This window comes from Fuerstiella sp. (assembly GCA_022447225.1).
Lineage (GTDB): Bacteria > Planctomycetota > Planctomycetia > Planctomycetales > Planctomycetaceae > S139-18.
Genome location: JAKVAZ010000006.1, coordinates 115,343 through 346,028, shown reverse-complemented (window position 1 = coordinate 346,028; position 230,686 = coordinate 115,343). Strand labels below are relative to the sequence as shown.

At 53.2% G+C, this 230,686-nt stretch carries 157 protein-coding genes and 1 tRNA gene (2 of these 158 cut by a window edge); 85 read left to right on the top strand and 73 right to left on the bottom strand.

The features are described 5' to 3' along the window. A protein-coding gene (locus MK110_05900; GenBank protein MCH2210814.1) for a hypothetical protein crosses the window boundary here: on the bottom strand, positions 1 to 882 show its beginning. 1,128 nt of this gene lie to the left of the window's left edge; the window shows 882 of its 2,010 coding nt (coding positions 1-882); it begins with the start codon at positions 880 to 882; its stop codon lies off the left edge, out of view. A 383-nt stretch (positions 883 to 1,265) separates the two neighbouring features. Between MK110_05900 and MK110_05895 the strand changes: the two genes are divergently transcribed. Continuing rightward, positions 1,266 to 1,841, top strand: a complete 576-nt coding sequence (locus MK110_05895; protein ID MCH2210813.1) for a peptidyl-prolyl cis-trans isomerase — start codon at positions 1,266 to 1,268, stop codon at positions 1,839 to 1,841. Between the two features lie 1,043 nt (positions 1,842 to 2,884). Here the strand turns inward: MK110_05895 and MK110_05890 are convergent. After that, positions 2,885 to 4,063: a 3-dehydroquinate synthase gene (locus MK110_05890; protein ID MCH2210812.1), complete on the bottom strand. Its 1,179-nt coding sequence runs from the start codon at positions 4,061 to 4,063 to the stop codon at positions 2,885 to 2,887. Positions 4,064 to 5,610: 1,547 nt separating this feature from the next. Between MK110_05890 and MK110_05885 the strand changes: the two genes are divergently transcribed. Beyond that, on the top strand, positions 5,611 to 6,651 hold the full coding sequence (locus MK110_05885; protein ID MCH2210811.1) for a PIN/TRAM domain-containing protein: 1,041 nt from the start codon (positions 5,611 to 5,613) through the stop codon (positions 6,649 to 6,651). 163 nt (positions 6,652 to 6,814) lie between these two features. Here MK110_05885 and MK110_05880 read toward each other — a convergent pair whose 3' ends face one another. Further along, positions 6,815 to 8,104, bottom strand: coding sequence for a PQQ-like beta-propeller repeat protein (locus tag MK110_05880; protein ID MCH2210810.1), 1,290 nt, complete (start codon positions 8,102 to 8,104; stop codon positions 6,815 to 6,817). Positions 8,105 to 8,513: 409 nt separating this feature from the next. Here MK110_05880 and MK110_05875 point away from each other — a divergent pair, with 409 nt between their 5' ends. The 8 genes from MK110_05875 (at position 8,514) to MK110_05840 (ending at position 20,033) form a co-directional block, all read left to right on the top strand. Then, positions 8,514 to 10,901: a hypothetical protein gene (locus MK110_05875; GenBank protein ID MCH2210809.1), complete on the top strand. Its 2,388-nt coding sequence runs from the start codon at positions 8,514 to 8,516 to the stop codon at positions 10,899 to 10,901. 27 nt (positions 10,902 to 10,928) lie between these two features. After that, positions 10,929 to 11,348, top strand: a complete 420-nt coding sequence (locus MK110_05870; GenBank protein MCH2210808.1) for a hypothetical protein — start codon at positions 10,929 to 10,931, stop codon at positions 11,346 to 11,348. Positions 11,349 to 11,705: 357 nt separating this feature from the next. Continuing rightward, positions 11,706 to 12,146 carry a hypothetical protein gene (locus tag MK110_05865; GenBank protein MCH2210807.1) on the top strand — a complete coding sequence of 147 codons (441 nt, stop codon included), beginning with the start codon at positions 11,706 to 11,708 and terminating at the stop codon, positions 12,144 to 12,146. A gap of 181 nt (positions 12,147 to 12,327) precedes the next feature. Continuing rightward, entirely contained in the window at positions 12,328 to 13,071 is a 744-nt protein-coding gene (locus MK110_05860; protein ID MCH2210806.1) for a (5-formylfuran-3-yl)methyl phosphate synthase, read from the top strand. 116 nt (positions 13,072 to 13,187) lie between these two features. Next, positions 13,188 to 14,111, top strand: a complete 924-nt coding sequence (locus tag MK110_05855) for a sugar phosphate isomerase/epimerase (protein MCH2210805.1) — start codon at positions 13,188 to 13,190, stop codon at positions 14,109 to 14,111. Then, entirely contained in the window at positions 14,108 to 14,746 is a 639-nt protein-coding gene (gene rsmG / locus MK110_05850) for a 16S rRNA (guanine(527)-N(7))-methyltransferase RsmG (protein MCH2210804.1), read from the top strand. The genes MK110_05855 and rsmG overlap by 4 nt, the downstream gene beginning before the upstream one ends. Positions 14,747 to 15,035: 289 nt before the next feature. Next, positions 15,036 to 16,634, top strand: coding sequence for a hypothetical protein (locus MK110_05845; protein MCH2210803.1), 1,599 nt, complete (start codon positions 15,036 to 15,038; stop codon positions 16,632 to 16,634). 384 nt (positions 16,635 to 17,018) lie between these two features. Beyond that, a complete protein-coding gene (locus MK110_05840; GenBank protein MCH2210802.1) occupies positions 17,019 to 20,033 on the top strand; it encodes a hypothetical protein in 3,015 nt (1,004 codons plus the stop codon). 396 nt (positions 20,034 to 20,429) lie between these two features. On the opposite strand, the gene purD is transcribed toward MK110_05840, so the two are convergent. Both purD and MK110_05830 read right to left on the bottom strand, forming a co-directional pair. After that, positions 20,430 to 21,707: a phosphoribosylamine--glycine ligase gene (purD, locus tag MK110_05835; protein MCH2210801.1), complete on the bottom strand. Its 1,278-nt coding sequence runs from the start codon at positions 21,705 to 21,707 to the stop codon at positions 20,430 to 20,432. A gap of 189 nt (positions 21,708 to 21,896) precedes the next feature. Further along, positions 21,897 to 22,499 carry a DUF309 domain-containing protein gene (locus MK110_05830; GenBank protein MCH2210800.1) on the bottom strand — a complete coding sequence of 201 codons (603 nt, stop codon included), beginning with the start codon at positions 22,497 to 22,499 and terminating at the stop codon, positions 21,897 to 21,899. 604 nt (positions 22,500 to 23,103) lie between these two features. On the opposite strand from MK110_05830, the gene MK110_05825 reads away from it, so the two are divergent. From MK110_05825 to MK110_05795, 7 genes are all read left to right on the top strand, one after another. Beyond that, on the top strand, positions 23,104 to 24,312 hold the full coding sequence (locus MK110_05825) for a 2,3-bisphosphoglycerate-independent phosphoglycerate mutase (GenBank protein ID MCH2210799.1): 1,209 nt from the start codon (positions 23,104 to 23,106) through the stop codon (positions 24,310 to 24,312). A gap of 245 nt (positions 24,313 to 24,557) precedes the next feature. Next, positions 24,558 to 24,932: a holo-ACP synthase gene (gene acpS, locus MK110_05820; GenBank protein MCH2210798.1), complete on the top strand. Its 375-nt coding sequence runs from the start codon at positions 24,558 to 24,560 to the stop codon at positions 24,930 to 24,932. Positions 24,933 to 25,623: 691 nt separating this feature from the next. Then, positions 25,624 to 27,441 carry a tetratricopeptide repeat protein gene (locus MK110_05815; protein ID MCH2210797.1) on the top strand — a complete coding sequence of 606 codons (1,818 nt, stop codon included), beginning with the start codon at positions 25,624 to 25,626 and terminating at the stop codon, positions 27,439 to 27,441. Positions 27,442 to 27,775: 334 nt separating this feature from the next. After that, positions 27,776 to 27,864, top strand: a tRNA-Ser gene (locus MK110_05810). Positions 27,865 to 28,345: 481 nt separating this feature from the next. After that, a complete protein-coding gene (locus MK110_05805) occupies positions 28,346 to 30,895 on the top strand; it encodes a PSD1 and planctomycete cytochrome C domain-containing protein (GenBank protein MCH2210796.1) in 2,550 nt (849 codons plus the stop codon). 200 nt (positions 30,896 to 31,095) lie between these two features. Further along, positions 31,096 to 32,598, top strand: coding sequence for a DUF1501 domain-containing protein (locus tag MK110_05800; protein MCH2210795.1), 1,503 nt, complete (start codon positions 31,096 to 31,098; stop codon positions 32,596 to 32,598). A 579-nt stretch (positions 32,599 to 33,177) separates the two neighbouring features. Then, entirely contained in the window at positions 33,178 to 33,540 is a 363-nt protein-coding gene (locus tag MK110_05795; GenBank protein ID MCH2210794.1) for a hypothetical protein, read from the top strand. A 211-nt stretch (positions 33,541 to 33,751) separates the two neighbouring features. Here the strand turns inward: MK110_05795 and MK110_05790 are convergent, their stop codons facing one another. Beyond that, positions 33,752 to 34,852 carry a Gfo/Idh/MocA family oxidoreductase gene (locus tag MK110_05790; protein ID MCH2210793.1) on the bottom strand — a complete coding sequence of 367 codons (1,101 nt, stop codon included), beginning with the start codon at positions 34,850 to 34,852 and terminating at the stop codon, positions 33,752 to 33,754. Beyond that, on the bottom strand, positions 34,845 to 35,657 hold the full coding sequence (locus tag MK110_05785; GenBank protein MCH2210792.1) for a hypothetical protein: 813 nt from the start codon (positions 35,655 to 35,657) through the stop codon (positions 34,845 to 34,847). Before MK110_05785 ends, MK110_05790 begins: the two co-directional genes overlap by 8 nt. Before the next feature lie 312 nt (positions 35,658 to 35,969). Here MK110_05785 and MK110_05780 point away from each other — a divergent pair, with 312 nt between their 5' ends. Beyond that, positions 35,970 to 37,082 carry a Gfo/Idh/MocA family oxidoreductase gene (locus tag MK110_05780; protein ID MCH2210791.1) on the top strand — a complete coding sequence of 371 codons (1,113 nt, stop codon included), beginning with the start codon at positions 35,970 to 35,972 and terminating at the stop codon, positions 37,080 to 37,082. 315 nt (positions 37,083 to 37,397) lie between these two features. On the opposite strand, the gene MK110_05775 is transcribed toward MK110_05780, so the two are convergent. Next, positions 37,398 to 38,945, bottom strand: coding sequence for a hypothetical protein (locus tag MK110_05775; GenBank protein ID MCH2210790.1), 1,548 nt, complete (start codon positions 38,943 to 38,945; stop codon positions 37,398 to 37,400). Positions 38,946 to 39,686: 741 nt separating this feature from the next. Here MK110_05775 and MK110_05770 point away from each other — a divergent pair. From MK110_05770 to MK110_05760, 3 genes are all read left to right on the top strand, one after another. After that, the gene (locus MK110_05770; protein ID MCH2210789.1) at positions 39,687 to 40,277 is read left to right on the top strand and encodes a thioredoxin family protein; all 591 of its coding nucleotides are present in this window, start codon (positions 39,687 to 39,689) and stop codon (positions 40,275 to 40,277) included. Between the two features lie 117 nt (positions 40,278 to 40,394). Continuing rightward, complete coding sequence (locus MK110_05765) at positions 40,395 to 41,555, top strand: DUF2798 domain-containing protein (protein MCH2210788.1); 1,161 nt, start codon at positions 40,395 to 40,397, stop codon at positions 41,553 to 41,555. Next, positions 41,524 to 41,835, top strand: a complete 312-nt coding sequence (locus MK110_05760) for a Rieske 2Fe-2S domain-containing protein (protein ID MCH2210787.1) — start codon at positions 41,524 to 41,526, stop codon at positions 41,833 to 41,835. Before MK110_05765 ends, MK110_05760 begins: the two co-directional genes overlap by 32 nt. Here MK110_05760 and MK110_05755 read toward each other — a convergent pair whose 3' ends face one another. The 3 genes from MK110_05755 to MK110_05745 form a co-directional block, all read right to left on the bottom strand. Further along, the gene (locus MK110_05755; GenBank protein MCH2210786.1) at positions 41,836 to 43,071 is read right to left on the bottom strand and encodes a molybdopterin-dependent oxidoreductase; all 1,236 of its coding nucleotides are present in this window, start codon (positions 43,069 to 43,071) and stop codon (positions 41,836 to 41,838) included. Positions 43,072 to 43,405: 334 nt separating this feature from the next. Further along, positions 43,406 to 45,682 carry a primosomal protein N' gene (priA, locus tag MK110_05750; protein ID MCH2210785.1) on the bottom strand — a complete coding sequence of 759 codons (2,277 nt, stop codon included), beginning with the start codon at positions 45,680 to 45,682 and terminating at the stop codon, positions 43,406 to 43,408. A gap of 152 nt (positions 45,683 to 45,834) precedes the next feature. Beyond that, positions 45,835 to 46,167 (bottom strand): iron-sulfur cluster assembly accessory protein, encoded by a 333-nt coding sequence (locus MK110_05745; protein MCH2210784.1) that lies wholly within the window; start codon positions 46,165 to 46,167, stop codon positions 45,835 to 45,837. 322 nt (positions 46,168 to 46,489) lie between these two features. On the opposite strand from MK110_05745, the gene MK110_05740 reads away from it, so the two are divergent. After that, entirely contained in the window at positions 46,490 to 46,990 is a 501-nt protein-coding gene (locus tag MK110_05740; GenBank protein MCH2210783.1) for a thioredoxin domain-containing protein, read from the top strand. A 65-nt stretch (positions 46,991 to 47,055) separates the two neighbouring features. Continuing rightward, the gene (locus MK110_05735) at positions 47,056 to 48,603 is read left to right on the top strand and encodes an arylsulfatase (protein ID MCH2210782.1); all 1,548 of its coding nucleotides are present in this window, start codon (positions 47,056 to 47,058) and stop codon (positions 48,601 to 48,603) included. 175 nt (positions 48,604 to 48,778) lie between these two features. On the opposite strand, the gene MK110_05730 is transcribed toward MK110_05735, so the two are convergent. Next, the gene (locus MK110_05730; GenBank protein MCH2210781.1) at positions 48,779 to 49,528 is read right to left on the bottom strand and encodes a Bax inhibitor-1/YccA family protein; all 750 of its coding nucleotides are present in this window, start codon (positions 49,526 to 49,528) and stop codon (positions 48,779 to 48,781) included. Between the two features lie 344 nt (positions 49,529 to 49,872). Between MK110_05730 and MK110_05725 the strand changes: the two genes are divergently transcribed. Beyond that, the gene (locus MK110_05725; protein MCH2210780.1) at positions 49,873 to 50,421 is read left to right on the top strand and encodes a hypothetical protein; all 549 of its coding nucleotides are present in this window, start codon (positions 49,873 to 49,875) and stop codon (positions 50,419 to 50,421) included. Between the two features lie 414 nt (positions 50,422 to 50,835). On the opposite strand, the gene MK110_05720 is transcribed toward MK110_05725, so the two are convergent. The 6 genes from MK110_05720 to MK110_05695 all read right to left on the bottom strand — a co-directional run bounded on the left by MK110_05720 (position 50,836) and on the right by MK110_05695 (position 56,421). Next, on the bottom strand, positions 50,836 to 51,804 hold the full coding sequence (locus tag MK110_05720; protein MCH2210779.1) for a metallophosphoesterase: 969 nt from the start codon (positions 51,802 to 51,804) through the stop codon (positions 50,836 to 50,838). A 152-nt stretch (positions 51,805 to 51,956) separates the two neighbouring features. Beyond that, positions 51,957 to 52,190 carry a hypothetical protein gene (locus tag MK110_05715; protein MCH2210778.1) on the bottom strand — a complete coding sequence of 78 codons (234 nt, stop codon included), beginning with the start codon at positions 52,188 to 52,190 and terminating at the stop codon, positions 51,957 to 51,959. 168 nt (positions 52,191 to 52,358) lie between these two features. Then, positions 52,359 to 52,874, bottom strand: a complete 516-nt coding sequence (locus MK110_05710; GenBank protein ID MCH2210777.1) for an NUDIX hydrolase — start codon at positions 52,872 to 52,874, stop codon at positions 52,359 to 52,361. Between the two features lie 12 nt (positions 52,875 to 52,886). Then, positions 52,887 to 53,507, bottom strand: coding sequence for a bifunctional nicotinamidase/pyrazinamidase (gene pncA, locus MK110_05705; protein ID MCH2210776.1), 621 nt, complete (start codon positions 53,505 to 53,507; stop codon positions 52,887 to 52,889). 48 nt (positions 53,508 to 53,555) lie between these two features. Beyond that, entirely contained in the window at positions 53,556 to 55,019 is a 1,464-nt protein-coding gene (locus tag MK110_05700) for a nicotinate phosphoribosyltransferase (GenBank protein ID MCH2210775.1), read from the bottom strand. A gap of 121 nt (positions 55,020 to 55,140) precedes the next feature. Further along, positions 55,141 to 56,421 carry an exo-alpha-sialidase gene (locus MK110_05695; protein MCH2210774.1) on the bottom strand — a complete coding sequence of 427 codons (1,281 nt, stop codon included), beginning with the start codon at positions 56,419 to 56,421 and terminating at the stop codon, positions 55,141 to 55,143. A gap of 692 nt (positions 56,422 to 57,113) precedes the next feature. Here MK110_05695 and MK110_05690 point away from each other — a divergent pair. After that, positions 57,114 to 57,833: a hypothetical protein gene (locus tag MK110_05690; protein MCH2210773.1), complete on the top strand. Its 720-nt coding sequence runs from the start codon at positions 57,114 to 57,116 to the stop codon at positions 57,831 to 57,833. Positions 57,834 to 58,099: 266 nt separating this feature from the next. On the opposite strand, the gene MK110_05685 is transcribed toward MK110_05690, so the two are convergent. Next, the gene (locus tag MK110_05685) at positions 58,100 to 59,341 is read right to left on the bottom strand and encodes a PQQ-like beta-propeller repeat protein (protein MCH2210772.1); all 1,242 of its coding nucleotides are present in this window, start codon (positions 59,339 to 59,341) and stop codon (positions 58,100 to 58,102) included. A 323-nt stretch (positions 59,342 to 59,664) separates the two neighbouring features. Between MK110_05685 and MK110_05680 the strand changes: the two genes are divergently transcribed. The 7 genes from MK110_05680 to MK110_05650 all read left to right on the top strand — a co-directional run bounded on the left by MK110_05680 (position 59,665) and on the right by MK110_05650 (position 73,471). Continuing rightward, positions 59,665 to 60,141, top strand: a complete 477-nt coding sequence (locus tag MK110_05680) for a peroxiredoxin (protein MCH2210771.1) — start codon at positions 59,665 to 59,667, stop codon at positions 60,139 to 60,141. A 642-nt stretch (positions 60,142 to 60,783) separates the two neighbouring features. Further along, positions 60,784 to 64,314: a preprotein translocase subunit SecA gene (secA, locus tag MK110_05675; GenBank protein ID MCH2210770.1), complete on the top strand. Its 3,531-nt coding sequence runs from the start codon at positions 60,784 to 60,786 to the stop codon at positions 64,312 to 64,314. A gap of 63 nt (positions 64,315 to 64,377) precedes the next feature. Then, positions 64,378 to 65,721, top strand: coding sequence for a 3-deoxy-D-manno-octulosonic acid transferase (locus MK110_05670; GenBank protein MCH2210769.1), 1,344 nt, complete (start codon positions 64,378 to 64,380; stop codon positions 65,719 to 65,721). A gap of 795 nt (positions 65,722 to 66,516) precedes the next feature. After that, positions 66,517 to 68,181, top strand: a complete 1,665-nt coding sequence (locus MK110_05665) for an MBL fold metallo-hydrolase (protein MCH2210768.1) — start codon at positions 66,517 to 66,519, stop codon at positions 68,179 to 68,181. 551 nt (positions 68,182 to 68,732) lie between these two features. Next, positions 68,733 to 69,776 carry a DUF1559 domain-containing protein gene (locus MK110_05660; protein MCH2210767.1) on the top strand — a complete coding sequence of 348 codons (1,044 nt, stop codon included), beginning with the start codon at positions 68,733 to 68,735 and terminating at the stop codon, positions 69,774 to 69,776. A 123-nt stretch (positions 69,777 to 69,899) separates the two neighbouring features. Further along, complete coding sequence (locus MK110_05655) at positions 69,900 to 70,313, top strand: hypothetical protein (protein MCH2210766.1); 414 nt, start codon at positions 69,900 to 69,902, stop codon at positions 70,311 to 70,313. A gap of 203 nt (positions 70,314 to 70,516) precedes the next feature. Further along, positions 70,517 to 73,471, top strand: a complete 2,955-nt coding sequence (locus MK110_05650) for a PQQ-dependent sugar dehydrogenase (GenBank protein MCH2210765.1) — start codon at positions 70,517 to 70,519, stop codon at positions 73,469 to 73,471. A gap of 387 nt (positions 73,472 to 73,858) precedes the next feature. Here MK110_05650 and MK110_05645 read toward each other — a convergent pair whose 3' ends face one another. Both MK110_05645 and epmB read right to left on the bottom strand, forming a co-directional pair. Further along, positions 73,859 to 75,637, bottom strand: coding sequence for a hypothetical protein (locus MK110_05645; protein ID MCH2210764.1), 1,779 nt, complete (start codon positions 75,635 to 75,637; stop codon positions 73,859 to 73,861). 148 nt (positions 75,638 to 75,785) lie between these two features. After that, positions 75,786 to 76,868, bottom strand: a complete 1,083-nt coding sequence (gene epmB, locus MK110_05640; protein MCH2210763.1) for an EF-P beta-lysylation protein EpmB — start codon at positions 76,866 to 76,868, stop codon at positions 75,786 to 75,788. A gap of 148 nt (positions 76,869 to 77,016) precedes the next feature. Here epmB and efp point away from each other — a divergent pair, with 148 nt between their 5' ends. The 4 genes from efp to MK110_05620 all read left to right on the top strand — a co-directional run bounded on the left by efp (position 77,017) and on the right by MK110_05620 (position 81,174). Beyond that, the gene (gene efp, locus MK110_05635; protein ID MCH2210762.1) at positions 77,017 to 77,586 is read left to right on the top strand and encodes an elongation factor P; all 570 of its coding nucleotides are present in this window, start codon (positions 77,017 to 77,019) and stop codon (positions 77,584 to 77,586) included. Positions 77,587 to 77,748: 162 nt separating this feature from the next. Beyond that, on the top strand, positions 77,749 to 79,224 hold the full coding sequence (gene miaB, locus MK110_05630; protein MCH2210761.1) for a tRNA (N6-isopentenyl adenosine(37)-C2)-methylthiotransferase MiaB: 1,476 nt from the start codon (positions 77,749 to 77,751) through the stop codon (positions 79,222 to 79,224). Positions 79,225 to 79,362: 138 nt separating this feature from the next. Continuing rightward, complete coding sequence (gene surE / locus MK110_05625) at positions 79,363 to 80,127, top strand: 5'/3'-nucleotidase SurE (protein ID MCH2210760.1); 765 nt, start codon at positions 79,363 to 79,365, stop codon at positions 80,125 to 80,127. A 57-nt stretch (positions 80,128 to 80,184) separates the two neighbouring features. Then, complete coding sequence (locus tag MK110_05620) at positions 80,185 to 81,174, top strand: ribose-phosphate pyrophosphokinase (protein MCH2210759.1); 990 nt, start codon at positions 80,185 to 80,187, stop codon at positions 81,172 to 81,174. Between the two features lie 16 nt (positions 81,175 to 81,190). Here the strand turns inward: MK110_05620 and fusA are convergent, their stop codons facing one another. The 4 genes from fusA to MK110_05600 all read right to left on the bottom strand — a co-directional run bounded on the left by fusA (position 81,191) and on the right by MK110_05600 (position 87,602). Then, complete coding sequence (gene fusA / locus MK110_05615; GenBank protein ID MCH2210758.1) at positions 81,191 to 83,332, bottom strand: elongation factor G; 2,142 nt, start codon at positions 83,330 to 83,332, stop codon at positions 81,191 to 81,193. A gap of 510 nt (positions 83,333 to 83,842) precedes the next feature. Beyond that, positions 83,843 to 84,076: a hypothetical protein gene (locus MK110_05610; protein ID MCH2210757.1), complete on the bottom strand. Its 234-nt coding sequence runs from the start codon at positions 84,074 to 84,076 to the stop codon at positions 83,843 to 83,845. Positions 84,077 to 84,515: 439 nt separating this feature from the next. Further along, positions 84,516 to 86,324 (bottom strand): hypothetical protein, encoded by a 1,809-nt coding sequence (locus MK110_05605; GenBank protein ID MCH2210756.1) that lies wholly within the window; start codon positions 86,322 to 86,324, stop codon positions 84,516 to 84,518. 573 nt (positions 86,325 to 86,897) lie between these two features. Next, a complete protein-coding gene (locus MK110_05600; protein ID MCH2210755.1) occupies positions 86,898 to 87,602 on the bottom strand; it encodes a YceH family protein in 705 nt (234 codons plus the stop codon). A gap of 494 nt (positions 87,603 to 88,096) precedes the next feature. On the opposite strand from MK110_05600, the gene MK110_05595 reads away from it, so the two are divergent. The 5 genes from MK110_05595 to MK110_05575 all read left to right on the top strand — a co-directional run bounded on the left by MK110_05595 (position 88,097) and on the right by MK110_05575 (position 92,894). Next, entirely contained in the window at positions 88,097 to 88,888 is a 792-nt protein-coding gene (locus MK110_05595; GenBank protein MCH2210754.1) for a hypothetical protein, read from the top strand. A gap of 188 nt (positions 88,889 to 89,076) precedes the next feature. After that, positions 89,077 to 89,994: a dihydrodipicolinate synthase family protein gene (locus MK110_05590; GenBank protein MCH2210753.1), complete on the top strand. Its 918-nt coding sequence runs from the start codon at positions 89,077 to 89,079 to the stop codon at positions 89,992 to 89,994. Positions 89,995 to 90,213: 219 nt separating this feature from the next. After that, positions 90,214 to 91,053: a heme-dependent peroxidase gene (locus MK110_05585; protein MCH2210752.1), complete on the top strand. Its 840-nt coding sequence runs from the start codon at positions 90,214 to 90,216 to the stop codon at positions 91,051 to 91,053. 29 nt (positions 91,054 to 91,082) lie between these two features. Next, positions 91,083 to 92,273: an L-2-hydroxyglutarate oxidase gene (gene lhgO, locus MK110_05580; protein ID MCH2210751.1), complete on the top strand. Its 1,191-nt coding sequence runs from the start codon at positions 91,083 to 91,085 to the stop codon at positions 92,271 to 92,273. A 330-nt stretch (positions 92,274 to 92,603) separates the two neighbouring features. After that, positions 92,604 to 92,894 (top strand): hypothetical protein, encoded by a 291-nt coding sequence (locus MK110_05575; GenBank protein MCH2210750.1) that lies wholly within the window; start codon positions 92,604 to 92,606, stop codon positions 92,892 to 92,894. 87 nt (positions 92,895 to 92,981) lie between these two features. Here the strand turns inward: MK110_05575 and MK110_05570 are convergent, their stop codons facing one another. Continuing rightward, positions 92,982 to 95,363: a DUF4159 domain-containing protein gene (locus tag MK110_05570; GenBank protein ID MCH2210749.1), complete on the bottom strand. Its 2,382-nt coding sequence runs from the start codon at positions 95,361 to 95,363 to the stop codon at positions 92,982 to 92,984. 170 nt (positions 95,364 to 95,533) lie between these two features. Continuing rightward, entirely contained in the window at positions 95,534 to 96,493 is a 960-nt protein-coding gene (locus tag MK110_05565) for an alcohol dehydrogenase catalytic domain-containing protein (GenBank protein ID MCH2210748.1), read from the bottom strand. Between the two features lie 709 nt (positions 96,494 to 97,202). On the opposite strand from MK110_05565, the gene MK110_05560 reads away from it, so the two are divergent. Further along, a complete protein-coding gene (locus tag MK110_05560) occupies positions 97,203 to 98,549 on the top strand; it encodes a hypothetical protein (protein MCH2210747.1) in 1,347 nt (448 codons plus the stop codon). Here the strand turns inward: MK110_05560 and MK110_05555 are convergent. Further along, positions 98,546 to 100,579 (bottom strand): trypsin-like peptidase domain-containing protein, encoded by a 2,034-nt coding sequence (locus MK110_05555; GenBank protein ID MCH2210746.1) that lies wholly within the window; start codon positions 100,577 to 100,579, stop codon positions 98,546 to 98,548. The two genes, MK110_05560 and MK110_05555, sit on opposite strands and share 4 nt — an antisense overlap. Before the next feature lie 974 nt (positions 100,580 to 101,553). Between MK110_05555 and MK110_05550 the strand changes: the two genes are divergently transcribed. Together MK110_05550 and MK110_05545 are read left to right on the top strand one after the other, a co-directional pair. Then, entirely contained in the window at positions 101,554 to 103,230 is a 1,677-nt protein-coding gene (locus MK110_05550; protein ID MCH2210745.1) for a S41 family peptidase, read from the top strand. Between the two features lie 349 nt (positions 103,231 to 103,579). Beyond that, a complete protein-coding gene (locus tag MK110_05545) occupies positions 103,580 to 105,082 on the top strand; it encodes an aminotransferase class III-fold pyridoxal phosphate-dependent enzyme (protein MCH2210744.1) in 1,503 nt (500 codons plus the stop codon). Between the two features lie 206 nt (positions 105,083 to 105,288). Here the strand turns inward: MK110_05545 and MK110_05540 are convergent, their stop codons facing one another. The 14 genes from MK110_05540 to MK110_05475 all read right to left on the bottom strand — a co-directional run bounded on the left by MK110_05540 (position 105,289) and on the right by MK110_05475 (position 125,662). Then, positions 105,289 to 106,407, bottom strand: a complete 1,119-nt coding sequence (locus tag MK110_05540) for a lactonase family protein (GenBank protein MCH2210743.1) — start codon at positions 106,405 to 106,407, stop codon at positions 105,289 to 105,291. Between the two features lie 148 nt (positions 106,408 to 106,555). Continuing rightward, complete coding sequence (locus MK110_05535; protein ID MCH2210742.1) at positions 106,556 to 107,032, bottom strand: hypothetical protein; 477 nt, start codon at positions 107,030 to 107,032, stop codon at positions 106,556 to 106,558. Positions 107,033 to 107,162: 130 nt separating this feature from the next. Then, positions 107,163 to 108,071 (bottom strand): dihydrodipicolinate synthase family protein, encoded by a 909-nt coding sequence (locus tag MK110_05530; GenBank protein ID MCH2210741.1) that lies wholly within the window; start codon positions 108,069 to 108,071, stop codon positions 107,163 to 107,165. A gap of 453 nt (positions 108,072 to 108,524) precedes the next feature. Continuing rightward, positions 108,525 to 109,307, bottom strand: coding sequence for an SDR family oxidoreductase (locus tag MK110_05525; GenBank protein MCH2210740.1), 783 nt, complete (start codon positions 109,305 to 109,307; stop codon positions 108,525 to 108,527). A 446-nt stretch (positions 109,308 to 109,753) separates the two neighbouring features. Then, positions 109,754 to 110,722, bottom strand: a complete 969-nt coding sequence (locus tag MK110_05520; protein ID MCH2210739.1) for a D-2-hydroxyacid dehydrogenase — start codon at positions 110,720 to 110,722, stop codon at positions 109,754 to 109,756. 103 nt (positions 110,723 to 110,825) lie between these two features. Further along, a complete protein-coding gene (locus MK110_05515) occupies positions 110,826 to 112,493 on the bottom strand; it encodes an ATP-binding protein (GenBank protein ID MCH2210738.1) in 1,668 nt (555 codons plus the stop codon). Positions 112,494 to 112,640: 147 nt separating this feature from the next. Continuing rightward, a complete protein-coding gene (ligA, locus tag MK110_05510; GenBank protein ID MCH2210737.1) occupies positions 112,641 to 114,665 on the bottom strand; it encodes an NAD-dependent DNA ligase LigA in 2,025 nt (674 codons plus the stop codon). Between the two features lie 409 nt (positions 114,666 to 115,074). Further along, positions 115,075 to 117,306, bottom strand: coding sequence for a DUF1926 domain-containing protein (locus tag MK110_05505; GenBank protein MCH2210736.1), 2,232 nt, complete (start codon positions 117,304 to 117,306; stop codon positions 115,075 to 115,077). Between the two features lie 437 nt (positions 117,307 to 117,743). Next, positions 117,744 to 121,136 (bottom strand): mechanosensitive ion channel, encoded by a 3,393-nt coding sequence (locus tag MK110_05500; protein ID MCH2210735.1) that lies wholly within the window; start codon positions 121,134 to 121,136, stop codon positions 117,744 to 117,746. Between the two features lie 344 nt (positions 121,137 to 121,480). Next, positions 121,481 to 121,858, bottom strand: coding sequence for an amidohydrolase (locus MK110_05495; GenBank protein MCH2210734.1), 378 nt, complete (start codon positions 121,856 to 121,858; stop codon positions 121,481 to 121,483). 15 nt (positions 121,859 to 121,873) lie between these two features. Further along, positions 121,874 to 122,461 (bottom strand): cob(I)yrinic acid a,c-diamide adenosyltransferase, encoded by a 588-nt coding sequence (locus MK110_05490; GenBank protein MCH2210733.1) that lies wholly within the window; start codon positions 122,459 to 122,461, stop codon positions 121,874 to 121,876. An 8-nt stretch (positions 122,462 to 122,469) separates the two neighbouring features. Continuing rightward, positions 122,470 to 123,192, bottom strand: a complete 723-nt coding sequence (locus MK110_05485; GenBank protein ID MCH2210732.1) for an RraA family protein — start codon at positions 123,190 to 123,192, stop codon at positions 122,470 to 122,472. 163 nt (positions 123,193 to 123,355) lie between these two features. Continuing rightward, positions 123,356 to 124,669: a DUF1080 domain-containing protein gene (locus MK110_05480; protein MCH2210731.1), complete on the bottom strand. Its 1,314-nt coding sequence runs from the start codon at positions 124,667 to 124,669 to the stop codon at positions 123,356 to 123,358. 231 nt (positions 124,670 to 124,900) lie between these two features. Beyond that, positions 124,901 to 125,662 (bottom strand): SDR family oxidoreductase, encoded by a 762-nt coding sequence (locus MK110_05475; GenBank protein MCH2210730.1) that lies wholly within the window; start codon positions 125,660 to 125,662, stop codon positions 124,901 to 124,903. Between the two features lie 209 nt (positions 125,663 to 125,871). Here MK110_05475 and MK110_05470 point away from each other — a divergent pair, with 209 nt between their 5' ends. The 10 genes from MK110_05470 (at position 125,872) to glgB (ending at position 142,632) form a co-directional block, all read left to right on the top strand. Then, positions 125,872 to 127,986 (top strand): 3-hydroxyacyl-CoA dehydrogenase NAD-binding domain-containing protein, encoded by a 2,115-nt coding sequence (locus MK110_05470; GenBank protein ID MCH2210729.1) that lies wholly within the window; start codon positions 125,872 to 125,874, stop codon positions 127,984 to 127,986. A gap of 540 nt (positions 127,987 to 128,526) precedes the next feature. Further along, positions 128,527 to 131,700 carry a hypothetical protein gene (locus MK110_05465; GenBank protein MCH2210728.1) on the top strand — a complete coding sequence of 1,058 codons (3,174 nt, stop codon included), beginning with the start codon at positions 128,527 to 128,529 and terminating at the stop codon, positions 131,698 to 131,700. 248 nt (positions 131,701 to 131,948) lie between these two features. After that, positions 131,949 to 132,269 (top strand): hypothetical protein, encoded by a 321-nt coding sequence (locus tag MK110_05460; GenBank protein MCH2210727.1) that lies wholly within the window; start codon positions 131,949 to 131,951, stop codon positions 132,267 to 132,269. Between the two features lie 539 nt (positions 132,270 to 132,808). After that, the gene (locus MK110_05455; GenBank protein MCH2210726.1) at positions 132,809 to 133,825 is read left to right on the top strand and encodes a MoxR family ATPase; all 1,017 of its coding nucleotides are present in this window, start codon (positions 132,809 to 132,811) and stop codon (positions 133,823 to 133,825) included. A gap of 155 nt (positions 133,826 to 133,980) precedes the next feature. Further along, positions 133,981 to 135,111: a hypothetical protein gene (locus tag MK110_05450; protein ID MCH2210725.1), complete on the top strand. Its 1,131-nt coding sequence runs from the start codon at positions 133,981 to 133,983 to the stop codon at positions 135,109 to 135,111. 40 nt (positions 135,112 to 135,151) lie between these two features. Continuing rightward, on the top strand, positions 135,152 to 136,531 hold the full coding sequence (locus MK110_05445; protein MCH2210724.1) for a hypothetical protein: 1,380 nt from the start codon (positions 135,152 to 135,154) through the stop codon (positions 136,529 to 136,531). A gap of 756 nt (positions 136,532 to 137,287) precedes the next feature. After that, entirely contained in the window at positions 137,288 to 138,100 is an 813-nt protein-coding gene (locus tag MK110_05440) for an HAD-IIA family hydrolase (protein MCH2210723.1), read from the top strand. A gap of 692 nt (positions 138,101 to 138,792) precedes the next feature. Further along, positions 138,793 to 139,809 carry a DUF1559 domain-containing protein gene (locus MK110_05435; GenBank protein ID MCH2210722.1) on the top strand — a complete coding sequence of 339 codons (1,017 nt, stop codon included), beginning with the start codon at positions 138,793 to 138,795 and terminating at the stop codon, positions 139,807 to 139,809. 3 nt (positions 139,810 to 139,812) lie between these two features. Beyond that, complete coding sequence (locus tag MK110_05430) at positions 139,813 to 140,220, top strand: carboxypeptidase regulatory-like domain-containing protein (GenBank protein ID MCH2210721.1); 408 nt, start codon at positions 139,813 to 139,815, stop codon at positions 140,218 to 140,220. A gap of 501 nt (positions 140,221 to 140,721) precedes the next feature. Next, positions 140,722 to 142,632, top strand: a complete 1,911-nt coding sequence (glgB, locus tag MK110_05425; GenBank protein ID MCH2210720.1) for a 1,4-alpha-glucan branching protein GlgB — start codon at positions 140,722 to 140,724, stop codon at positions 142,630 to 142,632. Positions 142,633 to 142,650: 18 nt separating this feature from the next. Here the strand turns inward: glgB and MK110_05420 are convergent, their stop codons facing one another. After that, positions 142,651 to 144,342: a glycine--tRNA ligase gene (locus tag MK110_05420; protein MCH2210719.1), complete on the bottom strand. Its 1,692-nt coding sequence runs from the start codon at positions 144,340 to 144,342 to the stop codon at positions 142,651 to 142,653. 90 nt (positions 144,343 to 144,432) lie between these two features. Between MK110_05420 and solA the strand changes: the two genes are divergently transcribed. Next, on the top strand, positions 144,433 to 145,680 hold the full coding sequence (gene solA, locus MK110_05415) for an N-methyl-L-tryptophan oxidase (GenBank protein ID MCH2210718.1): 1,248 nt from the start codon (positions 144,433 to 144,435) through the stop codon (positions 145,678 to 145,680). A gap of 123 nt (positions 145,681 to 145,803) precedes the next feature. Continuing rightward, complete coding sequence (gene dcd / locus MK110_05410; protein MCH2210717.1) at positions 145,804 to 146,391, top strand: dCTP deaminase; 588 nt, start codon at positions 145,804 to 145,806, stop codon at positions 146,389 to 146,391. A 165-nt stretch (positions 146,392 to 146,556) separates the two neighbouring features. On the opposite strand, the gene MK110_05405 is transcribed toward dcd, so the two are convergent. Next, the gene (locus MK110_05405) at positions 146,557 to 146,958 is read right to left on the bottom strand and encodes a hypothetical protein (GenBank protein ID MCH2210716.1); all 402 of its coding nucleotides are present in this window, start codon (positions 146,956 to 146,958) and stop codon (positions 146,557 to 146,559) included. Between the two features lie 427 nt (positions 146,959 to 147,385). Between MK110_05405 and MK110_05400 the strand changes: the two genes are divergently transcribed. Then, positions 147,386 to 149,332: a 30S ribosomal protein S1 gene (locus MK110_05400; protein ID MCH2210715.1), complete on the top strand. Its 1,947-nt coding sequence runs from the start codon at positions 147,386 to 147,388 to the stop codon at positions 149,330 to 149,332. Positions 149,333 to 150,517: 1,185 nt separating this feature from the next. On the opposite strand, the gene MK110_05395 is transcribed toward MK110_05400, so the two are convergent. Next, positions 150,518 to 151,711, bottom strand: a complete 1,194-nt coding sequence (locus MK110_05395) for a hypothetical protein (protein MCH2210714.1) — start codon at positions 151,709 to 151,711, stop codon at positions 150,518 to 150,520. 289 nt (positions 151,712 to 152,000) lie between these two features. On the opposite strand from MK110_05395, the gene MK110_05390 reads away from it, so the two are divergent. Further along, a complete protein-coding gene (locus MK110_05390) occupies positions 152,001 to 152,441 on the top strand; it encodes a hypothetical protein (GenBank protein MCH2210713.1) in 441 nt (146 codons plus the stop codon). 105 nt (positions 152,442 to 152,546) lie between these two features. Here MK110_05390 and MK110_05385 read toward each other — a convergent pair whose 3' ends face one another. After that, positions 152,547 to 153,230, bottom strand: coding sequence for a response regulator transcription factor (locus tag MK110_05385; protein ID MCH2210712.1), 684 nt, complete (start codon positions 153,228 to 153,230; stop codon positions 152,547 to 152,549). A 541-nt stretch (positions 153,231 to 153,771) separates the two neighbouring features. Between MK110_05385 and MK110_05380 the strand changes: the two genes are divergently transcribed. Next, positions 153,772 to 155,400, top strand: a complete 1,629-nt coding sequence (locus MK110_05380) for a hypothetical protein (protein ID MCH2210711.1) — start codon at positions 153,772 to 153,774, stop codon at positions 155,398 to 155,400. Between the two features lie 239 nt (positions 155,401 to 155,639). Further along, positions 155,640 to 155,957: a hypothetical protein gene (locus tag MK110_05375; protein ID MCH2210710.1), complete on the top strand. Its 318-nt coding sequence runs from the start codon at positions 155,640 to 155,642 to the stop codon at positions 155,955 to 155,957. Between the two features lie 284 nt (positions 155,958 to 156,241). Here MK110_05375 and MK110_05370 read toward each other — a convergent pair whose 3' ends face one another. Beyond that, positions 156,242 to 156,862 (bottom strand): sigma-70 family RNA polymerase sigma factor, encoded by a 621-nt coding sequence (locus tag MK110_05370; protein ID MCH2210709.1) that lies wholly within the window; start codon positions 156,860 to 156,862, stop codon positions 156,242 to 156,244. Positions 156,863 to 157,113: 251 nt separating this feature from the next. On the opposite strand from MK110_05370, the gene MK110_05365 reads away from it, so the two are divergent. The 7 genes from MK110_05365 to MK110_05335 all read left to right on the top strand — a co-directional run bounded on the left by MK110_05365 (position 157,114) and on the right by MK110_05335 (position 168,179). Beyond that, complete coding sequence (locus tag MK110_05365) at positions 157,114 to 157,776, top strand: sigma-70 family RNA polymerase sigma factor (protein ID MCH2210708.1); 663 nt, start codon at positions 157,114 to 157,116, stop codon at positions 157,774 to 157,776. Positions 157,777 to 157,939: 163 nt separating this feature from the next. Next, a complete protein-coding gene (locus MK110_05360; GenBank protein ID MCH2210707.1) occupies positions 157,940 to 159,247 on the top strand; it encodes a serine/threonine protein kinase in 1,308 nt (435 codons plus the stop codon). A 212-nt stretch (positions 159,248 to 159,459) separates the two neighbouring features. Beyond that, a complete protein-coding gene (locus tag MK110_05355) occupies positions 159,460 to 161,199 on the top strand; it encodes a protein kinase (protein MCH2210706.1) in 1,740 nt (579 codons plus the stop codon). A 468-nt stretch (positions 161,200 to 161,667) separates the two neighbouring features. Continuing rightward, positions 161,668 to 162,267: a hypothetical protein gene (locus MK110_05350; GenBank protein ID MCH2210705.1), complete on the top strand. Its 600-nt coding sequence runs from the start codon at positions 161,668 to 161,670 to the stop codon at positions 162,265 to 162,267. A 140-nt stretch (positions 162,268 to 162,407) separates the two neighbouring features. Further along, on the top strand, positions 162,408 to 163,115 hold the full coding sequence (gene plsY, locus MK110_05345) for a glycerol-3-phosphate 1-O-acyltransferase PlsY (GenBank protein MCH2210704.1): 708 nt from the start codon (positions 162,408 to 162,410) through the stop codon (positions 163,113 to 163,115). 901 nt (positions 163,116 to 164,016) lie between these two features. Then, positions 164,017 to 165,102, top strand: coding sequence for a KpsF/GutQ family sugar-phosphate isomerase (locus MK110_05340; GenBank protein MCH2210703.1), 1,086 nt, complete (start codon positions 164,017 to 164,019; stop codon positions 165,100 to 165,102). Between the two features lie 20 nt (positions 165,103 to 165,122). Next, positions 165,123 to 168,179 carry a hypothetical protein gene (locus MK110_05335; GenBank protein ID MCH2210702.1) on the top strand — a complete coding sequence of 1,019 codons (3,057 nt, stop codon included), beginning with the start codon at positions 165,123 to 165,125 and terminating at the stop codon, positions 168,177 to 168,179. A gap of 412 nt (positions 168,180 to 168,591) precedes the next feature. Here the strand turns inward: MK110_05335 and MK110_05330 are convergent, their stop codons facing one another. The 3 genes from MK110_05330 to MK110_05320 form a co-directional block, all read right to left on the bottom strand. Beyond that, a complete protein-coding gene (locus MK110_05330) occupies positions 168,592 to 170,241 on the bottom strand; it encodes an ABC transporter permease (GenBank protein MCH2210701.1) in 1,650 nt (549 codons plus the stop codon). Positions 170,242 to 170,363: 122 nt separating this feature from the next. Continuing rightward, positions 170,364 to 171,737, bottom strand: coding sequence for a hypothetical protein (locus tag MK110_05325; protein ID MCH2210700.1), 1,374 nt, complete (start codon positions 171,735 to 171,737; stop codon positions 170,364 to 170,366). Positions 171,738 to 171,975: 238 nt separating this feature from the next. Continuing rightward, positions 171,976 to 174,540 carry an ATP-dependent Clp protease ATP-binding subunit gene (locus tag MK110_05320; protein MCH2210699.1) on the bottom strand — a complete coding sequence of 855 codons (2,565 nt, stop codon included), beginning with the start codon at positions 174,538 to 174,540 and terminating at the stop codon, positions 171,976 to 171,978. Positions 174,541 to 175,080: 540 nt separating this feature from the next. On the opposite strand from MK110_05320, the gene MK110_05315 reads away from it, so the two are divergent. Both MK110_05315 and MK110_05310 read left to right on the top strand, forming a co-directional pair. Beyond that, positions 175,081 to 176,739 carry a thiamine phosphate synthase gene (locus tag MK110_05315; protein MCH2210698.1) on the top strand — a complete coding sequence of 553 codons (1,659 nt, stop codon included), beginning with the start codon at positions 175,081 to 175,083 and terminating at the stop codon, positions 176,737 to 176,739. Positions 176,740 to 176,754: 15 nt separating this feature from the next. Then, positions 176,755 to 177,510, top strand: a complete 756-nt coding sequence (locus MK110_05310) for a hypothetical protein (GenBank protein MCH2210697.1) — start codon at positions 176,755 to 176,757, stop codon at positions 177,508 to 177,510. Positions 177,511 to 177,614: 104 nt separating this feature from the next. Here MK110_05310 and MK110_05305 read toward each other — a convergent pair whose 3' ends face one another. Beyond that, positions 177,615 to 178,763: a hypothetical protein gene (locus MK110_05305; protein MCH2210696.1), complete on the bottom strand. Its 1,149-nt coding sequence runs from the start codon at positions 178,761 to 178,763 to the stop codon at positions 177,615 to 177,617. Between the two features lie 953 nt (positions 178,764 to 179,716). Between MK110_05305 and MK110_05300 the strand changes: the two genes are divergently transcribed. Then, on the top strand, positions 179,717 to 180,496 hold the full coding sequence (locus tag MK110_05300; protein MCH2210695.1) for a FliA/WhiG family RNA polymerase sigma factor: 780 nt from the start codon (positions 179,717 to 179,719) through the stop codon (positions 180,494 to 180,496). An 87-nt stretch (positions 180,497 to 180,583) separates the two neighbouring features. Here MK110_05300 and MK110_05295 read toward each other — a convergent pair whose 3' ends face one another. Genes MK110_05295 through MK110_05285 form a run of 3 tightly spaced genes read right to left on the bottom strand, consistent with a single transcriptional unit; the run spans position 180,584 to position 184,097 of the window. Next, entirely contained in the window at positions 180,584 to 181,786 is a 1,203-nt protein-coding gene (locus MK110_05295) for a hypothetical protein (protein MCH2210694.1), read from the bottom strand. Positions 181,787 to 181,788: 2 nt separating this feature from the next. After that, positions 181,789 to 182,796 carry a CNNM domain-containing protein gene (locus MK110_05290; GenBank protein ID MCH2210693.1) on the bottom strand — a complete coding sequence of 336 codons (1,008 nt, stop codon included), beginning with the start codon at positions 182,794 to 182,796 and terminating at the stop codon, positions 181,789 to 181,791. Beyond that, positions 182,793 to 184,097 (bottom strand): CNNM domain-containing protein, encoded by a 1,305-nt coding sequence (locus MK110_05285; protein MCH2210692.1) that lies wholly within the window; start codon positions 184,095 to 184,097, stop codon positions 182,793 to 182,795. The genes MK110_05290 and MK110_05285 overlap by 4 nt, the downstream gene beginning before the upstream one ends. A gap of 174 nt (positions 184,098 to 184,271) precedes the next feature. Between MK110_05285 and bioD the strand changes: the two genes are divergently transcribed. After that, a complete protein-coding gene (gene bioD / locus MK110_05280; protein ID MCH2210691.1) occupies positions 184,272 to 184,961 on the top strand; it encodes a dethiobiotin synthase in 690 nt (229 codons plus the stop codon). Positions 184,962 to 185,284: 323 nt separating this feature from the next. On the opposite strand, the gene MK110_05275 is transcribed toward bioD, so the two are convergent. Then, entirely contained in the window at positions 185,285 to 185,662 is a 378-nt protein-coding gene (locus MK110_05275; protein ID MCH2210690.1) for a hypothetical protein, read from the bottom strand. A gap of 676 nt (positions 185,663 to 186,338) precedes the next feature. Then, complete coding sequence (locus tag MK110_05270; GenBank protein ID MCH2210689.1) at positions 186,339 to 186,518, bottom strand: hypothetical protein; 180 nt, start codon at positions 186,516 to 186,518, stop codon at positions 186,339 to 186,341. A gap of 273 nt (positions 186,519 to 186,791) precedes the next feature. Here MK110_05270 and MK110_05265 point away from each other — a divergent pair, with 273 nt between their 5' ends. The 6 genes from MK110_05265 to MK110_05240 all read left to right on the top strand — a co-directional run bounded on the left by MK110_05265 (position 186,792) and on the right by MK110_05240 (position 197,436). Continuing rightward, positions 186,792 to 187,685 (top strand): aldo/keto reductase, encoded by an 894-nt coding sequence (locus MK110_05265; protein MCH2210688.1) that lies wholly within the window; start codon positions 186,792 to 186,794, stop codon positions 187,683 to 187,685. A 377-nt stretch (positions 187,686 to 188,062) separates the two neighbouring features. Further along, positions 188,063 to 188,926 carry a hypothetical protein gene (locus MK110_05260; GenBank protein MCH2210687.1) on the top strand — a complete coding sequence of 288 codons (864 nt, stop codon included), beginning with the start codon at positions 188,063 to 188,065 and terminating at the stop codon, positions 188,924 to 188,926. 514 nt (positions 188,927 to 189,440) lie between these two features. After that, a complete protein-coding gene (locus MK110_05255; GenBank protein ID MCH2210686.1) occupies positions 189,441 to 190,823 on the top strand; it encodes an iron-containing alcohol dehydrogenase in 1,383 nt (460 codons plus the stop codon). Positions 190,824 to 191,137: 314 nt separating this feature from the next. Next, positions 191,138 to 193,153, top strand: a complete 2,016-nt coding sequence (locus MK110_05250) for a hypothetical protein (GenBank protein MCH2210685.1) — start codon at positions 191,138 to 191,140, stop codon at positions 193,151 to 193,153. 10 nt (positions 193,154 to 193,163) lie between these two features. Beyond that, on the top strand, positions 193,164 to 195,998 hold the full coding sequence (locus MK110_05245) for a DUF1549 and DUF1553 domain-containing protein (protein ID MCH2210684.1): 2,835 nt from the start codon (positions 193,164 to 193,166) through the stop codon (positions 195,996 to 195,998). Positions 195,999 to 196,089: 91 nt separating this feature from the next. After that, complete coding sequence (locus MK110_05240; protein ID MCH2210683.1) at positions 196,090 to 197,436, top strand: hypothetical protein; 1,347 nt, start codon at positions 196,090 to 196,092, stop codon at positions 197,434 to 197,436. Positions 197,437 to 197,461: 25 nt separating this feature from the next. Here MK110_05240 and MK110_05235 read toward each other — a convergent pair whose 3' ends face one another. The 5 genes from MK110_05235 to recQ form a co-directional block, all read right to left on the bottom strand. Then, positions 197,462 to 198,346 carry an LpqB family beta-propeller domain-containing protein gene (locus tag MK110_05235; GenBank protein MCH2210682.1) on the bottom strand — a complete coding sequence of 295 codons (885 nt, stop codon included), beginning with the start codon at positions 198,344 to 198,346 and terminating at the stop codon, positions 197,462 to 197,464. After that, the gene (locus MK110_05230; GenBank protein ID MCH2210681.1) at positions 198,333 to 199,670 is read right to left on the bottom strand and encodes a DUF1501 domain-containing protein; all 1,338 of its coding nucleotides are present in this window, start codon (positions 199,668 to 199,670) and stop codon (positions 198,333 to 198,335) included. The genes MK110_05235 and MK110_05230 overlap by 14 nt, the downstream gene beginning before the upstream one ends. A gap of 282 nt (positions 199,671 to 199,952) precedes the next feature. Beyond that, positions 199,953 to 201,401, bottom strand: a complete 1,449-nt coding sequence (locus MK110_05225; protein MCH2210680.1) for a DUF1501 domain-containing protein — start codon at positions 201,399 to 201,401, stop codon at positions 199,953 to 199,955. Between the two features lie 73 nt (positions 201,402 to 201,474). Then, positions 201,475 to 204,402 carry a PSD1 and planctomycete cytochrome C domain-containing protein gene (locus MK110_05220; GenBank protein MCH2210679.1) on the bottom strand — a complete coding sequence of 976 codons (2,928 nt, stop codon included), beginning with the start codon at positions 204,400 to 204,402 and terminating at the stop codon, positions 201,475 to 201,477. A 464-nt stretch (positions 204,403 to 204,866) separates the two neighbouring features. After that, positions 204,867 to 207,068, bottom strand: coding sequence for a DNA helicase RecQ (gene recQ / locus MK110_05215; GenBank protein MCH2210678.1), 2,202 nt, complete (start codon positions 207,066 to 207,068; stop codon positions 204,867 to 204,869). A 266-nt stretch (positions 207,069 to 207,334) separates the two neighbouring features. On the opposite strand from recQ, the gene MK110_05210 reads away from it, so the two are divergent. From MK110_05210 to MK110_05200, 3 genes are all read left to right on the top strand, one after another. Then, positions 207,335 to 208,210: a purine-nucleoside phosphorylase gene (locus MK110_05210; GenBank protein ID MCH2210677.1), complete on the top strand. Its 876-nt coding sequence runs from the start codon at positions 207,335 to 207,337 to the stop codon at positions 208,208 to 208,210. Between the two features lie 391 nt (positions 208,211 to 208,601). Further along, the gene (locus MK110_05205) at positions 208,602 to 208,904 is read left to right on the top strand and encodes a non-heme iron oxygenase ferredoxin subunit (GenBank protein MCH2210676.1); all 303 of its coding nucleotides are present in this window, start codon (positions 208,602 to 208,604) and stop codon (positions 208,902 to 208,904) included. 65 nt (positions 208,905 to 208,969) lie between these two features. Further along, positions 208,970 to 209,359: a metal-sulfur cluster assembly factor gene (locus MK110_05200; protein ID MCH2210675.1), complete on the top strand. Its 390-nt coding sequence runs from the start codon at positions 208,970 to 208,972 to the stop codon at positions 209,357 to 209,359. 32 nt (positions 209,360 to 209,391) lie between these two features. Here the strand turns inward: MK110_05200 and MK110_05195 are convergent, their stop codons facing one another. The 3 genes from MK110_05195 to MK110_05185 form a co-directional block, all read right to left on the bottom strand. Further along, complete coding sequence (locus MK110_05195; GenBank protein MCH2210674.1) at positions 209,392 to 210,633, bottom strand: GspE/PulE family protein; 1,242 nt, start codon at positions 210,631 to 210,633, stop codon at positions 209,392 to 209,394. 102 nt (positions 210,634 to 210,735) lie between these two features. Then, positions 210,736 to 211,470 carry a hypothetical protein gene (locus MK110_05190; protein ID MCH2210673.1) on the bottom strand — a complete coding sequence of 245 codons (735 nt, stop codon included), beginning with the start codon at positions 211,468 to 211,470 and terminating at the stop codon, positions 210,736 to 210,738. Between the two features lie 263 nt (positions 211,471 to 211,733). Continuing rightward, positions 211,734 to 213,998, bottom strand: a complete 2,265-nt coding sequence (locus MK110_05185) for a hypothetical protein (protein ID MCH2210672.1) — start codon at positions 213,996 to 213,998, stop codon at positions 211,734 to 211,736. Positions 213,999 to 214,316: 318 nt separating this feature from the next. Between MK110_05185 and MK110_05180 the strand changes: the two genes are divergently transcribed. Both MK110_05180 and MK110_05175 read left to right on the top strand, forming a co-directional pair. Beyond that, positions 214,317 to 215,207, top strand: coding sequence for a signal peptidase (locus MK110_05180; GenBank protein MCH2210671.1), 891 nt, complete (start codon positions 214,317 to 214,319; stop codon positions 215,205 to 215,207). 84 nt (positions 215,208 to 215,291) lie between these two features. Then, the gene (locus MK110_05175) at positions 215,292 to 215,693 is read left to right on the top strand and encodes a hypothetical protein (GenBank protein ID MCH2210670.1); all 402 of its coding nucleotides are present in this window, start codon (positions 215,292 to 215,294) and stop codon (positions 215,691 to 215,693) included. A gap of 142 nt (positions 215,694 to 215,835) precedes the next feature. Here MK110_05175 and MK110_05170 read toward each other — a convergent pair whose 3' ends face one another. Next, complete coding sequence (locus tag MK110_05170) at positions 215,836 to 216,894, bottom strand: hypothetical protein (GenBank protein MCH2210669.1); 1,059 nt, start codon at positions 216,892 to 216,894, stop codon at positions 215,836 to 215,838. Between the two features lie 617 nt (positions 216,895 to 217,511). On the opposite strand from MK110_05170, the gene MK110_05165 reads away from it, so the two are divergent. Both MK110_05165 and MK110_05160 read left to right on the top strand, forming a co-directional pair. Beyond that, positions 217,512 to 217,877, top strand: a complete 366-nt coding sequence (locus tag MK110_05165; GenBank protein MCH2210668.1) for a hypothetical protein — start codon at positions 217,512 to 217,514, stop codon at positions 217,875 to 217,877. Further along, complete coding sequence (locus MK110_05160; GenBank protein MCH2210667.1) at positions 217,874 to 219,844, top strand: hypothetical protein; 1,971 nt, start codon at positions 217,874 to 217,876, stop codon at positions 219,842 to 219,844. The genes MK110_05165 and MK110_05160 overlap by 4 nt, the downstream gene beginning before the upstream one ends. An 18-nt stretch (positions 219,845 to 219,862) precedes the next feature. Here the strand turns inward: MK110_05160 and MK110_05155 are convergent, their stop codons facing one another. The 4 genes from MK110_05155 to MK110_05140 all read right to left on the bottom strand — a co-directional run bounded on the left by MK110_05155 (position 219,863) and on the right by MK110_05140 (position 225,499). Further along, positions 219,863 to 220,687: a hypothetical protein gene (locus tag MK110_05155; protein ID MCH2210666.1), complete on the bottom strand. Its 825-nt coding sequence runs from the start codon at positions 220,685 to 220,687 to the stop codon at positions 219,863 to 219,865. A gap of 546 nt (positions 220,688 to 221,233) precedes the next feature. After that, the gene (locus MK110_05150; protein ID MCH2210665.1) at positions 221,234 to 222,973 is read right to left on the bottom strand and encodes an Nramp family divalent metal transporter; all 1,740 of its coding nucleotides are present in this window, start codon (positions 222,971 to 222,973) and stop codon (positions 221,234 to 221,236) included. Between the two features lie 327 nt (positions 222,974 to 223,300). Then, the gene (locus MK110_05145; protein MCH2210664.1) at positions 223,301 to 224,962 is read right to left on the bottom strand and encodes a hypothetical protein; all 1,662 of its coding nucleotides are present in this window, start codon (positions 224,960 to 224,962) and stop codon (positions 223,301 to 223,303) included. Positions 224,963 to 225,049: 87 nt separating this feature from the next. After that, a complete protein-coding gene (locus MK110_05140) occupies positions 225,050 to 225,499 on the bottom strand; it encodes a YkgJ family cysteine cluster protein (protein ID MCH2210663.1) in 450 nt (149 codons plus the stop codon). A gap of 262 nt (positions 225,500 to 225,761) precedes the next feature. On the opposite strand from MK110_05140, the gene MK110_05135 reads away from it, so the two are divergent. Beyond that, positions 225,762 to 226,376 (top strand): molybdenum cofactor guanylyltransferase, encoded by a 615-nt coding sequence (locus MK110_05135; protein ID MCH2210662.1) that lies wholly within the window; start codon positions 225,762 to 225,764, stop codon positions 226,374 to 226,376. A gap of 91 nt (positions 226,377 to 226,467) precedes the next feature. Here MK110_05135 and MK110_05130 read toward each other — a convergent pair whose 3' ends face one another. The 4 genes from MK110_05130 to MK110_05115 all read right to left on the bottom strand — a co-directional run. After that, on the bottom strand, positions 226,468 to 227,637 hold the full coding sequence (locus MK110_05130) for a citrate/2-methylcitrate synthase (protein MCH2210661.1): 1,170 nt from the start codon (positions 227,635 to 227,637) through the stop codon (positions 226,468 to 226,470). 194 nt (positions 227,638 to 227,831) lie between these two features. Beyond that, a complete protein-coding gene (locus MK110_05125) occupies positions 227,832 to 229,103 on the bottom strand; it encodes a nickel-dependent lactate racemase (GenBank protein MCH2210660.1) in 1,272 nt (423 codons plus the stop codon). A gap of 162 nt (positions 229,104 to 229,265) precedes the next feature. After that, positions 229,266 to 229,628, bottom strand: coding sequence for a 4a-hydroxytetrahydrobiopterin dehydratase (locus MK110_05120; protein MCH2210659.1), 363 nt, complete (start codon positions 229,626 to 229,628; stop codon positions 229,266 to 229,268). 112 nt (positions 229,629 to 229,740) lie between these two features. Continuing rightward, positions 229,741 to 230,686, bottom strand: the end of a protein-coding gene (locus MK110_05115) for a ComEC/Rec2 family competence protein (GenBank protein ID MCH2210658.1). 1,550 nt of this gene lie beyond the right edge of the window; 946 of the gene's 2,496 nt are visible here — the last part of the coding sequence; its start codon lies beyond the right edge, outside the window — the gene reads right to left on this strand; its stop codon occupies positions 229,741 to 229,743.

Genomic DNA, 230,686 nt, shown 5'->3' with positions numbered 1-230,686 from the left:
CGTCAACTGCGGGTAGTCAGTAATTGAAGCAAGGTCACACGGAGTTTGTTCCGAGTCACCCAGATCCGAAAGGAATCGGCTGCGTGTTCGGAAGCTGGAGTAGCCGGCAACCGGATTGCAAAATGTGACGCGTTCATCAATTGACGATATGAAAATAGTCTGCCATCCGCCTCCGGACAGGCCGGTGACTGCAACACGTCCGGGGTCGGCACTGTGGTGCTGAAGCAGTATCTGCAGGCCGTGACTCATCGAAAGATAAAACGGAGCCAGTCCACTTGTTCCGCATAGATTGAGCTGATTCATGCGGTAGTGGTTAAAGCCAGGGGTGTTCAGCTGTCCCGTGCCCAGCCACTCGACGTTCAGAGCAATCATGCCGCGTTTTGCCAGATTGATACACCGAAGCTGTTTGTAGTCGACTGCTTTACCGTCGGAACGTTCATGACCATTGACGTTCAACACCACGGGGTCCTTTCCCGTGAGATGATCAGGTTCATACAGCAAGGCCGGAATCCACATCCCCGGCAGGATTTCATACCTTAGTTTCTGAATGTGATAGCCTTTCCCTCCATCGATTGTGTCCAGCCATTCCACATTCAGAGGGATGGATCGCCATGCCTGAGCGGCACCGCGAAAGACAACTTTGTTCAGTACTTCCTGACGAACCTGACCCGCGTAAGCTTCCCAGTCGGTGACTGTTGTCAGTTTCGGCATGGGCAGAATTCGGGACTGTGTGTAGGCCTGGACTTCAGCCAGCGGCAGCCGCGGATCGATGATCCGCTGACCCAAAGCGTTTTTCACACTGAGGTCACCCGCTGACGCCGCAGAAGCTGAATGAACGGCGTTCAGGATCAACAGCAGTATCTGCCAGCGATTTAGGTTCATTTCAGATTTTCCGGTTCAACGGCAAAATTGCTGATTCGGGCTGCCACCTCACAGAAGTCCAGAGTTCATCGCAGCGGCCCGTATTTTCGTCTGGAAATTATATTGATTACTGCACAAAACAACGAAGCGTTGCAGTTTTGTTTGAGGATTCTGTCCGCAGCAAACCAGTGATGGGTGAATAGTGTGATTCATTCAACTGAATGTCATGTTCTGTCTGCTGTAGATGATTCAGCACAATGATTTGAATAATGTGACTCGGTCCCACACTCTTTGGCTTGAGCGGAACTGATTTGCCAACAAGAATAGCTTTGGGCACCATTGTCTCTGACGGAGACAGTCGGATGCGACGTTAAGTGTTGTGTATGTGTTCACAAGGTGATTTTATGTCCATTAGACAACCCTTTCTCCTGTTCACTGCTGCTGCAATCTCTGTCTGCTGTGGTTGCGGCAATTTTGGTCAAAACGATAATGAGGTATCGACACTCTCCGTGCTGCGTGAGTTGCCGCCTATTCCGCCAACTCAGTCGGAGGAGGTAATGGAGTCGCTTGAACGCGGCCAGCCTGCCGATTCCGCCCAGCCTGCCGAATCCAAGCTGTCGGCGTCCCATATTCTGATCATGCACAGGAGTGCGACAGGTAGTGGTTCTGGAATTACCCGAACGAAGGAGGAGGCGCTGAAGCTGGCTCAGGAAATTGCCGTCAAAGCAAAGGAGACCGGCACCAACTTCGCTAATCTGGCCCGTGAATATTCGGAGGGGCCCAGTAGTGAAAAGGGTGGAGATCTGGGGGTGTTTCTTCCCGGGGCTATGGTCAAACCTTTCAATAACGCGCTACTCACACTAAAAATTGGTGAGGTGAGTGATCCTGTAGAAACCCAGTATGGTTTTCACATCATCCTCCGCCAGCAACCGTACGAAGAAAAACAACGACGTCTTCCGGGCCAGCCGAAGCCCCGCTGAGGCCTTCGATACGAACCGCATTGGTGTCATGGTGTATGTGCTGCCGGCATTGTTCAGTCGCGCAACCGGAGTTGTCCCTGTTGATCAATTGTGGTTCGCTGAATTCATGACCGATCGGTGAGATCCGGGCTGCCGGATGATAGCTGCTCCTGATGTTTCCGATTACCCGTCTGTGCCGGGGGCAATCGGTCTCCGGACAACCTGAGCAAACGGCAGGATTTCATCACAGGTCACAGATATTGTTCGGCGTATTGGACTGTGGGACCAGTCAATAACTCATAAGTCAACAGGTAACACCGCACATGCTGATCGGAGAAAAACATAAAGACATCCGGTGGACGCAATGGACATACCTGCAGGCACTCGGAGCCGTAATCCTTCCGGTTGTGATATTGACCGGTGTATTCATCAGAGCGGTTGCGTCGTGGTCGGCCACACAAAATTGGCCAGATGAACTTCCTGAATTCCGGTCCATTCGTATGAAATAGTAATTAAGTTTGTTTTCGTGAGTGGACTGCTGATTCTGTCTGCTCTTTTCTGTACCAGGCGACGTTGACATAAGGTGTTAACGATGCGATAGCGGTTGTCGATTTGCCTTCCATTTTTCTTGATGGAAGGCCCGAGGAACCACCGGCCTGGCGCTGCCATGTGACGACCATGTGCTGCGGAGTGACTCCTGTCTGCATCGGACTCGGCGGAAGCCGAGTATTTTAACATTTCGGCGGAGTAAAACTGAGTAAAGGAACCAGCTTGTACCAGTACCTGGAAGTTCTGAGGATGCACACTGTCGTCAGCGGACAGGCCCGACATTGGTTATCGTGACTGTTGTCAGGTGTTTCGGGCCACTCCGATAATGGTGAGCATGACAGACTGCCGGTGGCTGTGTGTGACGTGTCGTTTGCTGCTAAATGGCAGATCCCGTTTCTGGCTGTCCGTGCGAACGTGAGTGACTACGCGGCGCTGTCCTGTCAGATGATTCGACGCGATTGACGGACATTCTGTCCGCTTCCCGGCTGTGTCCTGTTCATTTCTGAGTCGTGGATTTATCGGACGTGTTTATTTCGTCCTGAATCAGTCACTCGTGCGACGACGGTCTCAATTGCCTGTCGCATCAGACCGTGATTGATCTCGTGGACATCGACAGGCTTACCGACACCTTGCAGCATTGTCACCGTCAGCCGCCCGCCAAGATGCTGGCGAAATTCTTCCAGGCCCTTAAACAGTTGTTCGGTATCATTCAGCGCCCGGTGCGCGATCAATAAACCCAGTTGGTCCAGGCAGTTGATGACGGCATCGGCATCCGTAGCGGGGAGTCCGTGAGCCAAAGACGAATAAACACAGTCAATGGCAACTCCAACAGCCACCGCTTCACCATGACGCAGGTCGAAGCTGGTCATTGCCTCAAGCCTGTGTGCAGACCAGTGACCAAAGTCGAGCGGTCTGGCTTCCATCATCTCGAACGGGTCCCCGCCGCGGGTGATGTGATTCAGATGCCAGCGTGCGGAGTCTGCGATAATAGACCAGCAGGCACTGTCGCGTTGTCTGATTGCTTCAGCAGACACACAAATATCACGAAAAAATTCTGCATCTTTGAGAAGTGCAACCTTGACGGCCTCAGCGAAACCACATGCGAAGTCACGGTCACTGAGTGTGCTTAACAGGGTTTTGTCGTTGATCACTCCCCAAGGCACAGCAAACGTGCCGACCCAGTTCTTTTTTTTGAACAGATTAATACTATTTTTAACGCCGATTCCCGAATCTGCCTGGGCCAGTGTGGTCGTTGGCAGCCGAATGAGTCGAATTCCCCGATGTGCGATCGCCGCCGCAAATCCAACGGCGTCGAGGACAGCACCTCCCCCAATCACCACGACATAACTTCTTCGGTCGAGATCAGCGTGATTGAAACAATTGAGCATTCGTTCGATCACATGGACATCGTTTTTGACGTCTTCACCTCCGGGAACAGTCTGAAGGTTTCCGGCCAGATCCAGCTGATGTGAATGCCGGCGACAGAATGCATGAATACGCTGAGCCAGCTGCGGATTGGCACATGAGACCTGCTCATCAATCCAGAACTGAACCTGCGGAATTCTTTCCTCAGTTTTCTCAAGTAATGCTGTCAGTGCATATTCATCCGTCCCAAAGACGTCTGCTGTCATTTTCAAACGGTGAGTGAATTTGACGGAGAACGTGACATCGTCGGAAAATGCAGGGGCAGGCATGGGAAGAAAAGCCAGATGATAATGTGGTGTCGCGCCGTTTGCCCGGGAAGGTTGTGACCGGTGCAGAGAGCATAACCGGTGCAAAACTTTCCGGAGGCAACATCATAAATGTCGGGCGGTGATGCTGCCACCTTTGACCCGGCATTCCAATGCCGGGTTATCAAAGTCTGTTTGAGATATTTGGCAGGTAAACGGCCGCGGACAGGACCTGTATACCCTGCGAAGTACCGGATAATCGTTGCAAACGTAACAGTCCTGTCCAGTTGGCCACGGCACCGGCAATCGTTGCCATTTGCGTAAATCAAGCTTTCCGATTCGACCGAAATACAGCACCAGTGTTACCCAATTTCTGGATGTGAGGTCAGAGAGTTTCTCTGATCTTCGCAATCCTCGGTTCCCTCACTGTTGTTAGGAGAAGTGAAACAATGAAAGGGATTACTTTGACAGCTGCGATGGTCGTGTTGACCATGTCAAGCAGCGCTGATGCAGGCCTGTTTGGTCTGTTCGGAAGCAAGAGCAATGGCTGTGGCAGCGATTGTTCTCCAGAACCAACATGCTGTGCTCCTGCAGAGCCGACCTGTTGTGCACCGGCTGCCTGCGAGCCGACCTGCTGTGCTCCTGCAGAGCCCACCTGTTGTGCTCCTGCACCTGCACCGTGTGAGCCGACCTGCTGTGCACCTGCAGCGTGTGAGCCGACCTGCTGTGCACCTGCAGCGTGTGAGCCGAGCTGCTGTGCGCCTGCACCGTGTGAGCCGAGCTGCAGTGCACCTGCTCCCTGCAGTGATGAAGGTTGCTGCACTCCAAAGAAGGGCTTGTTCAGCGGGTTCAAATTGCCCAAGTTCAGACTGCCTAAAATCAGAATGCCTAAGCTGTTCGGTGACAGCAGCTGTGGTGGATGCAGTGAACCTGCACCGTGCTGCGAGCCGACCTGTTGTGCTCCTGCAGAGCCGACCTGCTGTGCTCCTGCAGAGCCGACCTGCTGTGCTCCTGCAGAGCCGACCTGCTGTGCTCCTGTTGCTCCGAGCTGCTGTGCTCCCTGCAACTAATGTGAATGCGGCGTGAGGTTTCGCAGTCATTCTGACGAACTTCGGCCGGGAGATGACCGGGCAGATTGTCGTGGATTTGCCTGGATCGGCTGTCAAAACTAATAACTGATGCGAGTTAGGATTTTGATGTAGCGATCTGTTTCAGTTGAAGTTCGAAGTTAAGGCGGAATCTTCCGCCCAGACGCTGGATGAGGAACGTGAGGAATCCTCGCGGGGGAACACACCGACAGATGAAGAGTCTGTCAGGGTTCCACCGATGATCAGCATGGGTGGAACTGTCGGTCAAAAATTAAGAACGGTGACGAAGCCTCTTTCCTGGCGGCCCGTCATCGTTCTTTTTTATTGCGCGATGAAAACACGCGGTATGCAGGGGGATCAGAGCTGCAGCTGATTTCCGATTGAACTCCTCCGCTGGTTGCCTTCGTCGCCAGACTTGTAAGAATACTAGACTGTGCTGTTAGCCTGTGTGTCCTTACTTCCATATCCCCACACTACTCTGTCATGCTGCTTAAGATTCTGCGCATAGCATACTTTTTTGTATGCACCGGGGCGATTGCAGGGTACTTCGCTTCTATTGATTCGACGCAGCTTGTCCTGCCGAGTTCGATTGACAAACATCCGCGGATTGCAGCGCTGGTACTTTTGGCAATCACACAACTGGTCACTGTTGCAGATGTATTGATTCGACGTAAGCGGATCGATTTGATTTCGGCAACATACTTTGGTCTGCTGATTGGGATTCTGCTTGCCTATGTCACGAATCAGGCGCTGCTTCTGATTATTCCCGAAGGTAGTCCGTATCGTGGCACAACGGTGATGGTTATTCTGCTGGTGCTGCCGTATCTGTGTGTGTCGTTACTGCTGCAGACACGTGACGATTTTCGATTCGTTATTCCGTATGTGGAATTCGCGCGAGACCTCAAAAGCAGTCGTTCGCTTTTGATAGACAGTAGTTCGCTGATTGACGGCAGAATTTTGGATGTTGTGGAGACTCAGATTCTGGAATCACAGATGCTGGTACCGGACTTCATACTGGCTGAAGTCCAGGATATTGCCGACAGCAATGACAAAAACCGTCGCATTCGGGGACGCCGCGGGCTGGAGGTGCTGGCGAGTCTGCAGCAGAGTCCGCATGTGGACGTTCGTGTTCACGAGACAAATCCTGGTGAACTTCGAGGATTGTCCGTCGATCAAAAGCTGATCGAACTCGCGAAATCTCAGCGAGCCGGTGTAGTCACTAATGACTTTAATCTGAATAAAGTGGCCAGCGTTCAGAACATCACAGTGATCAATCTGAATGACGTGGCCAATGCGCTGAGACCTCAGTTTCTGCCGGGTGAACATCTTCGCATTCAGGTTATGCGGGAGGGTGAAGGACACGGGCAGGGGGTTGGATATCTAGATGACGGCACAATGGTTGTGTGTGAGGGGGCATCCGGTTTGATCGGTAAGGAAGTCAGCACAGTCGTTACCCGGGTGCTGCAGAGCAGTGCAGGGCGAATGATTTTCTCTAAACCGGCGCAGTCATCGAAAAACGGTTAAACCAAATCTCTCTGCTGTTTGTAAATCCAGTTGTCATCACGGATCGTGAAGAATCCGGTTTGTGGAATGATTTGCGAGGGCACGTACCGCGTTCGCCGTAATCCTGTCAGGACGGGAATGTGAACTGTGTCAGGTTTTTAACGGCGCTCAGCATTGTGCCGGTCTACTGTACGCCAGTGGTGTCAGAATCCGACAAATCAACACGGACGAGCTCCCGATCATTGCGGGCGAAGACACTTTTCTGAGCAAATGCAGGATGTGACCAGACTGTCATGCGTCGCTGCACTTTTCTCGTGGGAGCCACCAGTCGGGATCGACTGACCTCCTGGTATCCGTCGGCAGAAAGATACGCGATAATCAGGTCGCCCTGTTCATTGTGAATGAAGAAACGATCCTGATGACGAATAATGAATGCATTCCACCAGCGACCGGATCCTGTCGCCTTGCGACTCTCCCAGCGACGTTTCCCGGTCAGCGTTTCCAGACATCGAAGCTGACCGTAACTGCAGACTCCAAAAATATTCTCCTGGTCCACCCACGGAGTGGGCATGATTGAATGCAGACCGTCGGTTTCGATTTCACTGTTGCTTGTTCCCTTCCACGCTACAGCGGCAGAACCGACTGAGACGTTCAGCATCATCGGTCCGTTATAAAATGCGGTCAAAAAAAGTTGTTCGCCGATTTTTCGTGGAGCTGCAATACAGAGTCCGGCCTGGATTGACCATGGAATCTCCCAAATCACAGATCCATCGTCAGGATCCAGTGCGGTGACAGCCGTCGGGTGCCAGATGATCAGTTGACGTCTGCCGCTGAATTCAAAAATCATTGGCGGACAGTAACCAATGGCAGGATCATCGAGCGCCCGCCAGATTTCTTGTCCGGTCGCCTTATCAAGGCAGATCACAAGTCCCCCGTTGGTGCCTCCGACCAGCGTAATCAGATGATCACCGTCCACCAGAGGAGCGGCTGCCATCCCCCACACCGGCAGCACCGTGCCAAAATCTTTCGGAAAATTCTTTGTCCACATGATTTTTCCGCTGACAGCACTGAAACAGAACAGATCACCGACAGCGCCAAGTGTGAACACACGCCCGTCGTCGATTACCGGAGTTGCCCGGGGGCCCGCCGGGTAGCTGATGGTATATCGCGCCGCATAAGAATGCTGCCAGAGTTCCGCGCCGTCGTGTGCATCCAGGCACAGGATTCTCTCGTGGCCCTGTTCTGCCTGTCGATCGGTGAGAAAGACTCGTCCTCTGGCAACAGCAGGTCCGGAGTAACCTTCGCCCACCGGCACGGACCACTTTCTGGGGAGGACCTCTTCCTCCGGAAGCCTGTCGACGATTCCTGTTTCCCTCCAGACACCATCGCGCTGCGGACCGCCCCATTGTGGCCAGTCATCGGCAATGGCGCCGGATGTCAGAAAAATCAAAACAGATGTGATGGGAACCCTCATCACATGATCTCCAGTGAAGTTGAGTTTTGAGAGTGTGTCAGTGTAACAGACGCCGTTCTGTGAAGTGTGGCTTTCAGATGAATAACTCACGACGGATGGCCAATCGGTATTAGTGGCGATCTTTGCCGGAATACGTGGTCTCTGAGTGAATTCGGACAGGTCGAACCTGGAAGGAACCGGCAATTCATGCCGACAGGCGGTATTTGAATCCGGCCGGCTGTCTGTTGCTGTTCCGGCACCCTCATTCAGCAGTTGACGGTAGCAGCGTCGATTTGGGAGAACTAGGAACCTCATGCGGCAACCGGCCGGTCTCCGCGTTTGCTCGACTCCGATTCAGACGGCCTTCGTGTCGGAATTCACTTCCGCAGACATGATGACGTGAATCGATTTTCTCCGTCTGGTTTTCATCATGAAACCTATTCTGCTCGTTCTTACGACTCTGACTGCACTGTCCGGATGCGCGACTTCGCTCCTTGAAGAGCGAGTGATCAGCGATTTTGTAACCGCGCTCGAGGAAGAAAACGTTCCCGCAATGCGTCGTGTGGTTTCAGATGATTTTCAGCGAAAAGTCCGGCTTTCAGGCGATACGTTCCGGGATCTGAATATTGTCAAACTGCCCAAAGGTGAGGTGGAGATCCTGGACATTGCAGAACCGACTGACGACAGTCGAAGTGTGGTCGTGCGCGACGAATCCGGTGATAAATACAAGTTCGAACTGACTCGGGATACCGAAAATCAGCGATGGTCTGTCAATGACGTGGTTGTCCGCCAGCAAAAGAAGTGGAAGAAGGTACGTTCCAGTGTGACGTGGCCGACCAGTCAGGTTCTGGATCTGGTGTTCAGTGTTCGCGAATACCTGGATGCATGGTCGACATTGGAACGAAGTCACATACTCAGCAATTCGTCACCCGCAATGGCGGCTTCAATACGTTCTGTTCCCGAGTCCTGGCTGCCGCTGATTACCAACGGTATCGCTGTCAACTATGACCCGGCTCTGGCACGAAAGCCGGAAGCACAATTGAACAAAAAAGCTGCTGTTGTCCGTATTCCCGTACGCAGGGGGTACCTGCTGGTCAGTGCAGTTCAGGTTGATAATCGCTGGTTAATGGATGATATCGAAATCCACAGCCGCAGTGATTCCGGACATCCGGGATCCGTGCGTCGACAGGCTGATGCCGTCGCCAGCCTGGGAAGTTTTCTGAGTGCTTTTGCGTCAGAAAGTAGACAGAGGCTGCAGGAATATTCCACACCACAGTTTTACGGGGCAACACTGCAATTTGCAGACCTGGATCTGGTGTCACTTCCGTCCCCGGACATCGCTCCGAAAGAACTCAGTATCCGTGCTTTTTCCGGTCGAGTGGCGATCATCGTTCCGACAGAAAGTGAAATCGTTCGGTTTGACCTGGTCGATCCTGGTCGGTCAGCCGGCAAACCCGTGATCAGTAGCCGTGAATCTCGCCGGTTTCTGGTTGATAATGTGATTCTTAACGACAGGAGTCGTCGCAACGAACGGACACTCAGCTCTGTGTTTACTGCACCAGCCCGTGCATCACTCTTTGTGACTGCAATGCAGAAACGTGACATCCGCATGTTGAAGCAGCTATCTACTCGGGAGTTCAATGACGCTGTCTGGGACCGAATGTCTCCGGAACTCATCGGTCGAATGACTCTCCCTTTGACACAGCTCAGTGACATGGTATTGAAAGACAGCAATGTTCGCGGGAATCGCACAGAGTTGACGTTCCTGACTTCAGACGGCCTCCAGGCCCACTGCCGCATGCTGGATCAGCTGGGTCGTCTTGCAGTCGATGATTTCCACTTTACAGATACTCAGGATCAGATGCTGTCATTGCGAGTGCAGTGTGCACTGCAGGTTCCGGTTGCTGAATTTACTGCGGCCTGGCGAGCGAACGATTTGACGGCACTGAAGGAAGCCTGTTCTATTCGGTTCAACCGACTGGTACTGAACCATTTTTCCAGTCTGCCGCCGGACAACGTCCATCTGGTCAGCCGTCTGGACACTGCGTTGAGGTCCACCCGGGTCACAGAAGAACGAGCAACCGTTCATATGGGACTGGCCTCAGCGGATACCGCGGAGGTTCACCTGATTCAGGAGCACGACCGCTGGGTGGTTGACGATATTTCAATTCCGGAGGAGGGGCAACGAACAGTCAGTATCCGCAGTCTGTTCCGTCAGCAGGTTGCGGATAATATGCTGGCTCGCGACAGCACGTCCCGAAAATCTGATCATGCGTTGAGCCTGCGTCAGCAGACGGCACAACAATACCGGAATCGCGTCCCTCGTCCGGTACAGGAGGTTCGTCACGCCGGCGGAATCATGTCCGAACAGAAACCTGTCATAACCGCTGGTTTAGAAGTCTTTGGACCAAATTCCACAGATATCGCGAGGAAGCTCAGGAGTCCAGACCTTCAGTCCGACGACTCGACTGCTGATCATCACGTTGGTGCCGGCGGAGTAACGCTGGTGGCAGCGGGCGAAAAAACCAGTGTGCGGCGTGGGAAAGCCGAATCTCTGCAAGGACACTCTGACAGTATTGACCACGTGGATGATGCTGCCGGCATCATTCCTGAGTTGTTGTCATCGGTGCCTCGGCTCAAACCAGTTCCTCCGGCTGCCGACCTTGTTTCGGTCAATGATGACGGTGAATACCTTCGCTTCGGGCCCGGTATCAAGCAATCTGAAACCGTTCCGGTGCAATCGACAGTCGATCCACGCGGATCAGCGACGTTAGAGACACTGGACCTCGGGAGGAACCCGGTTCAGGTGGATCCGTAGCGCCTCAATACCCCGCAGTGGACTCGAATGGATCGAATGAACTCACGGGTGCAGCAACAGGTTATGGGAATGATGGGTCGGCCTCTCGCAGAAAATCCGGCACGGCTTGTGCGCGTGAGGCCATTCTGTGGCGACGGACGGCACGTTGGCCATCACCGGCAATTCGACAGCATCACAGCCGGTAATACCGACCAGGGGCCAGTCTGGATGCAGCAGCGACCTGGGGAAAGCACTATGCGGCGAGACTGCGGTCGGGCGAAGCATTTCTTCTGCGCGGCAGTGCGGCACAAACTGTTGCCGGAGAACCCATTCCCGGACATGAAGAACTGCCGCGTGGCGCCCAGCAATCCGGAGTGGCAATTCTTCCTGAACGAAGCGGACTCGCTGAAAATCCTCCACGAATGCCCGACAGTTCAGTGGAAGCTGATCTTCGTACTGGCTTGTTAGCAGGCTCTGCGGACTCCGTCAGAACACCCCCGGTGTACCAGCGAAAAACCCGTAAGATTTCGGGCACGGTACACGTCGGAACAGGGTTCCACAGGCGACAGCCCAAAGAAAGAAACCCTCAAAATTCCAGTGGATTCTGAGGGGTTCCGGCCTGTTCCGATTGCGGAGTGCTCAGGAAACGGGCCATTCCTGAATTCGGCATGCTCGTCAACAACTGGATTTGGACGTTTACTTATGTTAGCCTGAGCCTACAGATCGTCAAAAAGGCATCCACGTTGTAGTGCTTTGGCTACCAGGCCGGGACGAGTCACTTCGGCAACACATAAGGGGCTTCGGCCTCACGGAGACACGACAGACATGGCCAAAAGCCGACTCAGTATGCGGCGAGAAGTCGAGGCCGCGGAGACCACCGAAAAAAAGACTCCAAAACGAAAAAAAACGGCCACTAAGAAGAAAGCGACACGTAAGAAAGCTACCTCCCGTGTTCGCCGATCGAAGGATGTGGTTCCTCGCAGGCGTCTTGTGTGGGTTGTTTACAGCAGTACCATGCGTGAAGAGGGACGCTACCTGTACCACGAGCGGGAAAAGGCGGACGAAAAGCTTGGACAATTGTTGGCTAAAGGAAAACGTCGCTACTTTATCCAGCCGATTAAAGAGCCTCTGGATTCTGAAGGTAACCCGATAACAGAAGAGGTTCCTGTCGCGCCGAAATCAGCGTCGAAGAAGTCGCCGAAGAAGTCGACCGCAACACCTGACGAAGATGCAGAAGACGCGGGAGAGGCAGAAGAGGGCGAATGAGTTACGGACGGTCTTCTGCAGACTGTGGTTTTGATTCAGAGTGATCGGGAACCGTGGGAGCAGGAGCTTCTGACAGGCCTTTTCGAAGATCGTCCGGTCGACCAGCCTGCGTTTGTTGCTGCAACACAGCGTAAGTTTCGCATTGGAAAGAATTTACCGGTGCGCAGCTGACGAGCAAAACATGCATAGGTCGGCAAAACTGCTTGTGTCTGTCCGCAATTCAAAGGAAGCTCTTGCCGCCTTTGATGGTGGTGCTGACATCATCGATATCAAGGAACCGGCCAATGGTCCCCTGGGTTTGGCTTCTTTATGCGTGATTGAAGATATTACGGATAAGATCCACGCGAGGTCTTCGGATACGATGATCTCAGCAGCGCTGGGTGAAGTTGCGGAATCGACTGATTCGAACACAGTCGATCTGCGTGCCGTGTCACATCTGAGGCTGGTCAAATCCGGCCTGTCGGGTCTGTTATCACTTCACACTGGCTGGCAGGACACATGGTGTCGGTATCGGGAGAAGACCGTTCTTTGTCATTCCGGAATGCAGTGGGTTGCCGTCGCCTATGCTGATCAACTGAGGTCAAATTCGCCATCTGTGACGGACGTGCTCGAAGAAGGGCATCGGATAGGTTGTCCCTTCCTGCTGATCGACACGTTTAAGAAAGATGGAACAAATCTGCTGGACTGGTTATCCCAGCCAGCCCTCGACAGAATCCGACTTCGTACAAGAGACTTGGGGATGAAGCTTGCGCTGGCCGGTCAGATTAGTACTGCAGTGTTGCCGCAGATTCTTTCATATGATCCGGATATTGTTGCTGTTCGAGGAGCTGTCTGTGACGGCGGTCGCCGCGGCAAAACTGTGTCAATGTCGCGTGTACGCAGATTTGCGGAGCTGCTCAGACAACTGCAACAGGTTGAAAATTGATTTTTGCCGCAATGTTCCTCACTCCGGAATATCAGAATCCTCTTTTAACCGCACTGTCATAAAACTACGATCTATGGCTGCTGTTCATTTGCTGCCTTTGAATGCGGATCGATCCGATGACTACTCGCAGAATGTTTATTCAGCAATCGGTTGGTACAGCTGGTGGTCTTGTTGCCGGTTCATTATTGCTGCCGTCAGCATCCGCCACTCAATTATCGTCTCCAACGTCTCTCAAAGGTCGCCTCTACAAAACACTTAAGATCGGAATGATCGATGTTCCGGGACAATTGACAGATAGGTTCTCTGCTGCAAAAGAAGCTGGATTTCACGGAGTGGAAATCGAAACGCCTGGGCTTGATGTGTCCGCAGCAAATGAAGCGATTAAAAAAAGCGGATTGCCTGTTGATGGAGCTGTAATATCCAATCACTGGGTTGTGCGTCATACAGATCCGTCATCGGACGTGCGAAGAAAAGCTTTGGAAGCCCTTAAACGTTCGCTGGAAGAGACTCACCTGGTCGGTGGCAACACTGTGCTGCTGGTTGCCGGACACGGCAAAGACGGTTCACAAGCAGATATATGGAAACGAGGTGTTGACAACATCTCCCAGGCCATTCCACTGGCAGCGGAACTGGGAGTGTTCATTGCAATTGAGAACGTCTGGAACCACTTTATGTATGACCACGCGGGCGATTGTAACCAAACGGCGGCAAAGTATGTTGAATTCATTGATGAGCTGAATTCACCATGGGTTGGAATGCAGTTTGATATTGGCAATCACTGGAAATACGGCAGCATGGGAGACTGGATCCGGCAGCTGGGAAAACGCATTGTTAAGCTGGATCTCAAGGGGTTTTCACGGGTCGAGGACAGGTTTGCCGACATCGGCCAGGGGGATCTTGACTGGGGTGATGTTCGAAAGGCCCTGTTGGAAATTAACTTTACGGGATGGGCGGCTGCCGAAGTTGGCAAAGGCGATCCCGTCCGGCTGAGAAAAATTTCCTCACAAATGGATCAGGTCTTCGGGTTACTGGACGCGTGAGTGATCCTGATACGCTGAAGGATGTGCTGTTTGCCCATTCAGTTGTGATGACCGACGACCGGCAATTGCTTTTGCAACAGTACTGTCAGTCCCTGTGGAGCTGGAACAGTCGGCTTAATCTGACTCGACACACGAATTTTGAAGCATTCGTGACACGAGATCTGAATGACAGTCAGCAGCTGGAGACGCACCTGCAGTCCGGGGAATCGGTTCTGGATGTCGGAGCAGGCGGAGGAGTGCCAGGTATCGTGCTGGCCATCCTGAATCCAGGCATCGTGGTTTCTCTGTGCGAAAGTACTCAGAAAAAAGCGAATGCTTTGCGAGAAATAGTCGCTCAGTTGAGGCTGCCGATTGACATATTTGCGGAACGAGCTGAACACGTTCTGTTCAGTCATTCCTTTGATACCATCACCGCGCGAGCAGTGGCTCCTCTGCAAAAATTGATCCGATGGTTTCGTCCTCACCGAAATCGTATTGGCCGAATTTTGCTGGTTAAGGGGCCGAACTGGGCCCGCGAGTATGACGAGGCGTCGCAGGCAGGATTACTTGCTGCCGATGAGATCCAGGTGGTCGCTGAATACACAACGCCAGGGCGAACAGGCAGCAGTGTTGTTTTGGAGGTTCGGATCCGGTAGCCAATCTGCGAGAAACAGTGAAGAGGTTTCAAAGCCGGTTTGTTTCCTCCGTTTCCGGTATTTTCTGCCGGAATTATCTTCTGAACCTCACGTTTTTCCTGAAAAAACGTTTGCAGATCCTGTTCCGCCATCCTGAAAAACTCCTGTTTCGGTGAAATGTGAATTTCTCCTAAACTTTCGCCTGTGTGGCCATTTGATATTGCCGTCCAGGAATGTTCCCCCTGGCCGGACTCTCTTCGTGGAAGACAAAGGTCGCCGTGATTCGGTGTCATCTGGAAAGGAATCCAAAATGCAGGTCAGTCGATTAGGTTTCCGGGCCCGTTCAGTCGTTGCGGGGGTCGTATCGCTGTCTCTGATGACTTCTGCGGTCGGTCAACGAACCCGATTGAGTGCTCTGGAAAGGAATTTTGAAGATGTTCTCGGTGATTCCGGCCGTCGGGATCCCGGGTTGGACGATTTGCGAAACAGTGGTTTCAGTACCCAGCCACCGATCGACCTGTCCCGGATTAATAAACGCTCGCTGACTAATCTGCTCAAAGAAGCCGTTGCCGAGGCTCGGATTCTTTACAATTCGCTGCGCAGCGATGCGTCCCGTAATCCGGAACTTCAACGCAGCCTGCGTGATGTGGCCAAGTTAAGAGGGATTGCGTCGTATGCCGTGGAGGATTTGGAAAACGCCGAAGATCTGAGTCGTTTGTTTCCAGGAATTCAGAAGCTGAACACAGACTGGCGTCTCCTGTCGCATCAGCTTGGCCAGTCACCTCGCATAAGTCGCAAGACTCTGGATATCGTCGACCGTATCGATCGGATCGAACGTTCCATGGAGGAGATGTTCAAACTGTCGTCTCCGGTGGATCGGCGAGCTCTTGTCACGCAGTTTGCGGGTCTGGAGTCGATGCTGGAAAATCTTCTCGATGAGCTGCAGTTGGACCCCCGAAGTAATGACCGTTCCAGTGAAGTAATTTACGTGACCAGAAAACTTGGCCAACAGTCCCGTTACATGGAAGACCTCGTTCTTGATGGTGAGGGGTATGATCAGATTGTCCGTGAATACAAACGATTCTCGACACAGTGGGAATCTCTGCTGCGAGATCTTAGAGAGATCGATAACAGGTACGTTCGTCGCAGTACGCGACGTATTTCCGATGTAGACAGCAGGATTCATGACCTGCTTTGGCTCGACAAGTCCACGAGTCGGGAACACCTGCATCAGCTCGCGAATTCACTGATTTCCAGTGTTGATGAGTTCTTTACGAGGACTCCTCTGAAACTTGTCGTTCACCTGAAAAATGTGGAATCCATTCTGGAAACCGCGCATGACTTCTATGGCACGGTACAGCACTTCAAACAGAGCATTGACAACAATGATGACGACGTAACACTTCTTGATAACTATGGTTACGTGGAAGAATACGGTAACGCGTTCATTCGTTCTTTCTCTGCACTCCGGAGTTCAGCCGGAAAAGTGGTCCTGCAGGAAATCGAATCAAGCATCGCTTCGTTGCGTGCGGAGTTGAATATATCCGGGACTATTGCCACGATTGATACGCGACGTCTGATCAGGACGGCGGCGGCACTGGAGAATTTTGCCGATCATCTGAAATTCGATGTTAATAACTGGTTGGAACGTGACCGTGAGTCCTATCGGGCAGACGCCCTTAAATCAATGGATCGATTTGTACAGGGGTGTCGACGCATGCATCGGTTGCTGCAAAGTCGACCGACGCTGGCTGAGCTTCGACGTGAGGCGACGGACCTGAACTCCGCGTGGTCGGACGTCTACAGGTACCTGACAAGATGTCGTACGGACGATCGCGGGCACATCGGAGTTTTGGCACGGGACATTAATGCGTATCTCTATGAACTTGAAAGTCCTTTGCAGCCGTAAGCAAACAAAACACCCGTTCGCTGTAACCGCCGCGAGCACAATCAAGCCCGTCAGGTCAGTCTGTCGGGCTTTTTTAATTCCGGTGATTTCTGCCGAACAGAGCGTTGTCCACCGGGCATATGCACACTGGAATTAAACCTTATACAGGCAATGACTTAAGCCACTTATGCCGGCACGGTCGCTATTGACCGAAGTTTTGAATAGGCCGTATATTTACAGTGGTTCGGTCCGATTCTCCGGTTTGTGTTAGTTGGCTCCGTTCCGATGGAGTGGCGGGTTTTCTTTCCGCTCGTGATTCCTGCGGGCTGCGGCCCTCATTCTTTGTCTCGTTCCCAATCTCTCCGTTCACAACGCCGCGTTGCCGTGTTGTGTACTTTCTTTCGAATGTCATCTCTCCTGCGCCCCTGGCTTCGCCTGTTGGGTCTGCTGACTACGGTCATGTTGACTTGTGCCGCATTGCGCGCGCAGGAAGATATCGTCGTCCTGGATAATGACATTCAGCAGCCAATTCAGGTCGAGGGGCCGATTGAGCATATTTACGATTGTGGAGACGGAATCACTGCGCATTCGTTTCTCGGTGGTGCTGTATTAACTCAGGGACAATTGCGGCTGCAGGGACAGACGATCGTGGTTTTCGTGCAGATCACACCGGACGGTGTAACAGATGCACGTGTCGTAGCCAGAGAATCCCGAGCTGTCCGGGGGGTGCTGGAACATTGCGGTCGCCGGAGCTATGCCTCGGAACGTACGATTAGGCTGCAGTCTGTTCATGCTCTTGGTTCACAGGTTCGGGACCGCTACACGCAGAAGAAACAGGACGCAGTACTGGACTGGGCCCGGCCAATGGCGTTTCCTCATGAACGCAGTGAAAGCAGAGATGTCCAATTTGCTTTTGCAGAGGATCCTTTTTCACTGTCGGGTAGTGATAAGCCGACCATTTCGTCGACGCCAACGCGACGTATTCAGATTCGGCGCAGGTCCAGTCAGCCGTTTGATGTTCAGGTGGTGGAATCCGGCAGTATCCCGCCGGAGAATATTTACGTGATCACCGGGGGGGTCAATGTGCTGTGTGAGGGGTCGCAGATTACGATTGACGGGCAACCTGTGTACACGGTGGTCGATCTTTCGGCCGACCGGGTGGTGATCTGGATGGAGAAGCCGCCTTCGAATGAGGGAGACCTGAATAATGGTCTGCCACTGATTCAGACGGCGGACACTCGATTCCAGGTGTATCTGGAAGGAAATATCGTGGTCCGGCACAGCCGGGGCACGATTGAGGCGTCACGGGCATTCTATGATGCAGCCAGCGGACGAATTCTTGCCCTGGATGCAGAACTGCGGGCAGTTGTCGCAGACAGCGGACAACAAATCCGAATCCATGCTGAACGGTTGCGGCAGCTTGCGGCCGATCGATTTCACGCGCAAAACGCGTGGACCACCACCAGTCCGTACGGGAAACCGGGATATCGACTTCAGTCAGAAAATATTTTTGTGAGTCCGGGACCTCAAACACCATGGACCGGATTCAATTCGGTTACGGGACAATCCGGTTCCGATCCGCCGCTTTGGGCAACGGTAGAGAATTCAAAGTTGATTGTTGGTGATACTCCGCTGCTTTCCGTTCCCCGACTCAGTTTTCCTGCTGAGGATCCAGGTATTCCGATTCGTCGTGCTTCTGCAAGACAGGATCGTATATTCGGTTTCCAGGTAAACACGGTGTGGGACCTTACAAAGATTTTTCCGTTTACCGTTCCGACAGGGGCGGAATGGGATTTGCTGGCTGACTACTACAGTAAACGCGGTCCGGCAGTCGGGACTCAGTGGAGATACGACTTTCTGAATCGTATGGAACAGGTTGCAGGAGAAGGCAAAGCTGTCTACCAGAGAGATGATGGTCGGGACGTCCTGGGCCTGGACCGACGCAATCTGACGCCCGGGGATCAGAATCGAGGTCAAATCATTCTGAGGCACCGGCAGCAGACCAGCGGCGGAGTCACTTTGTTCGGTGAAATCGGATTCCTGTCCGATCGCAACTATCTGGAGCAGTTCAGTGAGGTCGAATTCGACGAAGGTAAAGATGTCGAAACGATTGCCGGGATTCGGCAGGACACCGGGCACTTCAGTGCCGGTATGTTCATTCGTCCAAGACTGAATCCATTTGAAACAACGACGGAGTGGCTGCCGCGCGGTGATATCTATAGCTTCTCGGTTCCGTTCCTGAATGATCGGGCCTACTGGAGTTCCCACAGCAGTGCCGGTTACGCCCATTTGGATCCAACGAACCTGCCTGACGACCCCGCGGATCCGTTTTCACCAACACTGCTTGGCACTCCTTATGTACGAGACGCCGATGGAATCGTTGCCATGTCAAGACATCGGGTCGATGTTCCATTCATGCTTGGCCCGGTGAACTTCAATCCGTGGGCCATGGGAGAAGCTGCGTTCTGGAACGAAGGTCTTGTCGCTGGTGACATCGGCCGACTAACCGGAAACGTCGGAATCAGAGCAACACTTGCTGCAGCCAGGGTGATGCCGTTTGTGCAAAGTCAGCTCTTCAATTTAAACGGGCTTGCGCACAGGAGTGAAAATATCCTTGAGTATTCCTATACCGATGCGTCGCAGAATCTGGGACAGATCGCTCAATACAATGAGATTGATGAAAACTCACAGGAACGACTGCGCAACCGAGCTGTACTGCAGATCTATCCGGGACTGGTCCCGGCTCAGTTTGATCCCCGTTTTTATGCTATTCGCAATGGTGCCGGGTTATGGGTCAGTGCTCCTTATCATGAACTGGTGGAAGATCAGCAGGTTGTCCGGCTGCGCTGGCGTAATCGGCTGCAGACAAAAGTGGGCCCGGAGCACAATCCCGGGATTCGTGACTGGATGATTTGGGAATCCGGAGTTTCGTATTTTCCAGACGCCGGTACAGATAATTTCGGGGAAGATTTTGGTCTGCTGTTTGGTAACTATCGCTGGAATCTCAACGACCGAACCAGCTTTTTGGCTGATGGTGTCCGGGATTTCTTCGCCAATCGGCAGAGTTACTGGAACGTTGGTCTGCTTAACCAGCGAAGCACGCGCGGCAGTGTCTATCTCGCGTACCGTCATGTGGAAGCCCGGAACTTCCTGGTCAGTGAAATTATCACGGCCAGCTACAGCTATCAGATCAGTCCGAAATGGATTTCCACGGCAGCGGTTGCCTACGACGTGGGGCAGGACGAATCCCGCGGTTCATCGGTGACGCTGAGCAGAGTTGGACTGGACTTTGTGTTTCACATGGGCTTCGGAATTGACACGAGCAAAGATAACGTGGGCATTGCCTTTTCTCTGGAACCACGACTGGGCCCGCCGTCACCCACAAATCTTAGTTACCTGATGGGACTGCAGTCACCGTAGGCAGCGTACGACAGCATGAATGTGATGGAGATCACTACGGCCAAGAGCATCGAGTGCTGTTGGTTTTCTCCCATTTTGAATTAGTCAAAATGTTGCCTGGACCGATGATCACACATGCGGTGATCAGTCCTGTGTGATGGAGTTGTTTACCGGAGCAGTTGATCGCAGAATCTGAAAGTTTTAGCGCACCGGTTAAAAAATAACTGAACTTGACCTAACGGTAAAAGAAAGAGCTACCGAACAGTGTGCGTTGACGTGTACTGAGTTCGGCAGCGGGTGAATCCGCAATATCCGGATCGTTCAAAATCGGACACAGCCCGACAGTTGTCAAAGCGGCTTGTCAGACAATAAACGCCTTGAGCGTATCTGTGGTGAAAGTCCGTATCAGTCTGCGGACTATGCTTGAAAGAATTTGTCAGAGATATCGCTGCGTTTCCAACAACCGTCCCAGTGGATCTTTTCTGTGGCAGCATACGCCGTTGCTTTCGCATCCTGGATGTTGTCCCCCATGGCTGTGATTCCCAGGACTCTGCCACCCGAGTTGAGGACTGTCTCCGCTTTCTTGGTTGTTCCGGCGTGGAACACTCTGGTATTCGGCATTTGATCCGCTTCGTGAATTCCACTGACCAGATGACCCTTTTCATAATCGCCAGGGTATCCGTGGGAAGCCATGACAACGCACACAGCGGGGCGCGGATCCCACTCCAGTGATTCCATTTCTGCAAGACGCCCGTCAGCGGCGAGTGACAGGACCTGAGCCAGATCAGACCTGAGCCTCATGAGTACGGGCTGAGCTTCGGGGTCACCAAATCGGACATTGAATTCAAGTACCCTGGGTCCCTGCTTTGTCAGCATTAAACCGGCATACAGAATCCCCGAAAAGGGACAATCCTGAACCTTCATTTCATGAACAGTGGGGACAAGAATCCTGCTGACGATTTCGTCCATGATTTTTTCCGTCACCATCGGAGCCGGGCTGTACGCACCCATGCCTCCGGTATTGGGTCCCTGATCACCATCGAGGGCGCGCTTGTGGTCCTGTGAAGTGGCCAGCGGAATGATCGTATCACGGTCGACAATCGCCAGAATACTGGTTTCATGACCGACAAGCTGTTCTTCGACAATAATCTCGCGACCGGCGTCACCGAACTGACCGTGTTGGAGCATTTCCGTGGCCGCAGCTGTGGCCTCACGTCGGCTGTTGCACATCACAACGCCTTTACCTGCTGCTAGTCCATCCGCCTTTACCACCAGTGGTCCTTCTTCCTGCGAGTCGATCCAGGTCGCAGCTTCTTCTACTCCGGAAAATGCTCGATAGGCGGCCGTCGGAATTCCTGCCCGCTGCATGATGTCCTTGGCGAAGACTTTGCTGCCTTCTAGCTGAGCTGCTTTTTGTGACGGTCCGAAAATCCTCAGACCGGCGGACTGGAAATCGTCGACGATGCCGTTAACGAGCGGTACTTCCGGTCCAACCACGGTTAAATCGACGTTATTTTCTTTGGCGAATGTTCGAAGCTTTCCGATATCCGTCGCCGGAATTGGTACGTTTTCGCCATCTGACGCGGTACCGGCATTTCCCGGTGCACAGTAAACCTTTTCGACGTGAGCTGAATTTGACAGCTTCCACACCAGTGCGTGTTCACGTCCTCCACTCCCGACCACAAGAATCTTCATTCCGATAAACTCCATTGCTGTGAGACTTGCGTGATCAGAAACACTTCGGGGGTTTCTCGTGTTCGATGGAAGGAAATTCGATCACTGACCAAGGTTTCAGCGCACAAGAAAACTCGCGGCAGAGTACCGCGAGTTGTCCTGGATTTCGAGTAGAAGCCGCCTAAGAACCGGGATTCCCGGCGGGGCAACCTACAGTTGACTGACTGCCCCCGGTTTACCCGGATTTTCAGCTTCTTCCATCTGAGGTTCCAGCAGGAATGGGAACACGCGTACCGGGGCCCCGGGAGTGTGCTCAGTTTTATAAGCCAGCTGAGCTGCGCGATCTGCTGCAAACTGCAGTCGTGTAAACTCAAGTCCGCAGTACGCGTCCATGTCGGCTTCGGCCGCCACATCCGCAAACATCTCACCAGCTGAGGCTGCATGGCGTCGAACACCGTGAATACTGCGCTCACGAACTTTCACGCCGGCTGCTGACAATTTGATGAGTCCTTTCAGGAAACGACCAACCGTTGTGTCGGCTCCGGAAACTCGCCATAAACGCTCCCACTCTTCGTGAGCTTCCCAGTAAAAACCCATGTTGAAAAAGTCGATGGCCAGCAGAAAATTTCGGTTGTCGGCCCACGTTTCGTTGCAAAGTGCCTTTGGACCACTGCCCAGAGTGTGTTTACGTCCGTAGCTATGGCCCTTGGGATCGCGAATCGGATGAGGAAGACCGGATCCAGGGTAGAAGGCGTAATCAGGAGGGGTGATCGCGGGCAGCAGACGGGAAAATTCCTCATCAGCCTTAATCATAGTTCAGACTCCGTTGAATGAACCAGGAGTTCGGGTTCCGACAGCCCTTCTGCCGTCCGGTGAGCAAACATGCCACAACCCGGATTTGAGAGGCAGAAATCGAACTCGAAGAAACCAGATCTGTTGTTCAGGATACTTACAGTTACTGATTAATAAATCAGACGAATTTCACACACCGAATTTACCGCGATTCCGTACCACTTCGAGTACTTCTTTGATGAAATCGCGGGATTCCGACTGTTGAACTCTCTGAATCCGAGTTGATGGACAAGATTGCCTATGTTTTTTTAGTGTTTTATTACTCCTGTATTTCTTATAGGTCTTAAGTGTCCCCTTTTTGTCGGTAGTCGGTGTCTGCCACGAAGCAGAAAAACGAGACGGTGTACGAATCTTTTCATCTGTGGTTAGAGGGAAATGCCTTCTGTACAGAAAATAAAAGGTTTTCAGTCCTGTCCGATCAGCAGAATTCGGTACTCCTGATTCAGTATCAGTCTGTGCTAAAGCGGGAATTTGGTACATTTCGAGGACAGCGGCACCTGCCGTCCGTTTCAAATGCCATGAAATAAATGGCTCTCGGTTTCACTCCATGAGTTGCCAGATTGACATGACTGATATTCATCGACTGACCCGAAACCTGCACCGTCAAAATGACACCCGGATCGTTCTGTGCGTAAGCGATGGGCTGGGGGGACTGCCAATGCAGCCTGGCGGAAAAACCGAACTTGAGACCGCTCGTACTCCCAACATGGATGCATTGGCACGTCATGGTGTTACGGGGCTGAGTGTTCCTGTTCTGCCTGGGATTGCTCCAGGAAGCGGTCCCGGACATCTGGGTCTGTTTGGTTACGATCCGCTGATATATGAAATTGGCCGCGGTGTACTGGAAGGTTTGGGAATCGACTTTGACCTTGGTTCTGACGATGTCGCAATTCGAGGTAACTTTTGCACGGTTGACGACGACGGGATCATTACCGATCGACGTGCAGGGAGAATTGACAGTGCCACTGGTGCCCGGCTTTGTGAGAAGCTGGACAGGATTCAGATTCCTGGTGTGGAAGTGTTCGTACGTCACGTTAAAGAATATCGACTTGTGGTGGTGTTCCGGGCATCCGGACTCGGCGGTGACGTTGACGACACTGACCCGCAACAGACAGGCGTTGCGCCGATTTCACCTCACGGAAACGATGATGCCTCAGTGAAGACTGCCCGGATTTGTAAGGATTTTCTGGATCGGGCTGCTGATATCCTCAAAGACGACGCACCGGCGAATCTGCTTACGATGCGAGGTATTGCGAAGAAGCCGCCGATACCAACGTTTGAAGAAGTTTACGGGACCCGGGCAGCAGCGATTGCCGTGTATCCCATGTATCGGGGACTTGCGAGACTGGTCGGCATGGATGTGCTGGATGCAGGAAATACGCTTGCCGACCAGATGAACTGTCTGGAAAGATACTGGGACGCCTACGATTTTTTCTTTGTGCATTTCAAGTACACGGACAGTACCGGTGAGGACGGGGATTTTGATGGCAAGGTACAGCGGATTGAAGATCTGGATGCGGCGATCCCCGCGATGACGGCACTGAATCCAGATGTATTCATTCTAACCGGTGATCATAGTACTCCGGCTAAAATGAAGTCTCACAGTGGACATGCCGTTCCAACGTTACTTGTTGCTGACAACTGTCGATATGACGGATCCGAATCGTTTGGTGAATCGGTTTGTCGAGCGGGTGAACTTGGACAGTTTGAATCGAAGTATTTGATGCTGCATGCACTGGCCCATGCTGGGCGACTGGACAAGTATGGTGCCTGATGTGAAATCCGATTTACGATTCCGAATGCGCGTCTACCGGTGTGCTGAATTAGTCGTGCCAGTCCGGAAAGTAAGTACAAACCAGAAGCTCCGTTGTGCGAATCAGCCCGCAAACACCGCTTTATGCGGCTCGTGCCGGTCTGTGTTGCGGTTGCTACCACACCGGGGTGTCCTGTTAACCTGAGTGTCTGACTCCGCTGTGTGGGACAGGAGAAAGAGATTGCAATGCAGGAGACAGCCATCAAATGATCAGAGGCATTGGCACGGATATCGTAGAGATCGAGCGGATCCGCAGGATGATTGATCGGCACGGAGATTCGTTTTTGCAGCGTTGTTTTACCCCGGCGGAAATCGAATTTGCCTGTAAATATAAAGATTCGTCAGTCCGATTTGCCGGTCGCTGGGCTGCAAAAGAAGCGGTGGTGAAAGTGCTGGGAACCGGGTTCGTCAGAGGGATTACTTTTCACGATATAGAGGTTCTGTCGCTTCACACCGGCCAGCCTGCCATCGAGTTGTCCGGTCAGGCTGCCCGGAATGCGGTACAGCAGCAGATTCAACGGATCCTGGTCAGCATCTCACACGCCAAGCTTTATGCCACAGCGACAGCAATCGGTCTGTAACACCAATGGAAATCGGTTCCGTTACCCGATTACAGGTTGAGAGGGCGGTTGCGCACGCTGAACAGGCACGATCACTCGCTCCCGGTTCAATGGTTTGTGTCAAATTTGCCTGTTTGAAGATGAACCGGACAGTGCACCACAATGGTAACGACATGAACTCATACGGTGTAAACAGGGATATTGCGGCTGGAAGAATAAGACGTCTTCGGTGACGACCAGACTTCTCTGCGGCAGACCTGGCTCCTGTATTGTCTTGGTTCTCTGTCGGTCAGAGACGCCGAGCCACTGATTGATTTCGTTTCATTCGCCTGATAAAATAATTAAATAACAAATGCACATTACTCGAAGCAGGTACTGGCTTTGCGTCGTATCGACGCCCGCGAATTGACTTGGGGGTTTCCGTTTGTTTCCCTGAGTAAAATGCACTTCGAGGTCTGTTTGTGTGCCAATGTGGCTCGGTGAGAAAATTTCAGCAAGTTTGTTTGCTTCTGAGTGCTCAGCCGAGCGTATGTGATGCTACGGTTTTCCGGGAGTTTTGACTGATGCCTGATTGCTCCTGTGTGGCGTAATTTGCAGCTGCTCCTGTGCCGTTTTGGGAGGAATGACATGGCCGCATTCTTCGGTCGCAGGTCGTACCTGCCCCGGTTTGGAAACAGTGAGGCGTAAACTGGAAATGCAATTCTCTTCGCTGATGGTCTCCTTGCCTGACTGGCTGCCCTCAATTGGCGATCAAGGTCCGTTAACCACTACTCTGCTGAGCGTGTTTATCGGGTTGGCGATCTGGCAGGTTGTACTTTGGTGGTGTTTTCGCCATCGGGAACGTCCCTTTAAGGTCCGAGTGAGTATCCGCCGGCCTCACTACATCCAGGCCTCTCTGCAAACATGCCTTTACCTGTATTGGGGCCTGCACTGGCACGAAGTACGGAGTTACGCGGTTCTGATTGCGTTTCAGATAGTGTTTGCTTACCTGTTTGAAATGCTGCTCTCCTGGTCGCGTGGCAAAGTGTGGAATCTGGGGTTCGGCCCCCTGCCTGTTGTGTTGAGCATCAATCTGTTTATGTGGTTCAAGCCGGACTTCTTTATCTTCCAGTTCTTACTGCTGGCACTGACGTATTTGGGTAAGGAATTTGTAACGTGGAAGCGCAACGGCAAACCCACGCACATTATCAACCCCTCGGCCTTTTCACTGTCGTTACTTTCAGTCGGACTGTTGGCCACTGACTCAGTTGATAAGACTTTTGGCCTCGACCTCATCTGGTCATTCTATCTGCCGGCCAACTTTTATGAGATCATTTTTCTGCTTGGCCTAGTCGTGCAGTTTCTGTTCTCGACAACGCTGGTCACATTTGGAGCCGTTCTCGGTCTGTACGGCATGGTTGTCGTCTCCGGCCTGATCTACGGCAGCAGCGTGGTAATTACGCCTTTTGATGCATCCGTGTTTCTGGGGCTGACATTACTGATCACTGATCCCTCGACCACTCCGCGTACGAAGATCGGTAAGTTTTCGTTCGGACTGGCTTACGGCGGTGTCATCCTCTGCACGTTTTTTGTGTTACGTTTCTTGCGACAACCGTCGTACTTCGACAAAATTCTGGCGGTTCCGCTTATGAATTTGATGGTCATGCCTTTTGATACCTTTGGTGCGCGGGTGCAGGGCTGGATAAGCAGAAGCTGGATGTCGATGGCCCGCTATGTATGGGCCGGATCGATGTGCTGTTATGCGGCCTTAATCTTTTCGATCCTGCCTTCGCTGAAAATGCCAAATCCGGATTTCGTGGATCCACTGCCCCATGCCGATATTCGTGTTTCTTTCCCGATGAGCGAGTTGCGTGCAAAGTACATTGCCCTCCACCGGCAGTACCCGGAACTTGACCAGCCGTTTAGCTTCAGGAGCGAGTGGGCCTACTTAAGAAACGCCTACAAATTCGATCCCGTTACTGCTGAAGAACACAACAATCTTGGAATGGCTTATCTTGAGTTATCTCAGCCAGGACAGGCACTTAGCTACTTCAAACAGTCGGTGGAAATCGATCCGTCCTATGGGCCCGCTCAGTGCAACCTGGGAAATCAGCAACTTCAGCAGGGCGAAATCGTTGCGGCTATCGACCACTCGCGGAAAGCGTTACAGATTGATGAGACAGATGCGGCCGCCCACCGGATCCTGGGTACGGCGCTGCTGAGGCAGGGCAATAACAGTCAGGGGATCAGCCATTTGAAACAGGCCCTGAAATTAAATGCGTCCGACGGCCAGGGACATTTGATTCTTGGGACGATGCTTGCGGCTCAGGGGAAGCTGGATCAGGCAATCACCCATTTGCGTCAGGCGGTGGAAATCAATCCTAACAAGGGCAGGGCACACTTAAACCTGGGCAAAGCACTTGTTGGAGAGGGAATGATTGATGAGGGGACCATGCACCTTCAGCGGGCACAGATGCTCCTGCCGGATGATCCCGATGTGAGTACGGAACTGCAGAATGTTCGACTGGTTCGGAACAAGGATCGGTTTTGAGATCGCGTGAGTTTCAGGCAAAGCGATCAGTGAGTGTTCAGGGAAATCAGAAATTGCTGCTGCAGAGACTGAATGGTTAAAGATTTCACGGTTGATCCGATCCTCCGATGTTGGAGTTGTTCCATGGTCAGGGTGTTCACATCCTGTGACCGTTTCAGAGAACTCTGTCGTCAACGGATCGACAGGATCCCCGCCGTTCAGCACAGATGTTCCAAAATGTGCGATCGAAGACAGGGCAGATATGAAAACCATTGTGATTCCTGCACAAACCGGCTGAACTTGCGTCGCCGGCCGATCCGATTATAGTGTTGCTGCTGAGCGGCTTGGGTGTACCGGAGAGATGGCAGAGTGGCCGAATGCGCATCATTGCTAATGATGTGTCCCTGGAAACGGGGACCGCGGGTTCGAATCCCGCTCTCTCCGCTCAGAATGTTACGCCCCTGATCCATTCATGGTGTCCGCCGTACCAACCGGTCTGTCGCGAGTTTCTTCGGCACGGATTTTGAGAATTCGTGCCTTATGTGATCTGACCTGTTTGTCGGACCGGCATTGTTTTGTGGGGCCAACCCGGCGCGCTCTTCAACAAAAGGGACAGGTACCGGGACCGATGAGTGTGCAACTGGTGAGTTCAGTTCATCGGACCTCGTCAGTGCGTGTTTGCCCGGTCCCCCTTATGAATTCAGGTGATGCGGAATGATCGGCGGTCACCGGAATCAGACTTGGCAGTTTGGGCAGAGGATGTCGGGTCTGTTGCTGCACGTTCGACCGGATTACTTTGCGCGAACAATGTTGCCATATTTTATCATCTGATCCGCTTCTTGCATCGGTGATAACCATCGTGGACAATGCACACTAGGAGACAATCTCCTTGTAATCGTTCTTCCGCTGTCGCAGACTGCCTTCCATGCGATGTTTTTCGGCTGTGCTGACACTGTTATCGGTTTTCCTGGTCAACGTGTTGCCCGGACGCGCCGCTGACAACCTTACTTATGAACAGCACATTCGGCCCATCTTTCGTCAACATTGTTTTGACTGTCATGGTGCTGAACAGGAAAAGGAAGCCGAACTTGACCTGCGGCTTGTCCGCTTCATGATCCGCGGTGGCGAATCCGGACCCGCAATTGTGACTGGCGATCCCGATCACAGCCTGTTGATTCAGCGCATTCGTGACGGTGAAATGCCTCCTGGTGAGTCCAAAGTCAGCGTTGAAGAGCTGACTCTGCTGGAACAATGGGTGGCAGCCGGAGCAAAAACCGCGAGGCTCGAACCTGAAGCGATTGGTCCCGGCCTGGGGATTACTCCGGAAGAACGATCCTTTTGGTCCTTTCGGCCGATTGAGCGACCGGAGGTTCCTGCACATGATGAGACAAGTCGGGTGCGCACTCCGATTGACGCTTTGCTGCTTGCGGTGATGCAGCCTCACGAACTGCAGTTTTCGTCGGACGCTGACAGAAGAACACTGATGTTGCGGGCTTACTTTGATCTGATCGGACTTCCGCCGTCTGATCAGGAAGCGGATGAATTTCTGTCCGATGTGGCGCCTGGTTCCTGGGAACGACTGATCGAGCGTCTTCTTCGTTCACCCCATTACGGTGAACGATGGGGGCGACACTGGCTGGATGTCGCCGGTTATGCTGATTCCGAAGGGGCCGGGGCCGATGCAGATCGTCCCTGGGCGTGGCGATATCGGGATTACGTGATTCGTTCTTTCAATCAGGACAAACCGTTCGATCAGTTCATTGTCGAACAGTTGGCCGGGGACGAGTTGGCCGGACCAAAGAACGGAGATTATACCGAAGAACAGATTGAGTTATTGATTGCGACAGGGTTCCTGCGCACCGCCGCAGATGGAACCGGTAGTGGAAACAACAATCCGAACGGTCGCAACCAGGTTATGACAGACACGATCAAAATCGTGACGACATCACTGATGGGATTGAGCGTTGCATGCGCCCAGTGTCATGACCATCGCTATGACCCGATCCCCCAAACGGACTACTATGCTTTGCGTGCCACGCTCGAACCTGCGATTGACTGGCAGGCTTGGAAGACACCGGAGGAACGTCGGGTTTCGTTATACACAAAAGAAGACCATGAGAAGTCAGCGGAGATTGAGAAGGAAGCAGCGAAGGTCACCGACGAACGCGCTGCAAAGCAACGGAAATTTATGGAGGAGGCCCTCACGAAGGAACTGTCAAAGTATGACGAACCACTCCAAACTCAGCTTCGATCAGCCTATGAGACGTCAGGTGACATTCGTACTCCCGAGCAGATGGCACTGCTGAAGAAATACCCGAGTACGAATATCACTCCGGGAAATCTCTATCAGTACAACCAGGCGGCGGCCGACGAAATCAAGAAGATCGACGAAAAAATCAGTGAAATTCGTGCGAAGAAGCCACCGCACGAGTACGTCCGTGCATTGGTTGAGCCGTCCGGACATATTCCGGAGACAAGACTGTTCCATCGCGGTGATCACCGTCAGCCAAAGTTTGAGGTGGCACCTGCCTCACTGACAGTTGCTGCTCCGGAAAATGATCGACCGTTCTTTAGTTCCAATGATCCGGAATTGTCGACAAGTGGACGTCGACTGGCGTTCTCGAAATGGCTCACAAGTGGCCGCCATCCTCTGGTCGCGAGAACGATTGTGAATCGGGTCTGGTTGCATCATTTTGGTCGGGGAATCGTAGAAACACCTGCGGATTTTGGTCGCCTGGGAACTCAGCCAAGTCACCCCGTGCTGCTGGACTGGCTCGCCGCGGAATTCATGGAAAACGGCTGGAAACTGAGCCATCTGCACAGAATTATTATGACATCGACCGCATATCTCCAGACATCGGCGCGTTCCGAAGAGTTCAATCAAATCGACCCCGACAACAGGTACTACTGGCGAAAATCGTTGATACGGCTGGAGGCGGAGATACTGCGAGACCGAATGCTGTCGGCGTCCGAACAACTCAACCGGGAACTGTTTGGCAAACCAATTCCGGTCCGGGAAGACGATACCGGACAGGTTGTGGTGGATGACACGCAAAAGCGTCGGAGTATTTATATTCAGCAGCGTCGAACCCGACCGGTGGCATTGATGAAGGCGTTTGATGCACCGGTTATGGTCACGAATTGTGACCGGCGTCAGTCTTCGACGGTGGCGACACAGTCCCTGATGCTGATGAATGGGGGGTTCGTGCTGTCGCAGGCTGCAGATCTGGCCACGGTGGCGACCGCGGAGGTCATGACGCTGGAACAACGAGTGGCGAACGCCTGGCAGCTTGCTCTTTGTCGACCGCCGACCGATGTAGAGAAAGAAATCAGCATTAGATTCATCAATGAACAGCTGGCGGCAATCACAGCTGAAGAAACCAAACTTCCGGAAAACGTAACTCCGGATCAGCAGGCCCTGGCAGATTTGTGCCAGGTTCTGCTGACGTCTAATGAATTTCTGTATGTGGATTGACGAGGTAACCCACACCACAACGTTCAGTTGAGGTGTGCCATCCGATAATAGTGACTCAACGAGACTTCTGTTGTAAGAAGAACTATTCACGTTGAGTCAGTTGATCAGAACGATCAGTGAAGTCCCGGCGTGACGGGAAGCATCAGTTCGCATGGTCTGATAGGCTGACTTGTAGATAATCAGTCAGGAATGACGGGACAATGACCGATACTCAGTGCTCAAACGATCATTCAACCCTGACCGTTCCGCCCATTCGGTCGCGGCGCGCGTTTCTGGCCGAGAACGCTATGGGCCTTGGAAGCGTGGCGCTGGCAACGCTACTCAGTCAGGACAGGCTCCTGGCAACGCCAAAGAATATCTTAAAGAATCCGTTGCACTTCGACCTGAACAGGAAGCAGCCTCACTTCGAGGCCCAGGCGACGGCAATGATATCACTGTTTCAGCATGGCGGTCCCTCGCACATGGATCTGACAGATCCCAAGCCCGAGCTTACCCGATACCACGGAACAGAATTCAAGGATGATGTGAAGTTCAGCTTCATCAACCGAGCCACCAAAACCCTGATGGGAACTCCGTGGAGATTTCGTCCGTGTGGAGAGTGTGGTACCGAGTTGTCCGAGTTGTTGCCTCACACGGCGGAAATCGTAGATGAGATTACGCTGATTCGTTCGATGCACACGGGAGCAAATGGCCACGAAGTGTCCATTCGATATTTTCATGGTGGCATTCCAGGTGTTACCGGTCGTCCAACGGTCGGTTCATGGCTGGTTTACGGACTGGGGACAGCCAGTCGGAACCTTCCGGCTTACATGGTTTTAACGGATCCGGGGGGGCTTCCCGTTGACGGTGTTCATAACTGGTCCAACGGATTCATGCCTCCGCTGTTTCAGGGAACGGTTCTGAGACCCACAGAACCGCGAATCCATAATCTTGATGCGCCGGCTCATCTGCGTGGAACTCTGCAGCAGCAAAATCTGGCACTGCTGAGCACATTAAACCGACGACACCTTGAACAGCATCCTGGAGAATCAGACCTCGAAGCCAGAATTGCCAGCTACGAACTTGCGGCTCGTATGCAGTCTGCCGCATCCGAAGCTCTGGATGTTTCAAAGGAAACGAAGGCCACTCAGCGGTTGTATGGTCTGGACAATGACACCACACGAGATTATGGCACGCGCTGTCTGCTCGCACGTCGTCTGGTTGAGCGTGGTGTTCGGTTCATACAGCTGTTTCACAAAGGCCAGCCCTGGGACAGTCATACGAATATTCGCAAAAATCTTCCTGCCGCTTGTCGTAAGACCGACCAGCCATCATCAGCTCTGGTGAAGGATCTGAAACAGCGAGGAATGCTCGACAGCACCGTCGTTCACTGGGGGGGAGAGATCGGGCGACTGCCTGTCACAGAGAATCACGGCGATCCGGCGAAAGCCGGACGGGACCACAACGGTCAGGGCTTCAGCATGTGGGTTGCTGGTGGTGGATTCAAAGGTGGAGTGACCTACGGGGAAACTGATGACTTCGGACACCGTGCTGTTGTCGACACGGTGACACCGAACGACTATCAGGCGACGCTCCTGCATTTGTTTGGAATCGATCCCGAGCAGCTTTACTATGTTCACAACGGTCAGGTCAAAGAGATTACGAACGGTCGGAAATCACGAATCGTGAGTGACATTCTCAGGCGACCACCCGTTGTTTCGTAACGTATGGGGAAGCTGCTTCGCCGACGGCAGGTTGTTTGAGTCGCACCGGACCTTCATCCTGATGTTTTCGTATACCCGTTGCAGTCATGATGAATACTGCCGATCAAACCTGACACACGGTCCAGTCCTGACCGATGGTGAGACAGTTGTTACGCATGCTGTTAGTCTGCCGTTGCACTTTGTGTTTTGGTGTTTCAGACGGATTGCTGCGAACCTGTTAACAACCGGATTCGTGTTACGAAACTTGCAGACAGTACGCCAGAAAACCTTGAGAAAATCAGTCCGACCATGTGTCGTGGTTCCACAGGCGGGATAAATCCCGGATTCACACCAAATCAGCGGGAGAGCAAAATCCGGCGTTGTTCTTTGCTGTCAGTTGCTGAACAACCGGATCTGCCTGATGTTTCATGATCGGTTGACCGGACGTTGCCGGCCAAACCGGAATCAGCGGTGAACACTAGAAAGCTGAACCTGTTTTCAGTGCGACTGCAATTCCAACAGGAGATCTCTTCCCATAGCAGTACTGTGTTGTGGTGACGTGTCCGGTTCAGATGTTTCGTTTGCCGAGAGGGACGACAAATGTTCGAATCATCAGTGCCGTCGATGATCTTCTCTGAATACCACCATGACAACGAGTTTGGTGCAACCCTGAGAAAACTGAGTTACGACCTCCACCTGTGTCGACGAAGCGGCAGCACACGCTGTCACCACCGAACGGATATCCAGCAGCTGACCGAGGAATTGATCGCAAAGATGGACGGATTCGACTGGGGGACAGCTTTGATCGATCGACTGATGCGCGCTCAAGGTCTTATTCGGATCAACGGAGTGACGACTGCCATCTGTCGGGACCTGGAACTGTGCCTCCAGAAAATCCGTAAATTACAACGCTCAAAAAATAGTTTTTGCAAATTGCTGAGTAGTGTCCACGACAGTGCATAGACGAGTGCTCGATAAGAATTTACCTGGTGATCACGAGAGCCATGTGCCCCCGTATTCCGCAGGTGTCGAATGGCAGTTGTACACTACGGGGTATCCGTGTTTTGTTACACACGTGAGTGCAAACACACGGTGCATTCGCAGACAACCGGAAACTTTCCCGGGATCGCTCCTGATGCACATGGGAAATGGTGAGTTCCGACATGCAACGATTCTAACACACGGTTTCCAGCTGTCCGGTTTTTCCCGATCGCACGCATGCTTCGACGGTGGCACAAATATCACGACCGCCCTGTGCATCCAGAATCGTGTTCGTTCCGTGGTCAATTGCCTGGGCAAAATTTTCCATCAACAGGTAATTGTTGTCATCAGCAACGCGAATATGACGAAACTCATTTGCTGGCTGTCCACGATAGTGCACGGCGACCTCAGGGCGTGACTCACTTACGACCATCGCTCCTGCGGTTCCCAGCAGATGAAGTTTAATCTCACCGAGATCGGGATGGCTGGCTGCTCCAATCCGTCCAATACAAAGTGAGCCGACGATTCCGTTTTCCATTTCCAGTGTGACGGTGGCCAGATCGTCAACGTCATTGTCCAGATTGGCCTGGTGAAAATGAGCAGCTGTCCTCGCAAAAACGCGTTTCACCACGCCACCAGTCAGCATTCGTATGTATGCCAGCGGATAAATGCCTTCGATCTGCAGTTCACCCATTGCTTCCATGCCCACTCCGCCGTCAGATCCATCAGCATGCGCGTCAATCTGGCGCTGAAGCCAGTTGATCGGAGGGTCGCCGGGTTGCCGTGTGCCTTTAGGCGGGCCTGCGTCCTTGGAAAAGTAAAAATCACAGTGGATTGCCCGAAGGTCTCCGATGGCACCGTCTTTCAGTGCCTGGGTTGCCTGACAGAGGGCGGGAAGGAAATTGCGATTCCAGACCAGGCAGCGCACGCCGGCCGATTCGACAGCTCGAACCAATCGATCGCATTCACTCAGCGTTGTCGACAGAGGTTTGTCTACCACGACATGTAGTCCCGCTTCAGCGGCGCGTACGGACAGGTCACAATGACGCTCGGCCTGCGAACTTACGACCGCCAGATCCGGACTGAAATCTTTCACAGCCTGTTCCGGATTACGGATGTAGGGGATCTCGAAACGGTCAGCAAATTCCTGATTCCGTTTATGGACCCAGTCCGGTTCGTGCGGATCATCACAGACGGCTACCAGATCAAACCGGGGATGTGCATCGACAGCCAGGGCGACATAGCTGTGCTTGACGACGCTCAATACCAGAGCCTTAAATCGTTTCTCAGACATTGCATTCTCCCGCAACGACATTCTGTTGTTCAGCAGACCGGGCAGCCTGACCGGCCAGATGGTTCGCCTTTATTGTGTCACGCCAGTTCACCGGGAACTGTTTGCCGTCACCGGCAGACCGTGCAAAATGATCGATCATGGCGGCGAACGCGGCATCATACTGTGATGTCAGTAAAGTCTTTGTTCCACTGTCGTCCATCAGCAGGTTCGCATTATGGTGATCATCAGCATAGGCAGCGCCTGCAGAACCGATCATTGACAGGGAGTAATAATCATTGTCACCCGGGTTGGTCGAATCAAAATCAATAATCGCCATCCCTCCGCTGTCAAATCCCAGATGAACCTGTCGATATCCGGGTCTGTGCACGGAATAAACGTTGTTCGGCATACAACCAAACATCCAGACGGCCAGATCAACTTCACCGGTGAAAAGTTCCGTGTTCTCAGCGTCCGGATTCCAGCAGTGAATTCGCAGCAGTCCCGCATCACCCAGTCTGCCCGAGTCCAGAGCGTGCTTTACCTGCACCACCGATGGTTGAAATCGCCGGGTATGAGCAGGCATGCAGGCATTTAAGTTGTCGACCCGCTGACAGATATCCTCCGACAGACCAAACGGATTCAGCACGAGAACAGAGGTGCCCGCATCCAGAGCTGATGCCGCGATCTCAGAGTCATCTGTAAGCACTGCCGAACAGTGATCGATATCATCCACAAGCCGGACGGCACAGGAACGAATTGCCAGCGTCCGACAGCGGGGGGTGAGGTCAGGCGATACGTTGATCGCCAGTTTTATTCCACTGCTCACTCGTCTTTGTCCTTGTGTCCGGTATCAGGAACAGTAAAGGTCCTGCTTCAACGATACGATCCGGTGAGAAACACAGACTGTTCAGATCCATAGTCTGACCGTCGCCAGGATAATGGGAACGGATTCATTTATGCCTTTAGCGTCATGATGTAGTTGCTGTCATACGGCATCAAATGACGTTACAAACCGATTGATGAGGATTCAATTTCACATCCCGATTTGTCAGATCAATGGTGAGATTCGAAACGGCTTTGAAATGACCAGTCCAGGATGGTTGGCAGGTGTCGTGTCGAAAAGTGAAAGATTTTAGAAATGAGCAGCAGCAGAATTGGTGTCGGGGTCCTGGGGGCAACCGGTTACATCGGAAAACCGTACCGGGATGAAATTCGTGGCGTTGCTGACGCTCGTATTGTCGCCCTGTGCGCCCGCCGTCGTGATCTGCTGGAAGCAGCCGGTAAACAGGATGGTGCGGACCTGATCACAGACAACTGGCGAGACGTGGTGGAACATCCCGACGTCGATTTTGTTGTAGTTGGTACTCCGGATGCCCTGCACTACGAAGCTGTTCTTGCCGCAGCCGCAGCCGGGAAGCACATGTTTTGTGAAAAACCGGTGGGTATGAATTCTGACGAAGCGAAGGAAATGTGGCAGGCTTATGATAACGCCGGAGCACTTGCTCACTATGTGCCGTTCTGGACCCGTTATTCGGACATCTTTCAGAAATTGAAGCAGATTGTTGATTCGGGGCAATTGGGAGAAATTCGGGGAGTCGTGTATCGGTGGCACAATCCTCGTCCTGTCAACATGCCTCTGACGTGGCGGGACGACCCGCAGCTGTCTGCTGCCGGGAGTATTGCCGATGTGGGGTCTCACGCTTACGATACTGTCTGCTGGTTGCTTGGAATGGAAGCCACCCGCGTATTGGCTCATGCGGCAACGATCACACCATCCAAAGCAGATCTGGGAGCGATCAATCTGCAGGAAGCTCTGGCGAACAGCACCGAAGCACACACAGAAGCGCAGCAGCGACGGGGAGGAACGCCTGACTACGCCGGTGTTTCCTGGGAGTTCGCAAACGGAGCTGTCGGAACTCTGTTGCTGTCACATGCGACGTATTTTCGTAAGGGAATTGCTCCGGAACTCGAACTGCACGGAACGGATGCATCGGTCGGCATCAACCGGGTTACTGGTGATGTGATTCTCGGTGATCCGGATTGCGCTCCGAAGCTTCTTGCCAGTATCCCGGACAAGGGATTTGGAAATCGATTTGAGAAATATGTGTTTCCGGTTGTCCGCAGTGTGCGGGCCGGTGAAATTCCCGGTGATCATCCGAATCTGAAAAACGGCTGGCGTGTGCAATGTTTCACTGACGCAGTGGTGCAATCTGCGATCACCGGTGGCTGGGTCCCTGTTAGCAGCACATGAGTGCATCATTGTGATGTTGCTGCGAAGTCCGTACTGGTCTGCGGCGCGAAGTGTTCCAACACCGTGACAGTCGTATTGACGAGTGCCGTGCGAAGATGGTCCTGGATGCATTGGCCATGTGGTGTGACGATGATGTTACAATGTTGGAACATCATCAGACACTGCTGCGTCTGCCAGGGACAGCGAATTTGAATATCATCGGACTGATGGTTCCGATTGCAACCATATCTGTCGGCATAGCAACCCTGTCAGGAAGATGCAATTCACACGCCGTGGCTACCGCTGTTACCTGTGGACAACAACGTCGTTCAGCACTCATTTGTAAAGTGCACTCACCGTTCCGGCTGCAGTCGGGCGTGGAGTTCTTCGCGATGAATATCGAGCAGAAACAGTGCCACCGCTGACTCGATTACCGATTGACGCATTGACAGACCGGCTCTTGGCACCATTGACCAGTCTGGCGCTAAACTCCTGACCGGCACGCCACACTACCCGTTTTCTGGTGTATCCCAGGAACTCCAGAAATGTGGAGAGACCGATTTCATAGACACCGTGATTTTCAGCCTGCAATTGAAGTCTTCCGGTATTCAATTGAATATTGCGATAGGTGTTAAGTCGAGTCTTGTCTTTTGCGTTGTCCGTCGCATCGCGTCCCAGATCCGCAATAATCAGAAACCGGGTCTTTTCTGAAATGCGTGAAACGGCTTCTTCTTCTGTCAGTGTCTCTCCCTCTTGCGTGGCGAATTCGCCTTCGTCATTGATCTGCACAGAAACGTGGGCTCCATGTCCTGCCACCAGATTCAACAGTTCGTCTCGGTCGCTTCCCGGACTTCCATCGAAATCGATCAAACCTGCGATGGCCACTTCGACCGGCAGACCTGCAGTGAATACCGGCGAATAGATGGGATCACCCTTGGCAATCGGTCGATGGAGATCCTGACGCGTAATTTTTGCCTCGGAAAGGTGAGATTCCAGCACATCTACGATTTCGATACTGGCTTTGATATCCTTTGTGTTGCGGCGTCCGATTCCCCCGTGTGCTGCCACATAGACCGAAAATGTCGTACCGACTCGCACCTGATCGACACTGCCAAGGTTGACATAGGCCAGTTCTCTCACGTGGTCTACCGATGAGATAACCCCGTCCGCGGTTGCGAAGCTGATATCTTCCTGCTCAAAGAGTTCACGCCGCAGCGCCTGAATTGCAGACCGTTTCTCACGAATATCTGAATCCTGGAAACTGAGCTGTCGGTTTGTATCGGTCACGTAGTTGTCGTATTCAGTCTGCAGGTTTTCCAGCTGATCCTTAATCTTGTTGAATTCGTTGTTGATTTCGTCGATTTCTTCGCTGTGTTTTGCGTTTCGCTTCTGCAGTTCCAGTTCGGCCTGTTCCCGAGCTGTCTGATGGACACTGATTTCTTCATCCTTCGAGGCAACGGCTCGCTCCAGATCCGCCGTTCTGCTCTGGACCTCTCTCTGACGATTGATCGCGGCAGCGGCCTGAATGTCCCTGGCTATTGCAGCTGAGTCCAGGGCATGCTCCATGGTTTTGGGACCGTCGGCGAGATTGCTGAATCTTGGCGAATCCATTTTTTCCAGGAAGTCGCCCACCACGGAACCTGAAACGCCCTCCTGTCCCACATCGGTCCCCGGACGTCCCACAACTTCAAGGAGTGCTTCTTTATCAGAGTTGAGTTGCCGCACGGCCCCGTCGGCATCGTTTTTGTCTTTAACGGCTGCATCACGTTCCACTGTTAGAGCCGTTGAATTGCTCATAACCATTCCCAGCGCAATACCACAACCGACTGCCGCCAGGATAAAAAAGGCAAGGGTGAATAATGTGCCGTTGCTTTGTTTTGCCATGGAATGAGCCTCCTGATTTCTGACGGAGCAGCCGCGAGGCTTCTACTACCGATGTGTTGAACTGTTGGAATTCGAACGAACGAATGTTCCCGACCAGCACACCACTCTGATCTTTCACTACCAAAACAAGTACTGAGGGTTCCGTGTACCTGAGTGAAGAACGGTTACAACAAAACAACCATGAACTGTTATCTGAGCCTTCGAGATGCAGTTTAACTGGATTTTGCTGTCTCTGGTAAGGTTATCGACGGGAAAGGGTGAGTCAAGAAATTCGTTATTTCCGGGTGCCGTCTTCGTTGTATGATTCCACACGGCCGATCATTTTTTACAGTTTCGACCGGGAATCATGCAAGGATCAGCAGTATCTCGGTCACCCCATGTTTCTATCGAAATCTCGCTCGGGAAAAATCAGCAGAATTTGCCTATTGGCGGTCCGAATTACTGGGGAATCTGGACCGATTACGCCTGCTGATCACAGACTAACGAATTTTCCCTGGTGCATTCGGTCTTCACCAACCCGGGTGAAGCGATACATGTTTTGTCAGGGGGGTGAAATTTTCCTGATCCCGCTCACGGGAAAATGTGTCGGCGACGTGACATTTCAGGCAAAACAGGGTCCGATGGTTACTCAAAATTTGTGTTCGCAGCCACAATAGATCGTTCCACATTCACTGCGTCGACAGCGTGTTGGTGTTTTGCCACACCTTGCCATTTGCTTTGTTTCATCAGGAGTTGGGTCCTATGGTCAAGACTGCATCTACCATGTTGCCGATTGGTACCGTTGCCCCGGATTTTTCATTGACAAACACGGACGGAACTGTTGTGAGTCGCAGTCAGTTTGCAGGCCGGCCTCTGCTTGTGGTCTTTATGTGTAACCATTGTCCGTTTGTTATCCACCTTCGTGAGGCGCTGGCTGGATTTGCTGATGAATATCAACAAAAAGGCGTGGCGGTGGTTGGGATCAGTTCCAACGATGTCCAAAGCCATCCTCAGGACGGGCCTGACGAGATGAAGTCAGAAGCTGCGTCAGCCGGGTATCGATTCCCCTATCTGTATGATGCAACACAGCAGGTCGCTCAGACGTATCAGGCAGCGTGTACTCCCGACTTTTTTCTGTTTGATGCGGATCATGTCCTCGTTTATCGCGGACAGTTCGACAGTAGTCGTCCTGGTAACGAGGTTCCTGTTACCGGCGAAGATTTGCGTGGCGCCTGTGATGCGGTTTTGAGCGGTCAGGAAGTTTCCTGTGAACAGATTCCAAGTATTGGGTGCAATATTAAGTGGGCACCAGGTCGGGAGCCGGAGTATTTCACCGGACAGCCGGCCGTCTGACTCACGTGATGATTGTGACGGTGGCAGAAGTTTTCCTTTTGGTATTTATTCTGTGACCGGCCGACGATCTGCATCTGTTTCCTACGACCTGGCAAACTTGGCGTCAGGACATCCAATATGCGGTTTTCACTGACCGGCGATCAGTCAGATGCGGCGTTGCTGATTCAGAGTATCGTCACGTCTGCTGATCATTCGCTGGAGCACGTGCATCTTCACGGGCCGCTGGCCGCAGAACTGCAGACGAAGCTGCCGGTTGACACACGGCGTGCTGCATCACCCGAAGAAGTATTTGTGGGTACAGCTGCCGACACTGTGATCGTTGCTCACTCACAGGCGGACGAATCTGTCCGTCTGGCTCGTCATGCAAGCCAGGCGGAACATCACGTAATCGTGATTCCGCCGGGAGATCTTTCGACTGCATACAGCTATGAACTGCATTTGGTACTTGATGAAAGCCATTGTGGTATCATTGTTCTTACAGGAAGCTGGTACCAGTCTCAGGATTTTCGTACCGACATTCGTTTCACCGATTTTCGCCTGAATCTTCCGTCACCCCAGGACGACATTGACGCTTCGGGGACTTTGATGCATGTCATTGATGCGTGTTCCGCATTTGGTTTTGCGAATTCACAGGTTACCGCACTGGGAACGAAAGATGACGGGTCGCTGGTTTCCGGTTCTCAAATTATGCTCGCCGGTTCGGCTGCCGACGGGACGCCGCGTCCCCCCGTGAGATTGAAGTTTTCCGGTGCTGACCCGCTGGGTCGACTGCAGGGACATGTGGATGGACAGGTGGTCGATCAGCCGGTGATTTTGCCGGGTCGTTCAGACTATCGGACTTCGCTGTTGTGTGAACGTTTGGCAGAAAGCCTTCCGGACACAGCTGCATGTCAGGCGGGAATGGAACAATTCTCCAGAACGCTGCAGGTAGTTTCAGCGATCGAACGATCGGTTCGGCGGCGTCGTACGATCGACGTTTATGTGGATGAACTTACAGAACGTTCGGTGTTTAAGACTCAGATGACTGCAATCGGCTGTGGTGTACTGACATGGCTGATGACGGGTATGATCGGATATCTGCTGCTTGGACAACTGTTCAAACCGCCGGATTTTGTAATGCAGTTCATGCGGGCTGCGTGGATCGCACCTGTGGTGATCTTTTTGCTGTCGCAGCTTCTTCTGCCAATTGCTCGCCGCCGAAAGCAGGATGAAATGGTCTCAGGTGACGACAGGGATACCGTCCAGAATGAAACAGACTCTGACCCTCATTCGGTCTGACGACATTCCCGAAGGCCGGTCCGCTGAGATTGTCGCCGAAGGTCGTGTTTTCGCCGTGTTCAACGTCGGTGGCAAATTTTACGTGCTGGACGGTATGTGCCCGCATGCAGGCGGACCTTTAGGACAGGGAACACTGCAGGGATGCATCGTGACGTGTCCGTGGCATGGATGGCAGTTCGACGTGACAACAGGGCAGCACCAGCTAAGTGACGGAATTTGTCAGCCAGGGTTTGAAGCCGACGTTGTCGACGGCATGGTTGTCATCCGGATTGATGAATAGTCAGATCACGTCAAATCGGATGTGTTCAATCTTCGCGTGGCCCGACTTGCGGAATGGTCGCGGCATCGGCTGGGCGGCGTCGTTGAGGTCCACGGTTCGGCACCGGAGACTGTAGCGGCCGGATGGGAGTGCTGGATGCTGCAGACGCCAGAAAACTCGTGTCAGTGGCAGCGGCCAGGTTGTGGGCCGTCCGTCACGACTGAATCCCAGTGTATCCGCAGGAATGAGACCGCCAGGCAGCCCGCCTCCAAAATCTTTCGGCGACGGAAGAATTTCCGCGTCCAGCCACGGTGCAGATATGAAGTACGGGTCATCCTCCGCTGGTTTGTTGTCGCGGCGGTCAATCCAGACCTGAACTTTTTTTAACCCTGAAATGCCAACCTGTGCCCATCCCGTGACTGGAAAGTTTTTTCCAGCCTCAACTTCTTTTGGTGACTGCAGCGTGGCACAGAACGTTTTGAGCGGACTGTCAACATCGTTGTTTTGAGTGGCATAGGTGTCATTGGCGGCAGGGATGTTGGAAAGAATCACCCTGGTCAGCCACTTGATGCTCTTGAAGCCATAGGCTTCCGGAACCACGATTCGGACCGGACCACCACGTTCAGGGGTCAACCACTGCCCGTTGAGTTTGTAGCACAGAATCACGGGCGGCAGATCAAATGGATCTTCAAGGATTCGCCCAATCGGCAATGAGCTGCGAAACATTTGTTCCGGGTCATCGTTGTGGTATCCGTAGTAGAAAACCCGCCGTAGATTTTCGACGGGTTGAGTCTTCCAGATGATGTCACGCAGCGGGACGCCTTCCCAGATGCCGTTTCCAAGAGGACAGCCCATGTTCAGGCAGGTCATGACTTTGGGAAACTGAACTGCGTGTTGTTCGGCCATTTGCATGAGATCTCGAAATGTGAACGCCTGCTGTCCGGCCAGTGGTTGACGAATTGACGCAGGGAATTCCGTGTCGCTGACGACATTCAGTTGCCAGGTGTCGCGTGTCAGGCCGACTTCCCGCCGCTGCTCCCGAGAAAGTGTATGAGGAATTGGTTTGCCTCGTGACACATCCTGGAAGTTGTCCGGCTTTGTGAGCCAGGGTTCCCGGTTGCCGGATGTCTCTGATACTGATGGTTCACCGTCAACTGCTTTTGACGGCAGAGCGGTGGCAGCGGCCGCCGCCATATTGGTCTGCAGGAATTGTCGCCGGTCTGGCGAACTTCGCAGGGCCTTTCTGGAATCCGACATCATTGCTAACCTCGTATGCAACGCGGCATGGCCGCAACCAAATTCGAGCCTGTTACAGGAAACAGTTTCAGTGGTCGCTTTAAACGGGAACACCGGTCAAAGGGAGAAGATTTACGTTCGATGATTTCTGACCGGTGACGACAGCTTAAACTATATCATGCCGACTGTTCGGATTCTCACGTATCGTGTGGGAATGTCGGAAGCCTTCTGTTCAGGCCGACTGCGTCAGTTGCCCGAACTCTGCTGCGAAGTGGCACGGAACGCGGAAACAATGGCTTCCCCGAAAACCAGTCCAACGCTCTTGGGCGACCGGCAGGTTCGACATTGAATCGATTCACCGCGAATTGATTGGGTCAACATCGACCGCCATTTCGACACCATCGGGCAGCTGAAACACACTGGCCACAGACAGCCAGACCTCACGCACGCGTTCCTCCGTTGGTGCGGCGATCTGAAGATGATAACGAAAATAAGCCCGCAATCGCGAGATCGGTGCCGGTGCAGCTCCAAGGATGCGGACCTGTGAGTCTTTCTCAGTGACCTCGCGCAGTTGACGGGCAGCTTCGCGTGATGTTGCCGAGACCAGTGACTCCTGCAGTCCGCGAAAAATGACGCGAGTGACACAGTTAAACGGTGGAGCACTAAGTTCGTGTCGTTCTTTCAGTTCATACCGGGCAAATCCGAGGTAGTCGTGTTTCGCAGCAAACGTGATGCTGGCGTCTTCGGGACAGGTTGTTTGTACGATGACCCGGCCGCCACGATCGCTGCGCCCCGTACGACCTGCCACTTGGGAGATCAGCTGAAACGTTCTTTCGGCAGCGCGCATATCAGGTTGGTTCAGCATGCTGTCCGCATCGATGACCCCTACGAGTGTGACATTGGGGAAATCGAGACCTTTTGCGATCATTTGAGTCCCCAGCAGGATCTGTACTTCTCCGGACCGAAATCGTTCCAGTGCAGAATCGTGGCTCCCTGGTTTTTTCATCGAATCGCTGTCCATTCGTACAATGACTGCTTCTTCGAACGTGGCCGCCACTTCTTCTTCGAGCTTTTGCGTTCCGGTTCCGAAGTATCGGAGAGATGGATTGTCGCATGAAGGGCATCGATCGGGGGCCGGCACAGAGTAATCACAGCCGTGGCAGATAGCCGACTGACGATCACGATGCCAGGTGAGTGTCAGGTCGCAGTCGGGACATTTGATTCCTGAGCCGCATTTTCGACACCACACTGTAGGTGAATATCCTCGCAGGTTCAGGAACAGGATGACCTGTCCTCCATCGGCAAGTGCTCTGCGGACTGCCTGCTGCAGAGCTCTTCCCAGGCTGGCTCCTCGTGCGATGACCGGATCGTTGCGGATATCCACCACCACAACCGGCGGCAACGGCAGCCCGGAGACTCTGTCCGGCATCGACAGAAGCTGATCTTCTTTCCTCTGTGATCTCAACCATGATTCCAGTGTTGGTGTTGCAGATCCCAGCACAAGAGGAATTTTTTCCATTCTGCAGCGTTGTCTGGCGACTTCGCGGGCATGGTAGCGAGGTGTACTTTCCTGCTTAAATGTGGGTTCATGTTCCTCGTCAATCACAATAAGCCCCAGGTGAGGTGCAGGGGCAAATACGGCACTGCGTGCACCGACGACGACTTCAACGTCACCCTTCGCGATCTGTTGCCATTGCCAGTGACGCTCCGAATCGCTCATGTGGCTGTGAAGCACAGCGACCGATCGAAACCGGCTGCCAAACCGGCGAATCGTTTGAGGTGTCAGGCTGATTTCCGGCACAAGTACAATGGCCTGCCGACCGTATCGTACGATTTCACGAATTGCCTGAATGTAAACTTCGGTCTTGCCGCTACCCGTGACACCATGCAACAAAATTGTCTGGTGTTGCTGCGCGTCAATGGTTTTGTGAATGGCTGCAAGACAGGCCCGCTGCTGCGGGTTAATCTGCAGGTCAGGCTCCGAGGTGGCGCGTTCGAGCGTGTCACCTTCAAGTTTTGAGCGTACTCGAACGACCTCAAGCAGGTTCTTTTTGCGAAGCCCGGTAATTGGTCCAGGGCCGCAGCCCGCGCGTTCACAGATTTCCGGTGCAGATATCGGGTCCGTTGTCCCGCGGAGGACATCAATGACGGACTGCTGTCCAGGCGGGAGCCGCAGATGGCACAGTCGTTGTTCTGCATCGGCCGCCAGCAGAAAACCCTGAATCATCCGTGTCCCGGATCGCCGTTTTACACCCGCCGGAACCACACTCTCAAGGACCTGTCCCCAGCCACATAAATAACGTTTGGCAATCCATTCTGTGAGTTGCAGCATTTGTGTGCTGAGCAACGGCGATGGGTCAAGGACTTCGAGAATTGGTTTCAGACTCGTGGTTGTCCGGGCGGACTGACGGACGCCGACGCAGTATCCGGCGACAAGTCGATTGCCACGTCCCAGTGGAGCACGCACCCGCATTCCAGGTCGAAGAATCTCGCGTAATTCATCCGAGACCGTGTAAGTGTAGGGTTTTTCCAAAGGGAGATTAAAGACGACATCCGCGATCTGAACATCGTCCTGAGCCGCCTGTTCCCACTCGGGTAGGTCGGCAAAGTCAAACAGTCCCTGATTCCCCACGGCGATTCGAATTCACTTGTGGACAACGTAATCAGACAGACGACAGTTCACCTGTTGAGTCACCGGCGTCTCGTCGATGATTGATCACGAAACGGTGCGGGATAGTGGTAGTCGTCTTCTATCCCGCTGAAGCTGACAACGGTTAAGAAACCCTAGGCTGAAAAACTGCTGCCGCACCCGCAGGATTTGACGGCGTTCGGATTGTTGAACTGAAATCCTCGTTTATCCAGACCCGAGTAAAAGTCGATGGTTGTTCCGTCCAGAAACAAATCGCTTTTCTTGTCGACAACAACGCCAACCCCGTGTTGTTCCTGAAGCACGTCTACTTTGGTGTCGTAGTCGCCGGTAAAATTGAAGGCATACTGGAACCCGCTGCACCCGCCACCGGCCACGCCGACACGGACGTACTTAAGTTCCTCTCGATTCTGCTCCTGCATCACACGTTTGATTTCGACTGCAGCGGCTTCAGTAAGTTGTACTGTCATTTGATGTCTCCTGTGGCGACTGATGTCTGTCGAGGCGGCAATCTTTAGCGGATTGCCGTTTTCTATAAGCGTTAGCTGGCCTTAATGTGAGGACAGCTTCTGGAACTCTGCCGGCCGGGGGGAAAAGATCGCTGCCCCCTGTGCTGGATTTATTACTTTACACTGTTCAGTATACAGTCTACTCGACGTAAGTCATGACCTGTCAAGTACGTCATTTGTGAATGACCTCTCATTTGAAGTGAATTTCCGGATTTTAGCCCGTACAGAATCGTGTGCCACACGCTTTTGAGGCTTCAGACTGATTTTGAAGAGGTATTGATTCGTGAATCATCGGTACATCCGAAGTCTTTGGACAGTTGCGGTCCTGCCGTTGTGTGTCATTGCCGCGGGGTGCGGGAAATCACAATATCAGGAACTTGCCGGGGCTCCGGACGGTGCCGCTGAACTTTTGGCCGTCGGCAGTGGTCGAGACCCGCTGATCCGCCATATACAAGGCCGGTTTCTGAAATTGGTCCATCAGCCGAATCGAGTTGTTCTGGTCGACTTTTGGGGACCGCATTGCGGGCCCTGTCTGCATTTGGCTCCCGAGCTGGAAAAAATTGCCCGGGCGTATCCGATGAAGGTTTCGGTGGTCAAGGTTGATGTTGAGTCGACAGAGAATGAGGAACTCACAGCATTTTTTGGGATCAACACGATACCGGAGGTTCGCATTTTTGTAGGTGGCCGGCCGGCCGGAGCTATTCACGGCTACGTTGATGCGCGGCGCATCAATCGACAACTGGAGTCAGTCCTGAGTTTGCTGGACGACACTTCTGAATCGTGACCACGCGACGACAGCAAACTCATTCCTTGGTTCACTGAAAATCCTGTGCCTTGACGGAAGATTTCATGTCCTTCTGTGAACGAATGCTGAACGTGATACTATTGATTTCGGTTATGGTGCTGGGTACACAGACCGCAGCGTCAGCAGCGAAAACACAACGGCCCAATATCATTTATATCCTCGCGGATGATCTTGGTATTGGTGACGTCGGTTCGTTCAATCCGCACGGGAAGATTGCCACGCCGTCTATGGATCGCCTGGCTGCTGAAGGTATGAAGTTCACAGACGCCCATTCCGGATCGGCTGTCTGCACTCCCACTCGTTACGGAATTCTCACCGGACGCTATGCCTGGAGAACGCGTCTTGGCTCCGGCGTCCTGTGGGGATACTCCTTGCCGCTGATTGCACAGGGGCGATTAACAGTGGCGTCCATGCTTCGGCAACAGGGGTTCAACACCGCGTGTGTGGGGAAGTGGCACCTTGGGCTGGAATGGGGGCGTAAAGATCCGAAGGTTGAACCTGTCGACAGTTCCAGGGAACTCTGGCACAACTATGACTTTATGGCGAGGATTGCGTCCGGACCGAACCGGGTCGGATTCGATCACTTTTTTGGCATCCCCGCGTCGCTCGATATGCAGCCGTATGTTTACATCCAGGACGATCAGGTGACCAGCGTTCCCACACGCATCATTGATGGATCAGCGGGCAAACGGTTTTGGCGCAAAGGGCCTGTCGGTGATGATTTTCAGCACATTGAGGTATTGGACAAACTGACAGACATGGCGGTTGCATACGTCAATGCTCAAAGCAGTGACAAACCGTTCTTTCTATACTTTCCGCTGCCGGCACCGCACAAACCGATCCTGCCCACGAAACGTTTCGAACACAAAAGCGGACTCAACGAATGGGGTGATTTTGTCATGCAGGTCGATTGGACGATTGGACAGGTGATGCAGGCCGTGGACGCCCGAGGACTGACCGAGAACACCTTGTTGATTGTAACAAGTGACAATGGTGCGACTCCGGGAGCTGACTTTGCTGCACTGGAAAGCAGGGGGCATGATCCCAGTGGGGGATTCCGTGGTCATAAAGCCGACATTTTTGAAGGTGGCCATCGTGTTGCCTTTATTGCCCGGTGGCCGACTGTCATACCCTCCGGAAGCGTGTGTGATGATACCATCTGCCATACCGATTTGCTGGCGACGCTGGCAGAGATCACCGGGTTCGATCTTCCGGCGAACGCTGGAGAAGATTCGGTAAGCGTTCTGCGGTTGATGAATCAGACGGCAGAACGCCCTGTCCGCAAAGCAACCGTTCATCATTCGATCAACGGTGCCTTTTCCATTCGTCGCGGGAAATGGAAATTATGTTTTTGTCCGGGTTCGGGTGGCTGGAGCAGTCCGCAATCTGCTCAGGCTAAGGAACAGGAGCTGCCTGCGATTCAGCTGTTTGATCTGTCATCGGACCTGGCGGAGACCAACAATGTGCAGGCCGATCATCCGGAGCTGGTTGAGGACCTCAGCAATCTGCTGCAGCGGTACATCAGCAACGGTCGCAGCACTCCTGGAGAACAGCAATCGAATGACCGAGTCGTGAGTTTTGCATCACAATAGTACGCAGATGATCATCGGTTGCACGAATTCCGGATTCAACAACGTTCGCTGATTGTTCGGGGGGACGATCGTTTCATTGTTGCCCAGCTGCAGACGCCGGAGAACAGTCCGAGCATCAAAGCGTGCCGACATTGAAACAAATTCTGACTGGTACCCTGAAGGCGTTTTGGTGTCTTTAATCGCGTCTGTTGAGCTTGGAGAGCAATCGCAGAATTTCTACGTACAGCCAAATCAGAGTCACCAGCAAAGCAAAAGCAGCGTACCATTCCATCGCCTTCGGAGCACGCTGAGCAACCAGCCGATCCACCAGGTCAAAATCGAGCAGCAGATTGAATGCTGCCAGCCCAACCACGAACAAACTGAACCCGATTCCGACTGGCCCGGATCCATGGATCAAGGGCATTGATATGCCAAAGAAGTGCAGCACAAAACTGACCAGATACAACAGAAAAATCGCACCGGTGGCCACAACGATTCCGGCTCTCAACTTAGCCGTAACTCGTATCACGCCCGTTTGGTAGCAGATTAACATCACAAACAGTGTGCCAAATGTTAGGCAGACTGCCTGGAAGACGATCGGGGTATCCGGAAACCGGCTCTGAGTGAGAACAGAAAAAGCCCCAAGAAAAGCGCCTTCAGCAAGGGCGTACACCGGCGTGGTGTACGGTGCCAGTGTTGGTTTGAAACTGGTGATCAGTGCCAGGATCAGGCCCGCGATCGCCCCGCCATACATGAACGGTCCGGGTGCGGCGCCCTGTTGAATCTGAATCCACGCGAGTCCGGCTGTTAACATGACTCCAGCCAGGGCTATCGTGGTCTTCAGCACCATACCGTTGGCGGTCATCGTGGTAGATTCTTCTGCAAACGAAAACTGTTGCAGAACACGATCACTCAAAACAGGATTGGATGTTCGCTGGACACTCATCGATACGGGCCTTTAAAAAAACGTAAAGAGGCTCCCTGACACCAAACTGGAATGTTAGGGAAACTGCATTTCAGAAACCACACCTGTTTCAACCATAAATTTGACCCGTCACGCATTTTGATTGTCAGTGAAGATGCTCAAATTTGAGGTAGGGGATTTGTTCTTCTACGCACCGGGGTGTCAATTTTGGATGCTTTACACAAAACTATATAAACACCTATGCGAAATGAAAAAACAGACAGGCGGGTGGGGTTTGTCATGGGATGACGGCCCGTGGTCTTACGGCCGATCAGTGCCTGGCCTACTGGTGGAAATTAAAATTCCTGTCAGTCGGAGCAGATAACTTGTCACGTGTGGTTTTTTGGCTGAGAGTTGCTGCAGGAACTGTCTGGGGACTGATTGTTCTGGCCGCACTGAAGAGCGCACCTGCTGTTCATGCGCTGATTGGCGATCAGTACGCAGTGACTCAGCACTGGTGCGGGCCATGGGGGTGCAGTGCATCGCTGCCGAAACTGCTGGCATGGCAGGTCCCGGTTGCCCTTGTCTTTGTTCCCGCGGCGTGGGTGCTGGCAAGACGAATTGGTCCCGTCAGTCGCTGCCCGAATCGATGGGCGGTGGCAGTTGCCGTGATACCTGTCTGCTGGCTTGCTTTTCTGATGGTTCGGGCCGCTGTGAATCAGCAGTTTACAAGGTGGATGGACCCGGGATTGTTTCTGGTTTTTTCCAGCGTGTCCGGTTCCAGCGTTGTGCTGCCGCTGTTTATGAGCGCCTCGGCCGTCTTCCTTGCGGGCAGAAGTTCCTCCCTGCCAACGAATGCGGACGCGGGGCGATTCATTGAGCCTGCCAAGCGTCTCAACAATATCAACGTCCACCATGTGGATGCAGCCCGCTAACTGCGGCTGACCGATTGAGGGGGATCGTTTTGTTCCATTGATCCCGATTCTCTGACCAGTCACGATCCGGTCGCTCCCCGGTGGACTGGCGCGATCGTCATGAGACACGACACCGCCACTGGGACTGTACTCGTTCGGTTTTTCTACCCGCTTCGTTCTATTGAACAGATCCACTGAGGCAGCGGCTTTTCCCCGGTTCGGACTGGTCGTGCCTCGCTTTACAAAGCAGCCGTGCACATGAATCCTGAGTTGGAATCGGCTCCGAAATCTCAGGCAGAAAATGTTAGAAATCCTGACTCACAGCACCACTGCAGATGTCAACGGCGATGTTCTGCCTGTTTGTGCGTCTGAGGCGTTGTACTGTTTTCCGGGGAGTGGTACACGACAGGCGTGCCATGCGTTTCACCGCATCCCTCAATCGACCTTCGTTTGAACAGACGTCATTTCATAGTCCAGGGAGAAGGTGTGCCGCGGGTCCTTGTTCTCCTGGTTCAACAGGGGAGAATATGTCCTGATGTGGATCTTGTTTTCGCTGGGTACGAACTGCAGCGAACGAAGCCAGCCGTCACCGCCGTTCGGGAGGCCCTGATAGTCCGTGAGTATTTCCAAAACCTTACCGCCGGCATCGTTGATACTTGTCTGGAGTCCCACTCCCAGGACATGACCACTGACAACCAGAAAGATATTCGGCTGTCTGCGAATAAATTTTTGCCAGATCTGTTCGCCGCTGTTGCCGGCAATGTTGTAGGACGAGGCACAGGTCGTGTCTCGCTGCTCCTGCCGCATGTAGCAGTGCGTGGCCACGATCACTCGATGATCCGGGTATCGCTGTGTCACGCCCGCGGCCCATTCCAGAGTTTCGTCGCGAGGAGCAAATTCGAGGTTCAGGATCATGAAGTTCATGCCGCCGGCCTCAAAGAAACAGAAATTGTTGTCGTTGGTTTCACCCATGTGTCCACCGTACCACGGTCGGTCCGCAAATCGCTCGGGGGAGTAGTATTCGTTGTACAGCGTGGAATCACGGTTCTTGACCACCATGTCATGATTACCCGGTGCCATGCTGTAGGGCACCGCACCGTCCAGCAGTCGCATGGCTCGATCTGCGTTTTCCCATTCAGGCTTCAGGGTGGACGTTTGGACGATATCGCCCAGATGGATGACGAACTTGATGTTGTCTTCCTGTGCCTGTTGGCGAATCCACAGTGCCTGGGTGACATAGGTCTGTGGGTATTTTTCTGAATAGTTTTGCGTGTCCGGCAGCAATACGACGGAAAAACTCTCTTTGGCAGTCGAAGTTTCTTCCGCCAGGGTGAATGTGTGATTGACAAAGACAATCGCACAAAATACGGCTGCCGGTATTACGCGCCCAAATGGACTCAGCATGTTCTTCTCCGGAAGGGGATGGTTTTCCGTGAGGATATCCGGAGAGAGGCGGGCAGAAAAGACAGTGCACTCTTCCGGTGGACAGACGCAGTCGACGGAGTTATTTATTTTTTGTGGTTCCCGTGTGATCGACGCGAGAAACGAACGTTGCGTCAACTGTTTCCGGGGGTTATCACGGGAGGCATCGACGCGAAACAGGTCTCAGAAAACGTCGTTCCCTGTGGGTTCTTCAACGTCCAGGTTTCTCCGGCATCGACGTAACGGGCACATCGGGGCACGTGCCGTTTTTCTTTGTGGATGGCATGCCTTTTGAGGCTTTGATCCTGATGATCACGAAGCTGGAAGCCCGCCGGAATCTCATCATCCTGTTGAACCAATCCTGTCATTCGCCCGTCAGTCTGCATAGCGCTCCGGTTCCGAATACACCTTGCGATGCTGTTCGAAGAATGGCGGTTTTGCCACACTGACGGCAGGCATGAAAAGAATGTTGATCAGAACGAGTTGGATTGTCCGGTTCGCAGGGCGTATCTGAACAGCTTCGGGAACGGGCCAGGCTACATTTCCAGGAAGGTCGCGGTTCCGTAGACGCGGGAATCAATGTACCTGCCGTTAGACGCCGCATCGTCAAGCCACATCTGCAGTGAATCCAGATCGACTTCATGGACGACGATGGACTCATTTTCGTCGCCTCCGCCCGGTCCCGTTTTACGCAGATGGTGCGCTCGAAACACCGTGACCACTTCGTCTGTTAATCCCGCCGAAGACACGATCCGGCACAGGTGAGTCCACTCTTCTGCTTCGTAACCCGTTTCTTCCATCAATTCACGTCGCGCGGCGGTTTCAAATGATTCTTCAGAGTCGTCAAGGTCACCCGCAAGTCCTGCAGGAAGTTCAATCACATTTGCATTGAGTGCCGGGCGAAACTGCTCCACCAGCAGAACCTGTCGCTCAGCTGTGACCGCCACAATACACACGACTCCGGACGAACCGGTGCGCTGCACAAATTCCCAGCCGTCAATATCCACGAATCGCAGAAATCGACCTTCCGTGATTGTTTTGTGTTCAGACAACGAAAAATATCCTTAGGTCAGTTTGCGACTGTCACTTAGGGAAATGCCGGCTTCAGTCATCGATTGCAGTGCCTGAGAAGTGTCGTCCGGGCTGAGATTGACGCCTCGGCAGCCATCTTCCACCAGCACGGTTTCAAATCCCAGGGCCACCGCGTCCATCGCTGTGAACTTGACGCAGTAATCAGTGGCCAGTCCGGCAATCACCACCTGCCGAATTTCTTTTCCTTCAAGGAAACCTGCCAGTCCTGTGGCCCGACGGTGTCCATTATCGAAGAAACCGCTATAGCTGTCGATCAGAGGATCTGTTCCCTTTGGAAAGATATGCCGGATCCGTTCGGTATTCAGTCCCGGCGCAAATTCAGCCCCGAATGTCTCCTGGATACAATGGTCGGGCCAAAGAATCTGCTGCTGTCCGGCCAGTTCAACGGATTCGCCAACCTCGTGACCGGGATGCTGACTGGCAAAACTACCGTGATGCTGCGGATGCCAGTCCTGAGTTGCCACCACCAGATCAAATCGGGCAATCAGCAGATTGGCAACCGGGAGCACCTCATCACCGCCAGGCACTTCCAGGGCACCTCCCGGGAGGAAGTCATTTTGAATGTCGACAAGAATCAGAGCAGAATTGATCATGAGTTCAAATGTCCTGACGGGAAATGTCGTTAGAACGGTCTACCAGAATCATGATTCTGTATTACGTATTTCCAGGATCAAATTTCTTCGCAGGGAGTGGAGACCCGACTCAAGGCCAACGGGGTATTGATGCGGATGAATATTTCGTTTGACGTCGGCGTGAAAGTCGTTCAATTGTCCGGCACGATACTTGCGGATTGCAGCAATATCCGGCAAGTCATACACACATTGTCCCTGGCGAAAGATTGGTAACAGAAGATCGGTCCATGTGTCGCTGTCGTCAATCGGGTGGCTTTGAGTTGAATCATCCACTTCGATGATACGGCGATCGACAGGAGTGTCCTGGGCCTGGTTATAAATCATGTCAGCGGTTGCTCCGCTGCCGTTCCTGAACCTGCGTATCTGTAAAACGCCGGGCGTTGAGGACTTGGCAGCCTGTTCGGACAACTTAACCCGATAAGACCAGTTGTTACCGGGTTCACGAATGGCTGCGAGCTTGTACACACCACCCAGAGCCGGCTGACCGTCTCCGGTCACCAGCCTGGTACCCACTCCCCAGACATTGATGGCAGCGCCCTGCTGTTTCAGGCTTGAAATCAGTGCTTCATCAAGGTCGTTGCTGGCCACTATTGCCGCCTGTTCAAATCCGGCTTCGTCGAGAATTTGCCGCGCCGTACGGCTGAGCGAGGATAAATCGCCGGAATCCAGACGAATTCCCGCCATCTGATATCCTCGCCGGCGCAGCCGGTTGCCGACATCAACAGCATTTCGAACTCCATCGATCGTGTTATACGTGTCGACGAGAAACACACAGTTATTGGGCATTGCCGCCGCATAGGCATCAAATGCTTCGGGTTCAGTGTCGAATGACATAATCCAGCTGTGTGCATGCGTTCCTTTTACAGGAATTCCAAACAGTTTACCGGCCAGAACATTCGACGTTGCTGCACACCCACCAATATAAGCGGCACGACTTGCGGTCAGAGCACCGTCAATACCCTGAGCACGCCTAAGCCCAAATTCCAGGACCGGGTCGTCACCAGCCGCAAGGCAGACTCTGGATGCTTTGGTCGCAATGAGAGTTTGAAAATTGAAAATATTGAGCAGCGCCGTCTCCAGTAGCTGGCATTGCATGATTGGACCGATCACTCGGAGCAGTGGTTCGTGAGGGAAGACAACAGTGCCTTCGGGCACCGCATCAATATCACACTGGAACGGCATCGTGCGCAGTTCTTCCAGAAACGCCGTTTCGAACAACGGCTGGTCGTCGTTTCCTTTGAGGTGGGCGAGGTAAGCGAGATCATCGTCGCGAAATCGATACTCCTGCAGCATCTGGACCACGAACTCCAGACCGCTTGCCACCGCATAACCACCTTCAAACGGATTGCGCCGAAAGAACAGATGGAACACGGCTTGTTTGTCGGTCGATCCTGATTTCCAGTAGCCGTATGCCATGGTGAGCTGATAGAGATCGGTTAGCAGCTCGAAAGAGTGTTGGTACAGCTGCCGCATTTCAGTTATCCGTTGGAATCTGCAGTATGAATTGGATGGTTGAGTACAGGCTTCACAGCCGTATGGCTGTGTTCGGATGTTGTGACTCGTTTTCTTGGAGCGGGTGTCTTTCGCATCCAAACTAAGGAGTGAGTCTGTTGGGGCTTACCCATTGGATCCGGGCACAGAAAATACGATTGTCGGTACCGTACTTCGTCCACAGATCTGGGCGATGCGGCTGCATCCATTCGGTGGTGATGATCCAGGATTCGGCGGGACTGACATGAACGATGCCGAAGTTGCCCATGCGCGTTCCTGTTTCAGGAATCACAATCCGTTCGGAAGCCCGCAGCACCACTAATCGCTCCGGATCGACTCGGGCCATGAACACCGGTGCCCGATGACGGAAAATATGGTCATTGTCGGCGCCGCGGCGGGTGTATGCGAGGTACAGGGCGTCGGAGTGAACCACCCAGTGTTGCTGAGTATTATAGCTGCCGAGTTCAGCGCCGTCATCGAACCGCCAGCGTTTGGGAGGGGCGAACGATATTCCATCATTGCTTGTGGTGACATAGCCACGGTAATCAGACCGCAGTGTCAGAAAAAAACGGTTCCCAAATTTGGTGAGTGACGGTTCGGAAAATCCCCGGTGCCTGCCCTGTTTGTCCGGAATTTCAATCTCCTTGCCATGTTCAAGATAGCTGAGTGTTTGGCCGTCGAATGTACAGCGGACCACGGTCACCTGTTGATGGACGTTGGTGGGGGTCGGACGGAAGTAAACCGGCAGCAGAATATCACCGTTTGGCAGGTCGAATCGTTGGGCGCAGCCGGCCGAACAGTTTCTGAATTGTGGCCGATCGGGAAGATTGACACGGGCCCAGGGCGACCAGCTGTGTTTGGCCGCATCGTACACCGCATACACTGCGTCACTGGGCGGGCCGCGAAAATGTTCGTCATCCCTGTACCAGAACGTTTTGCCTGTGCCCAGCAGTCTGCCGCTGTGCGCGTGCCATTGTGGAGTGAAATCACAGGGGGCCGCTTCCAGGTTGTCACTCATGGGCCTGCGGTCGAGTGCTGCGTGAGGCACGGGACCGGACCACGTCGCTCCCAGGTTGTCCGTGCGAAATTCGTTGAGACCGTCGAAGATGTCGCTGCCGGTGATCCGCAGCTTTTGAGTTGTGATAACGACGATCGGAGTGTCAGTCGGATTGCCTGGCGACTGTGGTGGAATGGATCCGGCTCGGGAGTGGACCCAGCATTTTTTGCCATTCCAACCGCCCGTGACCGTGGTTAGGTGGACTTGGTAGCCGAGGCTGTTTGGGGCGGTGGCTGGTGATGTATCGGTGGCCGCCGGCAGTCCCAGAGTCAGACCCACAACGCACATCCATCCGGTTGGCGAAGTTTTGTTCAAAAGAAACTGCACTTGCCTGTACCTTTCCGGTTTTGAATTTGTGGCACCGGTCAATAACTGTTCCAGATTGGTCAAAACAGCAGGGAATTGTCAGTCGTATGCCGCACTTCACCGGAAGCACTGGCGGGCGAATGAGTGACTCATCTGATGTACTGGAACAGTCCGCCGCCTCGTTTTTAGGCGCGGCGGTGATCACACTGGTGACACTGAAAGTGCTTAAATCTGGTCTGCAAGAAACAGGGAAAACGGTCGCGATCAGCATGAGTTGCGGCGACGTGTGTGTGCCTGCAGGGGAAACCAGCAGGTCTCACATAAATGGGACAACGTCTGTTGCGAGTTCGCTGAGGAATCCTGTCCGGTGGCGATCACGATACTCCGGCGGTCGGTGGGGACCCTCTGACGAGCAGATACTGAATCAAGATCGGACATGGGCACTGGTTCTGGTAACTGTGTCAGGAAAACACGTCGTTTCAACAGTTCTCAGCATAACGCTGGCAGAGGAGTGAAGCTATATGACGGTGCGAATGTTCGCGGCCGGAATCCGTTTCCGGAGTTCCGGCTGTTGTACAGTAATGCTGAGGAATGAGGGCTGTGTTATGCTTTGAACGGGTTGCAGGTCTCACCGATTCGGCAGGGTGTCAGGGATATCTGCTGTTAGGCCGCAGACTCTGAATTTCTCAAATGATTCAGCCAGGCAGTGAGCCATGAAACGCCAAAAAACAATTGTGCGGGTCCAGCGTGTTCGCGGTCTTGCGCGGGATCAGTCAAGGATCACCGTCGAACACGACGGGCAGCGGACCGAGTATTCGTCCGTCGATCAGTTACCCGATGAGTTCCGAGAGTTTGTGGATGAATTTATCACAGGTGACGATGACAGTTCGGGGTTCAACAGTCAGGCTTTTGCTGATCAACCGGGAATGCGCCGCGGACCGTCAGTGAATGCACAGGACGGTACTCTGGTCCTTCACTATCGCTGGTTCGACGGCTGGTTGTTCTGTGGTTTGCTGGTGCTGGTTCCGTATTTTTCTTACCAGTGTTACCAGGCGGTGCACGATCCTTTGATTTTTTTGAGTGTGATGGGCTGGGCGGGCACCGTGTTTCTGCTTACAGCTTTGTATTACACGGCCGCATTGCTGCTGAACACAACAGTGATTGAAGTGTGTCCGCAGTTTCTGTCGGTACTGCATACTCCACTACCCTGGGTCGGCAGCAGAAAGGTCGCGGCTGCGAGTATTGTCCAAATCTTTTACACCGTTCATTACTCTCGACGCGGCGGACCAACTTACAGTCTGAAGGCCATGACGGAGACCGGACAGCACCTGCAGCTGATTGGTGGGGCGTCATCCAAACATGAAGTGATTCGACTGGAACTGGCTATTGAGAAGTATCTGGGGATCCAGGACTGGCCAAGGTTTGGGGAATGAACGCGCCACATTTGAACGTCTGACACATAGCAGCTTCTGTCGTCGTATTTGCCACAACCGACACACGGACATCCGGTACTGACTTCTTTGAGACCGTGTTTTGGACACAGTCCCGCTGCATTTTTTGATTTTGAGATCCCTGCGTCTTAAATCACAGGCAGGCACATGCTCAGAGATGGTAAGCTGAGTCCGGCTTTTGGATTTTTCCGGTTGACAGGAAAGTTCTAACGGGAAAGCCGTTTATTCCGCAGCAGCCTGAAATGATGTTACGGCAATACCAGCGCCATAATTTTCTCACGGTTTCGAATGTATAACCTTTTGTCGTCAAGGGTCGGGCATGTCCAGGCAAGTTCGTCGAACAACTTCACCGTCGAATGGATGGTCAGGTCCTCCGCTGTCATTGTGGCCAGCATCAGTGTGCCATCTTCCTGCAGGACTATGAATTTTCCGTCTGCGTAAATGCAGTTGGCTCGACCCAGTCGGCGTTGTCGCCACAGGACTTCACCTGAATTGAGATCCAGCGCGGTGAACAGAAGTGCCGAAAAATCGCCGCTGGTGCCGTAAACCACGTCACCGACACGAATCACATTGCTGTGATGCACACGCATGTGTGTGTTATGCCAGACTTGTTTGACCGATGTCCCAGCGGTGTCCGTTTCAAGCTGCACACAGCGACTGCCGGCACCGTAAGCCGCTGAGAAAAATAAACGACCATCATCGCCGCAGACCGGTGTGCTGGAAACAGAGCCACCTGCGATCGGATGTGCCTGCTGCCACAGCATGTTGCCGGTCGCAGGATCAAATCCGGCAATAAGCTTCTCGGCCACAACGACCAGTTGATCCTGCCCCTTCGTACGAATCAGAATCGGCGATACGTGTGAAATTGCAAAATCGTGTCGTTGCCAGGCGATCGAGCCGTCACGAACTCGAAACGCAACCAGTCCACGACCGGTCCCGCCCACCGGCAGGATGATGGTGTCTCCCCATGCGATCGGGCTGGCAGAATATCCCCGATACAGATTTGTTCCTTTCAAGTCCCGCAAAAGATCTCTCTTCCAGACAATTGCTCCGGTATCAGTCACAAGGCAGTGCAGGATACCGGTGACTCCGACTGTACAAACGTGTTCTCCTGTGATCAGAGGTGTCGACAGAGGTCCAGGACCGAATTCTTCCACATTCGAGCCTTCCAGGAAACGAACACTGTATTCGTGGTCCCAGATCGTTTCGCCTGTTGGTGCATCCAGCGAGACGATGTGTTCACGGTCGTTGGCCCGATACATCGTTATGAGTTGTTGACCGGTGATGCTGATACTGGAGAAACCATCACCCAGGGGCCGTCGCCACAATTGTGCGGGTCCCGTTGTCGGCCACGTTTTCTGAAGATGGACGTCCGGAACCTGAAAGTCTCGCTGTGGGCCACCCCACTGAGGCCAGTCAGCTCTGGCGTCGATGCAGATTAGGATTAACACCACGCACAGGACTTGGTTCTGAGAGGGCAGATGACTCATGGCATTTTTTATGGTTATGTTCGCGGGTCAGTCTGCGAAAAGCAGAAATCCAGAAAGGGAAATCATTCCTGTACGGGAACCGGACAGCGGTATGTCCTGCGGAAACGGTGTTTTACTCCGCCTGACTGCAGACAGTTTTGCAGAACTCAGGCGGGATTTGGCATCAGAGTCTGGCGTACCCGCTACAGCTTAGACCACAATAGGCCCATCACACTCGCGCGGCACTCATGCAGAGCCGCTATTTACAGGTACGGGAGAATTCCGGGATGAAACATTTGATGGCCTTTGGGCTTGTTGTAACTCTAATGTCGGGAGGAATGAAGATGTGCAGTGCGGCTGACTTGAAATCCGGAGACGATGCTCCGCCTTTCGAACTCACCGGCAGTGATGGAAAAACCTACAGGCTTTCTGACTTTAAGGACAGCAAAGCGGTGGTGATTGCATGGTATCCCAAAGCGTTTACCGGCGGATGAACGAAAGAATGTCTGTCGTTCCGTGAGAACGGCCGTGCCATTAAGGAATTCAAAGTCGCCTATTTCACCGCGAGTTGTGACAGTGTTGAAAAGAATACGGCGTTCGCAAAAGAGTTGAAGCTTGATTACCCGATTCTCAGCGACCCCGGTCGGGGGGTTGCCAAAGCTTATGGAGTTGTTCATGAGGGACGGAACTTTCCCGAACGATGGACATTTATCATTGGGGAGGATGGAAAGCTCAAACATATAGACAAAAAGGTGAACGCTGCCGGTCATGGCAAAGACATTGCCGCAAAGCTGGCAGAACTGAAGATTCCGAAGCAATAAACAGTCAAACCGGGTTCAAAGTCCCGGACGGTGTATCCGTTCGGGACTCTTTTGTTTGACCCAACGCCGAATGCAACGTTCGTCCATAGTTCACTTCATTCGGCCACCTGATTCCGGAACCCTTGGTGCCTGTGCCTCGAAATGCTTACCCGGTCGAAAACCGTAGACAACTTAAATGGACAGTCCCTGGAATTTTCCGCACATTGCCGCTGCTTTCTTCGCTGCAGGTCGGTTGATCGGTGGACCGCGTCCATACGTGTAAATATTCACGTCGGGTGTTGTGTCATCTGCGTATAATTCATCTCACCCTGTGATCGAACGAATCGCGGTGCAGCCGTTGCCTGATCGGGATTGACACTGAAGACTGGCAGGGATTGACCGGTTTTCCGGCGATGCAATACACTTGTTGCTGCGGGATTTAGGGCAAATTCGGCACGTATGGCAAGCCGAGGTCGGCTGTCCTGACGGCAGGTAGCTCCTGTCCTGTTTCAACCGGTTGCACTGAAGTGGTTGAAAAGGGCTGTTGTCTAACCGGTCGCACTGGCGGACCTGAGTTGCGTACACTGAATCAATATATGGCTGACACCGGGCCCGACCACATCAATTCCGGTATTTAAAGGCCAAACGAAGGCAACACGACACATGGAACTGCTCGAAAAGGTTGGCGATTTTTTTACAGCCGCCACCACGAAATTCGAACGCGGCATCACCAATTTGTTTGGGTCGTCGAATGAACGGCGGATCAGGCAGCTGGGCTTTGTCCGTGATAAGCAGGGTAACACGTCTGTGGCTCCCGGATCGTTGCTGGAACGAGTTGCTTCGCTCGAACCCGAATGGCAAAAAAAGTCAGATGACGAACTCAGACAGACGGCAAGTTTGTTTCGGGCCCGTCTTCGTGCCGGGGAGACACTCGACGATTTGATGCCCGAAGCGTTTGCGGCTGTTCGGGAATCTGGAGTCCGGTTTTTGAAGATGCGGCATTACGATGTGCAGATCATCGGAGGCTACATTCTGCACAACGGAATGATTTCTGAAATGGTGACCGGTGAAGGCAAGACACTGGTTGCCACTCTTTCAACATTCCTGAACGCACTTGCCGGTAAAGTTCATGTGATCACCGTGAATGACTACCTCGCCCGCCGTGATATGGAATGGATGGGGCCGGTTCATCTGAATCTCGGGCTGACGATCGGTGCGATTCAGTCTGAGATGGGGCCTCAGGAACGCCAAAAACACTACGCGTGCGACATTACCTATGGTACGAGTAACCAGTTTGGCTTCGATTACCTGCGCGACAACATGAAGCCGCACAGCAGTTTGCAGGTCCAGGGAGCACTTGACTACGCCATCGTCGACGAAATTGACAATATCCTGATCGACGAAGCCCGAACTCCGCTGATCATTTCCGGTCCGGCTCATGACAACCTGGACAAATACCCCAAGGCGAACTCCATCGCCAAACAACTTCGTCGGGATGTGGACTTTGAAGTCAAGGAAAAGGAACACACCTGCCACCTGACCGAAGAGGGTGTGCGTCGCGCGGAAGAACTGGCCGGAGTCGAGAGCTTTTACACCGCAGGCAATATGGAATGGCCGCATCTGCTGGATAATGCACTTCGCGCACATCACCTGTTCAAACGTGACGTGACGTACGTGGTGGAACGTAACGAAATCGTCATTGTGGACGAGAACACCGGCCGCAAAATGGAAGGCCGCCAGTGGAGTGACGGTCTGCATCAGGCGGTCGAAGCCAAGGAAGGTGTGAAGGTCAAAGAAGAATCGCAGACGCTGGCCACGATTACTCTGCAGAATTACTTCCGGCTTTATAAAAAGCTGGCAGGCATGACCGGTACGGCAATGACCGAAGCAGAGGAGTTCTGGAAGATCTACCAGCTGGATGTTGTTGCGATTCCTCCCAACCGACATATGCACAGGATCAACTACCCGGACAATATCTACGGTACGGAAAAGGAAAAATGGGGAGCTGTCGTTGAGGAAATTGAGGAACATCATCAGATCGGTCGGCCTGTGCTGGTGGGGACGACTTCCATTGAGACATCAGAACTCGTCAGTAACCGGCTGACTAAACGAGGTGTCAAACACAACGTGCTGAATGCGAAACAGCATCAGCGTGAGGCTGAAATTGTGGCTCAGGCCGGTCGAAAAGGGGCCGTGACAATCGCGACCAATATGGCCGGTCGCGGGACCGACATCATCCTGGGCGGGAACCCGGAACACACCGCCTGGGAAGAACTCAGCAGGACCTACGAGTCTCGTCTGGACGTGCCGAAATCGGAATGGGATGAGCTGACGGAAAAAATTGCTGAAAACGAAGGAATGAAGAAGGAAGCCGAAGAAGTTCTTGACCTGGGCGGTCTGCATGTTGTCGGAACAGAACGACATGATTCCCGACGGATTGACCTTCAGCTTCGTGGTCGTGCCGGACGACAGGGGGATGCCGGATCCAGTCGATTCTTCATTTCACTTGACGACAAACTCATGCGATTGTTTGCCGGTGATTTTGTCAAACGCATTATGCAGATGGCAGGGTTGACGGAAGGTGAGCCCATCGTCAGTCCGATGGTCACGCGACGGGTGGAAGGGGCACAAAAGAAGATCGAAGAACGTCATTTTGACCAGCGCAAGAATCTGCTGGAATACGACGAGGTAATGGACGAACAGCGTAAACGTACGTATTCCTGGCGTCAAAGAATCCTGGATGGTGCCGACTGTCGAGAGCAGTTCATCGAAATGATGGACGAACAGATTGTCAAGATGGTGAATCAGTTCCTGGAAAGCGGCTATCGTGAAACATCAATCGCGGCCTGGGCAGATCAGAGGCTGCATGTGGAGCTGGACAGTTCAGACGTTCGTGGCATGACCAAAGACCAGCTGGTCAGCTTCCTTAAATCGGAAGCTGACCGTCAGGCTGATGCTTTGATTATGGATCAGCTGGAAATCAACCTGCCCGATGATGAAGAACTTCATAGTCAGTGGAACTGGTTGGCGATGTCGAAATGGGCAAACCATCAATACGGTTTGAATCTGAATGAACGTGATCTCAAAAAGGTTGGTCGTGATGGATTGCACGAATATCTGTACCAGCAGGCAACCAAATCGTTCGATCGCTGGGAACTGAAGGACCTGGACGACCTGCTGGATCCTGCATTCGAGGCGAAATCACTCTGCGGCTGGGCATCTCATCATTTCGCACTCTCGCTTGATGACAATGAGTTGAAACCCATGGAACCTCCGGAGATCGAAGAACTGCTCCGGAAATTGGTTCGGAAACAATACGACGAGAAGGAAGTGTCCTTTCCGGTCAGTGTTGGTCTCAGCAAGTTCCTGTCCGGCGATGGACAGCGCGGCGAAAAATACAACCGTGAATCTCTGGCGCGATGGGCCGGTACGCGTTTCAAACGCCACTTTGATCCTCAGCAGTGGTCATCGATGTCCAGTGATCAAATTGAAGAATTGATGCTGGAGACCAGTCGGGACTACCTGGAAGCTCGACCGGATTCCCGTCAGGTTGAAGCCAAAGTGCTGGAGTTGCTGCCGGACTCGTCGAATGATTCTGCTGTGGTGACACCTGAACAGGCCAAAGCTGTGGCGGACTGGGCCTCGGAAGATATCAACTGGACGGTGGATGTTGAAAAGATTCAGGAACTGAAGCCGGCTGAAGCCCGGTCAGAGTTTCTGCAGGGAATCGAACGGACGTTTCGTCCCGAGTTGCAGCAGACAGAGCGTTCGATCCTGCTTGAGTTCATCGACACAGCCTGGAAGGACCATCTGTACTTTATGGGGCATCTGAAGCAGGGTGTCAGTTTTGCCGGTTACGCACAAAAAGATCCAAAGACGGAATACAAGCGAGAAGGCCGAAAAGCATATAACGCCATGTGGGAACGCGTGGCTGAACAGGCGACTCAGATGATCTTTCGTCTGGAGCAGGAGAGTCCGGCGTTTGTCGGCTCCCTTTGGGAGGTCACAGCGACCCAACATGACATTGCACCGCCGGATGAGGAATCCGGTGATCAGTATGAAAACAGTGGACCGGAACCTGGCGAACCTGACAAAGCGGTCGACCCTATCGTCAACAAGAGTCCTAAGATTGGGCGCAACGATCCCTGTCCGTGTCAAAGTGGTAAGAAATACAAAAAATGCTGCGGAAAATAGACGGGACCAGGCGGGGGCGTCCGCCTGGTGGTCTGTCACTGGTTTCACCGTGAATGGATTCGCATGACCAGGCTACTGAAGCTACTGAACATTGTTTATACCGGTTTGCTTATACTTCTGGCGCCTGTGATTTTGTGGCGAATGCTGCGGCACGGTCGATACCGTCGGGGCCTGCAGCAAAAACTGCTCGGTCGACTGCCGAAACTCAATGGATCGCAACCGGTCGTCTGGTTTCATGCCGTCAGTGTTGGAGAGGTTCTTCAACTTCGAAAAATCGTCACGGACTTCCGTGATGCAACGCAGAACTGTTGTCAAGTTCTGATCACCACGTCGACCGACAGCGGGTATGACTTGGCAGTCAGGCGGTTTTCTGATTGTACTGTGAGCTGGTTTCCACTCGACTTTTCATGGGCCGTCAACCAGGCACTGGCCCGCGTGCAGCCCGATTTAGTGGTGCTGGCGGAGCTTGAATTCTGGCCCGGGTTTTTGAATGCCTGCCGACTAAGAAGAATAAAAACTGCGGTGATCAACGCACGTATGAGCGATCGCAGCTATCGGGGTTATTCACGGGTGAAGCCACTGATTCAGCCTCTGATGCGTCATTTCTCTGTTGTTGCGACTCAAACACAGGAATATGCTCAGCGATTGATTGCTCTCGGCACTCGTCCACCGTGTACTGTGGTGACTGGTTCCGTGAAATTTGACGGTGTTAATACGGATCGATCGAATGCAGACACACTCGCACTTCGGAAGTTGTTCTGTCTGAGTGATACAGAAACTGTACTGATCGCCGGCAGCACGCAGTCTCCCGAGGAGGAAATGGTGATTGACGCGTGGCGGAAGTTGCGGTCTGAGTATCCGGGAGTTCGACTGATCCTGGTTCCCCGGCATCAGGAGCGATTTAATGCCGTGGCGGAATTGCTGTCTCGCAGAAATCTGAAGTACGTTCGGCGCACAATGCTTGATGATTCCCGACCGCGTGTGCCGTCAGATGCTGTGATTCTAATGGATACGATTGGTGAACTGGGAGTCTGCTGGGGTCTGAGCGACGTGGCATATGTCGGGGGCAGCTTTGGAACGCGGGGAGGCCAGAACATGCTGGAGCCCGCGGCATACGGTGCAGCTGTGTTGTTTGGTCCAAATACGTGGAATTTTCGGGATATTGTGCGGATGCTGATTTCCAGTGACGCAGCCATTGAGGTTACTTCTACGGATGATTTTGAGACGCAGGTCCGGCAACTGCTGTTTGACGTCCGCCGCAGGACTGAACTGGGGGCAGCGGCCCGCCAGCTGGTTCTTTCGCAGAAAGGGGCAATTCCACACACGGTGCGTCTGATTCTGAAGACACTGGAGGCCCCTGATTACGAACGTCACTCTGATCACGACAGTCGTGGTGTGGCTGCCTGATGCAGCGCTGAGTCAGCAATCGATGACGGCCGAATGGCTTAGTTTTAACGCACGCCGGAACCTCGTTCGTTGTTGCAGTCATCCCGCACCGCAGGGTGTCCGACTTTCCGGTGAACGGTGCGGGGCGGCTTGCTGAGGCACGACGGATTCACGCGACGATCTCGCAAACGCATCGGATGGGTTTGCGATGAGCCGTTCCGGCACGACGGAATCGGTCATGGACCGACGTCGCCAAAAGATCGAATGCCCGGTTTAAAGAGATTCGGGAAGAGCTTGATTGCATGGACAGGACAGAGAAAAAATGCCCGCAGTCACTTGGTAATTTCTCGCTTTATTCGGGGTTATAGGGTGAACCGGTTAACAGCAGAGGACAAGATCCTACTTACGTCGATGTCAATAGAGCAGTGGCGGTCTCAGGCTTTGGGGCAACGGATCAATCTTAAATCGACTTTGGATTTTACTCGGGTGAGAGTCATCTGCACAAAAGGCAACTACAAGAGTTGGATGTGCAGATCGATCTGTTATGTTAGGTGGTTTGTACGGTGCAGATCGGTGCTTTACGGTGACCAATTGCCGTCAGTAAGTGTTCGCGTCCAGGACGCTCGGACACCTTGATGCTGCAGTGACCGGTGATCTCTCAGTTGAATGACAATTGCTCATGGTCGAGCCTGGCGCAATCCAGGCACTGCTGGAATTGGAAGCAGTCGGCGGAAGAATGTTGGTGGCAGGCTTTCATTCACGGACGGTTGTCATTGCGTGCTTCTTATTTATCAGAAAGCAGGACATATGGCTGGTATGAAAACGGGAAAACGGCTGGCGCGAAGCACAGCTGTGTTTGGCGCTCTTCTTTTTGGCATAACCGTGGTTGATGCCCAGATCACGACGACAGTCCCCGACATCGATCCACATGTTCCGGTCGGCAGGCCAGATCCGAATGTCATTGTTGAGTCGATTAAGGCATCGGCAAGTCATCGGGGGATTACTGCATGGTGGGTTGGGAACTCCGGATTTGCTGTGCAGATCGGCGATAAAGTCGTGCTAACCGATCCCGTTATTGAACTGGCGCGAGACTCAGACCCGCTGGGGTCAGAGATGGGACTCCGGAAATCCGGTCCAGGAGAATGGTTGCAGCCGGTTTGGCAATGCGACAATGTGGTGCCGCTGAGATTCCGAATGCCGTTGCTGGCCCGGGAGTTGCCTCAGTGTGACCTCGTCGTGGTGAGTCATGCGCATGAGGATCACGGTGCGTCGAAGACTCTGCGAATACTTGGTAAGCAGACGAATGCGCACTTTTGCGGTCCGCTTGAAATGAAGCAGAAATTTCTGGATGTGGGGATTCCGGAAGAGCGAATTCATGTGGCCCTGGCGGGACAAATTCGCGAAATCGCCGGAATGAATGTGGAATGGACGTATGCGACCCACGGGCCACCAACGTACGCCTCCGGCTATCTGGTTGATGATGGTGAGAATCGGGTCTATTACACGGGTGACAACAGCACGATTGAAAAACACGAGGATTTTCCTCACATCATGGACTTTCGTGACATTGATCTGCTGATTCAGCCAGCGCCGCTGCAGTACATGGGTGGTGAACGAGGAGCCAAACTGGCGAACTCAATCGACGCTGCCTTTGTGTTGCCTTCGCATTTTAATACCTACGACATTCCTGGTGAGAACCTGAGTGGTGGCTGGCTGGGTGGAAATCCGGAAGAGATGAGGGCCCACATGAAGCACCCCGAACGCCTCAAGCGTCCACTGCAGGGGCAGGGGTTGCACATCGAGGATGGAGAGGGGACACTGGTTATGAATCCGAATCCCCGACAACTCGCGGACCAGGCGTGGCCGGTTTACGATGAAATAAAGGTCGATGGAGATCTGACCGACTGGCAGCGGGCCCGCTGGACCGTGCTGCTTCGACCACGGGTCCTGACCCCATGGGGGACTGACACCGCTCGCTGCGCCGTGTTATGGGACGAGGATAATCTTTATGTGGCCTTTGATGTCGTTGATACCGATCTGCAGGGTGGAGTGAAAGATCGGGACGGTTCCGTGTTCAGCGATGACTGTGTGGAGGTTAACATTGACCCGCACGGCGATCGTCCGGAGCAGATGGAAAAGAATGATTACTATTATACGATTACGGTGGAGAATGTCGTCAGTGATGCCTCAGGTCCTCGTGAGGACAAGACGTGGAACAGTCGGTTTCAACATGCTGTGAAGCTTCGCGGAAGCCTGAACAACAGTGAGGATAATGATTCAGGCTACAGCGTCGAACTCGCCTTGCCGTGGCAGGAGCTTGGCATTAAGCCGCACGCGGGAATGTCGTTCCCGATTGACTTCCTCGTTGGCGACCGTGACGACGATCAACAGAACTATTACTACGACTGGGCCGAGCTTCGTCATCCGCAGACGCCGGTCAACTGGGGCGAGATCAAACTCGTTGGTCGAGCGCAGGAGTAGTCGCGGAAGCCATCGGTTCCAGGTTTAAGTTGCGTCTGAAAAATTATTTGGTGGTTAACTGGCTTGGTAGCTGAGGCTGAGTGGTTTTTCGCAGTGTTGGACAAATATGGGGGTTTCTGTTCCTTTCGGTCATTCAGCTGGTTCTTTTTTTTTGAAGGAACTTTCAGAAAATTGGTAAAAAGTGTGTGGATTCTAAACAACCAACTACTTGACAACCCGTTAGTTCCCGTGTAACTTCTTAGGGTGAGGTAATAGAGTCCTTTAAAAATAGCTTGACTTTTTCGATTGAAGAGGGCTGGCTAAATTGGGGGGACGGGTAGACTTGTTAAGTCGGGCCTTCATTTTTTGATGTTTGTGAGTGCTTCAGTTTTGCACATAGAACAGGCAGAAGGGGGGGGGAGTACCGACAGTATACGTTGCCCACAGTTTGAAAGCTTGGTTCCGGCGGCACGCGGAACTCGGCTGGTTGTTTTTGCAATTTTCAGGGTGCCAATGGCAGTCAGTTAGGTGTTTAAAGTCTTTTCTCAAGGTTCCATTAAGGAAGTAACATGATGCGACAGCGTAAAAATCGCGGATTCACGTTAATTGAATTGCTGGTGGTAATCGCCATCATCGCAGTTCTCATCTCTCTGCTGCTGCCAGCTGTACAGCAGGCTCGCGAAGCAGCTCGACGTACCCAGTGTCGAAACAATCTGAAGCAAATCGGTTTGGCATTGCACAACTATCACGACGTGTTTGGTGTATTTGGACACCTGAGCCACGTTCGTATTCAGGGTGCTCAGATTGGTGCCAATGGTGGTAACACGTTCAGTTTCGTTGGTCGGCTTCTGCCGTACATCGACCAGGCGCCTCTGTATGGCGAAATCTCCTGGGAACAGCCAATGCACTCTACCTCGACGTCACACATCGTGACTCATAACAGCTTCTTCGGTACAGGAAACACCAAGATCCCGAACGTAACTGTTGCCGGGACTCCTCTGCCGTTCCTGTTGTGCCCAAGTGACCCGACTCCATCAAGTGGTCCGGCTGATCCTACGTCAAGTCGACCGGTTAACAACACGTGGTGCAAAGCGTTCAACAACAACGCCGCCTGCGACAACGTGATCTGTGGTATCACCACATACGCCGGCGTTACCTCTGCCAGTTCATGGTCAAGCGACGTCACTGACCCGCTTGCACCTTTCCCTGCAGGTCTGTTCGACATGCGTGCTGACATTCCGGAATTCCCGGCCTCTGCTCAAGGCAACCGATCTCTTGGTGTCCGTGACGTAAGCGACGGAACCTCCAATGTTATCGTCATTGGTGAGAAGACTCCAAGCTTCCACAGCTTCGTGGCATGGGCGGACCCCGCAAGTACTACGATTATCCACAACGCAGCAATTAACTCGGGCTGGAAAATCAATGATGGCCCGATCACGAGTGGTGCAGGATATCCTTGGGGTGCTGGTGCAAACAGCTATCACACTGGTGGCTGCTTCTACACCCTCGCCGACGGTAGCGTTCAGTTCGTCAGTGAAGACATGGACCTGCTTACCTTCCAGCAACTTGGAAACATCCAAGACGGTCTGCCCCTCGGTGGCAGCGCCAACTTCTAAGACTTGCTGTTGACGTTTGATTATTTTACAGTCCGGGTTCTTCACAGTTCCCGGGCTGTTTTTTTTTGTTGTTTGAGTCGTAGTTGCGTTGACAAACTTTGGTTTTTTTGTGGCGGATGGATGATGACAATCGACTTGAAATATGGATCGGTACCTTTGGTGGCTTTTTGCCTGCTGCTTTTTTCCGGGTGTGGTGGCGGAGAGACTTTGCCGGATTGCTCACCCGTTTCCGGAAGAGTGACACTGGATGGTGACCCGATCGGATGGGCAGAAATTTTAACCTTTCCCCAGGGCGGAGGCAGGACAAAGAATGGGGCCGGTCGTGTTGACAATGGTGATTACTATCTTTCGACCTATGAGAAGGGAGATGGTGGCCTTCACGGCGTTCATAAAGTGGTGATTACAAACTACGAAGACACCACGGGTGGCCCGAGGGTTCCACTTCCGTTTGTAAATCTTTTTACCACGCCCCTGGAAATCACGGTTGTGCCCGGAGAAGAGAACAAAATCGATATTGAGCTCAGAGACTTCTTATAATTAATTCCGGACTGCCAACACCAGGGTCTTCATGTGGCTCTGACCTGTGGTTTTCGTCAGATAGTTTCGGGGAAACAGTGTAACGGGCAGGTATGCGTATTATTAAAGGTTTCGTCACCGGTCGATCGCTCTGTTCAGTCATCGGGCTTTCATTTGTTTTCCTGATCAGCCTGTTGGACGGGAAGTTGGTTGCGGACGAAGGTGTGTCACGACAGGCGACCGGGACCGCAGGTATTGCCGAAAGAATACCCTGGACGTCGTCGCAGGTGCGCGGGACGCCGGATCCGCCGTCACCCTACAGAGTTGCCCGTGTTTTCCCAAATCTGAAGTTCAAGGACCCCACGGTCCTCACGACCGCTCCAGGAAGCGACCGTTGGTATCTCGCAGAGTTGTCGGGGAAAATATTTTCGTTTCCGAACCGACCGGATTGCCGTCAGGAAGATGTGGAGTTGCTCGTAAACTTCAAGGAGTTTAAAGAGGACTTCCAGCACGTCTATGGTCTGACGTTCCATCCCGATTTCGAGCAAAATCGTTTCGTGTATGTTTGCTACCTGGGCGGCAAAGAGGGCTTTCACGGTAATGCCCACGTGTCCCGGTTCGATCTGACCAGGAGCGATCCACCACGCCTTGATCCGGACAGCGAACAGGTGATCCTCACATGGTGGACAGGCGGACACAACGGGGGATGCATTAAATTTGGACCCGACGGATACCTGTATATCACCACAGGTGACGGCGGGCCTCCTTACCCGATCGATGAAAATAACACGGGCCAGGATATCAGTGATTTCAAGTCGGCCGTACTGCGGATCGATATTGATCATCAACAGGACGGCAATGCCTATGCGATTCCTGCGGACAATCCGTTTGTGAACCATGAGGGTGCCGAACCAGCTGTCTGGGCATACGGTTTCAAGAATCCGTGGAAGATCAGCTTCGATTCAGTAACCGGAGATTTGTGGCTCGGTGATGTCGGACTCGATCTGTGGGAGCCGGTGTTCTTTATCGAGAAGGGGGGGAACTACGGCTGGAGTATCGTTGAAGGTGGACAGTTTATGCGGCCCGATATGGAACCGGGGCCGACCCCGATCCGATCGGCTGTCATCGTGCATCCACGTGATGAAGCTCGGTCGCTCACCGGAGGTCGCGTTTACCGTGGTAAGGAACTCGGCGAATTGTACGGTGCGTACATTTACAGTGATTACGTGACCGGCAAGGTGTGGGGACTCCGATACGACGGAACACAAGTCACCTGGAAACAGGAACTGACTGACACCTCGATGAAAATTATCGCGTTTGCTGAGAATCAGAATGGCGACTTTTACCTGGTTGATTATGCCGGCGGTACGATTCACGAACTGGCATACAACACCGCGAATGATGTCAACCAGGATTTCCCCAGGACGCTCAGTCAGACCGGATTGTTTGCTTCGGTCACCGATCACCAGATGGCACCAGGAGTCATTCCCTATTCTATCAACGCCGAACCATGGGCAGATGGTGCGCGAGCAGAACGCTGGCTGGGCATACCGGAAAGCGGACAGATCGGATTGTTCGAGAAGAATGATCCGCTGCTGGAGGACGGTGGTGACGGCCGCCAGCTTGTCGGTGGTCGCCCTGCGCTGGAAGGGCGCAAAGGCACATGGAAATATCCGGACGGTACCGTGTTTGTCAAGAGTCTGTTTTTGAACGTTGCTGCTTCAGAATCTGTCCAGCCATCGAATGAGCGACCAGTCGAAACACAGATTTTGCATCAGGATGAAGACGTTTGGAGAGCTTATACTTACATCTGGAATGAAGACGGTACGGATGCGATCTTGGCGTCGTCCGAGGGAGAACAGCGAAAGTATTCGGTCATTGATCCTGACTCGCCTGATGGAACGCGTCAGCAGACGTGGCATTTCTCGGGACGAAGTGAATGTATGATTTGTCACTCAAAGCGCGCCAGGCACGTGCTCGGCTTTGACGAGCAACAGCTCACCCGGCAGCACACCTATGGAGAAGTGGTAGACGATCAGCTCCACACGCTGACGCATATCAACCTGTTTGTCAGCGAACCTAAAGCCAGTGCGTCTCCGTTGCGTTCACCCTGGGACAATCATGGTTCAGTGCAGCAGAGAGCTCGAGCTTACCTGGACGTGAATTGTGCGCATTGCCACGGACATGGAGGAGCAGGCACGGCACAATTCCGTCTGCAGGCGGAATTGAAACTGGACGAGACGGGTCTGCTGGACAGTACGCTCACTCAGGGGAATTTTGGTATTCGTGATGCTCGACTTATCGCGGCGGGCGACCCGTATCGTTCAGTTCTGTTCTACAGGATGGCAAAACTCGGCCGTGGGCGAATGCCGCATATTGGGTCCTGGGTTATTGATCAGCAGGGGTTGCAACTCTTATATGACTGGATCACGGAAATTCCTTCCGTAGACGCCGACGAAGCAGATGAACTGAGGGAATTACGCGACCGTCAGCTTGTGGCCATTCAGGATCTTGAATCGGATCGAGGAGAACAGGCTGATTTAATTGACCAGCTGCTTGAAAACATTAGCGGTGGCCTGATGCTTGCCGCCCTCATGCGCGAACAGCAGTTGACGACGGATGTCAGGGACAGAATCATCGCAAGGGCTGGTGAACTGGACAATCTTCAGATCAGAGACCTGTTCGAGGATTTTATTCCCGAAGAGCAGCGAAGAAAACCAGTCAAACTTAACCCGTCACAGATTCTGGCGATCGCTGGCAATGCCTCACGAGGCGAACAGTTGTTTTTCAACGATTCGCGCCTGAACTGCAAAAATTGTCACCAGGTCGGGGAGCGGGGAAAGCAATTTGGTCCTGACCTCACCCGGATCGGCGAGAAGCGTGATCCCCGATCCTTACTGTCGAGTCTGTTAACTCCTTCAGATCAAATTGAAGCGAAGTACGTTTCATTTGTGGCTGTAACAACTGAGGGAAATCTGCACAACGGTTTGCTGACTGAACGGTCAAAGGAAACAATTGTGCTCAGGAAAGACAGTCAATCCAAAGCGACGCGTCTTTCAACGCAGGACGTGATTGAGCTGATTCCGCAGAAAATCTCAATCATGCCTGAGGGGCAGTTGCGCGACATGGCACCGCAGGACGTTGCCGATCTGCTGTCGTACCTGAGTTCTCGTCGCTAGACGTGTGTTAAACGTTTATTCTCGCGCGACGATTCCCGGACGTAAAAATTGCTGCCTGGTGTGGCTAAATTATTCTCCATCGCTGTAGAAGACCTGGCTAAAGAATATACCTGGCCGGAGTCCGGCTGGTTCCTTCATCAGCAGGGTTGCACCCCGTATGACGGTTTCCCGTATTCGCCGATTCGGAATAGGGTATGCCGGTCTGCTGTTGCGTAATGGAGGCTGCCAAAAAAAGTCACACGCTCCGGATTTCGTTCGGTCAGCAGGTGTGTTCCGTTGATTGAGTTTCACTAAACGGGACCACCGAACTGAATGCTGTCGGTCCAGTTAGTAGTAATATTTGTGAGAGCGTCCTGCGACAGGCCCGTTGGGGGACCGATTGCTGTTTTACAGTTTATAGGCGAAGAGTTTTGCCTGAAACATTTTGATTCGCAGAGCAACCGTACCGCCGATTTTAGAGATGTCGCTGTTGCCGTTCCAGGTCAGAACTTTGTCGGCTTCATCACCGATCAGACGATCACAGTCATCAAAAGAAAAGCCCGGAATTGCATCAGGATCCGGGGAAACGGCCGTGCGTCGACTGATCAGTTCCACACTGATCCAGCCACCGGCAGCACAGCGATAGTTCATTCGGATTTCGTTTGCCTGACGGTAAATGGTGGGTATTGTGAATTTGCCTTCGGTCTCTGCCTCAATGCCGCAGAATCGATGAGGCTCCCACAACGCGTAGCGAATCTGCCGAGGTCTGTAATACGGCACGAGGTCTTCTCTGTATTTTGCGGGAATGTTGTGTGGCCTCGAAATCCCGGCGTACGGGACGGCCCATCGTCCGTCCGGCAGCACAAACATGCCGCTGCGCCAGGTATGGGCCATGGCTTCCTCGCCACTGCCGAGCGGTCCTACGGTGTGCAGAGCGCGGCGTTCCGGTCGCGACCAGAAGACGCCGTCGCGACTAAAGGCGATCTGTGTATCAATCTCGTCGGTTGACTGGTGATAGATCGGAATGATCATTGTGTGCAGGTCAGAACGTCCCGGGTAGGGGAAGTAGTTAGCTCCGTAGAATGAAATGTCGAGATCGTCCTGCGTGTCGGGAGACAGAATGAGCTTCGGTGCCGGCCAGTTACGGAAATCTTTGGTGCGGGAAAATCCGATCGTCCGCCGCTGCGTTTCGACTTCGATTTCTCCTGATCCGATTCCGGGGAACATTTCGGAGCGATCACCCATGATCTGCAGATAAGCAATGTATTCATCTTTGATGGGATCGTAGTAGCCGGAGATACCCCCGTTTACGGCGCGGTTTCCGAGTGGCTGTTCCAGTTCTTTCCAGTCGAGTCCGTCGGGTGAGACCCATCCCAGAGTTCGTCCCCAGATTTCGGATCGTGGTCCCTTATACGTTTCTGGTTCTTTTTGAAATGCGAGCCAGCGTTGCCAGGCGATTTCCCCGTCGAGCGGCTGCAGGGTTTCGGGGTCGTACCAGTTCATGTCACCACCCATGGCTTTGAAACGCTCCTGTGGATCCGCATGTGGATCGTAGAAGACGCCGGTGGCTCCCTTGATGCCGTTAGCAAGGATATTGTTTTTCGATGAGCCCTCGAATTCGACCTGTCCCAGCTCAGGACGCTCCCAGTCCAGACCATCCACACTGGTGGCCGTACACGTTCTGCCGGAGGCTTCGTAAATCATGTGGTACAGACCGTCGGCCTTCCAGATGAACAACGGAGAGATCGAGTTCCTCTCCCAGTCGGGGTTGGCTTCCAGCAGTGGTTCCGAACGTTGTGCCTGTTCGACCCGAATTTTGACACCGAGTACCCCGTCATAGAGGTTAAATCGGCCACGCTCATCGACACTTCGATTACCCGGGAACACATCCGTGGTGTCGACAATCGGATTCCATGTTCCCGGATTACTTCGAATTTTCTTTGAGCGTTTCTGAGGTTCCTTGAACGGGGATGGCTTTTGTTTTCCCTCAGGTTGTTCTTTTTGTACCACCTGCTGCGCAGCGACATGATGGTCGTGACTGAGGACCACCAGGCAAAGACTCGCTGCAAGCACGCTGCGGGTGAGATTCCACCATCCATTTGCACTGAAAAAGAAAGACGAATATTCAGAGGTGTGATGAGGAAGCGGCCCGTGGCTGGTTTTATAATCGGCGGACAGACTGAGCATACGAACGTTTCCGTAAGGGTTGGCTGCGGAACGACCTTCACAAACAGCGTGAGATGTTCCACTTTGATAACGTGACCTCATGATAGAAGCGGGTTGGGGCCGCAGCAACTGGATACCGCGACGGCTTTCAGCAATGTCGTGGAAACGATCACGATGCAGAAAATGAACCCACGTCAATTGGTGAATCAAGCGGAGTTTTGCTGTCGGCGCCCGGGAGTTCCTGAACAAAACGGGGCACCGCATATCCGGGCATGCGACGGCGCAGTTCTGCGATGAGCCGACGTCCCGTTTCAGGATCCACTTCAAAATGAGCAGTTCCGGTGACTCGGTCGAGCTGATGCAGATAGTACGGCATCACACCAATGTTAATCAGTGAGTTGCTGAGCGATTCCAGTGCATCAACGGTATCATTGATCCCGTTGAGCAACACAGTTTGATTCAAAACCGGAATCCCGGAAGAGACAAGTCGCTGTAGGGCCTGCCGGCAGTCTGCCTGGACTTCATTGGCGTGATTGATGTGTACGACAACAATTACCTGCGCTCGAGTTGACGCCGACAATGTCAATAAATCGTCCTGGATGCGCGAGGGAAGCACAATCGGCAGTCGTGTGTGAATGCGAATACGATCAATGTGGTCGATCGCATCGATTCGCTCCATGAGTTGTGCAAGTCGAACATCCGGCAGCATCAGTGGATCGCCACCACTCAGAATCACCTCGGAAAGTGTCTTATCCTCTGTCAGCTGATTCAGAGCCGGATTCCAGTCTTCAAGACGTCGTGGTTCATTCCCATAGGGGTAGCTGCGCCGAAAACAATAACGACAGTGGACCGCGCAACTGCCTGCAGCGATCAACAGAGCGCGGCCGTGATACTTCTGCAGCATTCCGGGGGCCCGTCTGGCCTGCTGGTCACCCACAGCATCGGCTACAAATCCCTCTGCAGTCTGCACTTCAGCGTTCACCGGAAGTACCTGCAGCAGTAACGGATCCAGCGGGTTACCGATTTCCATACGGTCCACGAAACTTTGGGGGACCAGCAACGGATAATCGGTCGCCGCCAACCATGATAGCCCGGGAATGTCGTCGCCTGTCAGTTCAAGAGCTGTGAGCAACTGCAGTGGTGTTCGGATGGCCTTAGCGAGATCACGCTGCCACGTCGAATCGCATTCGATGGTCTGCAAACCGGCGGTTTTCGTTTGCTCGTGGGAATGGGCTGCTTCCGCGGAATTCACTGCGTTTGATCTGAGAAGCGGCGACATCAGGATTCACTCACCGTGGGCGTTGTGTTAACGTTTTACCCCTGTAAAAACGCATGTCTTATCATAACGGGCGCAAAATCGTTGCGTTCCGCAAGAATATCACAGCTGGACAACGACTCCAATGGCCAACATCTCCACCAGCGACTTTCGCAAAGGAATCAAAGTTCTTCTGGACGGGGAACCCTACGAAATGATCGAAACAAATTTCGTAAAACCCGGAAAGGGACAGGCGCTGTATAAAACAAAGCTGCGGAACCTGCTGAAGGGCACCATTCTTGACCGGACCTACCGTAGTGGAGACGGAATGGAAGCCGCGGACGTACATCGAAGCGATGGGTCTTACTCTTATCGTGATGGTGAAAATTTTTACTTTCTGGACAACGACACATTTGAACAGTATTCACTACCTGCCGTCATTTGCGGCCATCAAATGACGTTTCTGATTGAAGGCACCCCTGTGCAGTTACTGTTCTGGAACGGGCAGCTTATCAGCATGACTCCTCCACAGCAGGTGACGATGGAGATTACCTACACCGAACCTGCAGCCAAGGGAGATACCGCGACTAATGTGACCAAAGCAGCGACCACCGACTGCGGTGTGGAGATTCAGGTTCCTGCGTTTATTCGCCAGGGGGACAAGGTTAAAATTGACGTAGAATCCGGATCGTATATGGAACGTGTTCAGTCCTGATCCGGGGCACCGTTCTCAGACGGTGATCTGTCGGATCCTCGCTGTCGTGAATCGGTGGCCTGCCCGGACGGACTTCAAATACAGCAAACTCCGCCCAGGCTTTGCGGGGTTCCGATTACTTTTTTCGTCTGAGCAATCATCAGAGCATTATCAATCGTCGACATGACTGATCAGGACCACAATCACCGGTTGTATATCGAAACAGTCGGCTGCCAGATGAACATGCTGGACAGTGAACTGGTGGTGGCCGCGTTGCGACAGGACGGTTACGTGCTTACCGACAGTCCGAAACGGGCTGATACCATTTTGTTCAACACCTGCAGTGTTCGTGAGCATGCCGAACACAAGATCTACAGCGCACTTGGTCGTTTGAAATACGCGAGGAGGAACAACCCGCAGAAAGTCATTGGGGTCATGGGGTGTATGGCTCAAAAAGATCAGGATTTGATCTTTCGTCGGGCTCCGCATGTGGACTTTGTCGCAGGTACCGGACAGCTGGCGGAAATCCCTCGGCTGATTCAGCAAACCAGAAGTGCGGAAAAACGTGTGCGACGTAAGGCTGTAAGTTTGGGGCGCCGTGACGGCAGCGTTTCAGAAATTGCCGGGAGTTTTCAAAGCTATGATCCCCTGCGTGATCCCGAAATGAGGCCAACGCCGTTTCAGGCTTTCGTGCGAATTATGATCGGCTGCGACAAATTCTGTACATACTGCGTTGTTCCCACGACACGCGGTCCGGAACAAAGCCGGCCTCCCTCGCAGATCGCCAACGAGGTGCGTGTTCTGGCCGGCCAGGGTGTCAAAGAGATAACCTTGCTGGGACAGACGGTAAACAGTTACCGGCACAAAGAGAACGGACGGGTGTATCGACTATCGGACCTGCTCGAACGGATTCATGAGACAGACGGTATCGAGCGTATTCGATTCGTCACGAATTATCCCAAAGACATGACAGATGATTTGCTGCAGGCGATTCGTGATTTGCCCAAAGCGCTGCGTTATCTGCATGTTCCGTTGCAGCACGGGTGCAATGAAGTCCTCAGACGAATGAAACGGGGTTACACGGTCGAAGACTACGACGACATGATGCACCGTATTCGAGCGACGATTCCGGATTGTTCTGTCTCCAGTGATTTCATCGTGGGCTTTTGTGGTGAAACCGAGGAAGCTCATCAGAAATCAATGAAGGCTGTGCGTGATTACCGTTTCAAAAACAGTTTCATATTCAAATACAGTGAGCGTGACGGGACAAAAGCGAAACAGATGTTTCCCGACGATATTGCCGACAGTATTAAACGTCGTCGCAATAATGAGATGCTTGAGCTGCAGAACCACATTAGCGAAGAAGATAATGCTGCATTTATCGGCAATAAGGTCAGTGTTCTGGTAGAAGGGCTCAGCAAATCAGCAATAAAACAGGCTGCTCGTGATGACCATCCGCTGCCAGGCACGTCTTTGTCAGCTCAACTTACGGGACGTTCCGAATGTGATCGGATCGTCGTGTTCGACGGTAATCCACGACTCGCCGGCAGTACAGCGGAAATCGAAGTTCGCGACTGCACGGGCACGACCCTGATTGGATCGATTGTCACTCACGAGGTTCAGCACGGGTCGACCGAACTGCTGCCGATCCTGTCATAGTTGTTTCCGACCATCTGATTTGTACGCAGTGTTTTTTCCAAACGTGTCGGGCAACTTCGGCATCAGTCGTTCGTGATATTCGTCATTCTGGTGCCGGTCCATGTTTGGGAAATAAGATCAACTCAGAATGCCTGTCTTATGAGATTTTTAATTACCAATGACGATGGCTTCGACGCCCCGGGGCTGGCTGCACTGTATGCAGGTCTCTCTGTTCTTGGTGAAGTGGATGTCGTTGCTCCATCAGTGTGCCACAGTTCGAAAGGGCATGCTGTGAACACAAGTGAAGGGATTCGTGTGGATCATCGAGTCGTTGAGCCGTTTGGCCGGATTCACGTGGCCCACGCGTCACCGGCAGACTGTATTCGTCTGGGACTTCGCGGACTTGAATTGGATGAACCTGACTTCGTGGTGGCAGGAATCAACCCTGGAGCCAACCTTGGTGTCGACCTGTACTATTCCGGGACGGTGGCAGCTGCACGCGAAGCGGCCATCCTGGGAGTACCCGCACTGGCGGTGTCCCGATACACCAGTCCTGACGTCGGAATTCACTGGGAGAATCTTTCCATGCATGCGAGTCGGATTGTTGCGACATTGACGTCCGGCGAATTTCTTCTGCCCGGAGGACAGTTCTGGAACGTCAATTTTCCATCCGTTCCGGATGACAGGCAGCCCGCTGAGTTGAGTGTTGTTCCGATGGGGCTGTTGTCGCATGCTGTCGAATTTAAGACCACAGAAACCACGGATACCAGTACGGTGTTGCAATACAGCTCAGATTTCCGACGTCGTGGCAAAAGTGGAAGTTGTGATGTCAGCTGCGTTCTGGGTGGTCAAATTACTGCCACACCTGTCGATCTGTGCAATACGGCCCGTCATCCTTCGCTTCAGTTTGTTGAAACTGTGTAGGCTTCCTGTTTGTCGCTGTTTGACACTGGGCTTCTGTTTAGTCAGGATGCTGCACTGTTGTCCAGGACTTCTGGTGAACATGCAGGATTTGGACCGGAGATGTACGAACGACTGACGATTCTAAGCGGCCGCGGCAACCCCCCCCTGGCTGCTGAAATCTCAGACTATCTGGGAATCACCCTCGGTCACGTGGATACCGGGAATTTTCCGGATGGTGAGATCAGTGTGAAACTGAACCAGAACATTCGCGGCTGTGATGTGTATCTGGTTCAGTCCACCTCACCGCCGGTTAATGAAACGCTGATGGAGTTGTTGATTCTGATTGACGCCTGTCGTCGAGCCAGCGCAGCCCGAATCACGGCAGTTGTTCCGTATTTCGGATACGCCCGTCAGGATCGGAAAGATTCCGGTCGGGTTCCGATCACGTCAAAGCTGGTTGCGAATTTGATCGTCAATGCCGGGGCGCATCGTGTACTCACAATGGATTTACATGCGGCGCAAATTCAGGGATTTTTTGATGTGCCGGTTGACCATCTGTATGCTGCACCGATTCTGGACAGGCATTTCATGACACTGGACATCCCCGGGGAAGACCTGGTCATTGTGAGTCCGGACGAGGGTAGCATCAAACGCAGTTTGCACCATCAGGAGCACCTCGGTGGTTCACTGGCGATTGTAGACAAACGTCGGTCGAACGCATTGGAGACACAACAGGCGAATCTGATCGGAGGACCGATTGACGGCAAAACGGCTCTGATTTTTGACGACATGATTACGACCGCCGGGTCGATCTGTGGTGCAGTCAAAGTAGCCAGGAGCCACGGGGCCAGACGTGTTTATATCAGCGCGTCACACGGTGTGTTTTGTGGCCCGGCGATTGAACGCATCAATGAATCCGGAGTGGACGGTATCGTGGTCACAAACAGCTGTCTGCAGGCATCAGACCCTCGTCTGCGAAATCTGACGGTGGTCAGTGTTGCGGAACTTCTTGGCGAAGCCATCCGGCGAGTCCATCGCAACGAATCTGTAAGTTATCTGTTTGACTGACGATCACTCAAAAATGCTAGGGAGCCACCAGCTCTTTGTCTTTTCGACGCTTGGCAAGAACCGTCTGCTGTATGCCTTTGGGAGTTTGTCGATAGCATTTGAATTCCATACTGAAGGATCCCTTGCCCTGCGTCATGGAGCGGATTTCGTTGGCATAATCGAACATTTCTGCCAGCGGAACATCCGCAAGAATGATGCAGGTACCGTCGGTGACTTCAGAAGAACTTACGATACCTCGTTTGCTGGACAGGTGACCAACCACGGCTCCCTGGAACTCATCCGGAGTTTCAATCTCAAGCAGCATGATGGGCTCAAGCAGGGCCATGCCTGCCTTTGCCAGGATCGATTCTCGCATGGCTTCCCGGGCTGTCAGCTTGAACGCCATGTCCGATGAGTCGACATCGTGGTACGTACCGTCCTGCAAAATGATTTTGACACCAACAACCTCGTACTCACCCAGGGGGCCTTTGAGCATCTGGTCCTGAAAACCCTGATCACACGGTTTAATGTATTCCCGGGGAATCCGTCCACCAGTGACCTCATCGACAAACTCGTAGTTCGCCGGTGAATCATCCGGCAGTGGTTCCATCACACCAACCACGTGACCGTATTGACCGGATCCCCCCGTCTGTTTCCGTCGCTTGTGGTTAAATTCAACACGTTTCGTCGGACGTTCCTTGTAGGAGACACGTGGTTCACCGATTGTGCATTCACACTTGTATTCACGGCGAATTCGTTCAATGTAAACGTCGAGATGCAGTTGCCCCATGCCGGCAATCAGAGTTTCATTCGTTTCTTCATCACTGAGCACCTGGAACGTAGGATCTTCCCGCCGGAATCGTTCCAGGGCTTTTCCAAGTTTATCGGCGTCGTCTCGCTTTGACGGTTCTATAGACAGCCGGATCACCGGTTCAGCAACGAAGATGTTTTCCAGCGACAATTCCAGACCGTCGCTGAGGAAGGTATCTCCGGATGCACATTCCACACCGACGACGGCAACAATATCCCCGGCATCAGCGGCATCAATGTCTTCACGGTCATCGGCGTGCATTCGCACGATACGTCCGATTCGGACGGATTGGCCCGTCCTTGCATTAATATAGGATTGCCCCTTCGTTATGGAGCCCTGATAAATTCGCATATAGGTCAATTGACCGAATGATTCAACAACCGTCTTGAAGGCCATTGCGACCACCGGATCCTTTTTGTTATTTGACAGTTTGATCCGGGGTGGCCTGCCGTCCTCGTCGAGTTCGGCGTTCTTGCTGTTGTCATTGGCAAAAACTTCCACGTCGGTCGGACATGGCAGGTACATGGTGACAGCGTCCATGGCTTCCTGAACGGCTTTGTTTTTGAAGGCAGAACCCATCAGCACGGGGGTCACCTGTTGTGCCAGAGTGGCATTGCGGAGAATCCGGCGCACGTCCTTTTCCTCAGGTTCGCCTTCCTCAAGCAGAATTTCCATCAGATCGTCGTCGAACTGAGAAAGTGATTCCAGCATGTTAGCGCGTGCTTCCTGCGCCTGAGTCAGCAATTCCGCCGGAATATCTGTACGCTCGACTTCTTCCCCTTCTTCCCCGCGAAAATAAACTGCCTTCATCAGAATCAGATCGATTACTCCCTCAAAGTTTGATTCTGCTCCGATAGGAAGCTGCAGGGGAATTGGGTTCGTTTTGAGTTTGTCCCTCATTGCCGCCATGACTTTGTCGGGATTGGCGCCCGTGCGGTCCATCTTGTTGATGAATGCGATTCTCGGAACGCCGTAACGTTTCATCTGGCGATCCACTGTGAGCGACTGGCTTTGGACTCCACCCACGGAGCACAACACCAGAATCGCCCCGTCCAGTACTCGCAGACTTCGTTCCACTTCCACGGTGAAGTCAACGTGACCTGGGGTATCGATGATGTTGACAACGTGTTCCGGAATGCCTAGCTCATCATTCTTCCAGTTCACACGTGTGGCCGCGGACGTAATTGTGATTCCACGTTCACGTTCCAGTTCCATGTGGTCCATGGTTGCGCCACCGTCGCCACCACGGACATCCCGTATTCTGTGAATACGACCACAGTAATAGAGCATTCGCTCTGTCAGGGTCGTTTTTCCAGAATCGATGTGTGCGGAAATTCCGATGTTGCGAACGCGTTGCAGGTCAGTCATTTTTCCAGCTGTGCTGTAGAGAACGCCGGTACGATGGCCCTTCAAACAATTCAGGGCACCAGAGAGAATGTGGTTGCAGAATCCGATTGGAAACACGCGGTCGATGCTGGCATCTGAGCCTGACCGCTGCAGGCGGGTCGTCAGGCACGTTCATCAGTCCAGACTTGCTGAAAATCCGATCCGGCATGACGCTGATCTGAGGTTGAAAACTGCTTCCAGCTTTATTTCCCGGCTCGAAGCAGATGTCCATACCAATTACGAAGTACTGTGTAATCGTGAAACCAACAGCATTCGCGCGATATCAGTTTCCAATGTTATCCATGGTGTTTTTTCGGTAAAAGGGCGATCCTGAGGGATTTCGGAAAAGACGAGACGTTTACTGAGGCTGGGACAGTTCCTGTGCTGTGTGCGGTTGAACAATTAACCGGCAACTTTGAGTGTTGCGGCTCCTGTTCCAGAAGTGGCGCCAAGACTCTCTGAATGCCGGGCAGCACAGTCGCATGGGTTGAATCAAGGAACCTTCGCTCGCTGTCTGTGAGTCAATAATTCGCTATAGCGGCTCAGGCCGGGGAACAGTGACGGTCTGCGCGCAAAACGACGGATCCCCATGTTTTCGTCATGCAGCTCAACCTGGAGGCGTCTGATTTCACGTTTTGGCGGAAGATCGAACATGTGTGGATTTGGCAGTTGACGATACGGTTCGTTCAAACGCCAGCGGTGGGTGGATTGTGGCTCATCGGCCATTGTTCCGAATCCTCTGGTGTTCGGCTGGGATTGCGATCGACTGTGACCTCGGAGACGAATTCCCACGATTATGCGCTAATCCCGCTAGTTCAGGAATTGGAGCAGGCTGGGCTGCAGAAGTTGACTGACGGTCACCATTAGGAATTGCTGAAATTTGAGCAATTTCTGCAGCTGGAGTGCCGCTGCGGCCAAATCGGCATTATTTGTTGGAGCAAATAGGTGACAATCTTCGATACCCTCACCGAATGGTGGTGCTGCGAATTTCCTGCAGAGCATCGAAGGAACTGACGACAGGCAGGAAATCGTTTCCGAGCGGGCGGAAATACATTTCCAATACGAATTTTCAGGGGAGAGAAGCTAGATGCCAGATTTTTGGTCTTCGTGGAAACGCTCAGCTGCATGAGCACGGACGTGCCCGTAATGGCATTCCCTCCACAGATCAGTCAATTGTACGTTTTCGACCTGCAGCCAGAAGTGACGAACTCAGCCGGTGAAACACCAGCGGACGATTCACGAACTTAGACGGCTCGGACCTCTGGTGAGCATGATGTTCGGAATCCGTGTGACGACGGTCTCGGGAGACGTGGTTGCGGGATTCACTCTGTCTGTGAGTGCTCTGACGGCCTGACCGATTCTGACTATTCCCGTGGTGCCGTGTGTGTCCCGTTGAGTGGCTTGGCGGCCGAAAGACGAATTTGGGAAGAAGCTTGTTCCTGTCTCGCTGGTTTTGAGTGATTTGGTTTGGTCTTTGGCCGCCTGGTTTCTGAATCAGTGCTTGTGATTCGGTCGTGGTTTGGGGCACTGCAGGACGACGATTCCGAACTGTAATTGGTTTTGTAGAAGTGACATGCTGCCGTATGCCGACTTTGTGCTGATCAACAGACACTAAATCATTCAACTGTGTCTTTTCCAACGGAGTTGCTTGGTCTGCACTGACATAGTGCACTTCGTCCAATGGATCTCCTGCAGGCGGAAACACGAAATTGGTGCTATGTTTATGAACAATCAGTTCAGCATGCCTGCTTGTGTTATCCGCTGATGTCGGGAGGGATGCTGTTGCCGCTTCCTGCGGAAAAGGACCTTCATCGACGGGCAGTAACGGAGGCAGTTGGTTCAATGATTCCGAAGCCGGATTGTTCACCGGTTTCGAAATGACGAGTGGTTCAGCAGGAGTCACCGTCACACCTTCCATTGCTGTCTGCGGCGGCGATGTTTGGGAATTTAACACAACACGTGTTTGTTGACTGAGTTCAGGTGACCCGGGTGTCTGGGCGTTTGGTTCAGGGTTTTCGGTGTGACGTATGCCACTGTCGACTGTCTCGTTGCTGATTTCAGCAGTGACCTGATCAACTGCTTCCGGCAGCAGCCATATTTCCGGATGACTTTGTTGATCGTATTCGTCGAGGCTGTTCCGGTGCTGTTGTGCCTGTTGCGTGCCTGTTGGTTTAGGGATAATGGATAAAAACGGTCCAGTGTTTTCGGGATTCCCTGTCGAACCAGGACGTTGCCGGATACGGGTGACGCTTGATGGGGAGGGCTGTGTGGAATCGGTCAGCAACTTTCGGTGCTGTGTCAGGGTCAGTCGGAGTTCATCAAGCAGTTCCCCGGTCGATTTTTTCTGATCGATCTCTTCCGCCAGTTGACTGATGGCTGTGCGTGATTCAGACCGGAGGCATTCGACATCCTGCCACAGTTTATGCAGGTTTTCGTTGAGTTGCGTCAATTCTTCATTTTTGTACGGGATACCATTGTCAGTAAATAGATTGTTTGAAGCGACGGGAGTGACAGCCGAAAGTTCGACAGCATTAATACGTTGCGTTGTGACGAATTCATCGACGCTGTCTGCCAGACGTGTCAGGGTGTCGGCAAACGAGGATACATCGATACGAACATTCATCGGTAAGTTCGTTCCATGAAACTCCGCAGTCGGTGGTTGTGTTTCACAGAACTGATCACAGGCTGGAATGTCACCGCTGTCCGTTCGGACGACCATCCGGTTGATACTGATGCGATCAATAGCGTCATGCGAAGACTTTGTCTTTTCCGAGTTCAGTCGCGACTGCGAGGCATCGGTTTCGTTGGCAAATTGCTGTGACGGAATCACATCTGTGGGGCGGGAATCAGCCAATGGCTGCTGTTGGTGATGACTGAGAACCGGGATCAGGACTGTAAAAACAAGGCTTCCGCAAATGACGATTGCGGCGGTGATTAATGTACCGCTCAGCCGGATATCAGAGGGTTGATTCATACTGTCGCTGCTGTTGCATAAGACTGCCCTGGTGCGGAATCTGACTCATGTTCCCGCAATAAAGGCGCGCAATGATCCTGTTGTTGAAATCGGAAAATTACCTGAGCACACTGAAGCGAATATTCGGAACAACCGTCAAAATATCCCCGGCTTACCACAGCGACAGCATTTTAATGATTCCTGCGCATACGCTGTTAATGAACAGCCTCGGAAATTCCTGGTGTAACGTTCCGGTCCAGGGAGGGGCTGCATCGTTCGCTTTGTTGGAATTCGGGCTCGGAGCCGGGTGACTGACAGGCCTGACACCTGTCCCGGGCATTCGAAATGCGCATAATAAAAGTAGCGCGGTAAGGTCCCCTCAAAGCTCCCAGCTTCCCCTTGCCGCGCTACTATGAACGCAGTGTGTACGTTCAGTATATCTATGTTTTTATTGCTTTAGCGGTTGCATTGTTCCCGGGACCGCTATGTGCCGTGGGAACCCTAGAAACATAGTTCAGGGGAGTAGGTCGTCAAATAATTGTTTGAAGATTGTCCAATTGCTGTCGGAATGCCGCCGGAGTCATGAGGCGACGGTCAGCGCATGAGATCTTCCAGCCCTGCGACCGTGTGTTTCAGTTTGTCGATTTCCTGACGCTGTTTTTCTAACTCGATGCGCAGTTCATCGATTGCATCTGAATTCGCAGGATTTTGTGCCGGGTCCATTGGCGCCGACGTCATCTCAGATGATTCTTCTTGGGACTGAACTTCGGAGAGTGTCGGAGTGACTGCAGATGGGTAAAATGTATGGTCGACGATCACTCCACGACGTCCCAGCGGTCCGCTAGCCCGTACGAAACCCTTTTCCTGCAGCGACGTCAAATCACGGCGCAGCGATTCCTGTGATTCAATTCTTACCATACGGCTGGCGCGTGTTCGCAATTCACCCGGTTGCTGTCTGCCTCGCAGCATGAGTTCGGCAATAATTGCAAACTCAGATTCCGAGAAATCAAAACGGTACCGCATGTAGTGTCGGTAGCGCGGCGCGCGTCCGCCGTCAGTAAAAACTTCGGCAACCAGAAGCATCTCACGCAGTTCATCCACCGTTGATATGATTGCGTCTTCACTGTGCTGCGTAACAGGACTGCGATTGCTTTTTTGATTGCATCCCGATGTCAGGCTCTTCAGGGTCAGTGGATACTGTTCGGGTGTGGTGAATGCTTTCTCCATTAAAACGCCCAGGACCCGCAGCTGTACTGCAGAAAGTTCCCTGATTTCATTCTTTTGATCTTCACCTTCCATCTTATGTCCGTTCCGAGTCTCGCCGAACTCTGTCCTGTTTTGCTGACTGTGTTTTTCGGTGCGTACGAATCCGATTTGTGGAAAACATAAACTGTTTCACGGATCGGGTTACCGTCGCAGCGGGTCAGGATTCGCTGGGACGTAATTATAGCGGTAGGTGACTGGTTGGCGAGTATGCAGCAGCTGCCGTTGAAGCCGTCGATCCTTGGTACAGGTGTCGATTCTTTTCTGGTTGTCTTTCTGCAGGATCCCTTAACTACGCGAGTTGCAGGAGGGGATCACGGTTCATCGGTTTCCGGCCAGACGTTACATTTCCATTCGAAGGCCGATGACATTCGGTCCTTTAGGTGTCGGTCGTGTAACAATACGACCGACACACCGGGAGTGCAGAACGCAGGACCATCGGACTGCTGTTCCGTGTTTGTCCGTGATAGTTTGATCTGTCCGACCAGTCCGGAATCTCTAAGAACAACTCGAACAATTAAGAGACGACCATGATCGAACATCTCGTAACCCTGTTGATGCTGACTCTTCTCCAGGCAGTGCTGGGGTTTGACAATCTTCTGTATATTTCCATTGAGTCCAAACGTGTACGGGAAGACAAACAGTCGTTCGTTCGAAAATGGGGCATCGGGATTGCCATTGTGCTCAGAATTGTGCTGCTGTTCCTGGTTACAGCGGCGATCAAACACTTTCAGGATCCTTTCATGACGCTGAGTACAACTCCGCTGACGTTCAGTATTAATGTACATTCGCTGATAGTGATGGGAGGTGGCGCATTTGTGATTTACACGGCGATAAAAGAGATCTACCACATGCTGTCGCTGGACGATCTGGGTCACAACAAGGATTCAACACAGAACTCCGTTGGAACGGCCATGTTCTGGATCATTGTCATGAATCTGGTGTTCAGTTTTGATTCAATTTTGAGTGCAATTGCGCTGGCCGGAGACATGGAGTACGGATTTTGGGTGATGTCACTGGCGATCTTGATCAGTGGAGCCATGATGATTTTCCTTGCCGACCATGTGAGTGATTTTCTCAGAAAGAATCGACTGTACGAAGTTCTGGGACTGTTCATCCTGTTCATTGTGGGCATCATGCTGATCTCGGAAGGTGGTGAACTGGCTCACGTGAGTCTGTTTGGTTATCCAGTGGAACCCATGTCCAAGAGTACATTTTATTTTGTGCTGGTTGTGCTGGTGGCGGTAGACCTTGTGCAGGGGCGGTACCAAAGGAAACTCCTGGCGATCCGGGAGCAGGCGATCAGTCGTTCTGCTGGTTAACGAACGGCTCGGCTGTATTCCAATGGCAGGTTCAGCCAGGTAGATTCGTATCTGTAGACTCTGTACGCCTCATTGGACCGCGGCCCGGATTTTTTGAACGGGTATCAATAGTCACTGCGCGACCGGTGCGGTATTATATTCGGTTTTCGTGCGTTCGTTCCCCGTTCTATTTATTTCCGGTAGTTAACATGCAGACTGATCCCGTTGTTCCGTCACAGTTTCGTCAATCTGTTGTCGCAGTTCCTCCGCTGGCTCGAAACAGTGATTTAGTCATTTGTTCGGCACAGAATGCCCGCATGATTCAGTATCTGGAGGCTGGCGGAGTCTCCATGCTTCTTTACGGAGGCAACGCCAATCTGTATCACACCTGTGTGAGTGAATACGCTGAACTGCTCGAGATGCTGGAGGCGAATGCAGCCGATGACACGCTGATGATTCCGTCAGCAGGTCCAGCCTGGGGGACCATGATGGACCAGGCTGACATTCTGAAAGATACGAAGTTTCCGACTGTCATGGTTTTGCCACAGAACAACGTGGCCACCGAGTCCGGATTTCAAATCGGGTTTCGCCGATTTGTGGAACGGATCGATCGTCCTGCTGTGCTCTATATCAAAGAAGAAGGACTTCTAACGCCTCAGGGAGCTGCCGAACTGGTGGACGAGGGACTTGTGTCGTTCATTAAGTACGCGATCGTGCGGGATGACACGGCCAACGATCCGTTTCTGCAAGATCTGGTGGACCGAATTGATCCTCAGCGAATCTGCAGCGGAATTGGTGAGCAACCGGCACTCGTCCACCTGACGAAGTTTGGCTGTGTGGGCTATACCTCCGGCTGTGTTTGTGTCAATCCTGCTTTGTCGCAGGCGATGTTGAAAGCCCTCACGGCCGGTGACTACGACCGCGCTGAAGAAATTCGGAAACAGTTTTGTCCACTGGAAGACCTGCGCAATGAAATCAACCCCATTCGTGTACTGCACGATGCCGTGAAACTTGCCGAAATTGCTGACACCGGTCCTCACCTTCCGTTTCTCTCCGGAGTTGCATCATCGCGTCAAAAAGATCTGCAAAATGCAGCGAGGCAGCTGAAGAACTGGCAGTCAGCATGAGGAGATGTTGGCTCATGTTCCATGATCAAGTAAACGGACGGGCACATCGGCGTTCCTGTCTGCCGGCAGACGGAGCGGTTGCGATTGGCACCTGACCTCAGTCTGTTCGATCCTGGAAATGCCGTTACTGAATCCAGGCAGCCTGGTCTGTTGTCGAGTACGATGTTGAAAGTGTGTCTCTCTTTTTGTTTCCTCGCTATATATTCATGAGGCTGTTTCGTGAACCGTCCTGGTCCTCCTGCGAATCTTCCCGATCCAACGATCCAGATGTCCGAAGGCTGGCACTGTCTGCATGTTTATTACCGTATTAATCAGTCTGCTTTGCAGGCGGTAACTGATTCAGACCGTGCTCAGGCCCGCGAAGATTTCATTCGAATTCTGGATTCTGAAGCCGAACACGCTCCGACTCGTCTGCAGGTTTCCGCCACGTCCGGTCATCAGGCAGATCTGGGATTGATCCTGATGGATCCTGATCCGCTGAAAATTGATGCTGTCACGCAGATGCTGCGCAGCAGTGCCATTGGTACGGTGCTGGAACCGGCATATTCTTTCGTTTCTGTCACCGAGATCTCAGAATACGTACCGTCGGTCGAACAGTTTGCCGATCGTTTGCGACGCGAAGGACTGGGGCCTGATGATCCTGCCTGGCAGGCGAAGCTGAACGCCTATGAACAGCGTTTGCCTGCCATGAACAAACAAAGACTGTATCCCGATATTCCGCCGTTTCCCGTGATTGCCTTTTATCCGATGAACAAATCGCGGCGACCTCAGGCGAACTGGTTTATGGAGTCGTTCAGTGCCAGAACGGCCATGATGGCGGAGCATGCGACGTCGGGGATCCGTTTCGCCGGTCGGGTTTCGCAGCTGATCACAGCATCGACGGGTTTTGACGACTGGGAGTGGGGGGTGACACTTTGGGCCCGCGCTCCTGAACATATCAAGGATATTGTGTACAGCATGCGTTTTGACCGGGCATCCGCTCAGTATGCCGAGTTCGGTCCTTTCTATGTCAGCTATGCCATGTCGGCTGAGGAAATCCTGGCTCATCTCCGGGTCTGACGAACACGTCTTGCAGGATTGATATTCGAATGTCTCAGACTGATGTTGTGGTCGTCGGTGGTGGTATTATCGGGCTGGCCACAGCCTGGCAACTCGTCGAGCGTTCGCCGAAGACCAGGGTTGTTTTACTGGAAAAAGAAGATCGACTGGCCAGCCATCAGACCGGTCGCAATTCGGGCGTGATCCATTCGGGTATTTACTACAAGCCCGGGTCTCTGCGTGCCCGCAACTGTCGCGATGGCAAAAAAGCTCTTGAGCTCTTTTGCAGTGAGTATGGTGTGGCCTGGGAAAAAACCGGGAAGGTCATCGTGGCCACACAAGACGATCAGTTGCCAGCTCTGGAACGAATCTATCAGCGGGGACAGAAGAACGGTGTGTCGTGCGAAATCGTGGACAAAGACAGACTTTCGGAACTGGAACCCCATGCCGCAGGGGTCAGGGCGATTCATGTTCCCGAGTCCGGAATCGTTGACTATCCGGGCATGTGTGAGAGGCTGGGAGATCTGTTGACCGAACGCGGAGTCGACATTCGGTTGTCTGTTCGTGTGACGGAAATCCGACAGTCGGCAGATGCGGTCGAAGTCGTTTGTGGAGATCAGACAATCCGTGCGACACAGGTTGTCAACTGTGCCGGGCTTTACAGCGATCGTGTTGCAAAAATGTCGGGACAGAAGATGAATGAGCAGATCGTGCCGTTTCGCGGTGAGTTCTTTACTTTAAAGCCGGACGCGACACATTTGTGCCGGGGGCTGATTTATCCTGTACCGGATCCGCGTTTTCCGTTTCTTGGTGTGCATTTCACAAAGATTGTGACAGGCGGTGTCGAATGCGGCCCCAATGCTGTTCTGGCCCTCGCTCGTGAGGGATACCGCTGGAGTCATATCAATCTTCGTGATCTGACCGAATCCTTGATGTTTCCGGGATTTCTGCGGTTGGCAATGAAATACTGGAAGACCGGTGCCGGTGAAGTCTGGCGCTCGTTTTCCAGACGAGCGTTTGTGCGGGCGTTGCAAAATCTCGTACCTGAGATACGGGCCGGTCATCTGATTGCCGCTCCGTCAGGCGTTCGGGCTCAGGCGCTGGCTCCGACAGGTGATCTGGTTGATGACTTTCTGATTCTCCGGACGAACAGAACGCTGAATGTTTGTAATGCTCCCTCCCCGGCTGCAACCGCCTCGCTGACGATTGCCAGGCAGATTGTGGACAGACTCGAGTTGTAGTCCTTGTTCGGGATAACCTGGTCGTGACTCATTCTGATTGTGTGTTCTGTGACGATTCTCCGGAAAGTTTTGATCGCAGGGCGTCTGTCTGCCGATAAGGTATGGCGAGGGAAGGGACGCATCCGACTCTAGTGACCGGCATCTAATGCCGCAGGAGCCGGATGTCACTGTTCGCTTCGGCGAACGAGGAGAAGAGACGACCTCGGCCCTGCGAACCGGAATGACTGTTTCCGGGGGCGACTAAGACAACTTCGGTTGTCCTTGGTTCGCAGGCCGAGAAGTCCCCTTTCTCAATTCAGCCATCCCACGGACGTGATTTGGAGACTCAAGATGTTGAAGCGATTAATCCTCTTCACCGTCATTGCTGCGGCTGTATCCGCAGGATTCGGAGATGCCGTTGACGCTGCTGCTCCAGGTCAGCCGGCTGACTGGCAGAGATTCTATCACTATCCGTATGTGTACTATCCACAGACTTTCCAGCAGCCACAGCAGTACGATCATCTGTACTATCGTTATTCGCCTTCAATGCGGATTCCGGTCTACAACAAGTCATGGTACAACTTTTACCCGTCAGAGAAGCCGTATCATCGGGGACACCACTTCATTCTGGATGTCTTCTGATTCAGACTCGCAATAAGAAACACCGCAAAAGCCGTTCCTGACTCCGGGACGGCTTTTTGCATTGGTCAGGCTGCCGGACAGACCGTTCTAGCGAGCTTTGTTTTCTGACAACGGGCCGGCCGTGATTTCCTGGTCCTGTGCAAACAGGAGCATATTGATGGCCAGTTTCATTGCATCTTCTTTCAGATATCCGTTGCAGGCCAGCGACGTCTGATTGTCCAGGGCGCAACTCAAATCATACGGGCTGTAGATCACCACATACTGTCCATTGATCTGAATTCCTTCGAAACGTGGTGGGCCGATCAGCACCTTCGACTGAATTGACACCGTGGCAGAACGGGTTTCAAGTCGGCGCCGACTTACCTTTCTGACGTCAAACCCTGTTGCTTCAGTAAACATCAGATGATGATCCGGAATCGGTTTCAGCCGATGTTCCGGGTACATCAGCTGCATCAGATCGCGAAAACTGGTGTCAAACTGTTTTGAGCCACAGCAGGCATCGGCAATCAGCACCGGACCGCGGCTCAGATAGTCCCGCAGGGCATTTCTTTCATCAGCCCTCAGAGAAAACCCAAAACGACCGTGCATCCAGGCTATCGGATACTCACTCAGGGCCTGCAATGTCAGCGGAACCGACCGGGGTGTTGCGGAAACGCCCAGTCCGGTTGTCCTGTTGAGTCCCAGCAGCACATTGCCAACAGCTCCTGGTGCGGTATTCCATCCTCCGTCATGTCGCAATTGAGCGATCTCAAGAAGTCCGCGAGTAATCCTGTCTTCCGGATTCCCGTTCTGAACGGTTGAATCGTTAAGCTTGTCAGGAGGTTGTTTACCGGTGGCATATGCGATCACATTTACACCGAGCCGAATGCTTCGCAGAATTCGCTGATTAAGCGCCAGTGAGCGTTCCCTGGGAGGGTGGCGCATCCACTTGTGCCAGTAACACGCATGATCTTCGGGAGAGTAAATCACAGAGGTCCGGCAGCCAAAGTCGACTCCGGAGAGTTCGAAACCGGCAGAGTTCAACAGATGTTGGCTTCGAAACACCGGGTGGTCCGGTGACAAACCAGTGAGAGAGGCTTCTTCATCCGGAAACATGCGTGTCACCAGATTGCGAATTCCTTCACCGAACGAACTTTCTTTGCAGTTGGCCTGTGCATAAATGAATCCACCTTCGTCAATGTATTTTCGCAGCCAGGAGACCTGTTGATCGCTAAATACGGGAGCTTTACTTCCGGAAATATACAGCACCGGTGCCTGATTCATGTCAGATACGGCAGTTGGTTCCCGTAGTTTGCTCAGTGTGAGTACCTGGCTGTTCAGTCTTGGAGGCCAGCCCTGGTTCTCTGTTGAGTCGATGTGATCGATCAGGTTGGCAATGTCCAGATAGTGCCGGTTCCATTCACCGTTGGGATCCGGATTCTGTGTATCCGATGTGTAATCCAGCTTGTTGACTACGATTCGCGACAGTCCCTTGGACAGGAACAGCAGAGCGTAAGATGTCGCCAGAATAGGATTCCGACTGTTGGCTGTCTGCCACCGACCATCTTCGTGGCGAGCATCGTATTGCGGATCAGCAAGGTACCGGGATCCGGAACGATACCAGTCGTGCGGGCCAAACAAACGAACACCTGTCAGTCGACCGGCTCGTTCCAGGCCGTACAAGTAATAAAGATGCTGATGGCCGTGGCCCGGGTTGGTGAGTATGGAAAACCGCTCGGCCAGCCAGTTGTGGCCTTTTGTCAGAGCGACCGGCGGGGGATGAAGGCTACAGCAGTCGACCTTTCCGTCCGGATCAGTGTTTGAATCATCTTGAAGCATTCTCGCCGCGATTGAGATGGTGGACAGGCCTGCGACTGTCATACTTCCGGTTGACAGCTGCGTGGGGCCTCGACCGGTGAGAGGCGTATGGTAACTCCATCCGCCGTCAGGGTTCTGTTTTGTTTCCCAGTGATCTCGTACGCGTTCCCAGACATTCTGATCGATTTCCACTCCGGCATTGGCAGCGTCACGAAGGGCCAGTACGGCGAACTGACCGTTACTGCGGTCCGGATGTCCCAGAGGTCCGGAATAATTAACAAGTCCATAGTTCCAGAGTCCGCGGTCGGGCCCCTCTGTTACCTGAGAATCCTGAATTTCCCTGGCCAGTCTCTGAATCTGCGGACGGTCAATGTCGTATTCACGAGCAGCGCACAATGCCATCAGTAATAACGATGCTTCATAGTTGCCGGAATTAGCAGGAAGCTGCGCCAGAGTGGTTCTGCGCAGGAAACGTAATCCTTTCCTGAGCTGTGGGGCATCAGTGGGAACGTCGCAGTTCAGCTGAGCCAGCACAGCCAGTGATGTCAGCCCCACAGGATTGTTAATGGACGATCTCCAGGCACCACTGGCCTGATGCTGAATGCGACGCAGATAATTCACACCATGGTCAATCGCAGTTGTTACCATCTCCCGCAGCTCAATGTCAGACATTGGCTGATGCCAGGCGTACACTTCGGATCGTTCCGATAACAGTAAACAGAAAGTAATCGCGTACAGCCCGCATCGTCGTGTACAGGAGACGTCTCGCATTTGCCGCCGATCTCTGTCAATTCCGGAGTGATACTCACTGTGCAAACAGGCTTGTCGCGATCCGACCGGATTCACTTGTCGGATCCGAGGTTCAACTGCACTTTGAGTACGTCGCTGCGCGACGACACCTCAAACGCCTCAATCGCAGCCTCAATATCGTAAGTCGCTGAAATCATCGGAGCAAGCTGTAGCTGTCCTTCCGAAATCAGCTTCAATGCCGGTTCAAATGGTCCGCACCGTGACCCGACAATTCGTGTTTCATCAATGACCACCGGTGCCATATGCATTGATTGTTCGCCCGCGATGGTGGTTTTGAGGACGATCGTGCCGCACGCATGCACACTTTGGAGAGCGATATCCAGACCGCTGGGTGATCCTGTACAGTCAACAACAACATCCCACTTTGCCTGAGGCACAAAGGACTGCAGCTCTTCTGATTCAATCTTACATTCCGCCACTTTCGACAGCTTCCAGGCATGTTTCCCGACAACCAGCAGTTCCCGACATCGTGTGTGCAGGACCTGAGCACACAGATTGCCAAGCCGTCCGGCCCCCAGAATCAGGACGGAATCATTCGGGTCGACCAGTTGTTGTTCGACGATGCGACACGCAGCAGCCACGGGTTCCACGAAGACCGCTAACTCATCGGGGACATGATCCGGAACCGGATGCAGGCATGTTTCCGGTATTGTCAGCAGATCTGCGAACGCCCCGTTGCGATTCAGGATTCCGACGACAGTCCGTTGTGGACAATGCCGAGGCATGTTGGCTTTGCACATCGCACATTCGCCACAGGGACAATTGATTTCACCGACCACACGGCGGCCTTCAAACCGACCCGATACGGGAATGCCTACGAACTCATGGCCCGGAATCCCCCCAAATTCCATGTATCCTCTGACGAGCTGAATATCTGTCTCGCAGATCCCTGCCTTAAGTATCCGGACGTTCACTTCACCATCCGGTGGAGTTGGCTCAGAGTAGTCGGGTCGAAAGATTAATTCACTGTCTCGCAGTTCCAGGGCACGCATGAATGACCTCCGGTTGCCGAACGCATTGACTCACAGAGTTGCGATATGCAATTTGTTTCTACCCAGATCATCATAACTGTTCAGGCCAATATTGGATCTGTTTCCGTCAGGCATGTCCGTTGGGGCACCAGTCTCATAAATGTCGTCCAGTGGTGCAGCAGTAAATGACTCAGCATTCTGCTCAGCTGCCTGCGGCAACCTGGTCGGACGGATTTGAATGGACTCTAATCATGTGACATGACGGAAGAGTCAATCGAAAGGCAAATGCGAAGCGATTCTCAGGTTTCTTGGTGTCAGGTATTGATTCCCGGGGTGAATTGAAGGACGGAATGTTCAAAACATCTTTGGTATTTGTTGTCACCAGTGTCTTAACACGCTGTCGGTTGAGAGGATTCCGGATCAAAACCATGATAAAACGTTCTAATGCGGAATCTTTACCAGGACCGTTAGCTTTGGTCTGATTCCGTTGATTTTCCACAGTGTTATCTGAATCGTGTTTTGTGGGGCATATGTCACACATGACAGCATTTGTCGAATCACATAAAACTCAGTACCGTGATACTGATCGGATGTTTCTGCCAACAGTCAACATTCCAGGACGGGTTAGGTGTGACTGACCGAATACTTTCCGACTTCTTGTTGATAGAGCGTCCGGTCGGTACCGGCAGATGACTGTGTGATATTTGTGCCACGGTAAGAGAAAACAGAAATGACTGAACCGAGTAACCGATCGAACCGCCGCCAATTTCTGAAATCTCTGGGAGCAGGAACATTCCTGGGAACCGGCGCAATCAGCGCAGGCGGCCCGCTGATTCGTTCCGTTCCGGCAGCTGAGACTGTCCTGGGCCGCCGTCCAAAGGTTGCCTTCCTGGGGACGGTTGTTTACCGGCATTCTCATGCACAGCATTTTCTGGATCGGCACACCGTCGGTTACACCTGGAATGGCGGCTGGCAACGGCCCCGAGTGGATGTTGTATCGGTTTATATTGATCAGTTTCCGGAGAACGATCTGGCGCGCGGTCGCATCAGGAAGCACGGGTTGAATCAGGTACCCACAATCGAAGAGGCCCTCACATTAGGTGGCGAGAAACTGGCGGTCGATGGTGTGATCATTATCGGTGAGCACGGATCGTATCCCCGGACTGAAAAAGGTCAGACGCGGTATCCGAGGTACGAGTGGTTCAAAAAAGTAGTTGACGTCTTTGAAGATAGTGGTCGCAGCGTACCTGTCTTCAATGACAAACATCTTTCGACCGACTGGGACGAATGTGTGGAAATGGTTGAGGATTCACGGCGTTTGAATTTCCCTTTTCTGGCCGGGTCGTCTTTGCCGGTTACCCGAAGAATGCCATGCATCGATATGCCCTATGGTGCCGCAGTGAAAGAGAGCGTCTGTGTGGCCTATGGAGGCGTCGACAGCTACGACATTCACGCATTGGAAACGGCTCAGTGCATGTCTGAACGCAGGGCCGGCGGTGAAACGGGTGTGCGACAGATTCATGCTCTGCGCGGAGATAATTTGTGGAAGCGGCTGTGGGAAGATGACTGCAGAACCACGCGACAACTGATCGTGTCAGCTCTTACGCGCAGTCACAATCTTCCGGTGGAGACCGGCTTTCCGACTGATGCTACGTCAATCGAGTGGCTGCAAAAGATGTTGAAGCTTCCCCGGGAGGACGGCGGTGCCCGTCCGGAAAGTCTTGGTTACATCGTTGAACACAATGACGGTTTGCGAACCACTATGCTGCTGACGGACATTCGGGATTTCAACTACGCAGGCATGCTGGAAGACGGGTCGATTGTGTCATGTCAAATGTATCTGCCGATGCCCGGCCACGGTTCAACGACCGCCGATTTCTTTAACCCGCTGGCCCGCCATGCTGAAACCACGATCATTGAAGGCAGGACACCGTATCCGATTGAGCGAACTCTTCTGACTTCGGGAATGGTCATCGGAGGTTTGGACAGTCTGATCGCCGGAGAAGTTCCTGTGCCAACGCCGCATCTGAACGTTGAATACACAGGTTCGCAGCAGTCCACGTTTTGGCAGAGTTAAGGCCCGCCTTGCCGTGCCTGGTGTGAAGCCAGTGTGTCGGCCCGAAGTGACTCATACACGTCCTGGACAACATCGGCCGGGATGGCATAACTGATAATTCTGGCTGCCCGGGCAATGTTCATCCCGACGGCTTTGCCCTGGATGTTGAGCACCGGTCCGCCGCACTGATGAGGAAACAGATCGGTGTCGTGCTGGATGACCTCCGGAAAACCGGAGTTATGAATGCTTGCAAACTTACCTGCGGACTTCGGGTCGGAGTAATGGTCCAGTAGTACATCCTGCTGATCACTCACAAAACGCGGTGTCAGTGTCACTGAAACAGTTTGAATGGTATCTCCCCGAAGAACACGAATTTCAATCTGGCGGTTTGGAGGAAAGCCTTTGATCCGTTCCACCGTGTCGTTGACACCTTTAAGTGGTTTTCCATTGATTGACAACATGACGTCGCCGGCCCGGATTCCGTCACGTCCGGCAGCACCGCCTTCCAGCAGTCGGTCCACCCTGACACCGGAATTCCGAGTCCGTCTATCCAGGCGGACGCCCAGAAATCCCTGTGACGAAGTTGGTAATTTGAGAGGCGGAATACTGACCACGCCCGGCAACAGCGGACGACCACTACTGTCCGGACTGATTAACATCCAACCGGTTGAGGGACGATCATGACTCCATTCCAGAGGTTTCAGATTGTCAGCATCGACATTCACCAGCATCAAATCCCATGTTGTGTTCGACCCAATTTTCTTGAATTCACGCGGTGAATCATCAGGCAGCATGCACACCGGGTTGGTTGCTCGTGAAATTTCACTGGCTTTCGTAATCACATCACCATCATCACTCATGACGATTCCAAAAGCGATCTGCTTCCCATTTGCTTTAAATCTTACAACGCTTCCCGCAGTTGTTTTTGACAACGCAGCATAGTCGCGCATCGCAGACTCAGTACGTTTTTCGTTCTGTCCAACTCGTCGGTTAAATCCAATTTGTCGCTGGAACTCGAGTGCAAATTCCTGTTCCTCCTGAGTCAATTCACCGGAGTTCGAATGTGGCTTTGGGCGAAGGCCCGTAACCACGTTCAGCGTTTCTTCCGTACCGTCGCGCTGCACGGTTACCGTTACCTTCTGGTTCTCAGTCAGGCGTGCAAGCAGGGAAGTGAGTCCCAGTCGGTCTGCGAATGTTCGGCCGTTGACTTTCAGCAGTTTATCACCCGGGCGAAATCCGGCTTTGGCAGCCGGGCTGTTAGTTATGATACGTGTCACCTGGGCCTGATAGTCTTTCCAGTGCAGTCCGATGCCCACGAATTCACTTGCGGCAAGTTCGTTGTCACTGACACGAAGTTGCCCCCAGGATTCGCCTTTCAGCAGGCGGTCCCAGTCACGGTGCCAGACATCGATCGCAACATGTCTGTTTTCGACAATAATTCGGGTAATCATACTGTGAATGCCAATCACACGGCCTTCAAGGTCAAACAGCGGACCACCGGAATCACCCAGCACGATGGCATTGTCGGATACGATCGTCTGATCGCTCACGGAGAGCGCCCGGCCAAAACGCACAACGGCAGGGCGATCTTTTCTGCGACCGCCTGGATGTCCCATGGCGAAGCACCACTCTCCCCGTTTTACATCCGAAGAACGGCCCATTGGGACATGAGGAAACTCTTCACCATCGGGCGGTTTGCTGACAATTTTCAGAACGGCCGCATCGCAATAACGGTTGCGTCCAAGTTGTTTACAACGTGCAACAAGACCGTCGGGAAAAATAACCTCCAGTTTTCGGTCCCGACGTCGTTGCCCAATTGTGTGGCTCTCCACGACGTGAGAAGCGGTGAGAACAATGCCGTCACCAGTCACTACGACGCCCGTGCCGAATCCCTGCCTGTCGGTCACAGCTACCACGGCGGAACTGACGTTTTCGAGAGTTGCACTGAGCTGTTTCTGGCGAGCTTCCAGTGTTTTTCGGTCTGCCTGGACCTGTGGCAGCATCAACAGAACTGCGGTCATCAGCGACAGATTCATTATCGTCCGCATCATCAGCCTTGCCTCGGCCCACTCTTTTAGAGTGCATTACTCTGTTCGCGTTGTCCGGTTATGACGCGTCCCAAGCGAATTGTGCTGACGCGAATCAGACACAGCAACGTTAATTACTTCTGATATTCGCAGAACGTGCAGGAACCCGAGTCAAGAAGCATCTCATCACCTCTGAGCGTCAATCTCATTTTAACCGTGCCAGCAACGAAAATCGAGTATTTGGTTGAATCCGGAATCATGCCAACGGTTCGATGGAAGGGGCAGTACCGGTTCTGACCTGTACCGGAAACACAGTCTGTGCGTGTAGTAACGACTGTCAAACTGTCATAGCGACTGTGGGCGTGCTGTTTTGATCAGGAGACAATCAGGACACGTGGCTTCGCTTTGCGAATATTACAGGAATGGAACCGTTCGTCATCGGGCGTTAGTGAGCAGGAGCAACAGTATCAGGGAGGCTGGCGTACACTATTTCCGTTATGTCCGTACAACCGGACCATTACTCCCGTGGGGCGACAGGTTTCATCTATCAGGGAACTTTCGGAACAATCACTGACGTCAGTTAATTAATAAGAGTTACGCAATCCCACATGCCTGAGCTGACTCTGTTGCCAACATCAATTTGACCAGTCCCAAATCCGGTCATATAGTCAAACTGTGTTCCGGGTTTTTGCTTGGGGGTTGGTATGGTTTGAAACCATGCGATTCACCGCATCCGGGATCATGTGTGATTCGTGGTTGGTTGAGATGTCGTCTATTGACAGGATTCAACTGTGGCCCGATCACAATCTGCCTGCTGCTCTGTTGTGAACGCAGGTGAAACTTTCTTGAACGCAGATAAAATCAGAGGGCGTTCCGACGTTTGTGTCCGTCACGGAGGATAAACATTTGCAGGATGCAGCGACCTGGATACTGATCTGTCGGAACAAATTCAAACCGTTTGCAGTCGCGGGCGGGGTGAATGGGGGGGACGACGGATTATGCGACAGGTACTCACCGGACTGATATTTGGCTTACTCTGGGTTTCCGGACTCAGTGCACCGGCGGTTTTCAGTGCAGAAGACTTACTTGATATTTCGGAGCTGGCGACTCCGGGTGAGGCGTATGATGTCGGTGAGCGACATGAGGATGACAACCGCTACGGCGAAGCGATCCGGGTGTATGAAGCTGCTCTCGACCGCTGGATGGACAATAAAAAATCTGCCAAGGAACAGACACCCGCTGTCAGAGATCTGATTTACGCACTGCGACGTAGCCGGGTTCACTTCGCAATTGATCGGCGCTATACCGATACCAGCTTCGAAAGGAAGCTGCTGTCACTGCGTCGCAGTGAAGCACTGAACATGCTGGATGAAGTCCTCACAAGAGTCCAGCTGGAGTACTTCACGCCAATTTCCGCGACGCGGTTTATTTCTCACGGAACAGAGAGCCTGTACATGGCGCTTGGCAACCATCGGTTTGTGGCCGAGCATCTGGGGTCAGCCCGTCCGGATGATATCGACCGCGTTAAAGGGATTTTGATTCGGGACTATTGGAATCGGCCTGTTGGTAGTCGCGTGGAAGCTCGAACTGTTGTTGCTGACGTCAGTGATCTGGCGTATCAGCAGCTGGGACTGCACGGATCAGCAGTGGTTATGGAATACATCTTTGGAGGTTGTAACACGCTGGACGAATACAGTCATCTGCTGACACCGGACCGTTACAGTGACCTTACCGGTAACATCCAGGGGGAATTCGTCGGAATCGGTATTGAAATGGTGGCCCAGTCCGGCCGGGGAATGAAGCTTGTTCGAGTCCTGATGGACAGTCCGGCTGAAGAAGGGGGCCTGAAACCAGGTGACCATATCGTGATGATTGACGGTAGAGACTGCCGTGATTATTCAACGGATGAGGCGGCGCAACTCCTTCGGGGGGTTAGTGGATCGCGTGTGAGACTGGGTTTTTTAGACCCGTCGGGACGGTCGCATGAAAACGACTTTCGCCGACGGGCCGTACACGTACGGAGCATTACGCGTACCGTGATGCTGGATGAACGTCGCGGCATTGGATACATCAGGCAAAATGGTTTTCAGAGTTCGACACCGGAGGAACTGGATGATGCTCTTACTCGTCTGGAGCAGGACGGTATGAATGCACTTATCTGGGATCTGCGTGGGAACCCGGGTGGATTGCTTGATACAGCCGCAAAAGTTCTGGATCGCTTTATCAGAGACGGTGTGCTGGTTACGACCAGAGGACGCTCTTTGGATCAGAATCAGACTTTTCAGGCCAGAACATGGAATACACGGAACTATCCACTGGTATTGCTGGTGGACGAAGACAGCGCCAGTGCCAGTGAAATCGTAGCAGGAGCAATTGCTGACCATGAACGTGGTGCAATTGTGGGACGTACAACCTACGGGAAATGGTCGGTTCAGAGTATTATTCACATGGCCAGGGGAACCGGTCTGAAACTGACGACCGCGAAATTTTATTCACCGGATAATGAAAATTATTCCGGTGTGGGACTCGAGCCGGATGTCAGTGTTCGTCCCCACGAGACGCTGTACCGCGGCCGGCGCCGCGAGGAAGTCAGTCGGGAAATGCGAAGTGACCCGGATGTAGCACAGGCATTGCGTATTCTTGGCAAACGTCTCGCGCGGAGTTCCGGTTCCTGAGCCAAAGTACGATCAGATCTCTGACGAGTCGGGGGAAACGTCGGAATAGCCCTGTCTCGTTCGTCGTGCCGTTGATAATCCACTCTTTATTATGAGATCTGCTGACCAACCCTGACCGGTTACGGGGTCCGTCTTCAGTGACTCACCGATCGATCCGATATTGAGATTTCATGTCGTCTGTCGTTTGGTGAAAAAACGAAAAGGAGCTCCCCTGGCCTGGGGCTTCATCAATCACGCACAGTTGGATTCACCGGAATTGACTGCTTAAGTTTAAGTGTTTCCGGGGATTTTCGGCGAATTGCGAACGGGTTGCACTTTATCGCTGCTGCCGTTTGAGTCTCTCGAGTGAATGGCGACAATCGTTACCTGTTATTCTGCTGCTGCCTGCAGTCGCCGTGTCTGCCCGATGAAGGTACCGGTATCGTCTTTCCTGAATAGTGTTGTTGCCATGGTGCTCCAGATTGATTCTGCGTTTCCGATTCAGCATGCCGGTGAAGATCACGGTAATCAGCTGCGCGCTCGTCTCTGTGAAGCGGAACCTCAGTGTCTGAGGACTCAAACGTCCAGTATGGCAATGATTGCGCATAGTTCGGGAGCGTACCACTGGACCACGGAGGGCCGTCGGCTTGCTGACTTCACTTCCGGAGTTCTGGTAGCCAATCTTGGACATAATCCGGCGTCTTGGTGGATGAAATTATTCAGTTATCTGAATATCAGCTTAGGTGAGGGACCGGATGATTCCCGATTTCAGTCGGCGGCACCACTGACAACTTATAATGCGGGAAGTCCAGTCGAAGTGGAGGCCAGTGAACGGCTTCTGCAGAGTTTACGAGCGGAGTCCGGTGGAAACCGTATGGAACAGGTGTTGTGGGCCGCCAGCGGCAGTGAAGCTGCCCAGAAGGCTCTCTGGGCGTGTATGTCCCGACGCCCGGGCAGCGACATGATCCTGGCAACTCGCGGAGGTTTTCACGGTAAGAAGGGCCTGGCAGGTGCTGTGACCGGGTCTGAGAAAGATCCCGAAAGGGATGACCGGGTTCGTTTCATCAGTTTTCCAAAGGCGGAGTGCTGCTCAATTGAGCGACGTCGCGGTCCAATTGACCTTCAACCATATCGAGACGAACTGCAAAAGCTGTCAGATGAGTTTGGTGATCGTCTGTGCTGCCTGATTACCGAACCGTACCTGGGTGGTGGTGGTTCTTATCACCCACAGGTGGAATATCTTCGGATGTTGGAACAGTTTTGCAGAGATCAGGACATTGCGTTCATACTGGACGAGATTCAGGCCAATTTTGGCCGCACCGGGTCCATGTATGCTTTTACTCAATACGCAGTCGAACCCGACATCGTATTGCTGGGTAAGGGACTCGGAAACGGAATTCCTGTTGACGCGGCCGTCGGACGGGCAGATCTGTTTGCCGGCCTGGGATACGGCGAAGCGTCGGATACCTGGAGCGGTCATCCTCTTGGATCCGCAGCTGTACTGGCGACATTGGATGAGTTTGAATCCGGTCAGGTTGTGGCTCGTTCGGTTCCCCTTGCAGGTGTACTGGAGGAAGGTCTGCAAAAGCTGTGTGAACTTCCGGTTGTCACGGCAGTCCGTGGTGAGGGCACTGTATGGGGTGTCGAATGTGCAGATGTTGCAAAGATCAGTGCTTCAGAGATAGCGATGCAGGCGGTCGAGGCCTGTTATCGGGGAAATGAAAGTGGAGACGCAATCCATCTGCTGGGTCCGTTAGCGGGATGTGTGATCCGGGTTGCTCCCCCACTGACTATGGCGCCCCAAGAAGCAAAGCACTACCTGCAGGTGATGTATGATCTCCTGTCTCAACTGCCTGCTGCTGAGTGCGGATGATGTCCTTGTCAGCTGCTGCTGTGCTGTTGTCGGTTGCCATTTGCATCAGCAGACGCAGAGGTCGAATGATGACTTAACCGGGCCGGAGACCCTGCGACCGCCAATGTATGACCCGGTTCCGGGGACTGTTTCCGCATGATTTGGGGGGGAGCCGGGCAACTATACCGCGCCGTTGCCCGAAGACATCTCAAAGCCGATTGTCAGGCCTAATCCAGCTCGAGAACTGCGATGTCTCGGACCATTCTTCCCCATTTGACCGCAGCGTTTTTCGTCAACCCACCTGCGTTGTCGATCTCAAACATAGTGAGTGTCTCGCCGTGAGCGGCAGTGATGAGTAAGTGCTGACGGTCGGGAGCGGTGTGAAGTCCCCAGGGAATAGGATCGGTGGAGACCTGTCCGAGATGCGTCAGCATTCCGTTCGGCTGAATCGAGTATCGGTGAACACTGTCGCGTTTGCCTCCGGCAAAATCTCGCACACCAACGAACAGGAACCGACCATCGTGAGTGATTTCGACGTCAGAGGCATCCAGTCCTTCTTCCGCTTTCAGCTTACCGGCTACGCAAACCAGCGAAAGTCTCCCATCTTGTCCGATGCGATAGGAAGTTGCGCCCAACTGCTGCTCGTTGCTGAAAAAGACAAACGGCTTCGTGGGATGAAATGCAACGTGTCTCGGACCGATGCCGTCAGGAACGTCAGCCTGTTTCGGCTGCAGAGGATTTAGACGTCCACTTTTCGAATCGAATTGATATTGAAACATTCCGTTGTTGTCTTTGACATATGGCACATAGGCGAATCGATTGTCCGGACTAAGCAGAATCGAATGAGCTTTGTCACGTCCCTCAAAGGTGGTACTGGCCGGCGAAACGGAAAGACCATGGTCTCCCAGTCGATAGACGTCGACATAGCCTTCGAAGTAAGACGTGGTGAGAAGAAACTGCCCGGAACGATCGAAGCTGGCATAAGCACTGCCATGCTGCATTGGTATGATTTGTCTGCGAGTCAGTCTGCCATCGTTGGCAACCGAGAAGATCACCAGTTGATTCTGTTCACCGTCCTGGGCACGCAGTGAGGCAACGTAAAGCGTTTGATGTTGTTTGTGGTACAGGACGGGAGCTCCTTCGCATTCGAGGGGTTCTCGCTGGACGACCTGAGATGTTACTGTGCCGTCCTGTTGATGAAATCGAACAGCGACGAGCTCCTGCGAGTCTGCACTGGCTCCATAAGCGATGAACGGTTTGAAGTCCGCACCGTTCGCATGATGCACTGCCACAAGACAGAGTAATGCGGCTTGCCAAAGACCATTCGTCAGTTGATGTTGATGCATCTGCAACTCCGTGATCGCCGAACCGGTAGTGATGCGGACATCATGCAACGTTTTCCCGGTGACCGCAACTTGGGGGGGGTGTATTCACTGTAGTGCCGCGAAGATCGCGTGCCGATGGGTCGAGTTTTAAAAAACTAACGACGGACGATCAGTGTGAATCTGTTTTTGACCGTCCCGCATCTCGGAAAGCTGTGAAAAAACTGATCGCAGTTCCGGCCAGTGTCGCAGAGGCTGTGGAAACAAGAACTGTTGCGAGTCTGTTCATATAGTGGCTGCTGCCAAAAAAATTTGAACTGCAGGTGAGTCCCACGCAGAGGCCGAGTAACACTCCTGCCCATGTGGTGGTTTCCCACCTGCGGTTCCCATGTTGACCGATCCACGACAGGCCTGCCACACAGCCTGCGATCCCTCCCAGTAAAAGTGATACGGGTATAAAAAAAATCAGTACGTATGCCGCTCCCCAATTACCCCATTCCGATGGCGTTTCCGGAATCAACAGGGCTCTGACCAACGTGATCACAACCAGCGCAGCTGCGACGGCTCCGGATGCTGACACACCAATCACCACAAGGCTGTTCTGCAGGAGCAACCACAGGTTGGTCTTCACTACTATCCGAAATCGCATGGAGGCAAAATTTTCATTCTGCGTCTGTCCGGCAAAAACCAGATCCACTTAGTTCCCCGGGGTGAGCCGGTACCGCAAAAAAACAGAACCCTGGAGCTGGTAGTCAGACGCTGTTGGTCGGTTGGCGTTGTCATTCGAATTCAGGAAGAAACGGTCGCAACCTGGCAAATGCCTCAGCTGCCTGGGCATCGGTCATCGGCGTCTTGGGAGGCGCGACCCATTTTTCCATCAGGCCGAGTTCACTCATGACTGCTTTGGCTGTCGCATGTAAAAAATTGTGCAACGGCAAAATTAACTGGAAAAGTTCATTCACTCGGTGTTGAGCTGCGAATGCACCGGGGTAATCTTTGGCGAGCCATGCCTCATGGATTCGGACAGCCAGCTGAGGAGCAATGTTACCGAGCATACCGGTTGTGGCGCATGCGCCCGCGTCCAGGAGATGTACGAAAAACGCATCTCCCCCAACCACCACACGAAAATCTGAATTCGGTCCCAATGCCGCGAGATATGCGAGGGTATTGATCGGAACGCCGGAGCTGTCTTTGAGGCCCTGCACACCAACGTCCCTCAGCCGTGGGATCGTGGAAGGTTCGGCTGTTACTTTGGTCAGGCTTGGGATGTTGTAAAGCAGAACAGGGAGTGGCGAAACGTTAACCAACTCGGCGAAGAACTGCACGATCTCGTCCTGAGTCATCGTAAAATAGAACGGCGGATTAACCAGCACTCCATCTGCACCCAAAGCACCGGCCTGCCGGGTCTGATTGTAAGTGCGCTGAACATTTGGCTCACCACATCCAACGATCACCGGCACCTGACCGGCGATTTCTTCGACAACGGAGCGAATTGCGATTTCTCGCTGGTCATCGTTGATCGACGAAAACTCACCGGACGTGCCAAGTACAACCACACCTCGGCAGCCGTTGTCGACCAGACGCCGGGTGGTTCGCCGCAATGCTTCCGAATCCACAGAAAAATCACGATTCAGTGGTGTCAGTAAGGCAGGGATATTGCCGAAAATTCGTTCCTGAAAAGGAGTCATAAAAAATTTCCGTAGATGAGGCAGCACTTGGCGGTTAATTCGGCTTCGGGGGCTTCCGATCGTTGTCTTCGTCCAGGCCGTTGTCAAAAGGTAACCAAGTGATATTCACATTCGTAGTGACTGTCCATGTTAGCACAGCCATATGAGTACAGCGTGGACATCCGGCGAAATCCTGTGTATCTCCGTTAGATCCGTCAGGGCGCTCTAACGTAACATCTGTTTCCGCAAATCACCGATCCCGGATTTTCTTTGCGGCTATCTTGTTAATACCGATACGGGGTCCACGGTCCAAAGGTAACGTCGCGTAACCGTTCGAATATTGAATGTGGACACCGCCAGTCCGCCCCTGATTGTCTTCATGGAAGACACCATTTGTGGTGCTGGCCGTTTGCATGCAGTCGGGCCAGTGTCATCACCGGACTTTGAGCGTTGCGCAGCGGGATATCTGAAAATTTACATCTCGCCGTCGGCTCGGTTGGACCACCACGGCAGTCCGACACCTCCGTCCATCGTCATCACGCTGCCGGTCATGTAGGCGGCCGTTTCGCTGAGAGTAAATGCGATTCCTTTGGCCATCTCTTCAGAGGTCCCCAGACGTCCCATCGGCAATTTTTCTGAGGCTTCGGCAATCTGCTCATCAGTGAAAAATTTTCGTTCTCCTGGAGTATCGATCCAGCCGGGATGAAACGTATTGACGCGAATACCGTGTGTTACCAGTTCAATCGCAGCTGTACGCGCCATGTGATCAATCGCCGCTTTGGACATGTTGTACGCCATCGACGTTGGAATTGCTAAAATCGCATGCGGTGAACTGATGACAGTGATGGCACCTCCGTGGCCCTGTTTGATCATTTGTTGAGCAGCAGCCCGCACACCATAGAACGCACCCCACATGGTCACATTGATGGTTTGCTCAAATCCCTCCATGTCCGCATCGACCATGTTTTCCCGGTCACTGTAGGCCGCATTAGATACGTACAGATCCAGACTGCCGAACTCATCAACGGTCTCAGCTACCATCGCTTCGACGCCGGACTGATCCGATACGTCTGTTTTTGAGACGATGGCGCGACGACCAATCGCACGGATTTCTTCTGCGACGATATTGGCTTCATCTGCGCTTGACCGACAGTTGACAGTAACATTGGCTCCGCCACGGGCCAGTTCCAGAGCGACCGCTCGACCGATCCCTTTTGACGATCCGGTTACGACTGCGTTTTTACCTGTGAAGGACATGGTTTGTCTCTGTTTGTTGATATCGGGGAGGAGTCCTCGAGTTCGGAAGTTGAGTTGACAGACGCGATACAGTACCCGTGATCAACTCTCATGCAACTCACCACGGCAGGGGAGTTTTTGTTGAGCGAATTCTTTGGTGAAACCGTCGTCAAGTTTTGATTCATCGACCAATGTTTGATTCATCGACATGGTCAACAGCATTTGTTCAGTCCTCCGCAGAGCAGAACATTTCACAGGAAGACGGGAGATGATTTTCTAACAGCAGGACGCAGGCAACGGTGAGAAACATCAGTAGGCTCACACGTGCGGCGTGTCGTGAGTTCTGCACATTCTATGTTGAAAGAAGTGAGTCAGAGGCGATTCCGCTTTGTACGGTACGGGTGTATGACCGTTTTCGATCGTTTTCTGCCGGAGGATGTTCACTGAGATGCGTGTACGTGAATCTCTTAAACGCTGTTGATCCCATTGACTACGTTTTGCAGTTGTCCCTGCTTAAATGCAGCAACGTTGCTCACGGCTGTCTGCAGCAGCTGTCCGCGGGCCGAGCGGGTTGCCCAGGCGATATGGGGAGTGATGTGACAGTTTTTTGCCGTATACAGTGGATGTTGCTTAGGTGGGGGCTCCTGCTCCAGTACGTCCAGGCCTGCTCCCGCTATCTGACCACTGTTGAGTGCAGCGGCCAGTGCTTCTGAATCGACAAGCGGTCCGCGGGAGGTGTTTACCAGGAAGGCTGTTGACTTCATAAGGGCCAGTCGTTCCGCATTGACCAGCTTCTCATTGTCGGGTGTCAGCGGACAATGCAGACTGATGACGTCACTCTGTTCAAACAAATGGTCCAGCTCCACCATCCGGATCTCGTCAGCAGTCGATTGCGCATATGGATCATAGGCAGACACCTTCATGCCAAACGCCAGTGCAAGTCGAGCCGTTGTCATACCGATTCGGCCGAGTCCGACGATGCCCATTGTGAGTCCGTCCAGTTCAATCATGGGATAGTCCCAGTAGCAAAAATCGGTACAGGCGGCCCACCGTCGCTGGTCACGAACCGTCTGATCATGGTGTGCAACGTTCTGCGTGAATTCCAGTATGTGAGCGAATACCATTTGAGCAACCGAACGTGTGCCATACGTGGGAACGTTGCAGACGGGAATCCTGCGACGAGCGGCCTCATCGATATCCACGATATTATAACCTGTTGCGGTAACACCGATGTATCTGAGATCCGGCAGTGCCTGGATTGTCTCGGCCGATATCACGAGTTTATTGACCAGAATGGCGTCCGCTCCCGCAGCACGTTCACAAATTTCCTGAGGAGCCGTCCGGTTGTAGAACGCAACTTCACCCAGCTGTTCAAGTTTGCTCCAGCTGAGATCACCTGGATTGAGTGTCGATCCGTCAAGTACAACGATACGCATGACTGATTCGTGAATTGTCAAAAGGAGGGAAGGAGTGCCGACGCCGGCTGCGACGAAGGTCTGATCATCTGATTCGGGTGACAGGGGCTGATTCGCCGCTGAGTTATTTCACTGGTGATTTCAATTCATCCGGTCTGCCTCGCGGCCAGCTCAGTACGAATCGTGTTCCGCTGCCGGACTCACTATCGATACGAATTTGACCACCATGTTCGCGTACTATTTTTAGACTGACAGGAAGGCCGATGCCGGTCCCGCCGTACCCCTTGGATGATTCAAAAATATTGAAGACGGTTTCCCGCTGATCTTCCGGGATTCCCGGTCCGTTGTCGCTGACCGCGACCAGCATCATATCCTGGTCGGCATCATATCCGGTCTGGAGAATGACGGCTGCCTGCTCCCTTTGATATACTGCGTCAATCGCATTGTTTACCGTATTCAGAACGGCACGGTGGATCGCTTCCGGGTCGAATGCTGCGGGCGGAATGTCGGTATCCGGTTTAAACATAAACTCAGTTTCGGACTCTCCGGCCCGCAGCGAAGCGAGTTCACTGACCTCTGCACATACGGCGTTAAGATTTGCGACCTGCAGTTGCGGAATGCGGTCCCGACTAAACGACAGCATGTCTGTCACCAGTTCAAAAATTCGGTTCTGGTTTCGCTCAACAACCGACCAGCCTTCTATGGCCATTTCTTTTTGGTCGTCCTCCAGCCCCTTGGCAATCAGGTATCCACCACCCTTGATCCCCTGAAGGATATTTCGGATGTGATGACTCAATACCGCTACGGTCCGCCCCATCGTGGCAAATCGTTCTGCCTGGAGAAATGCGTCGTGAAACTGTCGAGCCTCCACGGCTAACGCAGACTGTCGTGCAACCGCCAATACTGCCGTTAAGTGGTCGTCGGTCAGTCGACTGGCCGTTGCAAATCCTGGAACAACGTCGTGATTCTTTGTGTCGATGTAAAGGACCCCCAGCAATTCCTCATGTCCCCGCAAAGGTGCGCAGATCACTTCATGCACACCGTCTGCGGCAATACTGAGCCCGCCAAATCGAGTATCCTTTGTTGCATCCGATGTGCGAACTGCCTGGCCGTTATTGATCACATAGCCGGTGATGGAATGCGATACCTGTATCTGCGGTGAGGCCTCTTCCTGATCCAGGCGTTGCTGATAAGCAGCGGGGTTCAGGGTGCCGTCTGATTTCCGCAGCAGAAAACACCCGCGATCTGCTCCGACGGCTGACAGAACCAGCTTCAAGATTTCATTGAGTAGTGTTTGCTGCGAATGAGTCGGTCGAACGAGTTCTTCCGCGACACGATACATCAGGCGTGAGTCCTGAATCGGTACATGGTGAACGGTCATCGCTGATGCAGGAGGGACGGCCACTGATTTGACAATCGCCGAATGCTGTTGATCTGCTGTGTCGTCAATCAGCAGTACCTGTTGAGCCGAGTCCCGGGCTGCAACCAACGGATCGGACAGCTGAAAACTAATCAGGGAAGCGCCAATGCGAATGGTGTCACCGTGGGTAAGCGGAGATGTTTCAATGAACCGAGAGTTGAGTCTTGTGCCATTTGCGCTGTTCAGATCCTGAATCTGAAAGGAGACGCCGTCATAGCAGACCATCACATGCCGGCGCGATACTTCATGGTCGTCCAGTCGAATGTCACAACCGACACTTCGACCAATTGTCGTTTCGGTTTGTTCAGGTTCCACCGAGTACCGGGTACCCTGATTGGGGCCATGAATAACGAGGAGTGTAGCTGTCGACACTTCATCACCTGGACAAAATCAGCGAGCGCACACTGCTGAATCAGCATTTGCTCACAACCGAAATTTCAGAACGACGGGAAAGTTTATCGTCCCTGCGATCATCTGTCCGTCACAATCGGAGGAGGTCACGGAATCGACCGGTGACGTCTATCTCTGTATACCAAGCCGGGTGAGGAATTCCTGTTCTGTCAGGACTTCGATTCCAAGATCACGGGCTTTGGTCAGTTTGCTGCCGGCTTTTTCTCCCGCGACAACAATGTCTGTTTTCCGGGATACACTGCCGGAAGTCTTTCCCCCGTGATCACGAACCAGTTGTTTTGCTTCGTCACGGGAAAGATGCGAAAGTGTTCCTGTGATAACCACCGTACTGCCGCTGAGAGCCTGTTCCGCTCCGTCTCGGTTCCCGGAAACGACCGCTGTGCCGAGATTAAGGCCCAGGTCGGTGAGTTCTGCAACCAGTCGACTGCCGTAATCAGAAGCGAAGAATGTATGCACGGATGCAGCGATGATCGGGCCAATTTCATCGACGGCAGCCAGTTTTTCGACCGATTGTTCGGCAATGGTGTGGATTGTGCCAAAGGCCGACTCAAGTACCTGTGCGTTGCTTTGACCCACATGACGAATATTCAATCCTGTCAGCAGTCGCCACAGCGGACGTGATCTGGAATCATTGATACCTCTCAGCAGTCGATCGACCGATTTTTGTGCCATTCGCTCCACTTGCAGCAGATCGTCCTGCCTGGTGTTCAGTCGATAAAGTGAAGGGATGCCGTCAATCAGTTTTACATCAAGCAGTTGACCGACCAGTTTTTCACCGAGTCCGTCGATGTCCATGGCTGCTCGTGAGGCAAAGAAAACCATGGTCTCTCTCAACTGAGCCGGACACTGAGGATCGGGACAGCGAATATAAACAGCCCCGTCTTCCTGCCGGGTTGGTGCTCCGCACTCGGGGCAATGTGCCGGAAATCGAAATGGTTTCTCGTTTCCGCTTCGTGCCGCTGTGTTGACCCGAAGAATATGAGGAATGATTTTACCGGCTTTCTCCACGACTACGCGGTCGCCGACGAGGACTCCTAATCGATCCAATTCGTCTCGATTGTGCAGACTGGCCCGCGACACAATGGTGCCGTCAATTTCGACCGGTTCCAGTTCTGCCACCGGAGTCAGGGTTCCTGTTTTACCGACCTGAACCGCTATGTTGCTGACAGCTGTTTCGGCTTCGTATCGTTCCCACTTAAAGGCTCTGGCCCAGCGCGGAAACCGGGACGTTGCTCCCAGCTGGTCTCGCTGTATGAGCCGGTTAAGTTTAATGACGATTCCATCGACTTCGAACGGCAGTGCGGGGACGCCTTCCATCATCTGAGCAATGACGTTCAGGAGGTGGTCGAGCCCCCGGGCTTTAGAAACTCCTGGGGTCACAGGCAGGCCCATCCGACGGATCGATTCCAGAAAGTGCAGATAGCTGGACCACTGAATCCCTTCGCAGTATCCCACCCCGTGGGCAACGAACCGGAGACCGCGCTGACGGGCAATCCGGGGATCGAGAAGCTTTAAAGCGCCTGCAGCTGCATTGCGAGGATTTCGAAATGGTTCTTCGCCACGTTCGATCTGGCCGGTGCGGAAGGCGGCGAAATCTTCACCGTGAATCATCACTTCACCTCTCACTTCGAGCACCGCAGGCGGATTCGTGATGTCCAGCCGCAGTGGTACACCTCCCACAACACGAGCATTCGAAGTGATGTCATCTCCCGTCTGACCATTCCCACGGGTCACTCCGCGGACCAGCTGTCCGTGTTCATAAATGAGTCCCATGGCGACTCCGTCTATTTTGTACTCGATGCTGTAGTCCGGTAATTCCTCCTCGAGCTGTTCCTGGAGTCCTCTGTGCCATTCAGTTACTTCCTGCTCTTCGAAAAGATTCTCAATCGACAGCATGGGAATACGGTGAGTAACCGATTCAAATCCGTCAATCGGGACTCCTCCAACTTTTCGTGTGGGACTGCTTTCGGAATCGTATTGCGGATACTGAGCTTCGAGTTCCTGCAGCTGACTCAGCAGCCTGTCGAAATCGCGATCCGGGATCTCCGGAGAAGCTTCGACGTAATAGAGTCGATTGTGCCGCTCCAGCGCGCGTCTCAGTTTCTCAATTTCACGTTTCACATTGGCTGTCACATCGGTTCCCTTATCAGCGGCAGAGTCCCTGAATGTGTGAATCCTAAACGGCCGAGTCCCTGCCACAAACTCCGTCGGCTGTCAGTTGCGACAGAGATCGAAAGTCACTGTCATCAAAGCCACCTTCTGTGCAGGCGATACTGAGAAAAACTTTTACCGCTGCGGTCATTCATGAAAATGCGCCACGATGTCGTCAGCCGGCCTGCTGTTCAAACTGTACTTTGGTGTAGCCGATTGTTCCGGTTCGTAATGTTTACGGGGTTCGGACATTGATCAGACGGTCCCCGTATCATTCATTCCGGACTAAGGGTGGCCGGTCCGTTGATGTTCATCGCACCTGCTGGTGTTTCCTGAACATATCCGGTACTTAGCACGTGTCGGTGAGGCTCCGTCTTTAGAGTTGAGTGGCTCAGTCGACCGTTTCGGGAACTAATTCACTTCCGATACCGGCATCACGGCGCTGTTCACTGAGTCCGGCCAGTTGACGTGCCCGGGCAAGCGATGTGTTGACCTTCAGACACAGATCGACCGTCCACGGACCCGATTCCGGAGCCACCAGATTCCAGTGTGGAGCTACAGTCACGCTCTGATGCACAAGCTCAAATCCGGACTCTGACTGACTGATGGTTTCGATGGGAAAAGCCCAGACTCCGCCGTTCTGAGTCCATTCCACGGTTATGTCCAGGCCCTGCCATTCATCGATAAGTCCCAGACGAGATGAGGACGGTACATCGATATGTGTATCGAGTGTTCCCAGTTGCTCACCCGTTTCATCGAAAAAGTAGCGGTCTGAAGCGCCTCCCGGCATGGTGGCAAAATTGAATTCGACAGCAAAATGCAGCGGGACATGTCCTGGCAGATCTTCCAGTTGATACCTGACCATTAATTCACCCGGGCGCTGTCGGGACATTGTTACTGTTTTTCGAATTCCGACTTCATAATCACTGAGACTGCCACGGCAGAACATTTCCAGTACGATCTGGTGGTTTTCGTGCCGGACCGCTGGACGGTACGCTGCTGTTGCAAACGAAGACAAAAGGCCACTGCCTTCACGAAACGTCTCTCCGGTAATGTCCGGCTGTAGAAAATGGTCTACCAGACTTTTGCGCGGCCAGTTGTCATAACTCAGCTTGCGGTCCAGATCCGGCTGTTTGAATCGGACGATGTCATGAATACTGGACACGCCGGATTCCTGAGAGCCGTCGCACTGTCGCAGTTTCTCTGCGTGGTCAATGATTTTTTGGTGATAGGGTTCCACTCGCCGATTGAGCGTGGCCAGCAGGTTCACCCGACAGCTGCGAATGTCCCATTCATACAAATGGCCGCCGGTGGACGGGCTAAAATAGGCAGCCATTCTGTGGTTGCTCAGGCGAACTTCCTCTTGAGTATCCAGATTGTAATCGCCCGTACAGACGTCCAGCCATTCGTTTGAAGTCTGAGTACGATGTTCCAGCTGATTATCCGCTTCAATCAGACTGGAGTAGACTGCATTGCGAAGATGTGGGAGGTACAGGCCGCCAAATGCACCGTGCCAGTAGCTGCAGTTACACTGACCCTGATATAACAACCGGCGAATTTCGGTCAGCTCACCAGCTTCGCTTCCCGCATCCCGTTCGGCTTCTGCCAGCCTTGAGCTAATCTCCAGCATCCGGGCATACATCTCGTTGCTTTCAGGGTACTTGACTCTGAAGTTGCGCCAGAATCCTCCCCGAAGAAACTGTTGTAACCGCTGCCAGTTTTCGTCCCCTTCTATGTGGCTCAGACGCTGCAGATCCTGCTGTGTCGTGCTGTCCAGTACCCACTCAGTCATCTCCCGATAGCTGGCATCCGGTATATAAAACAGCCCCTGAGGCTTCACCTGGTCAAGTGTTTCGCCTGGTGTTGTTACTTTCAGCCAGTTGCTGTTGTCTCGTAATGTCTGCAGAAAACGTCGCAGCCAGCCGTCCTCATAGACATGTTTATGTGTTTCAGGCCAGGCACCGAATTTTTCTCCGTCATCCCCCAGTACAACGATGGCATTGTCATGACGGTCCGCAATGTCTCTCAGGTAGGTGATTGTTTCTTCCGGACTACGGAAGGGAATCAGGTATCGCAGGTGTTCACTGCCGGGAAAAATCGCAAGCAGACGCCCTTCATCTTCAGTGACGTGGTACCCGAACAGCTGATACTGATTCATACCGGCACTACGGAAATGATGGTCATCCAGTATCGTGTATCGAACACCGGCGGCAGTCAGGTCACCGGCAAACGACTGTTCCCAGACACGTTCGGGCATCCACATCCCGTGGATGGAGGTTCCGAACATTTTTTCAAGATGCTGAGTGAACGTACGAATCTGACCAATACGGTCACGACGCGGGATATTCGACAAAATGGGCTCATAAAACGCACCGCCGATGATCTCGACCTGGCCACGTTCAGCGAGTGACCGAACATGATCAATGTATTCGGGGCGGTGTTTCTCAAGCCAGTCAAGCAGACTCCCTGATATATGCAGGGAAAATCTGATTTCCGGATAGTCGGTCACGACATTCAGGAACGGCTGATAGCTTTCCTGATATGACTGTTCAAAAATGCCGTCGAAATTTCCGATCGGCTGATGATTGTGCAGCGCCAGAATCAGACGCAGAGTTCCTGCCATGGATGGACTACTCCGACTCTCCATCTAAACAGGAGAGGTATCTCAGCTGTGTTTGCCGACCTGTCGCGTTTGAAATTCGTGCCCTCGATGATTTAACAAGGCTTCACCACTGAGATCGAATTCGTTGATCCCGAATGTGCGTCACTTTTTCCAATGTCGTAAATCCTTATGCCGGCGGCTGACTCTGCGGATCTTTTCCGAGTTGCCGGCCGGACAGCCGGCCTGTGTGTGAATTGTGGCATGTTCGACGTCTTCTTGGAATAAGGGAATCGAAGTGTTTCCCGTACGTAGAACGACCGCAACCTGTTTCTGAAAATTCATTCCGGATTGTCGTATGACGCACATTAAATTCCCCGGGGCAACCTGGTCACAAATTATAAGTCGCGTTGAACTGCGTTCGACTTTTTTGATTAGTGAATTGTCATAGTTCCTTCTGTTTACAACATGCGAATTTCACGCTGTGGGAATGGAATGTCGATGCCTTCTTCGGCAAACGAGTGATGGATCCGGGTGTGCAGTTCGGTGATTGTCGACAGACGATTATCAAGGTTCGGCAGATATGCCCGAAGTACGAGTTCCAAAGAGCTGTCGCCGAATTTCTCAAATGTCGCTACGGGGCCCGGCTCATCCAGTACGTTGGGATGTGCTCTGGCTGTGTTCAGCATGATTGTTCGGGCTTTTTCCGGATCACATCCATAGCCAATTCCTACAGCAACCATGACTCGGTTCGTCGAATCACTCAGCGTCCAGTTGAGTAGTTTGCCTGTGACCAGTTCCCGATTCGGTACTATAAATTCACGGCGGTCCCAGTCGGTGATTGATGTGGCACGAATCTGAATCCCTGATACCACGCCACTCACACCGTCGATGGTCACGATGTCTCCGATTCGAATGGGGCGTTCCACCAGAATGATAATGCCGGAGATGAAGTTTGCGAACACTTCCTGGAGACCGAATCCGAGTCCAACGGAAAGGCCGGCGACCAGCCACTGGACCTGCGACCAGCGGAGTCCCAGCGAATGACAGACAACCGTGGTTCCGGCAACCAGCACGACGTATCTGGAGACGGTGGAAACAGTGTAACGCACGCCGCTGTCAAGGCTGGATCTTCTCCGCAGAATGACTTCGATCAGTCCCGGAAGTTGTCGTACTCCTGTGAATGTTGCTGCTGATGCGAATATCACCAGCAGCAGGCTACCAACAGTCACTGCCCGGGTTCTCCAGCGCTGCGTTGACTGCTCGTCTCCGGATTCTGTGACTTGTGTGACTGTCACCTGTTCCTGGACGCTCCACAATTCGTAACGATCCACAATCCGAAGTGCCGGCAGGATGTCGAACCAGATTCCCCAGGCACAGCCGATCATGGCCAGAACGGCGACATTGCGCACCAGTTGTCGGGCCTGTGTGCCGAAGACCATTAATTCGGAATCTTCCGAGACCGCATGCTGTGCAAGGGAGCTGTCGGATGTGTGATCCGACTGGTTCCGTTTTCGGGCTCGTTCACGGGCCAGCTCCAGTCGCATAGCGCGATGATTCATTCTGAGCCATCGCATAACCAGTGACCAGCAAAGGATCACTCCTGTTCCGGTCACTACAGACCAGCCCATTCGGTCCCAAAGTGACAGAGCCGTGTGATGAAATCCGGCTGCCGAACAAACTGCCAGAATCAGAGGGGCTGCCACCGTTACGGAAATCCACAGGTAGCGTGTGGAATCCAGAAAACCGGATCCTGACACCAGTGTGCGGACGAATCTGCTGTTCAGCGGAAAAAAAAGTCGGCACAGGAGTGTTGAACTGCAGACCAGCAGCAGCATGAACAGAATTCGCTCCGTGGTATCTGACTGTTCCGGAAGATTTCGTGTCAGCAGAAACATAAACAGAGGCAGGGGGAGAACCGCAAAGACCAGTCGCAGCCAGAGGCGCAGGTGATCACCGACCACCGGGCTCCATGTCAGGTGATTTGATGCCAGCCCGCCGGGTCGAAGTACTTGTCGAATGAACTCCAGCCACAAAGCAATTCCACCCAGCTGAATCAGTGCCTGTCCCAGCGCATCCGCCACGTTATCGGCATTACGCTGCAGCACGGTGCCTGTCATCATCAAAAACAGTGGCCATTCAGCGGCCAGTCCGACGCTCAGCAACAGAGTCCACATGGTTGGCTGCAGACTCGTGCAAGTTCTTTGAGATGCTTCTTTTCCTCGTTGTTTGAGTGCTTCCCTGGCGCGTGACTGAACGGCCAGCAGAATGACAATCGCCAGTCCGGCCGGAATGATCAGTGTCCACAATAACCTGCCTGAATTTGCAGCCACGGTCATCAGGCTTTGTACGATATCACGACCTTGGGCGCGCATCGTCGGCAGAACCGTAGCAGCGTCCTGTAACGTCAGAGCCTCGTGACTGCGCAGCCAAAGCGCGTGTTCACTGGAAAACGTCATCCAGTCGTTAATGAAGGCGATGGTGGCCAGGTCAGCGCCATTGACATCTGCAAGTGTCGAAAAGAATCTGATATTGCTCTCATTGACCTGATTCAGGAGGTCTTCAACATGTTCCAGTATCTCTCGTTCCGCCGTGCCCGCTGTCTGTCCAAACCGACGAATCACTGACTGAATTCGTTCTTTCTGTTCTTCATATTCGATCTCTCTCAGTCGCCATCCGGTGGTAAGCACATCGATCTGATCAATTTCGGCACGAATTATACTCAGTGACGGCAGTTCTGTTCCGAAATGAAGTATCTCGCGGCCAAGTGTCGAATGTGTGCCAAACTGTTCAACTCGTTTTCGGATTTTGTCTCCCTTATCGGTCAGACGGTCGAGATCATCGCGGCGTCGGTTGAGGATCTGATTCCAGTGAGGCTCGTCCTCCTGAGTGATGCGACTGGTTTCTTTAGCCAGTTCGAGCCTGAATGCACCGAGTTCGCGAATCTCTGCATTGTCAATGGACGCCAGCTGACTCCTGGCTTCAATAGCCAGGTCCAGTTCCTGGCGGGCCTGTTCCGTTCGCAGTTTTTTTAGTTTCGTCCGCAGTTCCTGAAGTCGGACGTTCCGGGAATCGATCAGTGACTGGAGATTTGCGACGCGGAGGCTCGGCAGATTCAGTGATAAATTTGTGTCGACTTCTGCAAGCAGCGTACGGGGCAGATCATATTCTGCTGCGGCCCGAATACGGTTCGCCTCTGAACTGGTGCGGAGTGTTTCATCCAGCAGCGTGACGGGGGTTTCCGGAAGAGTCTTCAGTCGTGCCACAGCGGAAGTGACATTCTGCTCTGCGGCCTGCACTCTTTCCTGAAGGAGCCGTTTTCGATCTGTAGCGGACTCTGCCTCCTGCTGATCCTTGGCGAGTTGCTGTTCGGCAGACGTCAGGTTCAGTTCCTGTGTGGCAATTTCTCCTTCCAGCTCTTCCACAGTCATTGACTCAACAGAGTTTTCTGCCGGACGTGGTGGCGGATTTCGCAACTGGTCCGCCGCTTTCGGCAGCTGTTTGAGCCGATTCCGGACCCCGGTGTTCTGTTTTGCCAGATCATCGGCCGTATCCATGTCCGATGTCGCCTGAGCCAGCAGACCGCGAATTTGCTCACGGGTTGCCTCATCCACATCTGCTGTTTCAGTGGCCGACGTCAGTCGGGTAATCTGCTGACGCAGCGCCTGCTGCGGGCCGACCCGGGAAGTGAGATCCTGGCCACCAGACCGAGTCTGCTGAGCGGGTTCCTGGGTTTGTGGCACCGGATCAGTCTGACCCGGTACCGGTGACGCCGTCAGGGCCAGTACAAGCAGCCCCGCCGCGGTTACGATCGACGTGTGAAATCGGTCACATGGGCTGTCTCGCTCAGGCACCGTCGACGTCATGCCTGCAGATTTTGAATTCCCGAATGTTGTCTGCTGCAGTCCGTGCATCGCAGGAAGCTTTCAGGGGAGCGTCAATTCAGGACAGTACTGTCCATGTTGGTGTCGTCGGTACAACTCAGACGATTCCAGATGGTGAACCAGTACACCATTTAACCTGAGTTGTAGTTCACGAAGGCAGGAATTCAATTCGTCTGCCCCAATTCGGTACATTCGGCGGTTAGTCGATGCGATTTTATCCAGCGATCAGTGGTCAGTCTCTGTACCAGGTACAGGTATCAAATCATGGGTTTACAACGGTAAATCGCCAATATGTGCCTGCCGTTTGGCTATCTTCATACAGTCAGGCGGTTTGCCTCCTGGAGAATCGTTTCCATTCGATCCGTAGCATGTTCGATGGACATCACCGCCTGCTGGAAATTTGTGTGCGTTGAGGCCCGCCAGGCGTTTTCCCGGAACTCAGCCACGGCCTTTCGAAGTTTGCCGATCTTTTTACGGGCAAAGCGAAAATAGACAGCTGGATCTTCGGTTTTGTTCTCAATTGCCCGACTCATGTCGAACACAGATCGAACAATTTCCATTAGCTCAGGAAAGTCATCCACTTCATCACAATGCTTGATGAATGTCCGCACCATCCAGGCATGGGCCATGGTTTTCTGAAATTCAGCGGCCAGGTCGGATAGGGCCGGGTTTTGTATGTTTTCAACTGACATAACAACATCGGAATACTAGTTGATTTCCACTGCAGATCCGGCCTTCCAAAGGACGTCGTCTGCACCATCTGAATTTTCACGTCTGGCCAGAACAAACAGCAAATCCGAGAGACGATTCAGAAAAACACCGATTTCGGAGTTCGTAGTGGCGGATTCACCGGACTCAATAAGCCGCAGAAACTCCAGTTCGGCTCGACGACACACGGATCGTGCCAGATGCAGGCCGGCAGCAGCCGGACGTCCACCGGGCAGAATGAAGCTGATCAGTGGATTCAGTTTCTCCGTGGCTTCATCAATTCGGGTTTCCAGCCAGACCGTGTGCTGCTTTGCTATTCGCGGGCACTGATCCGCTGACGGATCGGCCGGAATCGGACTGCAAAGATCCGCTCCCAGATCAAACAGGAGTTGCTGAATTCGGCTGAACAGCTGTTGGAGACCGGAATCGTTTGAATGGGAAATCGCCGTCCCAAGATGACAATTGACTTCGTCCACGGCTCCCATGACAACGATCCGCTGTGAAGTCTTGGCGACACAGCTTCCGTCACCGAGAAACGTTTTTCCGGAATCACCCGAGCGAGTGTAAATTCGATCCAGTCGCACCATGACTTCGGTCAACTGCGTCGCAGTCTTGCCCCCAGTACTTTTACGTCGGCCATCAGCGCCTCACGAGCTTCTTTCAGTCCGGCAATTGTGGGAGAACCGGCTTTCATATAGTCGATTACGTATGCTTCGGCCTTCATGAATTCTTCACATGCCTGTGGAATCTCTGAAGCCACATCCAGTGGAATTGTTGTAACCCCGTTACAGTCTCCGTGAAGCAGATCGCCGGGATAGATACTTATTCCTCCAACGACCACGGGTACATTCACTGATAACATGTGACAGGCTCCATGAGAGCAACAGGTGCCGGCAGTGAACGCCGGAAAATTCAGTTCGTCCACCTGGTCCAGGTCCCGTCCGGTTCCCGACGTGATCAGACCGGCAGCACCAAATGCCTTATATGTCGAGCACATCACTTCGCCGAATGTTGCGGCAGCGGATGGAACATCTAGGTCCTGAAACACGATCACCGCCGGGGCCTCCATCGACTCGATACATTCCAGCTGTGCGTCCATGCTGCCGTATACATCTCCGCTTTTGGGTGGAGAAAGGGCTCTGAATTCAGTCGTGAGCGCAAGTCCGACCATCGGGGGAAGTTTTGGAAAACAGGCCTGAATAGATTGATCCATGTATCCGGTACTGCGGGGACGAACCGCGAATAATTCGATGACATTGCAGACGGTCGGTGTATCAAATTTCTTAAGTCCGTCCAGTGTTTCGGCGGAAATGGTCACGTTGGAATCCTTGGATGATTTACCGGGTTGACAGATTAAGAAGGTTTCGCCTGGGGAACCACAAACCGCCAGACATCGGCCGGAGTGTTATCATAACGCTTGTGTCTGCCATCGCCTGCCGGACCGGCGTTAAACGATTCAAAACGATCAGGTTCGCGAACTGCTATTGTGAATCGGCCAGCTTCCTGATTGCGATACTTCTGAACTCAACAGGATCACTGTGACCCGCGAATCCAAAGTACCCGGATGTTCGGTCTTTTCCGGGATGGGAGGAATTCTTCATGTATTCGGTGACACCAGCAAGATCCGTATCAAGAATCAAAGCCCCATTTAGTTCAACCTGAATTTGGGATCCGTCCACGACCACCTGCTGGTAGTTCCATTCGCCTGTCGGACGGAGGAATCCACGTCGGGCTGCCGTCATCCCGTAAGCCGATCCGTGATACTGGCGCTTGTCCAGATCGACATATTTTTCGTGTGTTGAATCCAGGACCTGCAGCTCACACATTGCATGGTATGCCGGGTCCCCTGTGAGTGGAGAACGGATTGCCAGACCGTTGTTGCCGCCGGGCGGCAGTCGAAACTCCAGTCGGGCGATGAAATTCGAATATTCGTTTTCCGTGAGTAACAGTCCGCCATGTCCGTCGCGACACCGGATCGCTCCGTCGACGACTTCATAGTCGTTGACGGCGCCCTGCCATCCTGAAAGATCCGTGCCATTGAACACCGAAACGAAAGCCTGTCTCTGGTGTGCAGCCAGAAATGTGTTGGCTTCTTCGCTGCTCAGTTCCCGGATCGCCATATGACGCCAGCGAATTTCTCCTCCGTGTGTTTGCAGAACGACCGGACCTTCCAGTGGAAGTGGAGCGCCACGATCGAAATAATTTTCCATGACTGCGTTGTCAACGATGTGTTGACCATTCAGCCATACCGATGTTCTGGATCCCACTTGAAGAATGCGGAACGAATTCCATTGGCCCAGGGACCGGTCCGCCAGAAACAGCGGGTCTTTGCCGGGTTGACCCGGTGAATTGTTCCACAGGCCGCCGCTTCCAAGGTCTGCGCCAATTGCAAATTTACGAGGGTCCGTAAAGTCCCAGATTTGAACCTGAGGACAGCCCTTCAGATAGATTCCACTGTCGGCACCTGCCACCGTCCTGTATTCAAGGAGCAGTTCGAAGTCGCGATAGTTGCCATCGGTGGCCAGATATTTGCCGTGACCGTCGTTGACGAGCTCACCGTTTTCCACGGACCAGTGTTTTTCTGCGTCGGCCGTCCATTCTGCGGTGACCTGACTGAGTTCATCGGGAGTCGCATCCCTGAATTTTGTCATGGCCTGGTGATCCCAGCCGTGCAGTCCATTCAGGTTCACTCCATTAAACAGCGGCTGAAATCCGGCGGGAGGTTCTGCTGCAAACACGCTGACGGGACATGCGATTGTGAAGATCAGGGCAAGTGAACAGTGAAGGAAACGCATGAGTGCCAACTCCGAGGGCAGGAAACGAAGGCAGTGATGAGGAAAAAAAAACGGCACAGTTCAGTTCTGACCGTTTAGTAAAAGCCTACAAAACAGACCGCACAGATACCTTGCGGGCGGGTGGATAAACACCGAAATCGTTCGATTTGCCGTCTGAGTTGCGAGTGTTCATTGTGACCATACGCTGAAGTCAGCGGTAGCAAAAACCGCAGAGAAGCGATGGAACATCGCCTAGATCACCATGCCGCCATCGACATTCAACGTTGCACCGGTGGTGAATGATCCGGCATCAGAGGCAAGATAAACAGCTGCACCCGTCAGTTCGTCTGTATTTCCCACGCGTCCAAGTGCTTTCAGAGAGGCCATCTGTTTTTCCATTTTTGGATCTGCCCACAATGCTTCGCTGAGTTTCGTGCGAACGACGCCGGGACAGATGCAGTTGACCCGAACATTCTGAGCTCCCAATTCCTTTGCCATTACTTTTGTGAGCATGATCACACCTGCTTTGGTAATGGAATAAATGCCCTGCATCGCTAAAGCCGTCTGACCTGCCACTGATGCAATATTGATGATTGAGCCTCCGTTGCCGGCCACCATTTTTTTGGCGACAAGTTTTGACAGCATATACGGGCCTTTCAGATTCACTTGCATCGTTTTGTCCCATGCCGCTTCCTCTGATTTGATCAGGGGCCCGAAATACGGATTCGTGCCGGCGTTATTGACCAGAATCCCGACGGGACCGAAACGCGTTTCCGCGTGGGAAATCAGACGTTCCAGATCTTCTGTTTTTCCCACGTGTGCTGCCACACCCTGAATGCTGTCACTGAATTCAGCCAGCTCCGTCAATGCTTCGTCTACGTTGTACTGCTTCCGACTGCAGATCGTGACTTTCGCTCCGGCTTCAAGGAATCCCTGCGCAATCGCAAGTCCGATTCCTCTTGTCCCTCCGGTGATGATGGCGTTGCGACCGCGAAGTGAAAAACGATCTGTCATCGATTGGCTCTGGGCGGATTCGGGGACGAAATTTGAATGTTACGGTACAGCTGGACGGCTGCTTTGACTGGCTGTTTACCGGTTGTTAACGTTGGATACCGCCTGACAGGCGGGATTCTAGGACCCCGACATGCGATCAGCAAACCGGTTGCATCGCATCACACCCCGGCCCTTCGTGTTCATCGGATCGGGGCCCCTGAGGAAATTTTATGAGTGAGCTTGTTCTGGTTGAGGTCAGGGACGATGTCACCGTCATTTCGCTCATGAATCCACCGGTCAACGCTTTAAGCCAGGCGGTCTGCAGAGCCGTCCTTTCCGCTGTCGAAGACGCAGCCCGGGCTGATGCCGTTTGTGCGATTATTATTACGGGGGCAGGAAAGACCTTCTCGGGAGGGGCTGACATCAGTGAATTCGATTCGCTTCATCAAAGCGGAATCGATTCTGAATTCCCGATGCATTCGATGATCAATGGTATCGAAAACTGTTCCAAACCGGTGATCGCAGCAATTCACGGCAACGCTCTCGGGGGAGGACTGGAAACAGCCATCGGATGTCACTATCGGATCGCTGTGGCGGACGCCCGTGTGGGGTTTCCGGAAGTTAAACTGGGTCTGATTCCCGGTGCGATGGGAACCCAGCGTCTGCCGCGGCTGTGTGGAATTCCGAAGGCTGCTGAAATCTGTGCCAGCGGGGACATGATTTCCGCTAACGTTGCCTGCGAACTTGGCATCATCGACCGGATTGCCGATGGGGATTTACTGGAAAAGTCTCTGGACTACGCACACGAACTGGTTGAAACCGGAGGTGCTCCCAGGAAAACCAGCGAAATAACGGATCGTCTTGGTGAGACCGATGAAAATGCGGCCGCGCTTGAAGAACTCAGAAGAGTAGTCAGTAAACGTGCACGCGGTCAGGAATCACCACTTCGATGTATCGAAGCCGTGGAAGCTGCCGGCCGGAATTCTTTTGCAGACGGTTCTCAGAATGAGTTTCGCATCTTTGCGGAATGTCTGCAGAGTACTCAGTCCCAGGGACTGATTCATGCCTTCTTTGGAGAACGAACGGTCAGCAAAGTTCCTGGTATTACCAAGGACACACAGCGTCGCTCGGTCGATTCAGCGGCAGTCATTGGTGCCGGTACCATGGGCGGCGGGATTGCGATGACTTACGTGAATGCTGGAATTCCGGTCATCATCAGGGAAGTCAGTCAGGAACAGCTGGAGAAGGGGCTTGACAGAATTCGTCAAACCTATGGAATTTCTGTCAAGCGGGGCAGGATGACTGAGGCGGACGTTGACCGGAAAATGACGATGATCACCGGTACCACCGACTACGCCCAAATTTCAGATGCCGATATCATTGTCGAAGCGGCCTTTGAAGGAATGGATCTTAAGAAGCAGATCTTTGGGGAACTGGACGAGATTGCGAAGCCGGGTGCGATTCTCGCATCGAATACGTCCACACTGGACATCGACGAAATTGCCGCTGCTACCCGACGCCCGCAAAGCGTTATTGGCCATCATTTCTTTAGTCCTCCCAATGTGATGAAACTGCTGGAGATGGTTCGCGGCAAAGAAACGGCTGACGACGTGATTGCCACCTCCTTGGATCTTGCCCGTCGTCTTCGGAAAGTCGGTGTCCTGGTCGGGAACTGCTTCGGATTTGTGGGGAACAGAATGTTCTGGCCCTATCAGAGGGAAGCTCAGTTTTTACTGGAGGAAGGTGCCACGGTCGAACAGGTTGACAGCGTGCACCGACGATTTGGCATGGCGATGGGACCTCACGCTGTCTCCGATCTGTCCGGGATTGATGTTGCCTGGCGGATCAATCAGGAGATTAAAGATACAATTCCCCGGGGAATGCGGCAGCCACTTGTTGCCGACAGGCTGTACGAACAGGGACGTTATGGCCAGAAGACCGGTGCCGGCTGGTACAGGTACGACGGACGCAGTGCAATCCGAGATCCCGAAGTAGAGCAGTTGATCGAGTCCTGTGCTGCGGAATCCGGGATTGTGCGTCGCGATGTCAGTGATGAGGAGATCATCGAGCGAACCGTGTTTTCAATGATCAATGAAGGGGCACTGATTCTGCAGGAAGGGATCGCAATGCGGTCTGTCGACATCGACATTGTCTACCTTTATGGATACGGATTTCCGTCATGGCGCGGAGGTCCCATGAAGTATGCGGACACCGTCGGCCTGAAGAAGGTGTATGACCGAATCTGTTACTACCATGAAACCCAGGGCTTCTGGTGGGAACCCGCACCGCTGCTCAGAGACCTGGCTGAGAGCGGCCGTACATTCAGTGACTGGTCCAAGTCCTGATCCCGGAAAGTTCTATGGCAGATCAACGCGGCTGATGATGGCCGCTGAGCCCGGTCATCAGGCGAATTTACTTTCCTCAAGTTTCGACAAATACGTCAATCGATCCAGGTGTGGACGTGTCAGAGGTGTACGGCCAACCGTGAAACGCAGATGTTGCGACTATGCGGGTAAATCACTGAAACGACCTGCGCACGAACCCAGTGTTTCACCGGGATGACCGTGCCGTACGAGCACGTTTAAACAATCGGAAATCTCGATCCGGGTAACCAGGTTTTTATACGGAAAAAGATATTCAGGTCGCCGTCGGGAGTACTGACCGGATTTGGTCATCAACGAAGGCGTGAGAGATTCCTGATGCCTCAGGTCCAAAACTTACCCAGTTCGGACGACCGGTAAAATTTTCCACCGGTTGCAGCGGTTCAGCGGACAGCTCTGCAGGATTCGACGACACCGAGTCCCCTGGGTAAAGGGAATTTAGGTCGGTGTGTCACTCACGTCGATGACAGGAAGTGTTTTCCTGTTTCTGTGTGAGATCACGAAATGGATGTCAACGAAGACGTAACGGAAGAAATGACAGCCTCTGTACCTGCAGCGGGCAGACGATTTCGTTACGGCATCTGTGTGTTGGCAATGATGGTGCTGTTGCCAAGTGCGGTGACGGTGACGGGAATCGGTCTTCGCGGTTTGAACTGGTTCTGTCCGCGGATTGCCGCTGTCACCAGGTTTGAGCACCTGTCCCTGCACTGGTGGGCACCGATCGAATGTACGGGACTGCAAATCGATAATACCCGGGAACGGTCGCAAACAGTTCCTCCACTACTGACTGTTCGGAGGCTCACCACTCGGCAGTCTCTGTGGCAGATCGGTTGGAATTTTGGCCGCGGCATCGACGTGATTCTGACCGAACCTGAACTGAATCTCGTTAACACGATCGATGGATCCAATCTGAGGGACGCGATTGAGGATCTGGGTGGTGAACAGGATTCGAGCGGAAATACGGTTCCATTTCGAATTGCTGTGCACAACGGACGCATCAACGTCGTAAGAACTGATTCGTCCGTGTGGACTTCAGAAGACCGTATCACTGCAAAAGACCATGCTGCATACACTGTGGACAGACTGGTTTCTGACATTCACTGCGAAGTGTCGACACTGCAGGCAGATGGTTTATTTCCCGACATTTCGCTTGTTGCTTCCATCGGCAGGGACCGAACGGGATTCATCGGAGCCCGTGAAAGGTTCCCGGCGTCCGGCACGACGGTGAATCCCCGAATAGCAGCTCGTCTGGAGCAGCTCACAGCCGGTTTTCATCCGCTGCAACTGGATACGCCAGACGGAGAATCACAAAGATCAGAGCGGCCGACCGTCGAGATCAAACTTTGCACGGTCAGTAATAAAACGCACCGGGCTCTGCGATTTGTGGCCAGAGAGCTTGATCTTGAGGAACTGGAGCCTTTGATTGTGCAGCTGATTCCGGGAGTTCGCTGTCGCGGACTCGTATCTGTCCAGGGTGAGGCGGTGATGAACGGTACATCCCCTGTCGACGGAATTGCGTTACGCGGTGCAGTTCGTGCTGCAGACGTTGTCTGGCGTCAGGCGACATGGCACAGCGAAGAGGCCGTGGTAATGTCGACCGCGTCAGCAGACTGTGCGATTGCAGTTGCTGACGACGGAATTATCGTACAGACGCTTTCAGCAAAATGTCCATTTGCCTCCCTGAACGGCAGTGGAGAAATTCGGCTGCCTGCGGATCAGCTGCCGAAATCAATCATCGGTACATCGTCGTGGTTAACAAATGATCGCAGACCGTTTTTAACGGAAACCGCCGCTGCCCCTGCGGGGCAGGTGAATATCAGAGGACTTGTTGATCTTGTGAAATTGTCTCAGATGTTGCCCCGCACAATGCAGCTTCGTGAGGGATTGCGGCTCCAGGAAGGTTCACTGCGTTTTGCCATGCAAACAGAGCCGAGGTCAGCCGGTGTCCATGATTCTGAGGAACTCGACTGGCAGGCCGTGCTGGAATCATCACCGATTGTTGCCATTCACAATCAACGCACGATTCGCTGGGACTCACCGGTGCGGCTGATGTGTTCGGGCCCGCTAGGTATGGCTCAGACACAATTAACTTCTGCAACACTTTCAGCGGACTTCGGTCGACTGCAGGTGAAGCCGGTCAGTAACACACTGCATCTTCACGGTCGTGTCGATGTGAACCGACTCTGGAGTCATCTGGGGCAGTTCATCGACAGCAGAAAACCTGGTGTTCAGGGTGAATTGCAGATTGATGCTGCTGTGGGAATACCGTTGTCGTCCGGTTTCATGGTTCGGAACTTGAGCATCCTCGGAGACAACCTGCGGATCGAATCACCAAAACTCGGCATATGCCTCGATGAGTCTCTGCTGAAGATGCTGGACGGGCAGCTGACAGTCAACGGTACCGGGGCCGCCGTACGGAGTTTGGTGGGTCCGTGGACGGAACTCAGTTGGCTGGCCCGGGATTCCCGGGTCTTCGCGCAGCTGGATGCGGCACCCTCTCAACGTCTGACTATTATTGGCGAAATTCGACCTGGACCGACGGCTTCCGTTTCTTCGGATTTTGGGGCAGGTTCTTCCATGACGCCGTTCAATCAGGCCCGACTCACCCTGGACATCGATACCGACACGCAGGCTGATCACTATGTGATTCGAAACGGTCGGCTGCGGGCTCCCGGAATTGATGCACAGCTCAGTGGAACACTGGAATCGACCGGAGAGTGGATGACCACACAGCTGGTAGTTGATGCTGAGTACGACTTGGCAGCTCTCAGCAGGACAGCGTTTGGTGATTCAGGAGGGGATTTACGGCTGACCGGACAAAAACAGACGCGTTTTGTAGTGCGAGGTACACCTGCTTTTTGGGATGGTTCCGGCCCGGCTGACGCTCCAAAATTTGAAGTCACCGGGGAACTCGGCTGGGATGCGGCGGATGCGTATGGTCTAAAACTCGGGCCGGTACAGATCCCGGTTCGCCTCAAGAACGGAGAGATTGAAACTGAAACCGTTCGCTGCTCAGTTAATGGCGGACAGCTTACAACGATGATCAATTACGATCTGCGTCAGAGTCACCTGGCTCTGGCATCCGGAAGTCGAGTGGAGAACATTACTGTCTCTAACGAACTGGCCGGTCAGTGGCTTGGTTATGTTGCCCCGTTTTTGTCAGAAGCGACTGACGTTCAGGGGGCTGTTTCGGCCAGACTGAGTCACTGTCACTTAACTGCCGGCCGTCCTGAGGCTGCCGAGTTGGGAGGCGTTATCACGGTGCATGAGATATCGGCCAGGCCCGGACGATCTCTTAAGACGTTGCTGCAGACACTGAACACGGTGCGATCGGATCGTCGGTCCCTCCAGCGTGATCTGGTGATTCCTGCTCAACAGATCCCTTTTGAACTCAGAAACGGAATGATCACTCATGATCAGTTTGTGGTTGGTCTGTCCGGATTCGAATTGAAGAGCCGGGGAACCATCGGACTCAATCAGCAACTCCGCCTGATCGTCGACGTGCCGCTGGAAAGATCCGGCGACCGGCAGTCCGCACGGTCAGTGTCAATTCCGGTGCGCGGTACGGTGACGCAGCCGAGCATTGATCTTTCACGCGTGGTTTACGATGCCGGTACTCAGCGAATTCACGGTGAAATCAACCGTCAGCTGGATCGCTTGTTCAACCGGCTTCGATGATGAAAGTGGCTATTGTTTTTTGGATGGTCGTAACACCGTCGCTTTGCGACTATGTTTTTCCTGTCGTCACGCCGACACTCGTTATCGTCCGGATTCAAAACGAGGGAGTCGATTCCCTGCCATGTTTCCATTGTTAGAACTAAGAACGCGAAACACAATCCGATCTTGCTGGAGGAATTGCGACAATTTGCGAGGCGGCGTTCGGATGTCGGCGATCCGGAAAAAGGGGGAAATGGGTGGTTCTCGAAATGCCACCTCGGAGAGGGCGATTGGTTTGGGCTCTTTTGGAGCGAAGAGTATCTGTTTGCCCAAAATTCACAGCCAGAAGCCATCGACTTGTTGGTTGGTATTCAATTGATCTCAGCGCACGCCTGATAGGCGATAAAGATGAGACCTGTCGATCGCATGACGGTGCCTACTACTATCCCGATGAGGCGCACCTGAAGCCAACTCCCCTGCCTAATCGCTTCTTCCTGTTACGGAGAACTTGGGTAGACGACTTGCCGTACTGGTACCGGCTCGCCGTCGCCGCCCTTATTGCTCTGTTTCTAATTTGGTTGTTCCCGTAGCTCGTAATGCGCCGGCTTGAGTCTAGGATCTAACACTGTCTTGTCACAGTTTCAGCGCGAGGTAGATTCTCTGATCAAGCCAGGGATCACGGGTGTTCGTCCTTTGCGCCTTAGCACCAGCGCTTCAGCGTTGAGTGGAACCCCGGTCGATGGACTGCCGCGGCCGGGGTGTGCCGTTATTTGTCACATTGTTTGACAGTTCCGCCCGGCAGTGGATGCTGATCCACGTGTGTCTTCCGGCATTGCGGTCACATGTGGATACCGGTGCTCCGTTTCCGTCCGGGTGAATCCGGGAGCGTTGATGTGAACGGCTTCCGGCCGTAGTTCGCGGTGTCATTGAGCAGGAATCGTTGTATAGCCGGGGATTCGTGGTCGGGACAGGCAGGACAAGTCAGAAATGCGTCGTTATGCTTACCCTGTGCAGGCCGCATATCGTTGCCGGCGGATCATCAGTCGGAAACGATCATGGGGAAGACGACCCTGTCTGACCTGTAAATCAAACACAGAATGACTTGTCGCCTGAACGAGGAACCGGTTCATTGGCCGAGAAACGAGACTTTGATGAATTTCTGGAAAAATTCCATCGTCACCACGAAGTGATGGTGGAAGAACTTCACAAAGTGATCATCGGACAGGACGTCGTGATTGACCAGATTCTGGCGGCGATTTTCACCGGTGGACACTGTCTGCTGGTGGGTGTTCCGGGGCTGGCCAAGACACTGGTTGTCAGCACAATTGCCCGACTGCTGGACGTCCAGTTTCATCGTATACAGTTTACGCCGGATCTGATGCCGGCCGACATTACCGGTACAAATGTCCTGGAAGAAAACGAACAGGGCCGCCGTGAGTTTCGGTTTGTGGATGGTCCGGTGTTTACAAACGTGCTGCTGGCCGACGAGATTAACCGGACTCCGCCCAAGACACAGGCGGCTTTGCTGCAGGCAATGCAGGAAAGAGAAGTCACAGTCGGCCAGCAGACATTCAATCTTCCGGAACCCTTCTTTGTGATTGCCACACAGAACCCCATTGAACAGGAAGGGACTTATCCACTGCCGGAAGCACAGCTTGACCGTTTTATGTTCAATGTAATGGTGGACTATCCGACTCTGGACGAAGAAGAACGTATTTTGGAGACGACGACTTCCGGAGAATCTACCGATGTGCGAAAGGTACTCTCCGCCCGTTCGATTCTGTATTTGCAGAAACAAATCAGTTTGATTGTCGCGTCACCGCTCATCATCAGCTATGTCACGCGACTCGTGAGGGCGACTCGTCCGGGAGACGAAGCTGCACCCGAATTTATTAAAACCCTGGTTGACTGGGGGGCCGGGCCGCGTGCGGGACAATACCTGATTGCGGGTGCTAAAGCCTTCGCGGCTATGGATGGACGTCCTCATGTAACCATCCCTGATGTTCGCAGAGTCGCTGTTCCCGTACTCCGTCATCGAATCTCAACGAATTTTCAGGCACAGGCCGAAGGGATGACAACCGACGACATCGTCGACAAACTGGTGGCAGAAGTTCCCGAACCTAACGTACCGAAATACGAAGAATAGGTGATTCGTTTACAATCACAGGATTTGCGGGATTCGATAATCCATTTCCACGTATTTGTGCGGTCTCGCTGCTGACAATTATGAATACGAATGCAACAACAGAGATCACCTGTTGAGGGCTGACGGACTGTTTTTAACGGCAACTGGAGACTGTGATGATTCAGGTATCTGGTCGTGCCATGCTTGCTTCGATCTTTGTGTTGGTAGCTGCAGCAGGTTGTGAAAAAGTGGAAATTCCGTCCCTGACGGAATCCGGTTCCAAGGCTCCGAATTTGCCGACGGCAGAACCAGACAGCGGAAAACGTCCGTCACCTGTGGCAGCGAAGCAGCCGGTTCCCGTCCGGCACGGGAATGCGGCAGCAGGTCAACCCTGTCCGACACCGACTGCAGAACCCGGACCTTCCGTGCGACCTTCGGCTGCTTCGGTCCTGGCCTCGATCAATGCAAAACCTTCGTTAAGAGTCACAGACCAGGATCTTCGGAAGTTCTCAGGGATCGACGAAGGGCTGGAAACCGTTACGGAACTAAAACTCACAGGGGCCACGTTGTCTGCAGCCGGGCTGGAAGTTCTTGCTACGCTGCCGGCTCTGAAAAAGCTCGATCTGGAGCACGCCCGAATTCGTGATGCCGACTGGTCGGGACTTGCGGGTGCAACCACTCTGGAATCACTGAATCTGAAAAAATCCTCGATTCGTAATACGACGATGTCGGCGTTGAGCGGAATGACGAACCTGAAGCTGCTGGATATTTCTGACACTCGTGTCACCGACCTGGGGTTTAAACATCTCGCGAAGCTTTCCGCACTAGAGCATCTTGTTGTTGAGTCTCTGAATATAGAGGGCAATGGAATGCAGGAACTTGGAAGGAAAGGTGCGAACGCTCCGCTGCGGACTATTCATGCGTCGCAAACAACGTTTGGCCGACTGGGATTCATCTATTTACGGGAATTCGATGATCTGGAAGAACTCTACGTGACTGCCGCGTCGGTCAGTAACAATTCACTGTCGGGGCTCAGCAGAGTGACAACGTTGCGGCGAGTCAGTCTCGCCGGCAATCCACTCGTCACTGACGCCGGGCTGAAGTTCCTGAGAAAGTCACGGCAGCTGGAATATCTTGAATTGAGCGGAGTTTGGAAAATTTCCGACGAAACACTGAAAGGATTCTCAAAACACAGGAACCTGAAGGAATTGCGAATCAACGACAGTCTGTGCACCCTGGACGGCGTCGTCGCATTCAAGAACTCCGTTCCGCGCTGCACGGTTTACCTGCGGGGTGAAAAACATTGATCTGGGCAGAATTGCGATCTCAGCACATACTGCGTGTCGTATGTCTGTCGAACCCGACATCGTGAATCTGCCTGCAGAACCTGTTTACTTCTGTCCCGGGGAGTCATCTCCGATCAGTCAGGCCGTTCATCGCGCGCGTCTGGCTGCCTACTGGCCCGGCTGTCGTATTTGTCGTAGTCGGGACGAGTGGCCGGAACCGAAGAAAACTGACAATTCGGCGGCGAAGGCTGCTCAGTCCATCAGACGTACTCACTGGGGGATTCGAGGTGTCTGGCAAAATGCTTTGACTCGTCATCAGGCGGCACAACTGATTGGAGTTGTCACGGGACACCTGCTGACGCAGTGCGGTGATGAAGAAACGCGTTTGTGCTCATCGGGAGTTGAGGATCCAAAACTCAATAGCAGTATCGATTCACCGATGGTGGTGACGGGGTACGATGGCAGAGCATCCTCACCCGATATTTATGCCGGAATCGTGACGGCGACTCTGCAGAACGGTTGTCATGTGATCGACACCGGCCGGGCGACTGCAGCGTCAATTCAGGAGACGTGTCGCAACCAGACCAGACCGTGTTGGGGGATCATTGTCACAGGTGCCGGCGCGATTCCGTCAGTGACGGGTTTCGATCTGTTTGATGACTGTGGTCAGGGGGTCTCGATTCCGTGGCAGGCTTCCGGTATCAGAATTCAGCAGATCCGGGAATCAAACACCCAATTCGAAAATTCGGATTCGACTGACCGTCGCGATGTGGTGGCTCGTCTCAAACATTCTATTCACTCCGGCGAATCCGACGAATACCCGCTAACGGCAGACATAAGTCCCGTCGATTCCACTCTCAGCAGCCTCGAACTGCCGCGGCAGGCTACGATCTCAGCGGCTCGATTTCGCCGCGCCCGCCGCAGCGGTCAATGTCATTCGATTGATGCGGAATCGGCCTATCGCCGCTGGCTGCACACATGGTTTCCGAAATCGATCACTGCCAGAATCATCTGCAGCAGCTGTGATCCGCTTGTCAGGGACCGCCTGCAGTGGTTGTTTTCAGAATCCGGCAGATCCGTTGATGTTGTTGTCAGTCATTCATCAGCTTCCGCCATACAGCAACTCAGCCAGCGTGTGAGGAAAATTCACGCTGATTGGGGAATCAGTATTGCAGAGGACGATCGGTACATGACAGTTGTCAACCGCGACGGTTACGTTCTGGAGAACGAACATCTTTCCGGATGGCTCAACGAGACTGTCGGATCGGTCAGGGACCATGTCTCGACTCATGTTCCTGCGGAAGAGGATCGCATTGTGCTGCTGGATGCCGGTCGTCCAAATCAGGGAGCAGCGCATGAAGTGATTTCCGATTCTTTAGCGCTGCTGGGCTGTCTCTGCCAGGTCACCCGGGCAGGAACCGCACTGCCGGGTGCAGCCTAACACGGGCTACTGCATCAAATTCGAACGAATATTGGGAAACACGCCTCGTAGTCGTTCGGAATAATGTGCAAATGCTGGAATTCCACCGGGATATGACATGACATATTCCGATCGAAGTAACGCACCGTGGAGCATAACACCTCTCATCTGACTTTCAGCGGAAGTCATCTTGTGTGCGGAAAATCCACAAACGGGTCTGTGCTCGCTGAATGTCCGTCAGATCACTGGTAACGAAACAATCATTTGGGGAACTGTGGCGTCGATGAGGATTGTGAGTCAAATTTAATTCGAAAGTTATTGATTCTTCATCTTGTCTGTTTCCAAAGGCATCACGAATTGTGATAGATGTCGCGGTCGCGACAAAGACGTCAGACAACAGCAGCCAATCGGTATCTCATGATTCCCAGCCTCGCCGGAAACAGCGTGATTATCCGTGTGCGCAGGTTGACGACGTGGTGTGAATGCAGTGAGTCTCAGCATGGCGATCTGACACTTGGTGAGCCATAAAAGTGACAGGCGTCTCTTATGGTGCGGGGACGGAGGCATAAACGAACATCGTACCCGGGGTATTTTGGTTACGACGCTGAACGCCTACGGCATGATGTTTTGCCTGCCAATCGTACGACACCATGCTTACAAAAACAGCATTCCGACTATTTTTACAGTTGCGAAACAGGCACTGTTGCTTACCCGTATATGGCACGTGACTTGCTGTCGCTAGTGAACTGAACAGCCATGACATTTACGGAGTTAACCATGCAAACAGGTTTCCTTATCGATATGGATGGAGTCATCTACCGAGGCAGTGAGTTGATTCCAGGGGCTGATCGATTTATTCAGGAACTACGAAAAGATCAAGTGCCTTTTGTTTTTTTGACGAACAATAGCCAGCGTACGAGGCGTGACGTTCAAACCAAATTGGCACGTATGGGGGTTCTTGTCGACGAGCACAATATCTTTACATGTGCGATGGCCACCGCGAGATTTTTGGCAGCGAAAAAACCAGCCGGTACGGCTTATGTCATCGGGGAAGGGGGCTTACTGCAGGCGCTGCACAGGAATGGGTATTCGATTGTAGATCATTCACCTGATTTCGTTGTCGTGGGAGAGGGCCGTACGGTAACACTGGATGCCCTGGAAAACGCAGTCAATATGATCCTTGCCGGTGCAAAGTTGATCGCAACCAATCTTGACCCGAATTGCCCTACGCAAACCGGCACTCGTCCCGGTTGCGGGGCAACGGTAGCTTATCTGGAGGCTGTGACGGGGATCAAAGCGTTCAGTGTCGGCAAACCGAGTCCCGTCATGATGCGAGCCGCCCGAAAAGAGCTTGGACTAGCCACGTCACATACCATAATGCTGGGGGACACTATGGAAACCGATATCCTTGGTGGCGTTCAAATGGGATATCGAACGGTACTTACGTTGACCGGAGGGACAACCCGAGATGATCTTGACGAGTACGCTTATCGTCCGGACGTTATCGTGGAATCTGTGGCCGAACTCTGTAATCTGTCCACGTTTCTGGAGGGCCGTTTGACCGAAGCCAGTGCTGAGAATAGCTCATAACGTCATCGTCCTCGAGGCGTTCATGTGTCACTTGAAGCTCAGAGATGTTTCATGACGCAAAATCGATATCCATCGAGGTGGAGGTAGTGAAGCGGATTCATCGATTGTGTATTGAACTTTTTTGCATCGCCTGTTGACGCATCCGACGTCGAAGGTCGTACTGGTGATTGAGAACCTCAACACACACACACACACACACACACAGAACCGCCACGCGGTACGAAGCTTTCGTGCGTGATGAGGTCAGACGCCGGAGCGAAGGGCCGGAGATTTACGATTCACCAATACTGCCAGTCGGCTTGATCTGGCCGAAATAGAAGTGTGTGTTCTCACACGTCGGTGTCAGGATTGATAGACTTCGGACCGCCAGACGCTGATCTTGGCAGGTTCAGGCCCGGAAAGACGAAGTCAACAGTACGGAATACACAATTTTCTGGGAGTTCAAATATCAGAATGCATCAATCAGACTCACGAAGTTTCTAATACGTCAATTCACTTCTGACGGAACACGAATGGTCATCGAATTCTGCTGATCGGCTGAAAACCACTTATCTTTATCTCGCGAATTGCGAGTTGATTTCAAACGATTTCGGAGTCAGACTTTGCAAGGTCGGGCGCTAGGCAGGTCGGTAATAAATCTTGCTGTTCCACTCAGCGGAATTCTGTGACTCAATCTGAATTCAGGGTGACATATGCTGACTCGGTCAAATCAAAGGCAGAAAAGTCACCTGCGACCTGCGTTCACACTGCTTGAAGTACTGGTCGTTATTGCAGTCATCGGTGTTCTTCTGTCGCTGTTGGTTCCGGGAGTGCAGCAGGTCCGCGCGGCGGCTCGCCGTATTCATTGCGCCAACAATCTCAAACAGCTTGGATTGGCGGCACATCTGTTTCACGACACATACGGGGTCTTTCCTCCGGCGCGGCTGATTCTTGATGTTAAGCGGACAGGGTTGGATATCGGGAACTCCGTTGCACTCGATGAAGCATCCTGGCCGGTGCGTTTGCTGCCATATCTGGATCAGGCGAATGTGTATGACGAGTGGGATGAATATGGGACCTACCTTGGGCAGACGCCGGTTGCCAGGAACCGTGCGATAGCTGTTTTTCTGTGTCCTGCCCGCCATTCTGTTTCGGAGGCTGTCGTTCCGGATGAACAGATTGTCATTACGGCTGCCTGCGGCTGTCCTGCCGGCCTGCAGACTGTTCCGGGAGGTGCTATTATTGACTATGCAGCCAACCACGGTGATTTGTCTCCGGGTGCGGTGAATGCACCAACCGATTTTTACTGGGGCGGGAACGGTACTGGTGTTCTGATTTCGAGTCGTCCTGCCGGTAACCAGAAAACTGTAGAGCCGGACTGGCTTGATAAAATTGGTATTGTCGACGTGGCAGACGGTACCAGTAATACGCTGTTAATCGGCGAACCGCATATTCCAGAGGGAAGTGACAAATCCACACCGTACAATGGTCCCGCCTATTTCGGTCGTTATTTGACGAATTTCGCACGGATTGGCGGTCCGGGGGTCCCTCTGGCTCACAGTTCCACGGACCAGCGAGCCGATCAGTTTTCGTTCGGCAGTTCGCATGTGGGATTCGTGCAGTTTGCTTTGGCGGATGGAAGTGGTCGGCAGATCAGCACATCCACCAGTACCAGGGTTCTGGGGTATCTCGCCAATCGGCACGACGGTCAGCCTGCGGGTGGATTCTGAGTGATGCGGTGTACTCTGCTGTGGATTCTCGCGTTGCTTTTGTTTGGGTGTCAGACTGACCGAGTCTCCACGTATCCCGTTCGCGGTCGAGTTCAGTATACAGACGGTACCCCTGTGCGCGTCGGAACGATTGAGCTTGAATCTGTGACATTTGGGACTACGGCCAGTGGACGAATTCAGCAAGACGGTTCATTTGTACTGGGGACCTATACCTCATCCGACGGAGCAGCGTCCGGAAAGCATCGAGTTGTCGTTGTGCAGATCATTGTCAGTGATGGCACTGTACAGCATACGAAGGATCACGGTCGACCGGTTCCTCGACGCTACGGAGACTACGCACGTTCATCGCTGTCTGTCTCTGTTGAACCGCAGCCTCTCAATGATCTGATTATCGAGCTGTCGGGCGACTAGATCCACAGCCGGTCTGAGCGATCGTCCCCTGAGCTGACCAGGGGCACTTCATCCTGTTTGGCGAACAGTGTTCCGAAGGGAACCGCCCCTGTGCCTCCGGAATGAGAAACGTGCACGCTTTTGTGATGAATTAACGACTCACAGCCCCGGGGGACGGGCTTCTGTAAAGTTTGCGAAATTTGTGAACGGTGCCGGACTGTGACAGCATCGGGACACACAATTCTGCAGGCCGACTGCCATTTACGAGTTTGTGTGAACATCTGCGGTCTGAATTCGCGGATCACCGACGGCAAAAACAGCCGTTTGACACAATCTTTGGTGATCGGCCGACATCAGGGACTGCCAATGTCAGCACATGCAATAGACACGCATGATCGATGCCGATGATAATTTCTACTGTGAGCCAGGCTGACGATTTTCAACTGGCCGTACAAACGGTAGGTTTGGTGTCGTCTCCTTTTAAAGTTGTTCGCAAGCAACGGGGTGCTGGCCAGCGAAGTCATGAATCAGGAATTAAGTGAAATTCGGTGTACTTTCGATGCACCAGCTGATGGTTCCACGCTGTATCGGTCAATGGGAGCCCATGTGACTGATGCAGGTGTGCGGTTTTCTGTATGGGCTCCCAACGCTCGTGAAGTTTCAGTCATTAGCGACGGCAATAGCTGGTCGCCCGGTCGCGATTTCCTCAACTCCAGTGATGGCGGTGTCTGGTGTGGTGAAATTCGCGGCGCAACGTCGGGGACGTGTTACAAATTTGCGATTCGAACTCGTGACGGGCGGTTGATTGAAAAAGCGGATCCTTTTGCTTTCGCATCGGAATTGCGCCCGGCCACAGCATCGATTGTATGGAATCTGCGCGGATACGACTGGACTGACGATGACTGGCTGAATAAACGTATTTCGACCGACTGGCTGCGGTCTCCTGTCAGCATTTACGAAGTGCATCCTGGATCGTGGAGGCGTCCTGAAGACAGTCGTGAATTTCTCAACTATCGTGAGCTTGCATCGGCCATTACTGAATATGTACTGGAAGCCGGTTACACACACATTCAGTTGATGCCCGTCACCGAACATCCATTTGACGGGTCGTGGGGATACCAGACTACAGGCTACTTCAGTCCGACCAGTCGTTTTGGCTCACCTGACGATTTTCGATATTTTGTTAATTACCTGCACCGTCATGGACTGGGAGTCCTGATCGACTGGGTCCCCGGTCATTTTCCGACTGATGACCATGGACTGGCCCGGTTCGACGGTACGGCCATCTATGAACACGCTGATCCCCGACAGGGGTTTCACCCGGACTGGAATACCTACATCTTTAATTACGGCCGACGCGAAGTGGCCGAATTTCTCCGGTCAAGCGCCCGGTTCTGGTGTGACGTGTATCATGTGGACGGTATTCGTGTCGATGCCGTGGCTTCCATGTTGTACCTGGATTACTCACGTGCTCCGGGAGAGTGGATACCAAACCAGGATGGGGGTCGTGAAAATCTGGAAGCCGTTCAGTTCCTGCGTGAGATGAACACGATGCTGCACAGCGAGTTTCCCGGCGTTTTGAGTATTGCCGAAGAATCGACCGCGTGGTCGGGCGTCTCCCGTCCGGTACACACCGGAGGGCTGGGTTTCACGATGAAGTGGGACATGGGCTGGATGAACGACACTCTGCGATTCATGCAGCGTGACTGTATTCATCGCAACTGGCATCTCAACGATCTGGTATTCAGAGCGGTTTATGCGTTTACGGAAAATTTTATATTACCGCTGTCACACGATGAAGTTGTCCATGGCAAGCAGTCTCTGCTGTCTCAAATGTCAGGCGATGAATGGCAGCAGTTTGCCAATCTTCGTTTGCTGTATGCGATGCAGTACATGATGCCGGGCAAGAAACTGCAGTTTATGGGGGCCGAGATCGGTCAGTGGAACGAATGGGATCACGATGGCGAAATCGACTGGCTGCTGCGGACTTATGAACGTCACGAAGGCATTCGCCGAATGATCTGCGACAGCAATCGACTGTACACCAAAGAAACGGCTTTACACGAAGCTGACGTTTTTTCTCAGGGGTTCCAGTGGGTTGTGGGCGACGATACAGAGAACTGTGTGATAGCCTGGATTCGCAAATCACTGGATCAGCAGCAACAGGTACTTATTGCCGCGAATCTTACACCCGTTCCGTGCAGTGAATATCGAATTGGCGTCCCGAAAGCCGGGTTTTATCGTGAGATTTTTAACAGCGATGCAGAGTGGTACGGCGGGTCAGGAACGGGAAACCAGGGCGGACGCTACAGTACGGACACGGCCAGTCACGGATTCCAGGACAGTATCTCCATGTTCGTTCCACCACTGGCAGTCGTGGCATTCAAGCCGGTCTCGCTGTCCGAAGACGTATCCGCATCATCAAATGATTAAGCCAAAGAGTGGCTGCGATCATGTTTTCAGTCGGTCGTTGATTTCTTCAACGACCTGATCTGCAGAGATGCGTACCTGTTCCAGACTGTCGCGATCACGCAGCGTTACGGAGTTGTCTGAAGCGGTATCGCCGTCCACCGTGAGGCAGAACGGTGTGCCAATTTCGTCCTGACGACGATAACGTCGTCCGATGGCCCCCTGCTGGTCGTAGTGACAGTTCAGACCGGCCGCCTTGAGTTCACCGAATATTTCGGCGGCCTTTTCCGGCATGCCTTCCTTCTTGATCAGCGGGAACACGGCAGCCTTGACCGGGGCCAGTCGCGGATGAAACCGCATCACGGTGCGTTCCTGGGGTTTTCCGTGTTCATCCGGCTGCGCGTCTTCATGATATGCCTCACAGATGAATGCCAGAGTCGCCCGGTCTGCACCCGCAGATGGTTCAATGACGTGAGGAATGAATCGTTCACGGGACTGGTCATCAAAGTAACTCAGATCCTTACCGCTGCCCCGATGGACCGGGTGGCCGTTTTCGTCCTGCTGGACTTCCAGTTCGCCCTGTTTGGTTTTGGCCAGCTTGCCTTCCATATGTGACCGCAGATCGAAGTTGCCTCGGTGAGCAACTCCCTCCAGTTCACCGTACTCGCCGTCTTCCAGAAACGGGAAAGCGTATTCAATGTCAGCGGTGCCAACAGAATAATGGGCAAGTTCAGACGCTTCATGATCGCGAAGGATCAGACGTTCGGAACTGATGCCCAGATGCTGATACCACTGGTAACGACAATCCCGCCACCATGTGTACCATTCTCTCGACTGATCCGGATGGCAGAAGAACTCGATTTCCATCTGTTCAAACTCCCGTGACCGAAACGTGAAGTTACGGGGCGTGATTTCGTTTCGGAAGCTCTTTCCGATCTGAGCCACGCCAAACGGCAGTTTGACTCGGGTACTGTCTGCCACATTGCGAAAGTTGACAAAGATACCCTGTGCGGTTTCCGGACGCAAAAACGCCGCGTCTTCGCTGCTGCCCAGCGCTCCGATGACCGTTTTGAACATCAGGTTGAACTCACGAGGGGCTGTGAGCGAACCGGCCCGGTTTGCACCGGGGGCCACCACGCACGCAAAATCAGCTTCGGTAATCCGGTCAAGCGTGGTTGCCTCGCCGTCCCACTGAAGCCGATCGGCGTATTTCTTTTTGAGCCCAAACACGCGCAGAGCTTCTGCCGTCAGATCCTCCTGAAAGTTTTCTGCGGTGGACGCCACCAGCACATGTTCAAATTCTTTCTGGTCACTATCGCGAACTGAATCCGGCGGAGTACTATCCAGCTGACCCGGTACCGTTTTGTCCCGGGAGCTGACTCGTCGCACTCGAACCTGATCCAGGCGAAAACGACCGCGTGTTTCACGGCAGTCAACCATCATATCGTGGAACAGGTCGTAGTGTCCCGAACACTTCCAGACCTGGGGATGCATGATGATTGAAGTTTCCAGTCCCACCATCTGGAATTTTCCTGGCGCGCCGTCCGACAGCAGGAGTTCATTGTGGGACTGCACCATGTCTTCGTACCAGACGTTGCGTACATTCCTCTTTAGTTCTGTACCGAGCGGACCATAGTCCCAGAATCCGTTCTGTCCGCCGTAGATCTCTGAGTTCTGAAAGACGAATCCCCGTCGCTTGCACAAGGCGACGATCTTTTCCATCGAACGACTCATTTGGATAACCTTTATGCCTCGGGTACAGCTGGACCGAAGCAGCATAGCTCTGCTGTCAATTGTGATGTCCGGGCAGATAAAACATCCGGGGTGTCGATATTCACGGCTCGGTGGGCCGGGATTGTAGGACGGGGCCAGGCTTTGTCCAGCGGTGGTCGCGATCGCTCCGGGGGGCTGTCCTCAGCAGTAACGGGAAAATTTATGAACTATGATTGTTTGGTGATTGGTCTTGGTGGTATGGGCAGCAGTGCCCTTTATCACCTTGCGAGACGCGGCCTGCGTGTTTGTGGTCTGGATCAGTTTGGTCCGGCGCACGCCCGAGGAAGTTCGCACGGCAACTTTAGAATATTCCGAAAGGCCTATTTCGAGCATTCAGATTATGTTCCGCTGCTGCAAACTGCTGAGCAGCTCTGGAGGCAGCTCGAATCAGAAAGTCAGGTCTCACTATATCATCGTATTGGTGTTTTGCTGTCCGGGCCGGCTGACGGGGAAGCGGTTCCCGGAACTCTGGCTGCAGCGGAACAGCATGGTCTGACAGTGGAAGTCATTGCTCCGTCTGAAGCTGCCCGACGCTGGCCACTGCTGCGATTTCCGGAAACGCATCGTGTGGTGCTGGATGCTGATGCCGGTATTCTTGCAGTTGAACACTGCGTGGCTCAACATCTGGAACGAGCGGCAGAGCTGGGTGCTGAAACCTGTTTTTACGAACAGGTGCAGGACTGGAAGTTGAATTCCGGTTCTGTCATCGTGAGGACAGACAAGGCGACCCGAACAGCAGAGTCGGTCGTGATTGCCGGGGGTGCCTGGTCACGGTCGCTGCTTAGTGCCGAACGGACGGGTGTGGAGCTGCCGCCGATGCAGGTTCTGCATAAACTTCAGTTGTGGCACACCGTTGATCGACCGTCACGAGATGCTCTTTCAAAGCTGCCTGCATTTTACTTTGAAACAGAAAACGGAGCTTTTTACGGTATGAGAACCGGGCTGGCAGAAATCAAACTTGCCCGGCATACACAAGGTGCAAAAATAACTGACCCGTCGAACCCCGGGGAGGCTGCTATGCTTGCGGAACGTGTCCCCTGTGTGGAATTTGCCGGAGATTTCCTGCCGGGGATTAATACAGAACCGTTTCGCACCAGCGGTTGTTTTTATACCACATCACCGGACGGTCATTTCATTGTGGACCATGCCCCCGAATGTTCACGAATCGTGTTCGCTACGGGCTTTTCGGGCCACGGATTCAAGTTTGCCAGCGTAATCGGGGCAGCACTGGCCGATCTGGCCACCACGGGGCGGACGAACCTGCCAATCGATTTCCTCAGCAGCCGACGGTTTCAATGAACGAAGTTCCCCGGGCGGTTGAACGTTGTCGACAATCCGCATACGCTGCCGGGCATCGTCGACGCCTCATTGGTTACTCGAGGTCGTTTCAGTCTGTAAATCTCCGATTCGGCAGCATCATCGATGATTTTGAGCGGCAGTGAAATCAAGGCCCAATTGGGTAAGAACCTGTCTATCGATCCCTTTTCCGAGGATCAGCTCAATCCCAACAGCTACAATCTGTGTTTGCACAACGAGCTACTCGTCTACGAAGAAATCGTGCTGGACATGAGACGTCCCAGTCGATTCAGACGGCTTTCGATTCCCGAAGACGGGCTGGTGCTGCAGCCCAATCAGCTGTATCTGGGACGCACGATTGAACACACCGAAACACACAATCTTGTGCCAATGCTCGAAGGTCGTTCCTCCATCGGACGTCTTGGCCTGTTTGTACATGTAACGGCTGGATTTGGTGACGTGGGTTTCTGCGGATACTGGACGCTCGAAATGTTCGCAGTACAGCCCGTGCGGATTTATCCTGGTGTTCAGGTGTGCCAGATTTTTTACCACACCATTGAGGGTGAGGTCACAAAATACGAGAGCACGAAATATCAGCATAATACCGATATTCAGCCGAGTCTGTTGTTTCGGGAACTGGGGCTGCGGGACGATCGTCAACTGCAACTCGACTTTGACGAACAGGCAGCGGCCGCTTCCGAGCAGACGGGCTGAATATTTCAGCACATTGCCGTTCTGTCTGGGAAAATTTTCGGAACCGGCACCGACCGGACTGCGGCAGTCGGACGGGGATAAATTAAAAAACGCGAGTCCGATCTGAACTCGCGTTGGTTCCGGTGGGCCGGCGCTGGGGCGCCGGTCTGTCTGACTCACCTGGCTTTATTCGGACTTGCCGTCTGCAGCCTTGTCATCACCAGGTAATTTTCCTTCTTTGATCAGATCTCCGTAGGTCTTGCCTTTAACGTGACTCTTTTGGCTTTCCAGCTTCTTCAGTGCCTCGGTAACTACTTTTTTATCTTTTACCCATTTTTTTGGGTCAGTCACGCCGAGTTCTTTTTTGAGGGCAACGCCGTAATTGTTGCGGATTTTCTTGCTCTTAACAGGGTGACACACCGAACAACCGATTTTCACACCCTCGGTCTTTGCCAGGTCAGGATAGACCTTCTGATAGAGTCTTTTGTAGGGGGGGCGCGCTACTGCATCTTCGGATGGCAGAACAACAAAAGCGATGAGTAATGCACCGGCGAACATAGTTCGACCAAAGGTCGTCAGATTCAACATTCAGGCCTCCAAAAGTTCATCAGGGATTAATGTGTCAGCATGTAGCCGGCAGCATGTACATTTTCATGGTTCTGTCGCCGGAATCAACACCGAAATCCGACCGAATTTATTCTGCATATTTAGCATCAAGGTTTTAGCGATGTTGGTGTTGGGTTAATAGGGCAGAGAGGGTAGTTTAGGAGCCCGGAGGGCTCGGGGGTAGTCGGTGGTTGAGCGTCACGTGGAACTCACTGCGAGTGAATGACCGGTTCATGGTTCTGTCGTAATCCTCTGCTGGACTTTGTTTTGCGGTGATTGTATAAGCGTCAGTCCGATTTTCTTGGTCTGTCAGCGGAAGTCACGGTGAGTCCCGCTCCGGACCAGTCCTTCAACCGAGTTTTGTGGGTCGGAGCGGCCGACCTACTCCCTCCAGGCGGTTCTTTTAGCCATGGTCGACCATAACCTCATTCGAGAGTTTTCTGTAGACGAAGACGAAATTGACTCCCTGTTTACTGAGTCAGAAGAAGTCATCTATGAGCACGAGGCTCAAACGTATGACATCAATCAGTTGCTGAATGGCCGGGTGGTGCGTGTCGACGATGAGGAAGTTGTCGTTGATATTGGCTACAAGAGTGAAGGAGTCATTCAGCGGGACGAATGGGATGTTGGTGATGAACTACCGGAACCAGGATCGGATATAGAAGTCCTATTGGAAGAATTTGAGGATTCCATAGGCCTTATTCTGCTGTCGTGGAGAAAAGCACGCCGCATTCGTCAGTGGGAAGATGTCATCTCCCGTCATGCGGAAGGCGACATTGTAAAGGGGCCGGTTGAACGCAAGATCAAGGGAGGTCTGCTGGTTGACATAGGAGTGCACGTGTTCCTGCCTGCCAGCCAGGTCGATGTGCGGCGTCCTCAGGATATCGGTGACTACATCGGTCAGGATATCGAGTGCATGATTCTCAAGATCGACGAGCAGCGACGCAACATCGTCGTCTCCCGTCGTCGACTCATCGAAGAAGCTCGTGAGAAGATGAAAAAGGAGCTGCTGGAAACGCTCCAGGTAGGCGATCTTCGAAATGGAACCGTCAAAAATATTGCCGATTTCGGAGCGTTTGTCGATCTTGGAGGGATCGACGGGCTGTTGCACATCACTGATATGAGCTGGGGGCGTATCAGCCATCCCACAGAGATGGTTAAGATCGATGATGAAGTGGAAGTGATGGTGCTGAATATTGACTACGAGAAGGAAAAAATCGCCCTTGGTCTCAAACAGAAATCAGCGAGTCCCTGGGATAACATTGAGGAGAAGTTTCCTGTCAATACCACGGCGAACGGAGAGGTTGTCAATGTGTTGACATACGGTGCCTTCGTCAAGCTGGAAGACGGCATTGAGGGACTAGTTCATATCAGTGAAATGTCGTGGACTCGTCGCGTCAGTCATCCGAGCGAACTGGTGAGTATTGGCGACGAAGTTGAAGTGATGGTGTTGGGAATCAACACACAGAAACAGGAAATCTCCCTGGGAATGAAACAGACCCAGGACAATCCGTGGGACGATGTTTCCCAGAAGTATCCTGTGGGTGAAACGGTTGCCGGAACTGTGCGCAACCTCACCAACTACGGTGCATTTGTTGAACTTGAGGAAGGAGTCGACGGACTGCTTCACATCAGTGATATGTCATGGACTCGCAAAGTTTCACATTCGAATGAGATCCTGAAGAAGGGAGATCCGATCGAATGTCAAATCCTTTCCGTTGATGAAGAGCGTCGAAGGATTGCACTCGGACTTAAGCAGCTTGCCGAAGATCCGTGGGAAAGTCACATTCCGGAAAAATATACTCCAGGAAGTTCCGTAAGCGGCAAAGTCACCAAGATCACAAATTTCGGTGTCTTTGTGGAGCTGGAAGACGAGCTGGAAGGGCTGCTGCACGTTTCTGAGCTGGCAGATCATAAGGTCGAGCACCCGGAAGCCATGGTCAACGTCGGAGAGGTACTCGAAGTACGTGTCCTGCGAGTTGATACCGCCGATCGAAAAATTGGTTTGAGTTGTCGGTCGGATGAGGAGATTAAGGCTCAGGCGGCTGCTGAATCTGACTCAGGTGCCGCCAGCCCTGCCGTTGGAGAGATGGACTCTGGTACTCGCGAAGAACTCAAGGGAGGCATGGGGGCTACCGCCGGACCTCTCTTTAGTTTCAGTAGTGGTGATGAAGCTGCTGAAGGTGAACCGTCTGCCCCGGAAGTGACACCGGAATCAGCCGTCGGAGACGAAACGGAAAGCGGTGAAGAGAACGCTGCTGATCAGAACGCTGCTGATCAGGACGCTGCTGATCAGGACGCTGCTGATCAGGACGCTGCTGATCAGGATGATGATGAAGCAGAAGTTTCCGAATGATCTGATCGTCTTTGTCGAATCAGCAATCTGAACAGCCAAACAATGCCCGACTTTGAAAAAAGTCGGGCATTGTTTGGCTGTGCTCACAGAGTTGTGACAGATCAGCCGTAGAAATACGTTCTGTCGCCCGGCGAAATAGTGTTCGCTTTAGTAAGCGAACACTTCGCAACCGATTTCCGGAGGCCTGATGGTTCACGGGTGTCCAACGGCATCGTTTGTGCCGATTCAACATGATTGCTTGATCAGTGTGAAGAGCCGACGGGCATGCTCACTTGTGACCGGAATTTCGCGGAACTGAGTTTGTCGGACGTGTTGCCGTTGAGTTAACTCGTTTTCCTCATGAGTTTGGACATGGCTTCAACCTCCACATAAACGGCTGATCCCTGATGATTTGTGGGGTATGTCAGACCTGTTTTGAATCGGTTGCTGGTCCAGTTACTGCCCTGTGTTTCTGCAGATCACCTGGAGTTGGCCGGTATCGCGGGACGTATGAAAACGTCCCGCAGTTGGATCCGGCACGGGACGCCGAATTCCGAATTTTTTCTTATTCATAGGATTTGCGGGGCAATTTCGGATGAGCTGCCCCGCAACTGTCCGTTGTCCCGGCAAATGCTGCAACGGATTGCCTTTGTCTTAAAGATACGTGCTCAATTCGATTCAGCTGCGACCGTTGAGCAGTTGGCTGGGGCATCCGGTCTTCCGGTGGAACAGAAATTCTGAATGTCTGATCCTGGGATGACTGACTCGTTCGGCATCGATGGAACGAATGGGTTCACAGCGAATCATGCCGTCTGTCTGAATCGAACGACCTGTCCGAGCAGCAGGAACTGTGGCAGGTTCTGACGGATGGGAGTGAGGCACTGTGGGACATCAAGCGCAATGTGATTGCGCTGCATTATCCTGAGAGACTCAAACTTCGCGAATTTGGAACGGTTCCTGAACTTTCGGAATCCCGAGTCTGCCGAATTGTTCACTGCGTTCGTGAGAGCGCTAATGGATTATGTGCGTCAGTGAGACTAAGGAGCCGCATAGTCACCTGCATTTGGTCATTTTGTCCAGCTGACAAAATTTGCTCTATTCTGAATTTGTGTCTGTGAATTTAGGTCTATGTGGAGTTGCTGTACGGTCCCTCGGTTCCACACCGGACTGAACCTTCCGGTCACCTGAATCTAACACGGGCCTCATTTACATCCGGGGTGGCAACTCTACCTCCGGTTCTTGCTTGCTAAAAAGACTTCGGGACCGAAGATTCTCTGAAACTTTAGTGAGAGTCTCATAGCTTCTTGGACTGGCCCCGGCGGACAGTGCCAACTCGAGAAAATTTTGAGCACGGAGACGATTTCCCAGAAACAACTCGTAGCCGGCTGCAAGCAACAGGCGATCGGCAGACGAAGGATGATCCTGAAGCCAGATCCACAAACCATTATGTGACAGCCAGGAACTGTTTGTTGCAGCATCACCGACAAGTTGTTTCGCCGTCACCCACCCTCCGCCGGCTGCATCATGAATCAGTATCGCCCGTTTCAACGCTGCGGCTGCCCTGGCAAAATCTCTTTGGACCACATAAACCCATGCGATTCGAAGCCACGGAGTCTGTCGATTTGAAGCGGCCTGAATCGCTGACTGATAAAATGTACGGGCAAGTTCAGGATCTCCGTCCTGCAAAGCCTGGTCGCCCCGATTCTGAAGCCGTTGGCTTTCGATCCTGTCCAGTGTGGTCACTCGTGCCTGATGAGCCGCGGTGGCTGCAAATTCTCCGGCGAGAGGTGCCATTTCAATCGCTGCTGTCACTTTCCGCTGGACTGATGCGAAATCTGTCTGAACAGGCTGCGTTGTGATCCCTGATCTGCCAAAGGAAGCAGAAAATTTGGCTGGTGGCGTTTTGTTGACCTTTGAGACGCTGACCGAAGGAATATCTCTGTTGTATACGGACCGATCACCTGAATACGCGGATGGAAGAGAGTAATAACCACTGAATCCAGTATCGTAATACAGTGGCAGCACCGGTCCAAAGCGTCTGAAAAACGAACCGGTTCCCGAATAATTCACCGACCAGCGAAAACCGGATGTTTCGGCCGACCAAATCGAAGGATAAAACAATCCCGGATGAATCCAGGACGGGGAACTAGCCAGACATGGATAGTAAAATGGAGTGAATCCGCGACCAACAGTGACTCCTCCAAAGAATTGACGATTGACTACAGAGCTGTGAACAACCTGATGGGGACTTCTGGCCGGCAGACTATGGCGGGTCCAGGTCGATCCCAGCGACATCCGGCCGGATCCGGTGAACTGCTGGCCAAACACCGGTTTGGCAGCGACAATTGCTGTCAAGACCGTGAGCAGGCGAATGTAATGCAGGAAACACACTGGTTGCATCTGCTAATTTCAGGCCCGAAGGACGGAAGACGAATCAGGAGCCAAATTCAATTATTTTGCACTCCTGAGGCAGGACTGCAATTGGAAACGTTCCGGGATGGTTGATCCGATCGAAAAAAAATCCACCCGAATCCCAACTTCAGCAGGCAGGATTATAGGAATCAACTTGCGTATTCTGCCCAGAAATGGTCGAATACAGTTGTATCTGATAATTGCTGCCTGGGTCCCACCAGCTAGGTGGAACGATTCCGGCTGTCTTTCATTGTGTCAATCATGTTGGAGATGACGAATGTTACGTCAATTTGCGGCTGGGTCACTTGTGTTCGCCATGGCAATCATGTTTGCAGCGACTCAGGCAGATGCTGCCGATAAGAAATTTTCCGCAAAATGCCCCATTTCGGGGGGCAAGGCAAAGGAATCTCAGGCGGCTGATTTCAAGGGTGGAAAAGTTTATTTCTGTTGTGGAAAGTGTAAGGCAGCGTTTGAAAAGGACTCCAGCAAGCACACGGCCAAAGCACACGCTCAGCTGGTTGCAACCGGACAATACGAACAAAAGAAGTGTCCATTAAGCGGTGGTCCGCTGAAGACAACTTCCACTGTTGGCGGAGTTGAAGTCAAGTTCTGTTGTGGCAACTGTAAGAAGAAAGTGGATGAGGCTGAGGGAGCAGATAAGTTCGCACTTGTCTTTAGCGATAGGGCCTTTAAGAAGGGCTTCGTAAAGACCAAGTAAAGACTTCAGGTCGAAACGCCTGACCAGTGAATCAGATTCGAAAATCCGCGTAACTTGTGTTACGTGGATTTTTTTTTGTGGTTCAAATTTCTTGCCTGCGTGTGTTCAGGCGTGAATCAGGCCTTCACGAATCGCCCAGCGACAAAGCTCAACTCGGTCGGAGGCGCCGAGTCGCTGCATGATACGATGCTTGTGCGCCTCAACCGCCTTGCGTGAGATCTGCAGTTCCTCAGCAACCTCAGGGACTCTGACTCCCTCCGCGACCCGAAGCAGAACATCCCACTGGCGGTCTGTGAACTGTGTCATTTGTCGACTGGCGGTGCACTGAAACTGTCGCTGTTCATCCAGAGTCACGCGGTTTTCCAGCTGCGCTGACAGCACGACTGCGCCTGATGCGATCCGAATGAGTTGATCGCAAATTTTGCGTGTGCCTTCTTGTCGTGATAAAAGCCCTGTGATTGGGTTGTTGGTGACGAGATCCAGTTGACGATCTGTCAGGCGATCGGCAAATACCGCAATTCGCGTTTCGGCCAGTTTCACAGCCAGTTCGGACGTCACACTGCGTATTGCATCTACAATGATCGATTCAGCGATAACGACCACAGACGGACGCTGACTTCGAATCACGTCCAGCAGGCCATCGAGATTCGTCACATGATCAACGGCGCAGAATGCTCCATACGCGTTGAGGCACCAGGAAACCGATTCAGCATGAAGTACGTTGGAGTCGGCGATGACAATTGTTGTTCCGCGGTCCGTGGATTCAGTCTCAATAGGGATTGTTTGCATGATTCATACTCCGTGACCCCTTAACGACGTGCGGGGAACTCACATACTTTCGAATGAAACTCTTCGAGGATGCGAACAAATCTTCGTTTGCAAGAATACTGAATGTGCTGGGATTTCCCCAGGGGAATATACCGCCGGAGACCGTAGGCTCCGGCTCTTGATACTGTGTGAGCGGCACGTCGGCGGAAGCTGCCGAACACAGCCATATGGGCCGTCCCCTGCCGATGTTGGGGAGCCTGAGCGGCTTCCGCGCCTCGTTAACGATTCTCGAAAAACACAGTCGAGTGAGCTGATTTCCTGCGAGATATGGAAAAACGTATAAACGGGAATCAGTGTCAACAGTCAGTTCGAACATTTTGGCCGATGTCGAAATGTCATAACTCCTATCTTTTCTATGATGCAAACGATCCAGTAATGCTGATTTTCGGCAGCTGTGATTCACGTGGAGTTGCAGGAGAAGGTGACCTGGAGTCCATGTAGGTATTGACTGTGTTCTCCGGCCGCCGCGTGACTTCACTTTCCGTGAAGCCAGGAGACTCCAATGGTCAGCAAAGAGGAAGAAACCACAGATAACGTGTCAGATCTGAGCGCAGTCAAAGATCTTCCGGACTCGCGTGTCCTTGAAGACAAAACGCCGGACTGGATCCGTATGTCAGGCGGTTCTGTTTTGTTTGTTCTGACGCTCGGCACTTTAATGATCACCATATTCTCCAGCCGACCGTTGTGGCCTACCGATCTGTGGGATCATGTGAATTACGGGAGCTGGATGATGGCTCACGGCAGGATTCCTTATACTGAGCCATTGCTTGCGCTGGCTGAAGGTGTCCCTGTGGTGACGTCCGCGTGGCTCTCCCAGTTAGGGCTGTTTACGCTGTTCTCAGCTTACGGGTTTGCCGGACTCCAGTTTGCCTACGGTCTGCTGGTGGTTCTTCCCCTGGGAATTGTGGCTACGGGCGGAGTAAGTCGATCCGGGTCTGTTGTGTTTGGTTTTGTGGCGCTCTTTTCATGTATGGCGCTGAACTGGCAGCAGTTGTTAGTTATTCGGCCACAGCTGGTGGGTTTTTTATGTTACTCAATGCTGGTTACGTGGCTGTTGACCGTACGTCGCTGGCGCCGGGCCGTCTGGGTATTGCTGCCTGTGATGTTCGGGATCTGGGCTAACTCTCACGGCTCGTTTGCCATCGGGCTGATGACCATGGCTCTGGCGGGACTGGCTCATGCGATCACTATCGGGGTAAGAACAAAAAGCATTGGTGCGGGTATTTCAAATCAACGATTTGTGCGACTACTGTTGCTGACTCAGCTGTGTGCCGCGGCTGCTTTGGTGAATCCGAATGGTCTGTTGATATTTACGGAGGTATTGCGGGTTGGCCGACATCCCAATATTGAATCGATGTTCGAATGGAGTCCACTGACGCTCCGAATGCATCAGGGCCGGATGGCCGCAGCGCTGGGATTGCTGTTGATCGTTGTGCTGCGGTGGAGTCCGCGTCGACTGCGGCTGGATGAGTCAATACTGCTTGTGTTTACCGCCGGAATGACGCTGTGGTCATCGCGGATGATCAACTGGCTGGCACCGGTGATGGGGCTGACTCTTGCCGGCCACGGTGCGGCTGCATGGAGACGGTTTCGGAGCATCGGGCGAACCACGGAGATGACTCAACGGACCGGATTGTGGGGGTTGGCGAATATTGGCCTGTGCTGGATATTTTTTGCAATGACCACTCTTGGTGTGCAGGTTGTTCATGGTCGCCGTGTGAGCATCGATCGGGCTGTTTCATCACAGACGCCCGTTTCGGCCGCTGAGTTTCTGAATTCACAGCGGTCACTTCCTGAGGGTTTGGTGTTTTGTTCCGCTGAGTGGTCCGGTTTTTTGCAGCGATTCGGTCCGAAAGGTTTCCGTCCCATGGTGAATCTGCATGTGCACGTGATTCCCGAGCAGGTTTGGACTCACTATCAGAGACTGGCCGCCGGCTCCGAGGACTGGCGATGTCTCACTGAGATTTACGGAGTGAACCTGGCAGTCACGGATAAGTCACGACATGAGCTGCTGATCGACGCGCTGAGAAAGAGCGAACACTGGGTAAAAGTTTTTGAAGATGCTCAAACTGTCATTTACAAACGAGAACCCTCCAAGCATCAGATTTTCGAGTCCGACGAGGTGTCTTAGCCGCCCGAGAACACCTGGTCGACCGTTCGAATGAATTTCCATGAGTCATTGAAAATGTATTCCGACAATCACTGTTGTTTCGATCCAGGTTGTGTCTGTAGTCGTGTTCATGATTGCCTGGTTTTGTACTGCCGGCCGGTGACCGGAAACGCATTCTGGCACAGTTGCCGGGATCGGTTCCGTCGGGGAAATTCAGATAGAAAATATGACGCACGCTGTTCTATCACCGCTGTGTGATGATGTGGGGCATTTCTGATGAAGACCTGGCGTTCGTGGCGTATGCTCTTTTGTCGCGGTACATTCAGCAGAAGCTCCGACTGTATTACGTTGAACATGCGTTTCGTGGCTGGGTAACGGAAATTGAGTTCAGGAATGATGCACTGATCCCCGGTTCAGGTATGGTTGACTATCTTGTGGATACTGGCGAATACGTTAACTCTCGGGGGATGAGCAAGATTCGATTCTGCAGCCGAACAATGAAGGCATCCACGTGTAGCGGGATTCTGACCGGAGTTCTTCAGCTCTTCATTACCCCACATGTTGACATCCCTTGCTGAAGCGGGAGTGACCCTGGATCGGTCCGTTTATACACCTGCCCGTGTGGCGACACTGCTTGAAATTTCTGCTGGAGCCTTTAGCGATTCTTAATTGGGTGAACCAGAGACAGAATGGTCGCCAATGCACTGGATCTTTGGGGCGGAAAACTCAGTCTGCGTTCTTGACGCTGGTGAGAGTCTTATCCGGATGCAAGAAGAATTCAGTGAATCCAACCCTGATGTCAGTTCACGCCTCAGCCCTGACGATGATTGACTGATGCGCGGGGGCTGTTCCACCTGCAGCTTCAGTCGACATTTCCAAGAATGTTACGAAGACGCTGCAGTGCACGCAGATGGCGCATGCCGGCGGCTGCAGGTGTCACATCCAGAGCCTCAGCCGTTTCCGCGCTGGAGAGGTGTTCGAAGTGTCGCATCATGATGATTTCGCGGTCGGCATCATCAAGCTGATTGATTGCTGCAACGAAGTGCTGTTCGATTTCTTTACGTACTGAAGCAGCCGCCGGAGTGAGTTCCGCATCTCGTAAAAGCTGAGCCAGATCATTGACCGATTTTTCATCACTGCTGACTGAGGCGATCGGCTGTTCTCGATCCACGCTGCGTTTTTTTGCAGCTCGATGCCGACGATGCATGTCGACGATTCGATCCCGGGCCAGTTGTCTTAACCAGAGGTGAAACGGGACGACCGGATTGTCCAGATAATCTTTCATACGTCTGCTTGCTTCGAACAGAACATCCTGAACGACATCACTTGCATCGACACGTTGAGCAATCGCCCGATCCATTCTCATATCAACAAGGCGTTTGACGGCCTCACGATGACGATCAATCAGGTCATCAACTGCCTGCTGGTTTCCGTCACGGATTTTTGTAAGAAGATTGAGTGTTTGGGTGCCTTCCGGCCACATAATCAACTCCCGCTGCACCGGGTTTCAGGTATGGGATCAGATTTTCGGTGTCATTGTGATTGCCGACATGACTCATGCCCGCGGCGACAGGATCGTCGTGCGTACCATTGGAACAGAATTCGGGAACTTCGTATCGAGGAAGCATTCGATTCAGTTTTCGGGGAACCGCAGACGCTGTTGATCAATACATCGAACTGCTAAAGTAATACCAGCCTAGTATTGTCCATGATCACTCAACCAGATCCAGACGGATGACACAGTCGGGCAAAGAATTACGGATTGAGCCTGAGCAGGAACTTATCGATCGGGTTGTTGGTGGTGATCAGGAGGCACTGGCAGAGTTGTTCTCGCAGCATCGGGACCGGCTGTGGCGAATGATCAACTTTCGCCTGGACCCTCGTCTGCACGGTCGGGTCGACGCAGACGACATACTCCAGGAAGCCTGGCTGTCAGCTGTTCAGCGAATCGATCATTTTCTCGCCGATGCCACGCGTTCTATTTTTGTGTGGTTCCGGCTTATTGCCAGCCAGACGATTATTGATCTTCACCGTCGGCATTTGGGAACTCAAAAACGCAATGCTGCACTTGAATTTTCGATCAATCGCGGCTGGACGTCCGGATCGACGTCTTCAGCACTGTCGTTTCATCTGCTCGGGCATTTGACTTCACCCAGTCAGGCAGCGTTGAGGGCCGAGTTGTCAAATCAGCTTCAGGTTTCTTTGCAGTCGATGAACGAAATCGATCGCGAAGTACTTGCCCTTCGTCATTTTGAACAGTTAAGCAACAAAGAAGCGGCTCTGATTCTTGGAATCTCAGATCAGGCGTGCAGCGATCGGTATATGCGTGCTCTGGGCCGCCTGAAGAATGTACTGCGGATCCTGCCGGAATTTCAGGACTGGACTGTGTTGCCGTAAGTATTACTTTTTCGTTGGCGGTGCACGTTAAACTGCAGCTTGCGATTGAAAAAAATAATTTCCGTGAGGCCGGCTGGGAGTTCCGGGTTTGACATTGGCTGACCGGTGATCGGGGTACTTGATAACCTTTCGCGTGAAGCGTGCTGTGAAGGAATAGCTATTGGTGAGTGACTTGAATTCACCGATCAGAGATGAGGACACCGGGTTTCAGTTGCTGGGGTTGCCACAACCAGGCCCAGGTGCTGATCTGAGGTCGCGCACGCCGATCGAGTTGCTGGCCAGTCAGTTTGTGGACGAACTGCGTCGCGGAGAACGACCTTCTATTGAAACCTATGCCAAACGATATCCCGTACACGCGGAAGTGATTCGTGAGTCATTTCCCGTGATGGCGATGCTTGAGCGGGCACGGTTGCAGAATGAATCCCGGGCCATGCGACGAAGTATACCCCGGCAGTTTCCATTCACACGTCTGGGGCGATGTAAACTTCTCTGTGAACTGGGGCGCGGGGGAATGGGCGTTGTGTATCAGGGACGTGATATTGATAGTAATCACATCGTCGCAGTCAAAGTACTGCCGTGGCGGGTTTCGATGGTTCCCGAATGGCAGAATCGATTTGAAGAAGAAGCACGCACGGCTGCGCGACTTCGCCACCGGCATATCGTTCCTGTGTATCGATTCGGGCAGGAACACGGTTACTGTTACTACACGATGCAGTTCATCAACGGTGTCACGCTGGAGCAGATTATCACTCGTCTGAGAGATACTGACGGGGTCGTTTATCGGGACGAAATAGTCCGTGAACAGCGGAGTCGTTCGAATCGTTTCGTGCAGGGGGATTCAGACCGGAGTCGGGAGGCCACTGCAGCAACGGACAATAATTCGCGACGACCTAGGTTGACCCGTGAATCCTGGCGAGCATTCACCCAAATTGCGATGCAGGTCTGTGAGGCGCTGCGATACGCTCATCAGCAGCAACTTGTGCACAATGATATTAAACCTGCCAATATACTGGTTAACGAGGACGGACGCGTCTGGATTACGGATTTTGGACTCTCCGGAACTGTGCGGGCATCTGAATCCAACCTTGAGGCCGATGCTCCATACGGCACGCTGCGTTATATGCCTCCGGAACGTTTCAGCGGTGTCTCTGACCGTCGCAGTGATTTGTATTCTCTGGGACTTACGTTTTATGAAATGCTGACCCGGCAGTATGCTTTTGATGCAGATTCAGAAGCTGAGCTGATTCAGCGAATTTGTGAGGAGCGTGTCATACGTCCTTCAAAAATTCAGCCGAAGATCCCACGCGATCTGGAGACAGTTGTGATGAACTGTATTGAGAAACGCCCTACGGATCGTTATCAGAACGCTGAATCATTGTATTCGGACCTGCTGTTGTGTGACCGCGGACAACGTGTGTCAGCGACTCGTCGTGGCAGGCTGTCTTCACTTTGGAACCAGTGGAGTTCGTGATCAAATCTGCACAATTCTTCCAGGCGTTACGTTTGACGTGACAGACCAGTTCTTCGGAAGCTGACAAATACTGCAAATCCAGCCAATGGTTGCTCGGGATTATGCGGAAATCGATGTGGGTGTAGTAGAATTTAACGGATCCGGAACCGTTCTGGTGGCAGGCGTTAAGCACATCGTCGGTGATCAACTGCAATAACTACAACAGTTTCTGCATGCCTGAAACAACTCAGATACCAGTGACGGCTGAACGCTATCTGAAGCTGCTTACAAAAAGCAGGCTGCTTTCGCCACGGCAGCTCGAAAAAATTCGCCAGGCCTTTGATGTGTCAGCAGACAGCCGGGGGGACGATCTTGCTCGTCAGCTGGTCACCGAACGAATACTGACGCCGTTTCAGGCAGAACTCCTGCTGGAAGGTCGTTATCGTGGGTTTGTTATCGACGGATTTCGTATTCGTGAGATTCTTGGCGTCGGCGGAATGGGTTGTGTTTTTATCGCTGAGGATCCTGAGTCAAATCAAAAAGTTGCTCTGAAAGTTTTGTCCAGCCGGTATTCAGCGGATGCCGGCATGCTGGCTCGTATGAAACTGGAATCATGGGCAGGAATACACATTGACCATCCCAATGTTGTACGGACGCACAAACTGGGTTCCACCGGAGCTGTCACGTATCTGGTCATGGATCTGATGCGAGCCATTAGTCTGCACGAATTGGTGGCTCTTGGTGGTCCTGTCCGTCCTGCCATGGCCTGCGATATGTTTCGACAGGCCGCTCTGGGGCTGCAGGCTGCACACGAAAAGAAAATCATTCATCGTGATATCAAGCCCGCAAACGTGCTGATCGATAAAACGGGGCATACATGGATTCTGGATTTCGGGCTGGCTCTGGTCGGGAATGAAAGCGCCGATGAATTTTCGCTGGCCATGATTTTTGGGCATGATTGTCTGGGGACACCTGACTACATCGCACCCGAACAGTCACTGGACAGTAACGCCGTAGATATTCGTGCAGATATCTATAGCCTGGGGTGCACTTTTTATGTTGCATTGACCGGCCGGGTTCCATTTTCTGAATGTAAAACCAATCGGGAAAAGCTGGAGGCACAGCGGACGCGAAAGGCTCCGGCGGTTCACGTGATCAGACCTGGTGTGCCTGTGGAGATTTCCGACGTTGTCGAAAAAATGATGGCTCGCGATCCTGCGAACCGGTATCAGTCGGCGGCGGAAGTGGCTGCCGCTTTGGAACCGTTGTCTTTACGCAGAACAGTCAAATTCGACTTCCGCAGGTTAATCACGATTCGGGCCCGACTGGCACGCCAGCGCGAACTCAGGGAAAACCGACAGCGTGACCGGTCGAATTCGTTTATCACATCGACTCTGTCGTGGGTGGACAATTCAAGTCAGCACCTTCAGTCTGAAAAAGAGACATTCAGCGGCAATGAAACGCCCGCCGTGCGTCAGCCGGATCGCCGTGAGAGTCAACAGGTTTCGGAAAGCGGACGGTCGTCAGGACTGCTTTCTTCCGGAACCGGCCAGTCTCCGGTCCTTCCGCGTGGATGGTATGTTCAGGCCATCAGCAGTCGGCGACGAATGAAGCTCAATACAGCACGCGTTCGGGTGGGCAAAGGGACTTCCAGTGACATTCAAATTCGCGGCGAAGCCTGTGACGAACATCAGTGTACGCTGACATTCAACAATGGGGTCTGGCATCTGAAGCAGCATTCAAAGACTCACCCCACGTTTGTGGATGGTAAACTGGACCCGTATGCCCAGTTAAGGTCCGGTGCGAAAGTTACGTTTATGGACGGATCCGGATTTGTTCTGCAGAAAAAGAAAATCAGTTCCAGGCAGACTTCTCTTTCAGAGGAGGCTGGCTGGTTGACCGTTGCTGCCGAGCTGGTGGGGATGGTGCTCCTGGCCGGTATTCTTTATGCCGCATGGAAGTTGCTGGTTTGATCCGAATCGTGGTATCGGACCATTAAATCAAACTGAGTTCCGACCTTGTGGCGGTTTCCAGAATTCCTGCCGGGTGCTTTCGTTCATCTGACGATGGTGGCATGATCCCGGTCACACTGACCGATTCGGCAGTCTCAATAGTCGGAAATGCTATAGTATTGTGAGTATTCATGTACTGAAACCGCGGAAGTCCTGGCAACGAAGTTCGCCCATTCTGCCGGTTTTCCCGGACAAACTGCTCATTGACGGCAAACCGAGTCGTTCCAGGCACTTCAAAGCTGCTGTTCCTGGTGACACGCTGCTAATTTCGCTACTTTTAGGTATTGGGCCGCTATATTGACCGCGGATCGTGGTGCCTGCTCAGTGGGCTAATGAGTTCCGTGTGCACATGCCGGTTTTTTAACAGGAGTCATCCATCACGGACCCTGTTCTTTTTCTTTTGGTGTCGATTCGGAAAGTCTCAATTCCATGGCGAAAAAGAAGGCTGTGAAAAAGAAGGCTGTGAAAAAGAAAGCCGTAAAAAAGAAGACTGTGTCACAGTCGGCAGCAAAAAAGAAGGTTGCTTCTCGCAGGCCCACACAGAAGAAAACTGCAGGTAAACCGTCTGCCAAAAAAAAGGCGGTCACGAAAAAAACTGTCGCAAAGAAAAAAACAGCCGCAGTTGCCAGGAAATCCCCTGCGTCGCGCACCACAGCTGCGGCTGCCCAGCCCAGAAAGTCTGTCAAAAAACGCAAAGGAGTACGACGGGCGACAACCACGGCAGGATTGAGATCCGGCAAACCTGCTCGCAAACTCGGAAGATCTCAAATTCCGATTGATGCACCCCTGGACATTGTGTTTCAAAATGATCGGTCGGCACTGGATGCGTTTGTGTTTCTGGGGATCCATACCATTCGCGAGCTGGAGCAGTTTGAGCCGGATGAACTGGTGAGACGTCTCACCAGTCCCGCGAAACAGACGGTTGGTCGGATCCGCAAGATACTGGCAATGAATAACCGTAGTCTGGAACAGGACGAAGCGTTTGCCCTGGAATTCAAGGAACGACTCTCGCAGACGCACAGCCTGTAACTGTATGTGGTGCGCAGTTCACCCCTTTCTGTGAGAAACGGACGGGGGGACTTCGGATTTTTCTGAAATCTGCTCAGGCCGACTTACCGGTTCATCCTAATTTTGATTACGGATCTCCTCTTTCACAGATTTAGGCGGTTGTGCCAGTTGTTGTCTTTCTGCTTTTGAGTTGCGTGCTGGGATTCCTTATTGGTGGTATCCCGTTTGGATTTCTCGTCGGAAAATTCGTAGTCAAAGATGATATTCGCAGTTACGGCAGTGGCAATATCGGGGCAACGAACGTCGGACGAATCCTTGGCTGGTACTGGGGTGCCTTGGTGCTGATTCTGGACGCAATCAAGGGGCTGATTCCCACGGTTGCTGCTGCCTGGCTCTCCGGATTTTTGATTTCTCCTGAGTGGTGGACTCACATGGCTGTGGCTGCCGGGATGAGTTCGGTGATTGGGCATATGTATCCGGTGTACCTGCAGTTGCGCGGAGGAAAGGGGGTTGCAACGGCACTTGGGGTTGTGATGGTTCTTGCCCCCCAGGCCCTTGGAATGGCGTTGGTTGTATTTGTTGTGGTAATGGTGTTGACACATCAGGTGGCACTCGGGTCGATACTGGCTTCCTCTGCATTTTGTGCTGCTTATCTGCTGTTGAACTGGGACCACGCGTGGAATACTTCGTCAGCATCACAGACGGCATTTGCCGTCTGTGTTCCACTCCTGATTATTTGGCGGCATCGCAGCAACATCCGAAGGATGTTGGCGGGTACCGAACCGCGGGTTACGGAGCATACGGAATCTGCAGATAGTGAGGACGGATTGAGAGTACTACACGAATCTGCGGAAGCAGACGAGGTCTGATGAGTTCGTTTTTCTGTTTCATCAGCAGAATTCTTTTTTGGAGCGAACAAACGTCCTCAGTGGAATCGCTGGTTGAACCAGTTAAGGCATTCCACTGGTAAACACGTAACCGGTCTGCTCCGGCATTTCAGAAGATGATTTGCATTCAGAACGAGGCAGGGCCGATTGCTGACTGAGGTGATCACCCTTTGTAACCGGCACCGATGGTCTGGACATGACGACTGTTGTATTTCTGAATGCCTTCAATGAGGTGTGTGCCGCCGAGGTCACTTTGGTCTGGCTGTGCCATGTCAGCAAAACTCGCTGTGGTTTCTTACCTGTCGATGTCAATCGAAACCGACAGGCCTGCTGTCAGAGTTCCGCAACGACGAACTCTGTTTCTTTCGATAAGACCGGAGAAGTGTCTGGTGACATTACATTCACCGCACCGAGCCTCTAAGCGGGATGTCTGCAAATCTGAAATTCTCTTTTGTAGTTGAGACAATACTTTTGCAGGAATCAACGAAATGACCGATGAAAATTAATTGGTATGGGTTACCGATTTGGTTTATCGATGTTGACGAAATCTATCAGGCGGGAGAAACACGGATCGATGATGAGTCACCGGCTCACATGTTCGGGACTGTACAGAGAGGTTGTTTCGGACTGACATACAGAACAGTGACAGGGATGAAATGGCAGTGAATACCTTGTTTTTCAACGTGTTGCTGTCCGGAATTCAGGTGAGTCTGTGAGTCAACAGCGGTGAAGAGAACTGCAGTGATATGTTTCCGGCAGAAACAGCCCAATGCTGCAAATGGCAAGGGGTGTGTTTAAGTGCCGTTAGCGAAACAGTTTACGGCTACATTGACCCGTTTTTGACAGTTGCGGTACCATAGCAGGGTTGATTAGGACGGCCAGGATGGCGTCAGACACCGGATTCAGGGAAGAGTCAATGCGGGAACAGCCAACGTCGTCTGAGGTAATTCCTCTGGACGCCGTGGATCAGTTACGTTTTGCGCGTGACGTTATCTGCGAAGAAGCACAGGCATTGGAGGTCTTGGCGGATTCACTGGACACTTCGTTTTACGAAGCGGTTCGGTTGGTTGGCGGGACGTCCGGCTGCGTGATTGTGACGGGGGTTGGTAAGGCCGGTCTGATCGGACAAAAGATGGTGGCAACATTCGCCAGCACGGGAACTCGTGCATGGTTTTTGCATCCGACAGAGGCGCTTCATGGTGACATCGGCTGCGTTCACGACGACGACATCGTGCTGATGATTTCCAACAGTGGTCGCTCGGAAGAAGTCCTGCGGTTGTTGCCCTTATTTTCGGACCGCGATATTCCGGTGATTGCCCTAACACGAGACTGCTGTAATCCGCTGGCCCGTGGCGCGAGAGTTACCATAAACATCGGCCATCATCAGGAGGCCGGCGAGTTCAGGCTGGCGCCCACAACCAGTACAGCGGCGATGCTCGCAGCGGGAGATGCTCTGGCATTAACGATCAGCAGGGTTCAGGGGTTTACGGTTCATGACTTTGCGAAGGTCCATCCGGCGGGAGACATTGGTCGTCAGTTACTGTCCGTGCGCGACGTTATGAGAACCGGGGAGGATCTTAGGATGGCCAGTCCGTCCCGTACAATTCGGTCTGTACTGGTTGATCAACAGCTGCCTGGCCGCCGTACAGGGGCTGTCCTGCTGGTTTCCGATGAGGGAACACTGAGTGGGATCTTTACGGACAGCGACCTCACGCGCCTGCTTGAGCAGCACAGAGAAAATCAGCTCGATCGTCCCATCGCCGAAGTGATGTCTGCAAATCCATGCACAATTCACCAGTCAGCTCTGGTTCCTCAGGCTGTGGAAGTGATGTCTGTCGGCAAGCTCAGTGAGTTACCGGTGATTGATGATCAGGGTTGTCCGGTTGGAGTGATTGACATCACGGATCTGATTGACCTGCGGTCGTCCGGTGAGCAGATTATTGATTCTTCACAGCGATACTCTGCGTGAATGCACGGAAGTCTGTCATAATGGATGTGCAATCACCAACCGATCGAGTGCTTCGAAGTCTTGTTGCGGCGGTAACGTTAAGCGGCCTGTGCTTTGGCTACATACAGTTCTGTTCACAATGGCTGGACGTTGAACGTAGTGTGCGGAGACGTCCGGTACAGGCTTCACAGGCAGAAGTGATTTCCGTCGCAGATGAATCGGTGCTGCAGTGGTTTCCCGAAAGTGCCTGGGTCCGCCAGGCGAATAAAAGCTTTCGAAATGACCGTCAGTATCTGTTTTTTAACACCCAGGAAACCACAGAAGTTCCGGCAGCCGGTCCTGCCGAGACTGCCGGTCAGTTAATTGATCTGAAGCCGGTTGCAATGCTTTGGAAGAATCAAGATCCCGACGTCAAGCCGATCGTCGTCACCGCGGATTCTGCGCGTCTGACGCTTTCTGAACGATTCTCAGCAAAGAATTCCTCAGTTGGACGAATTATTAACGGCTGGCTGACCGGCAATGTTGTGATTCAGGGTCCCAAAGGTCTGCACATCACCGGACATGAATTTTCAGTGGATGAGATTTCAATGAAACTGAAATCGTTCAACCGTGTTGACTTTCACTGGGAGAGTCACAGTGGTTATGCGGACAATGGTGTTGAAATTTTGCTCGAACCTGATTCTGAAAATGCCAAAGGTCTCACTTCGGTGAATACTGTTACAGCTGTGAAAATGAATGGTCCGGTTGTGTGCAGCCTGCAGTTCGACGAGCCACGGAACCAAAATGGAACTGAACTGGAGATTGTTGCTCCCGGAAGTTTTGTATTCGATCTCAGGACGAATCGGGGAATATTTTACGGGATGCGTGGCGGTAACGACTACCGGCAGACGGACGTGCGGGTGAAACGAATGACTGATGGTGAACCGGACCGCATGTATTCTCCGGAGCTCCATGTGGCATTTTACCAGAATGTTCTTGAGGACACCGGCAGAGCCAATATCAGTCGACTTCATCTTGGCAAAGTTTCAGCCAGAGGCGTCTCGAAAAAAATTGTCCGGTATTACTCGACTGAGAACGACATTAAAGCCGGCATGATGCAGCTGGACTATCAGGTTGGTGCTCGTCAACTGGATATGTACGGTTCACTCCAGTCGCAGGACAGTTCAAAACGACAACAAAGGAAACTAAGTATCCAGCAGAATGGTCGTGTGTTGCGTGTTCCTCACCTGCGACTGCTTCACGGTGAAGGGACCGGCGTTGAGCGTATTGAATGTATCGGACCCGGTTCTATCTTTCCTGCTTCTCTAGGACGTCCGGGAAAATCCCGCTGGAATGTGGGGGACCGTGATATCGCGGCTTCCGTCCTGTGGACACGACACCTCAACGTGCGTCGGCAGGCCGCCGGCAAGTCCTGTACTGTCACAATTGCCGGTGGCGGAAAAGTGTCGCTTCCGGACCGTCAGATGAAGATTGAGGGCCGAACCATCAAACTCAGGCTGGACGCTGCGGAACAGGTGCCTACCGGGAGGCAGTCCCGAACTCCGCCGGAGTTGTCACTGAATGTGGCGGATTTACGCCCGGAGAAACTGGTAGCTCAGGGAAATGTGATTGTTCGGTCGCCAAGAGTTTCGGGTGAATTGAAGGATCAGTTGACGGTTTATTTTCATCCGAATGAGGACAGTGTCAAAAGAAACATCAGTGTGATTTCACAGACAAAGGAATTGTCCGGTTCAAACGAGAAACGTGCTTCGCAGACTGAATCTCGTCTTTCGGGCGATCAGGGACATTCCACATTCTTTGGTCGGGAAATGACGGCAAAAGTTGTGCTTTCCGATGATTCCTCTGGGCAGCAGCGATGGAGCCATATTCGGCTGGCCGGAGACGTCATTGTCCAGCATCAGGGCATTGATCCGAAGGACGCGTATACCGCTGAAGGCAGTACGTTTATTGCCGAAAATGGTGTTGGCGATCAGGCTGATATCAAGTTGTTTGGAAATCCAGCAATGCTCCGTTCTTCAACGGGGCACGTCACAGGGCTGAGGATCGACCTGCATCAGGCTGAGGGTGTGGCCGAAATCAATGGCGGTGGTAAGCTGGAAATGGTGATTGATCAGGATTTCGACGGACAGCAGTTACCGAGTCCGGTTCCCATTAAGATTCGCTGGACAGACTACATGAATGTTCGCGGTAAAAGGGCACATTTTGTCGGTGGCATTCGTGTTGATGTTGACGAACTCCAGTATGCCGTGGATGACCCACAGGTCCATGATGCGGAAATCCGTACGCCCGAACTGATGGTCTTTTTTGCTGATGCGATTAATCTCGCCGGTTCGCAGAACTCTGAACGCATTAGCGTTGACTCAGTTAGTTCGTCAGATTCTCCCGAAATTGAACGGATTCGTTGTGTGGGTGAGACGCTTATACATCGGGAATCCTTTACTGACGGAGAGTTGGACGGTTTGCTGAATGCAAAGATGGTTGATCTGGAGCTGGAACCAGGCACCGGGAAATTTTCAGCAATTGGTCCGGGATATATTGAGTCAACGACAACGAACACCAAATCCGGTCCGGTGACGCAGATTCGTGTGGAGTCGAATCGCCGAACCGAAATTGGCAGATCGCCACTTGTTCGGCTGAGGGCGTCGTTTATTGGACAGATGGAGGGAAGTCTGAATGACCGGGACGTAAGTCTGAGAAACTTCGTGACTATTGCTTTTGTTCCTGTGCAGGAACTCGATGAGAAAATAGACTTGGAGTCACTTCCGGCGGAGACGATGCCGGAAGACAGTCGACTGCTGCAGGCTGAAGAAGTCTACATTGAATCGGTGCCTGGTGCCGACGGCGATGAGTTTTCAGTGACAGCGGTTGGCGATGCTCAACTGGAATCCCGCGACCTGTCCGGTGACGCGGACAGGATTTCCTACGATCGTTCCAAATCACAGATCACTTTGACTGCCGAAAATGGTCGTTTGGTCAACCTGCGTCAGCGATTGGGAGGAACCGGACAGTTTCGTATCGTGAGTGGTCCACGGTACCAGTACAATCTGGAAACGCAGGGATTATCCGGCAGGAATTTCAAACTGGATGTTTCAGATTGAGATCTGTGTTGACCTCTTAGTGAAACGGACCACGTGCAAGAATCGTGTGATTCGGGAACGGATGGATTTACGGAGACCGAAATTCCAGTCGTTTCAGGCGACCGAATTCTAAGCCGGAAGGAGTGTTTGACGATATTGGCAGGCTGTGTGCAGTGCCCGTCGGGTGGTTCTGTGTTGACCGTGTTTCTTTTGCTGGTTCTGTCATGTTTTAACGGGTGCTTTCTGACGGTGTTCGTGATCAAAAAACTAACCGAACTTGCTACATCTCTCAGGATTTCGGTCAAACAGTAGCACAGGACTTCCAGTGCAGCGTTTGATGGTCTAAGGGAGAGCCGTCTGTGTGAGAAAGACCGGCAGAACATACCGTCAGTTTTAGTGATGCGGTCTCTCAAAGTATGAAAGCTGCCGGCCGTCAAACCGGAGCCTGGAATTCCAGCAGGGAGAACAGCAGGTGGACCAGCAGGACGAGTAACGTTGACCAGAGAATTGTTCGCGTGACACCGGTACTGATTTCCGGTCCGGATTGCTTTGGTGTTGATCCACAGTTCCAGGCGACCATTGCGATTCCGGCGGCGCAACACAGCAGCTTCGCAATTAACCAGTTGCTTCCGCAGTAGAATACTGCTGCCGGGTCACGCAGCTCTTTGTGGTAGTGTGCATCCCAGAATACCACACCCTGATCGGCATGGGTGGCCAGAAATGCGACTGCTGCAGTGAGCGTTGCTGCTGCATAACTCAGCAGTGTCAGCAGTGGAGTTCCCAGCAGAAAAGCATAGAGAATGGGTGTCCGCAGTGATCGTTCGGGATCAATGCCGATTGTTTTCATCGCATCGATCTGATTTCCATAGACCTTACTGCCAATATCGGCGGCCACCGCAGCTCCAGACCGGGCAGCGATCAGAATCGTGCACAGAAGCGGCACCAGGAATCGGTAAAGTGAAAAACCGGTTGCATGCAGCAGGTTTTCAATCAGCAGAGGTTCCGTGTACTGACGAAAGGGCAAATAACGAAAAATAAAATCCTGAGACACGAAACCGATGATGATTCCGGCAATCGTGATGTAGACACAGGCCGACGGACCGGCGACCAGACCCAGATAGTGACGTGTGCTTCGAAGTCCCCAGCGGAAGCTGTTCCACATCGGCAGCAGTGACCAGGGCAACCTCACGATTTCTTCAATGGACTGTCCGCTGCGACCAAGAAAACGCGACCCCGCCGACATGAGTTTAGCTGGTAGGCCGGGTTGTGGCGGGCTGTCGGTGTCGACGTCAGGCGGGTCGCCAATAGCTTTGCTTAACCGGTCCCATTGCTCGCGCGGGATTTCTTCAAGAGAATGACGAACATGATTCAGGACATAGATCCGGTCTGCGATCGTCTTTAGTGCCTGGAAGTCATGAGTGATAATCACCGAAGTCCGCCGGAACTGTTCCTGTGTTGACCGGATCAGCCGGGCTACTCGTTCGGCCGTGGCGGCATCCAGACCGGATGTTGGCTCGTCATAGAGAATGATATCGGTATCCATTGCAACGGCTCTGGCAATGGCAAGACGCTGTTGCTGACCGCCGCTTAACACGGAGGTTGGTCGATCGGTGGGGACTCCGAGCTGGTCCAGGAGACCTGAGGCCCGATCGCTGACGCTGGCTTGTGTGGCAGAAGGGGAGGCTGTGTGATCCAGTGCGATTTCCACGTTTTCCCGTGGCGTCAGTTCGTCGAACAGCGCATAGTTCTGGAACACGACCGCCGCTGAAGAATCGGGGCGGGGGCCGGAGGACGATTGACGGTCAATTTGACCGGTCCATCTGATAGCATCGTCAGACGAGTCGATTAGGCCCGCGAGAATTCGCAGTAGCAGTGATTTGCCAACACCGCTGCAGCCAATGATCAGACTGACGCATCCGCCCGGAAATTCTGCTGCAGAGTTGCACAGCAGTGAACGCCCGCCTGCGCTGATGGACATTTCTGATAAATGAACGGAGACTCCCTCATCCGTCTTTCGGGGGGGATCAGGGGGGGGGACCGTTTGTGAACTGGCGGGAGTATCAAAGCCGGAATCGGTTGTCATGGCGGACAGTCAGTTGCTTTCGGAGTGATTGGCAGATGAAAATTCGCCTGTCAGACACTGGCAGCGTTGTTTTCGCAGCACATTGATACGCCACATAGACTGCGGGACGTTACTTTTCGAATTCACATTGATGCTCCCCTGACTTCCGGAGAAGAAGATGAGTCGAACCGCTGAGATTCGGGAGTCAGCGGGCTTTGCTGCTGACCGAAAAATCTCAGCGGATACTGCATCGGTTTACCTGCGACCCGGATCTCAATAGAGCCGGGTTGGTTGCTGAGATTATCCGGAACTATGACGAACCATCGTCGGTCTTTTCTGAGTATCTGCGATCTGAGTACTCGCGAAAATTCGGCCGTAATTCCTTTCTCACGATTGCCAAAGATCAGATCACCGATGGAACGCACCATTGGTTCGAGTCGGTCGGAGGTGACCCGAAGGGCGGTTCTTGTCTGTCGGCTGTTCCAGTACTGTTTAAGCTCACTGTGCAGGACGGTATTTTCGATTGTCGCCTTGCGGACGATAACTCCGAGGACGCGGCTCGCTTCCGGGTCTTCCATGATATGTTGAATGGTATCCCGAACCTTACTGCGAACCGATTCATTTTCCATAACACGTTTAATGATCTGCCTGGTGACACCAATGAGTTCATCAGTGCGGGCCTCCAGTTCCGGCACGGCTTCACGTTCAATAAATCGCTCGAATTCTGTGCGGACGGCGCTGCGTTCCGGGAGTGGTGAAACATCGTAAAGATAGCGTAAGGCGAATGATGTCAGTGAGACGCGATTCCAAAGTGACCTGCCGATTTCCATTGCGAGCGGTTGAGATTCTTCCTTAATGATTGGCAGAATCTCTTCGCGAACAATCGGGATAAGCTGCCGGGTCAGAATCTCTGCCTGAAATCTAGTACTCAGGTGTTGAAAATCTTTCTGATAGTTACTGATGATTCCGGGCAGTTCAGCTTCGACAGCCCTGATGGCCCGATTCATTCCTTCTTTTACCACCGGTTCCAGCTGTTCCAGCACAATGTTCTCATGGACACCCCACTCACTTCGGACCATCGCTGCAATCTCAACGCGGCGTTCCGGAGGAATCATTGTGGTGATGACCTGGTCGAGGTTCATCGGAGTGGTGTAATATTCCAGGTGGCAACCGTCAGGAAACTGAGCCAGCACGCTGTGATAGATCACGATCTCCGCGGACTGCACGTACTTCGGATTGTGGGCCCTGGTTCCGTCGATATTTGAGACGTAGCCTGCCTGAATGAAGCGGTCATTGGTTGTGGCAACAAACACGGGATCGTGCAAAGCGATCCTCAGTGGTACCGAAGTTTTTGCCTGTTCGACGTTTCGGGCGCCGGTGATCCAGCCGCGGAGATCTCCTGACAGTTTCGTCAGACTTGCGGACTGTTGAGCCAGTCTGGAGTGTGTAGACAGGCAGACGGAGATAATGACGGTCAGCCAGCCGGTGGTTCCAAGGATAACATGGCGCAGTTTCAACATCCGGCTCCGTCTGAGCAGGAATTCCTGCATGTCTGTTCCGCAGTCATCTGTCCTGCAGGTTCAGCAAAACATTCGACAGTGTCCTGTTCGCCAGGAAGGACGAATTCCCGAAAGAAACAGTGACATGATCTGAACATTTGCTTAATGAGAAGCTGTTTATAACTTAAAAGTCCCCGGTCAGGTGACCGGGGACTGAATCATGTTTACAGGCAGAGACCGACGTCATCGCTGTTGCCTACTGATCATCCGTCGATTCCTCACCGGACCCGACTCCGGCCAGTTCTCCTTCTTCGACTGTTTCCGGTGGTTCTTCAAAGTCACCGTCAAACCTCAGCTGCTTTTGATCCCCGACTTCAGTGACAGACACGTTGATCACATTTTTGCCTTCGAATGTGCCTCGCAGCAGTTCTTCAGACAGTGTGTCTTCGATGAAACGCTCAACACTCCGTCGTAGTGGTCGAGCACCGTAATCCAGGCCGTCGTCCACTTCGCCTTTATCGATAATAAACCCGCGTGCTTCATTGCTTAGCACCAGACGCAGGCCTCGTTCCATCAGTCTGTCGTAAACCTTAGCCAGTTCGATGTCCACGATTTCCATGAGTTCTGAGCGGGTCAGTTTACGGAATACGACGACTTCGTCCAGACGTCCAAGGAATTCCGGTTTGAACTGCTTCTGCAGTTCGTGCATCAGGTTTTTCTTCATGTCGTCATAAGACTGCTCCTCATCCGTATCACGAAGAGTGTGGAGTCCCATACTGCCGCCGTGGGCCATTTGGTTGGCTCCGGCATTGGTGGTCATGATCACAACAACATTTTTGAAGTCGACCGTTCGGCCGAAGCTGTCGGTCAAATGCCCTTCTTCCATGATCTGCAGCAACATATTGAATACATCATGATGAGCTTTTTCGATCTCATCCAGCAGCACAACTGCATAAGGGCGCCGGCGAATTTTTTCGGTGAGCTGACCACCTTCTTCATAGCCCACGTATCCAGGAGGAGCACCGATCAGTCGGCTGACGTTGTGTTTTTCCATGTACTCGGACATGTCGATCTGGATCAGTGCATCTTCGTCTCCGAACATAAATTCGGCCAAGGTCTTGGCCAGCAGTGTTTTACCGACTCCGGTGGGGCCGGAAAACAGAAACGCACCGGTTGGTCGTTTAGGATCCTTCAGGCCGCTGCGGCTTCGTCGGACGGCTTTGCAGACCTGTGTGATCGGTTCATCCTGACTGATCACACGTTTGTGAAGTTCGTCTTCCATTTGCAGGAGGCGGACGGCGTCTTCGCTGGAGAGTCGAGTGAGTGGAATTCCGGTCATCTTGGCCACCACTTCGGCCACAACTTCAGCGTCCACCACACCGTCTGTCTTGCGTGATTTTTCACGCCATTCTTCGGTTAGCTGGTCTTTCTTTCGCCGGAGCTTATCGGCCTGATCACGCAGCGACGCCGCTTTTTCAAACTGCTGTTCTGCCACGGCGTCTTCTTTGGCCTGGTTCAGTCGCTGAATTTCATCTTCGATTTCCTTGAGATCCGGAGGCCGCACCATCGATTTCAGACGGATACGGGCCCCCGATTCATCAATGACGTCGATGGCTTTGTCCGGCAGACAGCGGGAGGTGATGTAACGAGTCGACATTTCGACAGCTGTTTCCAGTGCATCATCCGTGATCTGCACCCGGTGATGTTCTTCATAACGTTCGCGCAGGCCTTTGAGGATTTCCACGGCCTGTTCGGGTGACGGAGGATTGACCATTACTGTCTGGAAACGTCGTTCGAGTGCTCCGTCTTTTTCGATGTACTTGCGATATTCATCCAGTGTTGTGGCTCCGATCACCTGGAGTTCGCCACGACTGAGCGCCGGTTTTAAAACGTTGGAAGCGTCAATGGCGCCTTCTGCACCACCGGCTCCGACAAGCGTGTGCAGCTCATCAATGAAAAGAATGGTGTTACGCGCGCGGCGAACTTCATTCATCACCGCTTTGATACGTTCTTCGAACTGACCACGGTACTTGGTACCCGCGACCATCATTGCCAAGTCCAGGACAATGATACGACGTTCTGCAAGGAGATCGGGAACATTCCCGTCAACGACCATTTGGGCAAAGCCTTCCACGATGGCAGTCTTGCCGACACCGGCCTCACCCAGCAGGACCGGGTTGTTTTTTTGACGACGGCAAAGAATCTGAATCACACGTTCGATTTCGCGTTCGCGGCCGATCACCGGGTCCAGTTTCTTTTGCTTTGCCAGTTCACTCAGATCTCGACCAAAGCTGTCTAGGGCAGGCGTTTTGCTGCGGCTTCCGCTTCGCTGTGAACTGCCCTCAGTCCGTTCACCGCCACCTCCTGCTTCGGCGGCTTCCAGTCCGTGCCCAAGAAGATTCAGGACTTCGTCACGAACATCTTCAAGTTTCATTCCCAGATTCATTAAGACCTGTGCCGCAACACCTTCCTGTTCCCGCAGCAGGCCGAGAAGCAGATGCTCCGTGCCAACATAGTTGTGGTTCAGGTTCCGCGCTTCTTCCATGGCATACTCGATGACCTTTTTTGCACGCGGCGTTTGCGGGAGTTTGCCCATTGTGACCATGTCGGGACCGGTCTGAACAATCTTCTCGACTTCGATTCGAATCTTGCGGAGGTCGATGTCCAGGTTCTTCAGGACATTCGCAGCAACGCCGGAACCCTCTTTGACCAGTCCCAGCAGGACGTGTTCAGTGCCGATGTATTCGTGATTGAATCGCTGGGCTTCCTGATTGGCCAGCTGCATCACTTTGCGAGCCCGGTCTGTAAATCTTTCGTACATTCGGCTTCCCTCTCGTTAAAGAGTGTCTCAACAACAGGCTCGTCAGCTCTTCCAAGCCTCAAAGCTTTTGATGTTTCTGGGTCCTTCGGCCGACGGTTGAAACTTTGGCTGATTACAGTCAATCTAGCGCGGGATTTTATACCGGGTCTGGATTAACCGACGCACACAAAGAATTGCCTCAGGTTCGATATCGGTTACAGGGAGAGCAATAGCTTATCGCATTGTGTCCCCCAGTGAATCCTGCGACTTTCATCCGTCAAATCGTTAAGTTCCGTTCAATCCCCACCGTCGGACCGCCACTGTGGCAGGCTGAGTCGAGATTGTCCGGTTACGCGAATTACATACCGAATTCTATGGGTGACGGTGAAGATCGACAAGATTGTCCGATACACTCGTCCGGTGACTTCCTGAAGTAGTGCCGCAGAAACGGGATTCGTCGGTCGTTTGTTTCCCCGTATTCCTGAGGTTTTTTGGCGGACAGCCGGCTTTAGGGTTGCTTTTAACTGACTGTTCGGCCAGGGATTGGAATGTTCGGGCTTTATGCTTGCGCAAAATGGACAGGCGTTTGGAGTTTTCAAGTTGCCTTGTGATGACGCTGAGCTCCTGTTGACACCGTCTGTTTTCCGAATTTTGCAGCGCGTTGCAGAATGCTGTGGGTCTGAAGAACTCGCTCAGTGTACCGGTCATCTGATTTGTGTCCTGCTCGAGCAGGAATGTCCGGCAGGCGATTTGTTGAGGTCCGCCGGTGTGACCACAGACGATGTCGCCACAAATTTCTTTACTCCGGCAAAAGAATTTTCCACTGCGACACACAGCGATACTGATGCTTCAGTTGCTGTGAGAAGCCTGCATCTCCCGTCCGGGATGGTCCGAATCATTGAGGAAACGCGACGAATCGCCCGTATGGATCTGCGGTCTGCAGCAATTTCCAGTCAACATCTGCTTTCAGCGATGCTGCAGTTCAATACTCCTGTCTGCCGGACGTTGCGCCAACACGGGGTGACTGCGGAGTTATTGCTGACAAACTGCGGTATACAGGAAGCCGAGGCTGATTCCGTCACCGTTCGGGTGACTTCCGGAGCAGAGGTAGAAAGTTCGGGCGCTGCTGATCACAGAATGCTCAGCCATGATTCGTGTAAGCCTTCACGTGTGCTGGATGCCTGTATGAACCGGGCTCGGGAAGGAATTCGTGTGCTTGAGGACTGTGCACGTTTCGTCACGGACGACAGCGCGCTGGTAAGGGAGTTGAAGGATCTGCGGCACCGTCTGGCGGTTTCTGAGCAGAAACTGGCGGCGACTGATCCGGACCGTGTTCACAGTCATTCTGTGGTTTTGGAACGGGATGTCCCGGGAGACTGCGGAACGGGTCTCACGGGGTCTGTGGAACAGATCCGCCACGGGACAATAGATATTGTGAATGCCAATTCAAAAAGGATCCAGGAATCTCTGCGCAGCCTCGAAGAATTTGGCAAGCTGATAAGCTCTGAGTTCTCTGTCGAAATGAAGCAGTTGCGTTACCGGGCTTACGAAATTCATCAACGCATGCTGACCGGAGTCGTTTTCGGCTATTTCCGCCTAAAACGACTTGGGCAGGCAACCGTTTGTGTACTGATCACTGAACAGGGGTGTCGGCACGGATGGAAGCAGGTTGTCGAATCCTGCCTGCAGGGAGGAGCTGATATGATTCAGCTTCGTGAGAAACATCTGGACGATTCCGAACTTCTGTCGCGAGCGAAATGGCTGGCTCAGATCTGTCATGAGGCCGGTGCGTTGTGCATTGTCAATGATCGATCCGATATTGCTTACCTTAGCGGAGCAGACGGAGTCCATCTGGGGCAGCAGGACTGCTGCGTGAAAGACGTCCGGCGCGTGGTTGGTGCCGATTTGTTGATTGGTCTGTCCACCCACAATGCTGCAGACATTGACTCAGCGGCGGCGCATGCAGCGGACTATCTGGGTGTCGGACCGGTATTCGCGTCCAGTACCAAACACTTTGACAGCCTGGCAGGACCGGAATTAATGGCTACAGCCGGGTTTGTGACAAAGCCCTGGTTTGCGATTGGCGGAATTGATCGGAATCGTGTCGAGCAGGTTGCCGGTGCCGGTGCCCAACGAATCGCTGTTTCATCGGCTGTGATTGGCGCTGAAGAACCGGACAGAATCGTTCGCGATCTAAGTGAATGGTTCAACGACGTTTGAAGGACATTAGCAGTTGTGCGACCCCTGCTTCGACGGACATCCCGGGACTTTCTTGAATGGCTGCTGCCGTCAGAATGTCTGCTTTGTCAGACAGTGACTGATATCAATCCGGACCACGTACCGGCGACGATCTGTGTTGATTGTCTTGAGCTTCTGAATCCACCGCGGGTTGTTACCTGTGCAAACTGTGGTGCATCTCTGGGGCCCCACGCCGATCCGGCCGGGAAATGTCCCCACTGTCGCGGACGACGTTTCCGTTTCAAATCGGTAACGTGTCTGGCCATGTACGAGGGAGCTCTACAGACGCTGCTGCTGTCCGGAAAATGGTCATTTTCCTCCAACAGTATCCGGACGCTGGCAAAAGTGTTTGTTGATGTTCGTGCCCGGGAACTTCAGGCTCTGGGCATTGATCGTATCATTCCGATACCTCAGATCTGGCACCGGCGAATCATACGTAATTTCAATCCTGCAGCTTTATTGGCAACGGAGATTGGCAAAGCCCTGAAACGACCGGTGGACGTCAATGTGCTGGGAAGGTCAAGAGGTACCCCGCTTCAGAAACGAGCGACTGTTTCCGGTCGGCAGGCGAGTCAGCGTGACTCGTTCCGAATTCAGGACTCACACCTTGTAGACGGCAGGCGAATTCTGCTGGTAGATGACGTGTTGACCACAGGAGCGACCTGTGATGAAGCCGTGCGCATTTTGAATCAGTCCGGTGTGAAGCAGTGTCACGTCGCCGTTCTTACCCGGGTTTCCGGGCAAGCGACCTGATTCGCCGGTTTGGAGGATTCCTGCCTGTGCGCGACCCTGTGAACCGCAGCACTTGCATTCCTGATCAGTCTCAAACGCCTAGGGAACAACGTTCAGGCGGAACCTCAGACGTGTGGGATCACGCCGGATTCGAGCTCAATGGCTGAGGAAACCGAAGCCCAGCGGATATGCGCAAAACCTGCCGACATTTGGTCAGCAATATGCGTCATGCAGATTCCGGCTGCCAGTAGAATCAGATGATCTCCATCGTTCATCGGTGCTCTTCCGTTTTGAGCCAGGACTTCGTCCAGACGGGAAAGAACCGTAGGGACGGACGCTGAGATCACGTTTCCGTATCCTGAAAGATTATTAAGGAATTCCACCTCAGGAAACTCGGGCTGACCTGTAGCAACGAGCGCTTTCAGCAGTTTAGCACTTGGCTGATGAGGGATAACCACAACGCGTTCGTGTGGTTGAGGTTCGAACGAATCCATCGCTGCACGAAGGTTGGACAGCATCAATTCAATCGCATTGATGAACACAGATTCCGGATTCATCCTCATCACGGCGCGCCGAACAGGTGCGCCGCGGAAAGTGAAGACATCTGACCGTTCGGTCCGGAACAGCGGATCCGGATTAGGACGTCGATTTTGCGGAATAAGAAAGTCATCCGCAGAGATCAGATCGAGCGGCATTCCGCCACCGTGTTCCATGATCGCGCCAACAGCCCCTGCGGAAATCAGACCACAAAATAAGCGATCAGATCCGTCGTGCCAGAACTCCGGGGTTTCAATCGACAGCACAGCGATCTTTGCTCCGGGTGGCATGTGATCAGATTCAATACTTGCTTCCTGCAGCAGTTTCAGGAATCCAGTGCAGCCATAGTTAAACGGGGTGATCAAACCTTTCGGCAGGCCCAGGGAAGATTCCATTGATTGGGCGAGTCGATGGCAGGCACTGTGGTCGGTATGCGAATGGCAAAGCAGGATCGCATGACAGTCACGGAGATCTGTTTCGGATTCACATTCGAGGCGTTCGCAAAGTCGTACCGCCAAATCCCCGGCGGAGACGCCCTCCCGCAAAATTCGGCGGGTACGGATCCCCGTGGATTTTCTGATACTCGACAGACTTGCAAAGCCGGCCGAGCCGCCTTGTCGAGACAACTCAAGCACAGCCTCGTCGTCCAGCAGATCGAACAGATCATGCTGATCGTAGACATCGGCGATTGTGGAAATACCCAAATTTCCCGAACCGACCCCAGCAAATTCACCCACTGTTAATCCTTTGAGCATAGCTCCAAAACACATCGTCCGTCGGAGACGCTAATTCCACTGACCCCGCAGACTAACCCCATTTAACAAAATATCAGGAATGTTTGCCGTCAAATACCGACTTGCCCCTGGTATTTGGGTTTTTGTGAAAACCGCAGAGTTACCTGTGTCCATTCTTCCTGATCGGGCCGAATCGCTGAACTTTGTCCGGGTCATTCGGTGTGTGGTCTCAGCGAAGGTTCCCGTATTGAGCAGATTCTGCCGTTTTACAGAACAGTTAGTGGATTCTGATCATGGCGACTGCAACCGAAGCCATTTTAGACGTTGGAGTCGCGGTTTGAGGTGCAGCGTGTTTTTTGTGCCCTGTCGCCAGCGTTCGGTTGTGGTTCATTCCGGATCGGGTTGATCCTGATTCTGCAATTTGTGCGACTTGACTTTTGTATCGGCGACGCATTGGGAGTGTGCAGGATGAAACTGCCGACGAGTTGAAACAAATTCGGTTGTTTCTGCCGAACAAATGGCCTGGACTAAGAAACTCCGTTTTTCGGTCTTCCATCCCTCTGGACAACTCCAAAGCTGCTCAATTATCAACCGTGAAATCGCTGGTACCACCATGCGGGGACCGTCATGAAAAGTGACGGTCCGGTGACTGCCGGTGAGCGGTACAGGTAGTGCAGAAATGCGGGCCTGTATCAAATGATTTTCGGGTGAAACCGGATTGAAAAATTCTACCGGTTCCACCCGGTGATGTGACAGAAGTTGAATATTGATCGCGGGAGAGAAGAGCAGCACTCGAAACCATCTGTCTCAGATCAGTCCCCACAGGACTGTGTAGATGAATCCGGTGAGCCGGTGTGTTGAACCGGTTTTACTGGATTGGAGGCCGTAAGGGTTCCGAAACTATCGGATACCAGGTGGCACCCGTTTCCGGTGCGATGTTCGTTATGGAGGATTGAATGACCAGCAAGCTCAGTGAAGATATAGTGCATGTCTGGATAGAATTCAAAAAGGACATGCGCAATCAAGCCTTGCGGAACCGGCTGATGGAACGGTATCTGCCACTTGTGAAATACAATGCAGAACGCGTGTGGGCCAAACTGCCGGAAGGTGTGGATCTTAACGATCTGATGTCTGCTGGTGTCTTTGGTCTTATGGATGCCATCGAAGCCTATGATATGGAACGTGGCGTTAAATTCGAAACCTACTGCGTGCCACGTATTCGCGGGGCCATGCTGGACGAACTGCGAACCATGGACTGGGTTCCTCGTCTTGTACGCAGCAAAGCCAGCAAGCTGGAGGCCGCTCGGAAATCGGTTGTTGCCAGGGTCGGCCGTCCACCAACGGATGTCGAAATCGCCGGGGAAATGGGTCTTCCCATCCAGGAGTTTGAAAAACTTAAGGCTGAAGCCAGCGCAGTGAACCTGGTCAGCCTGAACAAGAAGTGGTACGAAACTGACGGCTACAAAGATGTCCGCGAAGTTGACGTGCTGGAAGATGCGAAGGGTGAAGATCCGACAAACGGCATCCAGAAACTGGATGTCATGAAACTGGTCACCCGGGGACTCAATCGTAATGAACGACTGATCATCATTTTGTATTACTACGAAGAACTGACAATGAAGGAAATCGGAACCACCCTGGGACTGTCTGAGTCCCGGGTGAGTCAGATGCACAGCAGCATCGTTGCGCGAATGAAAGAACAACTTGGCGACCGACGACCGGAGTTCAATCATTGATCTGCCGCGGCCCTTTGGAACAGTCGGGCGCAGCCGGTATTTCGCAGCCATGTTTTTTCGTTACACGGTACCACACTGTCATCTTGATCAGCGGGCAGTGGCATTGAGCCGGCAGGTCTGTGTGGCTTCTTTGATGGCTGGTTTTCCGGACAGTGAGACGGTGGTTCGACGCCACCACCTTATCGGGTCCGGCACATTCAGCCCGATTCTGACGTGTTGACTACTGTCCATGTCTCTGATCAATCTTCCGGCCACGGCCAGCTGAAATCTCGCCTGCGGATAGATTGGCACGCCGGCGGCGGCCAGGCTCCAGCGATCCAGACGTACCGTGTGCCATTCGTCCAGGGGCGTTGAATCAGATACAAACGGAGCCACTGACGCAGGCAGTTCAGCGGCAGCAGCGGAGTGGATCCGGAGATGAAGTGTTTCCGGACGAGGGGAATACAGTTGCCAGCCGGTCCAGCTGTCGGTGACACCGAACAGCGCAAGTGTTGACCATGTTATACACAATCCGGCAGCTGCAGTGACCGAAGCCGATGGAGATTTCTGATGCATGAACGGCACAGGAAACAGAAAAATAACCCATAAGGCCAGGAACGCGTTCCAGATGATAACAGCCGGATGCTGGTTGAGTCCCCAGGGACCCAGAGCTGTGATCAGGATCAGATGCATGGCGACAGCGAGTCCCCTGCCCACGGACTGGGTCCGTGATATCCACAACAACAGCCCGGCAGACAGCTCAAGCATTGTGCTTAGCAGACAGGCCCAGAACATTGTTTCTTCCGATGCGGTCAGATGTGTGAGATCCGCAGATTCCAGCAGTACAGTGACGACGCTGCGGCTCATTCCGGAATCGATGTTCGGTCCGAAACGAGAGACAGCGGCGAAGACGTAAATGCACGGCAACAGCCGCCGGAGTACGTTCAGCACGTCGTCGTTCGACAGAATCATGCGGAAAGACATGGTGAGCATAAACAACCAGTGCCACGGCTGCAGGCAATGCTGATTGCAGCAGACGGCCAGACCTGCCAGCAGGAGGCTCACGGCCGAGATACGTCGTCCGGGCATCAAACGTTTTCCACGGCCGGTGAAGGCAGCCACCAGTAAAGCGGCAACAAATGTCAGCGAAACGAGTCGAACCAGCATCAGCGGTATCTGGAGAAAGATGCCAAAAAGCGGGACAACAGGGAATTCTGCAGCACAAAGCCATAGACGCCAGGTCGTGGCAATCAGCACCAGCTCCGCCACGATGGCCGTGCGGAAAATGACGTTGATGCGGTGTGCTGTCATTCCTATGCCGTCGTTGGTACCGCAGGGGCCTTTCGGGACATTAACAGCTGACTGCTCAGGATACTGCGACGGATTACTCCCACGGTGATACCATGATCCCGTACGATCCCAAACTGTGCGTGCTGTCGGAATAATTCAGAAAGTGCCACCAGTGGATGTGTTTCCTGGCTGAACTGTGGCAAAGGTTCCGATACTGCGGCAGGAGAGAATCGGGACAACATCAGCGTGGAAACACGAACTACACCGGTGACTTCCTGTTGCTCACGCTCGAGGAAGACCCAAGCGCTGCCGGACGCCGCTGCCACACCGAGCACCGTCTCCAGACCCGCGGACTGCCTAACCCTTGGAATCTGACCAGGTGATTCCATGAGTTCAGCCAGTGTCAATTCTTCGGTGTGGATGAGGTTGTCTGCCATGCGCCGCTGAACCTGTGTTAATATTCCGTCACGCTCTCCACTGGCAATCAGTCCAAACATCCGGGTTCGCCCAAACATCGTGTCGACTGAAGGGGTTTCCTGTCCTGTGAATCTGGAAACGGCGCGAGCGATCAGTGTGAGCGGGAAACTCAGCGGGAGGAACAGATAATAGAAGAACCGAAAGATCGAACTTCTGCGGCGCAGCAGTGACAGCGGCGAACGATAGTACAGACTTTTCGGTATCAGCTCACCGAAGACAAACACGATGGGGGCCAGGATTAGAGTTGCGGTGAGTTCAGTGGATCCTGACGGACCGGGATAACCGCTGGCTTCAGCAACAAAAAGTCCGATGGCCAGTGTGGTCAGATAGTTGGCCACATTGTTTCCAACCAGTGTGGTACCTACGAAGCGTTCCGGGTGACGGACGAACTCGACCAGATGACGCGAAGCTTCGTCGCCCTGTTGCTCCTGCAGTGTCAGTTGCAGGCGGCTCACACGGTAGAAGCCGGTTTCCGACCCGCTGAAGAATGCCGACAGCTGCATTCCGGTCAGAAACAGTGCAAACGACACGGAAAGTATCAGTACCGTGATCATCGTTCAGAGACCTCCTGGGCCGGCCCCGGCAATTCTGCGGGTTCTGCAAGAACTCTCACCAGACCCCGGTCGGTCACGTCGATTGCAGTAAAAACCCAGCCGTGCCATTCGAACTGGTCTCCCCGCAAAGGAATTCGTTCCAGTCGATCCTGGAATAAGCCGGCGAGGGTGTACAGCGATTCATCATGTGCCGTCAGTGTGACCCTCAGACGTCGGGCCAGATATCTCAGCGTCACCAGTCCTTCAGCATGGTAATGATTGGAATCGACTTCAATCAGTGGCTCGCGACGTAAAATACGCTTGGTGCGGCTGGGCGACTCACTAAGCACGCTGGCAATCAGGTCCTCATAGGGCAGGATGCCTACCATTTCACCATGTTCGTGGACAACCACTGCAACTTCGCGGTTACGTCCTTCAAGCTGGGTCAGTACCTGAGCCAGACTGGCACACCACGGAACGAACACGACAGGTTCAGCCAGTTCGGCATACGTCTGATCCGTAGCTGTGTGGAGATGGTCAAGAGGAAGGACGCCGTAAATTTCGCTGTCTTTGCTGTCCTGGACGAGCAGGAAATCCACATGTCGCACATTCGGAAGATTCGTTGAATTCAGCCGTCCGTCCGGTGGAACGGAAAGGCAGTGTCTGCGAGGACACATGACCTCTTCGGCCTGCATTTCGTTCAGATCCAGCACATTGTGCATCACATGCTGTTCTTCCTGAAGCATGTCCCGACCGAGTGCTGCTGACGTGTCCAGTGCTCGTTCCAGATCGGCGGGATTCAACTGAGCTTCCTGTTTTACATCCGGCCAGAACGTGCGGCGCAGGATCCGGGCCATTCGGCTTAACAGGGGAATCAGCGGATCCAGTATGAACAGTGCCGTCGCCAGCGGCCAGGCGGCAGCCCGGGCCAGAGCCTGCCCTCGCACAACGGCCACACTCTTGGGGAGGACTTCACCAAAGATAATCATACCCAGCAGATTCAGAACACCGGCGGCAGCAGCAATCGCTGGATAACCGGCCAGTGTCAGTCGTCGGACCAGAGCAATGCCAACCGCAAAATATGTCAGGTTGATGACCAGATTCCAGAACAGCACACCGGTCAGCAGTCGATCCGGATTGCCCATGAGCGATGCCAGAATTTTTTCGCGGTTGTTTCCCGCGGAAAATCGGCCGATTTGATCACGTGACAAAAAAAAACAGGCCGTCTCACTCGAAGAAAAAAATGCGGAGAACAGTATCAGCAGGACCATGGCACCTGTCCGAGGGAGCCAGATCGGGGCTGATTCAACAAGGTGACTCATCAGTACCTGCCACATGAGAGTGAATCCGGCGCTTTCAGACGGAAAAACTCACCAAGGGTCTCAGAAGTTTCCATTTCCGATAGACTAGCGAAAATACATGGCAATTTCCTTTCGGTTCAGGGTAACTTGCACAGAGTGATTCAAGTTAAGTCGCACAAATGCCAGTGGGCCAACATGAAGACACTGTTTGTTTCCGGAACAGATACTGACGTCGGCAAGACCTGGGTTTCCTGTCAGATCCTTGCAGAGTTGAGACGCAGAGGATTTCGTATGGGGGCATGGAAACCCGTGTGCAGCGGTGCGGTTCGCCAGCACGGACGACTCCTTTGGGAAGATATCCGATCTCTGGCTTCAGCAATCGGTGTTCATGACACGGACATTACTCTGATGGATCGCATCTGCGCCCATCGTTTCCAGGCTCCGATGGCTCCGAACGTTGCCGCGAGACTGGAAGGAAGAGTGCTGGCAGACCATGATCTTGTCACAGGACTGGACGCGTGGCGAGATGACGCCGATCTGGTGCTGATTGAAGGTGCCGGTGGTCTGTTGAGTCCGGTTTCTGACGGAATGCTGGTGGCTGAGCTCGCTCAGCGGCTGGTATCGCCAACTGTGATCGTGTCGGCCAACCGGCTGGGAACCATCCATCAGACACTGGCAACCGTTGAAGCAGCTGAGTCCCGCGGAATCAAGGTCTCAGCAGTGGTGCTGAACGAAGTTTCCCCGGACCTGGATCCGGTTTTACTGCAGACCAACAAGGATGAACTGAAACGTTTGATGCCTGGTGTTTTACTGTGCACAGTAGAGCATGGTGGCGAAGTGTGCGGTCTGTCGCAGGAAGTCGATTTTCTGCAATGGTTCGAATGAGACCGGAATTCATCAAAATTCGTGATAAACAATTCGTTGTTTTCGCAGATGCAGTCAGACCTCCGGAAGCAATACGCCGCGTTCTGTAGACATCTCCTGCGGCACCGATTGCCACAGCTCCAAAACGAATCGGAAATCGGAAGAGGTTTCGCGGTACGTGTTGCCCGGCGGTCTCTGTGAACTTCAATCGTACACCAGCCACTAGCACTGCGTTACAGTACAGGAAGCGTGGTTATGTGAAATACGAGATTTTTTCGTCCAAACCGGACGGTAAAAAGCAGAGTGAGCGGTGCCGGAAAACGTGAAAAGGATGAGTGTTACCGCTACGCGGCATTTTTCGACAGGAGGTCTGCCGCGAGATTTTTTAACTGCTCGATTACTTCTTTCAGTTCTCCTTCCGAGGTTCGCTTTGAGGCCAGGTTCTCGAGAAATTCGATCCCCTCGTGAAATTCTATATAGGGAGCCATCGCGGGCGTGTCTTCGAAGTCGTCAAGTACCTGGACAATCTCCCGGGTGGCTGCAAGCAAATCACCTGATGCAAGAGATTCATCCAGTTTGCTGCCGCTGGACTCCAGACACTGTTGAATCATCAGTGAGGGGCTTTGCGGAGTTGATGAAGTTTCCCCGCAACCGGAAAGGATAATGACTGCTGCTGCAATACATGCGATGGGCGTGACTGTCCCAAGAAATGACTGTCTCATTTATTATGGATCCTGTGAATTGCCTTGTTGGTTGTTATGGATGTGCTGTTAACAGACACAGGTATTTGCTTTTAACAGCTGCAGCCTGCGCTCCGGAAGAGTCTCAACTGCACTGATTCCGTTCCATGGTTTTCTAGGCATCTGATTCTGAAGATTCAATACCGACTGAATAAATTCAGCGTGAGTCGACAGGAATGTTACTGGTACGCCTCTGCATCCCTGACGACATAGAGCCCGACTCGGATCCCGTTTGTGCGGTTCCTGCCTTCCGACAAATCCATCACCGGGATCGCGACCGTCTGCAACCGCCGCAAATACGCCGGCTACAACCACTCGGTCTTCGCTTGCCGAACCCATGACATCCTCAGACTCATCGTCCTGGCGGGCAAGCAGTCGAGGCTCCCCGTCCAGCTAATAACCGCTGCCGGAGTTGCCTTCAGGGCGATGCCGCGAGATCCCTCTGTGGCTCAGTCGTCCTTGAAACTGCCGACTGCGCCATAGCTCAAATTAAAACTTACCGCCATCGCGATTTCATTTCCGGGGCCGTAAAATACGGTGAGTTCAATGGCCCGCTGGATCTTTGTCCCGCGAACACTATCGGTAGCCTGAAGACGCTTTCAGACAGGGATTTTGAGTGGCTAAGCTGGTCTTTGAGTTTCATCCAGTGAGATGTTTTTCAGGAGATTGGGATAATGACCAGGGAAGATCTTCGCGGGATCCTGGGTGGTGTGCGGTGATCAACTTCGGGTTCCTGACGGTTTGGTTCTTCGGGTTCCTGTTGGCCCACAATGTCGTCTACCAGATCCACTGCTCCATGTTTCCGGGGCTGTCCGCGGATCGCTTCGATGAGCTTCATTACCAGCTCATTGGCTTCTACAAGCTGAGCGTCATACTGTTGAATTTTGCCCCTTACATTGCGCTGCGGATTATTCCTGGGAGATCCTCATGACACGCGGACTGGTCGATGGGTGGACATGCGATGCGTGTGCCCGGAACGCGGCGCACGAACGAGTATCCCTTGACTACGAACGCCTGGCCCCTTGTTAGGCTTGGTGCGACTTCCGTCTCACTGAGGTCGAAGTTAATGTGGTCCTCGAATTCTTCGTCTGAATGCAGGAATCCGGCAGTCATGATCAAAAAGAAACTTGGACGAACGGGGCTCGAAGTGACCCAGCTTGGTTACGGGAGCATGGGGATCCGCGGGCCCAAAACATGGGGCGTGCGGGTTGTGACGGAACAGGCAGCGGAAGCGTTCCTCAATTCGGTGCTCGACGCCGGTATCAATTTGATTGATACGTCTCCCGATTATGGAATCAGTGAGGAACGCATTGGTCGCTACATCAGCACACGACGCAGCGAGTTCTGTCTCGCCACCAAATGTGGCTGTGTTTACACTCAACACGCCGATCATCTTGAGATTAACCATGTCTGGAAAAAAGACGTTATCTCTCGCAATCTTGAGACCAGCCTCCGGCGTCTGCAGACTGATCATGTGGATATCCTTCAGTTTCACGGGGTGGACGCGGCAACTCTGCAGCAGGAAGGTTTGATTGAACTGCTCCGGGACTTTCGGGATCAGGGCATGCTCCGATTCATTGGAGCATCCAGTACCATCCCGCACTTGGCAGCTCTCATCGATCTGGACGTTTTTGACACGTTTCAAATTCCGTATTCCTGCCTGGCTCCGCAGCATCATGACCTGATAACAGCCGCAGCTGAGTCCGGTGCCGGGATTATTGTACGGGGAGGCGTCGCCCACGGCGGTCCGGATGCTGAGATCCAGCGCCCCGCACTCAACGACGTGTGGAACCAGGCCAGACTGGATGAACTGCTTTCGCCGGGCATGAAACGAGCTGAATTGATTTTGCGTTACACTTTGAGCCACCCACACTGTCACACCACAATTGTCGGTACGTGCGATCCGGGACATCTGGCCGAAAATGTCTCTGCCTTTGAGAAAGGCCCTCTGCCCGATGATCTTTACAGGCAGATCGCAGACCGTGTCGCTGCACTGATCAACTGAGCCTGTTTGTAGCGATAAATGCCTGAAAAACACTGTTTTCAGCACGCCCGTGCAGGCCTCGTGACTGCTTTGGTGTCGTTGGCGGGAATACTTTCGGCATGCCCTTTGACAAATCTGTTGTTTGTGTTGTTGACGTACAGATCATCGAACTCGATTAACCGGGTTTACTGTTTCCGTGAACGAACGGATCATCATTCCGAGCACGTCCGTTTGCTGAACAGATGCAACGGTCAACTCATTCAATCTGTAAACAGTGCGATGTTGTGAACTGATTGATCGAGTGAACTGATAAGAATGAATACGCAGCGGCGCTTAATGAAAATTTCGAGTTCAAACGGAGCAGGACAGTGCACAGGACCCGGGCAGCAATCGTGTCGATGGCCAGTCGATTTGGCCGGCCGGAAGAGAATCTGCAGCGGATTGTCCACTGGAGCGAAACGGCTGCGGAACAGCAGGCGAACATCGTCTGTTTTCCGGAAATTTGTCTTCAGGGTTATCACACGGATCGGAGTCTGATGCAGCGGCAGGCCGAACCACTCGACGGACCGTCCTGTCAACGTCTGGTGGATGTCGCAGCCCGATCGGGCCTGGTGATCTCCGTCGGCATGGCGGTCCGGCAGGAGCATAAGGTGTTCAATGCCCAGGTGTTCCTGGGTGCAGACGGTCCCCTGGGGTTTGCCGCAAAAGTTCATGTTTGTGGTGAGGAGGCACAAATGTTTCACGCGGGATCCGGGTGGCCCGTTGTGGACCTGGGATTTGCCCGTGTGGGGACGGCGATTTGCTATGACGCGGAATTTCCTGAGGCTGCGCGGTGTCTGGCCCTCAACGGAGCCGAGATTGTTCTGATGTCCTTTGCCACCGGACGTTGTGATTCCTGCGGGCGGTCGCAGGATCCGCAGGAATGGCCCGCACAGGTGGCTCGCTGGGCGTCTGCCCGGGCCTATGAAAACCGTGTTTTCGTGCTGGGCGTGAATCATGCAGGAAATGTGGCTGACGATGATCGGATTGCCGGAGCATCCTGGGTTGAACCAGGTGCCATGCATCGCTGGCCTGGTTATTCCTTTGCCATTGATCCTGGCGGTGAGTGGATCAGTGAATCGGCCCGCGACCACAACCATGAGCGGTTGCTGATGGTGGACCTGGATCCGCAGGTTCTGGCACAGTGGCGGGCCGGATCGGGCGATTTCCTCCACGCTCGCCGCCCGGAAACCTATACACAACTTGTGGCCGGAGCAGGTTGAAATCAATAGGTGACCCGATTCACCTCAAACCAATCTACTCCGGCGGGTGCAGCGAAGATTTCAGGTCGGAATTTACACTCCACCATCGGTTGGCAACGTTGCATCAGACCGTTGTACGTTCGCAGGTTGTTAAAGTCGGCATACCGGCATGGACTGCTGGGGGATTGACACTGGTTTGATACGCGGCAGGAAGCAGGCGGACCCGCTGGCGAGCAGATCTCTGCCACTACTGTACTGGTTTTCTTTAGAATGATCGTAAACAATAATGCCAATGGTGCAGGAATCGGGCAGTCGCCGGCTTCAACATTTTTTTAACCCGTGTCGGCGAACGACTTTGCTGACTGTCGTCGCAGGCTGCCCGTATTTCAGTTGAGATGACTGTTTGATTGAAAACCTTTCATTCACTCATTGAGACTTTCCTGTTCGCACGTCGGCCGCGATTGCGGCAATTTGAAACGTCAGATCTTATACATCACCCGTATGACCCACGCGTTCCATCACAGGTCTTCCTGGAATGCAGCCTGGTCTCCCGGCGGGCTTCATGGAATCCAATTCCTCTGAGTATCCGGAAAATAAAGTGGACGGCATGGAAACTGACAATGTCTTTCAGATGGCGGCTTCCAATATTCGATTTGGAGCAGGATGCACGGCCGAAATCGGCATGGATCTGCGGGATATGTCGGCCGGACGAACCATGGTTCTGATGGATCCGAATCTGCGATCGCTGCCTGTTGCTGAAATTGTGACGGATTCATTGGAACGGCAGTCGATTGACTTCGTGCTGTTTGATGAAGTTTCCGTTGAACCGACCGATGCCAGTTTTCAGCATGCGGCCGCTGTCGCTGCTGACGGCAATTTTGATGCGTTCGTGGCTGTGGGAGGTGGCAGCACAATCGACACGGCAAAAGCCGCCAATCTTTATTCCACCTGGCCGGCAGATTTTTTTCACTATGTCAACGCACCGATTGGCGATGGTCAGCCGGTGCCGGCTCCCCTGAAACCACTGATTGCGGTACCGACCACGGCCGGTACCGGTAGTGAGACAACCGGTGTTGCTATCTTTGATTACGTGGACAAGCGGGCAAAAACCGGGATTGCTCACCGATATCTGAAACCCACACTGGGAATCATTGATTCGGAAAATACCAAAACGCTGCCGGCTGCTGTGGCCGCTTCCAGCGGACTGGATGTTCTGAGCCATGCTCTGGAATCATACACGGCGATGCCTTATCTAGATCGTCCCAGACCGGAGGGGCCTCTGCACCGGCCTGCTTATCAGGGGTCCAATCCTGTCAGTGATATCTGGGCTGTGCATGCGTTGAAACTGATGGCCGAATTTCTGCCTCGAGCCTTTGCGGATACCACAGACGATGAAGCCCGGGGCAACATGATGCTGGCAGCCGCCATTGCCGGGATTGGGTTTGGGAATGCGGGCGTGCATCTGCCGCACGGGATGTCTTATCCGGTGGCCGGCATGGTAAAATCCTTTCAGCCGCAGGGATTCGATGTTGATCATCCCCTGGTGCCGCACGGAATGTCAGTCATATTGAATACTCCGGCCGTGGTCCGTTTCACGGCGCCCGCCTGCCCGGAACGGCATCTGCAGGCTGCCGCCGCATTGGGAGCAGACGTTGGTGGTGTTTCGCCGGAAGACTCTGGCGAAGTCCTCGCCGCACGTGTGATTGATTTCATGCAGCTGATGCAGATGCCCAACGGACTGGAATCGATCGGATACACGGCGGCCAGTATCCCTGATCTTGTTCAGGGAACGTTGCCTCAACACCGGGTCACAAAACTGTCACCCCGCCCGGCAACAGAACAGGACCTGACATCGCTGTTTCAGGAGTCTATGACGATCTGGCCGAACACCGGCACCAATGACCGCGCACCTGCCTGACCAGGTGCGAATACACGGTCTGTAAGTGTCACACCGGCGGCTGGCGTGTGCAGTCTGCGTGCGGGTGGTGATTGTTGTTCGGTACAATTATTTGGTTCAATCGGGATTTTCCGGCGTTTTGCCCGTTATTCGGGTGACCTTCATTCGATTTGTTGACTCCGCGGGTTGCATGTATCAGAGTAAGATTACGGGAATTACCAGTTTGGGGGTGCATCGGAATACTCGATTCACCGTGACTGTGTGACTCTCTTTACGCTCACCGGTTTCGTTGAGTCCGGAAACGCGTCGCTTCACTTTGACTCCGTCTGCCTGCCGTGCCTTTCCTTTCACGCGTCCTGGTCACATTTCTTGGTATCTGCTTCGTTATGTCGGAGCCGGTACAGGGCCAGCCGTCTGTTTCGAATCTGACTCCTCGGGGACTGTTGCCGGGACAGGCAACGCTGGTGACAATTCAGGGAGACAATCTTGCCAAACCGCTGCAACTGTGGTCGCCGTCGCCGATTACGATCGCAGACATCAACGTAGCGGACGATGCGAAGTCACTGACCTGCAAAATGACGGCAGACTCAGACTGTCCGGTCGGTGTTGTGGGGCTGGTTGCAGCCAACGCTGCCGGAGTGACTCCTCCTTTGTTTTTGATGGTGGATGATCTGAGTTCCGTTGCCGACAATGCGGCCAATCATTCGATTGTGGAAGCTCAGGAAGTGCCGCCGGCAGTAGCGGTTGACGGAGTGTTTGACGGGCCTCAGTCCGACTTTTATCGGGTCCGTCTGAAAACAGGTCAGGCGACGTCCGTGGAAGTGGTTTCGCAGAGGATGGCTTCCCCGCTGGATCCGTTCCTCCGCGTGCTTGACACTCAGGGCAATGAACTGATGATTGCCGACGACAGTCCCGGATTCGGAGCGGATTGCCACCTGCTGTTTCAGCCGCCTGAGGACGGTGATTACATCGTCGAAGTACGTGATAATCGTTATCGCAGCGGTGGAGACTACCGCCTGCGGATAGGTGATTTTCCGATACTCACGTCGCCTTATCCGATGGGTGGCCGACTGGGAGCCACAACCCGCTTCGGGTTCACCGGGCAGCCGTCGAACGAACCGTTGTCGCTGATCAAACACCTTCCGGTGACTCTTACAGAAGATCAAATCGCGATCAGTGTGAAGCGGAATGGTGGTGTGAGTTCCGCCATGGCGCAAATTGCGGTGAGTGAACTGCCGGAATTTACAGAAATTGAACCCAATAATCAGCCTGAACATAGTGTAAGCGTGACGGTTCCCTGTGCCGTCAGCGGTGTGCTGAATACAAAGAAGGATCAGGATTACTTCGAGTTCGCGCTGGCGAAGGGACAGAGGATCGACTGCGTTGGGGAGAGTCGTCGGTACGGTTCTCATGCTCTGGTTCATATGCAGCTGACGGACGCCGCGGGCGGATCGATGGCGGAAACCTCGATTAATGATTCGGATGATTCACAGTTCAGCTACACGGCAGCAGAGGCCGGGATCTTTCGACTGGCTGTGCGTGACCTGATCTACCGGGGCGGAGAATCGTTTGCCTATCGTGTGGCGATTCGTACGGGGGCCGATTATTCCCTGAATCTCAAGCATGAAGACAAGACTACCGTCAGTTTTCCGATTCCTGTCAGTGATCGGGCTTTGGCGATGACAGTGAGTGTTCAGCGGCGAGGTTACTCCGGGCCGATCCGGCTGGATATCCGGGAACCAGGTCCATCGCTGGATCTGTACAATCAGACCATTCCTGCGGGCAGTAACGAGGTTCGGGTGTATGCTGTGCTTCCATCGGAGGCACAGGAAGGTCAGTTCTGGCCGCTGCGGTTCGATGGAATTGCTGAAATCGACGGCCGCAAGGTTCAGCGACCGGTCACCACGGAGGCCACCGTGCGTTCCACCATTCCCCAGCTGGCCTACCCTTATCCGTGGTTGGACGGACTGTTCACTGCGAGTGTGGTGCCCGCGGTCGAACCATTTTTTCTGATGACCTGTGAGCTTGCTGAGCATACGATTGTTTCCGGAACACAACAGGCGATTCCGCTGAAGCTCGAACGCAGGAATGAGGAGTTCAAAGGGGCGGTTCGGATCTTTGCTGAGCAGTTGCCTGTCGGCTGTGGAATCCAAGTGAAGACCGAAGAAGATGTATACACGGTTACTGTGACCTGCGACGATGACGCGCCGGAAGGCGATCAGACGGCTCGACTGGTCGTGATTGGCGAACACAGCGGCCGCACTCAAACATTTATGCAGGATGTGGTATTGCAGATCGTCAGGCCCGAAGCACCGCCGGAAGGAAAGGAGTCAGCAAAAAAAGCTGACTAACGGTGAGACCATGCAACATGATGGACTGAATGTTCGATTTCTTCTCGCGGGGGTTGCCGTGGCATTTGCGGTCAACGGTGGCACGAATCAGGCCGGTGAGGAAGATGCCGGCAGCACGTTGCCACAGGAGCCCGTGATTGTGGGTTCGCCGGATCGGATTGAGGTTTCCCCGGAAGAATTCAGGTTGTTGGGACCGCGGGAAAAACTGCAGCTGATCATCACTGGCTACTACGCAGACGGCAGTGTCCAGGATCTGACACGTACTGCCATGTTTTCCGTAAACGATGCGAACATTTCCGTCAGCGAAGCCGGGGTGGTGTTACCGGTGTCAGACGGTATGGCTTCTGTGACCGTGGCTGCAGGAGATCTCACTGCCGAAGCACGGATTGAAGTTGTCGGTCAGCAGGAATCTCATCCTGTGTCCTTTCAGTACGGAACGCTTGTCGCGCTGTCAAAACAGGGGTGTAACTCCGGTGCCTGCCACGGTTCTCCCAGCGGCAAAGGCGGTTTTCGACTGTCGCTGCGGGCTTTTGATGCGGAACTGGATCAGTACACACTGCTGCGAGAAGAATTTGGACGGCGGACGGATGCTCTGGATCCGGAAAACAGCCTGCTGCTGCTCAAGCCACTGATGAAAGTGACTCATGGTGGCGGATTAAAATTGAATGAACACGATCCAGCTTACAGCATTCTGAGAGACTGGATTGCCGGTGGTTGTCAGACGGATCCGGAGGATGCCCCGGTTTGTGTAGGGATTAGAGTCACGCCAGGAGAAAACCGTGTTTTGATTCGTCCGGCTCATACGCAGCAGATGTGCGTGATGGCAGAGTTCTCAGACGGTACTGTGCGGGACGTCACCGAACTGGCCGTGTATTCCACGTCAGATACGGAGGTCGCGCAGGTCACCCGTGGAGGTTTTGTGATCGGAAAGGATCGCGGTGAAGCGGCCGTGATTGTCAGGTATCTGGAATTCATCGAATCAACCATTCTGACTTTCGTAAAAGACATTGACGGTTATGAATGGCAGACACAGCCGGTAAACAATTACGTCGATACCCTGACACATGCGAAACTGCAGAAACTCAGGTATCTGCCATCAGATCTGTGCACGGACGAGGAATTTCTCCGACGTGTCTACCTTGATCTGGTTGGCAGTTTGCCCTCCATCGAAGAGGCGCAGCAGTTTCTTAGTGATTCGTCTGCTGACAGCCGTGAGAAACTGGTGAACCGTTTGCTGGATCGTCCGGAGTACGGAAAATTCTGGGCTCTCAAATGGGGTGATATTCTGCGGCTTACCAAAGGACAGGTAGGAGACGACGGTGTTCACAAATATCATCGCTGGATCGAGCGGGCGGTGAGCAGCAACATGCCGTATGACGAATTCGCACGAGAGCTGCTGACGGCTTCCGGGAGTACGCTGGAGAATCCCGCTGCCAACTTCTTCCGGACCACCAAAGATATGAACGACTGTGTGGAAACCGTTTCTCAGATCTTTCTGGGTGCAAGACTTCAGTGTGCCAAGTGTCACAATCATCCGTTTGAACGCTGGACTCAGGACAATTACTACGGGATGGGGGCGTTTTTCAACCGGGTTCAGCGCAAAAAGACGCGTCGGCCGGATGAAGTGTTTGTGTGGTCGGCCCCGACCGGAGACGTCACACAGCCTCGAACCGGTCAGACCATGCAGCCCTGGGTTCCGGTGGTTGGAAATGTCAAACAGTTGAGTGAGATCGATCGTCGACAGTCGTTTGCAGACTGGCTGACGACTGCTGATAACCCGTTTTTCGCAAAGATCGAAGTCAATCGGATCTGGAGTCATCTGCTGGGACGCGGCATTGTGGATCCTGTCGATGACTTTCGAGAATCCAATCCGCCTTCAAACGGACCGCTGTTGGATGCTCTAGCTCAGGATTTTGTCGAACACGGATTCGACCGCAAGCATGTGATACGCAGGATTGTTAACAGTCGTACCTATCAGATGAGTCACCGTCCGAATGATTTCAATCGTGATGATTCCAAATACTTTTCGCACTACTGGCCGCGTTTGCTGACTGCCGAACAAATGCTGGACGCGATTTGCCACGTCACCGGGATCGAAGAAACTTTTGAATCACTTCCTCCAGGGATGAAAGCAACTCAGTTACCTGCTCCTGACCTTGTCAATCATGAATTTTTAAAGGTCTTTGGGCAGCCCGAACGACAAACCGCGTGTGAATGTGAGCGCACCACCGAATCCAACCTGGGAATGGCCATTCAGTTCCTCAACGGACCGTTGATTCATAACAAAGTGCGCGACGGATCCAATCGGTTTCGTTCGCTGGTCAGTTCCGGAAAGTCGGATGAGGAAATCATCACGGAGCTGAACCTGGCAGCCCTGGCCCGTGTGCCAACCGGTGAAGAGATGGCAGCGGAGATCGGACACGTGGCCAGTAAGAAAATTCAGCTGGAAGAAGAAAATGTTCGGCTGCAGGCGGAGATTGAGCTGACCGGGCAGACGCTGGAAGAACTGAAGAAGACCCTGCGGGATCAGGTGTTTGATATTCGTTTGTTGACGGTTCCGGAAGCCATTCGGGACGATGTTCGGGTTGCGGTGACAACTGCAGAACAGGAACGCAGCCCCGTGCAGATTTATTTGGTGGAAAAACTTGGAGCTCTGCGGGAGATCACTGACGAGCAGTTGCTGAAAGAACTGCCCGAAGAACAGCAGAAACAGTTGACCGAATCCGAAGCCGGTTTCGCAAAACTGCAGGACTCTGTCATGTCACCGGAAAATATTCGTCTGGTGGCACTTGAAGATATCTGCTGGGTGCTTCTGAACAGGAATGAGTTTCTGTTTAACCATTAATCCGCTGGACGTATCAGCAATCATCGGAGTGTCGTGTTCGCCGGGAAATTCGCGGGCCTGCACAAAACAGTCGCTGTTGTAAGGGGTCGGAGTGAGACGCATCATGATTGCCGGATTGCGTGTGCTTTTGTGTGTGATCGCTGTTCCGTTGCTGGCGGCTGCCGGTGACGCATCGCCTCAGCCCGTGAGTTTCTCGCGAAGCATTGCTCCGTTGCTTCTGCAAAACTGTGAGGGGTGTCACGGTACAAAGAAGGCTGAAGGCAGTTACCGCGTTGATTCCTTTGAATTTGCTCTCCGTGAAGGAGATTCGGGTCTGGCCGGATTCGTGGGCGGAGATTTGGAAGAGAGTGAAGCGTTTCGACGCATTCTTTCGGATGACGCAGATGAACGCATGCCGCTGGATCGTGATGCCTTACCAGCAGAGCAGATTGAGCTGCTGAAACGATGGATCGACCAGGGAGCCGTGTTTGACGGCGATAACCCTAAAACGAGTCTGTCCGCTATCGTGGCACGATCTGATCAGCCGGAGGCCCCTGAGAAATATGAACATAGAATTCCGGTGAATGCACTGCAGTTTAATCAGGATGGAACACAGCTGTTTGCCGGTGGGTATCATGAGCTCACTGTCTGGAATACCAGTGACGGTGCTTTGGTGCGTCGTATCCCCAATATCGGTCAACGCACGTCGGGGCTGGATCTGTCTCCTGACGGTACGATGCTGGTTGTTGGAGACGGAGCACCGGGCCGCAGTGGTTCTGTCCGCATCGTTGATGTGAACGCCGGTCGCCTTAAGCAGGTTATCGGGACCGCCGGAGATCTCGTGCTTGATGTCAAATTCAGTCCCGACGGTTCACGCGTGGCCGCTGCCACGGTGGACAGTGGCGTCAAGATCTATGATGTGACTGACGGAAACGAACGATTGGCAATCGACAGTCATTCCGACTGGGTGACAAGCGTTGCCTGGAGTGCGGACGGTAACATTCTCGTCACCGGAAGTCGCGACAAAACCTGCAAGTTGTTTGATACCGAAACGGGTGAACTGAAACACACCTACAGCGGACACGGAAAACCGGTTCGGGGAGTAGCCTTCCATCCTGACGGCGAAGAGGTGTATTCCTCAGGAAGCGACAACAAAATCCACCGTTGGAAAACGGCCGACGGCGCCAAGTCGGCTGAAATTGCTTTTGACAACGAAGTCTTTCAGCTGGCCGTTGTGGGGTCGCACCTGTTCGGTGTGTCGGCGGACGGCACCGTACGTCAGTTCGAAGTTAAGGAAAACAAGGAAATCCATCAGTTCAAGGGGCATGCTGACTGGCCACTGAGTGTTGATTTTCACGCAGCTACCGATCGTATTGCTTCCGGTGCCTATGATGGAGAGATTCGAATCTGGGATCCCGATCAGACCGATGCACTGGTCTGGTTTTCTGCAGCGCCCTGACAGCAAACAACAGAGCCTTGGGGACTTACGGAACGTTTAGCAGATACAAATCATGCTGACCGTTTCGTTCTGAGACCACCACCAGTCGCTTTCCGTCCGGGTGCCAGTCCGGGTAATCATCCCGTTCCGTGTGATTGGTAACCCGGGTAAGACCGCTGCCGTCGACATTGACTACATAGATCTCACTATTGCCGTCGCGGTGACTGACAAATGCAATCCGTTGTCCGTCGGGCGAAAAACGTGGTCGAATGTCCTGAAACGGACAGTGAGTGATGCGTCTGACTCCAGAACCGTCGCGCTGCATGACATAGATCTCAAACGCTCCGTCACGGGACGAGCCAAACACGATCAACCGACCGTCCGGTGAAAAGCTCGGCCAGTTGTCGATACCGGAACTGTCGGTCAGCTTCACCGGATTCTCTGCCTGCAGATTGGTCACATAAATGTGCTGCCGTCCTCCGTCAGCAAACGAATACAGCACCCGGGAATTTTCGGGTGAAATCGCCGGACTGCGCATTCCCGCAAACCCTGCCGGTGGCAGCACTTCCACCAGTGAATTCGACTGACGGTCGAAGATGGCCATCGACAGACTCAATACTCCTCGTTGACGTATAAAGGCACAGTAGCGGCCGTCACGAGAGCAGGCCGGTTCAAATTCGGCCGTGGTTGCGTCCTTACGGAGTGACTCGATGTGTCCGTTGGCGACATTCATTTTCATCAGACAATATCGCTCTGCATTCTCCAGCAGGGCATAGACCAGTTCGGTGCCGTCCTTACAGTACACCGGACTCGCCTTGAGGATTCCGTCGCTGGTGAGTCGCAGCGAATCGGCCTGACTATGCTGCCCCGCACACACCACAACGACCAAGCAGGCGACAGCGTACAGACACACGCGGTCAAAGAAGCTCATTTATCACGGCTCCCCCTTCGAGGACCTTCATTTCGGCTCGAGCCTGACTGTTGACGCCGGCCAGTTCGGCAATCGTGGTTCCCACGTTAAGAGCCGTGACGGCGGGGCCGGAATGAGGTTCCTGGCCGGTGCGGTCACTTTCGCCGATCACGTGTCCTCCCTGAATGCCTGCACCGGCCCACAGCGAAAAGTAACATTTCGTCCAGTGGTCCCGTGCGGCCCGATTGCTGATTTTTGGTGTTCTGCCAAATTCCCCCATACAAACGACGAGGGTTTCTTCCAAGATTCCCCGATCACTGAGGTCGTCCAGTAACGCCGAGAAGGCTCTGTCAAAAATTGGACACAATTGATCCTGCAGCAGTTCGAAATTGTAGATGTGGGTGTCCCAGCCGATTTCGAAACCCGGATTGAATGCATCACAGTCGCGACTGTAGTTAAGCTGAATGTAGGGAACCCTGGCTTCAGCCAGTCTCAGTGCCAAAAGGGCGCTTTGACCGAACTCCGACTGTCCGTACCGCGCCCGGGTTGCGGTGGATTCACGGGTGAGATCCAGTGCGCTGCGTGCACTGGAATCCATCAGCAGGTCGTAGGCGGTTCCCCAAGTTCTCCCCCAGTCGCGCACTGCTCCGCTGTCGAGAGTGACCCGATCAGCGTTGAGGTGTGTTAGCAGCGTTTTTCTGTCATTGATCTGTGCGGGACTCAGGCCATTGAGCAGTTTCATCGAAGGGATTTTGACGACGCCCTGCTGGGAGCAACCGACCATAAACGGATCCTGAGCCCTCGAAAGAATGCCGCCGCCGTCACCTTTGATATACTCACCGCCTGCGGTCAGTTTTCCGTTGGTGAGTGAGAAGAATCCGGGAAGGGATCCGGTGTTTCCCCGGTGCTTTCCGACGATCGACCCGAAGGTCGGCTGTTGAACAGGTTCCGGCATTTCCTCGAAACCGGTGAGCGCAACCGTTCCTCCTCTGGGGTGTCCTCCGGACGAGCTGATTCCTACGTTGGTTCGAACCAGGCTGAAGCGGTCACTGCGCATCGCAGTGCGCGGCAGCAGTTCGGTGAAATGAACCCCGGGGGTTCGGGTTGGAATCGTTCCAAACGGTCCTCGATATTCTACCGGTGCCGTCGGTTTTGGGTCGAAGGTGTCCAGATGGCTGGGTGCTCCCCACAGGAACACGAAGATCACAGATTTGGCTCTGGCTGTTTCTTGGGCCGGAGCTCCCGCCAGTCCCAGGGCTGCGGGGAGCGAGCATCCGAACTGCAGAAACGACCGACGTGTGACACCGCCGCAGGTAACCGCCCGAAAATCGCCAATTTCCAGCATTCGATTTCTCCGGCAGTCGATGAACGGTCAAACGTAGTCAGTGTCCCGGACAGCAGTGCTGCGGCATCGAAAAAATGCTGATCACAGCTCCGTCATTCGGTTGGACAAGACGAGCACTGAGCTAATTTACCACAAGATGAGGGTTCGGACCAAGTATTATCGACGTTTGGCGGTACTGCGGGCGGGCGGTGCGGATATCAGGCACAGACGGGGCTGGTTGTGAATTGACGTGGCAGTAACCTGCGGCTGTTGTCAGTTCGGATGTCACGTGACACAGATTGTTTAGACGATGATCTCATTGATTACGTTGCCGGCGACGTCGGTGAGACGATAATCCCTACCGTTGAATCGGTATGTGAGTTTCTCGTGATCGATTCCCATGAGATGCAGAATCGTGGCGTGCAGGTCGTTCACGCTAACACGGTTTTCCACAGATTTGTAACCAAAATCATCGCTGACTCCATAGTGGACACCTCCCTGGATTCCGCCGCCGGCCATCCACATGGTGAATGCGTTGGGGTTGTGGTCGCGGCCCAGACTTGCCTGTGAGTCGGAAGTTCGACCAAATTCACCTCCCCAGATCACTAAGGTGTCCTCCAGCAGTCCGCGTTCCTTCAAATCGGCCAGTAACGCGGCAATTGGTCTGTCAACGCTGACAGCGGCTCCGCGGTGATTGGTCTGAATGTCGCTGTGGCCGTCCCAGGGCACGTCGGCAACCCCGCCGCCCTTTCCGTTTGTTCCCGCGTAGAGTTGCACGAAACGCACACCACGTTCGACCAGACGACGGGCCGTAATGCATTGCCTGGCGACGAGTTTGGTGTCTTCCTGATCGACACCGTAAGCTTTTTGTGTCTGTTCGGATTCTTTGGAAATGTCCATGGCTTCCGGTGCTGCTGTCTGCATACGGTAAGCCAGTTCGAATGACTCCAGCCGAGCAGCCAGATCGGCTTCATGCGGCCTGAGTTCCCGATGTGCCGCGTTCATTGCTTTGAGTACATCAAGCTGTGCGCGCTGCTGAGAATCTGACATGGAGGCCCGACGACCCAGATTGGAAATCGGCTGTTCACTGCGACCGTCGATTGATGTTGGCTGGTACACTTTAGGCAGAAATCCGGGTGACCAGATTGGCTTGCCTCCCCGCGGCATGTGTCCGTGCAGAACCACAAATCCCGGCAGGTTGCGGTTTTCTGTCCCCAGGCCGTAGGTGATCCAGGATCCCACAGAAGGGCGGCCCTGCAGGAACATTCCGGAATTCATTTCCAGCATTGCCGGCGTGTGATTATTTGACTGTGAAAAGCACGAATAGATGAACGACATGTCGTCCACGTGATTTGAGAGGTGAGGAAAAATCTCAGAGACCCAGGCACCGGATTCACCGTGACGGCGAAATCGAAACGGGGACTTCAACAGTTTGCCGCTGGTGGTAAAGAACCCGGTTTTCGGATCGGCGCCTTTCAGTTTCTGACCGTTACGACGCTGAAGTTCCGGTTTATAGTCGAACGTATCCACCTGCGACGGACTGCCTGGCATGAACAGCCAGATGATGGATTTTGCTTTCGGTTCAAAATGCGGATTTCGGGACTGCATCAGTTGAGTGTCACCGGCGGCATCTGCGGTGGACAGCAGCCCCTGATCGCTCAGCAGCCTGGTCAGAGCAAGGCTGCCGCTTCCCAGAGCCGCTGTTTGCAGAAACCGTCGTCGTGATTCAAAATCAAAAGTCGGTGAGTTCATGGAGACACCTGTTTAAATCTGAGTCCTGTTGTCGTGCAGGCATGGCTGGCATGTGACAGAACGTGCAAACGTATCAATCGATATAGATAAATTCATTCAGACACAACATCAGCTGACAATAATCGGCAACAGCGGTGGTCATCGCCGTTTCCTTGTTGCCATACATGGCTGCCTGATCGTTGATGAATCCGACCATCTGTTTGGCTTCACCTGGCTGCGGAGGTCGAGACAATGTTGTCCAGAATCCGTTGCGGACAATCTCCGCGGGAATCATGGCTGACTGTTTCTCAAGTCGAGCGGCAAGTTGTTCTGCCTTCTTGCGAATCAATGGTGAGTTCATCATTGCCAGTGCCTGCGGCGGAACCGTGGTGACGCCTCGATCCCCGATCCCCTGCATACCGTCGGGTGCATCGAACAGCTGCAGGAACGGAATCAGATTTCCTCGTTTCATTTTCAGGTACACGCTGCGTCGCACGTCGGTTTGCTCGAGGGATCCGGCCCCAAACATTCGCAGATCGAGTGTGTCGCTGACGGCAAGCAGGTTGTCACGAATGATTTCGGCGTCCAGACGCTGTGGCGGTCGCCGCCACCACAGACGATTGTCAGGATCGTTCTTCAGACCGGCGGGGCGGGACTCTCCGCTTTGTCTGTAAACGGCACTCGTCAAAATGAGTTTGTGGATCGGTTTGAGCTTCCAGTCACCTTCAATCAGTTTCCTGGCAAGGTAATCAAGGAGTTCGGGATGAGTGGGAAGGGCCCCCTGACGGCCGAAGTCACTGGGTGTGGCAACGATGCCCATACCAAAGTGATGCTGCCACAGACGGTTGACGATCACTCGCGCTAACAGGTGGCCGGCTCCGTGCTGAGAGTCGGTGAGCCATTCACCCAGGGCCATACGAGGAGGTCTGGCGGCGGGTTCTGCTCCCTCTGTACTGCTCATAAGCCATTTTTGTTCTTGATTATCACTGGTCATCAGGACACGCAGGAACGCCGGGGTTGCTCGTCCTGTTTTGGAATTCGAATTGCCGCGGGCGAGGAAGTACACCTTGCGGGTATCTTCACCAAAACTGTAGGTGGCTCCCCCGGTGCGCGCCGCAAACACCTTGGTGTACGGCGGCTGCGGCTTGTTTTGCAGATGGAGTTTTTCCGCCTGATCCAGTCTGGCCCACTCCCGGTCGCGCGGTGCGAACCAGTTCAGCAGTTCCTGCTGCTGAGGCTCACTTCGTGTGCTGTCTGCCAGAGCGAGAATTGCCCCAATGTTTTCAGGAGGAGGCGTTGCCTGGGAATCGAAATAGAAACCTGATGGTCCGTCGGCGTTGACAATCTTCAGCAGCAGCTCGCTGCGTCCTTCCGGCAGTGTCAAAGTCATCAGCTGCTGAGTTGCAGACACGGGCCCCATTGCCGGTTCATTCAACACGAGTTTCTGATTCAAAAATACTTTAATGCCGTCATCGAATCCGAATGACACATCCAGTTGCGTTGCTTCTGAAACTTCAATCGTGCGAAACAGATAGTTCGCTGCGTGATCGCCACTCAAAGTATTATGAACAGTGGCATCTTTCCATTCCGGTTTTACGGCCCACTTCCGTTTTCCAATCGGTTGTTTCAGGTCAATGGAGTTTTCAGGTTCAAATGTCTGATCGAAGGTTGTCCTGAAATCATCGGCAGTAAACGGTCCGATATGGTGCCAGGGGCTAAGGTCTATTTCGGCCGTGGTTTGTTTGCTGGCCTGCTCCCAGTCGGCCAGACGACCGGGCAGAGTTTTTTGCTGAAAGTCAGAGCGTGCATCGATATAAGGCTGGTGCTCCGCGTTGAAAGCATCCAGTGCGGCTTTTGTGCCCGTCGGATCCGGATCCCAGTCGTAGTCCTGGAATCCTGTTCTTTCGAAGCACGAGGTAAAGCGGTAATAGTCGTGATGGCCCACCGGATCAAATTTATGATCGTGGCAACGGGCACATCCGATCGTCAGTCCCAGCATTGAGGTGCCCAGTGTTCCAACGATGTCGTCCAGCTGCTCGTAGCGACTTCGTTCACGTTCTTTCTGAGTTTGCTGGGTGGTGAACGGACCGGCGGCAAGGAAACCGGTAGCGGCCTGGGCCATGTAGTCCTGCGGGGCGATGAGGTCTCCTGCCACCTGCAGCCGAATGAACTCGTCATACGGCATATCGTCGTTGAACGCTTTAATGATAAAATCACGAAAGTGAAACGCCGCCTGGCGATCGTTGTCGAACGCGTATCCGTTGCTTTCTGCAAACCTTGCCAGGTCGAGCCAGTGCCGGGCCCACCGCTCCCCAAAATGCCGGCTTCCCATTAAATCATTAACCAGCCGTTCGTAGGCGTCCGGTGATGTATCGCTGACAAAAGCCTCCACCGCAGCACGTTCCGGAGGCAGTCCCTGGATGTCAAAGTACAGCCGACGGATGAGTGTTACCCGGTCAGCCGTCTGGTTGGGAGCGATGTTGGCCGCTTCGAGCTTCGCCAGAATGAAACGATCGATGTCGTTGCGGGGCCAGGGAGCCTGGGCCACATCGGGGGGTGACGGTTTTTGCAGTGGTCGGAACGACCAGAATGTTCGACCGGCAGCGATGTCGATATCCGGTTTGGTTTGCAGCGGGCCGGCACCGTCACGGGGGTCCGGAGCCCCCATGGTCACCCAGCGGATGAAATGGTCAATCACGTCCTGTGGCAGCCTGGATTTCGGTGGCATTTCCAGTGACTCGTGCTGAATCGCAGAGATCAAAAGACTGGAATTGGGGTCTCCCGGCAGAATGGCCGGACCGCTGTCGCCACCGCTTCGGATCGCATCCCGGCTGTCCAGCAGAAGCTGACCCTGAAGCCTGCCTGCGTTTTGTGCTTTGGCGGAATGACACTGGTAACACTTTTCGATCAGCACCGGGCGAATGTGCGTTTCGAAGAACGCGATGCCTTCCGGTGAAGGGCCTTCTTCAGCAACGGTGGCGGCCATACAAAGAAATGGGATACAGGACGTGAGATATCGCATAAATCGTTCCGGCGGAGTCTTGAAAATTGTCGGATTTCCGGACACCTGTGGCTCGGACGGAGTCTGTTTGCCGTCGTTCTGAACAGACTCTAACAAGGCAGGTGGATCAGACCAGACGAGTTTCCGCCTCCCTGGTCGCCGGGATGCCTGCTGGTCGACGCGATTGACTCACGCGAAGCAGATTTTCTGAAATCCGAAGTCCCAGTCGAACGGAGCTTATCTCATACAGTTTCGATCATCCGTACGCCTGCCGCAAGCATTCGTTTGGTGATCCGTGCTGGGCCTGTCTATGAATTCTGCGTTCTGCAGGTCCGGCCTGGTGATGGTAACCGCAAACGGACGGTGGATCCCCGGGACCCTTTCAGCGAATAAAATCACCAGGCGCACCGTGGTGAGGGATTTTTGCCATCGTCGGAATGGGCGAATCCGGTTAGCTGATTCGGGCTGATCAGCACCACCTGAAATTACCTGTTGTTCTGACAGGCAATGACGATCCTGATGTCTTCGAAGCTGATTTTACGCTGGAGTGCTTCGAATATCGGCTTCAGCTGCTGACTGTCCTGTTTCGCGAGTACGGCTTCAATCTTTGCGACTGTCTCGGCAGGTACCCACCTCGACGGGTCACTGATGTTTCGACGCTGGATGAACGTGACCAGGTAGCCTGCCACGGTGCTTTGAACGCGATCGAGTTGCAGGCAGACGTCTTCGATGCTGAGACCCTGTTCAAACAGGTCGAAATAACGGCTGGAAGTCGACGTACGTTCCGATCCGGCGGACTTTGGTAGTGATTGTGTGGAAGGGTGACGGTTATCGATGCTGAGATCATGGTCGAGTCCGTGAGTTGTGCACCATTGTGCGATTTCATATGTGAACTGCGTACCAAATTGTTCCTGTTTCTGAGCACCGATTCCATAGATATGCAGGATACCCGCTGCGGTCGTTGGACGGCGTTTGGCAAGCTCCCGCAACGTCACGTCACCAAAGATCACATAAGGGGGAACACCGCGTTCTGAGGCGATCTCCATTCGAATTCCCCGCAGATGTTCGAACAGCCCCCGGTCTACACCATCCCAGCGTTCGCTGACAGCCGCGCTGTGCCGACGAGAACGTGGGCGGGAGAGTGTCACTTCTCTGTTACTTCGCATCACTTCCCATCCGGCCTCCGTGACTTTCAGAACCGAGTGCTCACCATCTTTGAGTAGCAGTTCACCACCGATCAACTGGTCGATCCAGCTGCGAACGACGTGCTCGGATTCCTCTTTCAACAGTCCCCACGTACTGAGCCTGTGGTGTCCATTGGCAAGAATCTTTTTGTTGCGGGATCCCCGGAGAACCTGACAGGTGTAGCTGGCTCCGAATCCCTGATTCTGTCGACACACACCGGAAAGAATCTTTTGAGCAATGGTGGTGGCATCAGCCACCAGTTCGGTTTCTTCCAGGCATATATCACAGGCCCCACAGTTGGTTTTGTTGAGTGTTTCACCAAAATGTGCACAAATGTGCCGATGCCGGCAGCGATGGCTGATGCAGAATGATTCCATTTCGGACAAGGCTGCTCGCGAAGCGACGCGATTGTCTTCGGTTTCCGATTGATCGATCAGAAACTCCCAGGTACTCACGTCGCGGCCGGAAAAGAACAGCCAGCAGTCGGCTTCCAGACCATCGCGTCCGGCGCGACCACTTTCCTGCTGCCATGCTTCCACACTTCGTGGCATTTCGGCGTGAATTACGAAGCGAACATTACTTTTGTCGATACCCATTCCAAAGGCTACCGTGGCAACAATGATCTCCACATCGTCATTAATGAATGATTCCTGGTGTTTCCTGCGGACGTCGGCATCGAGTCCTGCGTGGTACGGAAGCGTTCGGTAGCCAAGGGCATTCAATGCGTGGCTGGTTTCCTCCACATTGCTGCGGCTGATGCAGTATATGATTCCGGACTCGCCCTGCCGCCCCTGCAGCACGCCGCGGATCTGATTGACTGCATCATAACGTCGTTCGACACGATAGGTCAGATTGGGACGGTCAAATGATCCAACCAGTACCTTGGGATCGACCAATTCCATCTGCTGACAGATGTCGCTGCGGACACGTTCGGTCGCGGTGGCAGTGAATGCATGGAACGATACTTCCGGAAATGCTGTTTTAAGGACATGAAGCTGACGGTATTCCGGTCGAAAGTCATGTCCCCAGTGACTGATGCAGTGGGCTTCGTCAATTGCAATGAAACTGATGGTGGTCTGTCGCAGGAATTGAATCGTTGATTCCTGAACCAGACGTTCCGGTGCTGCGAACAGCATTTTGAGTTCACCGGATGTTACCCGTTGTGCGACACTTCGGCGTTCATCCAGACTCAGCGAACTATTGACAAATGCAGCCGGGACACCGCAGGCGCTGAGTGCATCGACCTGGTCTTTCATCAGAGCAATCAGAGGACTGACGATGATCGCCATGCCCTCACGACAAACAGCCGGCACCTGGTAACACAGAGATTTTCCGCCTCCGGTCGGCAGAACGACTACTGAATCGCGTTTTTGCATCACCAGCTGCATCGACTCCAGCTGCAGCGGTCGAAAGGAATCATATCCCCAGTATCGTTTGAGAGAGGTCCGTAAGCGTTCAGTTGCTGCGCTGTCAGCGGCTGCGGTTGTGAGTAAAGTGGACACGTCAATTATTTTTCAGCACAGCGATGGAATTGGGTGACGGGAGTTCTCATGTTAATCGGATTGAGCCCACAGCTGAAATCATCGATGGATTGTTCTGTCAGCTGAGGGCGGCAGAGCCATTGTTCACCGAATGATTGCGGGTTTGGATGTTGAGTGATTTTCCGAAAATCCGTGGATTTCGCGGTCTGCGGATCGGCGAGGGAAGTTCTAATCCCGTACGCTCATGCTCCGGCGTTCCCCGCTGATTCCTGCAGATTTCTTCAACCATGTCAAAGCTGAAATCCCCGACCGACAGTGTTTCACGGGTGCGCACGGCTGCCGACATGGTGAGTGCCATGTGGGCTCGTGCCGGTATCCATGACTCTCCACTGGTGGCCGTGATTCTTGGGTCCGGCCTCGGCGGGGTGGCCGACCGGGCACTGCGCAGCGGCGCCACCGCTGTGGCTTATGAAGACGTTCCCGGGATGCCGGTGTCCGCAGTCGCGGGACACGCGGGGCGTATTGTCGCCGGAGGCCGGTCGTTCAGGCGTTGTGTATTTCTGCAGGGGCGATCGCACTTTTATGAAGGCTGGTCACTTTTTGATGTGACGTTTTCGGTATCTCTGTTGGCTGAACTGGGAGTTCGAACCCTGATCCTGACCAATGCGGCCGGGGCAATCAGTCCGTTTCTGCGGCCTGGTGACCTGATGACCATTGTCGATCATCTGAGTTTGATTGACATGAGCCCGCTGAAGATTCAGGCGACCTGCCCAGGTGTCTTCCAGGCCGGTGAGCCTGTGTGGAGTCACCGATTGCGGAAGATCGCGCATCAAATCGAAACGGAATTGCCGATTCATACCGGCTGCTACGCCATGATGCCCGGTCCTAACTATGAAACACCGGCGGAAGTCAGGATGCTGACCATGCTGGGAGCTGATGCGGTGGGGATGAGTACGGTGCCGGAAGCCATCATGGCAAGGCAGCTGGGAATGGAAATTTTGGGAATATCGTGCATCACAAATCCGGCAGCCGGACGTGCCGGAGTTCCGCTGGATCATCAGGACATCAGCCTGATTGCTGCCCGTGTTGAAAACAGGTTGATCGACTGGCTCAAACGGTTACTGACTGTCATTGACGACCCGCCTGAGAAGAACGGTCATTAGAAGGACATGGTATTTACTTGAAAACTGTCACGAATTTACCTGGCGAGCAGGGGGCGTCTGGTGTTCATTTTCGGTTGAGTATCTTGCTCGCGTGCTGAATCTCCGGGAAACCAATGGCATGCTTCGGCTGCTGCTGCAGACCAAAACCGTCCGTATTGCGCTGAGTTTCCATGTCGGAACACGTTAAATCGACTGCGAGAAATGTTATAGTGCTCACGCAGGCTGGTCGCCGAAATGATTTTCTGACCAGTGGACATTATGAGCAGATCCGGACCGGACGTCGGGGTGTTTGCGGACATGTAACTGCCCGTTTTCCTTTTTTTGTGTTCTGCCTCGTCCTCGCGGTTTGAGTTCGCCACATCAATTCTTTTTTAGATTACCAGTGCACATCATGGAACAGGTTGCCACGACCGGGGAACTGCAGCCGGGAGAACGTCGATCCGTTTTTGTCGACGATCTTCCGGCGTTGCTGATTCGAATTGACGATGATTATTTTGTAATCGAAGATGTTTGTTCACACGACGGTCAGCCGATCACGGAGGGGAATGTTGATGGTTGTTCTATTCAATGTCCGCGGCATGGAGCGAAATTCGACTTGAAAACCGGCGCTGCCCTTTGTATGCCGGCAACCAGCGGAATTCGTACGTTCCATGTGGAAGTTCGGGAAGACGGTGTTTGGGCCGGTCCTGGCTAAATGCCTGTTGTTTTTGGGAACATCCACCAGACCTCTACAACCCCAGTATGCTCGGATTGATTCGCATGTCAGACGATGCCGTGAGCCCCGACGAGTCCATCGACAAAAAGAATGAAGCAGTAGCCGCTGCCCAGACTGCTTCCTCGACAGAAACCGACTGGCTGGACGCCTTGCGTCAGGTGATTGATCCGGAATTGATGGTCAATATTGTGGACTTGGGGCTGATCTATTCGGTGGCAGCCGATGAAGATGAAGACGTGACACAGGGGGTTGCCGTCGAAATGACCCTGACCAGTCCGGCCTGTCCTGCCGGGCCGCAACTTGTCCAGCAGGCCAAAATGGCACTGGAGCGGCTGCACGACATTGATGTGGCAAAAATCAGTCTGACAATGTCACCGCCATGGACTCCGGAGCGGATGACAGACGATGCCCGTGACCAGTTGGGAATCTTTTAGTCGCTGTTACGCACTGGCTGAAATTCCGGACGTTACAGCAGAGATTTGTCGATCATCATGCGATGCAGTTCGGACAGCGACGTCGTATGATCGAGCACACGACGGCGTGCAGACTCTTCGAGTGAGATCATTCCGTCTTCCAGTGCGGCATCTGCGATTTCATAGGATGCTGCATCTTTGTGGATAGCTTCTTTCAAGTGCCGTCCGACCATCATCGTCTCAAAAATTGCCGTGCGGCCATTGTATCCGGTCTGGAAGTTACATGGCGCCGGGACACCTTCGGCGATTTTGGTGGTTGAGTCGTCGTCGGGCAGGTTCAGTACCCGGCGAGCCGCTTCATCGGGCGCAATCTCTCGTCGAGAAGTTTCACAGAGGCGATGAATAAGCCGCTGTGAAATCACGGCACGTAACGAGTCTGCGATCACCATTGAGGGGATTCCAAACTGACGCAGGACATCCACTGCGGATGCGGTATCGTTTGCATGCAGGGTCGACATGACCAGCACCCCGGTGGTAGCTGCCCGGCTGGCAATTTTCGCGGTTTCTGCGTCACGGATTTCACCAATGCACATGATATTTGGGTCCTGACGCAGAACTCCTCGCAATGCCACAGGGAACGTCAGGCCGGATTTGTTATCCACCTGAATCTGGCTGGAACCGGTAAGCCTTCGTTCCACCGGATCCTCGATGGTCACGATGCTCTTTTCGGGACGGTTAAGGGAAGAGACAAAATTGTACAGAGTCGTAGTTTTTCCTGCACCCACCGGTCCCACAACCAGAACAAGTCCGTAAGGGGTCTTGAGCAGACGCTCAATCTGCTCCAGCTGATCTTCGTACATTCCAAGACTGTCCAGTGTCGTCAACTGAGTCGGATCCGGCATCAGTCGCATGACAATCCGTTCACCATAAATGGTGGACATCGTTCCGACACGAACATCACGGTCGACGCCGTCCAGGTGAGTAGACGAAATACGTCCGTCCTGCGGAAGGCGACGTTCGGTTATGTCCATGTTGGACAGAACTTTGATTCGTGAAATGATGTTTGTGGCTTTTGCTGCCGGAACCGGACAAATGTCCTGCAGAAATCCGTCGATCCGGAACCGAATCCGCATCCCATTTGCGACCGAATCCAGATGGATGTCTGTGGCACCGTAGGAATGTGCTCGCTGAAGCAGCATATCTGCAATCGCACCGGGTTCCACGACGCCCAGCAATTCGATCAGTTCCGCTGACAGCGCTGCATTGTCGGGTCGTCCGGAAGTGGTAGATGACATAGTCACTGTACCTTTTACTTAGGCTCCAGGGGAGAACACGCTGACGGGGAAATGCGGCCATTCGGGGCGGATGGTAAAGCACTTCCCGGCGCCCAGCACAAATCAATTGTCTTCAGAATCAGTATCGGGTGCTTCGATGTCAGCCTCGATGACACCGTCATCATTGTCGTCATCATTATCCGGTTCCGGCTTGTTGCCGCGGACGGTCAGTTCACCAGTTTTATCCAGGATGGATGATTCGCTGCTGACGGCGTCGTCCGAAGTCTCTGATTCATCAGCTTCTTCAGAGCCTTCGTTGTTAATATTGCCATATCCAATCGGCGACAACCCGGCTTCATCATTCTGACCGCCACCTGAATTAGCAAAGTACATCGCAGCAGCACCAACTGCGACGCCGACCAGCAGCATCACGACTGCGATAGCCCACGAAGAACGGCTGCCTCCGGACGAGGGTCCCTGCTTGTGTCTCTGTTCGAGCTTGGCTGCTCCAATCTCAGTGGAAGCATCGTCAAGACTGTGTACCACGGAGAAAACTTTGAACAGTCCGGCAGACCGCAGTACTTCTTTGACGACATCACTGGGTGCCGCAACAACTAGTTGACGCTTGGAGTGATGATCTGTGGACTTCCACATTCGCAGCATCGATGCGACCAGATCACTCTGAATCAACTCCATCGGAGTCAGGTCAACGATTACATTACCCGTATCAGCTGCCCGAAGTTTTTCGGAGATCTCAGCTGCTCCGCTTTCAACGTCGCCCCACGACATATCAAGCAGAGTCGACTCAAACCGGACGATGCAGTAACCACGACGGTTATCGAAAGAGAATCCACTCATGTCAGCACAACCCCGGCATTGTGACGCAGAACTTACGGTCCGAAGTTGGTGTATTCTCACACCACTGGAATCGTAGAAAATGAGCCGTGAGCATGCTATCGACATGCGGTTGTGTTCCGCGGGATTTTATTTCCGTTTTTTCGTGCGGGTTACCTGCTTTCAGGGTGTTCGTGCGTTGTGGGTGAGTGGGTGGACTGCGGGTAATTCATTCGTCCGGAAGCGAAACGTTCAGTTGATTCGGTCTGAATCATTTGTGCTGATAATTACTGAGGAACCAGAATACGATTTCCGTTATTTTTGAGCACTCGTTCCCATCGACGCACGGAGTCGTTGCGCTGACCGGAGGGGCTGTCCGGGTGATAGCCATAAATCTTTCCTGTGAGATCAGTTAGAGTCATGTATGCCAGTTGTCGGATGGGTGCCCGGTCATGTCGCAGCATGGCAACCAGCCAGAGACTGGTTTCTTCCTGTTGTGCATCATCCCGCGTGACTCCTTCGAACAGTCGCATAAAATGTCCCAGATCCCGCATGGGTAGTCTGTTTTCAAGTGCTCGCATGACGGCTTGCCGACCGGGCAGCGTCTGAATTGCCGCGTTACGCAATCCATCAATCGTTTCAATGCGAACCTGTTCTTCATCAGTCTGCAGCAGAACCTGGGCAAGAATGTCTACCTCACGGGATACCGAAAGCACGGAAGCGGCGAACCTGGCCTGCAGCGGATTCCTGACTTCACAAAGCTGCTGTGCATTCTGAATCACTGACTCAGAATGTTTCAGATCAGCCGCGAATTTTGATTTGGCCTGTTCAATTTCGATGACGGCAGGTTCTCCGGCGGTAAACACCCAGTCAGGGACCGTATCCAGCCGGGTCCGGTCGCTGAGCTGAACTCCCTGCACACTTCCTGATACTGTTGCCCACCGGATCGCTTGTCCTTTGTCAACGTTGATGTCTTCGATCCCGTCGGCTTTGACCACCATGCTGCCTCCGGCGAGGTACAGGACCACAGATGCGTCCCCGGTGAGCGGAAGTTGTTCGGTTTTGTTTTCAAGGTCATCCTGGGTATCTGCGGGAACCGGTGGATTTTCCCCGTTGCCGGGAACCAGGAGATCGTTTGGATCAGGCCGGGATAATTCCGGGGAAACGGGCGGGGTCGGAATAACCAGAATCCCCAATCGCAGGTCGTCATCGGCCAGGGAACAGTTCACCGACGTTCCTCCGGCAACGAGTTTCAGTACCGCAGCATCCTCATCGATATTCCACTGTTCGGGAAGCACAATGCAACGGCCGTCATACAGATGAAGTTCCGGCCACACACCGTCCTGAAACTGTGCCAGACAGGGGGAAACCAAGGTGGCTGTCCAGCCGGCACTGACGGGGCTGATCTGTGCCGTGAATGGATTCGGCAGGGCCAAAATGCGATCTGTAACAAGATCGTGCCAGTCCGAACCATTGGCCTGAAGCGCCGCAGCTCTCATCCAGTCATTGCCGTCCTGTGAACGGGAAAGCAGCATTTCACCGGGATCATCCAACAGAAACTCGAATTTCCGAGGCACAGGCGGGGTGGCTGTCTCATTGTCGTCAGCCTCAGCTGATCTTTCGCTGTCAGGGCCGTCTGGTGATCCGGTATCTGCAATCTCTGTGTGGTTCGGCAATTGATCGGGGGACAAGGCCGGTCGAGTTTCCACCGGGTGGCTGTCTTCCCTGTTGTTTTCGTTGGCGATGACTTGGGAATCTGCACCAGGAATGTCTGTCATTATTCCTGCCGGATTCTCAGACCCGGCGGGTGGGACCTGGTTTTCCTGGTTCGCGATTTCCGGGTCCGAACTGGTGTCTTCTGCCGGAAACTGTTGTGATTTTGCCCCAACCGCTTCCTCAGCGTCCGAGGGTTGTTTATTTTCCGGTTCCCGATTGTTTGCCGGCAGCGAATTCATATCCGATGAAGCGAGATTCGAACTGGATTCCATAAACAGCTTGTCCGTCAGCAACAGTGCCAGCCAGCCGACCAGCAGGACAGCCAGAATCAGTGCCGGTGAACGTGGCGAAAATGGCCGCTGGGGCGCGAGCGGTTTCCACACTTCCTGCTGTGGTTCTGAATCTTTTTGTTGACCGGCCTTCTCATGTTCGTGATCAGTGGTCTCAGTTTTTTTCCGGCGATGAGGATTCTGATTGTGCAGCCGTTCTCTGAGACGCGGGGCCAGATCGACCGGGTCCCCCAACAGTCCGATAACCTCATGAGACGCAGCGACTTCTGCCAGCGAGAAATCCGACGACAGAACTTCCTTTTCGATCAGTGAGACCAGTTCCGGAGTGAGTTGGTCATCAAGGTATTCGGCGATCAAATTCGGATCGATCAACTTGACTCGGCGTCCCGGTGCTGTGAGCCGGCGTTGACGCATGACTGTTCGAATTCGATCCGCAAGATCCTGAGCGAAAGCGCTGTCGTTTAGTTTTCTTCCAATTTCGCGGGCATTGGCAGATGACAATCGGTCATCCAGATAGGCCAGCAGTGTTCGCAGTGTTAGTCGCATGGAAATGGATTCCTATGTTCCTCTCAGCGGGTATACCGAATACCGGGTGCCGGACGAACGAAAAGTGATGATCTTCCGCAATCGCAAATTCCGAAAGAGTCGGACCGGCCGACTCGTACAACCGAGCACATCCGAACTGGGACGTTCCGCAGTCAAAATCAGTCTTTGCAGGAGTATCTGTGACAATTTGTTTCGGATTTCGTGCAGAAAAATCTCAAAAACAGATTCGATTCCACCGACTTCTCATTTCCGCTTTGTATGTCCTATACTGGGGGGCTGAGCTGCGGTGTCATTCGGTCCGGTAATAAGGGGGACGATATGTCAGAGACGAATCAGCCGGATGACTTCTCCCGCGTGGTGGTGCGCTACGGGGCGATGAGGATTCTAAGGGAATTCACGACGCGGCCGCGGGATACCGTAAGACGTGGTGACGCGGTCATCATCCGAACAGATCGAGGAGTCGAATGGGGGACCGTATTGAGTCAGTCCTCCTCGAGGACTCGGGAGTGGCTGGGTGAAAACGGAAGAATCGGTCGGATTCTGCGATCTGCTACAGACGAGGACAGACGCTCACGGGATGAAGTCGCAGAACGGGAAAAACAATACTTCGTCGATGCTGAACGAATCATCAATCACCGCAAACTGCAAATGAAACTGGTTGATGTGGAGCAGATCTTCGGTGGTGAGCGAATCGTATTTTTCTACCTGGCCGAGAAGCGGATTGACTTTCGGGAGTTGGTGCGGGAGCTGGCCGGCGAGTTTAACGCTCGGATCGAAATGAGGCAGATGGGGGTTCGCGACGAAGCGCGACTGCTTGCCGATTACGGAGACTGCGGAAAACCGGTGTGCTGCAATACGCATCTGGATGAGATGCCTCCGGTCTCCATGAAAATGGCCAAGCTTCAAAAGGCCACACTCGATCCGGCCAAGATTTCCGGACGCTGCGGAAGACTGAAGTGCTGCCTGCGCTACGAATATGAAACTTATGAGGAAAACCGTCGCGAAATGCCGTCGGTTGGATCAACTGTCGTTACCAAACAGGGACAGGGACGTGTTGTGTCCCTGGAACTTTTATCTCGCCAGTTGCTGGTGAGTTATGATGACGGGCGGCGACTCCTTACTGGTCAGGACGATATTGTCACCGTCGTTTCAAAGCAAAATCATGAAAACAAACGAAGGTCCGACTCAGATCCTGATCAAAATCTGTGACAGACCCTTCAGTCAGCGCTGCTTCGACCTTATGATGGGTAACAGCATCCGATCTTTCCGACAGCCCGTTATCGAGCGCGTCCCATGACTGTTCTTCGCGGCCAAAGCCGTCGTTCAGCTTATCATGTTAATGCGTACCAGTTTGTGTTTGCCGCTCTGCAGTATGCTCAGGAAAAACTGGGGCGCGATCGGGGGACCCCACAGGCCGGACACATTTCGGGCGAGGAACTGCTGGACGGTGTTCGTGAAATGGCGCTGCGCCACTTCGGTTTAATGGCAAAAACAGTTCTTGCGGCCTGGGGAATCACGACCACAGAGGATTTTGGGCGAATCGTGTTTGAACTCATTGAATCCGGCCGCATGCGCAAGACGGAAGATGATCGGCTGGAGGATTTTGTTGACGTCTACGATTTTGGTGAGGCGTTTGAAAACGAATACGAAATCGATACGTCGGTGGCGTTTCGTGATCATCCGGCGCGTATTTAATTTGCGTTTGCGGATGGTCGGGCTGTCTTGTTCTGCTGATTTGGTACTGGTGTCACTCCGTACTGACTGATGCAGCCGTAGGGAATGCCTGTCCGTCCGTCCTGTATTTCGGTGACGGTCCGGGACCCCGTTTTGTATTGGTTCAGCCTGCTGGTTGCAGCGAAGAACGGATCTGAAGGGCAATTCCAGGGTTGGTCATGGCAGCCGTTGCCAGATGGCACGCACTGGCACCGGAGCTCAGATATCGCTGAACGTCGGCTGCCGAACTGATTCCTCCAACACCAATCAGCTCCATATCGGAACGACGTTCCACCACGAGCTGATGGAACATGGCTACCTGATCCACAGACGCATCCAGAATTGCCTGTCCACAGATACCTCGACGTTGTCCGTCGAACAGCAAATGCGAACCGTCGCGTACTTGGGTGGCGACACTGTTAGTCATGGCAATGGCTGACGTTGAGGTTCTTAGCGCATCAAGCAGATCTGCCGCCGCCGCGTGAGACGGGACATGGCCGATTTTGACGATATAGGGCGTCTGACCGATCGCAGACCGGACACAATCTGCTACCTGCTGTGCTGCATCCGGATTCTGGTACAGCTGTCCGTCCCTGGTTGAAACATTCGGACAGGAGAAATTGGTTTCAACGATATCTGCACCGCTTTCAACTGCCCACCTGGCGCACAGTGCGTAGTCTTCAGCTATGTCGTCAATGGTCCAGCCCTCCTGCACGGTTGCTACTACGGAGACCGACAGCAGTTTTCCTGGTGGCAGGGCAGTCCGAGTTGCCTGCACATCTTTCCGCCACACGTCAGGTTCCATGGACGGCATGCCGTAGGACACAGCCCAGCTTCCGTTCATGGTTGAAGACGCCGGCAGCTCTGTGATGTGCTCGGAGACCTGGTCGCATTTCACCGGCTGCAGGTTGGGCATCACATAACACTCGCGAGCCCGGCTGCGGACAGTTTTGTAGGTGACCACATCGAACCCGAGACTGGCATAATACAGGCACCAGCGACCATTCAATAACGGACCGGCAGGAATACCAAGCGGTGAATCCACGGGCAGTCCGCAGAGCGACCATTTTCCCTGGACTGCCGGTACCTCCAAAGACACAGGCGATGGTGCTCTTTCATAATTCCATTCGTAGGATTGATGCCGGTCGTATCCTGGCAGTTCAGCTGACGAACATATTTCCATCACTCGATTCCTGACGTGAGTGGCAATAACAGGGAGTTGGAGTTGTGGTTCAGCAGCGTCTCATTTAGTCCGAGAACCAGCCTGAACGCCGGATCGGTCCTCACTGATGCTGTACTCTGCTGCACAGGAGGCCGCGAATGGATTCCATCTGCCGAACAGTAACCAGTTTTGGTTGGTGCTCAGCAGACGGTAATTATATCACTGAAAGACCCCGGACGTACAGGAGGATGAACAGTTGCCCATTGATGTTAATAAGGAGCCTGACTGTCGGCCGTTCGAGTTTCTGCGCCGCTGAGCTGATTTTCGGTTTCAGTGAAGTAAAAGTTCGTTAACCAGACATGGGGGGTGTCAGACGGTAGCCGCTGAGGTGTCACGGGGACCGATGCTGAAGATCCGTGGTGGTTCCGGGAATGCAGAGCGCGGTGTCTTCTCAACAGAACAACCGGAAACGGGCATATACGGTTTGTTCCGACTGATGATCTGATACAACATCCGCAACTATTGAACTGCCTGGCGTATGGCCGCAGCAGGAACATCCGAAATTATTTTTTTTCGGAGTTCCTGCCACACGGCGGTCGACGGATGTTTTTTGTTTCACCGGCATCACGAGGTCTCGGATGAGTTCCCAGGACGTCACGCCCGTTTCCACAGACACAACCACTGGTCTGCAACCGACCCGTGTCTTTCTCAACTCGCGGCGCGAGGCGATGGTGATTTTCGCCGTTTGGTTTGTCGCGCTGTGCTGGTCAGTCCCTTACTGTTACATCAATGGTTATGGCCGGCAGGTCAGCGTGGAAACGTTAAATACAACACTGGGGATTCCCAGCTGGCTGTTTGGCGGCATCCTGCTGCCGTGGATCGTGGCTGACGTGATCACTGCCTGGATCTGCTTTTTTTTCATGAAGGATGACGATTTGGGCGCAGCCGGTGATGAAGACGGGCTGGCAACTGATGCTGTGCAGACCGCGGGAGGTGCCGCATGAACGGAATCCGGCAACTGATAACTCTGGGACAGGCCGATTCAGGCCAGGCGGTCTTATGGACGTTTCTGGTCTACATTGTTGGTGTGTTTGTCATTGCGGGCCTGTCAAACCGCTTACTCAAAGGTCGAAGCTTTTTGAGCGAATACTTCCTGGGCAGTCGTGGTCTGGGGGTGTGGGCGTTCGCACTGACGCTTGCGGCGACGAGTTCCTCCGGCGGCAGCTTCATGGGGTTTCCCAGTAAGATCTACACGCACGGCTGGAGTCTCGGCCTGTGGATCGGCAGTTACATGGTGGTGCCGATCTGCGTGATGGGGCTGCTGGGCAAACGGATCAATGAGGTGGCGCGAACGGCCGGGGCGATCACGATTCCCGATATCCTTCGTGACAGGTTTCGTAGTGTGTCGTTCGGGCTGATTTCAGTCTCACTGATCGTGTTTTTTATGACGTTTAATCTGATTGCTCAGTTTAAGGGTGGCAGCACTATCCTCAAAACCCTGCTGGGACCGATTGACGCTTTTACTTCAGCAGCAGCCAGCCTGCCCGACTGGATTGGTAATCTTAGTTCTCAGGGCAATGAATACCTCTTGTGCCTGGTTGTCTTTGGCGTCGCGGTGATTGTGTACACCACTTACGGTGGTTTTCACGCGGTGGTCTGGACCGATGTGATGCAGGGGGTGGTGATGGTGATTGGCGTGGTAATCATGTTACCGCTGGCGATCAACCAGGCCGGAAATATTGCCCAAACCGTTGATGGGGCGGGACTGGAACAGGTCACTCATCGCATGGTCAGAATGGTTCCCCCCCGAAGAGGGACTGGAATCATCAGAGCGATCGGGGACAACGCTGACGTGACAGTCCCGTCGGGATCATGGATCTTCACCGGACAGAATGACGGGGAGCGGTTGTTCAAGATCAAAGACCGATTCGATCTCACCAACAGTGAGCCGGAAGCGACGAATGTGGAAATCTGGGAAATCGTTTCAGCGGACGATATCGAACAGGTTCGGCGGCGACTTGAATCGGGACGCGAGCGCAGCAACGTCACAGATCGGGTCACTCTGGAGATCAGCGAGATCAACGACTACGCCTATGGTGCCAAACCGGAACAGGCGGGATCGTACGTCACCGGACCGGGACCGCACCGCCTGAAATCAGATGGATTTTTGCCGCTGAGTCTGGCGATTTCGTTCTTCTTCATGTGGGCCATTTCCGGGACCGGACAACCCAGCAATATGGTCCGCCTGATGGCCTTTAAAGATACCGTCACCCTGAGACGGTCGATCTTCACTGTTGCTGTGTATTACTCCGCCATTTATTTCCCCCTGGTGATCATCTTCTGCTGTGCTCGTGTGCTGATGCCCGGCATGGAATCAGAACCGGATCGGATTATGCCTCAGATGGCGATTGAACTGACCACGAATATCGGAATGGGCTGGCTGGCCGGGCTGCTGATTGCGGCTCCGTTTGCCGCCGTGATGTCCACCGTTGACAGCTTTTTGCTGATGATCTCCTCCGCGCTGGTTCGCGACATCTACCAGCGGAACATCAATCCCGGGGTACAGGAAAAGAAAATCAAGACCTTTAGTTACGTGATCACCCTGGTGGCGGGCCTGGGGGCGCTGTTTGGAGCGATGAATCCACCTGAATTTCTGCAGGACATTATCGTGTATACCGGCAGTGGTTTGGCGGCCTGTTTTCTGGCAGCGGTTGTCTATGCTCTGTACTGGCCGCGTGCGAATGCTCAGGGATGTATCGCAGCCATGCTCTCCGGATTTGGTTCTCACCTGTCGATGTATCTGATCGGCTTTCTGCAGGGCAACGGATTTTCTGCCTACCGACTGTTCGACATGGATCCCATCATTATTGGGCTGACGACTTCCTTTTTGGTGGGGTATGGGGTGACTCTGCTGACTCCGCCGCCACCACGGGACCTGGTCGAAAAGTACTTCTACCAACCGGTACCGTAAGTCAGCCCGGGGCTGCGGTCATTCGTTACCGCCCGGGACGACCACCAGCCCCTGCTCCGAATCGGGTCGTGCCAGATGCAGCGAACCCAGGCAGCGCTGCTCTGTTGTGCGAAGCCCTTTTGCGACCAGAACATGGTCGTTGTGGACACCCACGATTCCCAGTGATGCATCAAACTCGTAGCGTCCCTGCATCCGGAAACCGGAATCGGTTTTCAACAGGATTTTCGGTGTGCCGTAGCAGCCAAACCACCAGCTGCCGTGGTGAAATGTGGCCGTCTGTATTCCCAGTTCTGTCCAGCCACTCCTGATGACGTGTTTCCGTTTAAAGTGAAACTGTGAGTCATACCGGTAGACGTAATTTTGCTCAACCCCGTCCGGGAGGCCTCCCACGACATAAAATTCACCCTGCATGGCACCAATGCCGCCGGCACCATGGAACACTTCCGGTGTCCGGTGTTTTGCCGTTTCCTGCAGGGTGTCCGCGTCGTAAACGTAGACCCATGAATCAGCGTTACCGTCCGGATCATTGAATCGTCCCAGATTTACGGCGGCATACAGTTTGCCTTTATGAAAACAAAGATCGCCGTGATGATTTGCCACCGGCAGACTCTTCCTGACTGTGCCATTGCGATCTGTTTTGACCAGGACTGTTGTGAACGACCAGTAAATGGAATCGCGTTGATTGGTACAGACTCCCTGCAGATGATGTTGATAGTCGCCTTCACATTTCACACCGCCAAACCTCGTCTGCTCACCTGCAGTCGTATCGGGTACAGATCGAACTGCCGGAATCGCTGAAAGACCGGCAGTCAGTGTCAGGCTCATTATCATTGCGGGCAGCATGGTCAACTCGTTGAGGGATTGAGTACAGAAAGAGTTTACACAGGATCGTGGTGCGGCCACTCGACAGCCACAGAAGAAATCTGTATGAGAAAAGTTTCACTTGGTTGCAGTAATGACGTTGCAGTGGTTTTGGTAACAGAATGGTTTTGACGACAGAGAACGGTTAATTCTCTATCCATGAACTGAGGTGATTTCGAAATTGAGATTTCTGAGGTATTGTGAACACCAGCGCCAGCAGTACGGGCACGTTGGTAAATTTCGAACATGGACAAACCAACGAGTAGGTTCCGTAACAGCATCCGGGTGCTGCAGTAAATCGCGATCGTCTGATCCGGTTGCCGGAGATCACGAAGCTTTCTGCCTGCCGATCGGATCCGATGTGTCCGGTCGCGAGCCGCATCGTCCACCGGCCAAACCGGATGGGCTCACAAAAAGCGTGGTCTCTATTACCGGGGGCATGTTGTAAACCTGTCGGGGACTCAGGAACAGTAGCTCCACGAAATACAATCGTTAAACGATCGATCGATTCTGCAGAGAGCGAATACGTTACTTCAGGAGACCGGTCGTCTGTGCGATAGCGAAAGTTCCCAGCATCATGTAGTAAGCTCCTGCCACTGACAGGGCCGTGCGAACGAACCAGCCGGGGCGCAGCGGCTTCGGCAGCAGCGTGACATTGATCACCAGTGTGTGCCAGCAACTGAAGCCAAGGGCAATGTTAAAGAACATTGTTGCGTAGGTAATTAAGTCTCCCGGATTGAGCGACAGCATGACGCAACCGAAAACCGCATAGCCCAGCAAAACTTTGAAATACACGACTTTGATATGTCGCGCATCCATTGCCCTCAGGCGTTTACTGCTGGTCCAGAACACGTCGACCCAGCGTCGAATAATTCCGTCTGCCGATGTGGACATTGTCGGGGCCAGTACCAGAAAGCCGCAGAGAATAGTCATAAACCAGCAGAAGCTGCCCAGGCCGGCACCGGACTGATTTGTGACGGTCTCCTGTACGCCCTCGGCGGTCATGACCGCCATTGTCCAGTTACTGCCGGCCTGTGTGCCACGATCCAAAAAATCAATGGACAGCATCGCAGGAAGTGCCAGGCCCACAAAGCAGGCAGGAAGCCACACAACCAGTTGATCGCGGCACACGTGTTTGTACCACTTCCGCCATCGCGGCATCGACTCCTCGGAAATTTCGAAAACACATCCTACGTGTGACAGCGAAATATCATGACCACCAATTGCGCTGGGAATGGCTCCGACATGATGTCCCATTCCCCAGCCCTGATCTCGCGTATAGTTACTGGTTGGAGTATTGGAAAGTCCCCCGGATCCCGCGATTGCAGCGAGGGCCGCGATAAATCCGACCATGGTAAAGTCAATATCAGGCATCCCTCTGCCGTTGATGACCGACACAAAGATGTTTGCCACATTGACACCATCCCGTTTACCGTCACCGTCGACGTCTTCATAATCCGTGATCTTCCCTGATTCATCACGCGATTTGACCGGTTCGATTACATCCAGTCTGCCGTCGAGATCAAAATCTTCTCCCGAGTCGAGGACGCCGTTGCCGTTGGTATCCTCACCGGCCTCTACCGGAACGCTGCCAAATTTGACGAATCCGACGGCAATTTCGGCCCATGTTCCGCGATTCGAATAACCGAATGCCAGAAACAACAGGAAGCTGAACACGACGATCAGTTTGAAGGTCATGACGGCCTTCAGTGAACGGTAGATTTTTCCGCCAAACAGCAGCGGAATCAGCGCTCCAATAAAAATCAGGTAGCCGAGTCCCTTCATCAGCCAGAAATCGGAATCGACGTGTTCGGGATCCGGTACGATTCCCCCCTTAAGCAACGTTGCCACCGGTGTCGCCGCGTTGGCGGCCAGGTACGGAAAAACAGATCCAAAGTCGAAGAATAGATAGGCAAAAACCCAGAATTTTGGGCCGGGCATGGTTCGGAACTTTCCGGTGAAAATCGGTTCACCGGTATACAGCGTATAGCGGCTGATTTCGATGTTGTAGATCACCTGTCCCAGAATGCTGAGCGTTGCCAGCCACAACAGCGAACCACCATACAGGGCTGTGACCTTGGGCCCGACAAGCCATTCGCCCCCACCGATTGCCGCACCACCAAGGATCAGGCCCGGGCCCAGCAGGGCGAACCAATTCTTTTTTGTGAACACCGGGGCATCGATCAGTTCATTCGAAGTCCATTGAGGCATTTCCTTTGAACCGGGCCAGGGAATGTCCGTTGCTGACGAGGTTGTGTTGTCGGTCATGTAAAACTCACTTTCCTGATTGGTGTTGCTGGACAATACCCGGAATCCAATCGGGATGAAACCTGTCGATGAATTCAGCGCACGAATACATGAGTGGTTGAGTTGTCCCGTCGCAGATTCTGCCTACCTCTTTTCAGCTGCAAGTGAGCAGGAACCAGTCCGGAGCAGTCTGGCTGACGGGAGGCATTGAGGAACAATCTGTTCCTCATCGGCGGGGCTGAAACTGTGTGCCCGTGCGGGAAAGCTGACCGGATACCATTGTCGCTGTTCGCCGAACAACCAGTGTGAGCACAGCAGTCGATCCGGGAACAGCGAAACGAACGCTGTCTATCTTTGAATCCGGCATTGTGGCAGCAGTCCGTCCAGTTGCCGGATTCCGTCATTTGTGAAATCCGTGTCAGTGACGTTGAGTTGTCGCAGAGATTTCAGCAGACCAAGAACGGCAATGGAACTGTCGGAAATATTTGTCTTGTTGAGCCAAAGACTCTGAAGGTCCGTCATCTGTGACAGATACTTCAGCCCCGCGTCGGTGACCTGTGTTTCGCCAAGGTGCAGGCCCGTCAGTCCAGTCAGTTTTCGCAGGTGTTTGACGCCGTCGTTCGTCACCATGTTACCGCGCAGGCCCAGATGCAAAAGCTGATTCATATCGGTCAAATGAGCCAGACCGGCATCTGTGACCTTCGTTTCTCCGACTGGCAGATGCCGGAGATTTCTGAGTTTGCTGATTTGCTTCAGACCGTCATTTCCGATTTGAGTCCGATACAGATTAAGCCATTCCAGTGACTGCAGACAGTTCAGATGAGACAGACCGCTGTCACCCACTGTTGTTTCCTCCAGTGAAAGATCCGTCATGTGCACAAAATCTGACAGACATTGCAGATCTTTGTTCCGGACTGCGGTGCGGTTTGCATTGACTTCGATGACATGATTGCCCTGAAAGAAAACAGTAGCGTCAAGTCGTTTGAGTTGCCGGATTCGTTCTTCCCGGGTTCGCGGGGTCCCGGTGGTAAGAGTTGCCGCCCATTGCTCGAATTCCTCCAGGCAGTCTTCGGCACTGACGAATTTCTTCCAGACCAGGCGACCCCGAAAACCGTACTCTTTTCCGGATTCAGCCCTGTTGATGATATACTGAAAATCCCATGCAGGGCGTGGATGTTTTGGCAGTTTGAACTTGTAGAGACTGAACCGAATCTGGTCCTGTTCAGTGTGCAGACGATCAAACATCAGGATCAGAGTCATTCCGTGTGCCGCACGTCCGTAGTAGAAAGGTTTGGCAATTCGGGGCCAGTCGTACGACCACGTATTTAGTCGGAACCGTACATCGTGGTCGTATTCCAGTGCTTCGGCAGTGAGGGCCCGATAGTTCCCGCCACCATTCCAGTCAGGGTGTTCGTCGGGGGCATCTGCGGTAATCCAGTCTTCCGGTCCGGCGTGTGATTTGTGTCCGCGAAAATGCAGCGAGATGTCCTGCACATCGTTCATGTAGTTCGCGAAAAAGAACAGTACATATCCTCGTCGGCCAAACGCTGAAGCATCCTGGGGCGTGCATCGAAACTCAAAATCGATGTAATGCGGTTTCCTGACCGTATACTTCAGAGTACTTGCAACCTTCCACGGACTGTCTTCGGCGCGTCGTGTCAGTACAACGGATTTTCCGTCCGGCAGCATCTGCAGCGTGTACGGTCCGTGACGCGGTGTGAATTTGTTGTTTGGATTCTGATGTCCTGAGATAATGTGCTCGAAATTCAGTCCGGCGGAAGCTCCATGTGTATCCGGATCATACGCATCGTAATCGGCCGGGGGGATTTGATTGAACAGCGCATCGATGCCGCTCAGTACGGAAGGCGACTTTGAGTTGTCACGGAAGTCAATCGTGAGGTCGCCGTGCTCCACACGCAACGCTGAAGGTCGTATTTCTTCCTGCGCCGGGCCGGAAGTAACTGCCACAAGTACGGCAGCAAACCACGTTGTTCCTGATAAGGCGTTCATTCGTGAATTCGATCAGGCGAAGAGGGTCACAAACGATATCGGGGTCTCTTGTCGCGTCAGAGCACTGCAATGGCCCCTTACAGAGAACTAGATGTCGACCCTGCGGGCACGTTCTTCGATTTCTTCGAGACTAAAAAACTGGCCGGTGCCGGCCCCGGGACACGAATCGCAGACTTCATTCCATTTGCGACGGGATTCAATATTCGAATTCCAGAACGGCCAGGTTCGGCACTGTCCGGGACGCACAGGATACACCTTGCATTTTCGCTCCCGGGAATCGAAAAAGGTGCAATCGCCGTTCTGGTATTCGGTGAGGGACACGCGTCCCCGGACAGGACGCGTGTGAAACAGACGGATTTCTCCAATCGGTCTGTCCAGATAGTCGGCGATAGCCTGCAGTTCCTCTTCGTTAACCCACACGACCCCTGGATCGCCTGTGCAGCAGTCTCCACACTGCGAGCAGGTAAATTGAAGGCCGTCACTGTACCATGGGGCCGAGTCTGACGTCTTGCCGGACTGTGTGTCGGGATCTGTCATTTGTGCCGACTCGATCTGATCGTCTTCAAAATACAGGAATTGATGCGAATCATATCACCCGTTCGGACACAATGCGCGGGGGCGTCCTGCCTGTCACCGAAATAGAATGTTTACGGCCGTCTGCAAAAATCGTTGCGGGAGTCGACTCAGCCGGCGGATCGTTTGCCGGTTACCGACATTTCCGTTCCGATGATGACTCAGTATCGTGTGCAGGATCAGTCGTTTCGGCCCGGATGCGAGTGATTTTCATAAGGAATTGGTTTTGTCTTCACACAGTTCTGTCGGGGCCGTTGTTCTTTGCGGAGGACATTCGGTGCGTATGGGGTCGGACAAAGCTTTGCTGCTTGTTGAAGGTCGACCGTTTCTGACTCACATTTGTTCGATCATCAATTCTCATTTTCAGCAGACGGTGGTTGTGGCTGCTGAAGGACAGCGACTTCCTGAACTTCCGGCAGGTGTGAGCGTTGTTCGTGATTCTCTGCCGAATGCCGGACCGCTGGCCGGACTTTTAACCGGTCTTGAACAAACAGAAAAATTATGTCCGAAACCTGTGAAGATCTGGCTGGGATCCTGTGACACACCGTTTGTCAGTTTACAGGTGATTGATCGACTACTGGTCGCGGGGGCTGACTCAGATGCGGTGCTGGTGCAGCATGCAGATTGTGTGCAGCCGTTCGGAGGTATCTATCGAACCGGCATTCAGCAGATCGCCAGGCAGTTGATTGAACGTGGCGAGCGACGTCTGAGTTCATTGCCAGGGGCGCTGAACACCCGAATTATCGATTCCGGAACACTTAGAGATCTGGATCCGGAACTGGAGTTCCTGCGGAATATCAACACACAGCAGGATTACGAACGATACGTGCTGTCTCGCTGACTCAGCAGTGGCGGGTTGCGGTGGCCGGCAGGTACGTATTCAACCGGATACATTGTGCTGCGCGGTGGTTCACCGTGCAACGTGTGCCGGCTTATAGGGCATAGTGAAGTTGTGGCATCAGTGTTACACCGCTGGCATTTTGGTCGATAGCCTGAGCCGCCCAGCCGACCGTTCGGGCCAGAGCAATCGCCAGTGACATCCTTTCCGGTTTTACATCCAGCAGGGTCAGCACAACCGACGCACTCCAGTCCATGGTTGGGTAGCGATCTCTCCGGTCCATCAGCGTTTCCAGTCGCTGGGCACACGCAGCAATATGAATTCGGTCTTTGCTTCCCAGTAGCTGCCGTGCAGTGTGCAGAAGTATTGATGACCTTGGATCTGTTTCTTCAACCGTGAATCCAAACGGCAGCAACTGATCGTTTCTGCCGGCAAGCCATGCTTCAGCGTGATCCGGTGAGTGAAAGGATCGAAGATGAGAACCGATCCATTCGTAGGGATCGTTTCTCATCTGAGCGACATAAAGTGAAGCTGCGGATCGAACGGAGGGGGCCACATCGCTGACTGTGCTGCCGAAGAACCGTGCCGCAAAACACGCTGGACGCAGCTCTGTCAGGCACTGGCAGGTCAGCACCACGTTCATGGCATCTTCTTCCAGAGAAGAATGTATGGAAGACTGACTGCGTGCCGCATCCTGGCCCCGGACCAGCTGCAGGATGGCGCCGGCCAGAGTGGACCGAGATGCCACGAATGTGTCCGCACTATCCTGAGGGGATTCGTCGCCCAGGCCGCAGGCAAGCAGGATCGGCAACTGCGCAAGAATTCGCCAGACACGGGACCTGGTGGCTGCGGGATTCCTGTCTATCGGCATTGGATCAAAGTAAGACAGCATGGAGATGGCCAGTGGCAGCAGTTCCAGCGGTCGCGTTCGCAGTGGCAGCCCGGAAAGTGCTTCGCAGGCCGACTGTTCCACGACCGCCGACTCTTCCATAACTGCGGCTGCGTCGGCCAGCTGTTCATCACCGGGTAGCTCTCCGGTTAACAGCAGCCACACGACTGCCTCGAATGGTACTCCGTCGACGAGATCTGCGACGTCAACTCCACAGTACTCAACACGTTCCTGTGAGAATCCGGCCAGTTCAGAAGATCCGCATACAACATGGCTCAGACCGGATTTACCACCGCGTGCTAAGGTATTGATGTCCTGAACGAGGCGCTCGAGTCCGTCTGAAACGTGCTGCGAGTGGCCGTGATGAGACTCCATGATAAGAATCCGTTCCGACAGGTCCGCATTGATACGGACCATTCTTCAACAAGGGGGCCTGTTTCAGAAGTCCGGCTTCCGGGCCGAACCCGTATCCGTGAGTGTAATCCGTCCGTCTGGATGAGCAAACCGAACCGGCCGGAGTCACTGGTTTCCGCGGTCTGGTCATGAATCGATCGATCGTTTATGTTTATTTAGTGGCCTGAACTGCCCAGGCTGGCCATGTTTCCGTCGGAATCGAATGGTATCGGGGCCAGGTCGTCTTCAACCTTCCGGCTGTCACAGCTGCGAATTTCTGCAAGACAAGCTTCAGAAGCCCGAATAACGTCCAGGTGCAGCGTGTCGGAGATCTGGATGACTTTTGCATTTTCAGGTTCTGTTAAGCCAATCGTTTTGAGGGCGGCTTCGACGGCCTCACGATCATTTGGCAGAGTGATCGGAATCATGGCACCCTCCGGATGCAGTGCGGTAATGCAGTTGATACTGGTTTTGACCGGATCCACCAGATCCACGCAACTCTGTGTTGTGAATTCCGCGATCCCAATTCCACTGGCATTTCCGTTGGTTTTTTTGGTAAGCGAGCGAACCAGAATACGGCGGCAGGACACTCGGTCATCGGGTGTGGCCATGTGATCTAAAAATTTTCGACCGACCACGTTGGTGTCCATTCCGGAACCGCTGATGTTCTTGCCAATCTGATCAATGATCAACAGATCACATTCTGCGACGGGCAGCGACGGCAGCCAGTCACTGGCCTGTTTCAGCAGTTCGGCTTCGCGTTCCGCAAATGCATTGGGAGGAACCGCTTCGATCAATGCGGTTTCATCCAGTGCGTTTTCGACAATTGCCAGTCCGCCAATGACGCCACACTTTTCCAGTACGACTTCTGCCACATCTGCCAGGATCTCAGAAAAGCTATGTGCCAGAATTGCACGGTGATAAATGCTCGCTCCCGTGTGTTTGCCCAGTCCAATGAGCATCATTTTGTGCAGTCCGGATTCAATCGGGCCAACGAATCGTGTATGAGGTTTGATCCGGTTCACAATCAGCACATGATCCGCCTCACTGGCCAGCCGATCAAAATGTACGGGAACACCGGACCTGGTTTCCGTGACGACGATTGTTTCCATCGACGAGCGAATTGGTGCCTTCACCAGCTCTTCCGTGATTCCCAGACTGGCCAGAACTTCTACTTGGCCTTCCGCCGTTCCACCGCCATGACTGCCCATTGCCGGAACAATGAAAGGTTCCAGTCCCACAGTCCGTACGGCATCGACCGTTGCTGCAATGATCTCGCCGATATTTGCGATGCCCCGGCTGCCCGCTGTAATGGCCAGCGAGTCTCCGGGACGCACGTGATCATTCAGACGCAGGGTTTCGATCTGAGCACGGACGGTCGAAGCAATGTCATCAACCCGCGGAGCATCAAATCGCTGACGAACGGTGGCCATTTGAGGAAGCTGCATGCGAAGGGTCTTTTCCTGTGTAAACATGAATGGAGCGGGAGCTGTCTGACTGTCTTATAACGTCACGGGCGTGTTTGGTGAACGCATGTCGGCGGGTGAGAAGCGGGCTTCCCCGTCTGTCGGGAAGTGATCACCGAAAACGGGGCCGGGGAAGCCGGACTGTCAGGTGATTTCGATCGGCAACTCGTCAATGCGGGCCGCCAGAATAAAGTCGTTCAGAGACAAACCGCCGATCGCGTGGGTCCAGATTTCGATTTCGACATTGCGGTAACCGTGAAGGTGTAAATCAGGATGGTGTCCTTCGGATTCTGCCAGCTCCGTGACTTTTCCGAAGAATGACATTCCGGCAACAAAATTGCGGACAGTCCATGTTTTTCGGATCCGATCCGGATTACTGCAGACCGTCCAGCCGTCGACCAGTTCCAGTTGCTGCCGGATTTCGTCCTGGTTGAGCTTTGGTACGCCGCCTTCGCATGGCACGCACCGTTTTTGTCTGAGTTCATCAGCGGTCTGTGGAACGCTCATGATTGATCCTTATATCAATGGACGATGTCTTCAACATTTCAGATGTTGCCGCATTCTACGAAAGATTACGACGAGAGGTTTGTGACGGAACCGGAAAAATTCCACAGAATTATCAAGGAGTTGATGGTCGGAATTCACGGACACTCAGTTTGCCGGTCGCTGTGATTTCCAGTTCGATTGCTCCGTGCACACTGGTGAAATGTAGCCGGGATCCCGGGAAGATTCTGTCAAGCTGTGGTCGGTTTCTGTCGTTTCGGGCGCTGATCACGACGTGTTCAGGCGTCAGTTGATCCGCGACAGCCGGTACGTTGGCCTTCAGAGAACCGTGATGAGGGCTTGCCAGTACGTCACTATGCGACAGCTGCGGCAGAATGTTTTTTAGAGCATCCCCTTCAAGATCTCCAGGTAACACGACCGTCCGGCCTTTATACCGGATCCTGACAACCAGGCTTTTTTCATTGTTAGAGCGTGCGTTTCGGAGATGATCTCTGGAGGCCTGCAGGATCCGGATCTCAGTATCGTCCATCGTCAGTGAATCACCATGGCCCGCTGGACGAACGGGAACACGGCTGTCTGCTGCTAACCGGATCAGTTGTTCAGCGGCGGCGGAACCATTTTGAATGAATTGTTGTGACAGCAGTAACTCGCCCGTCGGAAAGCGGGTCAATAGAGTCCCCAGTGCATTGAAGTGATCGGTGTCAGCATGCGACACGATCACTGAATCGATCATGCGATGGCCGCGTTGCCACAGAAATCGGCTGATTTGCTCACCGGCACGGTCACCGCGATTCATCGCTCCGGCATCGACGAGCATTACTTTACCCCCGGGAAGCTCAACAACCGTGGCGTTGCCATGCCCGATTGCCAGAAAAGTGCATCGAAGACCGGCATCGATATTGGAGTTCGTGTGATTCCACAGGGCCACAGACGTAGATCCACACAGTATCAGCCAGAGGATTCGTTTGTGTTGAGTTTCACGGACACTGACAACGGCAATCAACACCGTGTACCACATCGGCAGGAACCACACCGGCAGATTTGCGATGTAGACATGTCCA

Bases quoted from the DNA above. Each gene is read 5' to 3' on its own strand.
- MK110_05265 (MCH2210688.1), top strand. From the start codon at position 186,792: ATGATCAAAAAGAAACTTGGACGAACGGGGCTCGAAGTGACCCAGCTT.
- MK110_05430 (MCH2210721.1), top strand. From the start codon at position 139,813: ATGCGGTGTACTCTGCTGTGGATTCTCGCGTTGCTTTTGTTTGGGTGT.
- purD (MCH2210801.1), bottom strand. From the start codon at position 21,707: ATGAAGATTCTTGTGGTCGGGAGTGGAGGACGTGAACACGCACTGGTG.
- MK110_05665 (MCH2210768.1), top strand. From the start codon at position 66,517: ATGAAAACGGGAAAACGGCTGGCGCGAAGCACAGCTGTGTTTGGCGCT.
- MK110_05825 (MCH2210799.1), top strand. From the start codon at position 23,104: ATGACTGATATTCATCGACTGACCCGAAACCTGCACCGTCAAAATGAC.
- MK110_05235 (MCH2210682.1), bottom strand. From the start codon at position 198,346: ATGAGCTTCTTTGACCGCGTGTGTCTGTACGCTGTCGCCTGCTTGGTC.
- MK110_05790 (MCH2210793.1), bottom strand. From the start codon at position 34,852: ATGTCTGAGAAACGATTTAAGGCTCTGGTATTGAGCGTCGTCAAGCAC.
- MK110_05180 (MCH2210671.1), top strand. From the start codon at position 214,317: ATGTCAGAGACGAATCAGCCGGATGACTTCTCCCGCGTGGTGGTGCGC.
- MK110_05495 (MCH2210734.1), bottom strand. From the start codon at position 121,858: ATGTCAGTTGAAAACATACAAAACCCGGCCCTATCCGACCTGGCCGCT.
- MK110_05330 (MCH2210701.1), bottom strand. From the start codon at position 170,241: ATGACAACCGATTCCGGCTTTGATACTCCCGCCAGTTCACAAACGGTC.
- MK110_05170 (MCH2210669.1), bottom strand. From the start codon at position 216,894: ATGGAAATATGTTCGTCAGCTGAACTGCCAGGATACGACCGGCATCAA.
- MK110_05555 (MCH2210746.1), bottom strand. From the start codon at position 100,579: ATGATGCGGACGATAATGAATCTGTCGCTGATGACCGCAGTTCTGTTG.
- MK110_05450 (MCH2210725.1), top strand. From the start codon at position 133,981: ATGATTCAGGTATCTGGTCGTGCCATGCTTGCTTCGATCTTTGTGTTG.
- MK110_05755 (MCH2210786.1), bottom strand. From the start codon at position 43,071: ATGTCGGATTCCAGAAAGGCCCTGCGAAGTTCGCCAGACCGGCGACAA.
- MK110_05445 (MCH2210724.1), top strand. From the start codon at position 135,152: ATGTCTGTCGAACCCGACATCGTGAATCTGCCTGCAGAACCTGTTTAC.
- MK110_05175 (MCH2210670.1), top strand. From the start codon at position 215,292: ATGACTGTTCTTCGCGGCCAAAGCCGTCGTTCAGCTTATCATGTTAAT.
- MK110_05645 (MCH2210764.1), bottom strand. From the start codon at position 75,637: ATGCTCAGTCTGTCCGCCGATTATAAAACCAGCCACGGGCCGCTTCCT.
- MK110_05205 (MCH2210676.1), top strand. From the start codon at position 208,602: ATGGAACAGGTTGCCACGACCGGGGAACTGCAGCCGGGAGAACGTCGA.
- MK110_05220 (MCH2210679.1), bottom strand. From the start codon at position 204,402: ATGCGATATCTCACGTCCTGTATCCCATTTCTTTGTATGGCCGCCACC.
- MK110_05210 (MCH2210677.1), top strand. From the start codon at position 207,335: ATGTCAAAGCTGAAATCCCCGACCGACAGTGTTTCACGGGTGCGCACG.
- MK110_05575 (MCH2210750.1), top strand. From the start codon at position 92,604: ATGTTGAAGCGATTAATCCTCTTCACCGTCATTGCTGCGGCTGTATCC.
- MK110_05185 (MCH2210672.1), bottom strand. From the start codon at position 213,998: ATGCGACTAACACTGCGAACACTGCTGGCCTATCTGGATGACCGATTG.
- MK110_05720 (MCH2210779.1), bottom strand. From the start codon at position 51,804: ATGCTGAGTCCATTTGGGCGCGTAATACCGGCAGCCGTATTTTGTGCG.
- MK110_05690 (MCH2210773.1), top strand. From the start codon at position 57,114: ATGAAACGCCAAAAAACAATTGTGCGGGTCCAGCGTGTTCGCGGTCTT.
- MK110_05405 (MCH2210716.1), bottom strand. From the start codon at position 146,958: ATGTTGAATCTGACGACCTTTGGTCGAACTATGTTCGCCGGTGCATTA.
- MK110_05420 (MCH2210719.1), bottom strand. From the start codon at position 144,342: ATGAGTCGTTCGATGGAAAAGATCGTCGCCTTGTGCAAGCGACGGGGA.
- MK110_05470 (MCH2210729.1), top strand. From the start codon at position 125,872: ATGAGTGAGCTTGTTCTGGTTGAGGTCAGGGACGATGTCACCGTCATT.
- MK110_05395 (MCH2210714.1), bottom strand. From the start codon at position 151,711: ATGCAACCAGTGTGTTTCCTGCATTACATTCGCCTGCTCACGGTCTTG.
- MK110_05545 (MCH2210744.1), top strand. From the start codon at position 103,580: ATGGCGACAATCGTTACCTGTTATTCTGCTGCTGCCTGCAGTCGCCGT.
- MK110_05375 (MCH2210710.1), top strand. From the start codon at position 155,640: ATGTGGGGCATTTCTGATGAAGACCTGGCGTTCGTGGCGTATGCTCTT.
- MK110_05735 (MCH2210782.1), top strand. From the start codon at position 47,056: ATGTCCTTCTGTGAACGAATGCTGAACGTGATACTATTGATTTCGGTT.
- MK110_05200 (MCH2210675.1), top strand. From the start codon at position 208,970: ATGTCAGACGATGCCGTGAGCCCCGACGAGTCCATCGACAAAAAGAAT.
- MK110_05295 (MCH2210694.1), bottom strand. From the start codon at position 181,786: ATGACAGCACACCGCATCAACGTCATTTTCCGCACGGCCATCGTGGCG.
- MK110_05460 (MCH2210727.1), top strand. From the start codon at position 131,949: ATGCCACCTCGGAGAGGGCGATTGGTTTGGGCTCTTTTGGAGCGAAGA.
- MK110_05120 (MCH2210659.1), bottom strand. From the start codon at position 229,628: ATGAGCGTTCCACAGACCGCTGATGAACTCAGACAAAAACGGTGCGTG.
- MK110_05700 (MCH2210775.1), bottom strand. From the start codon at position 55,019: ATGCGGCAGCTGTACCAACACTCTTTCGAGCTGCTAACCGATCTCTAT.
- MK110_05530 (MCH2210741.1), bottom strand. From the start codon at position 108,071: ATGACTCCTTTTCAGGAACGAATTTTCGGCAATATCCCTGCCTTACTG.
- MK110_05525 (MCH2210740.1), bottom strand. From the start codon at position 109,307: ATGTCCTTCACAGGTAAAAACGCAGTCGTAACCGGATCGTCAAAAGGG.
- MK110_05745 (MCH2210784.1), bottom strand. From the start codon at position 46,167: ATGACAGTACAACTTACTGAAGCCGCTGCAGTCGAAATCAAACGTGTG.
- MK110_05490 (MCH2210733.1), bottom strand. From the start codon at position 122,461: ATGGTGCGACTGGATCGAATTTACACTCGCTCGGGTGATTCCGGAAAA.
- miaB (MCH2210761.1), top strand. From the start codon at position 77,749: ATGACTGATCAGGACCACAATCACCGGTTGTATATCGAAACAGTCGGC.
- MK110_05800 (MCH2210795.1), top strand. From the start codon at position 31,096: ATGACCGATACTCAGTGCTCAAACGATCATTCAACCCTGACCGTTCCG.
- MK110_05245 (MCH2210684.1), top strand. From the start codon at position 193,164: ATGCAACATGATGGACTGAATGTTCGATTTCTTCTCGCGGGGGTTGCC.
- glgB (MCH2210720.1), top strand. From the start codon at position 140,722: ATGAATCAGGAATTAAGTGAAATTCGGTGTACTTTCGATGCACCAGCT.
- MK110_05365 (MCH2210708.1), top strand. From the start codon at position 157,114: ATGACACAGTCGGGCAAAGAATTACGGATTGAGCCTGAGCAGGAACTT.
- MK110_05540 (MCH2210743.1), bottom strand. From the start codon at position 106,407: ATGCATCAACATCAACTGACGAATGGTCTTTGGCAAGCCGCATTACTC.
- MK110_05855 (MCH2210805.1), top strand. From the start codon at position 13,188: ATGACTACTCGCAGAATGTTTATTCAGCAATCGGTTGGTACAGCTGGT.
- MK110_05780 (MCH2210791.1), top strand. From the start codon at position 35,970: ATGAGCAGCAGCAGAATTGGTGTCGGGGTCCTGGGGGCAACCGGTTAC.
- MK110_05870 (MCH2210808.1), top strand. From the start codon at position 10,929: ATGGATCGAATGAACTCACGGGTGCAGCAACAGGTTATGGGAATGATG.
- pncA (MCH2210776.1), bottom strand. From the start codon at position 53,507: ATGATCAATTCTGCTCTGATTCTTGTCGACATTCAAAATGACTTCCTC.
- MK110_05315 (MCH2210698.1), top strand. From the start codon at position 175,081: ATGCTTGCGCAAAATGGACAGGCGTTTGGAGTTTTCAAGTTGCCTTGT.
- MK110_05255 (MCH2210686.1), top strand. From the start codon at position 189,441: ATGCAGCCTGGTCTCCCGGCGGGCTTCATGGAATCCAATTCCTCTGAG.
- fusA (MCH2210758.1), bottom strand. From the start codon at position 83,332: ATGACTGACCTGCAACGCGTTCGCAACATCGGAATTTCCGCACACATC.
- MK110_05860 (MCH2210806.1), top strand. From the start codon at position 12,328: ATGCATAGGTCGGCAAAACTGCTTGTGTCTGTCCGCAATTCAAAGGAA.
- secA (MCH2210770.1), top strand. From the start codon at position 60,784: ATGGAACTGCTCGAAAAGGTTGGCGATTTTTTTACAGCCGCCACCACG.
- MK110_05355 (MCH2210706.1), top strand. From the start codon at position 159,460: ATGCCTGAAACAACTCAGATACCAGTGACGGCTGAACGCTATCTGAAG.
- MK110_05475 (MCH2210730.1), bottom strand. From the start codon at position 125,662: ATGACAGATCGTTTTTCACTTCGCGGTCGCAACGCCATCATCACCGGA.
- MK110_05770 (MCH2210789.1), top strand. From the start codon at position 39,687: ATGGTCAAGACTGCATCTACCATGTTGCCGATTGGTACCGTTGCCCCG.
- MK110_05865 (MCH2210807.1), top strand. From the start codon at position 11,706: ATGGCCAAAAGCCGACTCAGTATGCGGCGAGAAGTCGAGGCCGCGGAG.
- MK110_05655 (MCH2210766.1), top strand. From the start codon at position 69,900: ATGACAATCGACTTGAAATATGGATCGGTACCTTTGGTGGCTTTTTGC.
- MK110_05730 (MCH2210781.1), bottom strand. From the start codon at position 49,528: ATGAGTGTCCAGCGAACATCCAATCCTGTTTTGAGTGATCGTGTTCTG.
- dcd (MCH2210717.1), top strand. From the start codon at position 145,804: ATGATTTTGAGCGGCAGTGAAATCAAGGCCCAATTGGGTAAGAACCTG.
- MK110_05350 (MCH2210705.1), top strand. From the start codon at position 161,668: ATGGCGAAAAAGAAGGCTGTGAAAAAGAAGGCTGTGAAAAAGAAAGCC.
- MK110_05715 (MCH2210778.1), bottom strand. From the start codon at position 52,190: ATGACAGGATTGGTTCAACAGGATGATGAGATTCCGGCGGGCTTCCAG.
- bioD (MCH2210691.1), top strand. From the start codon at position 184,272: ATGAAGACACTGTTTGTTTCCGGAACAGATACTGACGTCGGCAAGACC.
- MK110_05775 (MCH2210790.1), bottom strand. From the start codon at position 38,945: ATGGCAAAACAAAGCAACGGCACATTATTCACCCTTGCCTTTTTTATC.
- MK110_05885 (MCH2210811.1), top strand. From the start codon at position 5,611: ATGCTGCTTAAGATTCTGCGCATAGCATACTTTTTTGTATGCACCGGG.
- MK110_05320 (MCH2210699.1), bottom strand. From the start codon at position 174,540: ATGTACGAAAGATTTACAGACCGGGCTCGCAAAGTGATGCAGCTGGCC.
- MK110_05840 (MCH2210802.1), top strand. From the start codon at position 17,019: ATGTCATCTCTCCTGCGCCCCTGGCTTCGCCTGTTGGGTCTGCTGACT.
- MK110_05260 (MCH2210687.1), top strand. From the start codon at position 188,063: ATGGCCAGTCGATTTGGCCGGCCGGAAGAGAATCTGCAGCGGATTGTC.
- MK110_05275 (MCH2210690.1), bottom strand. From the start codon at position 185,662: ATGAGACAGTCATTTCTTGGGACAGTCACGCCCATCGCATGTATTGCA.
- MK110_05600 (MCH2210755.1), bottom strand. From the start codon at position 87,602: ATGGAAGGTGAAGATCAAAAGAATGAAATCAGGGAACTTTCTGCAGTA.
- MK110_05465 (MCH2210728.1), top strand. From the start codon at position 128,527: ATGGATGTCAACGAAGACGTAACGGAAGAAATGACAGCCTCTGTACCT.
- MK110_05590 (MCH2210753.1), top strand. From the start codon at position 89,077: ATGCAGACTGATCCCGTTGTTCCGTCACAGTTTCGTCAATCTGTTGTC.
- MK110_05830 (MCH2210800.1), bottom strand. From the start codon at position 22,499: ATGATTAAGGCTGATGAGGAATTTTCCCGTCTGCTGCCCGCGATCACC.
- MK110_05435 (MCH2210722.1), top strand. From the start codon at position 138,793: ATGCTGACTCGGTCAAATCAAAGGCAGAAAAGTCACCTGCGACCTGCG.
- MK110_05440 (MCH2210723.1), top strand. From the start codon at position 137,288: ATGCAAACAGGTTTCCTTATCGATATGGATGGAGTCATCTACCGAGGC.
- surE (MCH2210760.1), top strand. From the start codon at position 79,363: ATGAGATTTTTAATTACCAATGACGATGGCTTCGACGCCCCGGGGCTG.
- MK110_05145 (MCH2210664.1), bottom strand. From the start codon at position 224,962: ATGAACGCCTTATCAGGAACAACGTGGTTTGCTGCCGTACTTGTGGCA.
- MK110_05815 (MCH2210797.1), top strand. From the start codon at position 25,624: ATGGTCTCCTTGCCTGACTGGCTGCCCTCAATTGGCGATCAAGGTCCG.
- MK110_05155 (MCH2210666.1), bottom strand. From the start codon at position 220,687: ATGCTGCCCGCAATGATAATGAGCCTGACACTGACTGCCGGTCTTTCA.
- MK110_05370 (MCH2210709.1), bottom strand. From the start codon at position 156,862: ATGTGGCCGGAAGGCACCCAAACACTCAATCTTCTTACAAAAATCCGT.
- MK110_05400 (MCH2210715.1), top strand. From the start codon at position 147,386: ATGGTCGACCATAACCTCATTCGAGAGTTTTCTGTAGACGAAGACGAA.
- MK110_05520 (MCH2210739.1), bottom strand. From the start codon at position 110,722: ATGCGTATCGTTGTACTTGACGGATCGACACTCAATCCAGGTGATCTC.
- MK110_05550 (MCH2210745.1), top strand. From the start codon at position 101,554: ATGCGACAGGTACTCACCGGACTGATATTTGGCTTACTCTGGGTTTCC.
- MK110_05890 (MCH2210812.1), bottom strand. From the start codon at position 4,063: ATGCCTGCCCCTGCATTTTCCGACGATGTCACGTTCTCCGTCAAATTC.
- MK110_05595 (MCH2210754.1), top strand. From the start codon at position 88,097: ATGATCGAACATCTCGTAACCCTGTTGATGCTGACTCTTCTCCAGGCA.
- MK110_05895 (MCH2210813.1), top strand. From the start codon at position 1,266: ATGTCCATTAGACAACCCTTTCTCCTGTTCACTGCTGCTGCAATCTCT.
- MK110_05190 (MCH2210673.1), bottom strand. From the start codon at position 211,470: ATGAGTGGATTCTCTTTCGATAACCGTCGTGGTTACTGCATCGTCCGG.
- MK110_05505 (MCH2210736.1), bottom strand. From the start codon at position 117,306: ATGGCAGGAACTCTGCGTCTGATTCTGGCGCTGCACAATCATCAGCCG.
- MK110_05150 (MCH2210665.1), bottom strand. From the start codon at position 222,973: ATGACCGACAACACAACCTCGTCAGCAACGGACATTCCCTGGCCCGGT.
- MK110_05760 (MCH2210787.1), top strand. From the start codon at position 41,524: ATGAAACAGACTCTGACCCTCATTCGGTCTGACGACATTCCCGAAGGC.
- MK110_05130 (MCH2210661.1), bottom strand. From the start codon at position 227,637: ATGGAGTCTCATCACGGCCACTCGCAGCACGTTTCAGACGGACTCGAG.
- MK110_05285 (MCH2210692.1), bottom strand. From the start codon at position 184,097: ATGAGTCACCTTGTTGAATCAGCCCCGATCTGGCTCCCTCGGACAGGT.
- MK110_05230 (MCH2210681.1), bottom strand. From the start codon at position 199,670: ATGCTGGAAATTGGCGATTTTCGGGCGGTTACCTGCGGCGGTGTCACA.
- efp (MCH2210762.1), top strand. From the start codon at position 77,017: ATGGCCAACATCTCCACCAGCGACTTTCGCAAAGGAATCAAAGTTCTT.
- MK110_05880 (MCH2210810.1), bottom strand. From the start codon at position 8,104: ATGAGGGTTCCCATCACATCTGTTTTGATTTTTCTGACATCCGGCGCC.
- MK110_05480 (MCH2210731.1), bottom strand. From the start codon at position 124,669: ATGCGTTTCCTTCACTGTTCACTTGCCCTGATCTTCACAATCGCATGT.
- MK110_05140 (MCH2210663.1), bottom strand. From the start codon at position 225,499: ATGACAGATCCCGACACACAGTCCGGCAAGACGTCAGACTCGGCCCCA.
- MK110_05805 (MCH2210796.1), top strand. From the start codon at position 28,346: ATGCGATGTTTTTCGGCTGTGCTGACACTGTTATCGGTTTTCCTGGTC.
- MK110_05605 (MCH2210756.1), bottom strand. From the start codon at position 86,324: ATGAATCAACCCTCTGATATCCGGCTGAGCGGTACATTAATCACCGCC.
- MK110_05335 (MCH2210702.1), top strand. From the start codon at position 165,123: ATGGATGTGCAATCACCAACCGATCGAGTGCTTCGAAGTCTTGTTGCG.
- lhgO (MCH2210751.1), top strand. From the start codon at position 91,083: ATGTCTCAGACTGATGTTGTGGTCGTCGGTGGTGGTATTATCGGGCTG.
- MK110_05385 (MCH2210712.1), bottom strand. From the start codon at position 153,230: ATGCAAACAATCCCTATTGAGACTGAATCCACGGACCGCGGAACAACA.
- MK110_05685 (MCH2210772.1), bottom strand. From the start codon at position 59,341: ATGAGTCATCTGCCCTCTCAGAACCAAGTCCTGTGCGTGGTGTTAATC.
- MK110_05535 (MCH2210742.1), bottom strand. From the start codon at position 107,032: ATGCGATTTCGGATAGTAGTGAAGACCAACCTGTGGTTGCTCCTGCAG.
- MK110_05290 (MCH2210693.1), bottom strand. From the start codon at position 182,796: ATGATCACGGTACTGATACTTTCCGTGTCGTTTGCACTGTTTCTGACC.
- MK110_05225 (MCH2210680.1), bottom strand. From the start codon at position 201,401: ATGAACTCACCGACTTTTGATTTTGAATCACGACGACGGTTTCTGCAA.
- MK110_05565 (MCH2210748.1), bottom strand. From the start codon at position 96,493: ATGCGTGCCCTGGAACTGCGAGACAGTGAATTAATCTTTCGACCCGAC.
- MK110_05875 (MCH2210809.1), top strand. From the start codon at position 8,514: ATGAAACCTATTCTGCTCGTTCTTACGACTCTGACTGCACTGTCCGGA.
- MK110_05610 (MCH2210757.1), bottom strand. From the start codon at position 84,076: ATGGCCGATGAGCCACAATCCACCCACCGCTGGCGTTTGAACGAACCG.
- MK110_05340 (MCH2210703.1), top strand. From the start codon at position 164,017: ATGGCGTCAGACACCGGATTCAGGGAAGAGTCAATGCGGGAACAGCCA.
- MK110_05390 (MCH2210713.1), top strand. From the start codon at position 152,001: ATGTTACGTCAATTTGCGGCTGGGTCACTTGTGTTCGCCATGGCAATC.
- MK110_05125 (MCH2210660.1), bottom strand. From the start codon at position 229,103: ATGCAGCTTCCTCAAATGGCCACCGTTCGTCAGCGATTTGATGCTCCG.
- MK110_05195 (MCH2210674.1), bottom strand. From the start codon at position 210,633: ATGTCATCTACCACTTCCGGACGACCCGACAATGCAGCGCTGTCAGCG.
- MK110_05570 (MCH2210749.1), bottom strand. From the start codon at position 95,363: ATGTCTGACATTGAGCTGCGGGAGATGGTAACAACTGCGATTGACCAT.
- MK110_05300 (MCH2210695.1), top strand. From the start codon at position 179,717: ATGACCAGCAAGCTCAGTGAAGATATAGTGCATGTCTGGATAGAATTC.
- MK110_05560 (MCH2210747.1), top strand. From the start codon at position 97,203: ATGACTGAACCGAGTAACCGATCGAACCGCCGCCAATTTCTGAAATCT.
- MK110_05165 (MCH2210668.1), top strand. From the start codon at position 217,512: ATGAGTTCCCAGGACGTCACGCCCGTTTCCACAGACACAACCACTGGT.
- acpS (MCH2210798.1), top strand. From the start codon at position 24,558: ATGATCAGAGGCATTGGCACGGATATCGTAGAGATCGAGCGGATCCGC.
- MK110_05380 (MCH2210711.1), top strand. From the start codon at position 153,772: ATGGTCAGCAAAGAGGAAGAAACCACAGATAACGTGTCAGATCTGAGC.
- MK110_05765 (MCH2210788.1), top strand. From the start codon at position 40,395: ATGCGGTTTTCACTGACCGGCGATCAGTCAGATGCGGCGTTGCTGATT.
- MK110_05270 (MCH2210689.1), bottom strand. From the start codon at position 186,518: ATGAAGCTCATCGAAGCGATCCGCGGACAGCCCCGGAAACATGGAGCA.
- MK110_05795 (MCH2210794.1), top strand. From the start codon at position 33,178: ATGTTCGAATCATCAGTGCCGTCGATGATCTTCTCTGAATACCACCAT.
- MK110_05845 (MCH2210803.1), top strand. From the start codon at position 15,036: ATGCAGGTCAGTCGATTAGGTTTCCGGGCCCGTTCAGTCGTTGCGGGG.
- MK110_05660 (MCH2210767.1), top strand. From the start codon at position 68,733: ATGCGACAGCGTAAAAATCGCGGATTCACGTTAATTGAATTGCTGGTG.
- MK110_05670 (MCH2210769.1), top strand. From the start codon at position 64,378: ATGACCAGGCTACTGAAGCTACTGAACATTGTTTATACCGGTTTGCTT.
- MK110_05160 (MCH2210667.1), top strand. From the start codon at position 217,874: ATGAACGGAATCCGGCAACTGATAACTCTGGGACAGGCCGATTCAGGC.